Genomic DNA, 230686 nt, shown 5'->3' on the forward strand with positions numbered 1-230686 from the left:
CGAAAATCAAGGCGTACCATTTCTTCCCCATGCCTTTTTCAATGTAATAAGCAGGTCCACCTCGATATTCTCCTTTATCTTTCACTTTATAAATTTGAGCAAGTGTTGATTCAATAAATGCACTAGCTGAACCTATAAAAGCAATAAACCACATCCAAAAAACTGCTCCTGGACCACCAAATGCAATTGCTGTTGCAACTCCCGCAATATTTCCAACTCCTACGCGTCCTGATAAAGCAAGCGTTAACGCTTGAAAAGACGAAACGCCCGAATCTGAACTTTTCCCATTAAACAATAAAATAACCATATCTTTCAAATATCGAACTTGTACAAAGCTAGTGAGAATAGTAAATAAAAGCCCCACTCCTATACATAGATAAAGCATCGGCGTACTCCAAATCATTTCACTTATTGTACTAATCATCTGCTCCAATATACACTCCTCCTTAAAACACTTTACGCATTATGAATAATGAGAACATAGTTTTAATATAGAGTTAAAAAACAAAAATTCACTCTTTTTGTCAGGTTGTTTTACACATTATTTGATAAATAGACAAAATTTGTGGATATAACGTATATTTTAGACAGATTATCTGACGCTTTTTTCAGTGAAGCATAAGTTCTTTACATATCCCCTACTGTTACAGCATAAGGTAATGAGTGAACTAAGGGTCACTTTATGTTCTAGGCGGAGTGTAACCGCAGCACATCTTTCTGTTTTCATTTCATGTTAATAGTTCACTAAGTGAATCATTTTATTTTTAAATATTTCTGATATGTGGTATAATTTAAGCTGATAAAAAGATGCTGCATGTATGCTAAAAGAGCAGGCCGTATGGTTTCGCTCTTTTGTTGTTTTTACGCTATGCGGCACAACGAAAGAAGGAAATAGAATGGAATTATGGAAACGAAACTTGTACATTTGCTGGTTCGGTTCTTTTTGCACCACAGCCGGGATGAGTTTAGTTATTCCGTTTTTACCGCTTTATATTGAAAAGCTGGGGGTTCACGATACAAGCTCCATCAGCAGATGGGCTGGTATTGCATTTGGAGCTACCTTTTTAATGGCCGCTATTGTTTCTCCTTTATGGGGAAGTTTGGCCGACAAATACGGTCGAAAGCTGATGCTCCTTCGCGCAAGCTTGGGTATGGCAATTGTTATGACTTCTATTGGTTTTGTACAAAATGTCTATCAGCTTGTCGGACTGCGCTTTTTAATGGGGGCCGTTTCCGGCTTCATCTCTGCAGCCATTACGTTAGTAGCGACTCAAACACCTAAAGAGCACAGCGGTAAAGCATTAGGGACGTTGTCTACAGGGGCTGTATCAGGATCTTTATTAGGACCGCTAGTAGGCGGCTACTTAGGAGATACAATTGGATTGCGTCACGTCTTTTTCGTGACAGGTGCATTTATGTTTTTGTCTTTTTTAATTGTAAATTTAATTCAAGAAGACAAAAAAGAGACGGCGAAAACGACGAAAGAGTCTAACATTGGGTTACTTTCTCTTAAGAATTCAAAGGCCGTGATTGGTGTATTTGTTACAACTTTTTTACTGCAGCTTGCGGTTATGGCTATTCAGCCAATCGTTACACTGTATGTAAAACAACTGTCTACTCATACCGATCATCTTGCCCTTATTTCAGGCTTTGTCGTAGCGGCAACAGGAATTTCAAATATTTTGGCTGCATCCAGACTTGGCAAAATCAGCGATCGCGTGGGTCCTCAAAATGTGCTTCAAATATGCTTGCTTATCGTAGCGGTTATTTGCGGCTTGCAGGCCTTTGTGCATAGTACTTGGCAGCTATTTTTACTACGTTTCTTACTCGGTTTTGCAATGGGAGGATTGTTACCTTCTATTAATTCTTATTTGAAGAAAATTGTGCCGGACTCGATTACAGGTAAAATGTTTGGCTATAATCAAACAGCACAATACTTCGGGAATTTAGCCGGTCCAGTGATTGGCGGACAAATTGCCGGAGCTAAAGGAATTCCTTACGTATTTTTAACAACGAGTGTTCTTCTACTGTTGAATGCTGGGTGGGTGTATTATCAGCGCCATCACAGACAGCAGCTAGACGGTAAAGCCGCATAAAAAACCTTCCGTGTTAACGGAAGGTTTTTTTATTACCACAAGGGTTCTTCTTCGCTGCTTACTTCATAAGAAAGTGGCATCATAACAACCGCTGCTATGAAGAAAATAAGCTCCGCGACAACAATGGATGGAAAGGAAAAGTCAAATAGTGAGAGAATAAGCCAAATAATAAGGGGTGCAAATGAGTAGATTGATAATCGCTTTTGGGATTTTGCAGAGATATACTGTTGTTTGTCACAGTGTGGGCATTCTAAAACGTTTCTAAATGTTAACAGTTGTTTAAAGGTTGTCCTCCAGTTCCATTTATGATTACAATTTTGACAGGTGGCCATGGGCATCACGCTCCTAAAAAGAATTTATGTACATATAAAGTATACGTACAAGTTGGTAAAGAGTTTCATTTTTATGATTAAAAACGTTTTTACTATTATAACATAAAACAAAATAAAAGGCTTTTTACAGGAAAAAGCCTTTTATTTCAACGTTTATTTAGAAACAGCTTCATTCGTTTGAGAAGTTGTTTTTACTTTTATAACCATAATAACAAAAGCGAGCAATCCAAGAATCGCTGCTACAAGAAAAGGAGCTTGAGGCGCTACGGCATTGCCGATAACTCCTGATAATAAAGGAGCAAACGCTGCGCCTAACCATCTTAAGAAATTATATCCTCCAGATGTAATTCCTCGTTCATAAGGAGATACTTCCATTACATGACTCGTAAATAAGGCATTATTAAGTCCTGATACAAGACCTGCTGCCATAATTAAAACAATGCGCAACCATGTTGCATCAAAGGCAAATAAACAAATTAAAATAAGTGAAAAAACAATTAAGCTAACATGTAACACTTGTTTTGGCTGATATCTTTTTTCTAACTGATGTGCTAAAACCGCTGAGCCATAAGCTAAACATAATCCCCATCCAAAGAAAACAAAGCCAATTTGAAGAGCTCCGATCGATAGAATAAGCGGCGTATAAGCTAACACTGTAAAAAATCCGTAGTAATAAAGCATGCCTGATACAGCGCCTTGAGTAAATGGTTTTAATTTATAAAGTTTAACCATGTCTTTAAAACCTGCTGCTTTACGAGGTTTAGTGCTTGTAGGCTGTTTAACAATCGTTAATACTAAAATAAAGGCGATAAAAATTAAAGCACTTGTACCGAAAAACGGCAATCTCCAAGAAGCATTTCCTAACACGCCTCCTACAAGCGGTCCTCCGGCCATCCCCAAACCAATTGCAGCTTCATATAATCCTACTGCTTTTTTCACTTCACCTGATAATGCAATAAGCAGCGTCATAGCTGTTGCAAAGAAAAACGAATTACCAAGTCCCCAACCTGCTCGGAAAATGGAAAGCTGAGGAATGTTGTTAGAAAACCCGCATAGGGCTGCAAAAATCGTCACAATGATAAGTCCTGTTACCATTAAGCGCTTGTCTCCTACACGTGACGCTAGGATGCCTGCTGGAATCATCATAATAGCCATCATTAACAAATAGGAAGTAAATAACATTTCTACTTGCCAATGAGAAGCTCCAATTTGCTTAGCAATTTCCGGTAAAATCGGATCTACTACTCCAATTCCCATAAATGCTAAAAAAGTAGCTACTACCGTAATAATTTGACCTAATCGGTTATTTGAATGCTGTCCTTCCACTCTTTCATCTCTCCTTTTGTTTTTGTTTTTTCATGTATTGCCATAGCAGATTCTCGCATTTCTTTTAATTCTGTTTTAAATGCCTGCATTTTTACGACTTTAAAATCAATCATCTTGATTTGATTTTCTAGCAAATCTTCTATTTGCGTGATCTCTTTCAATGACAATCCTTGCCGCTCACTTCTTTCTTCAATCATTCTTTTAAGCGACATAAACTGCTGCAGCTCCTGTAGAGAAAAACCGAGAACTTCTTTTGCTTCTGCTACTTTTCTTAGTTCTTTTACCTCTTCTTCGGAATAAATTCGTGCATTTCCTTTTGTGCGCTGCGGGGGTAAAATGAGTCCAATCTCTTCATAATACCGAAGAGCTCGCTTGGTCAAACCGGTCATTTTCGTCACGTCATCGATTAAATACATATGTTTCACCTCACCTCTCATTAACATTAACGTTAACGTTAATCATTCATATACTCATTATAGATTAACGTTAACGTTAATGTCAATAATATTAAGGTATTTTATGTAAATCTTAAAAATATGTGCACAAAAAAACCTATTGAAAAATCAATAGGTTACATCAATATGTCATATAGCTGCTGTGCTGTTTCTCCTGTTACTTTACCGTACACTCCTCTTTTTTTAGAAGTAAGTTCCGCACTATCGGAGGTGAATCGTACATTATATACAGCGCCCTCATAAGTAAGCTGTACATCTGGGTCAAGAGCGACGCTGTAATCAGCTTTTTTCCATTGAATTTGTTTCATAATTGATTCTACAGTTAAAGCATCTTCTGAACTTAACGTTTTATCTCCTGCTTTTATAGGCTTGCCCTCCCTGTTTTTATTAAATTTTAGTTCCGAATGAGAAGATGAAAATTCAAGTTGGTTTTTATCATGCGCTATGAAATCTTGGGGTAGTTCTACATAGCGGACAACCTCTCCTTCGTGTACAAACACAAGCATTTGATCAGCAGCAGATATTTTTTTCATCACTTCTTCACTAACCGGTGCGTTTACAAGTTTTTCTACGTCGGCTTTCTTGCTTTTGTTTGTGAATAAATATCCTTTTTCCCATTTAAAATCACTTAACTTCGATACATCCACTGAGCTTACACCTTTTTTTTCAAATGATTGCTGAATATTCTCTCCCATTTCTTTGTCGTTGGTGACTTGGGCATTAGAACTGCACCCTACTAAACAACAGAAAATAATGCCTATTACTATAAGAACCTTCACTTTTGCCTTCCTCCTCTCTACCATTCTTTTATAAAATTCCAACTTTGTACCATTTTAACATATAATTCCTATTTTTCGTGAAAACAAACAAAGAATGCGCTTACATAATTTCACGCATATAATTTCTGTTTATTTATAAGTTTTTTCTGAATATTTTAAGAAAATTTTAATATTTTATTTAGTTCGTTTTTAAACTTTATCTTTAGACTAAAAAATAAGTTAAAAATAAATAACGCAGGAGGAAAACAATGACTTGTCTATCTGAAGTTTTAAAGTTTAATGAAAAATTTGTAACCAATAATCAATTTGAGGCTTTTCAAACATCCAAATTTCCTAACAAAAAAATAGTCATTTTAACTTGTATGGATACACGTTTGTTAGAATTACTTCCTAAAGCTATGGGGCTAAAAAATGGAGATGCAAAAATAGTGAAAAATGCCGGAGCTGTTATCTCCCATCCCTTTGGTAGCGTCATGAGAAGTATCTTAGTTGCCGTCTACGCTTTGCAAGCTGATGAAGTATGTGTCATCGGTCATCATGAATGTGGAATGACGGGCATGAAAGCTGAAGCTATTTTAGCCTCTGCTGAACAAAGAGGGATTAGCACGGAACAGATTCGTAATCTAAAATATGCTGGTATTGATTTAGAATCATGGCTGACTGGGTTTGAATGTGTAGAGGATAGTGTCGAAAACAGTGTGGATATGATTCGAAATCACCCTTTATTACCAAAAGACGTGCTTGTTTCTGGAATGGTTATTCATCCTTCAACAGGAAAACTTGACGTCGTTGTAAACGGCTATTCCCAAGACCGAGCTGAAACCGTAAGCTCATGAAGGAGGGTTTTATCGAATGCTAAAAGATAACCGATTTCAAGGCTATTCAGCAGGGCATTTACAAAAAGACATTATCGCCGGTTTGGTTGTTGGGGTCGTTGCTATTCCTTTAGCAATGGCCTTTGCCATCGCTTCGCTTCTGGTGTAAGACCTGAATACGGAATTTATACAACCATTATCGCAGGGATTATGGTTTCAATATTAGGCGGATCGAAATTTCAAATTGCAGGCCCAACAGGTGCATTTGTTCCGGTGCTGCTTGGAGTTGTCATGCAATATGGTTATGAGAACCTCATTATTGCCGGCTTTATGGCTGGAATTATGATTACGCTTCTCGGAATATTTAAACTAGGGAAACTTATAAAGTTTATTCCGCGCCCTGTGACGATTGGATTTACAGCAGGAATTGCGATTATTATTTTCTCAGGTCAGATCGCTAACTTTTTAGGCCTAAAGGGAATTGCAAAACATGAGGAATTTCATTTAAATATGATTGAAATCCTACGAAAAATTGCAACGATTAACATTTACAGCGTCATCATAGCCGCTATTTGTTTAGCTATCGTGATTATAACGCCAAAGTTTTTACCTAAAATTCCCGGTGCCCTTCTAGGTCTTCTTGTCTCCACACTTGTAGCCATTACACTGTTCCCAGGAAAAGTTGCAACGATTGGCTCTACTTACGGTGCCATTCCGAGTAAACTACCATCTTTTAGCTTCCCAGATTTAACATGGGATAACATCGTGATGCTATTTCCTGCTGCCTGCGTAATTGCGATGCTTGGAGGTATTGAATCTTTACTATCAGCTGTTGTTGCTGATAATATGGCCAAAACCAAGCATAATAGCAATAAAGAGCTTGTGGGTCAAGGAATTGCTAATATCGCTGCCTCGCTATTTGGCGGAATTCCTGCAACTGGTGCCATTGCCAGAACAGCTACTAATATCAAAAACGGCGCAGCTTCTCCGTTATCAGGAGTTATACACGGCTTAGTTGTTTTATTGGTCCTTGTGATGCTGGCTCCTTATGCATCAAACATTCCGCTGGCAAGTATGGCACCTATTTTAATGTTTGTGGCTTGGAATATGAGTGAACGTAAAGAATTTGCACATATTTTAAAAACCAAGTCAGCTGATTCATTTGTACTTGTAGCTACGTTTTTATTAACAGTTTCAATCGATTTAACAACAGGTGTAGGCGTAGGTCTACTTTTAGCTATTGTTATGTTCGTGAAACGAATGAGCGGATCACTGAAGATTTCAAAGGTTTTAGCGGAAACATCTGAAAACGCTCACAAATCTGAGCTGATGGAATATACCATGCAAGGATCTCTTTTCTTTGGATCAGCTGAAGTATTAGAAGATTCCTTTGATAACATCGCTGAAGCGAAACCGAAAGTTTTATTGCTTCGAATGAGCCAAGTCTCCTTTATTGATACATCTGGAGAAGCTTTACTATCGAAGGTGGTCGAACGTTTGAAAGATTCGCATAGCCAAGTCGTTATTTCTGGCTTACAGCACCAGCCGAAAGAAATGTTAAAGTCAACCGGTCTATATGATAAAATCGGTGAAAAAAATATATTTTCTTCCGAACCTCCCGTGAGTAAGATTAAAGCTCGTCATAGAATCGTTACTACGTAATAAAAAAGAGATCCGAACGATTAATCGTTCGGATCTCTTTTTTTAAATATTAAACCGGTACCCTGCTCCCCAAACCGTTTCTAGGTACTGAGGATCTGCTGGGTTTTCTTCTAGCTTTTCTCTTAGTTTTCGAATGTGAACTGTTACGGTTGAAATGTCTCCTGAAGAATCAAATCCCCAAATTTTTTCAAATAGATGTTCTTTACTTAATACTTGATTTGGATGAGAAACGATAAACTTCAGCAAATCGAATTCCTTCGCTGTAAAAAACACTTCTTTGTCATTCACAAATACTCTTCTAGCGAGCGTGTCAATCGCTAAACCATGAATGCGAATCATACGCTTTTCCTGCTTATCAGAGAGTCTTTCATATCTCGCTAAATGCGCTTTGACTCTTGCGACCAGCTCCCCAGGGCTGAATGGCTTGGTAATATAGTCATCTGCACCTAGCCCGAGCCCTCTAATTTTATCAATTTCTTCTTTTTTAGCTGAAACTAAAATGATTGGAATATCTTTTGCAGCTCGAATTTGCTTGCACACTTCAAATCCGCTCACTTTAGGGAGCATAATATCCAAAATAATCAAATCAAAATGTTCATTTAACGCTTTTTCTAATCCCTTATCCCCGCTATATTGAACGTCTATTTCAAAATCGTTAATTTCTAAATAATCTCTTTGCAATTCAGCAATACTTACTTCATCTTCAATTAACAATATCTTCTTCATGTGTATCACCATTTTCATTCATTTTTTGCAAAGAAAAGAAAATACTTGTTCCTTCGCCAAGCTTACTTAGTGCCCAGATGTCTCCCCCGTGGCGTTCAACAATTTGTTTTGCGATGGCCAGTCCAAGTCCACTTCCTCCAGTATTGCTATTGCGGGACTGTTCTGCTCGATAAAACCGGTCAAAAATATGCGCTAATGCTTCCGGTGAAATCCCAGAGCCGTTGTCTTTTACTTCAATAATGAGTTCGCTTTCGGTAGCAGAAAGAACGATATCGATTCTTCTTTTTTCTTTATCCATAAATTTAATGCTGTTGGTTGTTAAATTTATTAAAACTCTTCGCAGCTGCTCAGCATCTGCCTTTGCATACAGTGTCGTTAGAGAATCATTAGAAAATAAAACATCAATATCATGTTCGCTCATTTCAAACTGAAGCTCTTGCACATAACTTTCCATAAAGGCAGAAATATTAAGTTTTTTAAACACAAATGGAATTTCGTGCAAATCCAATTTAGAAAATAAAAACAGCTCATCGATTAACGCATTCATGTCTTTTGCTTTCGTTGAAATCGTTAACAAATATTTAGAAAGCTTATCTGGCGTATTAGCTACGCCATCTTGAATTCCTTCTACATATCCTACAATGGAAGTAATGGGAGTTCGTAAATCGTGTGAAATACTTGAAAGCAGCTGCTTTCGATTATCTTCATATTGAATTTGCAGTTCAACAGAAGATTTTAGTTTTTGCCTCATTTCTTCAAAAGCTTGCGTTAATTCGCCTATTTCATCCTTTGAATTAGCAGAGATCTCAAAGTGAAGATCACCTTGTTTTATTTTTTCGGCCGCTTCTTTTAATTCACGAATGGGTTTAATAATGCTTCTTGAAACAAGATAGTTTAAAAATCCAATAATCACAATGACTAAAATTAATAGTAGAAAGATTAAAAAAGGGAAAATCCGATTAATAATGCCTACATAAGGGCTGATTTTTCGCAAAACGTAAATGCTTCCTTTTTCTTGATTTGAGAAAGGAAAATCAAGGTTGATATATGTAAAATACTGCTTGCCTATGCGCAGCATGTCCTGCTGATACGAATGATTTCCTTTACTTTTTTGATGCTTTGGCAAGTATTTACGAAGGTTTTCTCCTTTAATGGATTCTGAAGCATATACAACCTCTGTGTTTTTTTGAATCACAATATCAATATTTTCAAATTCATATTTTTTAACTGTCTCCGGCCGCAGCAGCTGTTCTGGTTTTTTTTCACTCAATAACTTTAAATCTAAGAATGCATTTTCTTCTTCTGGCGTTAACAATTTATACTCATAGGAGTGGCTGTACAGTTTTCTTACAAAATCGGCGTCTCCAGTAATGGAGAAAAAAATAAGAAAGCCCGATAAAAAAAGCAAAATAATAAAAACAAACACAATACTGATATACGTTAAAACAAAACGCAGCTGAATTGACATGACTTACCCTATGCCCCTTTGGCTTTAACAAAACTATTTGATAGACTAGTAAAGGTGAATAACAAATAGATCGTTAGACATTATACATATAGTAAAAATTAAAACAACAAAACAAATGTATATTCTCACTTTACCGTGATAGAGTGAGAATGAACACCACCTTTTTTACCATTTTATGAATTACTGGAAAATTATGATCTATTTTTCATAATATTCTTAGGCTGAAAGGTATATTATATGCCTTAATATTTTAAAAAAGGAGACTTTTTAATGAAAATTATTAAAGCTACTTCCTCTCACATCCCTTCTGTTGCCCGTCTGTACGTAGACAGCTGGCGCATTACATACAAAGGGTTAGTACCTAATGCTTATTTAAACAACTTGTCTTATAAACAAAGTGCAGAAAAGTGGTCCCTTTTTCTTACCGAGCCTTCTCATTTTATTTTGCTCGCTATCGATGAACGAGAAGAGATTGTCGGCTTTTCAGCAGGTAAACCTCATTTGTCCGCTGCTGAAATATACGCGCTATACGTTTGCAAGGAAGTGCAAAACCAAGGAGTTGGTCGTCTTCTGTTTTCTCATTCAGTAAAAGAATTTACTGATCAGCACTATACGTCTATGATTATTTGGGCCATGAAGAAAAATAAGAAAGCCGTTCAGTTTTATAAAAAATTAGGCGGCAAAAAAAGCTTGAATCGTACAAGTCAATTTGGAGAAACTAAAGTTGAAGACGAAGCATACGGTTGGGAACGTCTTCCTTCTAATAAATAAACGAGCACACTAGTGTGCTCGTTTATTTATTAGAAGATAATATTATTGAGCCGTTGTCTTTTTATCCGTTGAATGAGCTTTATTACAAAGCCTATTCCAGTGCCAAAAACAATTCCCTTGACTCACTATAAAACAATCCAGCCATTTCTGAAAATTCATATGTAATACATGTGCATCTTGAAACGATGCGTTCCGCTTTTTTACTATTATATATGCAGGATGCGCTGATTTTTTAGAGTCAATGATAATCTCTTCTTCTCCGACAGACCCAATTGTCATATAAAGACTCTGACTTTTATAAGCTGTTTCTCTTACGTCTTCTAAGCTATAAAGATTCCCTGTTATTTTTTTGTCAGCATCAATGAACAAATTACACCCATTTGTTAGCTGCAAAAACTGCTTGTAGTCTTCAGGAAGTGATACATGCATTTCTTCTTCAAAAACTTGCAGTTGGTTCTTGCTTACTCCATCAAAAAAAGTACAAGTGGTTCTGTATACTTCTCCTTCATTGTTACACACTTCTATAACATTATTGTTTTCCCACAGCCGCTTTCGAAGTGAATTTATTATTTTTTCAATCATACTCTTCCTCCAAGCGTTGGATTTAAAACGGTTACATTACATTAATTAAACAATAATGTGCTAATTCCTTCTTTCCTACTCAATTATACGATAAACTTTAGAAATTCATGTTTGCATAACATAGAAAAAAGCAGCGAATGTCGCTGCTTTACAGGTTATACAGGCGCTTTTTCTTCCTGTTCAGGATGGTGATCGTAATCAATAAGCGCTTTTGGAAGGCCCGTATATTTAGCCCAATAATAAATCCCAAGAGATACGACCGCTATGATAATTAAGTCTACAGGCGTATCGATTAAACCTTTCCCTCCGCCGAACGAACCGATATAAGAAATAAAGAGCATGATGATATAATAAGCAACTAGCCACCATGTTGATTTAATCTGCTGACGAAGACTTACTTCATTTTTAGGCACATATTTAGCAAAAATCAAATATATAACAAACATGACCAGTTGAGAAGTTAGCAGCCACGAAATAGTCTTCCATCCTGACCAGTACACAATAAAGGAAGCAAAAATAAAGGATAATGGACCAATTATACTCATTCCTCTTAATTTAAAAGGCTTTTCCAAATCTTTTGCGTTCACCATAAAGGCCGCTGATGAAATTGGTGCAATCGCGTAAGATAGAATAAGCGCAACAGAGCATACGTTTACGAGTGCATTCCACGAAGGAAATGGCAGTGTCCAAAAAATCGAAAGTCCTAATGAAAGCCATAAAGATGATCGTGGAATCCCTGTTTTTTTATCCACATGAGCAAACGTTTTAAATAACGTACCGTTACGAGACCAAGCATAGATAAGTCTAGATGTTGTATTCATAAAAATATTACCGTTACCACCCGGTGATAAAATAGCGTCTAAAATAACAAGTGTTGCTAGCCAGCCAAGGCCAAGAACAACAGCGATATCTTTAAACGGCAGTGAGAATTTATCTTGAATGCCGGACCAACCGCCTTTAATCATGTCAGATGGAATAGCTCCGATAAACAATACTTGTAGAGCAGTATAAATGAGAGCTGCTAGAATGATACAAATCACAAGAGCAATTGGAATATTGCGCTGAGGATTTTTCACCTCTCCAGCTACCGATACAATCGGATGAAGGCCTAAGTAAGCAAACATAACCCCGCCTGTAGCAATGGCGGCCTGGATACCATCAAATCCCCCGGGAGCAAACTCTCCCATCGTAAAGTTTCCTGACTTAAAATAAAATGCCAGCGTTACAATTACCGTAAGCGGTACAAAATATTTGAAAATAGAAATGATAATATTCGATTTCGCAAATGCTTTTACACTCCAGTAATTGAGTAAAAAGAATAAGCAAAGCAACACAAATTGTAGAATCCATCCAGATATCGTTGGTGAGTCAGATCCGGATTTTGTTAAACCTGGAAACCAGTAAGCCACATACTGTCTCACTGCTGTTACTTCGATAGCGATTAAACTAGTGTAAGCTACGATCGTAATAAACGAAATCATATAGCCTACAAGATGACCGTGTGAATAAACAGGATATCGAATAATTCCTCCTGTACGAGGCAAGGCAGCCCCTAGCTCAGCGTATACAAGACCTATTAATAAAATAATAACTCCACCAATAACCCAAGAAAAACTTCCTGCAGGACCTGCTTGCGTAGCGACATTACTAACGGCAAACAGCCAAGCGGAACCAAAAATAGCCCCTAATCCAATCAATGTTAAATCTAATAGGGATATCGTCTTTTTAAACGGACCTTTATTCTCCATAAGCTTCCTCCTTTGGATGAATCATCACTTTTGTTGGTTTTTTTGACAACATTCATATATATTCGATAATATGTGTCAAAATTTTTATTACTATACCCATTCAAAATTACTTTGAATCCCTTTTCTTTATTTCTGAAGGTTAATTAACAGAAAATTTTTAAAAATCATTCTTGCGTTCAAGACACATTAAAACTTTTTCTTCTTTTCTTTAATGAGTAAAATACTCAATAAATGAAAGGAGTTAGATAAATGACTTTACCAGAGAATTTGCCAGTTGATTTTACAGCTTACAACCACTTAACATTCCTTCCGCTCGGACGTAAGAATAAATCGATTCGGTCCGTAGGAAGTAAACATACTAAAGGGTTGCTTGGACGTTTAGACGACTACTTTGAGCGAGCAATGAATGAGTTGCCTCAAGAAGATATTATCCTTTTTCAAACATTCTTATATGGAAATCATAGGGGCGGTTTTCCCGTCGCAATTGATAAAAATGAAGACGTTTATCCTTACTTTTGGAAACCAACTTCATTTCTATGGAAAGAATATAATAAGAATCGCGGCATTCCTATTCATCATGATGAGTTTTATTCTCAAGATTTTACGGTTTTGACTAAAAATGAGTTGGAAAATTATCTCGGAAGCATTATGAAAGATTACATGTTTTGCGCTAGAATACATGATTCTTCAAAAGAAGAATGGATTCAACATATTAATAAGTGTTTTTTCAAACATCCGCTCATTTCTCTTTATCACCGAAATGCAGATGTGATTGAAGCAATTGAACAATCAAAAAAATCACCTTTGCTTTTTATTATGAAAAACCCTGAGCAAATTGCTTTTTGGCGCAATCGAATTGAAATCATTATGAGACCTTTTCGCTCTCTTTCTTCCACCGCCTTTGAGAGAGGATTTGCAGATACGGAAGATACGGTATTAACTGTTCACGGAGAAAACGAGATCATTCGCTTAACTTCAGAAAACAGAGGTCTCGCTGTAACATATGATGTCACAAATGATGCTATTTCACTCGGTGATGAGTATAATGTAGTGCTAGCAGCCAAACGATTAGCTACAACTCAGCGGCAGTTCGAAGAGATTATAGATGAAAATGAAGAAGTGATTCAAAAACTGCTTGTCTTTTTTAAGTGGAAAAGTCTTTTAAAGCATCATGAAGTGCACATCAAAGAAATCCAAGACAAATTGTGCAGCCTAACCACTTATCAACTTAATGAAGAACAAGTTTTACGGGAAAATGATCCTTTTCTTTCCTTCATTCAAAACGTATTACAAGTAAAAACACCGAATGCCAATCTCAAAATTGGTTCCATCCAATGGTTTTCACAGTGGGATTTTTCAGATGTCACCCTGCTGCAGGAAACAAACAAATTTATATGTTATATGGGTCCAAACGAAATAGAAACGAAGCTGACAGAAATAAGCGCTAAGATAGAAAATGAACTTCATAAGCAGCGTCAGAACCTGCTTTTGACTCCGCTAAAAATCGGTCAAATAACTTTCGATTCAAACCAAATGTTACAGTTATTAACGCTTATAGATACCTTAAAAAACACGGAAACTCAGCAGAGTTACGTACAAATTTTAGAAGGCGTTTCTACTAACAGCATTCGTCAAAAAGAGCTCGATAAAATACCCGCATTTGGATTATTAAATTCCGTAAAGCGCAAGCGCATTGTTACGTATTTACAAGAATTACAAAACTATCAGCTGCTTAAAAAAGAGAAAAAAGGATTCAGCCTCACTCCAAAAGGAGAAGCCATCCGAGGTCTATTTGAAGAAGAATCACGGAGAATATGAGATTGTATCTCACGTGATTCTTCTTTTTTGATTTTGAAGACTACTTTCTCTATTAAATGCTTATCATAATTAGAAAATTCCATTCATATAATTATTACTAGATTAGCAAAGTCCTTCATACCTATTAGCCTGACGCTGACATAGAGAGGAGATTTCGCCATTGAAATCTAGTAATCGCGCCAATTTTGTAGTGTTAACATATAAGATGGTTCTTGTTATTTTATCCGTTGTTTTAATGACATCATCTATCATTGTTCTAGTAAGTTACTCAGCATTTAAAGAACAGTTCAATTCTTCTATTGTCTATCAAACGTTATCAAAGCATAAAGCAGAAAGTCTTTATTATTTAATGAGCCAAGAAAACCATCATTTTTCAACGGCTTTTGATAAAAACTACTCGCCTCCCGGTCTTTCTTCTACACTGCTCGAGTTATCAACAAGTATTCGAGCAGAAGACGCGAGAAGCTTGTTTGGTTCCGAACTTCCTGGATTCAGTATTTACGACTCCAATATCATTATCGCCGGTGAAGGCACAAATTTCACAAACTTCCCTAGAGAATCTGCACCGCCGCTAGATGAAACGCTAAAAGAAAGAAATTCTACTACAAAAGTTCAGCAACCTAAAGAAAACAATGGTACGAACGCTCCAAATAATAATACAACTGGCGGAAAAAAGGTATTTTATATTTATCATACGCACAGCTGGGAATCTTACTTGCCTCTGTTAGGACTTGAAGGTGATCCAGATGCTAATAAAGCAGTGGATAGCAAAACAAATATTAATATTGTTGCAAATATGCTAGGAAAAGATTTAGAGGCTCAGGGAATTGGGGCAGAAGTTGATCAAACCAATATTGGACAGAAATTAAAAGAAAAAGGTTGGAACACCAATCAATCGTACGCCATGTCTCGCACAGTCATTGAAACGGCGATGACTGAAAATAGAGATTTAACTTACTTTATCGATTTGCACCGAGATTCGCTTCGAAAAGATAATACAACCATTAAGATTAACAATAAATCGTATGCAAAAGTTGTGTTTGTTTTAGGGAAAGCGAATCAAAACTTTGAACAAAACTTAAAAATGGCAAAAGCGCTTCATGAAGGACTTGAAAAGAAATATCCCGGATTAAGCCGCGGAGTTATTGGCAAAAACAAATCCAGCGGTAACGGTGTATATAATCAAGATGTTTCCAAAAATGCGATTTTAATCGAAGTGGGTGGAGTTGACAATAACTTTGATGAACTAACCAACACAACAAAAGCACTGTCTGATGTCATTAGCCAATTTTACTGGCAAGCTGAAAAAGTAGATGCCCCTGCTCCATAAAAAAAGCCCTCTTCACTGAGGGCTTTTTAAAATTCAATTCCTTTTACAGCCGGAATTCCTTCATCGTAATAATGTTTATGAGGCTTCATTTCCGTCACAAGATCTGCTGCTTCCATCACTTCTTTTTTGGCAGAACGTCCGGTAATGACCAAATGCATATGCTCAGGGCGCTTTTGAATAAGGTCAATTACTTCGTGTAGCGGTAGCACATCATCAATAGGAAATTTCTCGATAGCCAGTGCATTATTTAACTCGTCTAAAATAACCACATCATAGTCGTTCGAGAAGACTTTGTCCTTCGTTAGCGCCCAGGCTTTTTGCAAAGCTTCACGATGTTCAGGCGGTGTTTTTGTCCACGTAAAGCCGACTCCTGTTTGAATCATTTCAATTCCTATTCTGTCAAACATCAGCTTTTCGCCATATGTACGCTGAGGAGATTTAATAAATTGAATCATTAATACTTTTTGTCCGCGTCCCGTAGCGCGCAACGCAAGACCTAAAGCAGCGGTTGTTTTCCCTTTTCCGTCTCCGGTATAAATTAACGTAAGACCCCGTTTGTCTTTCAATCTAAAAACCTCTTTTTCTTCGAATTTCAGTTTACAGCCATGTTGTTTTTTCTGTAAACGATGTTCTAGCAGGCTCTTTCATTTTTGTAAGAGACTCTTCATTTGGATAGCCTAAAAATACGTTTCCTACCACGACTTTACCTGCAGGCATTCCGATAAACTCATACAGTCGCTCGTCTCGAACAAGACCAACTCCTCTTGTTCTCCAAACGAATCCAAGCCCTAATTCTTTAGCTGCTAGCCACATGGAATGAATCGCGCACGAAACCGCATATTTGTTATCTTCCGTGGCTTCTTCGTCTCCTTCAACTGTATCAGCTGTTACAACAATATGTACAGGTGTATTTTTCACTGCTTTTAACGAACTTTCTACTAAATGAGGCTTTGTCGGAAAGCGCTCCTTTAGATACGCTTCAGCCAGTTCTTCATACTTCTTTTTTGCTTCTCCTTGAATCACATAAAAGCTCCAGGGCTCTCTCATTCTGTCATTTGGAGCCCACGTCGCTGCTTCAAGCAGCTGTTCGATTTTCTCTTGTTCGACTTCACGCGGTTCATGATCTCGTACCGCTCTTCGTTCTTTTAGCTGTGAAATAATCGTCATATTGTCTCCTCCTTTTAACGTTAAAGCAGAATATTTTCCGCTCTTTCTTCGAACCATTTTATTTTTTCTCTAATTGTCACTACTTCACCTACAAGCACGATGGCAGGATGAGCAATTTCTGCTTTTGTTGCTATTTCTTCGATTGTGGCAAGCGTTCCCGTTACGGTGCGCTGATACTTCGTCGTTCCCCATTGAACAAGCGCTACTGGCGTATGTTTATCTCGTCCATGGTCCATCAACTGCTTGCATATATGAGGTAAATTTCCAACGCCCATATAAAACGCAATTGTATCTATTCCTTGAGCAAGCGCTGACCAGTTTAAATAATCTTTTCCTTTTTCTTCTCTTCCATGCCCCGTTACAATCGCAAAAGAAGTAGCATGATCTCGGTGGGTAACAGGAATTCCTGCATAAGCTGGAGCTGCAATTCCTGACGTGATACCAGGCACGACTTCGTAAGGAATTCCTTGAGTAGCAAGTACTTCAGCTTCCTCTGCTCCGCGGCCAAACACAAAAGGATCGCCTCCTTTTAAGCGCGTCACTACTTTTCCTTGAAGTGCTTTTTCAACAAGCAGTTCGTGAATACGATCTTGGATGACTCCGTGCTTGCCCGGTAATTTCCCGCAAAAAATAAGCTCCGCGTCTTTTTTAGCATAGTTTAATAACTGTTCATTAGCTAAGCGATCATATAAAATGACATCCGCCTCTTGAATACACTCCATTCCATATACGGTTATTAGCTTCGGATCTCCTGGTCCGGCTCCTACTAAATATACTTTTCCAACTGTCACACGGCATCTCTTCTTTCTTTTTTTACCGCTTTACACTGTTCCACCCAGTTTTCTACCATCTTCGTAGAAGAGCCGAAATGAAAGTGCGTATAGCCGGCAATTAAATTATTGTTCATATAGCCTTCTTCTTTCATTCCTCGCATCCCTTTTGTATCATAGGCAGGCGAAAACTCTTTCTCTGAATGAAAGGTTGAATAATGAAATTCATGGCCTTTAGCTTGTATATCGCCTTTAAATAAAAAATTCCCTGGCTTTCCCGTCACTTCTCGGTATCCTAAAGCAGCTAATTTTGTCTGCATTCTTACTTGTCCGGGAATAAGCCCCACCATTTCATGGCATGTATCATCTGTTGTGACAATAGCATCTGTTAAAAACATAAAGCCTCCGCACTCCGCAAGTGTAGGAATCCCTTTTTGGATGGCTGCTCGAACAGAGTTTTTAACGTCAATTTGCTGAGCTAGCGTTTCAGCAAATTCTTCTGGAAATCCGCCTCCTATGTAAAGGCCATCAGCATCTTGCGGAACCGTCTCTCCTTTTAAAGGCGAAAATTCTACAAGCTCTGCTCCGTAAGCTTTTAACAATTCGAAATTTTCTTCATAATAAAAGTTAAAAGCGGCATCTCTTGCCACAGCAATTTTCACTTGAGGTACGGACGGCTTTGTAAAGATAGGATCATTAATTTCTATTTTAGGAGCTAAAGCCAGTTCATATACTTTTTCAATATCAATTGTATCATGAACAAGCTGCCCTAACTGTTCAAAAAACGGTGTTAATTCTCCTCGTTCAATCGACGGGATCAGCCCGAGGTGACGTTCAGGAATCGTAAGATCATCGTTTCTTTTCAAGTAGCCTACTACAGGGATATGACATTCCTGCTCAATCGCTGCCTTAACAAGTTTATAATGCCCTTCACTTCCAACTCGGTTAGCAATTACACCGACAATGTTCGCTTCCGGTAAAAATTGCTGAAACCCTTTTACAATTGCCGCTGCACTTCTAGCCATACTAGCACAATTGACAACTAAAAGGACAGGACTATTGGTGATTAAGCTGATTTCTGCTGTTGTCCCTTCGTTCGTTAACGGATTTTTCCCATCAAAAAATCCCATAACTCCTTCCATGATGGAAATATCAGCGTCTTCACTAGCTCGAGCTACAATTTCCCTAACCATATCGTGTTCAAGCATCCAGCTGTCTATATTACGAGACGCTCGTTCTGTAACAGCCGTATGATACGTTGGATCAATATAATCGGGTCCGCATTTAAACCCTTGAACTCTATAACCAGCTTGTTTTAATGCCGCCATCAGCCCAATTGTAAGTGTTGTTTTCCCTACGCCACTTCCGGTACCGGCAATGACGAGTCTTCTGTTTGACATGTTGTTCTCTCCTTTAGTCATATGGAATAAGCGCCACTGAAATGGTGACATTCCCTGACTTTTTCTTCACAAGTTCAAGCGTATCAGCACCGCTGTATAACATAGCAGCAGGTTCACTAACGCCATATGCACCTGTATATTTAAAGACAGTATCTGAAGGCTGTTGGATACTTATGCTGTTTAGCTCTTGGGGCGAATAATAGACAAACTCCCAGCCGTACTTAGACGCCACTTCTAGCAGCCCTTCTTCATCTTTCTTTAACTCTATTGTACATAATGCTTTTACACTTTTCATTGAAAACTGAAGTTCAGCAAGCGTTTTTTCAATAACGGTTTCAATTTCCGCTGCGCTTGTTCCTCTGTTGCACCCCATCCCAATCGCCAGTACTTTTGGACGGTAAAGAACACCGTTTTCTAAGATCGCTTCTTCTTCTTTTTTTAAATTGCGATGCGTTACGACCAAGGCTGCATGTGGCGATGCTTCGAGAGCTGTCTGAATCGATGAGTACGTTTTAATGTTAGCTGGAACAGGGTGCTCATAGTGCCACCAGCCCTTTTCACCTGATTCTTGAACCACCGCTATTGCTTCTTCGTTTACTACAGAAGCGCTGACAGGGGTTAGCTTTTCTGCTGATTCCCACACCCATCCAAAGCGCTTACCAAATAAATCAACGGGAATCGTTTTTTGAACATCGGATGCTGTTGTAATAACAGGATGAGCTTCAAGTGCTGCCGCAACTTCACGCGTTAGCTCATTTGCTCCTCCGATATGACCTGAAAGCACGCTGATGACATTTTCGCCTTTATCATCAATGACAACAACCGCAGGGTCCGTTTTCTTATCTTTTAAAATAGGGGCAATCATACGCACAACTGCTCCCAGTGAAATAATAATAATAAGTCCTTTATACGATTCAAAAAGAGAAGGCAAGAGCATCCGCACGCTTCCTGAAAACAGCTGAATGTTCTGTTCTCTTTCGTCTCCTTTTTCAAACTTGCTCATGTAATACACATCGGACTGCTGAAAAGTGCGGCCTAGATTTCTTGCAATTTCTACGCCATGCTTCGTGATGGCCACGACAGCATAATCCCCGCGCTGTGTAATGAGAGCTTTTTTTCCTTCTTGGAGTTGAATCATTCCGACTTCACTCCTCTTCGAAAGCCATGGGTAAATGTTTTATCATAAAGTTTTGATCGATAATCTTTGTCATGAATGTGGGGGTCAAGGGCCCAGCCTGCCAAAATCATCGCCTGCTTACGAATGCCGTTTGTTCGCATAGCATCATCCAGGTCTTTTACCGTCGTGCGAACAATTTTTTCATCTGGCCACGTTGCTTTATAGACTACTACAACCGGCGTGTCCTCACTCCAACCGGCGCTTATAAATTCTTTCATTACTTTTTTTGTGAGCGTCGCACTTAAAAATAAAGCAATGGTACATTTATGTTTTGCTAAATCAGTTAATTTTTCAAACTCAGGTACAGGCGTTCTTCCTTCAGCACGAGTTAAAATAACCGTTTGAGTCAAATCTGGAATGGTTAATTCTGCTTCAGCCGCTGCTGCTGCTGCAAATACGGAGCTGACTCCCGGAACAATTTCAATATCAACGCCTTCTCTTTTTAAAAGCACCATTTGTTCCATAATGGCTCCGTACATAGCCGGATCTCCGGTATGAACTCTTACAACCATTTTTCCTTCACGCATGCGATCAAGCATCGTACTGACCATTTCTTCTAAATGCATACCAGCTGTTTTTAACACTTCAGCTCCTGGTTTAGACTTAGCAACTAGCTCTTCACTTACTAGTGAGTCAGCGTATAAAACAACATCTGCCTGCTGAAGTAATTTTAAGCCTTTTACGGTAATTAAATCTGGATCTCCGGGTCCAGCTCCGATTATGTATAACTTCATTTTCGCACCACCATTAGCGTTAAGTATTGTAAATCGGCTCCTTCTAGTTCTGAAGCTTTCCAAATAATTTCTTCATCTGACGTTACTTTTGTTACCACCGATGCTTTTTCAAGCAGATCAAGCTCTTTTAAAAGGCCGACCATAAAATCGATGACTTTAGCCACTTTAATAAAAATAACGCAGTCGTTTTCCACCAATACTTTTTTCATTGTTTCATAATCTTCACGAGCAGGAACAATGGCCACATGTTCATCACCGTCTGCTAATGGAATGCCTAAGCGAGACGCAGCCCCGTTAATAGATGAAATACCAGGAATTACTTGAATAGGAGCTTGAGGGTGACGTTCTTGCATCAGGCGCATCATGTGAATAAACGTGCTATAAAGCATAGGATCTCCCTCTGTCACAAATGCTACATCTTTTCCCTCCTGGAGCTTTTCCCATACTCGTTCCACTGTTTCGGTCCATTTTTTCTCTAAAATAGCAGGATCTTTTGTCATTGGAAACACAAGGCCTAGCATGTCTTTTTCATTTGCACTGAAATAGACATCAATAATTTTTTGGGCGTAGCTTTTGCTTCCTTTTTGCTTTTTTGGGTACGCAATAACGGGTGATTCTTTTAATTTACGAAATGCTTTTACTGTAATCAATTCTGGATCTCCTGGTCCAACTCCAAGTCCGTACAATGTTCCAATCATGTTCATTCTCCTCTTTTGGCTGTAATAATATAAATGGGGTTTAAAGCGTCAAATCGTGTTAAGTGTAAAATGGGCTTGCTTCTTGAAACTTGTGCAAGGGTAACAGCAGTCTCAAATCCTCGCTCTTTAAAAGCTTTCATCGCTTCTGCCAAATTTTCAATCGTTACGGCATTTAATACGATGCGCCCTCCTGAATTTAATCGGCTGCAGCACACGTCTAAAATGGTTTCCATGCCTCCTGCTGTCCCTCCAATAAACACCGCATCAGGATCAGCAAACTCACCTAACCCTTCCGGTGCTTTTCCGTGCACAGTATGGGCATCTACTCGAAATTTCGCTAGATTTCCCCTGCAGTTTTCCAAGTCTGCTTCGTTTTTTTCCACAGCAAAAATTTGTCCTTCACGCGCAATTTTAGCTGCTTCAATCGCGACTGAACCTGTACATGTTCCGATATCCCATACGACGCTGTCTCTCTTTAGCTGCAGGGCACTAATACTAAGTGTACGAACTTCTTTTTTAGTAATAAGTCCCTTGTCCGGCTTGCGTTGAATAAATTCATCGTCCTCTATTCCGAGAGGCCAGACTGGACTTTTTTCTACCTGTTTTAATATCACGACATTAAGCGGAGAAAAGAGTTGATTCGCCGCTTCTTCCAGCGAAAGCAGCTGACAGCGCTCCGCCTCTCCACCTAGATTCTCTGCCACAAACATCTTGTATTCTGTCATGCCGAATGATAACAAGTAGTTTGCCAGAGCACTAGGAGAATTTTGCTCATCGGTTAAAATCGCCACTTTTTTATAACCGTCAATGCGCTGAGCCAGCCCTTTTATACTTCTGCCGTGCACGCTTGTAAAATAAGCGTCTTGCCATCGCTCTTTTAGACGTGAGAATGCAAGCTGAATAGAACTTAAATAAGGATATATTTCAACGTCTAGCTTCGCAGAAAGATAGCTTCCAATTCCGTAAAATAACGGATCGCCTGAGGCTAACACAACCGCATTTCCTTCTTCGTTTTTTAAACGTTCAACAAGGGAAGAAAGACCTCCTTCAATGGCTACTTTTTCTCCTTCGAAATCTTGAAAAAAGTCAAGGTGACGCTTTCCTCCAATTAGCACATCACTTTCATACACCCACTGTTCATACATAGGAAGTAGACTTAACTTCCCGTCGTCACCAATTCCAATAATTTTAATTGCCATGTTGCACCGCCTGTCCTAAAAAATCTCCTTTTAATGTGTAAAGAGACGTATCGACATCGATTCCGTCCCCTACTTCCTTTAATGCTGATAAGCAGCAGTACTCGCACAGTTTTTCGAAAAACTGATGATGACCGCTTTGCGTCATTAAATCTCCCACTTGAGAAGCTGTGTTTGCGCCTTTTATTTCCTCTACCAGTTCAGCAGAAGCGCCTGACTCAGAAGCTGCTTTTGCTAAAAAATTAAAATCAATAGGTGCACTTTTTGAATGAACCATCATAACGCCTTGCGCGACTTTTGAAAACTTTCCCATCATGCCTACGAGCGACACTTTTTTCATTCCTTGCTTTTTACATTGTTTTAACGTAAATCCAACAAAATCTCCCATTTCGATAAATGCTTCTTCCGGAAGTTCTGGGAACTGTTTCATTCCATATTTTTCGCTTCGTCCCCCTGTCGTAATGACAACGTGCTCACAATTACTCGCTTTAGCAACGCTAATGGCCTGCACGATACTTGCTTTATAAGCAGCTGTTGAGAACGGAACAACAATTCCCCGCGTCCCCAGTATCGAAATGCCTCCTAAAATACCTAGACGCGCATTTAATGTCTTTTTCGCCATTTCTTCTCCTTCAGGAACCGAGATGACAATCTTAACGCCTTTTTGTATGTTGTATTGGGCTAGAAGCTGTTCAGCCGTTTCTTTCAGCATCTTTCTTGGCACAGGGTTAATGGCTGCTTCACCGACAGGAACTGGGAGACCGGGCTTTGTCACACGCCCTACTCCGACTCCTCCATCAATGATAATGTCTGCACCATTACACCACGAAACTTCAGAAATAATCAGCGCTCCGTGCGTGGCATCGGGATCATCTCCAGCATCTTTAATGATGCTGGCTACAGCGCTGCTTGTGCGATACTCGCATTCTTCAAGATGAAACGTAGCAAAGCGACCAACAGGCAAGTAAATCGTTGACTCCTCTTGCACTTCTCCTGAAATTAGCGTAAGCAGAGCTGCTCTCGTAGCTGCCGTTGCACAAGCGCCCGTCGTATAGCCTTCTCTGAGTTTCTTAGGTTCTTTTGGTACTTCCTTCATGCGTTACACCTGATCTGCAAGAATTGAAATTGCATTTAATGCAGCAACCGTTACCGTACTGCCGCCTTTTCGCCCGATGTTTGTAATAAACGGCACGTCAAGTTTGGCAAGTTCTTCTTTCGATTCAGCCGCTGAAACAAACCCTACCGGCAGACCAATAACAAGCCCAGGCTTCGCTTCTCCTTCTTTAATCAAACGAATTAACTCAAGTAACGCTGTCGGTGCGTTCCCAATTGCAAAAATCCCGCCGTCTGCTTCTTTAATTGCTTTTCGCATAGAAATAATTGCACGCGTTGTATTTAAGCGCTTTGCTTCTTCCATTACGTCCGGATCTGAAATATAAACTTTGATTTCACCGCCGTGTTTTTCAATTCGCTGCTTGTTTGTTCCTACTTGCACCATTTGTACATCCGCAACCACTTGCTTGCCGCTGCGAATGGCTTTAATTCCTGCTTGAATCGCATCTGGATGAAACAGCATACTGCGTCCAAGCTCAAAGTCTGCAGACGCGTGAATTACTCGCTGAACAATTGGGTACTGTTCATCTGTAAACGGATGAGGTCCAAGCTCTTCTGTAATCATTTCAAAACTTTTTCCTTCAATTTGCTGAGGCTGAACAGTTAACGGTTTAAATTCTGTACGAAAATCCATCTCAATCAACTCCTAGTTTGGTTTACTAAAGCATGAACCACTTCTTCAAACATGGAATACACGGTCCCATACTCAATTTTCGGTCGCCCAATCATAATGATATCTAAGCCTAACTCTTTAGCTGCTTCCACTTTTTCATCCACAGATCCAACTTTTCCGCTTTCTTTTGTGACCATGACCGTCACTCCGTATTGCTTATAAAGCGCTTGATCAAACTCTTTTGTAAACGGACCTTGAATAGCAATAATATTTTTTTGCGGCAATCCTAACTGCTGACACTTTTCCATATTATCCAGCCTTGGAAGCATACGAGCAACAAGCCGTACATCTGAAAGAGGAAGGAGCTTTTCTGTAAAAACCTGCAGCGTCTTGCTGCCTGTTGTCAGCATAATAACTCCTTTTTTCTCAGCTGCTACTTCAGCTGCTTCTTCATACGTAGAAACCATCGTCATATTGTCGTAGGTAAAAGCCTGCGAAGCCCGCTCATAGCGTATGTAAGGAATCGATGTTTCAGCAGCCGCACCGATGGCGTTTTTAGATGCTTCTTCGGCAAAGGGGTGACTTGCATCCACAATAGCTTTTACACCATGTTCGTTTATAAAAGTCATCATATCTTCTTGTGTGAGACGTCCAATTTTCACTTTCACTTCTGCTCGCTGTAATTCGATTGCTGCATTGTCGGTTACAACCGTCGCCGTAACGTCGTAACCTTCTTTTTTCACTTGAACAGCTAATGCACGTGCATCGCTAGTTCCCGCTAACAATAAAATCATTTTAACTCGCCGACCTTATCTTCATGGTGGTGATGGTCATGATGGTGATCGTGGTGATGGTGCCCGTGATCATGATCATGATCATGATCGTGATGATGATGGTGATCAATATGCTCCATAATGCCGAGGCGATATTGACATGTATCGCAGTTCATTTTCACTTCGCCTTCTAATCCTTCTTCAGCACGTTCTTTTAAAATTGTCTGCAGTTTTGGATGAAAACCGAAATAGCCGGCTAGCTTAAACTCAATGTTTTCATGCTGCATTTTATACTGCTTCACCATTTCTTCCAAACGCTTAATTAGTACTCCTGTAAATAAGAAATACGGAAGAATAACCACTTTTTTAGCGCCCAGTTTTAAACATCGTTCCACTCCTTCATCAATCAATGGAGCGGTCACGCCCATAAAAGAAGTTTCGACGATTTTGTAGTTTGTTTTTTCCCAAAGAAGGCGCGTAATTTTATATAAATCACTGTTTGCATCAGGATCGCTTCCTCCTCGCCCTAAGACAATAACAGCCGTGTCTTCAGCTGGAGTTTCTAAATTTTCTCCTGATTCTTGTAATCTCGTTTTTAAAATTTCAAGGGCTTCTTCATGAACGCCAATGGGACGTCCGTACACGAAGTTTACGTGTGGATATTTTTCCTTAGCTTCATCTATAGCCGCCGGAATATGTATTTTTGAGTGGCCAGCTGGCAAGAGCATAATTGGAACTACAACTACATCTGTCGCTCCTTTTGCCACACATGTATCAATGCCTTGACTTACATTCGGACGTTCAAACTCTAGAAAACACGTTTCTACTAAAATAGATGGGTCCCAATCATGCTTCATAGTCGAGATAAACTCGCGAATTTGATCGTTCCCTTCAGGATCTCTACTTCCATGACCGACAAATAAAACTGATTTCATATAATGCCCTCCCATTTTTAATCTCCACACGGAGCTGGTTCTACTTTTATTTTTGGTGTTATATCTTGATAGTCGAATCCATAAACATTCTTCACACGCTTAAAGAATTTATGAAACCGCTCATTTGGATGACCTTTTTCTTTATATTCATGGACAATGTTCTCCACTATTTCAACAATGTCATCGGGCGCTATGCCTTCCGCCACAATTTGACCTGAATGGGCGTTTCGTCCAACCGTTTTAGCCCCTAAAAATAAGTCAAACGCACCTTTTCTGTAGACAATGCCGATATCTTCTTGAACAGCACCGTAACAGGCCATACCGCATCCATTAATACCAAGCTTCAGCTCTTTTGGCATGTCCATTCCACCGAGACGCTTTTGTAATTGTTCCGTATGCGGGATGGCGTCACTTTTTTCTCCATCACAAAAATCACACGCTTTAATTGTAAACACGTCTCCGACTGGAGATAGTAAAAAGGAAGCTGATTGGAGCTTTTTAATAATCACATCTGGCTGAGCCGTTGGAATTTGCAGTTTGATTTGATGGTCAGGCGTATACTCCATCGTACCTTTTTCACCAACAACTTCTGCTAGTGTTGTCATTTGAACGGGCGTAAACTTCTTATTCGCAAGCCCTGGACTAACTGCCACTTCAAAAATAGACTCAATTGGCTGGTGTACGACCGGTGAAGTAGTTTCACCTAAAATTGCTTGAAGCGCTTCTTCTGCCAGAGCTCGTGAAGCTGCTTTTTCTTCTTTTGTATTCTGAACATCTTCAATAGCTGAAGCCGTTTGCTTTACAGTCTCCTCTTGATCAAGAGCCCATGGTTCTGCTTCTTTTCGAAGTCGCTGATGCGGTCTTAGCGGCTGCTCTGTTTGGTTGAGGGTATATTTCCGCTGATACCCGCGCGGTGTAATCATTAAGTCATCGTAAAAGAACGTAGATGAATTTCCGACAACAACGGTAGTCAGCATGCCTATTTCATGATTTAACATGTCTTTTAAATTGGTCATTACCACTTCTTCACGGTCACGATAAGCGCTTTTCACAAGACCAACAGGCGTATCGGGGGAACGGTATTTTAATAAAATCCTTTGCGCTTCCACAATTTGTCTTGTGCGTCTTCCGCTTTTCGGATTATAAAAAGCTACTACAAAATCTGCTTGTGCAGCTGCTTCGATTCGTTTTTCGATTAACTCCCAAGGCGTAAGGTGGTCACTTAAACTAATCGTACAGGCATCATGCATCACGGGCGCCCCAAGGAGAGATGCGCATGAATTAATAGCCGAAATGCCAGGAATCACTTCCAGCTCTACGCCCGTTTCTTTTTTCCATCCTTTTTCAATCAACACTTCATACACAAGGCCGGCCATTCCGTATACTCCTGCATCTCCGCTTGAAATGACCGCCACGGTTTTTCCCGCTTCAGCTTGCTTTACGGCTTCTTGTGCACGGCTTACTTCTTCGGTCATTCCTGTACTAATAATTTGCTGATTCGTTAATAGTCCTTGAATTAATTCCACATAGGTTTTATAACCAATGATCATATCACTTTCTTGAATGGCTTCTCTTGCTCGCTGTGTAATATGTTCAAAGCTTCCTGGGCCGAATCCAATAACTAACAGTTTACCTTTCATGCTAGCTCCTCCTTTATGCGTTACTTTTTACTTTGTCAATTCCTTCTATGGAGTCACTCTTTTCCGGAGAAACAAAACCGTTTTGATCATATTCATAAATAAGTGATTCCTTTATACTGCAGCCTCCTGCTAAATGTTCTTCAACAATTCGATGAGCTACGTTTTCAGTGACCTGCTTGTACCAATCTCCTGAAGGGTACACGATAGCTACAGGAGCATCTTTGCATCTTCCGTTACAGCGCGTACGGGTTGTGTGAACCGCTTCATCTAGATTCAGTTCAGTCACTTTATTTCGAATAGCTTGCGTGGCTTCTTCTCCACCTTTTCTCATACAGCTGCTTCCATTACAAATCAATACGTGATGTTTTGTTCCATTTAAGTTCCACGTCGTCACACTTATTCGCTCCTTTACTAAAAAAACGCCTCTATCAATGATAGAGGCGCAGAAAAATTCAAACTAAGTTTTTGCACTTCCACCTATATCCCGTAGGGTAAGCTTCGCATTAAAAAAAGGCTGGTTTCCTGACTTCGATTCATCACTTGATTGCGCCTTCCCGAATACAGTGGCATATGCAATCAGCTCCTCTTCACAGTGGCGGGTACCGCGCTGGCTTCACACCAGACTTCCCATTTAACGCAATGTGAGCATTGCGCACCTTTTTTGCACGATATGTAGTTTTGTGCTACGAGAAAAACCCGCTTCGCTAATATGCGAGCAGGTAAAACGTCAGAATAAAAGTGTACACGAATGCCACTTTAAGCCAACGTTTCCCTTCCCGCTCCCCGGAGAAATAGAAACTTCACAATAAAGACAGGTCTCCTGACTTGTGTATCATTCTACTTGAGAACCTTCCCGTGATTTTTCCACAGTGGTTATACTCGTTCGTCCACACTTACAGTTGCGGGGGCAGTACTGGTCTTTCACCAGTTTCCCTATTAAGCCTTCTTGGCATCTTTACTGTTGCTGTTTGATATATATGAACCTTTTAAACTATCAGAATAATAGAAGTAACTACCATATCATAGCGTACATTTTTTTTTATTTCAACTCTATTCTTTTCGTAAGATACAAGAAGCTATAAAAAAAACAAGAGCATAAAGTCAGCTCTTGTTTTTTCATTATATAGCTACTAATGTTAAATGAGGATCATTATAATACACGACTTCTGAAAGAACTTTACAGCCATTTGTTTTTGCAAAAGCTTCTCTCGCCTGCGTTTCAGTTTCAAATTCAAACATTTTCATTTCTTTTCCAGCATATACCGTCAGTACCCACATGAAAAGATTCGCCTCCGATTATTGTAGTGATCGCTATATCCACATTATGACGAAACCATATCCTTTTGAAAACCCATTCTACAAAACTTGTCACAAGAAACTTTTAAAAATTTAAAAACATTTTAACTTCTGTAAATGAACAAAATGTACAAAAGGTTTAAGCCGTATTATACCTCTTTAAAAAAGGTGCTTTTTTTACCAACTGTTGCTTCACCAGTAAAAATATATATAGTATTTATTAAAAAAAGAAGCCGGACAGCCGGCTTCTTTTTTAGGAAAGGAAAGTACAGACATCACAGTCCCGTCCTGCTCTTTGTTTTGCATAAAAATACACTAATTAAATATTCCTTTCTTAAAGCAGAACCATGTTCGATTGCACATAGTGGTAAAGAATCTTGTACGTATGGTTCAATGAATCTTGATGCGTTCTCTCAAACGCATGAGAAGAATCAATTCCTGGACCAATTAAGCCGTGTACGATGTCATGCCCGGCACGAATAGCAGCAGAAGCATCTGATCCGTAAAACGGATAAATATCTAATTTGTACTGAATATCATGCTGCTTAGCTAGCTCCACCAAATGCTTTCTCAAACCGTAATGATATGGGCCGCTTGAATCTTTTACACAAATAGACACGGTGTATTCATCAGTAGATTGTCCATCTCCCATGGCACCCATATCGACCGCTAAGTATTCTACCGTTTGAGGCGTAATATTCGAATTTCCTCCGTATCCAATTTCTTCATTATTTGAAATAAGAAAGTGCGTAGTGTATGGCAGTTCGATCTGCTCTTCTTGAATTGTTTTCATGAGCTGAAGCAATAAAGCTACGCTTGCTTTATCATCGAGATGACGAGATTTAATAAAACCGCTTTTTGTTATTTCTACACGAGGATCAAACGAAACAAAGTCGCCGACTTCAATTCCAAGACTGCGAACATCTTCTGCGCTATGTACTTTTTCATCCAATCGAATTTCTATATTATCTTGATTTCGCTCAGCTTTACCTGCATCTTTATACACATGAACAGATGTTTGATGCATAAGGATGGTCCCTGTAAATACTTCTCCTGCTGACGTTTCGATTTCACAATATTCTCCTTCAATGGAATTGTAGCGGAACCCTCCAATCAAGTCGATTTTCAGACGTCCACTCGGTTTGATTTCTTTTACCATAGCACCTAATGTATCGACATGAGCCGTCAGCATGCGGTGATGATCCGTATCTTTACCGGGAATAGTAGCGACTAAGCCTCCTTTTCGATTGCGATACGTTTGAATATTTAGCTCTTTTACATAGTCTTCGACAAATGAAATCACCTTTTCTGTATTTCCAGAAGGACTGGGAATCGAAACAAGCTTTTTAATTAACTGAACAGTTTCCGTCATTATGACACTTCCTTTGTCTCTCATTTCTTTTATTTTACCATATGTTTCAAAAAAGATAACAGGCAGCTCCAAACAAAAAAGCCAGGCAGCTGCCCGGCTTTTTTGTTTTAAGCTATGTTTGATTTCTTTAATTCATTTGTGTAATTTAATGATTTTTGCTTATCAAACTCGCCTTCAGACTTGGACATTACAATTGCAGCTAAAGCATTTCCTACTACGTTAACTGTGGTACGCATCATATCAAGAATGCGGTCAATTCCTGCAATAAATGCCATGCCTTCAAGAGGGAAGCCCATAGATTCAAGCGTAGCAAGTACAACTACAAACGATGCCCCTGGTACACCAGCCATCCCTTTTGAGGTTAACATTAACACAAGAAGGAGCTGAATTTGATCCATAATGGAAAGGTCAATGCCGTACATTTGAGCAATAAACAGCGATGCCAGCGCCTGATAAATGGTTGAACCATCTAAATTAAACGTGTAGCCTGTTGGAATAACAAACGATGTAACCGATTTAGAACAACCGAAGTCTTCCATCTTTTTGATAAGAGATGGTAAAACGGCTTCTGAACTTGCTGTTGTAAAAGCAAGAAGCAGCTCGTCTTTTAACACTTTTATGAGCGTAAACATGCTTGTTCCAGCCATTTTAGCAATAATTCCAAGAACCACAAGCACAAAGAAAATCATGGTGAAGTAAACGGCGAACACTAATTTCCCTAATGGAATAAGTGATCCGACACCAAACTTTATAATATTAACACCAATAAGTGCAAATACACCTACTGGAGCAAATTTCATCACCAAATTAGTTACCCAAAACATTGCATCCAAGACGCCTTCAAAAAAGGCTAAAACAGGTTTTCCTCTCTGTCCAATCGAAGCTACGCCTACACCAAACAGTACGGAAAATAAAATGATTGGTAAAAGATCGCCTTCTGCTACCGACTGAAAGACGTTTGTCGGAACAATATGAAGAAGCTCCTGAGCAATCCCTGTACTTTCAGACGTTTTTGCCGTTGCCTCATATTGAGAAATATCGCTTTTTTCAATATGTCCCATATCAACCCCTGCACCAGGGTGGAATAAGTTCGCGGCAATAATCCCCACTACAATCGCAATGGTTGTAACAATTTCAAAATAAAGAATTGTTTTTCCGCCAAGCTTACCTAATTTTTTGATATCGCCTACTCCTGCGACCGCTACGATTAATGCTGAAATCACGATCGGTACGACAATCATCTTAATTAAATGAATAAATATGTCTCCAATTGGCTGTAAAATAGAAATGGCCGTATCGCTTCCGTAAAAGATAGCACCTACAGCTACGCCTAAAATCAGTCCAATTAGAATCTGAGTTGCTAGACCTAACCTTTTCACTTTCTTGCTCCTTTCGCACAGTTGACTTTCACCCATCGAGCATATGCGGTTCAACGAACCGTGTATAAATATACATCCTTACAGCACCTTATGTAAACAGTTCTTTACTAAAAAAATGTAAGGCCGCACATGCAAATTTTTAAAACTTACAGTTCTGTTTTATCATATCAAATGATTGTTGTATACCGAGATTTTTTCGCTGCGTATTTTTCTATTTTTGCTATTTTAGCGAATAAATTAAAAAAATAAAATTTTATATTGAAATATACATTTTAGGTTAGTATAATACGATACATGTTTATTTTTATTATTCGAATATAAAATTCTGAAAATTTTAATTATTCAACACGATAATAAAAAGCATTTATAATTTTGGAGGTTTTAATGTGTCAAACAAAGTTCCTTTTTCATTTATAGTGGTTATTGGCTTTATGCTTTTTGCCCTATTCTTCGGCGCAGGTAATTTAATTTTCCCTGCAATGTTAGGTCAGTCTGCTGGAAGCAATATTTGGTCAGCAAATGCTGGATTTTTAGTAACGGGTGTAGGTCTGCCTCTGCTAGGCGTTCTCGCGTTTGGTTTTTCCGGAAAAGAGGATCTGCAGTCTTTAGCTAGTCGTGTACACCCAGCTTTCGGTATTATCTTTACTACGATTTTATACTTGGCAATTGGACCGCTTTTTGCAATGCCAAGAACGGGAAGTGTTTCGTTTGAAATTGGCGTTAAGCCTTTTTTATCAGAAAATTCAGGTCACCTTCCCCTTATCATTTTCACGGTAATTTTCTTTACGATTACGTGCTTTTTTTCGCTAAATCCTGCGAAAATTGTCGATTTAGTAGGAAAAGTTTTAACACCTATTAAATTAACGTTTATTGGAATATTGGTAGTTGTAGCCGTTGTGAACCCAATTGGAAAATTTGAAGCACCAAGCGAAGCTTATACAACGCACGCATTCTTTAAAGGCTTCCAAGAAGGTTATTTAACAATGGATACACTAGCATCATTTGTTTTTGGAATTATTATTATTAATGCAATTAAAGAAAAAGGAGCAAAGACCAACCGACAAATCATCACAATTTGTGCAAAAGCTACGGCTATCGCTGCCGTTATTTTGGCTCTTATTTATAGTGCATTGTCTTATATGGGTGCTTCAAGCGTATCAGAGCTTGGACGTCTTGATAACGGAGGTACGGTTTTGGCTGAAGTATCAAATTACTACTTTGGCTCTTACGGAGGAATTCTTTTAGGTCTGATGATTACCGTTGCTTGTTTAACAACAAGTGTAGGCCTTGTAACATCTTGTTCATCTTTCTTCCATAAGCTGTTTCCAAAGGTTTCTTATAAGTTGATTGCTGTCATTTTATCAGCTTTCAGCGCCGTTGTAGCAAATTTTGGCTTAACGGAATTAATCGCTATTTCGGTTCCAGTCTTAACAGCTATTTATCCGTTAGCTATTGTGTTAATTGCTTTAACATTCTTACATCCTTTATTTAAAGGACGTTCTGAAGTTTACCAAGTAAGCCTTCTGTTCACGTTTATCGTTAGTTTATTTGATGGCTTAAATGCTGCTGGATTCAAAATTGCCGCAGTAAACGATCTGTTTACATCGATTCTACCTATGTATGGAGTGGGTCTCGGCTGGGTAGTTCCTGCTATTGTAGGAGGATTAATCGGTCTTGGCATTACCTTCCTTCGTACAAATGATAATACGAACAGAAACACTTCAAGAAAATTGATTAAATAAAAAGAGGATGCAAATGCATCCTCTTTTTATTGTGGCGTTTTATGAATAAGGAGTTTTTTTCTCCGTTAACTTCACTTCTTCCTTTAACACACGTTTTTCATATAGATATTTATCCGTTCGTTGAAAATGATATTTATCAGCTTTTTCTTTTTCAGATGTGGTCAAAAGCACTCGAACATCAGAAGCAGCTGACACATCAAACGTGTCATTTTGATAAGTAGCATACGGAGCTACAAAAAACACTTCTTCAACAGCATCACGAGGAACTTCTTTTGTAAAAGTCGTGTCATTGTATGGAATGAATCCATTTGCTACATCGCCTTTATCATAGCTAATCAGCTTTACACACCCATTTTCCGTTTCATAACATTCGTAGTCTCGTTCATTATATGCTGCATACAAACCTTTTCGAATCATAAAAAAACATTCCTTTACATTGGTTTAGCAACCGCTGGTACAAATCGTTTTTCTTCTACCACGTAGGTAGCTAAAAGTACTTCTTCCCCATTTACCACTTGATATAGTTCCGCTCCGTTTGCTGGTGGATAATAGTTATCAAATTTGAACTCTGGAACGGTTTCCCCGTTTCGAGATCCTGTAAACCCATTAAGCGTACATGGAGGTCCATAATTATTACTAATTAATCCCTTTTAGTAGGTCTCAAAAATAAAACACACCATCTAAAATAGATGGTGTGTGAAGTATAGTAAGTAATTAAGAAATTTGTTTAAGTTCTGATGAGAGTTTTAGAAACTCTTCTTTATTTTTCATCAATAGCGTGCGGTCGATTTCTTCTTTTAGCTGTGCTTTACGAAATTCTGCAATCGCCTTGTCTAAAATCATCTCAGCGAATAATGCATCAAGCACCTTTCCGTTGGATTTTTGCGGTGAATTAAGTAAATTCTTTTTCATAAGAAATCAACTCCTTGGCTTTTTTATAATATAACACAAATATTCTGACTTTTCAATCATTTAAACCAAGTATTTTACATCTATTTTTTTCCACATAAAAAGGCCGCCCTTTTGTTATAAGGCGCGGCCTTTTATTACGAATCTGCGGCTTTTTCTTTTACTTCCGCATAGTAGTTTTCATATTCAATAAATTCAGGAGCTTGATGAGCTGCCATGATACCGTGGTAACTGATGTCTAAGCCCACTTCTTCTTCTTCTTCCGTAGATCGAAGCGGAACCACCAAGGAAATAACCTTTAACCCTATCCACGTCGTAACAAATCCCCAAGCGCATAGAGCAATTAATCCGAGAAGTTGAACACCTAATAACGTCCAGCTCCCTCCTGTAAACACACCGCCGTCTGTAGAAAATAAACCCACAGCCAACGTGCCCCATATTCCCGAAGCAGCGTGTACAGGAAAAGCTCCTACAGGATCGTCGATTTGACGTGCTTCGAGCCAGTTTGTAGCTGCCATCATTAATAAGCCGGATACAGCTCCAATAAAAATAGCAGATGGTGTATTAACAAAAGCGCACCCGGCCGTGATGCCGACAAGTCCGGCAAGCGATCCATTTATTACAGAAGGTGCATCTGAACGATTGTAGCGAAATAAAGTATAAAATAAAGTAGCTGCTCCCCCTGCTGCTGCTGATAACATTGTGACAATAGCAATGTGACCAATTCTAACGTCAGTGGCACTTAGCGTACTTCCTGCATTAAACCCGAACCATCCAAACCATAATAAAAAAGCACCCACTGATGCAAGCGGCAAATTGCTTGGAAGAGAAACAGAACTAATTCCATTTTTCGTGAACTTCCCTTTTCTCGGTCCAATCATTATTGCAGCTGCTAAAGCTGAAAAACCGCCTAAAGCATGAATAACTGCCGAACCGGCAAAATCAAGCATCCCTAACTTACTAATCCATCCGCCTCCCCAAATCCAGTGGCCGGCTATAGGATAAATAAATGTAGTCATTAAAATCGCATATAAAAGATATGCGCGGAAATTAATTCGTTCTGCCACCGCTCCAGAAACGATAGAAATGACCGCAATAACAAACGCACATTGAAACAGCCAAAATGTTTCAAGCCCAATTGGAATGTCAAGGTGCGATAAATTACCTGAGAGCGCAAAACCGCTTTTACCGACGATTCCGCCTAAATCATCTCCGTACATTAATCCAAACCCAATTAAATAGAAACAAAGCGTTCCTATTGTAATATCAGCGAATACTTTCATAATAATATTGACGCTATTTTTATAGCGGACAAAACCTGCCTCTAGCAAGGCAAAGCCGCCTTCCATTAGCAAAATCATCGCGGCTGTTAATACAACCCACGTTGTATTTATCCCTAAACTTAGTTCATTAACACTCATATCCCAACGCCTCCACTGCTTTTTAATCGTTTTATTTCTTGTACAATAGCAGGCGAAAGCGTAATTTCACTTGTTTCTTCATTTTCCGCTTTTATTAATTCAAGAACTTCATGAAGTTCTCGCATTTGTGCTTTAAGGTGATCAATTTTTTTAAAGCGTTCCTTTACGTATACCATATACTCGACCGCTTGATGCTGACTTAAAGGACGCCCGGTAAAAAATTTGCGAAACGGTGATAGTGATTGATACCAAGCTTCTTCAGCACGTTTCTTTTCTTCGTATTTACTAATTTTCGCTTTTATATCTTCTATTTCTTGTGCTTTAGCTTCTTTTAACTTCATTATAAATTCAATTAATTTTAATTGAGGCAATGTAATGACCACATTATGATAAAGTTCATCCACTATAACCATGTTATATCTCCTTACATAAGATGTTATATTCTGATTATATGTAGAACACTATAGTAAGTCAATGTAATTTTTTGAAAACTCTTTAAATAGTAAATGCGCCCTATCTTTTTAATACTTATAGAATATTAAGTTCGTATGTGTTGAAATATGACGTTATTTGTTTTATCGTAGGAAGAGGAATCATGTTAGTTCCCTATTTTAATTTTATTTACCTAGGCAATTATTCGCTTTATTTTTTATAAACTTTTATTAAACAAAGGGTTACGAGGTTCTTCACTTATTTTTTCAACGAAATGAGTTGATTTTATCTCGTATTAAAATTAAAATAGAATTATGTGCAAGATTTCACAACTTCACAATGTAGTTTGAAAGTCTAGCAGATAACTAGGAACTACATATGCAACAGTATCCAGCAAAGGAGGACTTTTCATGTCTCAATCAACTATTCAAAAATCAGCTGCAGAGGAAAATGCTGCTGTACAAACAGAAGCGGCGGTTAACAAAGGTCAAGCGGATGTGTTAGATCAATTGTTAAAGCCTGAAGTACAAGAAGCTCTTACTGTTCTTGTAGATAATTTACCAAAATTATCTGAAATGGTAACGGTGCTTACAAAAACTTACGACGTTGCGCAATCATTATTAACTGACGACGTATTAAAAGAAGATCTACTTGGTGGAGTAAAAGAATTTATCGAGCCAGTAGAAGGAACAGTAAAAGGTCTTGCAGCTACTGCAATCGAAGCAAACGATCGTGCAGAAGCAAATGCTTCTAATTCAATCGGTTTATTCGGTTTATTACGCATGCTTAAAGATCCACAAGCTCAAAAACTATTCCGCTTTGCACAAGCGTATTTAGACATTACAAACGAAAAACAAAAATAATTTTCATTAAAAAGTGTGGACGGAGGATCGACTATGTCAAAACATATTTTAATTTTAGGCGGCGGTTACGGTGGTTTATTAACTGCAATGACAGCTCGCCAACACCTAAGTGCGGATGAAGCAAAAATTACAGTAGTGAACCGTTTTGCTACTCACCAAATCATTACAGAATTACACCGTCTAGCTGTAGGCGGCGTTTCTGAACAAGCGGTAGCTTTACCACTTGATAAATTACTTAAAAACTACAACGTTGATTTAAAAATTGCAACGGTAAAAGAAATTTCACCAGATCAACGTGAAGTATCTCTTGAAGATGGTACAAAATTAAGCTACGACTACCTTGTTACAGCTTTAGGTAGTGAAACTGCTTACTTCGGTATCCCTGGTTTAGAAGAGCACAGCTTCGTTCTTAAATCAGTAAATGATGCAAACCGTTTACGTGCACACGTAGAAGCTTGTATCGCTGAATACAGCAAAACAAAAAATAAAGCTGACGGTACAATCGTAGTTGGCGGTGGCGGATTAACAGGTATCGAACTTGTTGGTGAATACGCTGACTTAATGCCAAGCCTATGTCTAAAACACGGTGTGGATCCAAAAGAAATTTCTCTATACTGTGTAGAAGCAGCTCCTACAGTTCTTCCAGGCTTCCCTGCTGAATTAGTAGAGCGCGCTCAATCAAGCTTAACAAAACGTGGCGTTACATTCGTTACTGGTACACCTGTAACAAAAATGGATGCTACAACTGTTGAACTTAAAGACGGCAGCAAAATTGAAACAAAAACAATGGTATGGACTGGCGGAGTTCAAGGTAACTCTGTAGTTGCTAACTCAGGTATCGAAGTAAACCGCGGTCGTGCACTTGTAAATGAATTCTTACAATCTACATCTCATAAAGATGTATTCCTTGCTGGTGACTCAGCGGTTGTAATGGGTCCAGAAGGTCGCCCTTACCCACCTACTGCTCAATTAGCTTGGCAAATGGGTGAAGTTGTAGGCGTGAACTTAGCAGTAGCTATTCGCGGCGGAGCAATGGAATCATTCGTTCCTGTCTTCTCTGGTACACTAGGAAGTCTTGGACGCAAAGATGCAATTGGTACAATCGGCGGAAACAAAACGCAATTAAAAGGTTTACCAGCATCACTTATGAAAGAAGCAAGTAACGTTCGTTACTTATCTCATATCAAAGGATTATTCGCATTAGCTTATTAATCCGTCTTAAAACGAAAGAGGAATTTCCCTCTTTCGTTTTTTTATTTACATAAGCCAAGAAATAAGAAGCGGAAGCGTAATCAACGATAAAATAGCACTAATGACAAAAGCAGAGGCCGTTTCGTTTTCCAAGCTTTCAAACCTCAAAGCAATCATCGCAGCTACAGCAGACCCAGGAAAAGCTACCAGTAAAATAGCTTTTGTCACTTCATCTGAAGACAGCCCTATCCATACTGCAATTCCGAGCATAACGATCGGTTGAACCGCTACTTTTAAGACAGCGATCCCAAGCGCGCCTTTACTGAAGTTAATTTTTCCAATTCCAATCGTTACTCCTACCGCAAACAAAGCTGCTCCGGATGTGATACTTCCAATTTGATCAAGCATATCCTGTAACAGTTTAGGTGACTGAAAGCCGCAAAGCGTTAAAATCACTCCAATTAACGGGACACATGCCAAAGGCTCAGATAGACCATGCAAAATAGAATGAACCGTTACTTTGAATAAACTTGTTTTCTCTTCCCCTTCTTTTCGTCCCCTTTGGCCAACGGTTCCCAAAATCGTTGCCAACGGATCTAAAATCGCGTTCACCACGATTCCTGTGATGGCAATTGGAATCGCTACTGCACCTGCACCAAACAAGCCTCCAAGTACCGGAATGCCCATAAAAGCAAACGTTGGCTGAGCTGAGTTTAGAGCAAACATAGAAGAAGAAGTTAGCGTATGCTTCCCTGCATACTTCACGATGAGCAATATAATGAGATAAAACCCGACGATGCCTAAAATCAGCACAACTAAAAACGGCCATTCATCTATGAGTGTTTTTCTTGGCGTTGTCGTCACACCTACAAATAAGTGTGCAGGAAGCGCAAACTTCGTTACTAATGTGTTAAGCCCCTTAGACGTTTGCTTGTCAAATTTTTTAAAATGCCCTGCTAAATAACCAAGCAAAATGACAAAAAAGATAGGCGCGAGAATGAGAAAAATTTGACCTATGCTCATTTATCATTCACCTCATTCATTTCTTGCCTTAACAGGTTTATAAACAGGCTGCCATACCGCTTCTTCTACAAGTTCAGCTACATTTTTTTCGGTAACAGTTGCTACGTTATCTTTTACAGCAGCATCGGCAACTGCCACAGCAACCGCCTTTGATACTTTTTGAAGATCTTTAATATTTGGAAGAAGCGTATCTCCTTTTGTATCTGTTTCTGCTATACGCGCTACTGCATTGGCTGCTTCTGCAAACATAGATTCAGTAAACTTTTGAGCGCGAACCACAATTGCACCTAAACCAAGACCTGGAAACACAAATGCATTATTAGCCTGTCCGATTTCGTAAGTGTGCCCGTTATATTCAACGGGTTCAAATGGACTTCCTGTTGCAATAAGGGCTTTTCCTTCCGTCCATTTTATAATATTTTCCGGAACAGCTTCAGCAAGTTTAGTTGGGTTTGAAAGCGGCATAATCACCGGGCGCTCTACATGCTTTGCCATTTCTTTAATAATTTCTTCGGTAAAAGCATCCGTGACGCCTGATGTTCCAATTAAAATCGTTGGCTTCACTTGCTTGACAAGCTCCAACAGTGAAATTTTATTTTCATCGCCCTTTTCCCATTCTTTAATCTCTTCATTTTGGCGAACATATGGCTGTTGAAAAGGAGCTAAATCTTCCATATCTTCCGTTAACAGACCTCTGTAATCATATGCCCAAAAACGATCATATGCTTCTTCTTCAGATAACCCTTCAAGCATCATCGCACTATGAATACGATCAGCATTCCCAATTCCAGCAGATCCCGGTCCAAATACAACAACCCGCTGATCTTTTAAAGGCGTACCTGTAATACGGACGGCTGTTAAAACGGCTGCAAGAGTAATTACTCCCGTTCCTTGAATATCATCATTAAATGTTAAAATTTTATCGCCGTATTCTTTCATAATGTGTCGCGCGTTAATATTACCAAGATCCTCCCAATGAAGAAGCGCTTTAGGAAACTTGGCCGTTATTTCTTTTACAAATTGAGCGATAAAACGATTATAGTCTTCTCCTTTTACTCGTTCATGACGATTTCCTAAATACAAAGGATCTTCAAGAAGCTTTTTATTATTGGTCCCCATGTCAAGAACAACAGGCAGTACGCGGCTTGGGTCAATTCCTGCTGCAGCTGTGTAGACCGCTAACTTTCCAACTGCGATATTGATCCCTCCTACTCCCCAGTCCCCAATTCCTAAAATACTTTCTGAATCCGTGACTACAAGCAAATCAATATCTTCGCTGTCGAGCCCTAAGTTTTCAATCGCCTCACTTAATCTGTCCGCTTCATTTACGGATAAATATAAGCCGTCAGGACGATGATATTCATGGCTGTATTCTTGAATAGATTGACCTACAGTAGGCGTGTAAATAATGGGAAGCATTTCACTTAAATGATCGGTTAATAAACGATAAAACAACACAACGTTCCGGTTATGCAGATCATTTAACGAATTATTTTTTTGAAGATCATTCGGCGCTTTTTCGAACTGCTCATATGCTCTTTTTGCCTGCTCTTTTAACGTTAAGACCGTTGGAGGAAGAAGTCCCTGCAGATGAAGCTCTTCTCTTTCTTCTTCAGTAAAAGCAGAGCCTTTATTTAAATAAGAAGTGGATAAAACTGATTTTCCTTTTAGTGAAGTTGAAATTGACCCATCTTTTTCTACTTTATATGCTCTCATGTTTTTACCTCTTTTCGTGAACAATTAGATAGGGTTAGGTTCAGCAAAGAGATATATTTTTAACCATTTATTTTTAATGAAAACAAAAAAGAGATTGAGGCATAACTACATCAATACAATCTAAAGACGAAAAAACGGGATAAATGAAACCTGTGTTCAACCTAACAATAAAAAAATCCGAACGATTCATCGTCCGGATCTTCCTTACGCCAAAATACGTTTTTCCCGCTTCGTTTTTTATACCATGCTGTAGTCTTCCTCCTCACTTTCTGAGTAATTAGGTGGCTGTATATGTGAAGGCACAAGACATTCATAGCTTTCCCCTTCTAGTCTATCCTCCAGCTCTTGTTTCGCTTGACTAATCAGCTCTTGATTTTCTATCATTTCAATCGCCGTAGCCGCGATGGATTTTCCAGCCAATAACATCGCATCATGGGCATACTCCGTTTTCCCTTGAGCAACAGCTTGCCATGTATGAAACGGCGTAGCATAAGCCCACGTTGCGGTCACGCACTGTGCAGTGGGAACATTCCAGCTAACGTCTGCAACATCAGTTGATCCTGTCATGAAGGAAACATTTTTAGACATAGGAGCAATTTGATTGAAGACTGGATGATTTGCTAAAGCTCTGTCTAGCAGTGAACCCACTTGTTTTTTTGCTGCTTCTTTGTCTTCAGCGGATGTAGACTCGTAAATAGCTTTGGCAAAGACTATTTCTTCATGTTTCACCTCAGCCAAATTTATCTGCATCATTTGTTTATGCATCAGCTGCTCCATTGTTTGATTTGGAATTAGATTAGCGCAGGCTCCTTGAATTTCCTGTTCCATTTGTGTTTCAGTCATTAAAGCCGCTCCCTTTGCAATTTTCACAACCCGTTCATAAAGTTCTTTTACTTGAGATGGCTTCGGAGCACGAATTAAGTACATGACTTCCGCTTCTGCTTGAACAACATTAGGAGAAATGCCTCCGCTGTTTGTAATGGCATAGTGTACGCGCGCTTCATCTATCATATGTTCACGCAAATAATTCACACCAATATTCATCAACTCTACAGCGTCTAAAGCGCTTCTGCCAAGGTGAGGACTAGCAGCTGCATGACTGCTTCTTCCTTTAAATTTAAAAGTTGCTTGCATAACCGCATTCGATGACGTATGCATGACACCATTAACGGTAGCCGGATGCCACGAAAACGCGATGTCTACATCTTGGAAAAATCCTTCTCGTACCATATACGTCTTTCCGTAGCCACTTTCTTCAGCTGGACATCCATAGTATCGAACGGTTCCCGGAACATTTTTTTCTTTTAAGTATTCTTTGACTGCAAGCGCAGCTGCTAGTGAGCCTACGCCAAGTAGGTTATGTCCACACCCATGGCCATTTCCATTTTTTTTGACTGGATCTGCTACTGCACACTTATCTTTTTGACTCAGCCCGGTAAGCGCATCATATTCACCAAGAATAGCGATAATCGGATAACCGTGCCCGTAACTTCCAATAAAACCTGTTTCAAGGTTAGCAATATGTGTACGAAGCGTAAACTCTTCTTTTTCTAACATGTCGCAAATTAGCTGTGCCGACTTATACTCTTCAAACCTCGTTTCTGCATATTCCCATATTTGATCACTGATTTGAGTTAGCTCGTGTCGCTTTTGTTCAATAAGTTGTTCGACTTTTTTGACAATATCCATGAGACACTCTCCTTTTTCCCTCATTATTTAACAGCATTTTGTGCGTTCACTACCACTTTTGCAGGTCGAATCGAAAACAACGAAATAGCACAGACAAGAGCGCAGATAATTAATAAAGCAAACGCTGCATTATAAGACCCGCCAAACGATTGTACTAAAAAACCAATAAGCATTGGTGTTAATACGCCGGCTGCTTGAGCCCCTGTATTAATAAAACCATTTGCTGAACCGACCACTGATTCAGGCAACATTTTTAAAGGAGCTGAAGCGATTAAAATCACATTAAATGAAAACAGTAAAGTTACTGCGCTTTGAAAAACGATAAACATGCCTACGCTAGGTGAAATAGCCATTAAGCAAAGAAAAACGCCCATCAGTAAACCAAAAACCGCTGCTATCGTCTTGTCTTTTCCTTCTGGAAGCTTGTCTAAAATAAAGCCGCTAACAAACATTCCTATAATGCCTACAAATGCTGGGATAGCGGAAAGAAAACCGATGTCCGTTAAATTCAAATGTCTTACTTCGGCTAAATATGTAGGCATCCACGACATGAGCCCCCAGTTAATAGCGTAAATACTGAAATAGGCAATAAATAAATTCCAAATCATCGGGGTTTTGATAATTTCTTTTAATGTCATCTGCTTAGCAGGAATAGCAGAAGCCTCTCTTTTTTCCCCCTGCTGCTTTTCTTTTAGTAAAAAAACAAACAGAACTGTAATAACAAGCCCGATGGCTCCTATGATATAAAAGATACTTCTCCAGCTTATTGTTTGCATCAGCTGCGTCGCCAGAATCGGTGTCACCACGCCCATAATCGTACCTGACGATAACAAAAAAGACATGGCTCTACTGCGTTCTTGCTGAGGAAACCACCCTGCGATTCCTTTTGACGCAGATGGAAAATAGCTCCCTTCCCCTAATCCAAATAAAAAGCGAATGATAATAATAGAAGCAAAAGACCAGGCCATTCCGGTAAAAACCGTAAACAAAGACCATAAAAGCACGGCGATTGTAATGACTTTTTTAAACCCAAAGCGGTCTGCTAGCCACCCACCAGGTATTTGCATCAGTGCATATCCTGCAAAAAAACTGCTTAAGATGATGCCTGTAGAAGAAGCATTAAGGTGTAGATCTTTCGAGATATCTAAAATAGCGTAATTAATAATAAAACGATCTAAGTTTCCAAGCGACCAGCCTAAAAATAATAAAAATAAAATGATGTATTTCCAGTTCGACCTTGCTAGCATAAACGCACTCATCTCCTTTTTATTCCATTTAATGTAATGTTTTGTAACAAATCGGTTCGTTACATAAATATTAAAAAATTCTGACTATTTTTTCAATGTGCATTTCTATATAATAAGAACTATAACTATGTATTTTTTTACATTAAGTAGTCTATAAGGGGTTGTTAATATGAGTGATTTATTAGCTAATATGAAAGGTTATCTTACATCTATTATTAAAAACAGTTCTTATCAAATTTGGACAAGTATTGATTCTGCAAATTTTAACATGATTTTTTCCAGTTCTTTATGCTCATCCCTGACTTACACTCCTCCCACTAGCCTACATAACGGCAGTGATTCCTTTCAAAAGCATATCGCATATGAAGAGTTCGAAGAAATTTACTTATCCTTTCCAAACCGGTATGCGTTTGTTGTTCGCATATTTGCTAAGCATGACTGGACACCACAACAAATAAAGAAGCTATCCGCTAACTTTTCTCCTTATGTGCTGCAAAAAAAGCTAGAGCGGCATGAGCACATTTTGAACGTACTTATGAAAAGCATTAAGGAAATCTCGCTTTTACAAGACTCTGACTATCTATTAACAAGAATTCTAGAAAATGCTCTTTCAGTTATTTCTGTTGCGGATATGGGCGTGCTGTGGATGTTTGATTCTTCCACTGAATTTCTTTTGCCTCGCGCCTGGTCCGGGGGGCCAAACAATGAAATTCAAAACATGAAAATGAAAGTTGGCGAAGGAATTATCGGAAAGACATTTCAGCATAATAAAAGCTATATGTATACGAACTTAGAGGATATAGTACGCGATTCTTCTACTATGACTGACGATAATATTCACTATCTTAATCAGTCCTATACATTTACACACATTCAATCTATTATTTCTGTCCCAATTTGCATGGAAGAACAAACGGTATGCGTACTCATTATTTATCAAAACGGTACAACTCCTCTTTTAAATGAAGAGGATAAAGAATTGTTAGAAAGCTTTTCCGATCAAGTTTCGATTGCTCTCTTAAACTCAGCGCTTTTTGAAGATGTAAAAAAACAAAATGAACTTTTAATACGTCGCGATCAAATTCATCGCACATTCATGAACGTTTCACTTCAAAGTAAAGGAATTGAACCGATACTTACCGAATTACGCCGAATGGTTACATCTCCCGTCACCATTGTAGATTTTGTTGATAATAAGACCTATGGCTTTTTAAAATTTCTTGATGTAGACACAAAAACAGCTGAATTTCACACGCATTTTGTTTTACATACAAAAGCTTGCTTTTATACTATTGAGTCACACAACCAGAAGCACAGCGTCTACATTCAACCGATACACGGCATTGATACGCTCTTAGGGTTAGTTATTCTGCAGACAAATCAAGAAGATCTTTCCTCTCTAGATCAAGTGGCACTCGAACAAAGCAGCTCTGTTATTGCACTAGAAATGCTGAAAAAACAAACGTTAGTCGATTTATTTTACAAGCGAACGCATGAACTATTTAGTGAATACTTATCATGTTATGACACCACTTTACTGTATCAAAAAGCAAATGAGCTAAACATTGATACAAAAAAGCATATTCTAGTCGCTCTTATTACCATTCGTTCACAGGCGGACCTGCAGCTCTTAAACTTACATCTTCATCGCCTTGTATCTGACATCAAATCGGTTTTCAGCTTAAAAGCGCCGGTCGTATACGGATTCGACACGAAAGTAACCATTGTATTCACGCTTGATTCTTATGAAGACCATCATGCTATTATCAAACAATTAGAAGATTCACTCTCAAAATGGCGTTACTACAATGAATGTCATGTAAAAATAGGGATTGGAAGTCGTTATTCTCACTTTACCCAAATAGAAAAGAGTTATAGTGAAGCTGAAAAAGCTGTCTCTTACCTTCTGTCTCAGCAGCAAGATGGATGCATGTTGTATGAGGAAATAGGAATTAACCGGCTATTTATTAATCAATCGAAAGAAGAAGTCAAAACCTTTATTGATGAAGTATTTGTCCCTCTTAAAAACAATCATTTGAACGATGAACCTTTAGAACAAACGCTAGAAGCGTATTTTGATAACAACCGCTCGGCTTCACTTACAGCTAAGCAGCTTCATATTCACGTTAATACACTCTATCAGCGGTTGAAGAAAATCGAAGATAAGATGAACATATCATTTACAAATAGTGAACATCTATTAAAAGTGCAGCTAGCGTGCTATTTGAAAAAATTTCACTACAGCTGAAAAACCAATTCTTATTTTTAAGAATCGGTTTTTTCAGTAGAAAGAACAGCCTTAATTGATTGCTTCCAGCGGCTCAGTACCTCTTTGAAATCATGAAGCTGAAATTGAATGCCCGATGTTAAAACTGCATATTTTGCGTAATCTTCTTTAACAGCGGCTACTTCTCCCGTAAATAGCTCATAGCCTGATAACACAGGAGCTTCTTTTTTTAGCCGAAATTTAATGTAATAAGCTTTGCCTTCAACAACTAATGTAACGGTTGCCTTATGATTCTGTATCATGTTTTTTGAAGACGTGGTATCTTTCCATACTAACAGCTTGACGCGCGAAGAGCTAATAGCTACCAGCTCTCCTGCGCTAATCATTGCTACATGAGGAAACCCCTCGGATGTCACTGTAGATAGCAGCATCGCATCATGCTGTTTCCTTTCTAGATCTTTCCCATTTAAAAATACGCGCACGGCTTTTGGCAGCTCTGCTTTATTCATTTTACTTACCACCTTTGCTCATTAAGATCGGGGTGGCACAGGAGGTACGTGCGTTGCCAGCGGTACGTCTTTTGGATTGATTTTAAATGGTCGAGGGTATTTTTCAGGATTGGTGATCGTCTCAGGTTCAGAAGAACGCCAAGTAAACAAACACACGTTGCATAAGTAAATCTCCCAGGCTCCTTCAACTGGTGATTTAGATACTAAGTTCGCTTGTTTGGCTTCACATCTTGGACAAGTATGCATGTCGATTCCTCCTTGTTTATTTTTGCATCATATTCGTTAAGATTTTTTCCCATTTTTCAGTTTCAAGTGGTGTATCTAAAGGCTGCGAGTAGTGGCCTCTTGTTTCTGGTGCAACCGGTGTTGTAGCATCCAAAATCATTTTATCTGTAATACCAGCCGGATCAGATCCTGGATCAAGTGGCAGAACTGAGAGATTAGGCACTGTTATAACATCATGTTTTGGGTGCATTTTTGTCGATAGCGCCCACATGACTTGCGGTAAATTAAACGGATCCACATCTTCGTCTACTAAAATAACTAGCTTGCAATATCCTAATCCATGCGGCGTAGTCAATGCCCTCATACCAACCGCCTTAGCAAATCCTCCGTATCGGCTTTTCGTTGAAATGATAGCAACGAGACCATGAGTATACATCGCGTTCACCGCTTCAATCTCTTCAGGATATGATTCTTTTAGCTGCTGATATAAAGGAACGCTTGTATTGATTCCAATTAAATAATCTGTTTCTGTCCAAGGCATACCGATATATAGACTTTCAAAAATAGGATCTTTGCGATGGTATACGCGATTGATTTTGATAACAGGCATGCTTCTGCCACCGGAGTAATGACCTGTAAATTCACCAAAAGGACCCTCATACTCACGTTCACCAGCTAAGATTTCTCCCTCTAAAATCACTTCTGCTCCCCAAGGTACATCTAAATCAGAAAGCTGAGACTTCACAATTCTGTACGGCTCACCTTGAATAGCTCCTGCCATTTCATACTCTGATTGATCGTAATGAAGCGGCGTAGCAGCTGCTGTGACAATCGCGGGTTCACATCCTAAAGCAATTGATACAGGGAGGTTTTCACCTTTTTCTTCGGCTTGTTTCAAGTGAATGGCAATATCATGCTGTGGCACGGGCTGAATGCCTAGACGATCTTTCCCTTTGACCTGCATACGATATATACCTACGTTTTGTTTGCCGAAATGCGCCTTATCATGCTGATCACGAGAAATAACGCACGCTTTATCTAGATAATAGCCTCCGTCTCCTTGATTCAAGCGGAACAATGGCAAAAGGTCGAATAAGTTAATATCATCTTTAATTTCACACTCATGAAATGGCGCTGTTTCTTCTCTTTTCACTTTAACAGGAAATTTTTCATATCTCCGAGCAAACTCAAAGAACTGTTCTTTTACAGGAGTTGATTTAGGCAGTCCCATCATTAACGCGTGATTTGACCAGGAACCCATTACGTTTAGGGCTACCTTTGCGTTGTTATATCCATAAATATTTGTAAATAATAATCCCGGCGTTTGATCTCCTAAATTACTGATGGCTTGACCTGCTGAACCTAAATCCGGATCTGGCTGCACTTCATCTGTAATCGTCAGCAGCTGCCCTTCTTTATGTAGCGTATCAAGGAAATCTCTAAAGTCTTTATAAGCCATGTTTATTTTCCTCCTTGTGATAAATGTTTAATTCCATTCCATCTTTTTGCCTCAGGAAGCTCAATTCCTAATTGATCTAACGTTCGAACAGCAATATGCATGACAATATCATCAATTGTCTCAGGTTTGTTATAAAAAGCTGGCATAGGAGGCACGAGGATAGCTCCCATTTTTGAGAGATCCAGCATGTTTTCTAAATGAATCGTATTCAAAGGCGTTTCTCGAGGAAGTAGCACCAGTGGCTTTCTTTCTTTTAACATCACATCTGCCGTTCTTGCTATTAAGTTATCTGCTAGTCCCATTCGAATAGATGCTAATGTTTTCATGCTGCAAGGACTTACAATCATTCCGTCTATACGAAATGAACCGCTCGAAATTTTTGCTGCTTGGTCTTGATATGAATAACAATAATCTGCTAGCGCTTCTACTTGCCTAACGCTATACGGTGTTTCCAGCTTAATTGTGGCATGAGCCCAAGACGACATGACTAAATGCGTTTCAACAGAAGCCTTCTTCAAAAGCTCTAAAATTCGAATACCTAGAATAGCTCCTGTGGCTCCTGTTATTCCTACAGCTATTTTCATTTCTTTTCCTCCTCTCTGCTTTGGTTACACATTTAACTTTACACTTATTTTCCATACAATTAAAATATTGATAAAGTATATAATAATACCTTTAAAGTATGGAGTTGAATATAGTGGAATTAAGACAGCTGCATTATTTTATTGTCATAGCTGAAGAATTAAATGTAACTAAAGCAGCCAAGCGTCTGCACATGGCTCAGCCTCCTTTAAGCAGACAGCTAAAGCAGCTCGAAAATGAGCTGGGCCTTTTGCTTTTTGAACGAAACAATAACAAGCGCTTATTGTTAACGGCCGAAGGAGAGCTTTTTTTAAAACGAGCGAAAGAAATTGTGCAAAGGATCGAAAAATCAGTATTGGAAGTACAGGAATGTAAAAACGTAACAAATGAAAAGCTTGAAGTCGGATGTACAATCTACTGTGCATCAACGGTTCTAGATAAGCTAGCTCTTATTCAAAAACAGTATCCAAACAGTACTTTTAATATCTATGAAAACGAACCAGCTCATTTAAACGAGTTGTTGACGGATGGAAAGATTGATGTAGCAGTCACCACTACAGACTTACCTTATCAACAGGTAAAAACAAAAACACTTGCACCAGATGTCTTTGTTGTAGCAGTTCCCAAAGAAAGTAGTTATGCAACAGAAAAGATTTCAGTCGCTGAAATCGCTTCTCTCCCTCTTATTCTTCTTCGTTCAAATCGGGAAATAAGCATATACAATCGCATTATAAAGGAATTTAAAAAGATGGATATAACACCTACCATTTTATGCGAATGCCATGACTCAGCGATGCTTCTTAATTTAGTATGTCGTGGCCTTGGTGCTGCTATTGTTCCTTATTCGATGCTATCTTCTTTTTCGCTAGAACATATTAAAATTTTAAGCATAGAAGATAATCCATTTGTAATTGAGCCTTTAGTTACGTGGCGTACCGATAGTTATCTCCCCAAAATCGCTCAAGAATTTTTAAAGCTTTTTTAAGTATAAATGCACAAAAAAGGCTTTGCTAAAATAGCAAAGCCTTTTTTATTTTATATTGATATATGTGACTACATTAACCAAGAAATTAATAGCGGTAATGTAACAAGTGACATAATGGCACTAAGTACGAATGCTGAAGCTGTTTCACCAGCTAGGCTATCAAAGCGCACTGAAATCATCGCTGCTACAGCTGAACCTGGGAACGCTACTAATAACACTAATTTTACGATGTCAGCTGATGATAGACCCATTGCTGTTGCAATTCCTAACATTACAAGCGGCTGAATAGCCACTTTTAAAATCGCAATACCAAATGCCGCTGGGCTAAATTGAATTTTACGGATACCAATTGTTACCCCAACTGCGAATAGTGCCGCACCAGATGTAATTGAACCAATTTGATCTAAACTGCTTGATAGTAAATCTGGAGATTGGAACCCACATAGCACTAATACTACTGCGATTAACGGAACACAAGCTAACGGTTCAGAAAGACCGTGTAAGATTGATTTAATCGTTACTTTAAATAAGCTTTCTTCAGAATCCCCTTCACTTCTTTCGCGCTGTCCAACCGTACCAATAATAGTTGCTAAAGGATCAAGCATCGCATTTACTACGATACCCGTAATAGCGATTGGAATTGCTACTACATCCGCGCCAAACAAGCTACCTAATACGGGAATACCCATAAACGCAAACGTTGGCTGCGTAGAGTTTAAAGAGAACATAGACGCGCCTGTTAGTGAGTATTTGAATACATATTTTGCAACAAGTAAGAAAAGAACATAAAATCCAATAATACCAAGAACTAATGCTAGTAAAAACGGCCATTTTTCAATAAGCGTTTGTTTTGATGTTGTTGTAATACCAACGAATAGATGTGCAGGTAACGCAAATTTTGTTACAAGCGTATTTAACCCTTTAGATGTTGTTGCATCAAACTTTTTAAAATATCCTGCTAAATAACCTAGCAAAATAACAAAAAAGATTGGGGTTAAAATAATAAAGATTTGACTAATTTCCATTTTTGAACACTCCATTGTTTAGATTAGAATCAATCATATAAATTTGCTTTCTTAGAAAGATAATTATCTTCTAAGGCTTGTCTATGGATATTGTTTACGTCAGGCCATTCATCTCCCCTTTTGCTAAACATCTCTACAAATATGAAGTAACGTATAATGGTTCATGAAAACGCATGGACTTTGTTTTTCTGCAATCATTTATTTACTTCGAAACTGTTCATTTAATCAACATCAAATCACATAAAACTTGTCATACAATACAGTAACTCTACAACCTTAGTAAAAACTTGTCATACAATCATGTTGTTGGCTTACTTAGGCTGAAAAAAAACACCTTCAAATGAAAGATGCTTAATCTTGTGACGAAAGAAAGCGACTTCTGATTGATGAGGAAGAATCTCTAAGAGTTTGAAACTCTCAGTTAAAAAGTTCCATAATTTCACAAAGTTTTTACAAACTATCTTACTTATTTGTATATTGCTTTCTGTGACGAATTTATGAACATGTTTTAACTTAACATTTGTAGGGGAATTATTCAATTACATTGCTTAAAATTTTAATGAAAAAAATATTTTAATCCTGTTTTTTTTACATAAAACGGATTAAAATAGTCATAAAGACCTATATATTATCGGTTAAAAAGAAGATGATTCATCTATCACCTTCTTTTGCTCACTTTATTTAATAATGACATTTTGATCATAACGTTACTTTATTTTAGCATCAATAATGGAAAAATTGTGTTCTTCTGAAAACCATGTTTTGATTTTTTCTTTTGCTTTCAGTTTAACATCTTCATCAATGTACATGGCAACTTGAATCAATGCAAGCCCCAGAGCTCCTAAATCATCTGTAAATCCAACTCCTGCTGCAAAGTCCGGAATCAAATCTAAAGGAAGAATAAAATAACCTAACGCTCCTATAATCACTGCTTTTGCTTTTGGAGGAATATCAGGCTTTTGCAGCGTGTAGTATAAAAGCAGTACGGCATAAACAACGTTTGCTCCCGCTTTTTTACCAAACTTTTTAAGCTTGTCCCAAAATTTTTCTTCCGAATAATATTTGGCTGTTTCCTCTGTACGAACGGGTACAATTTCTTGTTTCTCTTCCATATCGATCACCCTTTCATCACCATATGTACTTATTATAAACGATTATCTCTACCGAATTCCATTGAGAGCTTAAACTCCATAAACCTGCACAAAGCAGGCTTATGAATTTTTTAATGAGTAATGCTTCATAACGATAGTAACTAAGTCATTCAGCGCCGTTTCACTTTTAGAATGATTTTCAAACTGCTGAATGAGATCCATATGTTCAAGCAGCACTTCGTAATTACCCGTCATCTTTCTCAGAACTTCATATGCGGAACTATTCAAATCCACTTGTATTTTCAAATCCTCCAGCTGTACTAGATACTCATTCCAGCGCTGATCTTGTTCTAGCAGCAGCAACACAATTTCTTTTATCGCCTTCCGCACATTGGACTCCATCTTTTCATCTCCTTTGATACACAGATATAACAAAGTCTATGAAAAAAACGAGCTTTTTCATTCCCGTATTACACAAAAAGAGTTTCTTTTATTTTATAACAAGCCCGCTTAAGAGCTCTTCCCATACTTTATCATCGCGCAGCACGTCCATTGAAAAAATAGGTGCATGTAAAACACATGTATAAGGCAAGTCCCAGTTAGCTTCGGACAAAAGTTCTTTTTCACTGTTTGTCAGCAGCAGTATATAGAAATCGTTTTTGACCATTCCCTTTAAAACATGCTCTAATTCTTTCGCTTCTTCATACGTTCCACCCATACGAATAAACAATATACAAGAACTGGTCTCCATTGACGTTAAAAATCGCTCCGTTCTCCGTTCATATTTTTCTTTGACTTCATTATATGAAAGCCAGTTAGTCTCCGTATTAATAGACGACGGAAAATCATGAGCAGAATCAATTTGATACACCTTATCACGCAGTCTAAGCGTGGAACCATCTCCGAAAGAACTGATATAGGTTAAGTGTTCATATACAAATAAGTCTTTACAGCGATTTTTCAACAGCTGATTGACATGAGAAAGAGAAATGCTAATACACCAATCAATCACCCCGGCTTGTTTTCGCAAAGAATATTTTTTCATATATATCCCTGGAAAACAGTTATAGCCTAAACTGTATATCATATCGTACTGCTTGCTTTTTAGTTCATTTAAAGTAACCATGTTCATCCTCCCTTCTCCTATAAAATATGACAGCTTTTTATAGAAAGAGGCGGCTTCTGCCTTATACCGTACAAGCTTTTTGCGTTTTAGGAGCTTGTGTAATAAAAGAGTAAGGAATTTTAAAAAACAACCGAAGCAAAATATTTTGGAACTCGAAAGATTATTGTTAAAATACTTGTATTCCATTGAAATAACAAGGCCTATGAAGTCTTTAAAGAAAGAAGATGAAATTGATGAGTAAAGCATTAAAAGATATTCCGATTTCCGTGTTAGATCTTTCTCCTGTAGTTGAAGGAGGAACTGTATCTGACTCACTTAGAAATACATTAGATTTAGCTCAGCACGCTGAAAAATGGGGGTATAACCGCTATTGGCTAGCTGAACATCATAATATGACAGGTATCGCAAGCTCCGCTACATCTGTTGTAATTGGTCATGTCGCTGCTGGCACGTCACGCATTCGCGTAGGCTCTGGAGGCATTATGCTTCCTAACCATTCTCCGCTTGTTATTGCTGAGCATTTTGGTACGCTTGAATCACTATTTCCAGGACGTATTGATTTAGGCTTAGGAAGAGCGCCAGGGACAGATCAGCTGACAGCGCAGGCGCTGCGACGCGACCGCAGAAGCGACGGCAGTGACTTCCCAGAACAGCTGGCCGAACTGCAAGAATACTTTAAACCTGCTTCAGAAAGTCAGATGCGTGTTAAAGCTGTTCCCGGTCAAGGTTTAAATATTCCGATTTGGCTCCTTGGCTCAAGCGGCTTTAGCGCACAGCTTTCTGCACAGCTAGGCTTGCCATTTTCATTTGCAAGTCACTTTTCGCCTAATAATACAATGACAGCTCTTAACATGTACCGTCGTTATTTTAAGCCGTCCGACGTGTTAGAGAAACCATATGCAATGTTAGGTGTAAACGTAATCGCTGCTGATACAGATAGAGAAGCTGAACGCTTGGCTACTTCTATGCAACAGCAGTTTCTAAATTTAATTCGAAACACACCGGGTAAACTAAAAGCTCCTGTGGATAATATGGATGAACTATGGACTGACTTTGAAAAAGCTTCTCTTCAACAGCAGCTGGGCTCTTCTATTGTCGGAAGTCCTGAGACGATTAAAGTCAAGCTTGAACAGTTTATTGAAGAAACAGAAGCAGATGAACTGATGATTAACGCTCAAATTTACGATCACAAAGCTCGCCTTCGTTCGTACGAAATTGTTTCTCAGCTGTTCAAATAATAAAAAGGCCGGACACGTCCGGCCTTTTTATTTGCTTTCTACTGCTTCAAGAAGTAAATCTGCAAGATGAACGGCCCTTACACTTTCTTCTACTCCTTCTCTGACTACGCCTAGCTTCATTTGAATGAGACAGCCCGGGTTTGCTGTTACAATTGTATGGGCATGGGCTTCTTTCACTTTTTCCATTTTATAATCTAAAATTTGCATAGACATCTCTTGTTCCGTTAAGTTATAAATACCAGCTGAGCCGCAGCAATGATCCGCATTTTCCATTTCATTAAACACCGTTCCGTTAATCGCTTGGATCAGTTTTCTCGGTGCGCTGGACGTTTTCATCACGTTTCTTAAATGACACGAATCTTGATACGTAATAATTTGACTTGGAAGCGATAACTTTTGTCTTTCTACAAACTGCTGCTGCAATAAAATCTCTGAGAAATCTTTGACTTTTGCAGAAAAGACCGCTGCTCTTTCTTTCCATTCCGGCTCATCTTTTAATAGATGATCGTATTCCACTAACAGCGCACCGCAGCCGCCTGCATTAAGGACAATATCATCCGCTTGAATGGATTCAAACGCCATAATATTTTGTTTTGCTAACTTTTTTGCCTGATCTTTTTCTCCGCCGTGCGCATGCAGGGCGCCACAGCACGTCTGCACCTCTGGTATAACGACCTTACACCCCGCTTTTTGTAAAAGTGCAATCGTCGCGTTGTTTGTCTCCATAAACATCGTATCCATTAAACACCCTGTAAAAAAAGCAACCGTACGCTCTCTTGTTCCTTCTGCTTCAAATAAAAAAGGACGTTTCTTCATTTCTTTTTTTGTTGGCACAGGCGGAAGCGTTTTTTCCATTTGTGCTAAATTACCGGGCAGGACGTTTAATATATTTGTTTTTTGAACAGCTTTTTGCAAGCCGCTTCTTTGATAGAAAGCAAGCAGAGAATGTACATTTTTTAATCGTTCTTTATGCGGGAAAAGCTGTTCAAACACCATATGCCTGAGCGCTTTTATCGGCCATTTATGTCGTTTTTTCTGCTGAATAATATCACGCGCTTCTTCTAATAAGTGTCCGTACTTCACACCCGAAGGACAAACAGGCTCACACGCTCGGCAGCCAAGGCAAAGGTTCAATTGTTTTTCAACGGATTCATCCGGTTCAATAAGCCCATCTACAACTCCTTTCATCAAAGCAATTCTTCCGCGCGGTGACGCTGCTTCATATTGATTGGTTTGCCCATACGTCGGACAGCTTGGCAAACAAAAACCGCATCTCATACAATTCATTAACTCGTCATAATCTAACCGTTCTTTAAACGCTTGCTGAATGTCTTTTGTTGCCGTCATGAACGAACCACCACTCTTTTTCTCGTGTCTTTAGCAAAAATTTTTCCTGGATTCATAATTCCTTGCGGGTCCAAAGCATACTTAATTGCTTTCATCGCAGCTACTCCTTCTCCGCCCATCTTCAATGCTAAATACGGTGCTTTCATTTCTCCGACTCCATGTTCACCTGTAATCGTTCCTCCAAGCTCAATGGCTTTATGAAAAATTGCTTCAAAAGCTTGTTCGACTCGGTGAAGCTCCTCTTCGTCACGCGCATCTGTTAAGCAAGTCGGATGCAGATTTCCGTCTCCCGCATGACCAAACGTACAGATTTTAACGTTGTATTTTACAGCAATTTCATTAATCGCTTTGACCATTTCACTAATTTTGGACCGCGGAACGGTTGCGTCTTCTAAAATCGTCGTTGGCTTCATTCGTGCTAAAGCAGAAAGAGCTGATCTTCTTGCTGTACTTAACGCTTCTGCTTCTGCTTGCGAAGCCGCTACTTTCACCGATACAGCCTTTCCTTCGCTGCAGATGCGTGAAATCATTTCAATATCGCGCTTCACCACTTCTGGCGGGCCATCTTGTTCAATCAATAAGACAGCGTTTACATCAGTTGGAAGCCCAACTTGGGCAAAATCTTCTACTACTTCACACGTCGGCTGATCTAAAAATTCAAGCGTAGCCGGAATAATCTTATTGGCGATAATTGCTGAAACCGTCTTGGCAGCTGCGTCCATGTCTTCAAACAGCGCAAGCAGAGTTTGTTTTGTTTCAGGTATTGGAATGAGCTTTAAAATCGCTTCTGTCACGACGCCCAGCGTTCCTTCAGAACCAACAAACAAGTTCGTTAAATCGTAGCCAGCTACATCTTTAGCCAGCTTGCCTCCTGTCTTAATACAATCGCCGTTTGCAAGAATTACTTCAAGACCAAGAACGTAATCTTTTGTTACTCCGTATTTTAAGCCTCGTAATCCTCCTGAGCATTCATTGATGTTTCCTCCAATGGTTGATATTTTCATAGAGCTTGGATCAGGAGGATAAAATAAACCTTTTGCCTCTACGGCATTAATTAAGTCTAACGTAATAACACCCGGCTGCACGGTAGCGGTTAAATTTTCTTCATCAATTTCCAAAATTTTATTCATCCGGTTAAAGGTAAGAACAATTCCGCCTTGCGTGGGACACGTTCCTGCGCTTAAATTTGTGCCAGAACCTCTTGGCACAATAGGAACGTGATCTTCATTGCATATCGTTAAAATTCTTTTCACTTGATCTTTGTTTTCAGGCATAATAACTGCATCAGGAAGCGACTGAAAGTTAGGGGTTGCGTCATAAGAATATACGAGTCTTGCTTCACTGCTATCTTGAAAGTTGGCCGATCCTACAACTTCAATGAGCTTTGCTTTTGTTCGTTCATTAAGCATAACGTTCCTCCTTATATATCTCTTAATCTTATTATAGTTGCAGAAGCCACGAGGGACTATGGATAAAAAACTAAAAAAAAGCGCTTTAAAAACTCATTTTTTGTATGTTTATCTAATGAATAGCGCACTTTATTCTAGTAGAGACAGCGCAAGGTAAAAAAGCGTGAGACCCTTTACACTTTTAGGATCAATGTCTGTTAGTTCTTTCATTTGCTTCAAGCGGTAATGAAGCGTATTGATATGAATATGTAAATCAACTGCCGTTTTTTTTAATGATTGATCATTGGATAAATAGCATTTCAACGTTTCGAGAAGCTCTTTTTCTTTTAAAAGAGCGGAAAGCACTCGACTTAAGAATTCCTTTTTTACAGGTTCAGAAACGTCTTCTAAAATCATGTCCATCAGCAGTTCCTCATAAAAAACAACGGTTTGACGTTTTGAAGCTACTTTAAGCGCTTTTTTTGCTTCTTCATATGAAGCATGCAAATCAAATTGCTCCGCTGGCTTTCCTACACCAATAGTGATGATAACTTGGTTGTTTGCTTGAATGTGCTGCTGACATTTTTTTAATTCTTCTTTAAATCCTTGTCTTACCTTTTCACCTACCGCTTCTTTCAGTAAAAGTAAGCGATCGTATCCCCAATTTGCGATATAATCTCCTTCACCTTTATGACTTTCAAACCAGTAGCGAATTGTTTCTTGTACCTGCTGCTGCTTCTTTTTCGAAAGAGATGAGTCAATTTGAAACAGCGTGCAGCAATAAGGACTGTCTACTTGTACTCCTAAAATATGACCTCGTTCAATAAATTCTGCATCTACCTGCTGGCTATAAATCCATTCACGAAAAAAAGCTTCTACTCCTTTATTTTCCCATTCCTTTGTTTCTATGTAGTATGCTTCGCGAATAATTAACTCTGTTAATCTTCGAATAATATCTGCAAAAGGCTCAACAGCTTCTGGAGTACCTGTAATGCCAATAACGCCAATAATGTCTCCTTGATAACTGATAGGCAAATTAATTCCTGGCTTAACTCCTTTTAAATCTGCTGCTTCTTTTTTAGAGATATATAGTTTTTGCTTTTTTTGCATCACGTTCCACGCGCCTTCATGAAAAAAACCAACCCGCTTTTCTTCTGTAGACGCAATAATAATTCCGCGTGGATCCGTTACAATTACATGTTCTTTCATCACCAGCTGTACTTCTTTTATAATTTTCTTCGACAGTTCAGACACTAGCTGCACGTTGTTTACACCTCACCTATCATCAATTAAAAGAGCTGAAAGAATGGTTTTCTCTCAGCCCGCTTTTTTTATTATGCGTTCACTTTTTCAGTTTTTTTTAGCACGTTAAAAAACTCTTTCATAAATTTAGGTAAATCCGGCCAAGCTTGTCCGGTTACTAAGTTTCTGTCTACGTGGAGCGTCTGTTCAACAAATACAGCACCCGCCGCTTCTACTTCCGGACGGCAAGCAGGATACGCTGTCACTTCTCTGTCTTGCAGATACTCTCTAACCGTCGTTAACACGAGCTGACCATGACAAATAACGCCTAAAGGTTTGTTTTCTTTTAAAAAATGAGCGGCAATTTCCTGAACTTTTGTGTTCATTCGAATATATTCAGGCGCTCGTCCTCCAGGGATAATAAGTCCGTCAAAATCAGCGGGATCCATTTCATCTACAGAAGCATGAGAATCAATTTTATATCCCGTTTTTTCTGTGAATGTTTCCATTTCTGGAAGAAAATCATGAACAACCGTTTGGAGTTTCTTTTTCACGGGAGAGGCAATGGTACACTGAATATCTTCTTCTAAACAGCGATAATACGGATAAAAAACTTCTAAAGCCTCCACGGCATCTCCTGTTAAAATCAAGACACGTTTACTCATCTTTTATCACCTTTTCTTTTAATGTCGTCATTTACTTCTTCTCGCAAGCTGCTTTCCATTCCTGCTTTTCCCCTAGGAATAATAAAAAAAGCAGGGCCTTCATTCCTTTACTAGGAATGTCAGCCTTGCTTTTTATCTTGTACTCTTTTTAATTCAGCTGTTAATTCAATAAACCAAGCTTCGTCTTTTGTTAGCAGCGCAAGATCAATCAATGAAAGAATCTGCTCTTCGTGCGCCGTTTTTTGAAGGGGCAGCTTCTCTATTTTTTCATCCATCATGCCAATGGTTGTGCCGACCATTTTTTCATCATCACTTTTCACTACATTGATTAGTGCGGCTTTTTTAGATGGATTAATCGTTTTTATATATCCGTATATAAGTTCACCGTCGCGAGACTTTCCTTTGACCCAGTCGCCTACTTTTAAATTTCCTTCAAATAGCTTCACAGTCATTCTCCTTTCTTCATAAACATGCTAAGAATTAATGTAACGGCATATAGTATTCTAGAAAGTAGTGTAATCATAATACTTACAGTTTAGAAAGTCAAAGAATCTGTTTTAGAGCAAAAGGCTCGATATACAAAATCACTGCAACAATAAAAAAATCCGAACGATTTATCGTTCGGATCTTTCTTCAACTACACTCAGCCTCTTTATTTGTTATACGAGTCCAGTTAAGCTGTAGATTCCAATGATTAAGAAACATGCAAGCGTTTTTATAACAGTGATGGCAAAAATATCTCGGTAAGACTGCTTGTGGGTTAATCCGGTAATAGCAAGCAGGGTAATAACGGCTCCGTTATGAGGAAGCGTATCCATACCGCCTGATGCCATCGCTACAACTCTGTGCATAACTTCAGGAGGAATATTGTATTGATTAATAGCTTCTACATACTTATCTCCCATCGCACTAAGCGCAATTCCCATACCTCCAGAAGCGGATCCTGTAATACCGGCTAAAATGTTTGTCGTAACGGCTCCATTGACAAGCGGATTTGTAAAGGTATGTGAAATACCATCGCGAACGGTTGCAAAGCCAGGAAGAGATGAAATAACGCCTCCAAAGCCATACTCAGCTCCCGTGTTCATCGCAGCGAGAAGCGCTCCGCCAATACTTGCGTTAAGACCCGCTTGGAAACCGGTGGTCACTCTCTTCCAGTCATACGCAATCGTCGTAATAATTCCAATAACAAGTGCTAACTCCACTGACCAAATACCAACAACTGCGGTTAAATCTACTTTTCCGAACGCTTCAAGGCCAATTTTGGCAAAATCAAAACCGTCTGGGTACCACTTTGGAATAGAAACAGTAAAAAATTTGTTTGCAACCCCTACAAGCACGAGCGGAACAAACGCTAAAATCTGTCTTGCTATGCTAGGTTCATATTTAGGTTCTGTAGAAGGTACAGACTCTTTTTCTAGCTCTGCAGCAGCTGCTAGTTCATTATTAAATCCGTAGTAGCCTTCTCCAGCTTTTCTTGCTTTTTTACTTCGACTTTCTAAATACCAAAGACCTAAGCTAAAAACAATAACTGATCCGATAATCCCCAGTGTCGGAGCAGCATAGATGTCTGTTTTAAAAAAAGTCGTTGGAATAACATTTTGAATTTGCGGTGTACCCGGAAGTGCATCCATGGTAAACGAAATAGCTCCTAATGCAATCGTTCCCGGTACTAATCGTTTTGGAATATTCGCTTCGCGGAATAAGTTAGCCGCAAACGGATAAACTGCAAACGCAACAACGAATAAACTTACGCCGCTGTAGGTTAAGATTGCTCCCATTAAAACAATCGCCAAGATCGCACGTTTAGCCCCCACGACTTTAACAATTGTTTTCGCAATCGATTCAGCGACTCCAGACATTTCAACCATCTTCCCGAAGACTGCTCCTAATAGAAAGACAGGGAAGTAGTTTTTAATAAATCCAACCATTTTCTCCATAAAAACGTTTGAGAAAAATGGGAGTGCATAGCTTGGTTCCGTTAAAATAACGGCTAGCAGCGCACAAAGTGGAGCAAACAAAATAACTGAAAATCCGCGGTAAGCAACCAGCATCAAAAGCCCCAGAGACAGCAAAATAATCAGCAAATCCATAACGTTTCCCCTTTCATCCCTCATTCAATTTGTCTTGAATTTATCTTATTTCTTATAAAGTGCAGACTCAAACTCATATTCATAGGACGTGTAATACAGCTGGATAATTTCTTCTGCCGTCGGTACAACCGGATGGTTAGCAGGACTTCCGCTTTGAATCGCATCCGCTGCCATTTTTTCAACCGCCGCATAAAATAGCTGGCGATCAATGCCCCACGATTGAAGATTAGGAATCTCTAAGTCGATACAAAGCTGCTTGATGGCTTCAATTAACACATCTGCTCCTTCTTTTTTTGTATATGATACGTTCGGAAAAAGAGCTTGTCCTATTTCACCTAAACGATCGATTGAAGCCTCTTTTGTATAGTCCAAAACCGCAGGCAGGAGCATCGCGTTAGAAATACCGTGCGGCACATGGAATAACGCGCCAATAGGTCGTGACATACCGTGCACTAGAGCAACGGATGAATTTGAAAACGCCATCCCCGCAAGCATAGAAGCATAGGCCATTTCGTTTCTTGCTTGAACATTTTCTCCATTTCTGTACACAAGACGAATATTTTTCATAATTAACTCAATTGCTTGAAGCGCAAGTGAATCCGTAAAAGGATGTGCTTTTTTAGACAAATACGCTTCGACCGCATGACTGAGTGCATCAATTCCTGTAGCTGCCGTTACGTGTTTTGGACATGATAGAGTTAATAACGGATCAACAATGGCTGTATCAGGCAATAATTGAGGCCTTGCGAGCATCATTTTTACATCGTACGCCGTGTCTGTAATAACCGTCGCTTTCGTCACTTCTGAGCCCGTTCCAGCAGTCGTAGGCACGGCAACCAAAGGAAGAGGACTACCTTGAAAATCTTGTTGATTTTGAAAATACGTTCGTAGATGCCCTTCATTTGTCATCATAATGGCAACCGCTTTTCCAGTATCGATACAGCTGCCTCCCCCTAAGGCAATAACCACATCGCACTGCTCCGCTTTACATATGGCAAGCGCTTCATCTAGATGAATATCTGTCGGCTCTGAATTTACGCCTGTATACACGGCACAGTCCATGCCAGCCTCTGCTAAGTAACGACGACAAGTTTCTACATTGCCTGCTTTCGCCATAACGTCATCACTTATAAGCAATGCCTTTGTCCCAAGCAGTGCAGCTTGTTCTCCAATTTTAGAAAATGATCCTTCTCCATATAAAACCGTGCGTGGTACAAGTAGTTCATAAATTCCCACTGTTTTTCCCCCTTTGTTATCTCGCTGACAATCTCTCCTTCCGTCTTTTCATGCTGACTTATGTAAGCGATTTCATTTATTTGTGCAAAAAACCAACATGGACTTCGTTTTTCTCCCCTATTTATTCTCTTTTTGTATACCCCTTTCCTCTTTCATTCTAAAATTTCATCTTATATTTTTCAATCTTTTTTTGAAACTTTTTAAAAATTACAAAAAAAGCCAGAGGTATTCTCTGACTTTACCATTTAAATAAACTTTTGAACAGTATTATTTCGATTTAATTTATAAATCGATAGCAGAAAAAAAACGAGTGCAAAAGCTAGTAAAATGCTGATATTTAACCATAGGCTGCTTAATGCGGCTCCTTGTTGAACACTTTTCAACGTGCTTAATACCCACGTTTGAGGAAGAAAGTCGGCTATTTTCTGCATCACATCCGGCATAAATTCAGGAGGGAAAAAGCACCCTGACAGTAAACAAGTTGGCGTAATAATAAGCGTTTGAAGGCCGTTTGCCGCTTTTGAGCTTTCTGTAAAAGCAACGATTACAAGCGACAAGCCAATGGCTACTAGCCCAAACAAAACTAAAATAAAAAATAGCTGCCACACAGGAATGTTCATATCTACATGAAAAAGAGTCGTAATACAAACAAGTGTAATCATTACTTGCAAAGTTAATAAAATCATATTTGTCATAACATTAGATATCACGTATTGCCTTGCACTGACTGGCGAAGCTAGCAGTCTAAAATACGTGCGCTGCTCTTTTTCTTTTGTGATAAGAGCCGATAGATTTACGGCAGAAAAAAGCATAAACATAATTAAATACCCAATTGTCTGCTTGACAATGTTTTGATCGGTTCCTTTGTCTTTGAGTGCATGCGTAGAGACGTGGAATGGCGCTTTTTGATAACTCTCATACATTTGTTTAAACGCAGCGTCATTGCCGCCTGCTGCTTGATTAAGCGCAGAAACATTATCAATATATTGATACAAATAAGACTTAATAAAGACCGTTACTTCTGCTCCTTTTATCGAAGTAATCGTAATATGATCTGGTTTGTTCGCTTTGACGCTTTCAGAAAACCCTTTTTCAAAAGTAATAACAGCATCAACTTTCTTTGACGTAATCTCATGATCCACTTCTTTGGCCGTGAGCATTTTAACATTTGTTTTATGCAGTCCTTTTAAAAACTGAACGGTGTCTTTTGAGATATCCGTTGAGTCGTGATTGACAACTCCGATATTCACCGAAGTCCCTGCTGTATTTCCATAAATAAGAACGGACATCAAAATACCTGCAATAGGCAAACCAATAACAAGTACAAGCGTCCTTTTGTTTCTAAGCAGCATATTTCTCAGCATATTTGTGACAAGCCACATGATATTTTTCATGTTATAACCCCTCTCTTTTTCTCAAAAGCACAATGGCTGTGCCCAAGAATAAAATAGAGAAGCCTACATTCAACCCGATAACTGAAAGAGAAGCGCCGATATCATTTGTATAAATCAATTTAATAAGTCCATTATTCATCCAGGTTAAAGGTGATACATTGACGAAGCCTTCTCCAGATCCATTTTGAAAATAGGTTCCTCCCACAATACACGACACTTGAATCACAACCATAATAATTGCTCTTGACGCCGCTTCCGTCTTCGTAAGGTAGCTAACTCCTAGTCCAAAGCTAATGGCAAAAAGAATTTGAGATACTAACATTACGAGTACTAAGAGTAAATGATCTCCCCAATTCGCATCAAAAAAATATTTAGTCGACATAATGACGACTAATACACAAATGGCGTGAACCAAAACAGTGCCTAAAATTTTCCCGACAAAAATTTCAGCGGTTTTAATCGGTGCGGCTACTAATCGAATTGCTGTATTTCGCATACGCTCTCCTCTAATTAAATAACTCGCTGAGATAGATCCGTACAAAACAATCATGGTGGTCATTGAAATAGCGTAGTAGTCTATTGAATTTGGCTGTTTTTGAGAATGAAGGGATGTTTCTTGAATATAGTCATGCTTAGACGCACGCAGCAGGTTCTCGACTTGCTGAGGATTTACTTTGGCCACTTCCATAGCCACGTTATACTTATCAACAAATGTACTTAACATACCTTGCACCACGTTAAATTCAATGCTGTTTTCTTCATTTCCGTAGAGATCAATGCCTCCGTCTTTCACTTCTACATAAGCTGTATACCGCTGCTCTTTTACTTCTTTTTTTCCATCCTGATCTTTTTTCAACGCTTTAAAGTGAATGCCCGATTTTTCTGCATGTGCAGCAAACTGCTTAAAAGCAGCAGATTCTTCATTACTTGTGTCGATTTTATAGAGAACATAGCTATCGTCTATCGTCATGTCGTTATTAAAGGCTTGAGACAAAGCTGTTCCTAAAATAAGGACAAGAGCTAGCGGAAAAAGAATCATAAAGATAAATGCACGCTTATCTCGCAGATCACTTTTCATTTCTTTCAAAGCAATTGCAATAATATTCATTCGTTATTCCTCCTTTCTTTTATAAATCTCTTAGACTGCGTCCTGTGAGCGTCAGAAAGACCGTCTCTAAATTAGGGGCTTGTTCTTTAACTGCTTTAATTTCGATATGATGCGTCATTAAATAATGAATGACCTTGTTTAAGTTATTCACTTCGGCGCTTGAATTAATTTTAATGATTCCATCTTCATAGGTAACGGCTGTTACGCCTGGAATTTCCTTTAGACCGCTGCAATCTATATCGTCTGCTTCTTTTACTTCAATCCAAATATCTTTTGTATCGGTGATAATCGCTTTCAGCTGCTCTTTTGTTCCTTCAGCAATAATTTTGCCGTGATCAATAATTGCAATTTTTGTACATACCTCTTCTACTTCTTCCATATAGTGACTCGTATAAATGATTGTGCTTCCCATTTCATTTAGCTTTTTTACAGATGTTAAAATATAATTTCGCGACTGAGGATCAATGCCAACCGTCGGTTCATCCATAATGATCAGCTTAGGGCGATGAGCAATTGCGCATGCGATATTTAACCTTCTTTTCATTCCTCCTGAAAAGCTTTTCGGATACGCCTTTTGTTTATCTAAAAGCCCTACAAACGCTAAAGCTTCTTCGACTCGTTCGCTAAGAAGTGATCCTCTTAATCCGTAGAGTCCTGCAAAAAACTTCACATTTTCATAGGCTGTCAAATCTTCATAAATCGCTAAGTCCTGCGGAACAATTCCGATGTTCATCTTTGCGAAATTTCGGTGTTTCTTTATATTTTTCCCAAGTACTTCAATATCGCCGCTGTTGCTTTGAAGAAGACTAGCTACCATATGAATCGTTGTGCTTTTTCCTGCTCCGTTTGTTCCTAAAAATCCAAATATATCTCCTTCTTCTACTTGTAAAGATAAATTATCTACCGCAATAAAATCTCCAAATTTCTTTGTTAATTTTTGAATGGATAATACGTTCATCATTTCACCTCTAGTGTGTTGGTATATCCTTATTTTATGAAAAAAAGGCAAACTTACGTCAGTGCATAAGTTCACCTTTTCCCCATGAGAAATCTCATTATTTACGTATGAAGTTTCTCACCTATCGGCAGCAGTGTGGTAACAGAAAATCCGTTTGCTCCGTCAACAATCACCGTTCCGTTAATGGAAGCAGCGCGCTCTTCCATTCCTGCTATGCCAAGTCCTTTTTGAAACAAGTGAGCGCCTTTTCCATTGTCTTTGACTTCTACTTTCACCATTTTATTTAGTACGTGAAGCTCAATGGCAATCATCGTTGCTTCTGCATATTTTAAAGCGTTTGTAATAGCTTCTGTTATATTTTCATGAATAATTTTCCACTGAAGAGGCGTGATAAGATCTAAATTCCCTTTGTATACAAGAGGCATTGCGATACTATGCTTAGCCTCAAATTCACCAATAAATAATTTAAGACGGCTGATTCCTATTTGCTCAGCGGGAGGCTTTATACTTTTTAACGTTAACCTAATTTCTTCAATGCCTTCTTTCGAAATCGTAATCGCATTTTGAAGAAGAGACAGCGCTTTTTCCTCGTCTTGCTTCATTACGTGCTTTGCTGCCTCCATTTGAATAAGTGCTCCTGTCATTGAATGACCAATCTTATCATGAATTTCCTGCGATAGTCGATTTCGCTCTTCTAATTTTGAAGCATATTGAGACTGTCTCACATACTCTTTATTTTCATTCACGTGCTTTTGCAGCTTTTGCATACTTACTCTCATTTCATCAAGCTTTTGTTCATAATTGTTTGTCCGCTTTTGATAGATAGCTGCTCCTGTGTAAATAAAAAAAGTAAACGCAGCGACTAAAACATACAGAGCTCTAATATCAGAGGGAACTAGCAGCACTGGAAGCAATACAAGCAGCACCATCCATTTTTTTACGATTGATTCTCCAATAAGCTCACAAAGGTTTAGCGGCAAAAGAAGAAAAAACAAAGGATGAAGTTGATACGCACAATATAGAATAAGGACAATTGAAAAAGCAATAAGCATGCGCTTGAACGCGCTCTTTTTCACAATAGACGCGGCGATATTAACACAGCTGTAAAGAAGCAGTGCTAACACAATAGCTGAAATCGAGTGTACATAATTAAACTGAATGTACGTAATAGCCAAAAACAGCATGAGGATGAGCTTGGTCATCATTAATCCGACTTCCATAGTTCTACTTCCCTTTACCGGTTAAATAGTAAATAGCAATTTGAGTACGGTGCTCAAGTCCCGTTTTACTTAAAATCGAACTAATATAGTTTGCTACGGTACCTTCTGAAATAAAAAGCGTTTTAGAAATTTCTTTATTTGAAAGCCCCTTGGCAATCAGCGTCATAATGCTCGTTTCACGCTCGGTAAACTGTGTCATATCCGCTTTGGACTCGCGCTCAGTTGCAGCGTTTAAACTCGATTTGATTTTATCAAGCACAACATCTTGCAGCACCGTATGTCCGTTGAACACGCTTTTGATTGCGTCTCGAATGCGCTCTGGCTCTGTATTTTTTAACAAGTAGCCTTTAGCTCCGTTTTTTACAGCATCAATAATATATTCATCGTCATCAAACGTAGTTAAAATAAGCGGCTTTGCTTTCGTTGACTCTGAAATAAGCTTTGTAGCCTCTACACCGTCCATAACAGGCATTCTTACATCTAACAATGCAATATCGACGGAGTGATTCTTGCAATATTGAACGGCTTCTTGACCATCTTTTAAAGTAGCGACAACGTCGAATTCCTCGTATGTATTTAATATAATTTTCATTCCTTCTCGAATAAACGAATTATCATCTGCAATAATAATAGTAATTTTCATTTCTGCAAGTGAGAAGATCTCACTTTTTTTCACATCCTTTTTTCACATCCATCTGGATGCTTCTCATTTATTGTAGCCATAATAAACCAAAAGTTCAATGCGATAGTTTGCAGTCTTTCTAAGCACTAAAAAAGAGCAAACCTCCGCAGGTTTACTCTTTCGTCCTGTTACTTCTGAGCTAACTTAATCACCGTCTCTAAAAGTACGTTTACACCTTTTTCGCATTCTTCCCAAGGAGTGAACTCTTCTTCACAATGACTTTTTCCGTTTACGCTCGGAATAAAAATCATAGCCGTCGGAATATAGCTAGCTAAAAACTGTGCGTCATGTCCAGCTCCGCTGACCATTCGCTTGTAGGAATACCCTAGCGAACGAACCGACTCTTCCACTTCATCACAAACCGTTTTATCAAACCACACGGTATCGCGTCCCCAAAGCTTGGTCACCCGCACTTCGCACCCTTCTAACAGCTCCGCTTGATCAGGCAGTGATTGAATAATTTTTTCCACGGATGCAATGACATCTTCATCCGTATGTCTCGCTTCAAGCGAAAAAATCACTTTATTTGGAATAACGGTATGAATATTAGGCAGTACGTTCATACGCCCCATTGTATAGACTAAATTTGAATCCAATCTGCCGAGCTCATGACGAGCTTCAGCAATCAGGTTATTAGTTGCAAATAGCGCATCTTTCCGCATATCCATCGGCGTCGTACCGGCGTGATCTGACTCCCCCGTAACTTCAATTTCATAGCATACCATTCCGAGCACGCACTCGACTACACCAATTGATTTGGCTTCTCTTTCTAAAATAGGCCCTTGCTCAATATGTAATTCTACAAATGCCGATGCTTCAGTAAGACGGTTACTTCTATCGCCTTCATATCCGCATGATTGAAGGGCTTGCTTAAACGTCACGCCGTCAACATCTGTCTTCTTCATCATAACGTCTTTTTGAAACTTGCCCGATAAAATACCTGAAGCCATCATAGAAGGCTCAAAACGCGCTCCTTCTTCATTCGTAAAGTTAACAATCATAATCGGCACCTTCGGCTTAATATTATGTTCAACCAGCGTCCTTACTAACTCTAACCCTGCAACTACACCGAGGATTCCATCAAACCTTCCGCCTTTTTTTACGGTGTCCATGTGTGAGCCAATCACAATAGGCGGCTTATCTTCTAGCCCTTCAAGCGTGGCGTAAATACATCCAAGGTCATCGATTTTAATATCCATTCCAAGATCCCGGCAGCATGAGCAAAAATAATCTCGTGCTAGGCGATCTTCTTCTGACAGCGCTAGGCGGGTTACACCGTTATTAGGTGTTCGTCCATAATCGGCAAATCGTTCAAGCGTATTTTTTAACCTTTCTCCATTCACTGCTACTTTTTGTCGTTGCAACTCAACCACTCTCCTCATTATTTGGTTATAAAGTGCGTCTAAGATGCTGTGTTAATGAATATCATTCATTATGACATAAAATAGGCGATATCACTTGAAGTCTGTTAGAACCCCTTCCATTGTTTTTGTAATGAAAGTGCGCAGCTTGCCTTATGTATCTATTAGCTTCAAAACGTAAATTTCCTGCTTTTTTCTATGAATAATGCACGCGTTATTTATGCATTTTTATTATAAAAATAGCGATAGGTTTTTTTCAAAAAAAAGAGAATTAGTTATTATACTAACTCTCCTCTACACACTTACTTTTTATTTGCTTTCTTCGCAATCGCAATCATTGTAGCCAAAACACCAACTGTAATAATCACAATAGCAATTACGGCAGTGGTAATAATAATTCCTGATGTCACTTCTGAAACACCCATTAGTTTACGTTCTCCTTTTGTGCCTGACCTATTTATCTAAATCAGCATATTGATCGATTTATTCCTATTATATACGAACTTGTAAAGCGACGAAATATGTGACACATAATTGACATACTGTTTATATGTTTTCTTTTAATTCTACGTTTTATTTAAGAAAATACGGGAATAGTTCAAACATATATAAGAAATACTCTTTATTTCTTTAAAGAAGTATTGTAATATAAATGTAACAATTTTAATATTAACAGCATGAATGTTACATATATTTCAATGAATGAGTAGGAGGGAAATGGAAATGAAAAAATTTGGAATAATCTTAGCATCACTTGCTCTTTTCTTTTCACTAAGCACAGGAGTTACAGCTCAAGCAGCATCACAAAATCTATCAACGACTAATGCGGTAAAAATTGCAGCAAACGCAAGCAACCATTTCTGGAATGCACTTCATGGATCTAAAGGTAATTTATGTACTCAAAAAACATTTAATTATAAAGGCACTCAGTACTCATATCTTTGTCAAGATTTTAATACAAAAAGCAAACTAGTAAGCTACTTATCTGAAACGTTTACAAACAGTGCTATTCAAAAAGGATTAACAAATTATCGCTACATCACATATAATGGAAAGCTTGCTCGTCCTGTCGGTGACGGATTCAGCATGCTAGAGTGGAACAAAGCAAAAGCAAAACTAACTTATCAACGCGCCGATGTTCGCTCTTATCAATTTACGGTTCCAACAGTTGACGGAGGAAGTGTAAAACGCACCGTTACATTTTATAAATCTGGTTCACAGTGGAAAGTAAATAAGTTTGATGCTGTACTATAAGCAATATAAAAAACAAGGTCTTCTAAGGCCTTGTTTTTTTATGCTCTCTCTTCCGCTCTTTATTAAAGAAGTTTCACTTTATTTTCACCAACTCCCCTTATAGTATGGAGACACACTACTACTTATTCGATACATTGTCATCGGAGGATTTTATATGAACATACTACAAAAAAGAACGGCTTTTATCGTAACGGCAGCTTTTCTTTTAGCATTTGTTTTCAGTATCGTTTCACTATCACACTATAAAGGAGAAGAACATTTATTTTCAATTCAAGAAAGTCATCAGTTAAAAAAGATTACGAATGGTATATCTGCTCTTGATAATAACTCAAGAGATCATCGTCTTCCTTCAGGAAACGGTCCTGCTTCACCCAGCAATTCCGGAGAACACGTAACGCCTTTTCATAATCTATCTATGGATAACGGTGCCGGAAGTCAAGGAGCTAATAAAGACTATGAAACGCCGCTAGCTCTTTATACGGTGGGCTTTTTTATAGCAGCAGCTTTCGTTTACGGATTAGTAAAGAAAAAGAAATGGCATCATTCGATAGGGCATTCTCGCGTTATTTTATGGTCATTACTTGGCACTGGTTTATTTATTCGGATTGCACTGATTCCGTGGGTAGGCTCTCATATGGATGCGTCGCTTTTCAAAAACTGGGCATCGGTTGCGGCTAATCATTTTTCAAATTTCTACGCTAAAAGCGGAAGCGATTATCCGCCGTTTTATATTTATATCTTGTTTATCGTTGGGAAAGTTGGCAGTTTACCGGATTTTCAGCAGTATTTTTCGCTGTTGATTAAAATTCCGCCTATTTTAGCAGATGTCGTCACATCTTATTTACTCTATCGTTTAGCTCGTAAATACTTGGCACCTTCTTTTGCCTATCTGTTAGCAATTGGGTATTTATTTAATCCGGCCATTTTAGTTAATTCAACGTTTTGGGGACAAGTGGATTCATTTTTCACTTTACTTATTGTCCTAGCCATTGTAATGATTACGGAAAAACGAATTTACGCGTCGGCCGTTATTTTTACAGCAGCGGTCTTAATGAAGCCGCAGGCGATTATTATCCTGCCTATTTTGTTTTTCGAGCTCATTCGCCTGAAGCAAGTTAAGCATTTCTTCGGCATTGCTTTAACGGCGGCTTTCACTGCTGGGGTGATTTTATTGCCTTTTTCAGTCGGAAAAAGTCCAACGTGGATTATTGATTTATTTTCATCCACCATTGGAGAGTACCCGTATGCTTCTGTTAACGCCTACAACTTTTATAGTTTAATAGGCGCAAACTATAAAGACAGCTCTGCAACGCTGCTGTTTTTCAGCTATCATACGTGGGGACTTATTTTTATCGTCGCGACAACTATTTTTTCTTGGCTTATTTATATAAAAGGACGGAGCTTTAAATACGCCGCTCTTGCAGCGCTTATTCAAATTTCAGGGGTATTTACGTTTTCTTCAAGCATGCATGAACGCTACTTATTTCCAGCAGCAGCGCTTGCTTTAGTGGCTTATATTTATTTAAAAGACAAAAACTTGCTTTACTTATCCCTTGGATTTAGCATCAGTATTTTTATGAACACTTTTTTTGTTTTATACGGCGACAGTAATATGCAAAACAGCACGTCATACCCGTTTTCTATGTTTGCTACGTCGATGCTAAACGTCTTGCTTGTTGTTTATTTAGTAAAAGTTGCTTGGAATTTAGTCCAAAAAAGTACGGTTTTAAAAACGGCATAATACAAAAAGCTCAGTGAGTATGATTGATCACTGAGCTTTTTTACATAACAAGCGACATGCCTGGCGCGTCTTCTTCTCTTTCTTGAAATCCTAATTTTTTATAAAAATGATGCTTTCCTTTTGCTGCAAACAGCTGAATCGATTCAATTCCGCTTTCTTGGCATTTCGTCAACAGCTCTTGAATAATTTGCTTTCCAAGTCCTTTGTTTTGGTACGAGGGATCAACCATCACGTCGCAAATAAGCGCTTGGTAAATTCCGTCTGAAATCATACGACCGAATGCAATCAATTGTTCATTATCATAAATACCGACTCTAAACCAGCTGTTGGCTGCCGCTTCAAACAGCTGTTCTTTTGTATAATTGCCTTTTTTACTTTTATGTAATCCGCTCGCTTCATGCAAAGCAGCAAACTGCTCAAATAACGGAACCTCTTTTTTTATTACGTAAGACACGTTCATTCTCCTCTCAATACCGTTGCTTTCTATATTATATTTATACATCAAAAAGAATAATAATTCAACATTTTTATCTAGTTATCTTGTTACCCTTTCTCCAAATAAAAAAACTGCCAAACGGCAGTTTTTTAGGCTTGTGCTGATTTTTTTCGTTTTTTAAGATCAATTCCTGCAATAATAAGCAAAATGATTCCAAGAGCGATCATGATTTTACTCACTGTTTCTACCCACTCAGGTGCGCTTCCAGCAAGTAAAAGTGAAAATCCAATGATATAAATAGGAAACCCAACGAGAGCCCAAGGGGATTTCACCTTCTTTTTCTTCATATGTACGATCTCCTCTTTCTTTACAGATTCTATGTAGGCTGTATATGATGAGTTTATCAGAAAAATTTGGAAACGACAAAGGAGATAAACGCATGCATACGTTGCCTCAAACATTTTGTGATACAATTACTCACCTTTACCCTCATAAAAGCCAAAAGTGGCTCGCTGACTTCCCTCAGCTGATTCGCTACTGCGAACAGCGCTGGGGTATCACCATTCACAGTCACTTTCCCCTTTCTTACCACTTTGTTGCTCCTGCGCGCAAAGCAGATGAAAGCGAACTAGTTGTCAAATTTTTTGTAGAGCCTTCAGAGCTGCTTCATGAGCAAGAAGCACTGACAGCACTAGCTGGTGAGAACACGGTAAAAATAGTGGACAGTGATGCTAAAAAAGGTATTTTACTGGTTGAAAAGCTATCTCCCGGATGCCCGCTTTCCTCTTTATCAACTAAAGAAGAAGCTGCGTTAATCGCTGCTGGGCTCATGAAATCTCTGTGGCGCATGCCTCAATCAGACTCCACTATCGAAGAAACAGCCGTTAAAAGAGAGAAGCAGCTTCGAGAGTATACACAAATGTATCCAAGCGGCATTGATTTTCTTTCTTCTGAAACGCTTCAACACGCACTTGCCGTTTTCTCTGAATTAAACCGCACTTCTCAGCAGCTTTTTTTGCTTCACGGAGACTTGCATCATGATAACATCTTACAGTCTGGTGAAGCATGGAAAATAATTGACCCAAAAGGGTTAATTGGAGAAAAAGAGTACGAAATCATCCCTTTTCTTTTAAATCATTTACCTAAGACAAACGTGGCAGAGACAATTGACCATCGAATCAATATATTTGTAAAAGAACTGAACGTAAGTAAAAAACGCATTTTACTGTGGGGATATGCTCATTCTGTACTAGCCACGTGCTGGTTAATAGAGGACCGCCAAAACACCGCTTCTTTTTTACGTGCTATAAAAGCATTTCAGCACTTATTTGAGTACTATTACGGGCATAAAAAATAAGAGCCGACATTTGGCTCTTATTTTTTGCATTTCTCTGCGACAAGCTCATATGATTTTAATCGGTCAGCCGGATCATGCGTAATGGTGACAAGCATGAGTTCATCCGCTCCGTAGCGTGCTTGAACTTCTTGAAGACGGACGTGTACTTCTTCCGGGTTTCCGATAATCATAGCTTCTTTCATCTTCTTCATTTTTTTCTCTTCTTCTTCTGTAAGCGGATAGCTGGCCGCTTCTTCAATAGAAGGCACGCCTTTTGCTTCCATTTTATCCTGCTGAATTTTCCATAGAAGTGAGCTCGTTGCGATGCGATGCGCTTGCTCGGTTGTTTCAGCGCAAATGACCGATACAGTGACAATCGCATAGGGCTGATTCCCGCTCCGTCTTGGCTGAAAAGCCTGCTTGTACTGATCAATAATAGCTGAACCGTCTTGTTCACTCATAAACTGTCCAAACGTATAGGCCATTCCGTTTCTAGCAGCGAGCTCGGCACTTTTTTTACTTGTGCCAAGCAGCCACGGTTCTGGAGAGACAGGTGGAAGCGGCGAAGCTGAAAGCTTGGCGTATTCATGTTCAGCCGGAAATTTATCGTCTAAAAACTGCAGAAGCTCTTCAACAAGTTCAGGCATTTTAAATACTTGCTGCAAGAAGTTATCCGACAGCGCATTTGTTGCTTCAGCCGATCCACCCGGCGCGCGCCCAATCCCTAAATCAACGCGCCCTGGAAACAGCGTTGCGAGCATGTTATACGTTTCCGCTACTTTATACGGCTTGTAGTGAGGCAGCAGCACCGCTCCCGATCCAATTCGAATTCTATTAGTTTGTGCGCCGATATAGCCAAGCATCACTTCAGGAGCCGAACAGGCAAGTCCAGACAAATCATGGTGCTCTGCAATCCAGTAGCGCTCATAGCCAAGCTTGTCACCAGCCTTGGCCAGCTGCATCGATGCTTCTAACGCTTCCGCTGGGGTCTGATGGGATGAAACGGGCGATTGGTCAAGTATACTTACTTTCATCACGCATCTGCTCCTTATTCGTTCACTTCAATTAAACTTAATGAAAAATCCCCTACCTGGCCTTTTTCATATAAATTTGTAAAAGACGTAGAGTACTGATGAATCGTTCCTTGGAAATCCAGATCTTCTTCTGGGACATTTACATGAAAAGTACCTTTATATAAAAGTGTAGTAATATCATGATATTCCTCACTTGTTACCTTAAAATCAACTGAAACTTTTGTTTTGCCTTTTACAATTTCTTGTTCATAGCTGTAAATTTGAATAGGCGTATCATTTAATACAATTTCTTGTACCACGTTAAATCGTCTCCTTTTTTAGTGCGTATGAAAAATAATAGCACTTGAAGAAGTCATGAGCAAATAAAAGAGCTTCTGGTTGCGCATGCAAAAAAAGCATGGCTTTTCGCCATGCTTGTAGTCCAAAAACGATCTTATACGCGCTTTGTACGCGTGCGTTTGAATACGAAATAAAGAACAATAATCACAAATGCCGCAACTACAAACGGAAGCGTATATTTGCTTGCTACGTCTTCAATGTTCGCCCAGTTCTCGCCTAGCTTTCCGCCTAAGTAAATAAATAAAATCGACCAAGGAATCATCGCTAACACGGTTAAAGACGTAAACTTCCAAAACGGCATTTTAGCAATACCTGCAGGGATCGAAATCGCGTGTCGAACAACCGGGACAAAACGAGCGGAGAAAACCACGCCCGCGCCGTATTTATTAAACCAGTTTTCCGCAAGGTCGATATGCTTATCATGAATAAATAAGTACTTGCCGTATTTTTGAAGAAACGGACGTCCTCCGTAGGCTCCAATCCAATATAAAAACCACTGTGCAATCGTTCCGCCAATAATTCCGGCAATGACTGCTCCTGGAAAACTAATCATGCCTTGAGAAATCATATACCCCCCGTAGGCTAGTACAATTTCACTTGGAATGATTTCAATCATTAAGCCGAGCGCAATACCTAAATAGCCAAGGCTCGTTAAAAAATCCAAAATACTCGTAATAAATGAACTCACCTTTAATCACCTTACTCATTCTTTAATAATTTTACACTACTACTATATTCCAACCATCAGTATAAAAGGAAACTATGAACTCATTATGAACAGCTTACTTCCCCGTTGACTGCCGGTACCTTTTCCGCAGCTCATGCGTATGCAGATCCGCTAGGCGGACCGGAATCGGAAGCTTACTTTCTTTTGAAATAAAATGCATCATAAGCTGATATGACATGTCCAAATCAATATAGTTTCCGCACGACAGAAAAATAGGCTTTACCCCTTTGGCTGTCCTTACTACTCTACCATAAACTTCGCCATCAATCACAATATCTTCATAAGCGCCCTCTGTATCTTCAGGCATAATGTAATCATGTCCCTTGATCTTTAAATAGCTTTTCCCTATTCCAACGGTAGGTTTATTGAGAAAAAACGAAGCATGTGTGGCTACTCCCATGTGCTCATAGTGCAAATATCCGTTGCCATCAAATAAAAACACGTCGGGCTCTACCTGAAGTTTTTTAACCGCTTCAAGAATTAAAGGAAGCTCTCGAAAAGCTAGAAACCCAGGAAGATAAGGAACCGTTACTTCTCCTACACTGTGCACTTTTTCCACAACGTTTTTCGTCTGATAATCAACCACTACAATGCTGCACGCTCCGTGAGATATGCCGTTTTCTTCCCAGTACGCAACATCAACACCAGCACAGTTATGTATATGCGTCATTTTGACGCGTGATGTTAAATCAATTTGTGCTTTTAGCTTTTGCTGAAGCGTCCGGCACTCCTCTTTCGTTTGCATCGTAAACGCATGTATGTACTGAATATCCATGTTCCATTCCTTTCATTGACTGACTCACCTATTATACAACTATTTTCTAAGAAATTCCTATTCTTTTTTTCACACCTTCTATTATAGCGCTGTTTCCTTAACGTTTGATTAAAATCGCTATTCGTTTACGCATTTTTTGTAAACATCATCATGAAAAAATCCCTATTTTTCTTTACGAAATGTCAACGTTTTCTACACACTTCCTCTATATCAGCATCACATTTTTTCGTTACGCTATTTCTATACCAACGCATAGGAGAGAAATGTGATGAAAAAATATTTAGCTGGTTTAAGCGCCGTCGCCTTGTTATGCTGTTCAATCGCCTCTTCTGCTTTTGCACGCACGGAAGAAAAACTCACAAATATCGCGCACCGAGGAGCCTCTGCCTACGCACCTGAAAATACAATGGCTGCTTTTCACCAAGCGTTAGAAATGAATGCGGATTACATTGAACTTGACGTGCAGCAAAGCAAAGACGGTGTACTCGTTATTATGCATGACCGTACCGTAGACCGAACGACAAACGGAAGCGGACACATTCGAGAGTTAACGTACGCGGAGCTTCAGCGCTTGGACGCAGGAAGCTGGAAAGGGGATTCTTTTACGAATGAAAAAATTCCAACTCTTTCGCAAGTATTAGATGAATTTCAAGGAAAAATCGGTATATTAATAGAGTTAAAAGCGCCGGAACTTTATCCTGGAATTGAAAAAAAAGTAGCTTTTGAAATCAACAAGCGACAGCTCGATCACGTTATCATTCAGTCTTTTAACGTTTCATCCATGAAAAAAATGCATGAGCTTCTCCCAAACGTTCCTATAGGCATACTAACTTCTTCACAGCGAGACGCAAGCCCAAATTCAATCCAGCAATTCGCCGCTTTTGCCACTTACTTTAACCCGTCTTATGACATCCTAACGCCTGCTCTTATCCACCAAGTCCATTCTGCCGGAATGAAAATATCACCGTGGTCTGGAACCAAGCGGCTTCCCGCTTCATTTTTGTGGAAAACAAAAAGTGACGGAGTGATTACAAATTATCCTGATGAAGTGAATTGGGTGCAAACATCAACAAAAATAGGGAAAACCATTCACGCAAGCTCCGCGAGCCACACTGCTCGCTTAGTTGGTCTAGAAAAGTAATAGCAGCTTTCTTTAATAAAGAGCTCTTATAGCCCTTCTCTTCTGTATAAATCTGACTTTCGATTGTCTAAATAGTTCAAAATTTCCTTTGAACTTGCCGAAGACGATAGGTCTATGTCAACAATCGCAAGATCCTCATTATTAAGAGATTTAAACAGACAGCGCCCATTAGGATTAATAACTTCACTTTCACCAAAATAAACATAGTCATCTTCTAATCCAACTTTATTAGCAGCTGCAATAAAAATATGATTTTCTAAAGCTCTTGACCTCAAATAAACGTGCTGATGATGCTCGTAAGGAATCATGTTCGCACAAAGAACAAAGACGACTTCGGCTCCTTTTAATGCTAGAATTCGCGCCACTTCAGGAAATTCCATATCATATGTAATCATTACTCCAAACTTTCCTTGAGGTGTATCAAAGACCGGTATACTATCTCCAGAAGTAAAATATGAATTTTCATGATCAAAAAGGTGAATTTTACGATAAGTTCCTACTATCTCACCTTTCTTATTAATAAATACAGCGGAATTATATATTTTAAAGTGGTGTCTTTCCGGAAAACCAAGAATAACTCCTATTTGTAATTCTTTAGCACATTTTTTAACTTTCGTGATTAATTCTCCTTCTACTGATTCAGCTAATTCCTCCACCTGTTCATTTAACAAAAAACCAGTCAAAAATAATTCAGGAAATAACACAAAATCCGCACCTTGATCTTTAGCCGCTTCCATCGTTCCAAAAACTCTCTTTAAATTTTTATTTTTATCATGCAAATTGCTTCTAAGTTGGGCTAATGCAATTTTTAATTGACGCATCCCTTCACCTCTTTAAAAACCTTCTTTTTTGTATACTTTTAACTTTTTTGAAATAGTAGACTGATCAACCTGCAATACTTCTGCTACTTTGTAAGTACTTTTGTATTCACCGTAAGCTTTTAAAATTAATTCTTTTTCTACTTGTCTTTTAGCTTCTTTCAAAGACATTGGTGCTTTAGGAGAAAATGACCAACCGTTTTCACGTATATTTTTTTCTCCTAGCACTTCTTTTTCAGTCATATTTGTGACGACAATTCTTTCTATCGTGTTTTCCAATTCCCTTATGTTTCCTGGCCATTTATATTGGATAAGCTCTTGTTTTACTTCATCATTAATTTCTTTTCGAAGATGATATTTTGTATTATATTTAAAAAGAAAATGATCAATTAAGATATGTATGTCCTTTTCTCGCTCTCTAAGAGGTGGAATAGTGAGCGGTACGACATTAAGCCTATAGAACAAATCTTCACGAAATAATTTTTTCTCAACAAGCTCCTGTAAATTTTTATTTGTTGCAGCAATTACTCGTACATCTACTTTTTTTTCCTCTGTACTTCCTACTTTTCGCACCGCGTTTTCTTGCAAAACACCTAGCAGTTTTGCTTGTAGGTTTAAAGGAAATTCCGCAATTTCATCTAGAAAAATTGTTCCCTTATGAGCAGCTTCAAATAAGCCGACTTTTCCTCCTTTTTTTCCGCCTGTAAAAGTTCCTTCTTCATACCCAAATAGCTCTGATTCGATTAAACTCTCTGGAATAGCACCACAATTAACAGAAATAAAAGGCTGCGTTAAACGTGTACTAGTACTATGAATAAATTTAGCAATTTGACTTTTGCCTACTCCCGATTCACCTAGTAGAAGAACAGTGGAGCCTACATGAGCAATTGTTTCAATAATTTTACTAATTCGTTTCATAGCAGATGATTCCATAATCAACTCATCGGTTTTATGCTGACCTTCATTTGAATAAGGGATAAACATGCTTTGAGATATATTCGCTAATGTCACGATTTGATTTATGTAAGAGTTCGCTTGGACAAGGTGGAGGGTAAATAGATAGGTTCTTCCCTCATAGGTGCTTAATAACTGAGTAGAACCACTTGGAGCAGCAGTAAAGACCTTTTTCCACTGAACTTCTTCAAATAACATACTTTCTTGAAACAGCGATAAGTGACTGGTTTGTTTATTATTGATAGATACGGTATCAATGCGTCCTTCATGATTTATGATGACTACTATTGATTCGCGGGTACCTATTGAAGAATTCCTCATTATCCATTTCCTCCTTTCGATTGTTTCTAATGAAAAATCGCATCATTGATGATAAAAATCATCATCTTAGCTTTCCAAATAACCGTATAAGCAGAATATGACTTATTTTCTTTTTCTCCCTATTAGTATAATGAAAAAATTCATCTTTTTAAAGATTAAAAATCAGAATTGACTGAAAAAATACGTTGGCACACTTCTTGCTTGTATTTATAGTGAAAACGATTATGAGGAGGTATTTTACAGTGAATATTACCATTGCTCAGTTTTGTCCTATACGAGGCAATAAAAAAGAAAACATTCGAAAAATAAATGACTGTATCAAGCAAGCTGCAAGCGAACAGGCTGACCTTGTTGTCTTTCCGGAACTTTGTTTAACAGGTTATTTTATTTGGGATGATATTAAGGAGCTAGCTGAATCCGTTAGTGGCGAAAGCTTACAGTTTTTACAACAAAGCTGCAGGAATCACAGCATCCACGCCGTTATATCTTTTCCTGAAGTAACAGCTAACGGGCATTATCATATTACATCAGCTCTTATAGATGATACCGGAGCTGTAATTGGTTCGTATCAAAAAACACATCTTTTTGACAGGGAAGCTGAAATCTTCCGCCCAGGCAACACTTTACCTGTTTTCAAAACCAAATTCGGAACCATTGGATTAATGATCTGCTATGACCTTGAATTCCCTGAAGTGGCCCGAACTTTAAAAATAAAAGGAGCGGATTTACTCATCATCCCGCTTGCTAACATGAGCCCTTACGAAGATTATCAAATAACCTATTTAAAAAGCCGTGCTATGGAAAATGAACTTCCAATTGCTCTATGCAATCGAATAGGCTCCGAAGAAGATACATTCTTTTTTGGACATAGCGCAGTCGTCAACAGTAAAGGAAAAGTTCTTCTAAAAATGGGTAGCAAGGAACAAATATCGACAGTAGCTATTTCTTTAGAAGAATCAAAAGATCAGAAGCTTAATTACCTTATGCACAGAAGATCGGATTTGTACAAATAGACATAAGAAGATTAAAAACAATTTTTAAGGGAGGCGCAAAGATGGAAACGAAAAGAAATCAAGCAGTTCCAACTTTGAAGTTGTCACATATTGTTTTGTTTGGACTTGCTTATATGACTCCAATGATTGTATTTGGTATTTATGGCTTGTTGGCTGAAACCACTCATGGACTAGTTTCCACTGCTTATATAGTGGCTTTAGCTGCTATGCTATTTACGGCTTATAGCTACGGTAAAATGACTAAAGCTTTTCCTATTGCAGGGTCTGCTTATACGTATACAAGAAAATCCATAAATCCATATATCGGATTTATGATTGGATGGGCTGTTTTACTAGACTACCTGTTTCTTCCTATGGTTATTTGGCTTATCGGAGCCGTTTATTTACATACAGCTTTTCCCAGCATTCCTCTTTGGGCATTTGTACTAGCCTTTATTTTTATTACAACTGTTATCAATATAATTGGCTTAAAAGCGGCGGCGAGCGTCAATACATTAATGATGATTTTTCAATTGCTCGTAGTCGGTATTTTTATTTCACTAAGCATTATATACCTTATAAAAGGCTCATCACCTTTTGCACTCTTTAGCTTTAACCCATTCTTGAACGAGCATCTTACATTTTCGTTTGTAGCCGCTGGAGCTTCCATTGCTTGTTATTCTTTTTTAGGATTTGATGCTGTTACAACTCTATCTGAAGAAACCATTAATCCTGAAAAAACAATGCCAAAAGCTATCTTTCTTATTACACTAATTGGAGGCATCATTTTTATTGGAGCTTCTTATTTTCTACAGCTTGTTCATCCTGACTATACATCTTTTAAAAATATTGATTCAGCAGCATTTGAAATTGCCGTACAGATCGGCGGCAATTTATTTAGCTCTATTTTTCTAGCTGGATTAATTATTGCTCAATTCGCATCTGGCTTATCTGCTCAAACAAGCGGAGCCCGTTTATTATTTGCAATGGGAAGAGACGACGTGCTTCCCGCTAAGATATTTGGTTATCTTCATCGAAAGTCGAAAACACCCCTATTGAATATTTTATTCATAGGAGGCATTTCATTACTGGCCGTTAAGCTTGATGTAAGTACCTCTACTTCATTTATTAACTTTGGAGCGTTTTTAACATTTATTTTTGTAAATCTATCGGTCATTTTTCACTATTACTTCACGTTAAAAAATGAAAAAAAGAATCGTTTTCTTCTCTACTTTCTTATACCAGCTATCGGAGCAGCCCTTGATTTCTATCTCTTTATTAATCTGGATAAACACGCCTTAGTGCTAGGGAGCATCTGGACTGCCATAGGACTTGTATACTTAACTTTTCTTACAAAAGGATTTAAGCTTTCTCCTCCAGAAATGGATTTCGATGAAGAGGAAATAACGAAACCTTCCTCTCTTGCGCATCAAAAAGCTGCTGAAAAGACATTGTGACTTTTTTAAAAAAAGAGATTGAAACATAACGAAATGAATTCAATTTAAAGACGAACAAATGGGATACATGATCTGAACCGCTTGTGACACGGCAGTTGATTTCCGTGCAAGACTTCACTTTCTGCGGGCGGGCGCTGAGCCTCCTCGTCGCTTGCGCTCCTGCGGGGTCTCATCTATCCCGCTTTTACCGCAGGAGTCTTCGTCTTGTCCTCCAATCAACTGCTAGAAGGAATTAAATAGATAAAACCTAAGTTCACCATCAAAAAAACGAACCACTAATCAAACATGTTGATTAATGGTTCGTTTTTCACTTCGTCTAAAACCAACGCTTCTTTTTACCTTCACAGCTCAAATAAATTTTCTCCGTCCTTATTCACCCAATATTTTTCTGTTTCTGGAATCAAAGCTGTAAAGTTTTCATACGTTCCTTTCCAATCGCTTGGAACATATTCTTCAAATGAAGCCGGCTCAGGAAACAGTGAGTAAAACGTCTTTTGATCAAAATCCACCAAAAACGAAGGGCTAAAATCTAATACGTCTTCTTCATCTACGCTTTCTATTTTATCTTCAAACAGCTTTAAAATAGTAGTTGTATCTGCTTGATACGACTCTATACGTTTTAAAAAAAGCTCAGCATTTTCATTGCTGAGAACTTCGATCCCTTTTCGTTCAGGTTCGATGTATTCATTAACCGCTGAATCACCTTCATTTTCAAAAGCTTGTGCAAACTTTACATAATCCAAATACCATAGCTCTCGATCGGTCACATACCATTGAAACTGCTTTTTATGTACTACTCCGACAATTACGTTTTCAGCATATATGGGTTCTAGCATGAGATGGACCTCCTTGCTTTTATTAGCTTTGTGGCCTGTTATATACGATTTAATCAATCTTTAAGCACTCTCTTTTGTACTTTTTCATTCAGCTTTCGTTTTAAATATTCAGCAATTTCTATTTGTCCAAATTCCTTAGCATATCGGTACGCATCCATCTCTTTAATATTCTCACCGGTATATTGAACGGAAATATCTATACCCTGACCAACTAGATGTTCAACTACCTCTTTATGACCACCGTAAATTGCTGCGAACAATGGATTTCTTTTTGCCGAACTTACATCTAATTTTACTCCAGATTGGATTAAATACTGTACTATTTCTACATACCCCTCACCTGCTGCCACTCGTAAGGGAGAAGCATCAAATATATCACCTTTTATATTTACATCGATTCCTTTATGCACTAGATACTCTACTATTTCCATCTGTCCTTTTTTTGCTGCTATATGCAACCAGCTACCAAATGAAGTCATGGTGTGTAAAATTGTTTTATTACTACCTATTAATTCTTTGACTGAGTTAATGTCACCACGTTTAATTGCATTTCTTATTGCCTTATTGACGCTGTTTTTTTCCAAATCATATCCCCCTTAATTTAGTTGCCCATTATTGCCGTGTTTTAATGTAGACATCTCCCTCAATAATTTAGCTGTTTCTACCGTTTTTACTTTTAAATAGTTGTGGTCAATTAAAATTACTGTCGCATTTGTAGTTCTTTTAATACTTTTGTTCGCAGATCATTCACTGTTTTTCTATTCGTATCATCATTTAATAAAGAAGTTAATCTTTCTATGTAACTATTCGCATTCTCTATACATCTTTCAAAACCATTTACAAAATGCTCTACTAATGTATCATCAACTAAAGCAATGGGTTCGGGATAATATTCGACGCCTTTTCTTTCAAATGCTTTTCTACTAGTATAAGCAACTGCATCAATAATACAGTCCCAGGCTATAACATCTGTTTTATTATCTGACATCTCTTGAATTATTGTGATACCCTTTCCCTCGTCATCTAATAATTCATAAAGAGTATCTCCACTATTTTCTTTGTCTTTTAACCATTCCCAGCATTTACATATAACTTTCCGGGCTGAAATTTGATCTTCCGTACGAGAAAGTACCGGTACTACTTTTTCTGAAAGTGCCAGAAAAAATATCACTTTATCATGTTCTGTTAAACTATTGAAATTAGCATTAGTCATTCTTAAACTCCATTTCCACTTCTCTCACTATGATGAGCTTAACTCCTCCGTCTATATATCTTTTGCTCTTCTATGATTAGGAAAGAAATTTTTTTATGATCTTTTTATCATATTCATCTTCTGAAATAATCCCTAAGTACTTATACTCCCAAATCACCTGTTGTTCATACGGGTCAACAGTAAGAATACCTTCATACCCGTAGTCTATCTCAAATTTCCCATCATGACCTAAATGCAAAGTTACACTTGTCCATATCTCCTGCTTGTTTTCTATAAATACATCTAACAACTCACGAAAGCACTCTAACTGTTTATCTAATAACACTAAGTAGCTCTGTTCTGACACCTCAAATAGTTCAGGTATATCATGACTATATATAGGTTCATCGCTTCCTTTTGGATAATAAAAGAAATACGTTGTTTGAGAACCTTCTCCTACTTCTGCATACAAATAGATTTCTCGCCAGTCTTCTTGTATCATTTCCTTTAAATTATCGGCCACCTTTTGATAAATATTATTAAGCTTTAATTCCATTTGCTGTCCACCTTCTGCTTTAAATATTCAGCAATTTCTATTTGTCCTCGTTCAATCGCAAATGTGTAAGCATACATTTCTTTTATGTTTTCACCAGAGTATGTAATCGATATATTAATATGATTCTCAACTAACAGTTTAACCATCTCAAAATGACCGTTATATATGGCAGCAAACAGCGGATTTCTATCTGGTTCACTGATATCAATTTCAATATTATGGTTAATAAGATACTTAGCAATATCTATATGTCCTTTTGCAGCCGCTCTTTCTAAGGCATTGGTAGAAAAAGTTCCTCCTTGTGCATTAACATCTATTCCAGCACGAATAAGGTATTGTACGATTTCTAAATGACTATGAGCTGTTGCTACATGTAGCCATGTGCCAAAAGGTGTGATCCATGTTAACATTTCTGGATTTTTCTCAAATAAGTCTCTTACCTTATTTAAGTGACCACCTTTTATAGCACCTCTAATAGCTTTTGTCATTTGAGTTATTGCCATTTTTCGTTTTCCCTCTACTTTCTACCTTGTAGAATTCTCTCCAAAATATATCGTCTCTTTGCTTGATGTAATGCGCTGTAGTGTGGAGAGCTTATTGTCTATAGCAAGACTCGATTCGTTGCTTCTTTATATACTCCTACTAGTCTTCATTACTATGATTTTGTTTGATTTTATGTAAAAGAGCCATCACTTTTTCTTTATCATGGGCATGATCTTCCATATATACGTGGCAAATTTTGTGCAAGTAAGTTAAAAACGTTTCATAATCGACAATAACACTTTTGTCAGTGTCACCCGTACCGTCTAGAAATTCAATTCCTTTTTCAACATAACCCTCTTCCCATGGCTCTAAGTCACCTGAAAATGTACAAATGTGGTACTCATTTCCATAACCAGTTCCCTCTGAAAAATAGTGTAAGACTTTTAAGAACTTTTTATCTGATAAAGCGCTATAAAAACTTATCATGGGAGACAACGTACAATCTATATCATGAAATAATTCTACGATTTTCTTCATTTGTATCCCCTTTTTATAATTAATTGAATCAACGTTTACTATTTGACCGTAATCACTACGCAAACGCTAGGGTCATCTCTTGAACCTCTATAATCTAAACACACAAAATCTCCTGCAAATAAAATAAAAATTGGTAATAAATATTTATTTATACACTTATAAAAAGTCCTCTTGATGTAATTTTTCCAGGGTTAATTTAGTACCTTCATGAGGTGGGAATTTAACCACAAATACTGGATTTATGCTAAATTGGATTATTGGGATACTCATTTAAATACTTACCAATTTCCAGTCATCCTTTGCTTTAAATATTCAGCAATCTCAGTCTGCCCAAACTCTCTTGCATATTCATAGGCATTCATATTTTTGATATTTTCTCCCGTGTATCTAATCGACACATCTATTCCTTTTTGCACTAAATATTTAACTACTTCTTGATGCCCCCCATAAATTGCTCCAAACAGTGGATTTCTCTTCGCTAAGCTCACATCTGGTTCTGCTCCAGATTCTATTAAATACTTTACTATCTCTAAATTACCGGACCCAGCTGCTAAATTTAACGCAGAAGCATCAAATGTCCCGCCTTTCGCATTAACGTCAATTCCTTTTTCAACTAAATATCGGACGATTTGAAGGTTCTCTTTTTTAACCGCTACATGTAACCACGTACCAAATACATTCACGGTATTCAAAGTCTCTATATCATCACCTATTAGTTTTTTCACTGCGTTGATATCGCCAGTTTTAATGGCATTTCTTATCAATTTTTTACTATGGTTTCGGTCCACTATGCAAACTCCTTCATTATCATCTACTCAAATAGGATCATTCGGAAATTCACTATCGTACTTTGCAATTAATACTCTATCTTTTTCTTCACTTGCTTCTTCACCTAGATATTTACGTTTTCAAATTATCATTTGGTCACTAAAACTATACTTTGTATCGAACCAATTCGTATAATCATAGTGTATGTTCAACTTCCTGTTACTATCTACAGACATTGTAAATGAATACCAAAGCTCTTGATGATTATTTTCAAAACTGCTTCTTAATTGATTGCTCAATTCAAACAGTTTTCTTTTACATTTTTTAAATTCTTGTTGATCCACATGATACTCGAACGGGATTTTCAAGCTATACGTAAAACTTTGTGTATTCTGAGGTGTATTATAAAAAAATAAGTACCTCCTCCAGTTTCTGATATTTGAGCATAAAAATAAAACTTTCTCCATTCTTCTGGTATCATTTTATTCACTGTTTCAGCTATTTTTTTATGTAATTGCTTCATTTCATTTTCTACTCTTTTCATGACTTCAGTTCGTTCAAATTCTATACCTACCATTCTTCCAGATTTAGCTGCTTGATATTTAGCTTCCTTTATGTATTTTAGACTTAGACCTAACTCTTTTCTCTTTTTATAATGCATCAATTAACCTAAGTTTAGTTACTAATTCATTATATTTTAAAAATATCAACCGCATCTCCTGGAGATTTATTAATAAGGAGTTCAGGAATGTTTGGATTACTCTTCTTTAATTTATATTTTTGAATGTTTGTTAATTCAGGATTGAAAGAAATAGCCTGAGATGTAAACTCTAAGTTTATGAGTTTGTTGTAAACTTCCCCTAAAAATTTTTTCCAATTTTCCAAAGGAGAATTTAAAACCTCACCAGGATCTTCTAACATACGATACCCGTCTGCATAATGAAACATCAGTAAACCTGTTCCAAAATCACAAGCTGCATTTTCTAGAATAACTGTTGGCACTTCAAATCCACTATTCCAGTTATAATTTGCAGCAGAGTAATGAAGCAATAGAGAGTTATTAGTATTCAATAAATAACTTATTATATAATCCTTATCTGTGCTATTAAGTAACTGTTGAAGAAAATGAATATCGTCCTTATCCATAAGTTCTTGCCTCCTTTTTAAAAAACTCAAATGCTATAAATTATTGATTATTGCTGTTAAAATTCTCTTCATATCTTTTCATTTTCATCATTTGTTCTTTATCTTTTTCATCCGCTAATTCTCTACTTAAATATTTGTACTCGAAAATCCCGCATCTTCACTTTGTGCTTACTGCTTCCTTTATTTGTATAGCCTTAATAATTATTTAAATAGGATTATTTGGATATTCTTTTAAATACTGATCTATTAAACTTTTAGTTTTTTCATCCGCCGGTGCTTCATCTAAATATTTATACTTCCAAATCTTTTTCTGTGCTACAAATCCGTAATCTGTATTCAACCAATCTGTATAATCAAATGATACAGAGAACTTCCCTGTTTGCTCTAACATTAGCGTAAAAGAATACCATAGTTCCTGGTTATTTTCTTTAAAGATTTCCCTGAGCTGTTCACTAAGATCAAAAAGCTTATCTTCTTCATTATTAAATTCTAGTTCCGATATGTTAAATTGTTTTGGTATATCTAGACTATACGTGTAGCTATTATCTCTAATTGATTTATAAAAAAAGTAAACTCGCCCCCCCGGATTCATCAATCTGTGCATAAAAATAAAATCTTTCCCATTCTTCTGGAATCATATTATTAACCGTTTCTGCTATTTCTTGATACAATTCCTGTAACTGGCTTTCCATTTGCATAGAATTTATCCTCCTGACTGGTTTTCAACTGTTGCTATCCCTAGTTCTTCATCTTCAATTTGGTATGTTATTCTAACTGTTTATCTTTAACTTTTTTATGTTTCTTCAAATCCATGTCAGACAACTAAAAAAAGACACTTGGTTACTTTTGTACAAAATCAAGTGCTTTAAGTCCACCTATTTTTTAGTAGCATTAATGTTTTAACTTTCATAGTAAAAGTATGATACTTATATATATATCGTAGCAACTATTAAGCTGACGCATCTTATGAACTCTAGCTTCACAAAAGAATTGGCGCTCTTCTTTGCACAAATATAAGTATTGGCCAAACTCAGGAAACACATCCCAGTTTTTTTTAAGGGTATTGTTTGTTTCGCGCTCCTCTACTGAACCATTCTTTAAATCTCGCTTTTCCATTGCTATGTAACCATCTTCTCGGAAATTCAAAATCAAACTACTCACTTCTGTATTAGTTTTATCATCATATTCCCAATACATGGCTGTTCTTAAAAAAAGCTTACCTTCACTCATAACTTCGAAATAATAATTTAAATATTTACGAATTAGTTCATCATAAAACCCTACCGAAACCCATTCATTTGTAATATTTATAATATACTTGTGCTTCTCATCTTCCCTTAGTACGACCGTATAGGGTTTATGTTTTTGGTGGTATGTGTATGCAGTATGCTCATCAAGAATGTTCCAAGGCTTCTTTTTGATATCTGACCATTCGTCACAATAATACATTTCCATAGTCACTTGTACACCTTCCCATAATATTTCTACTAACAGTGCTGTTTTTTTTCACAAATTCTTTATACGTTTCTGGTAAATTCATTCTCCATTTACCTTCCTTTTCAGAAAGCACAGTATCGTCCGGCAAGGGATAAATGATTGACCATCCTTACATTCCATTTGTATACCTCTTTAACATTGTGATGAAGTGTAATATTAAAAGGCGATATATCCATTTGGCTTCTGATCATCGTCCTTCTCATAAAATTCAAATATTAACTTGATATTCCTTGATGATGCTACCTTCATGAACTTTAATAAAGCATCATTCAAGTATACAAAATGTAAATATCTCAAAAAAACAACCAAAAGCAGCTGTCATCTAAAAGTCTCATCTGCTTATCTTTGAAGTTAAAATCTGCTTTTAAAAGTATAGCTAAATAATTACACATTTTTAGAAGTTTCTTAGTAATCTATTTCTCAATAGACTCATCAATAAAAGTCTTTATTGAAATTAAATCTACCCTTTTATCAGCATTCTTTGGATAGTTTTCTTCAAGAAAGTGTAATAGCTTATCTGAGATACTATTATTCTCATATACCTTTTCAAAATTTGTTATGAAGCTTTCAACAGTCTGATAATCAACACTTTCAATAGTCTGGGGAAGATACTTTTCTTTTTCATATTGATACGCCTCCCAGATTGTATATGCCAGAGCATTTCCAATACATATCCATACTTTTTCATTATCTTTATCATCGGCTAGTTGCATATAAGTCATGATATCTGTTTCATCTATGTTTTCTAAATATACATACAGGCTATCTGCGTCAAAATCCTTTAATTTTAGCCATTCCCAAGCTTTTTCTAATGACTCAACCGCTACTTCAAATCCTTTAGATTCAGAAATCTTGTTGATAATTAAATTAGATAGCGACAATAGATATACGACTTTAGCATCCTTGCTCAAATTATTAAATCGATTCATTTGATTTGGTGATCCTCCTTCATACATGGTTACCTTTTGAGTAATTTTATATATTTCGTGTCTTTCCCTTCAAATAACCTTCCTTCTGATTTTCGATTAGCTATATCAAAAAACTCTTTGGCAATTAAAAGGGATCCCACTTCATAATAAATAACGCCTGAAATAAACTCTTTTTCACCATCATCAAATCGTTTAAAGCCTGATGAGTATAGATGAGTTAGCCAATATTGGGCACTTTCATAGTCATTCATTATGATAAAGGTATCAATGATATCTTTTACCACCTCATAAGTATCACTATATAACCCTTTTGGAAGCGGAATCTCTTCCCACCCTTTGATTAATACATCAACAGATTGTTGATAATTTTTCTGTTCAAATAACTGATCACTTTTCACTCTATATTCTCCAACTCTTTGTTGGATATTTAATTCCATTTTCATTTACATTCTCCTTAATAAAATGGGATGACTTGTTAAGACTAAAGATACATTGTTATTTAATAGTTTTGCACTTATAAAATTTGACCAGATCTATTGATCCCTATCCTAAAACGTAAAAAACACCTTTTTCTTTCCTTTAACAATTACGTACTGTTAAAAATAATGCATTTAACTGCTTTTTGAGGTTTGCTGACTGTTAGTTCTCACTATTTGCTGTAGTGGTCTACACTTACTCATTCGTTCTCTTTATTTAATGGGTTCCATACACTGAGTTAAAATAATTTCATAAAATCTTCTCTTTTTATTGAGGTTTCATTGCTTTTACACTCATAATCATAAAAAACTAATTCCATTCTTTCAATTTCCTCTACTGTGATAAAACCGGTTTCAACTGCGCTATTCAAAAAGACAGTGATACTATCTGCACCGATACCTTCCAGTGCTTGCGGTACATATTTTACTTTTTCGTTTTTATAAGCTTCCCAAGATGTATAAGCGACGGCATCCACTAGTAGTGACCATAGCCTAGCCATATTCAAGTCTTCTTCTTCCTCAGCAAATTCTGAGATGCCTGTATAGTCTGCACTATCAATAAGCTCATAGAGTTCATCTCCAGTTACAGTATGAGATTCACCCCATAACCAACATTTGTCTAACGCTTCTCTACCTGCTGGATATCTTTCATCACCTTTACTTATTACAGAAAATACTCTTTCAGCAACAATTAAAACAACCCCAACTTTTCTTTCACTTTGTAAATTAAGAATGGATTTATTTTTCATAAAATCCTCCTTATGTTTATTTAATAATCTTTCCATTTTTTTAAACATACACGTAATTCATTTTTGAACTTTTTTATGATTGTACTGATTGTTACGCTCAAATAAAAGAACGCACCTGCTTCCTTTTATGGACAATCAAGTGCTATATGCTATATAAACTTACTTAGTCTATTTACACATTATTTTTTAATTATCTTGTAACCCTATTAAAATCCATTCATCTACAATATCCCAGAAATCAACACTATATTCAGGCTGGTCATTGGTGAACCACAGTGTTGCTCTATTATCCGTACAATTGTTCAAATCCACCGCAACGTATCCACCCATACCATTCTCAAAAAATCCATAAGTGGTATCAAGATTGATTTCTAATGGATGCTCTAAATCATCAAGAATCCCCCATTCATCTTCTTTAAAATAAATTACTCTCTCTAACGGTACTAGACCCATTGCTCGACTTGGCATATAATAAAAGCCATTATGTAACTTTCCGTAAAATTTAACAATAGATTGCGGAACACTTGACCAAGCTTGTTCAATGTCTAAATCGTAAATTGATTTGTTTGGTATTCCCCCTTCATAATACAGAATTTCGTCATTTTCACTCTTCACGCTATATAGAATGGCGTACTGTCCATTATCTATAATGAGTTCAACATCTACTAAATTCTCTTTTAAATATGAGATCGTATGACTTAATTCTTTTTCACATACCCGATTCCATAAAGCAATTATTTTATCTTTCCTCTCAATCTTGTCAGTTTCTATAAATACTTCCATCCATTCTTTCGGGATGTTCTCTTTCTTAATATTTAGTAAGTCTTCATTAGATACAAACTCAATACTTTTTCTGTATTGTTGCAGAAAAGACAACTTATCCACTTAGAATCACTCCTATTTATCTGCTTAAATTCATTTATTAAACTATCTTTATTTTCTACCATGTTTTCTCTTGTAAATATGGTTATAGATTGTTGTCGGATAAAAAACAGTTTATTTAGATGGTCACATCATGCCACCCTACGTCGTTCACCTGTTCATCTAATAAACGAAGTCCCAATCCATTTTCTATATCCCATGTACAATCAAATGTTAGTCCAATATCACGTTCATCATAAATATCCTTATACGAAACAATAATACCCACTAGGCTAATTATTTCAAGTATTTGGTCAGTGTTTTCAGTTTCTAGGTAATGCCTATTTTAACTAACATCACAACCTAACTCATGCCATGTTTGTTTATATACGTCTTTGTACTTGTCATACATGGAACTTCCCCCCACTTACTCGCTGAGCTAAGCTCGTTCCGCTCCTTCAGGTAGGGGTTTTCTAAACTAAAATGATAAAATGTCATCTCACCTAGACTCGTAATTCTTTTTCTACTCATTTCACTCGTACTTTGTTTTTTTATTTATATATTCGTTATTGTGTTTTCTATACGATCTGCTTGTAAAATATAAAATAAGTAGTAAGTCTACTTCATTAGAACGAACCTTATACCTCTACTGCCCCCATAAAACCAGTAATAATAAGAATATGTTCCTTCAATTTGACCTTTTTTAAGTTCTCTACTTTTTCTGCTCCACCTAACCCTAATAGAGGTGTATAACCAAAACACTCATCATACTCTAACTCATTGTATTGTTTAAGCGCTTCGGGATAAGGCTGCCAAGATAAATCTTCATCCCTGAATTCTAAATCAGCAATATTTTGAAAGAAAAATTCAAATGTAAACATAATAATCTTTACTATGCCATACCTGTAATTAAGTAATCCAACATATCCATCCGCCCAAATAATCAAGTCTCCCATACTCGTAGCAAACAATACGATTGAATCCTTAAATCTTGGACAACTCTCCTCCAAGATTTCTATAAATTCCTCTGGATTTACGCTTTTAAAATACCCTTGCATAAATGTACCAAATCCATAATTACCCCAAAAATTTATCACTTCATTTGGTACTAATTCTTTATACTTTTCAATGATTTCACTCGGAACTTTACTATGCAACTTAAAATCTTTTAAATATTGCTCCATTCAAACTCCTCCCCTAAAGTGTTAACTTTACATTCAAATACGTATTTTTAAATTGTTCTGGTGTCATGTTTTTCGCTACTTCCTCTATTTGTTTATCAATACTCTTGATTCTAGACCTCCATTAACTACCTATAGAGAAATTAATCCTCTTATCTCCTATTATTTCAGCTTTTCCACCTGCTATCTAGTCAGGAGTCAGGGTGCTTGAGTAACTAACCATGCCTGAGCTTTTTTCTTTGCTTGTGATAACGGTAATCCCTCACTTTGAAGTTCATTTACCTTTTGTACATAAGCTTTTTGTCTAGCTATTTTTGAACTGCATTTCCTTCTTTCGCTCTACCTTTATCAATAAATTGCTCTCGATTTTTCTGATATTCATATATGGTTAATTCATTCATCCCTTTTTCTTGATCTTTTAACTGTCTTGTAAATTCTTATGAATCGAATTTAGTTTTGTAGGTAAATTTCACTTTAATTTCTTTTGTTCTAGGTATATCATCTAAATGCTTGGCTTTATCCGTATCCTTATTTAAAACCAAAAGCGATAATTGGGTTACCAATTATCGCTTACTAAGTCAAACCATTTGATGTACTATAAAGTAACAATTATTTTATTATCTATGATAGTTCTAAAATTGGTGTACTTTCTCATCATGTTATTACCATATGCACTAACTGATGCACTAACTGCTTCATTATCACACACCAATACGAAATTAAAGCTTGTTATTTTTTACTTCTTCAAACCACTCATCAGCAATATGACTGGCTGTTTTAATATCGTCATGCGTATAAACTAAGTCATACTTGTATTCAGCTTTAAATTTTCCGTTTCTTACATCATAGATTAATTTCATTTCAGTAGGCATGTCTCTTTGATGCTCTTGACACAATACTTTAATTTTCCCGATATCCTCATTTAAAATATCTAATACCATAAAATTTCGTGCTGCAGATGTATCGTAGTTTTCCTCCCCCTCTTCCAAAGCATCATTCAATTTATGGGGTTCTACGTATTTACCATTAATCAAATAAAAAAAGTCACTTGCAGTAACTCCTTCTTCACGTGAAGCATAAACATATACTTTATCAGCTCTATCTTCAACATACTCCATGCATATAGATATCATATCGGCTTGTAACTCACTAAACTTATCTTCAAATTCTTTCATACTACCTTTACTCCTTCAACCGCTCTAAATTTAAGTTCAACGTCAATGCTTTTTCATTTAGTTGGACACCACTATCTCTGAACATATGTATCAAGTCCGAGTTATTCTCTTTACTTTACAGTATGCTTTACCAGGTAGCCCTCAAAATTATAAAACAATATCTTGAAAACCAACCGCGACTATTTCTTCATCCTCAAATTTTACCGCAAGACCATGCTCAGGTTCCCACGTGCATTCAAGTAACAAACCAACTTGTCTTACATCTTCATCAAAGACCATAGGAAATATCAGTTGCTTAGGTTCAACAATAGTAGCTATCTCGTCCTTTGTGGATATGACAGGAGCCATCTTATCAGCGAATTTCTCACCGAGCCGCCGTCTGTAATCTTCGTAAACTTCTAAATAATAGTTCAATATAGCATCCTCAGCCAAGTTCAAAAGACGTTCTTTGTCATTAAAAAATTTATGATAAGCATTGACCTGTGCATCTTCAAATTCTGCATCATCTTCTGCTTCAATATTTAATATTACAGTCTTTTCCTGTCCAAACAAGGTAATGTTCATAGCCCTCTTCCAACCATGGTAGTAGGCTAATTCTCCAAACATTTTATGTTGAATGGTCTTCATTGCTGCCACCCTCTACTTGTTTTTTTACTTTACCTGCCTTAAAAACTCCACTTAGGGTTTTATTGACCCTCTCATTCTTATAAGCAAATGTGGAGTCACCACGTTCTTCATTCTATTTTCCATTATTCACCGGTATTTGTGCAAGTCTTTCTCCATACGTATTGTTAAAGGTTCTAGCTGGGTTCTTCTGCGCAACTTCAAACGTACCCTTAGGAGCCTCCTCAAAATTTACGCCTTCTCTCAGTAGCGAAACTGCCTTTTATAAAAAGAAACCCTTTAACGAATAACTGACACTCAATCAAGGGTTCTTAATAAGTAAAAAGCTATTTTATTATTAAATATGTTCCCTCTTAACTTGCTCAAACCACCGCCTAGCAACGGAACTTGCAGTTTCGTTAGAATCAATTGTATGCACAAGCTCATACTTATAATCTGCGGTTAATTTATTTGCTTTAACATCGTAAACCATTTTAATCTCTGTTGGCATTTCACGATTGTATTCTTTGCATAATTTAATCATTTCTTTAATGTCTTCATTGATTATTTTAACAACTGCTTTTTGACGGACTACAGAAGTATCATAAGAAAAATCGTCTTTATTCTCTACATTGATCAATGCATCATTAAGTTTATGTCTCTCCACAATTTCACCATTGATATTATAAAAAAAATCATTTGAAATAAGACCTTCTTCATAAGAACAATATATATATATTTTATTTACTCTATCGAAAACATACTCTAAACATATCGAAATCATATCCGCCTGAAATTCACTAAAGTAATCCTCAAATACTTTTCCCAATATGTCCACTCCTAGTTTAGTATATTTATCCCCTCATATCTTCCGTCTATCTCATATTCAACGATAAATTCTGATGGCCTTTTATTGTTTCCTTTTCTTCTTGAAATAACAAAAACAAAAAGCATTTGTTGTCATTCTATAGACAATCAAGTGCTTTAAGTTTATATGTTTTCTAAGTTTCTATGTTCGTTCAAAGTTTGTAAGTTTCATTACACCGCAGTAACAATATTACCTAATGTACTTAATTCTTCGCATCTTCAAGAGTTTTAAGATACTTTTCTAAGTATTTTTTCCCTGAATTACTTTTAGGCATAATATGGAGATGCTCATATTCCCAAATAATCATTCTCTCATGAGAATTTTCATTCGAAAGGTCATCATAATTAAAATCAATTTTAAACTTTCCTGTATTATCAAAAATCATAGTGAAGTTTGTCCAAGCTTCTTGATTGTTATCAATAAACTCTTTCTTCATTGTCTTAATACAATCTAACAAGCCATGCCATTTCTTAAAATATTCTTCTTCTGATACATTAAAAAGTTCAACAATATTATGACTGTAAATAGGCGTAGCATCCTCTTCTGGACAGTAATAAAAATATGACTCTTGCACACCTTCTCCAGCCTCACCATAAAGATATATCTTAAACCACTTGTCCGGAATTGTATCAATCACAATCTCTGCTATTTCACTATATAACTTACTTAACTTTTCATTCTTCATCTAATTCCCCTCTCGGTACGTTATCCAAATTCTTTTCAACAACCATACAACTTTCATAAACTAAGTGTTTATTTTCTCTTACTCCTTAGTCATATAACTTATTGAGAAATTCAGTAAATGTTGATGCAACGTAAAATACATTTTCTCTTGCACGCTCTTCCATTAAACCCTCTTCTTGGATTAACATTTCTTTTTCAAAAGCATTTTCATGTTCTTTATAATCAAAGAGACAGATCGAGGGCAAAAGGGATTAACTTTTTCGGAAGTGTATCCTGGTAATCATTAAAGACTTCTAGAATATGCTCATCATCTTCAACTTCATATGTTAATAATTTTCCAAATACCTTTTCTTTTCCTTCAACTTGACATAATTCAGGACTAACATGGGCACCATTATAATCTATAGCGACCTCTATATAATCTAAGGGAAATTTCACTCCTAATTTTTCTTCAACATTCTCCACTTCTTTCTTAGTCACTTGTTCATCCCATGATCTCCAATTTATATTACTCATCCCTCTATAAATTGTCTCAGTCCATAACTTTGCAACCCATATCATCCCTAGAGATTCTTTCTTTTAGTTTCAAGTTTTATAGTGAGAGTGTGACACCCTTTACATGCTGTGACAAATCATACATTAAAACGTAGGTGCCAATTTTACATACAATTTAAAATCAACTTCTATATCATTTTCAACACTTGTTCTTTCACATTTTCGTCAAACTTAGCTCCTTCTACATTTGCTCCTGTCCAAACTACATTGTCGAGTTTAGCACCGGTAAAATCCGCTTCTGTGAAATCCCCATTTAAAAGGATTGCACCGGTAAAATCCGCTTCTGTGAAATTAGCATTTCTAGCATCTACCGCTGATAAATTTACATTTTCCAAATGCGCTTTTTCAAATTTACTATTTGTCAGGTTGGCACCGCTGAAATCTGTTCCCGTACAGTCGGCCTGTTCCGCATCAATTCCTGACAAATTTGCATGGCGAAATGTAGCATGATTTAAATTTGTTCCAACTAATTCTCCATGTGAAAAATCAGCCTCATTAAAACGAGTTTCAAAGCAACTACTTATATTTATCTTTGCATATTTCATATTTGCTTTAGAAAAATCCGCTTCGCCAAACCTACAATCTGCCATGTTAATTTCCTCTAAATTACAACTTCTGAAATCAGCTAACTCAAAATCGCAGTCATGAAACGCTGCTCTCATTAGTGAAGAGGCTCTCAACACAACACGTTTTGCCATAATACGCCTTGCCATTACTTCTGACAGGTCTGAAAAACTAAGGTCTAAATCACTCATATCTACCTGATCTATAACCTCATCATTATATTGAGATCTATTTACTATTTCCATAACCCTTATTCGCTCATTACTTTTCTCATCCATGATTACAAATTCCTTTCCTTTAATTTTCTAGATACTTCTTCCAAGCAACATTGGGCGAATACGTGACAACCATTCGACTTTCATGAAAACTTGGCACAGCTATTACTTGAGCTGGTTCTAAGTATTTCATTACATGTAACCACCGATCTAGCAATGTATCCCTATCAGCTTCTAATGGATTTTGTAAAAGATCCATACAAACCCCGCCCCATTCTAATTCTGATACGACAGCGGGAGTATTTAGTAGGAATTCCTTATCAAACATTTCTAAAATATGACCACTAAAATATGTTCTAGCTCCTACCCCCAAGGGACCGTTAGGAAGAAACCTGACCGGTATAGGTAGTGAAGACATATTAATCCACATATGTAAGCGTTCATATTCAGTATTCCATGGATAAGATGCTTTCCAAAAAATTTGGGACACTCCATAACGCGGCTTTACAATTTCTGCGATTTGATCAGATAACTCAAAAAAAAACAGACCATAATTTTTTAGGTATTGATTTATGGAACTCAAACTCCAAATATGAACTATGACTCCAGTTAACTTTAAAACTCCCTTTATAGTGCACCGCTTTATCACGATACAGGTGAACTTCAGATACTCTACGCTCTGAAATCACTTTTTCTAGAATTTCCCGACGATTATATTCTACCTTTACTGTTTCAGAGTTACCCCAATGGGTAGGAGCAAATTTTTCATTTGACTCAAACACATCCAAAAGACGACCTAATAGCTCCTCTTCGTTAAAAGCTACTGTGGGGTACATTGAAATTGAAAAATAATTAGGTTTCATTTATATCCTCCTTCCATACTAGATATCATATCAGTCTGCAATTCACTGAATAAATCTTCAAATTCTTTCACACTACTTTTACTTCTTTAACAATAATAAAATGCTGTAAGGCCATGCTTACCATCAATAATGTTTTTAACTATAAATTTTTTTGTTTGCATATTACTCTCAGTATAAATGTTTTTAACATCAACACCTGTTTTTTTGAAATATTTTTTCAAAATTCAACCTCACTTCTCTTTAACTTTCTGATATTTTTTGACATTCACATCAGGTATCTAAGAAATTTAAAAATGGCTCACAAAAAAACACTTGTTGCCTAAAAGGCAGTCAAGTGCTTATAGTTCATTTTGTAATATAGCTTTGAACATTACTGTACTGGTCCCATAAATTCAGTAATAATGAGAATATGTTCCTTCAATTTGACTTTTTTTAGATTCTCTACTTTTTCTGCTCCACCAAGCCCTAATAATGGAGTATAACCAAAACACTCATCATAAGCTGGCAACTCATAGTGGTCTACTGCTTTTATATAAGGTGACCATTCTAATGATCTCTGTCTAAATGGTTCTTCCTCTAAAAATCTAATAAATAAAGAATATTTTGAAGCTAGCACTTTCGTTTTAGCCTTGCGATAGTTAACCATAACTACATAGGACTCATTATTTTCATCCATCTCAAATAGTATAATATCACCCATGGATGTAGCAAAAATTGGAATAGTCCCTTCATTTCTTAAATATGTGTCAGTTATCAACTCCCTAAAATCATCAGGGTTAATTACTTTTAAATAACCATTCAGAAGGGTTCCATATCCATATGTTTTCCACGCTTCAATCAATTCTTTTGGAAGATGCTCTTTATATTTATTGATTGTTTCTTCTTCTACTGTTCCACTTTGCCGAAAATCATTGTATATATTCAATTCCTACTCCTCCCTAGTGTATAAGCTTTACATTTAAATACGTGTTTTTGAGTTGTTCAGGCGTCATATCTTTAGCCATCTCTTCTATCCCTTCAATCTCTAACAATATGTATCAAGTTCAAGCCTTGTTCCTTACAGTATACTTTGATTTCGTCTTTTTGATATTTCAACTTACCTGTCCTTGAGTTGAGAATTCTGTATACTCAACAACGTTTAATTTTTCAGCCTCCCATTACGAAATTAAAATTTATGTAACGCTTTTTTAACGAATAGCGAGTATTATACGGCCGTATCTAGTAAAAATACAATTCATAATTTATTAAGCCAAAGCAGAGTTCGAACACCCTTTTACTTTATCCATTGTTTATCGCCTAATTATTATATTATTTTCACAAACCAAGTATTAAAACAGAATGCCTTGATGGTGAAACCATCATGAGTTATGAATTTCATTAATGCATCTTCTATGTTGACCAAGATCTAAAACTTTAATAAAAGCACCTGTTGCTCAAAAGGCAATCAGGTGCTTTCTTCCATACTATAAAATTTATCCATTATGAATATCAAATTTACCTTCATATATTTTCAACTTGTACTCTCTTTGTTTCTATTCAAGTGTCTTTAAAAATTCAGTAAAGTTATCTGCCACATTATATGTAACAGGCTCAAACTCACCGGATTCTTCATGAGACCATATACAAACAGATGGATTATTTTTATCTGTTCTAAAATCTAAGCATACAAAGTCACCCGCAAATACACTAGCTATTGGCAATACCTCTGCCCCCAATAAGTCTTCGTTATCAGTTAACCTTTCACCTATTTGTGAAAATACAACATCTATGTCATAAATTCCTTTTGGGTGATTCTCAATATCATCTACTATACACAAAAACCTTTCTAAAGCATAACCACGGTTGTTACACTCAAATGTTGCTTCCTCAACCTCTACACCATTATTTTCTTTTATAAATTCTAAGAAAGACTCTGGTAATGAAAGTCTCCAAAATTTTTCGTGATTTTTTATTAATTCCTCTGAAGGCAATGGCCTTACTATAGTGTCCTGTTTTATTTTCATATTTCTTCTCCTTTCTTTAAATCCTATCTCGGAGCATCTGCCCACATTCCAGTAGATCTGCCACCATTATGAATAGTTATATTGTGTATTCCAAAAGGTACTAGTTCCATCTTACCTGGTACTTCAGTATGGTGCCATGTCATACCTTCTGGTCTTCCACCAATTACGTTATCTAGCCATTCAAATTGTGCCTCGTCAGACTTTAACCAGAGACTTTCTGGTAAATCTTTAGCCTCTACCACGAGTCCAGCACCCTTGAAATCTGCAAAACCATATCTCATTCCATCTGCTTTAATAACATTTACATTGGGAATCAGGCCATCTGCAATTGCTTTTTCCTTTATCAATTTTCGTTGGCGGGCAGTTAAATACTCTCCACCATGAAATGACTTATTCCATGACCAAGTTTTGTTTGTTTGAATTTTTTCACTGTATAGTCGAGCAAAATCATTGACAACATCATCAAAAGTTTTAGCACCATCAATAAACTCATCAATGTTTTTTAAGTTTACATTACCCGTACCTTTAGTAACTTCTTGAACCTTCTCAACTTCTTTAACAACCGGTTTCTCCACTCTCTCCACATTCGGGTTAGCCACAAATCGTCCGGTTTCTGAATCTTGGTATCGCTTGGCAGTTGGGTTATAGAGAGCTTGCGCCATCTGCATCGTCTGCTGCTTCACATTCTGCAAGGTCTCTCTCACCGTCTGCTGGGCAAGTGATGGACCAGCCGGCACAAGTTCTGGCATGAGTCGTGGCATACTGCTGTCTAGGATGTTGTTATACGTTTTATGTAGCGACTGTGTCCAAGAGGCCGGTGCGTTTTTGACGCTTTGGTAGGCTTGCTTTGTGACGTTGGCAACGGCGCTTGTGCGAAGCGTGTTGCGCATGTTGTTGAGCTTTTCGGTTCCTTTGGTCGCAAGGCTTTGTCCCATTTTCCCCGCTACCTTCGTAGAAAGCGCCCCAGCTCCAGCAATTCCTAATGCTTGCAGAAGGCTTGCTTTACGCTGCTCTTCACTGATTTTATTCCCGAACATGTCGCGTCCGGTCATGTATTCTCCTAAGCCGTTTGCAGCCACAAGACCGTAGAGGCCTTTTTCGGTTTGCTCCAGGACTTTGAAGGATTTAGCGGATTTGTAGGCGTCTAAGGCGCGATCCGCTGCGCTTAGGCCTTTAGCCGTTTTGTAGATGGCTTTTCCGCCTTTTGCGGCTCTTCCTACCCAGCCGACAACCGGAATGAAGCCGGCTGCTGCCATGGCTCCTGCTGCGACGCGCTGTGAGGTAGAAAGTTTTTCACCCGTAACAGGGTCCACGCCTTCTGCTGCTCGTTTATAATCATAATATCCGCTGACCTCTCCTGTAAAGGTAGAAACCGCGTCCCACGTTTTTTCATACCACGGCTTGTTTGCTTCTTCTTCTTGCTTTTTTTCCAGCTCGTATACTTCTTCTTGCTGCTTGTTGTAATCAACATATGAAGTGGCATAGTCGTTTAGTTTTGTTTGGACTTTATACAGCTCGCTGTCGTGATAGGCTTTTTCGTCAAAGGCAAGCTGATAGACACTTCCTCCTTGACTCGTAGCAAGCTCTAAGCCGCTTACTAGCGTATCCACTACCGCATAGAAGTCGTCCATTTCGCTGTATTCTTTTGACCATTCAGCGTCAAGCTGGTTCACTGCTTCAATTGTATCGGTGCGTTTTTTCTCTGCTTCTTCTATTTTATCGTTAAACTCACTCGTTGAAAACGCTGAAATAGAGACGATATCGTCAATACCGTTTAAAATACTCTGCAGATCGTCGTGCTGCTGCGCAACCATTTCTTTAGCATTGCTATTGGCGTTTTTTAGCTCTGTTTCTAAAAATGATTCAGTTACAATCGTGCTTCCTGATAGCTTTGCTTTTTCAGCTTTAACGTGAAGCGTTGAAAAATAGCTTTGCTGCATTTTAATTAAGTTTTCCCACTGTCCGGCCGTATCGGCGTGCTGCTTATAAAAAGATTTTATATTGTCAGCGCCTTTTCCTTCTAAGCTGCCATCTAAGTCCGCTACGCCCTGCAGCGCTTTTTTCAGTTCACCCAGCTGGCTTAGTAACTCATCGTAGGCTGTTTCCCTGTCTTTTGCTACATCAAACAGCGCTTTTGCATCGTATACCTTTCCCACAGTCATCCCCCTTTGCTGCTACGAATGGATAATAGATTCGTCTTGTTCTTTTAGTAAGTCTACATTAGATTTTGTATCTTTTACGTTTTTGTTTAGTGCTTTTATATAAGTAGAAATAAGCGTTTGAATTTCTTCTTCGCGCGCTTCCCATTTCTCTGTAGTATCAAGGCTGTTTTTTCCAAGGTCAGGCATTTTGCTAATGGATAAATTTCCAATCGCTGTGCTGACTGCTTCAAGCTTTTTGATAACGTCAGCGTGATCAAGCTTAATTGTCATGAAAACAGCCCCCTTCTAATTTCACTAATCTTGTTTTCTACTGCGTCATAGGCTTCTTCACCTTTAGCTAATAAAGAATCCGCTTCTCCAATAACGGCGTTCAAGCCACTCAAAGCTCCTTTTTCAGCTTCTAGCGCCCATATCTTTGTTTCAATTTCACGAATGTATCCATCGTAATCACCGTCTAAAATGCCTTTTATGTTGTCGTAGGCTGCCGTACGTTTTTCGTCAAAATCATCCGATAACGTACCCGTCCATTTGTCTCCCAGCTCAGGCTTTTTGATGTGTTCAATTTCTTTTAATGAAACAGCTTGTTCATGCTCAATTTTACTTTTAGCCGTTCTTAGCTTAGAAATTTTCCCTTCTACATCTGAGACTCTTCCAGATACTTCACCCAGCAGTCCGTCTAATACGCTTCCTAACCCCATATCGTTCCTCCTGTTCCGCACATTTCGAGTTTAATCCAATAATTATAAGTATAAAATTTGTCTCATTATAGCTAAATAGGAAAAAACTCTCTTTTTTATGCTTCTAGTTTCATGAATTGAGATAAAAATGGAAAATCAGAGAAAAAAGACTCATGTCTAAATACGTCATCCAACCATATACCGTTATCTAAAACAAAGAATAAGTAGAATAAAACCATTTCTTTGTACCCATACCCGTTTTTTCCCACAAATTAAAGCTTTTTGCGTAAAAAGACCAGCTTTACTTCGTTTTTTTACACAGCAAAAAACCTCTGCACATCCTGCAGAGGTTTTGTTTTATACTTGAACCGGCGTTGGTTCTTCAGCTGTTTGTTCGTGCTGTATAAGTCCGTAGTTTTCCCATGCTCGGCTTTTCCAGCGAAAAAACATAATAACTGCGCGCGTCCATTCATCGGCTGCGATGGCAAGCCAAATGCCAGCGAGCCCCATGTCTAAATGGAAAACGAAGAAATAACCGAGCGGCAAGCTCATCATGACCATCGACATCGCACCAATTAACACCGGATATTTGGCATCTCCCGCTGCCCGCAGCGAGTTAATCAGCACAATGTTCATCGTTCTTCCCGTTTCAAGCACAATGCTCAGAAGCAGCACCGTCGCCCCAAGCTCAATGATATGCGGATTGTCTGTAAACATGCTGATCAGCTGTGTTCTGAATGTCATCACAAGAACAACCATCATCATCGTTACGGCACTGGCCCATTTGACGCTTTTCCATACGCGATGGTACGCTTCATCTTTTTCGTTTCCGCCTACTAAACGGCCGACAATAATCGCTGTACCCATTCCAATTGCAATGGCAAATAAGTAAATGAACATTGAAATATTCATCGCGTACTGTCTCGCAGCAAGTGATTCTGCTCCTAGGTAGGTTGCATAGTATAAAAAGACAATTTGACAGCCTTGATACATCACTTGTTCAAAAGCCGAGGGAATACCGATTTTTAAAATTTTACCGATATATTCTTTTGAAATCGTAATGTAGTATTGAAATTTCACTCTATATTCCATCACTTGATACAGCAGCCAAAAGAACACAATAAGGGCAACGAATCGGCTGAACGCAGATGAAATCGCTGCTCCTTGCACGCCCATTTCCGGAAAGCCGAACTTCCCGAAAATTAAAGCATAGTTTCCTGCAATATGAAAAATGTTCATTCCAAGTGAAACAAACATCGCCTGCTTCGTAAAGCCATGTACGCGAATAATCGCTGCAAGAGAGTTAATAATCGCTTGAAGAAAAATAGCTCCTCCAACGATGGATAAATAGCTTTGTGCATACATCAGCACATCACCTTGTAAGTTCATCGCTTCCATCATATGTCTTGAAAACAAAAGAAAACCCGCGCTAATGACTAGCCCGACTCCTAAATTTAACGTAACGGCCAAAGCAGAAATCTTTGACGCTTCCATATACCGTTTTGATCCTAAATACTGAGAGACAACAATTGCCGCTCCGTTACCAATGACCTCTAACACCAAAATCGCAATGTGAAGGTATTGATTGGCTGCTCCGACTCCTGATACGGCATCATCCGACAGCGCACTTAGCATAAAGGTATCAGCAATCCCCATTAACATAAAAAGAAACACTTCTAAAAAGATCGGCCACGTTAAGAAAAACAAATTCAGCTTTTCTTTTGGCCCTTTTTTTGTTTCGACCGCGGTCATCCCATCACCTTCTTTACCGATATCCAATTTCAAACAAGAAGTATCTTACCACACATTTCCTTTGTATACATCCCCTTTTTAGCACATTTTTTATTTTATTTGTTTAGGCATAAAAAAAGCCGCTTCCTTAGAGGAAGCAGCTTTTTTTCCGGTATTAAATTGAAATTTTCACTTCTGCGTTCATACCTGGAAGAACTTTATCTGATGCGTCATCAATTGAAATTTTCACCGGTACTTTTTGCGTTACTTTTGTGTAGTTTCCTGTATTTTGAGCAGGAAGCATAGAAGACACTGAGTTTGTTGCGCGACCGATTGCTTCAACATGGCCTTTAAAGACTTTACCTGAATCTCCGTCCACTGTAATGTCGACGCTGTCTCCTTCTTCTAAGTCACCTAGGTCTGTTTCTTTAATGTTTGCATTGATATAGATTTTAGATAAATCAGCTGTTTGTGCTAACACATCGCCAGCTTTTACTAATTGATTTTGAGATGCGTTGTTTTTAATAATTGTTCCGTCAATCATAGACGTTACGTCTGTTGATTTTTCGCCTTCTTTTAAGCTTCCAACAGAATCACCTTGAGAAACGCTATCTCCTTCTTTTACATTCCATTCGCTTAACTGACCGTTAGCTGAAGCGATGACTTGTGAAAGCGGTGCTTCTACCTGCGCTTCATCTGTTTTAACGTAATTTGCTTTTTCGTAGAAATAATATCCACCAAAGCCTACTAGTAATAAAATCACAATGATTCCAACAATGTTAGTAACCAATAAACGACTTTTACTCATCGGAATTCCTTCTTTCTATAGTTAGTATATTATACAGAGGTTTCTTCTGTTTGAGGTGCCGGCAGCATTTTTCTTTCTTCTTGCGGCTCAGCTTCTTCTTGAACCTCTTCTTTTTGAACAAGAATTCTATTTTCACCGCTCCACGCTTTACTTAGTGAAGCAATGAGCATAATTACGCCTAAAATACCAAGCATGAAAAATAAGTTGTGATACGCATGTAAAATCGACGCTTCTTTAGCGCCTGCTACAACAGCCGTCACGGCCGATGTTTTTGCGTCTGCTTGACTCATTCCCATACCCATATAGCGTTTGATCATTTCAGATAGCTGCATCTTCACCTGAGGATCTACTGAGCTAATTTGACCTCGGAAATCTTCATAATAAATCGCGTTTTGTCGAACAACAAACCACCCAATCACAGGTGCTACAATCGCTCCTAATAAATTTCGAATGGAGTGCAGTGAAATGGAACGCATCGAAGCTTGATGTAAATCTCCGGCTAGTGCCGCTCCTAATGCACCGGATACCAGTGCCATACTAACACCCATACCAAAGAGCATAATGTGAACATATAAACTTACTAGTGATGTATCAGCTGATACGTTTACCCAGCTAAATCCTACAATGACAATAAGAAGTGATCCAATTGCTCCAAGATAACCTGGACCAAATTTGTCATATAAGAATGTCGTTGCAAATGCTGAAATCAGTACCCCAACAAAAAAGTATAAATAAAAATAAGAAAGCGTGGTGTACGATGCATTTTGCACATTTTGCATGACGCCATTAATACCTGCAATTGCTAAGATGTATGCCATATGACCGCCAATGGCCATAATTGTACCCGCAACTGGTTTTACGGCTAGCAGCGATTTTAATGGTACTAACGGATTTTCAGCCGCTAAATCAACTAAGACAAAAATGACAACTAACCCTGCTGCAGCTAGTAAGAACGGCCACACTTGGATAGAAGCAAATCCTTCGTATCTTAGTTCATACAGTGGATACACTAATAAAATCATAATAAGACTAAGAATAAAGATACTTTTCTTATCCACTGGACGGTCTTCTTGCTGAGTTGGATCATGAGCAGGTAATACCTTATATCCGATAAACAGAGAGACAAGAGAAGCAAGTATTCCTAAAACAAACACCCAGCGCCAATTATCCATGCTAAGAGATACAGCACCTAAAAAGGCTCCAATCGCCGTTGAACCGAACAGTCCGCCGATCGCTAATACTAAAAAGAAGTTTCGGATTTTATTCGGAAACGAAATCAGCGCAGCTGGAATAATGGTTAAAAACAGCATTCCTGAGCTTAAGCCTTGAATCAGACGACCAAGGGATAAAAACGCCACATTTTCAGAAAAAACGTTGATAATCGAACCTGCTAAAAAGACTAAAACGAACGTTAAGTATGCTTTACGCACGCCATATTTTTTCGCAAGCATCGGACCAATTGGTACCCCAAGTCCAAATGCCAAGTTAGAAATAATAGATGGCAATAGTAAGCTTTGTGTACTCGCATCAAATCGATTTTGAATCAATACTTGATTGACCGTGTAAGATAAATTCAAAAAATACTGAGGGCCAATTGAAAATAGCGTTAAAATCGCCATAATTAAGTATTTAGGTACGCTTAAACCTTGTTTGTCGGAGGCTACTGCTGGATTATTCTGACTCATATTTATTCCTCCTTTTATTAAATTCTTTTCATATGACTAACAATTCCTTACATATTTTATTGTACAAGTTGTATCATGCAAGTTATAGCAGCACTACATATTATACATCTTTTAATGAAGAAATCAACTTCTTTGTTTCAACTTAAAAAGACTATTTTTCAATAGCCTTTTTGTTCATCTATATGTATTCGCTTTAACATCCATTACTGCGCCATCTTTTAAAATCAAGATTCAAGCGTGATAAACTTTTTTCCAGTGCCAAAACCTCTTCTTCCGACCAATTTTCTAACACTTCAGCATAGGCTTGTTTACGCTTGCTTTGTACATGCTGCAAAATATCTTTCCCTGCATCCGTCATTTCAATTAAACTAATCCGCCCATTTTCTGGACTCGGAAAGCGACGAACAAACTGTTTAGTCTCAAGCGCAGATACTTGCCGGCTAGCTGTAGATAAGCTCAGCTTTAAATTTTCAGCTAATGCATTAATCCCGAGCGGACTGCGCTGATCTAGCTCGCTTAACAGTAAATACTCAGAACGGTCCAAGCTTCCAAGCTTAGGACTGTGCGTCGTTGTTAGACGAACAAGCAGCGCAATTTCGTGTTCAATGGTTTGCAGCGAGTCTCGCTTCACCTCTGTCTCCCCCTTTATCTCATGAAACATTCTGTACTTTTTAATATGTTTACTATACCGCAACCGTTCGCGTGAACCAACCTTTTTTCCGTTTTTCTTCTATTATATAGAAAGATATCATAGATGAGGTACATTTAATTCCAACATCACAGGACAGTGGTCGCTTCCCATTACATGCGGATGAATAGTAGCTTCTTGAATAACATCTTTGATTCTCTCCGAGACGATAAAATAATCAATGCGCCATCCGATATTTCGTTCTCTCACTTTGTTCATATACGACCACCACGTGTATGCTCCTTCTTGATTCGGATACAGATAGCGAAATGTATCAAGAAATCCGCTAGCAAGAAGCGTCGTCATTTTTCCTCGCTCTTCTATTGTAAAACCAGAATTCCCTCGGTTTGGCTTCGGATTACGCAAGTCAATTTCTGCGTGTGCTACGTTTAAGTCTCCGCACAAAATCACCGCTTTACGGCTATTCAATTTGTTTAAGTACACGAGCAAATCGTCTTCCCATTGAAGCCTTTCTTCAAGCCTTGCTAAATCTCTTTTAGAATTTGGCGTATACACATTTACTACATAGCATTGTTCAAATTCAAGCGTAATGATACGTCCTTCGTCTTCCGATTCTTTATCCACACCGTATGAAACCGATAAAGGCTTCTGCTTTGTAAAAACAGCCGTTCCAGAATAGCCTTTTTTCACGGCGTAATTCCAATACTGATAATACCCTTCTAGCTGCAAATCAATTTGGCCTTCCTGCAGCTTCGTCTCTTGAATACAAAATACATCTGCATCCACTTCTTGAAAATAATCTAAAAAACCTTTTCGCACACACGCGCGAATGCCATTTACGTTCCAGGAAATCAACTTCATAAACTGTCCACGTTCTCCTCACTTGATTTATGTATCAGTGTTTAGTGTAGACAATTTTTTGCACGAGTTCAAATAATTTAAAGAGTACTCTTCTCTTTAAGGTATTCCTGATATTTCTTCTTATTTTATTTTCTGTACCTCAAACACTAGATACAAGAGGTGAAACATAATGTCAACAAACTACACGTATGAAAATAACGAACAAGTTTCTACTGTTTCTAAATAAAGAAGAGCATCCTACTAAAGAATGCGAAACACAGAATCAAACGGCGCTTACCAAAGAAGATTTTTCTTTAAATGATTCTGCCATTAAGCACTTCAGCAGATAATGGCTCCGCAAAAATAGAGGTTGAGACATAGTTAAGTAGGCGAAACCTTCGTTTACCAAACCAATAAAAAGATCCGAACGATTTATCGTTCGGATCTTCCTTAAACTATTCCTACCCTAAGTTCTTTCTTTACGAAATAAAGCTGCGAATCGTATCTGCCACAAGCGCATGATCTTCTTCTTGCGACATACCTGATACGGTAATGGTTCCAATTACGCCGACGTTTTTAACCGAAATTGGAAATGACCCTCCTACTGCTTCGAATTCCTGAGGATTCGCTGCGTAAAACTGCGCGTAAGAACGATCTTTTAACTCGCAGTACAGCTTCATATAATACGAGCTGTGATGGTGACGAAGAACGGTGTTTGATTTTCGTTTTATCCATTCTTCATGATCGGGAATAGCCCCTTCCATCGCATGTTGAAAGAGAGTTTGACCATTTCGTTTAATACTTACGGTTACTGCCTTACCTTTGCTTTTCGCTTCATTAATAATGGCCGTGCCGATCTGTAACGCCTGGTCATTTGTAAATTGATGAAAGATTAGCTCTTTTTCCTGTTGAACTACTTTTTCAAGCAGCGTCTCTGTCGAATGATTATTCACTGTTTCTCGCTCCTTAGTTAAAATAAACCGCTCGTTTTTCTTTGCTGCTTTCAAATGCCGCTTCGATAACTTTAACCACGTCACGAGCTTCTTCTGCTGAAACCGGAAGCTCTTCTCCTCGAAGTAGGCTGTCGGCGATTTTTTGATAATACATTACGTAAGAACCGTGCAGCGTTTCAATTTCTGTTGTTTCTCCTTCCCCTGTTGTCAGCTTACCGTAGTGTTCAGGACGATCCGCTCCCCACGTATCATCCACAGGCTTCTTGCCAGCTCTTAGCATATCTTCTTGGCCGTCAATTCCGTATTTGATATAGCTTGCTTTTGTTCCGTGAACTTGAAAGCGAGGCCCGTTGCTTGGCACAATGGCGCTTGAATGTAAAATAACACGAAGAGAACCGTATCCAAGCACTAAGTGGAAGTAATCATCCGTGCGTGCATGATCTCGCTGCCCAAACACATCAGCTTGAACAAAGTCAGGCATTCCAAAAAGATGTAAAGCTTGGTCAATTAAATGAGATCCTAAATCGTAAAGCGCTCCTGACCCAGGTCCTTCATTTTCTCTCCAGCGGTCTCGAACAGCTGGACGATAGCGATCAAAATGAGCTTCATACATTTTTACGTCGCCTAATTTCCCTTCTTCAATCAGCTGTTTCACTGTCAAATAATCATTGTCCCATCTACGGTTATGATAGACGGTTAGTTGAACACCTTGTTCTTTTGCTAATTGAATTAATTCATTTGCTTCTTTTTCGGATACCACCATCGGCTTTTCAACAATTACGTGCTTGCCTGCGCGTAGTGCGTCTTTCACCATTTCATAGTGCATGCCGCTAGGCGTTGTAATAATCACTAAATCAATGCTGTCATCTTCTAGAAGTTCAGACAGAGTGCTCACTACTTCAACATCTTCTAAGTCGCTCTTTACTTTTTCAGGATTTGAACTCATTACCTTTGAAATATGAAATTCGTCTAACACGCTTAAAAGCGGCGTGTGAAAGACCGTTGCTGAAAATCCGTATCCTACTAATCCTACTTTTATTTTTTTCATCGTTTTTCCTCTCCTTTATCAAAATCTGTGACGATAAGCCGCACTTGATTTTGTTCTATTTTTTCTTTTACATCCGCTTCTGGGTCTTTATTTGTAATTAAGATATCAATGTCGCTCATATCACATACTCGATGTAAAAATTCACGTTCAAACTTCGTATGATCCGCAAGCATAATCACTTGTCTTGCACATTGAATCATCTGTCTTTTTAAAAACGCTTCTTCTTCACTTGGAGACGTAATAGCATCTGCACCAACGCCGCACGTACCTAAAAACAGCTGATCTACTTTGTATTCCTGCAACGTAGAAATCGTTCTTGGCCCGGTGACGTTACGGTTTTTCCCGTTAAACTTGCCCGGCAGCAAAAACGTATCACACGGGGTATATTCATCGAGCAAATCCACATTATCAATGGAATTTGTAATAACGTTTACATGCTTTACATCCATATACTTTGCCATCAGTGCGATGGTAGAAGACGTATCTAAAAGCACGTCATACCCCTCCGACATTAACGCAGCTGCTTCTTTAGCAATTTGTTCTTTCGCTTTGGTAGGCGTTCGCTCACTGTAATCGATGATATGACTTGACGATAGCGTCGCTCCGCCTTTGACTCTCATAACCTCACCGTGTTCTTCAAGCTTGACTAAATCGCGTCTCGCCGTATCTTTTGAAACGGTGAACATATCGCAAATTTCGTCTAATGTAATCGTGCGGTGTGTGTGAAGGTATTCAATAATCGCACTCATGCGCTGCTCTTGATACACCCGAATACCCTCCTTTTTTACTTTGATATGAGCTAATTGTAGCGCAAAGAAAAGTTAAAAACCAGAAAAAAACTTAAAAAAATTAAGTTTTTTACTTTTTTAACTTAAATTATAAAAGTACACAAACGTCTTCTGGAAATAACTATCTTATTTTGGATAATACTTCTTTTATATCTGATACCCTTTCACGCTTTTGACTAATCGCTTATGATTTAGACTTCTAGCAAACAAACGTATGTGCAAAAAAAAGCGGGAATCTTTACGATTCCCGCTTTTTCGTTACATCTTATGTTCAAGCGCCTTGAAGTTTTTTTGAAATTGCTCCAAGCGAACAAGTCCTTCTTCACGAAGGCGTTTATTTTCTTCTTCAATTGCTTTTGTTTCCTGCATTCCTTTCATAATAATATTCCACGTTTGTTCCATCGTTTCTACTTTTACGCTAGGGGCACCGGACATTTTGGCGATTTTAACACTTTGCTGTGAAATATTTTCTGCATTTCGAATGAGCAGTTCATTTGTGCGTTTGTCTAATTCGTTCATAGACTCCGCTACTAAATTTTGACGCTTTGCTGCGATTGCGTTAATAAGTCCATTTTTAAAAATAGGAATCGTTGTAATAAACGCCGAATTGATTTTTCCGATCAGCTTTGTATTTCCTCGCTGCAGCATACGGATTTGAGGAGCGGATTGATAAGATACTTGTTTTGCCATTTCTAAGTCATATAATCGCTGCTCCATTAGCTCAACTGCGTTTTTTAAAGTTTGAAGCTCCATTGCCGCCAGCTGATTTCCACTCGACGCTCTTTCTTCAAGCACCTTTAGCTCTTGTTTTAACTCTTCTACTTTCACTTCGCCCGCTACAATGTATTTTTCAAGCTCCATATAATACTGATAGTTTTGCTCGTAAAGCTGTTCAAGCGTTGTGGTCGAATGCTTCATTTCCGTTTCATATTTTGTAATCTCTACATATACTTTATCAATTTCAGAGCCCATTGTTTCATATTTTTGAAACAGCTTATCCACTATTTTTTGACCGCGTTTAAAAAGCTTAGAGAAAAACCCTTTATCTTCAACAAAATCCTTTGCATCAAATTTATCCATAATTTTTCCAAGCTGCTTTAATAATTGACTTGACTCTTCCATGCTAGACGATTTAATTGTACTAAGCACTTTTCCGGAAAACGAGGAAATTTCATTAGCTGTTTCTTTCCCGTATTCAAGCAGAGCCAGCTGATTTTTATAATCAATTTGTTCTGCCAAGCGACGTACTTCCGGCTCTTCTCGCAGTTTTGCTTTTACTTCGGTAGGCTTTGTTTCTAAAACTTCTTCGGCTTCGTTTACATCTAAAGGCTGTAATTCATTTGTTGCCATTTAAAACCCTTCTTTCTTTAAAAGATTCGTTTTAACCATTTTTGAATGAGCGACGGCTCTTTGAATTCTTCATTAAAGCTAATATCTTCTAGCCAGTGCATATCGAAATACTTTTCTTCGACGAACGCTTCTATATCCAGTTGACCGGTTGGATTAAAGAGAACAATATCAACGCCGAATTCATTTAATAGAAGCAGTAAAGCTGCATCTTCACGCGTAAACGCTTCTCGTTCATTTCCATGATAAATAATGAGACGGGGTACATGCTGCGTATAATCAAACTTTTGAAGCATGCGAAGCACGTTGTTTGGAAGCTTCAACGACTGATTAAACAAGTACATTTGATGCTGATACGCATCTTCATGATCTAACCGAAGAAGCTTTGAATGTGCACAGTACCTAGAAATAGCTGCAGCGAGCCCTTGCTGAAGCCCGATAGGCAGCTCTTTATAGCGCCACCAGTTGCTTTCAATCATTCTATCAGGACTGAGCGTGCCATCACTTCCGAGAGCTCCTTGATAGTGAAAGTGATTATTTCCTTCTATTTTTTTAGCAAAAGGAACAGAATCAATCGTCAGAGCTAACTCATCTTCCGTTTGCATGAGCTCATGAACTTTACTCCAGTACTCTTTTCGGTTTTTAGAGATACCAAGTACTTTTGAAAACAAGACCGGCACGTGTACATATGGCTTGGACACTTGAAAATTAGGACGAATAAACGCCCGTTCTCTCATTAATAAAAAGATTTCATCATACGTCGTTTTAAGAGTAACTGAAGTTGGAAAATACGAACGAAATTGCCAAGGTTTATACAGCATGGACTCCTCTGAATGAAGCAATTGCTCAATTTCTTGAGAAGCTCGAAATGCTACCGTACCTTTTCGAACCGGTTTATCCGTTGGAAAAGGTACAAGAGAGCTAGTAGAAGGAAACGTATAAACCGTTGTTAAGTGCTGATTCTTATCTACTTCTTTTAAATTATCCTTTCCTTCTGGATGAAAGGTAAGGACGTCAAAACCTAGTAAAATTAAATAATGGAGAAAATACTGCTCGCTTTTATTCGCATCTCCGTACCACATGATGCGAGGCGCGTGCTCAGGAAATGCTTTATCGACCATCCAAGGTTTTACATGATTCCACTGCCACTTTATTAAATCGATTAATACGCGTTGAAAATGCCCGTCCATAAAGCCCTCTGCGTGCTGTTCTTTAAAACACGTTAACGTTTCAATAAATTTTTCACGTACTCTTCTATGTATAGCGGGATTTTCTGACTTCACGATCAGCTTTTTTCCTTCTAAAAAAGCAAATAGCCGATTGACAGAAAGGCCGTGCTCTTCTTGATTAATTTTAAGGATCGTTTGTACTTCTTTTAATCTATCATTAGAAATGGACTTATCAAGCTTATCTTGCAAGACAATAATTGATGGTGATGAATGCGCAAGTTCATAAAGAAAATCTGCGTACTCGTCCGCATCAAGATGAGTGCCTAAATATCTGCCTGCCACTTGTTTATAGGTAGTTTGCTGCTCATTTTGTATAAAGTCACCTCGCAGAGAAACATCTTTAGAAAAAAGAGAAGTTCCATCCTCCTCGTTAAGATTAATCATACGAGGATCAATTAATTTACTCACACCTTACAGCTCCTTTCTTTTCAGACATATACATGCTAAAAAGAAAGGGTACTCGTTAAAGCACCCTTTCTTTTTCATTTATCGCATGCCTTTTTTATACGGATAGTCCGTAGTTGCGGCAAAGATCGGCCAATCCGCCAGAAAAACCGCTGCCAATGGCATTAAATTTCCAGTCGTTTCCGTGCTTGTATAGCTCACACACCACAACAGCTGTTTCGATTGAAAAATCTTCGCCTAAATCATAACGAAGCACTTCTTCATTTGTTTGGGCGTCAATGAGACGAACAAACGCGTTGGATACTTGTCCAAAGTTTTGTCCGCGAGCATCTGCGTCGTGAATCGTGACGCTAATTCCGATTTTTTCAACGTGGTCAGGAAGAAGAGAAAAATCAACGGCGATTTGCTCATCGTCTCCATCTCCTGCACCTGTACGGTTGTCACCGGTATGCTCCACAGCTCCGTTTGGACTTTTTAAATTGTTGTAAAAAACAAATTCTTCGTCATTTACAACTTGGCTTGATTTATTGGCTAAAAATGCACATGCATCTAAATCGAAATCTTGAGATCCAGCATATTTATTTGTATCCCACCCAAGACCTACTATCACTTTTGTTAAGCCTGGGTTCGTTTTGGTTAGGTCAATGCGCTGACCTTTTGATAAAGAAATTGACATAAAAACATCCTCCGTACATTTTCTTACTTTAATGATTAGGCGTTTAAACCAAAGTCGTTTACAAGTGCCGCTAAGCCGCCTTGATAGCCGCTGCCAATAGCATTAAACTTCCATTCTCCACCGTGTCGATACAGCTCGCCTACCACGACCGCTGTTTCGATCGAGAAGTCTTCACCTAAATCATAACGAATTAACTCTTCGTCATTTGTTGCATTTAAAATACGAACGTAGGCGTTGCTTACTTGGCCAAAGTTTTGACCGCGTGCTTCCCCTTCATGGATCGTAATGGTGAACGCAATACGTTCAATAGATTGAGGCACATTTTTCAAATCTACTTGAACCTGCTCATCGTCTCCTTCACCTACGCCTGTACGGTTATCTCCGGTATGTTCAACCGCTCCGTTTGCACCCGTCGTATTGTTGTAAAAAATAAAATCAGATTCTGAAGCGCATTTTCCCGCTCCGTTTAATAAAAAGACAGATGAATCTAAATCAAAATCGTTTCCACCGTCATACTTATTTACATCCCACCCAAGACCTACTACTACGTTTGTTAATCCTGGATTCGTTTTTGTTAAATCTACTTTTTGTCCTTTTGAAAGATTAATAGCCATTTCGTTTCCCTCTTTTCTAGTTGTTTATTTTGTATATTTGTTTGCAATTTCAGCCAATCCAGTATCTCTCGTTGCATCTCCAGTTGCTGAAAACTTCCACTCTTTTCCGTCTCGATAAATTTCACCTGCAAATAAAGCTGTTGCTCCTGAATGATCTTCAGATAGATTAAAGTGTACAAGCTCTTCGTTTTTAGCACTGTCCACAACACGGATAAAAGCATTTTTAATCATACCGAAATCTTGGTTTCGCTCAACACACTGATAGATGTTGACTACAAACACAAGTTTATGTACGTTTCCAGGAACATTTTTTAAATTAACAAAAATTTGTTCATCGTCCCCTTCACCTGCTCCGGTAAGATTATCGCCTGAATGCTTGACGCTTCCACAGTTACTATGACGATTTCCAAAATACACAACGGCTGAGTTACTTACAAGCTTATCATTCGAATTGAGCATAAGAACAGATGCATCGCAGTCAATCTCTGGGCCGCTTCCTCCAAAACCAAAAAAGCTGCGTTTTTTTACAGGGTCCCATCCTAATCCAACCGTAATAGAAGATAACCCTTCTCTTCCCTTTGTTAAATCAATTTTCTGCCCTTTTTGTAGATTAATAGCCACGTTTATTTACTCCTTTACTATAGCGAACACATTCTTTTACAGGTTCTATATAACTTTACATAATAGCGTAGATAAATGAAAAAATAGTGAAATCTTTGATACTATTTTTAACGTTTACGTAAGTCTTCTTATGGAGAGAATACCACAATTTGGTGATTGTTTCAAAAATTAAGCTATGTTTTATAACGTAAATTCATTGACTGAGAGTTTAAAATTCAAGTTAAACTATTAAAAAAAGGCTGTCTCTAAACCGGAAATCCGAGTTATGAGACAGCCTTTTTTAGCTTATTGAGCTATTTTTAAAGTCGGTTCTTGCTGTTCAGCTGTTTTAGCAGCTGCCACGTTTTGAATACGACCTTCAGCTTTGTATTCAAACGGGCTCTGAAGTGTTTTAATATAGTTTACCGTTGCTTGTAAATCTTCTGGTCCCACTTCCATATCTGAAGAAAGTGCGCCAATCCCGTATTTTTCATTTCCGTACATATAGTTATTCACTACTACCGTATATTCTTTTTCTTTGTCGATTTTACTTCCATCTGGTAGCGTAATATCGACTACTTTATTTGTGCTTCCATCCCACGTATAGTTAAAGCCTGCAATATGGAAATCTAGTCCAGATGATGTAATTTGATTATTTAACACCGTTTCTAAATCCGCTCCGCTTAGCTTTACTTTATTTAAGACGTTGCCAAACGGCTGAATCGCAAACAAATCACCGTATGTCACGTCACCTGCATCAAGCTGTGAACGAACGCCTCCGCCATTCATTAACGCAAAGTCAGCGTTCATTTCTGCTTTCATACCGTCAGCAATTAAGTTTCCAAGCGCGATATCACCTGTTGCTCCGCTAGAAGGATAGCCTTTTGCCAAATCTGTAGATGAATTCCCAACCACTTGTGCTTTAATAGGCGCTGCTAAATCTTCGTACTTTTTCATAATGCTTGAAACTTCAGGATCTGGCGTATAGTCTTTTTGGTATACGGTCACAATTTTTGCATCTTTTTTCACGATGTCACCCGTGTTATCAATTTCAACGTCTACGTCAGAAAACGCTGAGCCGTATGAATAAGCTTGAACGATTAGTTTGTTATCTACTACTTTGTTGTTGTATACGTGATTGTGAGCTGAAAAGATCACGTCAACTTCATCGTCAACTTTTTTAGCGATATCTGCTGCATCAAACTCGGTAGACGTTCCATTTTGATTAGATGGATTATGAGCAAGTACCACAATGGCTTTAATACCTTGCTTTTTCAACTCTGCCGTGTATTTATCAATTGCTTCTGCTTCGTCCGTAATTTTTAAGTTTTCATTTCCTTTACGAACAATCATGCTTGGCGTTTCTTGTGTTACAACGCCGATGAAGCCGATTTTCTTGCCGCCTACTTCTTTTATCGCATAAGGTTCTGTAATTAATTTATTAGTTGACGTATCATAAGCATTTGACGCTACTACCGGGAAATTCATGCCGTCGTATCCTTTTGTTCCTTTTGGATGGTCTCCGCCTTCAATCATACGGTGAAGCTCAGCAATACCTTCATCAAACTCATGGTTTCCAAGCGTCCCTACATCAAATCCAAGCGATTCCATCACTTCAACCGTTGGCTCGTCTTGAAACAGTGCTGAAACTAGCGGACTTCCGCCAATCATGTCTCCTGCATGAACTAAAAGCGTATTCGGATTTTCAGCTTCTTGTTTACGAATAGCTGCTGCTGTATATTTCATATTTCCAGCTAACAGCGATTGGCCATTTGAATTGATTTTTGTATCTGTATCGAGCTGACCGTGAAGGTCGTTCATGCCTAACAGCTGAATCTTTGTATTATCTTTTGATTCGCCGTTTAAATTAATTTTGTAAATGCCGAATCCTTTGTCGTCCGTTTTATTTGTATACGTAATGTTACTTCCTTCAGTTAAATAGCTTTCTCCGCGCGGTGAGCTTGTGAACGTCACGTTAGCCGTTCCGTTAATTGGTGCAATGGACCAGTTATCATCAGCTGTCGGCGTAATTTCTTTTTGTTCGGTGATGTAGTCCATTAGAATTTGACGGTTTTCATCCGCTGAATCCACCACAAGCTCGCTTCCTTTTAGACCAGGGAAGTTTCCGCCTCCGCCAGCTCGGTAGTTATTTGTCACAACGATAAACTCTTGATTCGGGTCAACTGGTTTACCGTTATACGTTAAGTTAACAACTCGGCTTGAATCTGCGTGAATCACGTTTCCATTCACATCGTATTTTGCTGGTTTTGTCACGTCGATTTGGTATTGAACGCCATCAATAACGTCAAAATTATAAACAGGGAAGCTTGGGTTTAATAATTCCTGCTCTTCTGTTTTGTTCGGTGTAATTTGATTAAACTTACCGGCAGACATATCAATCCAGTCTTTTACCACAGAACCTTTTACTTTGACCGCTTTTAACGTGTTGTCATATAGATACAGGTCGCCTGCGCTTCGAATCGTTAAGTCACCTTTTTTAATTTCCGTATATTCATCAACGCCGTTTCTTCCTGCTTTAAAAGGGGCTCCCACTGATAAAATCGGAAGGTCTTTATATTCCGGCTTGTTTTGAGAAACGTATTTTTCCACGTAGTCTTTTTGTGCATTTGTTACAACTTGAATAGAGGGATCATCTTTCACAAGAGAAAAATAGCTGTGAATATCATCCGTCGTTTTACCGATGGGTGTGTTCACATATTTAACCGTTGCATCGTGATCTTTTTGAACTGCTTTAACAACACCTTTATCCGGTTCTACCGTACTTTGCGTAACCGTTTTCCCTGACGCGTCTTTTACGTCTTTATACGTTTCACGCGTGGACGATTGAGAGTTTACTACTTTCCATTTTCCTTTTTCTTCTTTTAACGTTAAGTCAATTAAGCCAAGTGACCCTCCGCCGTAACCTGCTTGGACAGCCGGAACGCCGTTGATTGTTCCTTTTGTATTATCAACGCCAGGAAGAGGCTTTTTATCTGCTCCAAGGAACAAACCGTCTAGCGAAGCTTCCGTTTTAGCAGGGAAGACTTTATGCGTATGCGAAAACGTAATAGCATCAATGCCTTTTACTTCACTTAATGAGTAAATGACATCTTCCGTGTTTTGCTTATTGCTGCTAAACCCGGAGTGAGCCATCGCGACAACTACGTCCGCGCCTTTTTTCTTCATTTCTGGAATGTACTTGTTGGCTGTTTCCACAATGCCTTTTGTAATGACTTTTCCATCAAGGTTTGCTTTATCCCAATCGTTAATTTGAGGAGGCACAAAGCCAATGAAACCAACTTTAATCGTTCGTTTCTTTCCATTTTCATCGACGACTTTTTTATTCATAATTTTATACGGCGTAAATTTATTTTTGTCGTTTTTCGGGTTGTTGTCATGATCATCAACGTAAACATTGGCATTTATGTAAGGAAAGTTCGCGTCGTTATACGCTTCTGTTAAGAAGTCTAATCCATAGTTGAACTCATGATTTCCAAGTGTTGCAATATCGTAATCCAGCTGATTCATGGCTTTAAATACAGGATGAACTTCACCTTTTTTCAGCGGGTTAATCTTGGCTTTATACGTGCCTAGAGGCGTTCCTTGAATGAGGTCTCCGTTATCTACTAATAAGCTGTTTTTTACTTCTTTTCGAGCATTTTTGATTAAGGTAGCGGTTTTAGCTAAACCTACTTTTTCATAAGGGGCGTCTTTGAAATAATCATAGTTTAATAGATTCGTATGAACATCAGTTGTTTCCATCAGGCGTATATTCACAAGCGCATCTTTTTTATTGTGGCCTTGATGCTTGCTTTGCTGTGAGCTTTGTCCAGGGTGACGTTCTTCTGCTCCTGCCTGTGTAGTTAGAAGCGGCATTGATAATAAAGAAAGTGCCAGTGATGTAGTTAGTATTTTCTTCGTTTTGCTGCGTTTGTTCTTTTTCATCTACCATTCACCTTTCAAGTAAGTTATCATCGCTATAAATCTAGCAACTGTTCAAAAATAGTATAGCAGAAAAGATTTATAAAGGATGTAAATTTTTTGATTTTTTAGTAAACCATTTGTATGCGTTTTATTAACTTTTTGTAAACCGAAAAATTTTTTTTAGTTTCTCTCTTTAAAACAAAGGACTATAGTTTTTATTAATTGGATGAACCCTCCTTTTTAAATGAGTCTTATTACCTAATACATCAACGTTCCCACGTTCTCTTTTCATTCAAAAAAAATTTATTTCAAGCGGTGTGTATATATGTACTATACATAGGATATGAAAAGCAGACATTAAGTTTGTCACAGCTTCTAACAAAATTTCGTAGATATAAAAAAGAAAGAGAAGGTTTTTCCTTCTAATAAATAGATATATTTATATAATTTTACATTTATAACATGGAAACGAGATTGAATTATAAGGCATACCTACTATATCAATCCAATCTAAAGCATCTATACACATGAAACCTACGTTCATCCTACAAATAAAAAAATCCGAACGAAGTTGATTCTCCATCAAGAATCGTGATTCATCGTTCGGATTTTCTTCAATTAGCACACTTTTGTCCCAGGTTTGTTTTTTTACTGACCTAATTCTTTAATTTGTTTCATAATACTTGATACATCTTGAATTGATTGAAACAATTCACTGTTTTTTAGCGCTTCTGGATTGAAGCTGCCATCCTTTATATTGGCTTCATACGCTTCAATTCCACTAATGATTTTTTCGTTTTGCTGAACAAGCTGATCGTGCACATCAGAAGCGATGTCAGGAGCTTTGGTTTGATTAAATTCTTCGGCTTTCCCTTTCATTTCCTGCAGCTTTTGCTCGAGCTTTTTTATTGCCTCATCGTCATTAACAGCTTTTTCCGCTAGAGGCGGTATTTCTTCAGCAAACTTTTGAGCTTCACTCACGTAATCTTTCGCATCGTTTGCGTAGTTCAACGTACTGCTTGTATCTTCAAGAAAAGAACAGCCGCCGACCATAAAGAGAACAGCAGTTGACATGACTAGCATCCACTTTTTCACTTAGCACTCAACCTTTCTTATTTTCTTTTCTACTATCTTCTTTTCGATTTTCGTTTCTTTAACTCTTTCATAATAATGGGTACAGCTTTTTTTATTCCTTTTTTTACAGCGGGGCTTTTTAACAGTCTCGATAGTTTTGACATTTTTAAGCTCCTCTCTTCTTTTGAAATAACAAAAAACACCTTTACCATATGTGGTAAAGGTGTTTGTATCCAGACCTTTACCAATGGCAACATTGGCAAAGGTCTCGCTAACAATTTGCATTGTCAATAAAGCCGGAGATAATAATCTCGAAATGACGACTTTACTGCAAGAGCTACTCCCCTTTGAGCAAAACAGCATTTTTTGTTAACACAATCATAACGTATGTTCCTGATTATCGTCAACTTATATGGAATTAATACACATCTTTTTTGGTAAATACCAGAAACGACACGAGCAGCCCGGCAAGTCCCCAAATGGTTAAAACACCTAAGGAAAATCCTAGTGTCATTCCTTCAGTCGGAGGAGCTGTGCCTTGCAGGTAAGAAGTTAAATTTAAATTGACCATAAACAAGTACTTAGCTGAATTCCACGAAGAAACCATACTGCTTAAAATCGTACCTGCAATCAAACAAGCAAGCATCACACCCATACCAGCAGCCGTACTTTTAATTAAAACGGACAGCATAAAAGCAAGCGTTCCAACCACCAGGGATACAAACCAAGCAAGGCCAAATTCCATTAAAATATATCTCCACTGCGAAATTAAATGAACGTCCGCTGTATTCAAATCATTGCCCTGCACGCTAAATCCCGTAAGAATAGGCGCTGTCCAGCCTTTAAATCCAAATACAACGCCAGAAATAAGATACGATAAAACGCCAAACATTAAAATTAAAAACGAGACGGACATGACGAGCGTGATGTATTTACTAAGCAGGATTTTCCACCGTTTCACAGGCCTCGTCAACAGTACCTTGATGGATCCCAAGCTGTATTCTGAAGACACTAAATCCGCTGCAATAATCATAATCATCAGGGGCAACAGAAGCTGAATGGCGTTTTCAATGAACCCTCGCACAAACGTTGGCGCTCCTGGTTCTGAAGGATTGATATCGTTATCTAAGTAATACTGCTGCTGCGCCACGCGAATTTCAAGCTGCTTGCGCCAATCATCTGAAATTTGGCTTCCGCTCAGCCGGTTTTGCGTATCGATAATTTCTTGCTGCAGCGTACTGCGCCAATCGGTCGTTCCTAGCTTTTCTTGAAGGCGCTGCGTTTCGCGAAGCTGAGCATAGGTGAACATGGAAATCAAAACGCCCATAATAAGGGTAACGATTAACAGGCGCTTTTTTCGAACGAGCTTGATCATTTCATTTTGAACCAAACTAATCAATCGATTCGCCTCCTGTCATTTCGATAAATAAATCTTCAAGAGTCGGAAGCTTTCGGTTCATTTCTTTTACCGTTACTCCTGCTTGAATGAGCTGTTTGTTCCACTCTCCCACTTCAGCTTCCTCATAAAACGTCGTGACATATTCTCCCTGCACTTGCACAAAGTCCGTCACTTGTTTTAAGACGTCTATTCCCGCTGGCTGCGGATCTAGCTTCCACAGTAAGCGCTCCTGCTGAGTTAACAGGGTCTTCACCGATTCTGTGTGAATAACTTCTCCTTTTGCAATAATCGCTACTCGGTCACACATCAGCTGAATCTCGCTCAGCAAATGACTCGATACTAAGACGCTTAGACCTTCACTTTCAGCTAAAAAGCGAATAAATTTACGCATGTCCCGAATCCCAGATGGGTCGAGTCCGTTCGTTGGCTCATCTAAAATGAGCACTTTTGGTTTTCCGAGAAGCGCTTGCGCAATTCCTAAACGCTGCCTCATGCCTAACGAATACGTGCGAACTAAGTCGTGGATGCGCTCTTGCAAGCCAACTAATGCCACAACTTCATGAATGCGTTCTTCCGTCATAGAAGGAATCATACGTGAAAAATGCTGCAGATTTTCCCAGCCGCTTAAGTATGGATACAGCTCAGGATTTTCAACAATACAGCCGATATGCTCCATCGCTTTTGTAAACTGCTTCGATACGCTGTATCCACAGATAGAAATGGAACCAGCCGTCGGGCGAATCAAGCCGACAAGCATTCGAATCGTTGTCGTTTTACCGGCTCCATTGGGTCCTAAAAAACCGAACACTTCGCCTCTTTTTAATTCAAAATCAATATTTTTGATGATTTCACGTTTTCCTATTACTTTTCTCAGTCCTTTTACGGAAAGTGTTACTTCACTCATATCATTCCCTCCCTTACCACGTAATAAGCGATGCTACACGTTCTGCGATCAGCTTGTAGCCTTTTGCATTCGGATGAAACTTATCAGTATATAAGTAGTCATCTACCTTTAACTGAAACAAATCAAAGGTCGGAACAAAAACAGTTTGCTTATAATTAGCGCTTAATTCGCTGCTTTTATAATTCCATTCTCGTACAATAGCCGTTGTCGTTTTTGCATCTTGCAGGTTACTAAACGGATTATACAAACCAATTAAAAAAATCGTCGCGTCTTTATTTGCCGAACGGATGCTTTTTAAGATGCTGTCTACGTTTTTTAAATAGTCATTTTCTAGCTTTTGAATATTGTTTTTATTTAAGTTTTGCAGCGTTTGTCCACCTTGAAATAAGTCATTTCCGCCAATCGTAATCAGCACGGTGTCTGCAGACTTAATCTGTCGCTGAATTTGCTGCTGCTTTACTTGACTTGCCAGCTGCGAAGACGTTTGACCTTTTATTCCAAAGTTACTTAAGAGGATTTTTTTCTTCGTTTTTTCTTCAAGATTATCTTTTAAATACCCAACGTATCCTTTCCCCGCTGCGTCTCCTGTTCCTCTTGTCAGTGAATCTCCTAAAGCAACAATCGTATAATTTTTGGTACTTTTGTTACTGCTGCTTGTTTCTTGCTTCGGCTTTGGCATTTCTTTTACAGTAGCTTTTGAGGCGCTAACATAATCATAAATAGACATTCCAAGCCCTGCTGCAAACAGCAGACACGAAATAATTGAAATAAAGGATACGATCCATACCCACTTTCCTTTCGCTTTCACTGGCTGCACTCCTTTTCGTCTTTTTAGTTATCTTTTTTTAGAGCTTCAACTGTTTTTAGTAACGCCGACCAGTCTAAATGACCCCAGCCATTTTCAATTCCTTGTTCATAATGACCTTTCACAAGCTCTCCTAACGGAAGCGGCGCGGACACTTTTTTGGCTGCATCAATAGCCAAGTTTACATCTTTTAATCCAAGCTCCAGCTTAAATCCGGCTGGATCAAAGTCTCTTTTAGCAATTAAATTGCCGTAATTTTTATACACAGGAGATGCAAATAAGCTGTTAACCACTTCAAGAAACTGCTCCGCTTGCATCCCGTACTGCTCTACCATGACTACTGCTTCAGAAACAGCTTCTAACATCGATACTAGTAAAAAATTATTGCCAAGCTTAGCTACATTTGATAAGTAAGGCTCGTCTCCTACAGTAAAAATAGTTTGACCAATCGCTTCAAACAGCGGCCAAACGTGCTCTCTTGGTTCTTTATTACCTGCAACTATTACTTTGAGAGCCGCAGCAGCTGCTGCGTCGGGGCGCCCTAAAACGGTCGCTGCAACAAAATGCTGTCCTGATGCAGCATGTGCGCTTGTTAATTTTTCGGACAAATCTACGCTAATAGTACTCACAGAAACGTGAATACCGCCTTCTTGGAGGCCTGCAAGTATACCGTCTTGTGACATCGTTACTTCTTCTAAAGCCTCGTCATTGGAAAGAATCGTAAAGACAAGATTCGCTTCTTGTGCTGCTTGGGCAGGTGTCTCTACAACCTTTGCTCCTTTTTTCACAAGACTTTCCGCCTTTGAAGCAGTTCGGTTATAAATCACAAGTTCATGACCCGCTTTTATCATATTTTCCGCCATCGGTAATCCCATATTTCCTAAACCAATTAAACCCACTTTCATCTTTACCACTCCATTTCAGCGCTCAGTATGTACATTTATACTTGTTTTCTACCTTTAGAAAAACCATATTTTCATTATTATATAACTACAGTAAAAGCGAATACAAAGAATAGCCTTTCTAAAATGTTCAAAATGTGACATTTTTTAGACGTGTCTTATGAAAAACTTGTCAAAAAAATACGGATAGTTTTTAAATAAAGCGCTTGCAAGCATAGGAAATTTCTGCTAAGATATAAGAGAATTATTTTTGTTCGGTGGGGATGTATGAGTATTGTCACTTTTCGTCTTTAGATTTGAGCAAGAATAGTACCACAATGTGCGAGTCCGCACGAGGAGGCAACAATTATGGAACAAGGTAAAGTAAAATGGTTTAACGCAGAAAAAGGTTTTGGATTCATCGAGCGCGAAGGTGGAGACGATGTATTCGTACACTTCTCAGCAATCCAAAGCGAAGGCTTCAAATCTTTAGACGAAGGTCAAGCTGTAACATTTGACGTAGAACAAGGTCAACGCGGACCTCAAGCTGCTAACGTTCAAAAAGCATAAGAAACACAACATATCAGAAACAGATCCTTTAAAGGATCTGTTTTTTTGTGGACAAACATAAAAAAGCCCTGTTTTTCAACAGGGCCAGTCGGTACAAATACAGAAGTAAAGTTAATGGTACTCTTAGTATAGCACAAGATCATAACAATCTATACGAAATAATAAAATAAAACTTTCATCCAGCACGTTTACCTATGTTTATAGCTATTCCAGACTCTCTAGGGCGCTCGCAAATCGTTTAATTCCTTCTCGAATAACCTCTTCTTCCCCTCTGCCAAACGTAAAGCGAATAGCTCCGCTTTGAGAACTCAGCACGCTTCCTGGGACAAAGGCCACTCCTTTTTTAAGCGATTCTTCCAATAGACGATAGTCATCGACCGGCTGATTCACTTTGCACCATAAGTGAATCCCGCCTTGAGGCGAATCGAAAGATACTTTTGATCCAAGCAATTCGTTCAGACTCGACGACAGGGCATACTCTTGCTTTTTGAGCTCTTGTCTAAGCTTTTCAATATGAGAAGAAAACGTAGGAGAATCTAAGAATTGATAAGCAATCCACTGCGGAAAGATGCTGTGACCAAAATCAATTTGCTGCTTAGCGTCTGCCAGGCGCTGAATTACTTGCTCCGGCCCCACTATCCAGCCGATTCGAAGGCCTGATGCAACAATTTTAGAAAGCGAGCTGATATAGAGGACGTTTCCGTTCTCGTCCATCGATTTCAGCGTTTGATGTACATTGCCATCAAATGCCGTGAGTGAATAAGGATCATCTTCAATAAGCGGAATGCCGTATTCTGAAGAAAGCTCTAGAAACCGCTTTCGGCGCGCTTCTGATAACACAATACCGGTCGGATTTTGATAGTACGGATTTAAAAAAACCATTCGAATGCGATGCTTTTTATGTAATTCTACTAAGTCGTCCGGGTTGGCTCCATTTTTATCTACAGGCAGTAAAAACGTTCGTAGACCTGCTGATTGAAAGAGCGGCAGTGAATAGCTATAGGATGGATCTTCAATCGCTACTGCATCCCCTGGTTTTAACAAACACTGCACAATCAAATGAAGTGCTTGCTGTGCACCTGATGTAATTAGAATAGAATTGGAGTCAGTGGAGATTTTCCGGTACTCATAAACATGAGCAGCAATAGCATCACGCAAACGTTCATTGCCGTGGGGATGATCATAGCCTAAATGTTCATTAAAAGGCATGCCCGCTAATATTTGCTGAAAATCTTCGCTTGGAAATAAGCTAGGAGCTAACTCTCCGCTGGCTAAGTTCACAAAATCTGTTCGCAAAGCCTCGCTTCTGATTCGCTGTACGAGCGGTAAATTAGGCAAAAATGAACCGTCTTCTACATATCTCCCCCAGTTTGGAATACGTTTTCGGGAAATTCCCCAGATGCTCGAACTCACTCGCGTGCCGCTTCCTTTTTTACGTTCTACGATTCCAAGTGCCTGCAGCTCTTCATAAGCAGCTACTACCGTGCTTCTGTTCACGTTGAGCTCAGCGGCAAGCGTTCGTTCTGATGGCAGCATAGAATCCGGTGGAAAAGCTCCCGATGAAATACAGCTTTCAATATATTCTGCAATTTGTTTATAAATCGCTTTTTTGCTAGCGCGATCTGGTCTCCAGTTCATGCGGCGTCAGTCCTTACATTTAAACTTTCTTAATTAGTAGTTTATCCTTTATCTCTCTTATCTTAAAGCAGTTTTATAAAAAAAGACCATCCAATTCGGTGTTTTTTTGCTCATCCACTTTATCAAAAATTATAATAGTAGCTATTTTTCATTTTTAGGTATTTTAGTTTACATAATAATTTTATAGTTAATCATATTGAATGAATTTCACCATGAAAAAGAGATTGAGACATAACCACACCAGTCCAATCTGAAGACGAACAAATGGGATACATGAGCTCATATGGGTTGCTTGGTACACCACATTTGATTTCCGTGCAAGACTTCGCTTTCCGCGGGCGGCCGGTGAGCCTCCTCGTCGCATACGCTCCTGCGGGGTCTCACCTATTCCGCTTTTCCCGCAGGAGTCTTCGCCTTGCTCTCCAATCAACTGCTAGAAGCAACGAAATACATGAAAACTACATTCCATGCCAATAAAAAAAACCCAAACGAAGTTGATTCTCCATCAAGAATCTCGATTCATCGTTCGGATCTTTCTTCAACTAAATTACTTTCGTCACAGCCTATTTTTTTATAAAGGCGGTAAATCTAGCTTGCCTTCTTGAAACAATTCTTTCACCATGTGCTTGGCATACCCTGTTGCTTGCCCAAGCGTTATTTTTGCTGGCATAGGCGCTTCGTTTGCATCAACGATTACATCGATAATACACGGTTTATTCTGTCTAACTGCACTTTCAAAAGCAGGCAACAGCTCGTCTTCCTTTTCTACTCGGTAGCCAACACCTCCGCAGATATCTGCATACCTAGCAAAATTCGGGTTTGTTAAATCTGTCCCAAATTCAGCATTTCCCATTACTTCTTGTTCAAATTTAATCATGCCGATTTTATGATTATTAAATAGCACTACGACTAGCGGAAGATTGTATTTAACAGCTGTAATAAAGTCAGCCATTGTCATCGCAAAGCCGCCGTCTCCACACACCGCAAACACCTGCTTCTCGGGATAAGCAATTTTTCCAGCAATTCCGCCCGGCAGCCCGCATCCGAGAGTGGCTAACCAGCTTGAAATCACAAACTGCTGATTTGTCATCCGAAAATGACGCGCCATCCATACTGTGACGTTTCCTACATCTACAGACAAGACCGCGTTATCATCCGCTACGTGCTGAAGCGCTCGAATCACTCGCTGAGGCTTGATAGGTACACTTTCTTTGGCTTCTTGGTTATCAAGCTGATTCCACCACTTTTTCATACGTTCTTGACTTTGCTCTAAAAACTGGCGATGCTCTGAGCGGCCCACATTTTCTAAAAACCACTGAACCGTTGCTTTCGCTTCTCCTGCAAGCCCCGCATCTACAGGATATCTTTTGCCAATTTGTGCAGGATCAATATCAATATGAATCGTTTTCGCATGGTCTGGCAAAAAGCCTGTAAACGGATAGGACGTCCCAATCATGATGAGCGTATCCGCTTCTTGCATCGCTTCATACGCTGGCTTTGTCCCGATTAATCCAAGCCCTCCGAGACAATATGGATGCTCATCCGGTATTGCGCCTTTTCCAGGAAGCGTAAGGACAATAGGTGCTGCGATTTTTTCTGCAAATGCAAGCAGCTCTTCTCTCATTTCATGTGTGCCTCGACCGGCTAGGATAACCGGGCTTTCCGCTTTACCAATCAAATCTTTTGCTTTTTCAAGATCTTCTCTATGGGGAAAAATGTCTTGCTTGACAATGATGCTTGATGTTTCTCGTGCTTCTGATCCAACTTCAAAACGAGGAATATCATCGGGAATGGTTAACACAGCCACACCTTTTTTAGCATACGCTGTTCGAATCGCTTGATTGACAACAGTCGGAAGCTGCTCAGCGGACATGACTCGCTGGTTATATACAGCCACATCATCGAACATTCTCTCTAAATTAATTTCTTGAAACGCATCGCTGCCGATGAGATCTGATTCTACTTGCCCCGTAAGTGCTAAAACGGGCGCTTTGTCTAATTTGGCATCATATAAGCCATTTAGTAAATGAATTGCTCCCGGTCCGGCAATAGCCGTGCATACACCGATTTTACCCGTTAACTTCGCATATGCAGCTGCTGCGAGAGCTCCCGCTTCTTCATGCCTTACTTGAATAAATTTAATTTTATCCTGGGCTTTGCGAAGCGGTTCAATAATTGAATTAATGGAGTCTCCTGGCATGCCGTAAATATGATCAACGCCCCATTCAATTAGCAGTTCAATCAGTTTTTCTCCAGCTTTTTGTTTAAACATATGACTACCCCTTTCTTCTTATATATAGAGATAGTGTGACCTGATACGCTCTTTCTTACTTATTTTCAGCCGTATAATTTTCGTTTTCTTTCGTTAAAAGAAGGCAACATCTTCGTTAAATTTTCTTCATTCCTTGCAATTATCATTATCTTTTGATATTCTATAAGAAGAATTATTTTTGTTCGGCAACAATCGATAGGTGAATACTTTCGTCTTAAAGATTTTGATCATGAGCAAGGATAGTAATACAATGTGTGCATAGCACACGAGGAGGCAACATTCATGGAAAAAGGTACAGTAAAATGGTTTAACGCAGAAAAAGGTTTCGGATTTATCGAGCGCGAAAACGGCGACGATGTATTCGTACATTTCTCAGCAATCCAAAGCGAAGGATTCAAATCTTTAGACGAAGGTCAAGCTGTAACATTCGACGTTGAAGAAGGTCAACGCGGACCTCAAGCTGCTAACGTTCAAAAAGCATAAGTAGTAAAAAGACTCTGATTTCAGTCAGAGTCTTTTTTTATGTAGAGCTACGCATAAATTTTTTTAACATGTAGTTTATACACGTTATTATAAATAGTAAACTAAAAGAGTCTCTTCATTCCGAAGAGACCTTTTGTGGAAGAAATAGTTGAAGAAATAAAGTGTGGATGTTGCATCGTCCTCATTTTTTAATAATTAGCACCAGCCGCCGCCGAAGCAAGAAGCGCCGATGATGATTAATAAGATGAAAAGTACAATGATTAAAGCGAAACCGCCGCCGCAGCCACCGCCGCCATAACCACAACCGTATCCGTAACCTCCGTAGTATCCCATGTGTTTCACCTCCATTTGCTATACTTTAAGATATGTGGATTTAGTTAAATTGCTCCTAATAATTCCATAGAACTTTTGAAAATGTTTGTCATACACTAAAATACTGAGCTTCTCAAACAAGTTCCACAAAGTGATAAAATATCTGATTTTATGGGCATTTACTCCTCTTTTCTTTATCTTTTAAAAATGTAATCGCTCCCTTTTTCATGAATGTACAATGCGCTGAATACCTTTAGTTATGTACACTCACACAGGAGGGATTCAATATGTTAACACTCGAAATTTCAAAGCAAATCGTTAAAAACGTCTACCCTATTGTCTTATCGAACCGCAGTAAAATCTTTCAAGAGGAAGTGAGCGTCGCCGCCTTGCAAGACTACTTTGGTCTTGATCATGCCTTTAGCGTATATGCAGCTGCCACCATTATTTATCAGCTAGAAGCTGACGGATATGTATCCAAACCTCTGAAACGCAGCGAATACAAGCGAATTTTGCTCAAATAAAAACAAGCATCCCCGCAAGGATGCTTGTCTTATTTATAGCTATACCTGTCGAATAATTGCTCGACTCTTTTGTGATAGTCCGCAAGGTAATCAGAGAGCTCCGTTTTGCTCAAATTATTGGCCTGCTCCTCAAATAGTGACAGCAGCGAAATTTTAATCATTTCCATTTCCGTTTCCGAACGATTTTCATTTCGCAAATCTTTTCTTAAATTCCACAGGCTTTGCTCCATTTCATGCTTTAATTGTTCTAGTGAGTGTGGTTCTTCAAATCCGGCACGAATGTCTTTTTTAAATCCACTCATCTTATCACTCCTCGCATTTGCACCTGCTAGATAGTATCTAATGTATACTATACCATAAATAACTATACGAGGCTTAAGCATGCATTTTAAGCAATTGGTCACAAAATAAAAAACATCTCTTTGGATGTCTTTACGTTACTTTTTATCTTACTTCGTCTTCTTCACCTTTTACATATTTAAAAAATGAATCAATCATTTCATTTAAAAAATCATTTCGATCTTCAAAATTCATAATTTCTAAAAACTCCACAATATCCTTATCTAAGCTAATAGCAGCGGGAACATAAGCAGCTGCTTCCCTTCTTTGCGGGAATGGAATTACATTATCTTTCTTCTTCATAAAACACCGTCCTTTTTCTGTGCTTTACTAGTGTAAGCTTTCAAGGAACGATTTGCAAGTCCCTCTGATGTAAAATTTTATATAAACATTCTTCTGAAAAGACAGAGTATATCTTTAGCTACTCAAGTAAGCTCATTTGACCTTAGCCTTTTTCGTGTTCTGGCGTCATATTAATAATTCGCCGCTGTTTTCTCTTTTCCTTTTGGCATCTTTTAGCAAATTTAAACACAAATAGTTTAAAAGAGGTTTTTATTTCCTTCTTATAGGTTAAAGAAAGGAAACAACATTTTTATATGGAGGGGTTACAAATGATTGCATTAACTGGAAAAGTTGCGCTTGTGACGGGAGCGGCATCTGGAATTGGACGGGCTTCAGCCATTACCTTAGCTGAACAAGGAGCGCGCGTTGCTCTTTTAGACTTAGAGGAAGAAAAACTACAAGAAGTAAAAGAGACCATCATGGCGAGCGGCGGAGAGTGTATAGCCATTAAAACAGACGTATCTGACTCTGAAAGTATAAAAGAGAGTATCGAAACGATTAGCAGCTTATGGAGTCAATTACATATTGTTTCTATTAACGCAGGCATCAACGGTACGTTTTCTTCTATTGAAGAACTATCACCAGAAGATTGGACAAAAACAATTGATACAAATTTAACGAGTACTTTTTTAACCGTGAAGCATTCTATTCCTTATTTAAAAGCTCAGGGAGGAAGCGTTATTATTACTAGCTCCATTAATGGCAACCGTACATTTTCAAACATCGGCATGAGCGCATACAGTTCCTCAAAGGCTGGCCAAATGGCCTTCGGCAAAATGGCAGCTCTTGAACTTTCTACATACGGAATACGCGTTAACGTTATTTGTCCAGGAGCAGTTGATACAAATATTGAAAGCAATACATTCCGTCAAGAAGACAAATTAAAAGAAGTCGCGATTCCAATTGAATATCCAAACGGCAATCAGCCGCTTGCTAAACGCTCGGCTAAGCCTGAAGAAGTAGCAGATTTAATTTCCTTTTTAGCTTCTGACGCATCCAAACATATTACCGGAAGTGAAATGTTTATTGACGGCGGAGAATCGCTGCTGTAACGTACAAGCCCCTGCATTATCTGCCAGGGGCTTGTTTTTTGCTTTTATGAACAACGTCTACTCCACCCGAAGCAGATATAATGCTGCCTGTAATCATATCTGAGTTTTCATCACAAAGAAACTCAATAATACGCGCAATGTCTTCTCCCGTACCTGATCGGCCCACAGGCGTTTCCTTGTCTTCTAGTAATCTTGCTTTTATGATATCATTTTCTTTCATGTCTCCTACAATATCTCCGGGACAGACCATATTGGCCGTAATCCCGTATTCGGCTACTTCTAGAGCAAGCGATTTGGTCAGAGAAGCCAGCCCTGACTTAGCGGCACTAAAAGCCGCGCGGTCCATCCATCCAGGGGTATGCTCTACATCTTGAAAACCGTATGTAATAATCCTTCCAAACTGCTGCTTTTTCATAATAGGAACAACAGCTTTAACAAAGTGAAAAACAGAGCTTAAATTCCCTTCCACCATTTCATACCATTCACTGTCTGTGTACTCTATTAATTTCTTTCTTTCAAATACATACGGACCTGCATTATTAATTAAAACATCAATACGTCCAAACCGCTCCATAGCCTGCGCAACGACATATTCAATATCTTCTTTATTTGTTATGTCTCCTTCTACAAACTGTACGTTATCACTATATTGATGCCATTCTTCTTGCAGTTCTCGCACTTTATTTTTATCACTGCGAAAATGGACGGTAACGGAATACTGCTTTTTCAGAAACTGTTCTGTTACTTTTTTGCCAATACCTTTATGACCTGCCGTAATTAATGCATGTTTCATCGACCTTCACCTCTTTTACTCTACTTCTCTACTATATATATTAGACAGCTCCTTGATTTCTCCTTTACTAACGGAAAAAAGCCCTTGACGAAAGGGCTTTTCTTTTACGGTCTTAACAAAATTTTACCTGTACTTTTTCGGCTTTCAAGAAGCTCATGTGCTTTCGCTCCGTCTTTTAAGTCAAATACCACAGGATCGGTTAGCACAAGCTGACCTTTACTGATCCACTCAAACAGCTGCTGTGAGCGTACTTTGCGTTCTTCATAAGATACAAGTACGTTCCACAGATCTCCTCCTGTAAGCGTTTTAGAGGTATCCATCAACATACGCGGATCCACTGGAGCCGGATCGCCTCCTGCCATTCCGTAAAACACTACGGTTCCTCCTGTTTTTACGGCTTCAAAGCTTTTTTCTAGCGTAACCCCTACAGATTCGTAGGCAACATCTGCGCCTCGCTTCGTTACTTCTTTCACTTGTTCCACCCAGTTATCTTCGTATAAAAAGACATAGTCAGCCCCTGCTTGAGCCGCTGCTTTTGCTTTTTCAGAAGATGACGTTAAGCCAATAACCTGTCCGCCTAACAGCTTAGAAATTTGAACTAAAAGCTGCCCTACACCTCCAGCAGCTGCGTGAACAAGTACATAATCACCCGGCTGAATGCTGTAGCTGTCTTGTGTTAAATAGTGAGCCGTTAACCCTTGCAAAAGCACAGAAGCAGCTGCATCAAACGAAATATCGTCAGGTACAGCAATTATTTTATCCTGTGGCACGGCAACAAGCTCTGCATTTGCAAAAGGAACGTCAGCAAACGCAATGCGGTCTCCTACGTTAACGTGACTTACTTCTGCTCCTACTTCTTCTACCACACCTGCTCCTTCATATCCTAAAATATATGGAGGTGTACCCGTTAAGTGATAGTTCCCTTTTCTTCGGTAAACATCCGCAAAATTAAGTCCAATTGCTTTTGTTCTTACTAGTACATCTGTTGGTCCAATAGAGGGATTCGGTATATCTTGATAGTGAAGAACGTCAGGTCCTCCAAATCTTTCAAATACTAATGCTTTCATATATAAGTTACCTCGTTTTCTTTATGTATTCCCTTTCATCGTAATTCAACGAGATAACAAACACAAGTTTCTTACTCAGCAAAAAACGCTTTGTCTCCTCATGAGACAAAGCGTTCATTTACTTTGTTTGCGCTAAAACTTCTCGCATTGTTCCATTTTTTTGATAAGACGTATGAAAAGAAAAGGCTTTTTCAAGAACGTGCGGTGTTTGGCCGCCTCGCGTGAGCGCTTCTTCGTAATACGCCATAAGCTGATCGCGATACATTGGGTGGGCACAATTTTCAATAATGCGTTTTGCTCGTTCTCTTGGAGCGAGTCCGCGTAAGTCTGCGTATCCTTGCTCTGTTACAATGACATCCACATCGTGTTCCGTATGATCAACGTGCGAAACAAACGGCACTATGCTTGAAATATCACTGTTTTTAGCAATGGATTTTGTTACAAAAATACCAAGGCGCGCATTTCGGGCAAAATCTCCTGAGCCTCCGATTCCGTTCATCATTTTTGTTCCCATCACATGTGTGGAATTGACGTTTCCGTAAATATCTAGTTCTAGCGCGGTATTAATTGAAATCAGCCCTAAACGACGAATGATCTCGGGATGGTTGGAAATTTCCTGCGGACGAAGAATGAGCTTATCTCGATAGGCTTCAAAATTAGAGAAAACTTGTTTCATTTTATCTGCTGAAAGCGTAATTGAGCAGCAGGAAGCAAACGTAACTTTTCCTGCGTCAAATAAATCAAACACGGCGTCTTGCAATACTTCTGAATACACTTCTAAATCATGAAACTCCGAATCTAACAAACCGTGGAAAACGGCATTTGCCACGGATCCAATTCCAGATTGTAAAGGAGCAAGCGATTCAGTTAATCGCCCTTCTTTAATTTCTTGGCGTAAAAATGAAATCAAATTTTGAGCCATCACAACCGTTTCTTCGTCAGGTGCTACAATTGTAGACGGTGAATCTAGCTGATTTGTAAACACAATACCCTTTACTTTATCTAAATCAATTGGTATGCCTAACGAACCAATACGATCATCGGATTTTTTCAAAGGAATTGCATCTCGCTTTCCTTGAGCGCCCGGATCATACAGATCGTGAATACCTTCTAACAGCTCTGGCTGCGCTGTGTTTATTTCAATAATAATTGATTTTGCATGCTCGGCAAACACCATTGAATTGCCGATTGACGTTGTTGGAATCATCATTCCGTCATCTGTGATAGAAACCGCTTCCAAAATAGCGAAATCTATTGAATCTAACACGCCTGAACGCACCCATTCAGAAGTATGCGATAAATGCTGGTCAATAAACTGAAATTCACCTTCATTAATTTTTTTACGCATCGTCGGATCCGCTTGAAACGGCAGGCGTTTGTTTAACATGCCTTTTTCTGCAAATAGCTTATCCACATCTGACCCAAGTGAAGCACCGGTATACACGCTGACTTTTATTGCCTCAGTTTCCGCTCGTTTCGCTAGCGCAAACGGCACAGCTTTGACATCGCCCGCGCGTGTAAAACCGCTTAGACCAAGCGTCATTCCATCTTGAATCCAAGACGCTGCTTCTTCAGCAGAGACAACGCGATTCTGTAATGCTTCATGCTTAATTCGATTACGTACGTTTTCCATTCTCTTCACTCCTTGTTTTTGCTCTTTTTACCATTTTACTGTAAAGAAAGCGTCCACAAGAGTTTTTGGAATGAAATGGACAAAAATAGCGACAAAACAGCATATTTGATGATAATGAAGCTAAATGACGGTTAAAACCCAAGCAGCTTTCGAAAATAACTGGCGTACGACTGACTGACCGGAATTTTTTCTCCATTGTTCATCACTAATAAAAAAGTCGAATGTGTATCAGGATAAATTTCTTGAATTTGTGTCACATTGACGATAAAGGAACGATGACAGCGCACAAACTCTTCTTTTGGAAGCACATAATCAAATTCATTTAACGTGTATTTATGCGTACCCGTATACTTCTGTGCGTACACATAGGTTTTTCGGTCACGCGCTTCTACGTAGATGATTTTTGAGAAAGGAACCGGTATCCATCCTTCGTTCACCTTTAACGTCACAACTGACTTTCCGCTCGTTAACGCAGGAAAAATCGCCGTTACGCATCCTTGAACATCTCCTTCATCTAAAAAAGGCACGGCCATGCCGTAGTAAGGTGTGCCGAACACGTCTCGGTGAATAAATTCCGATACTTTTTGCTTTCGTTCTAATGCTTTATATGTAATCGTTCCTTTTTTTATTTGATCTCCAGGGCTGATTTTCAAATTAATTCGTTTGCTTGCTCGGTAATACACGTACGTTTCTAGATCTGAAACGGCAATCGACGCTTCATCGGAGAACAATTCACTGATAACATCTAGTAGGGCTGAGGCTTTAAATGGTTTCATGGTTTCACCTTCTTTTGTCTAGTTAAACACGTTGCTTCTTTATTGTAGCGCAAAAGCAAAAGCGATTGGGAGACAAGCATGGAATTTATCCTTTTAACTGCATAAAATTTCTATTTTTTCACAACATAAAACAATGAAATGAAGGAAGGGTGAAATGTATGGGGTATGCTGAATCGACGTTTCGAATCGCCTGTTCATTTTTTGTGTTGCTTCTTTTAACGCGGCTCATGGGAAAAACAGAAATCAGCCAGTTAAATGTATTTACATTTATTACGGCGATTACGATTGGTAATATTGCTTCTTCCCTTTCCACTGATAAGCGAGTAGAGATTGATAAAGGAGTTTATTCACTGCTAGGATGGACATTTTTAACATTCGCTATGGGCTATATTGGAATGAAATCGAAAAAAGCACGGCATCTTATTACCGGTGAGCCTAAAATTGTGATTAAGCAAGGAAAAGTGATGGAAAAGGCGTTAAAACAAGTGCGGCTAGATATTGAATCTCTTTTAGGCATGCTGAGGCAGCAAAACGTATTTTCCATAAAAGATGTCGAATACGCCATATTAGAAATAAATGGAAATCTTTCCGTTATGCAAAAACAAGATAAAAAGCCAAACGCGTGGTCAAAAACGCTTTTATTTCCCACTTCAACCGGCGTTATTTACGACGGAAAAGCGAATGAAGATGCGTTGAAGGACCTGCACGTAGATCATAACTGGCTGCATAAGCAGCTCGAAAAAGCCGGAGTCAAATCAATTGATGACGTCTTTTATGCTGAGGTTCAGTCGGACGGATCGCTTTATATTGACTATAAAAAAGATAAATTTAACTCATAAAAAAAATCCGTACCATATAAGGCACGGATTTTTTATTAGCTTGCTTTTTTTACACGATTTGTAATGGTATCTTCTTTTGGTGATGTTTTGCGAATAAAGAAGGCTAAAACAAACGCGATCACACTTAAAATCGTTGCGATCATAAACGCATCGTTAATACCCATTGCTGTACCTTGATTCACAGCTTCAGCCATACTGCCTTTATCTGTCGGCAAAATTTGCTGATTCGTTACGATGTTTTTCACGTGTTTTTCACCTTGATTCATCATAATGGATACAAAGAACGCCATTCCTACAGCTCCGGCAACCATTCGAAGCGTATTAACCATCGCGGTACCGTATTTATTTAAGCTAAGCGCAAGCTCATTTAATCCAGCTGTAAAGATCGGCATCATAAGCAGTGACATCCCAAACATACGAACAGTATAGACAATCATGACATACATAAATGTTGTGGTTGTTTCAAGCTTTGTTAATTCATATGTTGTCACAACGGTAATTGCTAAACCAATAACAGCAAGCCATCTTGCGCCGAACTTATCAAACAGCCTTCCTGTAATCGGAGACATAATCCCCATTACAATTCCCCCAGGAAGTAGCAGCAAGCCTGAAAGAAATGGTGAAAAGCCGCGTACATTTTGCATATAAATCGGCATTAAAATCATACCTGAAAACATTGCCATCGTCACAATTACGTTAATAATTGTTGTCAGCGTGAACATACGGTAACGGAAAATACGGAATTCAAGAAGCGGCTGATCGATTTTTAACTGACGGAAAATAAAGAACAGAATTGAAATACCGCCTACAATGAACATGGCTAATACCTCAGTGCTGGTCCAGCCCTTTGTACCGCCCGTAGCGAACGCATACAGTAAGCCGCCAAATCCAATTGTTGATAAAATAACGCCAAGCACGTCTAGCTTAGGTCGGCTTGTTTCCGTTACGTTTTTCACTAAAATAATAGCCGCAATTACGTTGATAAGTGCAATTGGAAACATCATAAAGAATAAAACACGCCATGAGTAGTGCTCAACGATTAAACCAGAAAGTGTCGGCCCTACTGCCGGCGCGAAGTTCATGGCTACTCCAAAAATCCCCATCGCAAAACCGCGTCGGTCAGGCGGGAATAATGTGAAAATAACGTTTGTAATTAACGGAAATAAAATTCCTGCTCCTGCAGCTTGCACGACGCGTCCCACTAAAATAACAGAAAATGTCGGTGCGATACCGCAAAGGAGTGTTCCTACTGTAAACAGACCCATTGCTGTAATATACAGCTGCCTTGTCGTAAATCGATTCATTAAAAATGCTGTAATTGGAATAACAATTCCGTTTACTAACATAAAGATGGTTGTTAACCAGTTCCCCGTAGCCGCCGTTACATGGAAATGATCCATCATTTGCGGAAGCGCAATGTTAATTAGCGTTTGATTTAAAAAAGCGACGAGCGCTCCCATTATCATTACGCCAAAAATAGACCGAGTTCGCGCTTGATCGGACTGTTGTGTTTGTGTATTCATTTTAACAAGACCTTTCCCTTTTAAAATTATCTGTATGTAAATCTTCAGATGACAAACAGGTTAAGAATATAGTTTATGTGTTCATTCTATTAATTTATGTCACGAATATTTAATGAACTTAATTATATACCGGATAAATATATCCGTTTCCGAAATATTTGTCAACAAATATGATCATTTTCGTAAAACTTTTCCATCAGTATATATAAAGTAGGATGTCCTTTAATGAAGAAAAAAATGAGAGCCTTTCAACGAAGGCTCTCATTTCTTTAAGGAATACTTATTTTAAGATTTGAACTTTTACTGTTTTTCTTCCCCATTTTAACGCTTCTTTTTGAGAAGGAAGAAGAACATCAATTTTATTTCCTTTAATCGCACCGCCTGTATCAGCTGCGATTGCCGTGCCATAACCTTCTACGTATACTTTTGAACCAAGCTTAATCACTTTTGGATCGACAGAAATCACTTTTTGATTTGGATTCTTTTTCAAATCGATTCCAATCGCCGTTTTTCCGCTGCAGCCTTTGCAGTTCGCTGTGTACGCTGTTGCTGTTACTTTAAATTCTTTCACAACGTTTGAAGACTTCGCAGGCGCTGCTTTAGCAGGCGTGCTTGATTTTACTTGAGATACTTTTAATACTTGTTTCGGATGAATGCTGTCTGACTTTAAGTTATTCCACTGTTTCAGCTGACTAACCGATACTTTGTATGTCTTTGCAATTTTGTATAGCGAATCTCCGCTTTTTACTGTATATGTATTTGTTGCAGCTGATGCACCACTTGCCACTCCGAACAGTGACATTAGAACTAAACTGAACGTAATCATTGTCTTTTTCATGTAATTGATTTCCCCTTTATCTACCAATACATAAAAAATAACACATGAATATTACAGTTATATTTCAATAACATGTCAATATTTTGATAGTTTAGTTACAGTAAAAATAAAGATTCTTCCTTTTAAACTAGTAAATTAATCACCTTTACTCTTCAAAAACATACATATTTAGGCATATAACGGTGCTTTTACACACATTGATATTAGATTATTTCATTTGTAACATTTAACTGGTTCTAGAGGCTTATACTTTATTTTAAATTGGTTATTTAGAACATAGTTTATTTAAAATCAATAAATGCGTTAAAGGATCTTAATATAAATCACTTTTTACACCGCAGTTGATTTCCGTGCAAGACTTCGCTTTCCGCGGATGGCCGATGAGCCTCCACGTCGCTTGCGCTCCTGCGGGGTCTCATCTATTCCACTATTTCTACAGGAGTCTTCGTCTTGCTCTCCAATCAACTGCTAGAAGCGTATACATATATCAACCGCCATAACAATAAAAAATCCGAACGCGTTGGATTCTCCATCAAGAATCTCGATTCATCGTTCGGATCTTTCTTCAACTAATATAATTTTTTCATATCCTCTTTATTTGAAATTAAGATAACTGCAATACTTGTTAATACGGCTGCCACTGAAGCATTCTAGCTGCCTCAAACCTTTTTTCTACATTCGGCCAGTAAACGATTTTCCACCAATTATCAACGTATGGATCACGTTCATTTTTGTACTGTAAATAATATGCGTGTTCCCATACGTCTAATACGAGCAGCGGAATCGTATCCCACTGCGTGAGAAGCTGATGGCGCTCAGCTTGCAGAACTTCAAGCTTTCGGGAACGCGGCGACCATACTAAGATTGCCCAACCAACACCTTCTACTTTTTTAGCGGCTTGAGAAAAGTGCATCATAAACTTCTCATAGCTGCCAAAGTCTTTTTGAAGCTGCTGCAGCAGCTGTCGTCTCGGTCGTCCTCCTCCTTCTGGACTCATAATCTCCCAAAAGATTGTGTGTAAGTAATGACCGGAGCCATGAAAAGAAGCTTCCCGTTCCCAATGTTTTATGAGGTCAAAATTGTTTGTGTTACGTGCTTGCTGCAGCATGAGCTCTGCTTTATTTAATCCATCGACATAGCTTTGGTGATGCTTGCTGTGATGAAGACGCATAATTTCCCGGTTAATATACGGTTCAAGAGCTGAATAGCTATAGCCAAGCGGCGGCAGCTCGTGCTGTCCTGGCGCTATCGATTCTCGCTCCCTGCCGTCGTCTCCAAGCCGCTCTTTTAAAACTTTATCAATATGCCGCACTGCATTATTGATTTCTTCTAACGTATATTCGTTGACATCTTCTTCGCTTAAATATTCAAGAACGTCTTCTTGCGTGCGCGTTATATATGACGTTATATCTACTTCTGTAATGGCTTCTTCAAATACAGGATCACATACTTGTTCAAGCCAGGTCTGAACTTCCATCAAGTATCTTTTTCTCTCATCTTGATCGGCCATACTTCCCCTCCTTACACCTCATCTTCACTATCATATTCAAAAGAAAAAGCAACATAACTTCCTACTTGTATCTATTGAGGTAGAAAATTCGACATAAAAAAGCAAGAGCTCCTTAAAGGATAAACTCTTGCCTTTTTTCTTATATCTTCTTCGCCATATTCACATAATCAATCGTTTCTTGCTTACTAACAGCTGCGTGCTTCAGCTTCGGGTCATAATAGAGCTCCACTTTTATATTATTAATTTCACAGCCGTCTGGCATATCCTGCAAATCCGTTAGAAACGGCAGCAAGTGATTGTTCATATCGTATTCAAACGCCCCGTTTTGCAAGTAATACACCTTTGGCACATAGTTAATATGGCGAAAAAACTTCACTACGTTAATTCGCTCACCGTATGAGGCGATCACTTCATCTTCTGTCAAGTTCGGATAAGATAAATTAAACACTTGCCGAACCGGCGTTTTCAGCCACTTGGTCAAGCAAGTCTGCGGATTATTGACAAGCGCTTTTGCTCCTTTTACGTACCCCGCTAAAAACATTGACATAAAGCCGCCGCCCGAAGATCCGTAAAATAGCACATTAGACGAACTCACCTGTACTTTTTTCATGAACTTTTCAATTAAAACCGCAATGTCTTTTAAATAAAAACGGTCGCTTGTCCCTTGCCCCCACGCAAGCGACACCTTTCCTAAATAAAGCGTAGGATCGTTATAATAAATAATTGAATCTTGGAATTCATTCATCCACGAATGGCGCTGAAAATATGGAGGACCTGCCGGCATTTCTTGACTTGCTCCTCCTCCTGAACCAAACACAAGCAAATGAGAAGACTCTTTTTTTAATCTCACCAAAAACTCAAACAGCACTCCGTTCCACTCGACTCCTACTAAAATGGGCTTATCAAACGGCAGCTGAAGTTCATCCAGCTTTTCATACGTACTAGTTATCTTTTCATATTGATCAAGCAACAGCTCTGCAACTCACTTTCCTTAAAATGATCCGTCTTATGCGTCTGACATTGATCATGGCTCTGTAAAAAAAGAACCTGTTACAGTGTATGAAAATCAGTGGACAAATGTTTGTACACGTTATCAAAAATAAGGCCTTACCTACATATCCTCCTAGGCTTCTGTCACGAAATAAAACTCTCTACATACGATACAGCATCATAAAAAATTCAAGGATAGGAGCTGGAGACCCTTGTCAACGCCCTATATGGATTACAATAATCCAAACGTACAATACTTTTCTGATGTGAACAAAAACAGACTTAATACGCGAAACGATCAAAATTACATTAACCGATTAGGCCGGGATGTGCTCAACACATTAGGAAATGTATCATTACTTGATATTTACTTAAGCAAAAGCCGCGTAGTCGAACCGCACTATCACCAAAATGCCGCTGAGCTAGTCTACTGCATTTCAGGCTCAGCCGTCGTTTCATTAATCAATCCGTTTAACAATGAAGTCACAAATATTCCGATTACTCCCGGTCAAGTAGCTAATATCCCTCAAGGCTGGTGGCACTGGGAAATTGCGTCTGAAGACAATACGCATTTACTTGCCATTTTTGACGCTCCTTATCCGGAATACATTTTTGGATCTGATATTTTAAATAAAACGCCTATTGAAGTCCTTGCTCACACGTACTGCTTAGATCCGGAGCAGCTAAAGAAAACGCTGGCTCCGCTAAAAAATCAAACCATCGTGATTGGACCAACGGACGAATGCGGAGAAAAAGAACACTATAAAAAGAAAAAACAAGGAGGCCCTGTACACCACCAGCAGCCTACTTATACGTATCCTCCGCCTCAAAATCCTTATTACTCTCCTCAAAATCCCTATCACTATCGATATTGGTAGAGACAAAAAAACCCCGCTGCCAGTGCAACGGGGTTTTTTAACGAATACATAACGTTATTAATCTGTATATGTACTGTGAAAAGCGGCTTCAATATATGCAACTTGGAAATGATAATGTCCAATTAAATATTTCACAATGTCCACTTGATCGATTTTGCCAGGCTTATCGACCATCGCTTCTTTCACCATTTTTTCAAATGTACCTTGATCAAATTGTTCTTCATGAATAACAATTGTTTCAGAGTACGTTTCGCCTTGCCCTTCTGAAATGCGGTAGTAATACAATTTCTTCACCTCAATTTATATTAAATGTATGTATACCCTTAACTACTCATTTTAAAACATTTTTTCAGCGTTCTTTTTCTACTTTACGATAGGCTGCGGCTTTTGCTTTTACGAGCAGCCTTGTAACCCAATACGCTACTAACGTTATTCCTATATCAATCAGAAAAATATAAAACAAGCTCATTCCTTTTCCTGAATCAATAAATTTAAAATGGTGTTCAAGAGGGGCTAGCCCAAATGAAAAAACAGCGCTCAGCAGAATTGTATACAGATAAAAATTCTTTTGGTGATTCGTACAATATTGATAAAGCAGCAGAAAGCCTACCGGCAAAATAGAAGCGGTAATATTCGTTGCGTTCGGAAGCAGCGGCGTTAAAAAAAACGTGTGCGTTAAATGACCGCTTCTCCCAAGTGCAATATCAATATATGCCCAGAGCATGTGCACTGTGTAACCGAAGAAAAACACCTCAAAGATCCTCGTCCGATCTACGGTCAAATACAACAACACAAGAGGAAGAACGAGCGAAGCAAGCACCACCCAAAACTGCCAGTTTCCAAAATCTGAATACTGATGCCAATACGACGATAATAACTCCTGCAGCTTATCGCTTTGTTCATGTATGTGTCCCCAGTATCGTTCATAACTCACTGAAGTAACCTCCTATATAGAGTCTCTGCTTATGTATGTACGAATAAGCTCCATTTTATACAGAGAAACATGGAAAGCGGCCATTTATTGCTTGTGATCACCCAAATAGGTCACCAGGAGTTCACGTTCAATGATTTTGCTCGCTTTTCGATCAACAGCGTACGCTTTTGCTGTAGACCTTGAGCTAACTGACGCGGATAGCTTCTCATCTTTAAAATGCAGCGCGACTCCGTCATCTACAGCGTAGCCTTCTTTCATTTCCCTGCTTGCCATTAACTCATGATACGAAGGTCTTCGATTGCTTTCTCCGTCGTAGTGAGGACAGTTGCTGCCCGTTAAAAATCCTAAACAGTCGATTTTAGACAGTTTATTGTTCATTGAATCGGTGACGCCTTCTTCAAACCAGCAAATCGAACCTGCGCTTATTCCTGCTAAGATTATTCCTTTTTTATAAGCTTCTTTTAGAATTGTATCAAGTCCCCACTCTTTCCATAAAGAAAGCATATTCCTTGTATTACCGCCGCCTACATACAAAATATCGTGCTGCATCACATATGCTTTTAAATTCATAAAGTTTGGTGAAAACAGCGATAAATGAGACGGTTTGCATACCAACTTCTCAAACGCTTCATAAAACCTTTCTATATAATTATCGGCATCTCCGCTGGCTGTAGGGATAAAACAGATTTTCGGCACATCTATATGAGCTTGTGAAAGTATGTATTGATCCAGAAGCAAGTTATCCGGCTCCATCGAAAAACCTCCGCCGCCCATGGCTATAATTTGTCTCATTTCAATCATTCCTTTCAAAAAAGTGATATAGGAAATGTAAATTCATACTATTTCAAACAAGAAATTTTCCGTATAATGGAAGAGTGATAAAAAGGTGGTGCAAAGCTCTTGAAAATAGTACGAACACTTTTACTAATACTAGGCATTTTTATTATCTTGTTTTGTATCTTTGGCTATATCGATTATAACGGTCAAAAAATGGAACTTGGAGCCAAACAAGAAAAAAACATTCCTTCTTCCATTAACACTGACGGGGGAACTATTACGCTATCTGCTGTCAGTAAAAAATACGATAAAACGCAGTTTGGCTTTTTTGTTATTCAAAACAATTCGACGCATACCTTAACGATTCCTTATGAAAATACGGCGGATCACTTAAAAGACGGAAAGTGGTACGAAGTTGTGCTAAACGGATTGGAGTTTCCTGATAAAACTGTCACGCTGAAGCCAGGGAAATCACTCAAATTAGATATCGCAACTCCTAACTACAAAGTAGGAAAATATCGTTTTGTTCAACACTTTAAAGATGAAAACGGAAAAGAGTATGTACTAGCGGCTCCTTTTGAAATCGTTTGGCCGAGTCTTAAAAATGTTCTCGGACAGTTTGATTAAAGGTAAAAAAGCACTTACCTGCTATGAGGTAAGTGCTTTTTATCAGCTCTGATTTAAAACGCGAAGCGTAACTTGCTTTGTTCCGACTTTTACCGTCTCTCCGTTTTTGATGGCTTCTTTCACACTGAGACTGTGCAGCAGAAGATTTTCTTGAAGCAATGTTTCAAACTTCGCGACGGCTTTCCGTACTTCTTCGTCTCCGCTAAGTTCCAAATCAATACGTAAGTTCACGGGTAAATCCAGCTTTTTACGATAGTCTTGAACCGCTCGAATTACTTCACGAGCGACTCCTTCCTGCACGAGTTCTTCGGTTAACGCCGTATCCAACACCGCAGTATACATGCCGTTTGATGCAACCGCAAAACCTTCTTTTGGCACTTTTTCAACGAGTACGTCTGCCGTTTCAAGCGTTAGATTTTCTCCTGAAGCAAGCGTAACACTCAGCTTGCCTTGTTCAACAAACTCTTTCCCTTTCTCTTCTGAAAGGTTTTTCAGCGCTTGGTTGATCTCATTAACTTGTTTCCCGAACTTTGGCCCAGCCTGTTTAAAATCAAGTTTTAATACGTATGAAACAAGTTTGTCGTCGTCTTGCTCCACGTTAAAGTTCTTTACATTAAGCTCATCTTTGATGACATCATGGTATGCTTCCCACTCTACATCTTCTTCCGTTACCACAAGTGAAAGACTTTGCAGAGGCTGCTTTACTTTTAACGAATGCGTATTTCGGATGCTTCGGCCTAGCTCAACTACTTGCAGTACCGCTGCCATTTCTTTTTCCAGCTTTTCATTCACTTTGGTTTGATCATACACAGGATAGTCTGCTAAATGAACGCTTTTCCCTGTCAGATTTTCATGAACATCATCCGCAACAAACGGCGTAAACGGTGCTAACAGCTGACTAAGCGTGACTAACACTTCATGAAGCGTATCGTAAGCCGCTGCTTTTTCTCCGTCCATCCCTTCTGACCAAAAGCGATCGCGAGAACGTCGTACATACCAGTTGCTTAGCTCTTCAATGAATGCTGCGATTTCACGAGCGGCACTTGTAAACCCGTAATCTTCAAGATGTGCTGTTGCTCGCTTAACCGTACTATGCAAACGCGAAAGAATCCACTCATCCAATTTTGTTTTTTTCAATTCGTACGTTTGCTCAGGGTCATAGCCGTCAAGCTTGGCGTACAGAACGTAAAAGCCGTACACGTTCACTAGGGTATCAATCACTTTTGATTTCGCTTCTTGCACGACCCGCTCTGAAAATTTCTTCGGATTCCAAGGTGCACTGTCTGCTAAAAGCGCCCATCTAAGCGCATCCGCACCAAATGTATGAATAAGATCAACAGGGTCTAGCGCATTTCCTTTACTTTTAGACATCTTTTGACCGTTTTCATCTAACACGTGGCCAAGAGACAAAACGCGCTTATAAGGCGCTTTTCCAGTAAACAGCGTTGAAACTGCCATCAAGCTGTAAAACCAGCCGCGCGTTTGATCAATTCCTTCTGCGATAATGTCTGCTGGAAACTGCTTTTGAAACAGTTCGCTGTTTTCAAACGGATAGTGATACTGCGCAAACGGCATCGATCCGCTGTCAAACCAAACGTCAATCACTTCCGGCGTTCGCTTCATTTCTCCGCTGCAGACCGGACACGTCAGCTGCACGTCATCTACATAAGGCTTATGAAGTTCAATGCTGTCATCAACGGAATGAGACGCATGATTTTGAAGCTCTTTGATACTTTTCGGAGCTACTTGATGCGCACATTCCCCGCATTCCCATACGTTCAGCGGCGTTCCCCAGTAGCGCTTTCTGCTGATGTTCCAGTCCACCATATTTTCTAAAAAGTTGCCAAAGCGGCCGTGCTTGATATGATCCGGGTACCACGTCACACTTTCATTGTTTTTCAAAAACTGTTCCTTCAACGCCGTCGTTTGGATAAACCAGCTTTCATTTGCGTAATAAAGAAGCGGCGAGTCGCATCGCCAGCAAAACGGATAGCTGTGCTCATGCTTTTCTTTATGATACAGCACGCCTTCATTTGCTAAATAACGAACGATATCAACGTCGCAGTCTTTCACGAAACGCCCTTGAAAAGGCGGCACTTCAGACGTGTACTGTCCTTTTTCATCCACTACGTTCACAAACGAAAAGCCGTTTTCTTTTACGACTCTGTAATCATCTTCACCATATGCAGGTGCTAAATGAACAACACCCGTTCCGCTTTGGTCCGTTACATAATCAGCCGTTACGACTTCATGACCTTTTTCAACGTTCACAAAATCAAACGGTGGCTCATACGAGATCCCTTTTAACTCATTTCCTTTATGATGAGATAAAACGCTATATTCTCCTTTTAACACTTTGTCTGCGAGCGCTTCTGCCACTATATACACGCTGTCGCCTTGCTGAGCGCGAACGTAGTTCATCTCTTCATGCACCGCAAGCGCCACGTTTGACGGAAGCGTCCATGGCGTTGTCGTCCAGCCTAAAAAATACTCGTTATCGCGATTTTTCACTTTAAATTTCACCGTTACCGTTAAATCTTTTACATCTTTATACCCTTGCGCCACTTCATGTGAACTTAATGATGTTTGACAGCTCGGGCAGTAAGGTGATACGCGGTGTCCTTTATAAAGAAGTCCTTTATCATGAATCGTACCAAGCACGTTCCATACGCTTTCAATGTAGGAATTCTCCAAGGTGATGTAAGGGTCTTCCATATCAACCCAATAGCCGAGCTGCTCCGTGAACGTGCGCCATTGTTTTTCATACACAAACACACTTTCCTTACACTTGTTGATAAAAGCTTCTACGCCGTATTTTTCAATGTCATGCTTCCCCGATATCCCGAGCTGCTTTTCGACACCGAGCTCTACCGGCAGTCCATGCGTATCCCAGCCTGCTTTTCGAATCACTTGATGCCCCGTCATCGTTTTATAACGAGCCACCACGTCTTTAATCGTCCGGCCTAGCGCGTGCCCCACGTGAGGCAAACCGTTGGCTGTTGGAGGCCCTTCATAAAATACAAACGAAGGATACCCTTCTCGATTTTGAACCGACTGCTGAAACACATTTCCTTTTTGCCACTGCTGCTGGATACGCTGTTCGCGCTCTTGCGAAGACTCCCTTACATTCACTTCTTTCATGTGATACCACTCCTTTTAAAGTTAAAAGCACACAAAGAAACCCGTCCCTATGACTAGGGACGGGTTTTAACCGCGGTACCACCCTGGCTTCTATTGATCCGTTCATCAATAGCACTCAGCAACGTACAATCATACGCGTTCTTTTTAACGGTAGACTACCGTTCAAACTTACTTATAGTTCAGTTTGACTTCTCAGAGAGGATATTCCCCTGCGGCTTGAACACCGGCTTTCAGCTATCACCAGCTCTCTGTGGAACAAACTTGCAGCGTACTGATTCTCTTCAACGAATTTGTGTGCTTTTATTAGTAGCTATTGTATGCGGTTTGGAAGGGAATGTCAATGTTTTGAAATCCTTATTGAGATCCAAAGGTTTAGATCTAGGTTATTTTGTTTCTGCACTTAACATTTGTTCGATTTTATTACGCGCTGTTATTCCGTTCTTATCTTTCCATTCAGAAGTTCCGCTGCTTCTTCGCTGTGTAATAAATATGGCTGCGGCTGAGACGGTACAGAAAACATGGTCTTGTACAAGTACATATCACACATCTTTGCTTTCTAATACATTACTTCTATAAACATCGCGACGTTTACAATATAAATTACAAGACATCTTTTATAACTAAAGAAAAGCTAATATAAAAAGTAAAAATTTTTATTTATGAATTATTTTTCTTTTCTTTCCAGCGCAAAAGAATATCCTCATCTGTTTTTTGTCTTGAAGGATCCTCAGAAAAACAAAAACTTATTGTAGTATCATCCTTTAGTTTCTCAAATAATTCTGGTCTGAATATTGCTGCTTTTTGATTATTCTCAGGACTCCGTTGTCCTGATGTACCATCTTTTTTGGTTCCATTTCTCTTTACACCAATACAATAAATGCCCTTAGAAGAATCCGTGTCCGTTTTATTCAAGTACTCTGTTATAGAACTCTTTAAATCTATCTCTTTATCAACTATTAATTGGTTTGGAATAAAAGTGGAGAACTGCTGTGTAAATTGTTGAATAACATCTCCCAAGTTTTCTTTATATTCAATCCCAAAAAATTTTCTAAATGATTTCATATCAGAGATATGTATCTTATACAAATCTGCATAGGTACAAAAATTTTCGTTCCTCCCCCTCTTTTTAATAAACTCAAGCTTTACAATTGCATACTTACTGTCTTTCTTTTCGCGTTCTGAATAAACTTTCACTAGAACAATATATTCTTGCTTTTTGTACTGAAATAGAAAAACGTCTACAGCCCAATTTCGTTTTTTTAATTCATCTCTTATAATTTTCAAATTTTCTAAAGGTGCCTTTTGTTTATTCAAAATATTCCTCCTATCCCTTTTCTTAATTTCCGAAAAATATTTTTTATAATTATAAAAAATATTTTTACAGATTATATCAAAAAAATGGAATTTCATGAAGGCTAAACTTATTTTAAGATAAGTAAAAAGTTAAGACAAAACTAAAAGACATAAGCCTCTCCTAATACTAAACTCGTATCCTATAAGCTTCCTGAAGAACTGATAAAAGCGATTACTCATACTTATCCAACACATCAAATAAACATATACAGAATAATACCTCTCATGAGATTCGAAAGGAGAAATCACCTTTGACAAAATATCGAATTATGACCTTTGATGGAGGGGGCACTTTAGGTGCTTTAAGTTTACAACTTTTGAATAGATTGGCTTATCAAAACCCTAAGTTAATTAGTGAAACCAATGTTTTTTCAGGAAATTCGATTGGTTCATTTACTGCTCTTGCATTAGCAAGCGGAAGATCACCAGAAGAGACGTTTCAGTTTTTCAAAGATCACATCTTACCGGCGTTCAGCGTTTCCCGACCGGGCGGACCTGTCTTTAACCAGCAACTACCCTATTCTGGCTTTATTAAAGCCATACGAACATTTTTCCCCCGGGACCTTCGCCTTAGAGACTTAAAGAAACGAATTGTTGTGCCTGCATTCCACTTATTTTCACCGGAGCTGAATCGTTGGAATCCTGTGTTATTTCATAATTTTCCTGGCTCTCCCTATCTTAATGAAAAAGCAAGTGACGTAATACTTAGGAGCAGCGCTGCCCCCGCAACGCAAAGAGCTTATCAAAACTACGTAGATGGTTATACAGTGGCAACTAACACAAGTACAGCTAGTATCGCGTTTGCAGTAGGGAAAGCAAAACAGCCGTTGGATCAAATTGCCGTATTATCCATCGGAACAGGTGAACAGCCAACTCAATTAAGAAGAGATACAAAGGGATGGGGAATGGTGAGTGCCGATAACATGCGCCCTGAAGATATAGAGGACCTGCCGCCAAATTGGGGAGTCCTTTTAGACCGGTCTCCTAATGAACCGTTGCTGCCGTTTCTTCAGATTATCTCCGGTGGATCAAGCTACTACGAGTCAATGGTCAGCTCTGAGCTTTTAGGCGATCAGTTTTTCCGGTTAAATCCGCGGATTCCTAATTTCTCTAAAACAGATCCTTCTGTAGTGCCCGCTCTCATTTCAATTGCTAATAAAACGAATTTACGACCTGCTTTTCATTTTATCGAGAAAAACTGGTGTTAATATAATTGTCCTATTAATTCCAGTTTTTCGTTTTTATTGCAAGCACTTGGGCTTTTTACTAGCAACTTAGATTTTATAGAGGGCAATCTCACTATGTTTCTATAAACGAAAAAAATAAAATGGATGTTACGAAAGAAAATATCCAGCTAAAAAACCCCAAGATGTAAGAAGATTATTAGCAAGGGTAATAAATGAATTGCTCCAAGAAGAACCTTCTACTGTTGAAAGAGCTAAAGTAATAGCTACTTTGTCAAATATTATTATAAAAGCTATTGAGGCTGGGGAATTAGATGCGCTGATTAAGGTAATGGAAAAGAGGTTTAAGGAGCTGTAAGGATCAGTCTAAAGTCTAGATTAAAAAATTAGAAGACAGAGTTCCAGCTAGAGAGACTACATCTTCTGATCCCATAATAAAGTGGCTAATAGAAAACAAGCATAGTGAATTTATTTATTGGTTTAACAAAGTCTACCACATAAGATTTAAAGGAGATAATATTACTGAAAGGGAAAGAGATGAGTATGAAGGCCTGACGAAAAGATTGTCTGAGATTAGGGAAGCGCATTCTCATAAAAAAGGATGGAATAACTGTTACTTGATTGCTAGAATTATAGAATTACATTTTCAAAAAATCATCATTATAAAAACCACCTTTACGGTGGTTTTATGTTAAATAATAACTTTAATTGATCTTAAGATAAAATTAAACTTTTTATAAAAAATGCATTTTTAATAAGAAATATTTTTAATTAATTCTGTAATTCTTTTTATCCTGGGCATCAAGAATAGTTCAACTGTATATATATTCCCCCTTTTGGTTGTTATATATATCATAATAAAATACAATTAAAACCTTAGGAACTTGATCGTATCATTATCCTACACACTCTTAAAATCTTTTAAATGCTCAAGTAATTAAAAAAGACGACTCAATATCTCTTGAGCCGTCTAAAATTTAAGAAAACGAGCAAACACAAGGAACTGTATCATCCGGTTTCTTTAAAAATTTATCTACCCCTTCAATTTCCAGTAGTTCTCTGTATTGTTTCAATGTATATGGCTTACTATCTTTTTTAAGAATAGATACGTTCTTTTCAAAGTATTTCCGAAAATCTTCTTCCATTTGCTCTTGTTCAGCGTAACGATCTGGCCACACTTTATATAGCTGTGCATAGTGTTGGAAACCACCTCTTACACAACGTCCCCCACAATTTGCATGTGTAAATCCTAGTTCATACATACGAGGCAATTTAATTCCCCATTCACCTTCGATAATTCCTTTAACATCTATATCTTCTCTAAATGTTTCAATCATTGGAAATCTAGTTTCAATTGGCTCAAGAGGACGATGTTTATAAAATTCTCTTAAATTATCTGAACGATGTGTTTCATGAGGACCAATTCCAAAATAAAGTATTGGCTCAAGATTATGTTCATCTCGTAATTCCTCAAGAAAAAGAATAGTTTGATATACTTTCAATTCTTCTGAGCATTTAGCTAACCTAGCATTCCCTAAGAATCGATAATCATAAAACACTTCTTCAGGTGTTCTTCCATCGATACGCTCTGTTATTTCAATTCCTATATAATCTGCTACCTCTTCCATAAATCTATAGTTGTCTTCATCTTCCCATAATGTATTTGTAAAGAATAGAATACAATTATCCTTACCATATGCTTGTACCATGTTATATGCAACATAAGCACTAGCTGCTCCACCACTAAACATTGCAACATGCACCGGTTTTCTTTCCATAACCTTCACCGCCTATTCTACAAACTTATCTACTAGTTTTAATACTAAATACTCTATTTCATCTTTTGTTACATTTCGTCCGGCATTTTTAATCATTCTTTCAACATTTTTATATATAGTCTCTGACTTTGTCGAAAGGATCACTTTACTAATAGTCTTCACTTTCCCATTATAGGAAACTTGTAGATATTCTCCTTGTGATTCTCCCTTTTCGAGAGTTGCCTTATAATCCGCTTTTAATTGGTTCCTTAACAATTCATTTGTTGCATCCGACCAATTCTTAATTTCGATTCCTACAATGTTATAAGAAAGTTGCTCTAGCCACTTACTAGAATCTGAACAACGTAAAATACTTTTAATTAAGTTATTTTGCTTTTGAACCTCTGGCCTTTGTTGCCCTGCCCATGTGTATAACTCTTCGAAGCTTTCAGTATTAGTAGTAGAAAAAATTTCTGCTTCTAGTTCTGATTTATAATAGTCAAAGTAATTCTCCAGCTCTTGTTTCCATTGTACAACTCTTTCTATTTTCTCTCCATATTTTATGAAAAGTTGTGTTAGTGTTTGTTGCGGATTAATTTCACTTCTACGGATTGTATCTTTTAACCAAACTAATTCCTCACTCATATGATTTGTTATTTGCGTAATTCTAGGTAAGCCTCTTAACCAAGTTAACAGTGCATTATTTAACCTAATAACTATTGGTTTATTTCTTACTATTTCATTCTCATAGTAACCAAAGTTTTCTTCTAATACTTCAAAGAACTTTTGGTATTTAACATCAAAATTATAATAAACATAGTTATACTCAGAAGCTTCATCGAATATCTTATATAACTTTTCACCATTAATGCCGGAGACAAATAAATCATTGCGGTAGAATAGTATTTGGTCCCACTTGTCCCTCAGTAAAGCAACAAAATAAAGAGGAATCAATGGTTCCCTAATGCCGAAAGGTGACTCAATCATAATATTAACAAAATCTTCAAGTGTTCCTGTAGTGTTCTGCTTAATATGATTTGTTAATGCGATACGTAGCTTGTTAAATTCATCTTGGCTAATACCATCTAGATTTGTAATATCTAGTTTATTATTCTTGAAAACAGTAGCATAAATAAGATAGTCTGGGCCTTGTCCTTTGATACCTAAGTTTTCTTCCCTGTAATTATTAATAATATGATCTAGAACTGCATGACCTGCTTTACGTTGTACATTGTTTAATTTTCTCCTATTAAAAGAATCATTTCTAACTTCCGGAGTATGAGGAAAGGCATTAAACATAATTGTACTTAATTTATTCTCTAAAATAATCTCACTCTTGACGTCAATTATCTGTCCATTATAGACCCAAAGAGTATCTTTTCCATATGAAACGTATTTAGAAAGAAAATCATCAATAATAAAATTCAAGTCTTCTTTTCTTAATAATAATTCTTGCTTCAAATACTTATCTTCATTTAGCAATTCTACATTTTCAAGAAGCATATCTATAACAGAATACTCTGTTAGCTGTTCCTCAATTGCTGCGAAAGGCAATTGAGATATACAGAATATAGAAAGCTTATCCTCAACATTTTTAAGTTGTTCAGTAACTGAAGCAAGATCATTCGTAGATTCTAATACTACGTAATAAACTATTGCATCTGCCTTTGTTTGCTCTCGAATACTCTTCCAGTTTAGTTCTTCATTAATTATTTCTGAACTAACTAAAAGCTTTACAGTTGCATAACGAGTTATGCTTTTTTGATCATTATACTCGTTTGCAAAGAAAAAGTGCTTCGGTAAACAGTTCTCTAATACTGTCAATCGTTTTCTTTTAGTTAACACTGCATGCTCCGCGTGATCTGTGACCAACTGCTCTAAATGAAAAGAACTACCTTCTAATAACTCCCAGTACCCTAATACCCTGTTATAACGAATTACTTTTAAAAGGGAAAGCTCTTTTAAGATTGTCGTAATTATTTCTAATTCAACATTCAATGCGAAACAAAGAAATTCAGTATCTAATTTGATTCTAGACTGTAGGCCTGCTAACTGCCAAAGTGTAATAAGCTGGATGAGCTTCAACCCTTTAGAATTTTCTACTATTTGAGGTGTCTTTGTAATTAGGGATTTATATATCCTTAGTACATTTAAATCTTCTCTCCCTGTATCTAGATCATATAAATTTGGAAAGAAATAACTAAACAAATCCGAAGCCAAATAGTATTGTTTTGATTTACTAAGATGATTTAACAAACCTCCTGTTTCGTTGCTCTCTAAGAAAGTGAATAAAGTCCTTTCATTCTGCCCGAAGTTATTAGAAAGATAAGGGAGTAGATAGAGTGCAACAGGGTGTACAGGATAGATCCCTTCGACTATAATTTTTTCAATCTCCTGTTGATTTAATTCCGGAAAGAGAGGATACTTTCTCAAGTAACCTTTAAGAGTGGTTAATGTATTATTGTCTAAATCAATTTCTCCCCTAAAATTCTGTATAATATGATCTGCTAACCTTATGAATGTGGACTTATCACTTTCCACATAGTAAACCTTAAATCGTTTCTCTATTCGTTGAAATTCATTTTTAAAGTCTTCACTCAATAAACTAAAATATTGACGCAAGTTACGATGAGTAATTAAAAGCACATGCAAACTGTCACTATAATGATCTGTTAGTTCAGCTAAATCTTGTAAATCCTGCATCGTCTCATGGATATCATGAGACTCTAGTGTTTGAAGTAACCTCCCAAATTCATCGTATGCAACAAATAGACCTATCCCTTGCTTATTAAGTTCATTTAGGACATGACTTATTTGGTCTGTGAAACTCTCGTTGTACTCAATAACAAATTTAGCTCCTGAGGTTAGTAGCGGATAAACAGACAAAAACCAATCAACCTCATGTTTATCCTGATTCATAACGGCGATACGCCAAATATCTAAATCCTTATCATTCTCCTTCAGAAGTTTTTTAAATTCCCTATATGTCTTAGGGAATTCACTCTCCCATAGACTCACAGTTTCAAGGATTTTACCGTATTGCCCTGGCAAAACAATATTGATTTTATTTTCATTTATAGTTCGTATAATAGCATTTAGAAGCGCTTCACGAAAACGGCCCTCATTTCCATTAAGTACAACCGTTAGATATGTTTTATCTAACTCCCTAACTTTTTCCAACTCTCTATATATATCATCGTGAACTTTGTTAAATTTGCCCCTTAAAGCACTTAATGACCGTTCATCTTCTATCCGTTTAGAAGTCAAATTACCTATGATAGTAGCAATTAGGGATTTACCAGTACCATAAGGACCTACAATAATATGAGAACGCTTATTATTCTTTGGATCATTGAATCCTTTTAATAATCCTAAAAGAGACTCAGCATGTGATGGAGTTGGAAGGTAGCGGTCTATAAATTCCCTTTTTCCTAAGTCAAATTTTATATTTACACTTGTTTTAAAAGTAGTGGTTACGGTCGTCATGCTAATATTTCAACCTTTCGACTATATTCTTCTTTGAGAAACTCAAGCGAATCAACATTTGGAATTCTAATTAAATCTAAGTTATTAGTTCGAACAAAATAAATTGGATGTGTATCATGCATTGATAATTCTGTGAGGGCATTTACAATAGTAGTTCTATTCATATTAAATACTTTCCCCCACAAACCAGGCTGAATTACTAGCTCATCTACTGAAACTGTATCAATGTTTTTAACTAATTTATAATCTAAAAGTACGTACATTAAAGCTGTGAGCCCTACCTTAGAAATAGATAAATTACGTTTATAAACAATACCTTTTTTCTCCTCTAAGATAGCTAGCTTACTTAAAGGGCTCTGAATTACTTCTTCAGGATCAATATTGCTTTGTCCAGCTGTGTAAAGCTTGATTAAACAATCAATGTCCTTTTTCAGGGAATTATTAGAAAAAGGTTTCTTCTCATTCTCTTTGACCCAGTTGATGAGTTCCTGAGACAAACTTTCCTTAGTTGTCATTGTTTCTTTCAATTCATTAAAAAACCAATACCATGTTGTACTAGGTTCTTTCTGTTTACACATGTGATAATGTAAGATTGATGCGGTATCTTGAAATTTAATAAATTTATCATATCGATACAATATTTCCCCTAAATTTGTAATTAAATGTATCTTCTTTCTTTTTTCATTATATACTTCCTCTACTACTCCTGTCGCAACAACCCAATATTTTAAGGACTGAACCATATTTTTGCCAAGCCCCATCTTCTCAAATGCTTCCTTATCATAGAGAAATCTGTTATCCTCTCTTAAATGCCGAATTGCTTTATTAAGCCATCTATCTCTCAAATAGAAACTCTGATGTTGACCATAACCCATAAAAAACTTCCCTTTCCCTTCATGTTCCCTTCTGGAGCTTTAGCTCCAGAAGGGAATTTAATACAAAAGAAGGCATCTAGAATCTTCTAGATGTCTAGATGCGCTTTGTTTAAATTACTAATTTAACTGTATATACTCATTACAGATACTATCTTATCATAACATATTTTCTTTTGTTCTTCAGTTAAATTATTGAATAAACTAACAACGCCATCTACCGAAAGTTCATTTAGACGGCTCATAACTCTACCATGCATAATTCTATAATTTTCAATTTGTCCCTGACTTAGATAATGAGGTATAATTTTTGTATCATTAAGCCATGTAGTACACTCTGAAACGCCCCATATCAGCTGTACATTAAGATCTATCATATATTTTTGAATCCATTTGTTTTCCAAACCATTGATGTATTCCACCATTTGATTTTTATAAGAATTGAGCAAATAAACAAAATCAATATCGGATTCTATTTCAAACCATTTACTCTCCAAAGCCTGTAGTTCGGCAGTTAATTCTTCACGGTCTTCCTTTAATTCTTCCACTTTTTCTATATCATTTAAGAAGTTTTGAAGTTCGTTTGCACTTTGTTCAATGCTAATTCTATCTTCGTCTTTGAGCGTTTTTGACAATAATGTTTTTGCTTTCTTTAATACATTTTCACATGTAGTAATATCCTGCAAATCAAAGAAAGCATCGTATACTTGGGTTATTTGTTCAGTTAGTTTCTCGATATACTTTACTATCTGCTTTACTCTAGGTTCCAACTTATCTAAGTAACTATCTAAATAGTTACGATCTACATTATGTCCTAGGATAAAGTCAATAAGATCCTGTCCTTCTTTCTTCAAGTTTTGAAGTTGTTCATATCCCATATTTTCTGTTGGAATACTTTTTCTAATATAATCTTGGACAGTACCGTTAATATTTTGAAGCTTATGGACTATTGTAAGATCATCTAATATCTTTTCTAATTTTGATTGGGTTTTTCTAGCTTCCTCTTTATAAGAATATCTAATTAGATAGTTTATAATGTCTTTTACCCATTTTTCAAATAAGGTCACTTGACCAATATTTTGACACTTGAGTTTAACAAGCCAATCATTAAATTCTTTTGCTATAAATTCATGTGATTTCCTCGTTAAATTCTCAGTAAACTCTATATGTTTCTCGTTATATATATAGCGAGTTGATTCTCCTATGGGTCCACTTATTACTTCACATTTCTCGATCACTTCAAATATTTTTTTAAGATCTTTATCACGAATCGCTTGATCATATTTAGCTCTAATAGTACCGATGGACTTCGTTGTTTTCTCGTAAAGATCTATTCCTAATTCAAGAAGCATTTCCATATGAGCAACTTTATCTTGCAGCTCATCAGGAATATCTTCTTCTCTTTTAAGCTGTTCTAATTCTTTTAATAATATTGGACAAAGGTCTACATCATTATTTCTTTCAACTTTTGCAGAAAGACTTAAGTATCGAGTGGATAGTTCATCTACATTCACTTTAATAATAGTAGTTTTTAGGAGTCTTAATATTGCTACTTCCTTATCTAGATAGATCTCTTTTCCCCACTCTTCTAAACGTAGACGATTACCTTCTATATTTACACGTGTTTCAATCTTTCTTTGTGCCAGATATACTGCTATTAATAATGCTAAAGAATAATCATTTAAACCATAAGGTGGTTTCTGATATTCATCAAATATTTCAGCAATCTTAATAGATCCACTCTCTTCTAACATTTTATCAAAATTATTGAAAATCTTTCTTACTTTAATGTTAGTAGGTGAAATCAATTGGTAACTATTATTTAAAACACCCCAGGTCCCTGCTTTTCCATCAAATAACACTTCTTCAATTCTATTTTTCATATCAGTAGTTTCAGAATGAATGATCTGATAATTCATTCCTGATAATACAAGACGTGCAATCCTTGAAAGACCTTGTTTTGGCTTAGTCAATGATTTTAATGCAAATCCAGTGTATGGAAAGGGTATGAGATCGGGATATAACCTATCAAACTGAGCTTCGGTATACTTATTCAAACGATCGCTTATTTTCTCTATTCCATTGTCAGTAATACTAATTCTCTGACTGGCCAAACTATTAAATTTATCTTTTAAAAGCATTTCACTTTTCGATACGTAATCTGGAATAAACCGAGCATATTTTAATTTTTCTTCTTCACTAAAAAGTTTAGAAATTTGATAGTCTAAAATCGCGTTATAAAAAGCTTCTTCTCTGTCATCTAAAATAAAAAATAATATAGGAATTTTTTCAAAGTTTAATTTGTGTAACAATCTCTGTACTGACTTTAACTTATCTTCATCTACACTTTTTGGTACATAAAGCCATATTACCTTTCCTTTAAGTTGCTCAGGTTTTGTAAATGACTTCCACTCATTTTTTAGCGTCAATAAGAAAGCATTATTAACTTCGTCAAAATGTACTAGATGTTGTGTATATTTCCATTCATTTGAGACAACAAAATTACGTTGAGCAAATGAAGTCTCAATATTCTCTAGCCTAAGTAATTCCTTTACCGTACTCTCAAATACTAACTTTAAATCTAAACCTATTTTGGTCTTCTTTCTCTGAATTAAACGTTTAAAGTCATTTATACCAGTTGCATCCGCTACGAAATCATAGACATTAGCAATATCATCGAAGCTTACTACACCAAATTCATTCTCTAAAGCTAATAAAGCTGTCTCCACTTGTTTCTCTGTTAAACCAGACGCATAAACTAGTGCAAGCCTAACATCTTGTGATGATTTTGTTCTAAAGCGGCCAATTCGTAAAATTAAATTTGCAGCTAAAACAGATTTCTGTCTTTCATCTAATTTGTCACCGTATTTAATAAGAATTTGATTATATAAAATACAGTACTCACTTTGTTTACGTTCATCTTGCTCAGCTGCCAGTAATTCTTGGAAGAAATCTGATTGTATAATAGATGTTGCAGGAATAAATGGCAAGTCACCAAAACTATGCAAATTTACATTTCCAAAATTTTCTATTTGTTTATCTAAAAATGTTAAAGATGAACGTTGTTGAAGCCAGCTAGAAAGATTAGATAACATCCAAGTTGTCATTGGGTGTAGTGGATAAATCCCCTCTAAAACCACTTTCTTAAAATAATTATAATCATTCCAGACGCTGGATTCTTGTGCCGACGGTAACCACGCGAGCAACTTTTCATGGAATTCCTTCCACTTTAGCATCTCATTTTCCCTACTTAACTTATCTTCAATTAACTCTTTAAAAGCTTTTGTATCTGTTCTTTCAATTAAATTCGCGAAAATTGTTTCTAGATTAGACGATAGATGGATCTTCTCGCTTGCTTCGTAACGTCCTACATAACGATTAATATTAGATGAACGGTCTACTCTAGTCAGATAGGACTTTAAATCTGATTGTATAAATCCAACAAATAATATTTTATCATCACTATCTTGTACAGCCTCATATATCTGCTGCAATGCAGAATCACCAGCTCGAGTGGGATAAGAGGAGGCAAATTCAATATAGCGTCCAAACTCATCAAATAGCACTAAAACTTTATTAAATTGATCTCGATCTCCACAGAGTGTTTGCGATATCTTTAACAGAACATCACCAGCTGAGACTCCTTCATCCCAACGTATGTAAGTTCCATTGACATGATAGTATACTTTATTAATTACTTCAAAAACATTTGTATCTTTTAAAATATTTTGCACTAAATAATCTTTTAACTTAGATGAGGATAAATGAGGAAGTAATTCCCTTGAACTTTCTATATATAAATCCTCAAAATTCCCAAAAGTGTTGTTAACAAAGTTTTTAGCAATATCATACGACTTAGTTAATGTTTGAAGAAACGATGCGTCTACATTATGCATATCTAAAACTTTTTGAGTAGCATTTAATATTTCATAGTTTAAGTTAAAATCTTTCATACCATTTAAAACAAGAACTATATTAGGTTTATTGATAAGTTCACTGACTTCACTTCCAATTTTCTTGTCTACACTTTTCAAGTTTGAAAGCACATAATTTGAACTTAGTTCAGGGCTTCCAAGTAAAGATGCTAATGTAACTGCTAAGTGGGACTTTCCTGTACCGTATGGAGCTATTGTCATCGCAAAATTAGAACCGTTTGTCTCACTATAAAGTTTGTTTACAATAATATTAGTAAATGTAGCCGTATCGACTAATTTATGGCTCTTATAGGTAATATCTGCCTCACTTACACCAAAATATTCAGGGCCATGAAATACAAAGCTCTTTGCAACATCTACTTGTTTATCTTTTTGATAATACCAATCAACTTGAACAGCACCGTTAAAGTAAAGCTCTTTCTTAAAGCGAAGTATATTTTTAATTTTTTGTTCATTCATATATTTTTATGCCCCCCATTATATTAACAACGAGTATATTTGAGTCAATAAATTTTGAGAAGACTCCTGTCTTAGAATAGTTAACGGATTCAATTGTCGATTTAATACAATTATTCTTTCATCTTGTAACAATTCAAGTACATTTAAAATGTCTCGGTCTTCCCATAAATAAGGTCTCCCATAATATAATGTGTCCTTTATGTCATCAATCGTAACTTCTGTTCTATCTTCCATGTACTTTTCCCAACTACTAAGTAGCTGATAAGCATATAAATATTTAAAAGAAGGATCAATTTTATGAGGTGTAAATAAGTATTTACCACCTATTTCGCTTAATATCTTTAAGGTTGCAAAACTCCTATCGTTTAAATAACAAGAACGGAAAGGTGTTAGGTTTACTTCTGCTTCAAAATTTTTATTCACTATACTAGGCAGAATTTCTTTTGCAAAAGAAGTTCCAAGTTGTGGTGCTACTTCATTAAATACATAGCTCCATATTAGCCCCTTAGAGTTTTTTTCTACTAAATTATAATGACAAGCCCACATAGTAATGGGCTCAACAAAGTAAGGATCTTCAGCACCTATAACCTCCCCTAGAGGGGTAGGAAAGAGTTTAAAACTCTTTCCTTTATTCTCTACGTTTAGAAGCCCCATAATATCTGCGTAACTAATATGAGGAACCACTTTTCCAGAACTCCCTCCTGTTGGAATCGTAGTTATTTGTGATATTTCTTCTTTAGTGAGAAATCCATTACCCTGTATAGCAAGTCGGACTAATTGTGCAATTGCTTCTCTTTCAGGAGAAAACGATTGATGAAAATTTAAATTATAACCCATTATTTTTTTATCCTTTCAGAGAATGGTATGACATCGACAATTCTAGGTCCCATTTTTTCTAAATTACCATCAGGTTTCAACATTGGCCCCCATACTACACATTGTCCTTTTCTCAAGCTAGAAAGTTTCTTTGCCCACTCCTTTCGTTTATAGGAATCCGTATCTAAATAAGAAGCAATACTTGTAATTTCTTCTTCTGGTGGTGCAAAGTAAATTTTCTGACTAGCATTTTGTAATCGTTGAATTTCATCTTTCCCCAATTGCCCCTGCATAAACTGTGTAGCATACCAGCCGGACCAACCAAACTTTCTCCCTTCAGTCAAAATTTTAGCACTAGGAGAACTTTCACTATGATCTAAGTTCTGGGCTTCATCTATAATAGCAGCAAATGGTTTAGACTTGTCTCCATGAGACAATTTATAATTCCATAGATCCCATAATATGAACTCAGTAATGATTAACTGTACTTCACGAGTGAACCCTAATAATTGAACCACAAACACTTTAGATTCTCTGGAAAAATGTTCATCCCAATTATATTGCCCTTCTATATCAAAGGGACTTCTATCAATAAGAGGTTCTAGCTTAAACAATGCCGTCTGAGCATAATTTGAACCGTCAGCTACAAGTTCACCTCTTAAATATTCTAAATTCATAGCCTGGCCATACTTCTTTAATCCACTCATTGTCGCACGGTAAATCGCACTTGCTTGTTGAGGCCCTAGCTTGTATATTGATTGAAACACACCTTTTAATCTTTCAGCAACATCAGTATCTGTTTCAGGAACGTAAATATCCTCATCTAATTGTTTTTGATTTCTTTTAAATGGATTGATTGGAAAGCTATTTTGGTAAACATAAAATTGCTCTATTTTGCCTTCAAGTCCATTTTTAAACTCAGGCTCTAATTTATTATTTTTAAAACCATCAGTATAATCAAATATGATGTTTGGGATGTTCTGAGTTGTTAACTCGTACAGCATACATTGAATAAAGTAAGTCTTACCAACACCAGATTTACCTGAAATTAAAATGTGTCTATTCTCTAGTTGTGGATGTCCATACTCCCAATAGATATTTTGTTTAGTTCTAGCATCTTTTCCTAATAAGATACGAACTTTTTCTAAAGGTATCAGTTCTTTCTCTACATCCTCTTTTTCTGCTACTATGTCGTCCTGCTTATGATCATTATAAACATAACTTTTCTTAGTTCGATCAACCTCTTCTAAATTATCCTTAGAGAAATCTAATTCTTCGGATGCAATCTCACCTTCATCTATATCCCTATCATTTTTAGTCACGCTATCAAGATTTTGTTCCACATCTTGATTTGTATCATCTAAATACGGAGTAATTATTGTAGGACGCGTTGGCTGTACCCTTTCCTCTGTAGCTTCTGCTTCCATATCATCGGTTAATTCATGTTCATTTTCTTGAACTAGGCTTTCAAAATCAATTCGATTGTTAGCGAAACTAAGTAATTTATTTCCGATATTTTCATACTCTACATCTTCTTCCATTTCTTGTGGGAGAAGAGCTTTTTGTATATAAAGTTGGCCAAAAGCCTCGTGACTACAAATAATATCGGTTCCATCTAAATTTATTGTTTCTTTACTTATTTCTTCTTGGTTATAGTCAAGCCAGTAAGTAAGTAGCTTTGCACGCCAATTTATTTTAAAGTTACCATCTAAAATATTTAACAGGCCTTGGTTGAAATCTGACTGTTCCTTTTCAATGTTAGAAACAAAATTAGGTGCAAATACAAGAGCACGATACAACTGTGCAAACCAATATCTTCTATTATAGGAAGTAGAAGATCCATTAAAAATAACTGACAAATAGTTAATACTATTTGTTAGCTGTGTAAGTCCCTTTTCGATATGAGCATTACTTTCTTTCCCCATTTTACATTCCACCATTGTGGCATCTATCTCAATAAACTCTCGGCTAATATTGTCTCGTCTAATCTCTATTAGTAAATAATCCGGTCTATTTGGTGTATCAATAAACCAATGCATATACGAGTCCATTGGAATATAAGCTTTAAGAAGGACATCTTTGTCATAAGAATTTATTCCAAGACTATTCACTGACAAAATATAAGATAAGAAACTATGCGCTTCGTAATCATAAGGATTCAAGGCCTTTAAGATTTTTATACCATCTAGGTCTTTGGATTCCTCAATACAGTACTGAGCACAGGCATTAAGCTTGTCTTGCCCCCAAGAAGGGAATAAGTCCTTCAATCTCTTAGTAAGTCGGTTTATTACATCTTCTTTAACTCTTCTAGAAGCTGATATGGTCATATTTAGTTCTCCATAAGGTCCCTCACCTGTAGAAAAACTAATAACTTCATCTCTATTAAAGAAGCTTTTATCTAAAGCTGTATCTAAAGCTACTACCCATCTCGCCTTGCAATGCAAAATTTCCAGTACTTTCTTCATTTGTGGGGACATAAAGAGTTCCTTTTCAACCCTGTACACACCATCTTTACTATCTGGATTTTCAATCCAGTGAGTCAATTGTGAGTGTATAAAAGATGCTTTAAATTGTCTTTGACTAATAGAAACTCGCCTAGCAGAATCTGCTTCGTAAACTGGCATTGGATGGAACACCATCGGGAATCTAGTTTCGGAAGGAGCAATATTTGTCTCACCAGTGTGCCGATACACAATCCTTCCAGTCGACATTACATTATTGATAAAAATCATATCATGGTTGAGTAAGACATCCTCTAAGACTGAATAACTGCCATTCTCTAAATTAATGTTTCTATAATACGTCTCTATTTTCACATTATCCTCTTCGCTAAAAAAATTATCTAGCCAGAAGTTAATATAGGTTCTTCCCTCCTGAAGATGACTAGGTGAAATAATCTGTAACTTTATACTGATAGTATGAGTTGTCTCTCTTAATGTCTCTATAAATGCGTGAACTCCTGCTACAACCGGCTGAAGATGTTCAAAATTTATGAAGGCAATTTTAATACTGTCAGATTGTGCCGGGAAAGTTTGAACATATTCTGTTAATTTTCCCTCAATCAGGCGAGACATAAACGAATTTTTCAGCATTTCCTTTGTATTGAAATCTTCATCAAATACTAAATCATTATCTAAAAGGGTCATAGATTCTAAAGAATTCTCTTCCAATATCTCTCCGTATAGCGCATAGTACCCGAATACTTCTTTAGTTAAGCGGTTGCTTGAAACATCAGAAATGATTGTATCTAATCCTGAAATGATAGTAGATTGTCTTACTATATTCTCTATCACCTTTTCATACTTTTTATTATTCTTATCATTTAATGCCTCGTCTAAAAGAGTATGAAATCCCTTTCTGTAAAAGGCTTGTTGTTCGACCATCTTCTCTAACATAGCTGGATGTAGTGGAGGTACGATCGCCCCCTCCAAATACTCATCTCGTGCTTTCTCTTTAGAAGGCACTATTAAGAATAGGTTAGTGACGAGATGAACATACTTTCTCTCTATTGTATTAATAGTAGCACTGTTTTTTATTAAAGAATCAATAATAGCAATATACTTCTCAATGAACTGCGCCCCGCTATTAGACTTTCGAGCACTAATAGTGTTATAAAAACCCTTATTTTTCAAATCATTTAAAAATTCTCGGAAAGGCTTACTCAGTTGGTATAGTCTAGACGCAACATTTCCTTCTTGAAGTTCTCTAGGTAATAGGTCGAAAATATTCACAAATTCCTGATTAGCACCATTTAATTGGTGAAAGAAGATATCCGAATCGATACTATTCAAGAGATTGCCTAAGGAATCGCTATGGAAAATTGGTAAAAACCTTAATGAAGATTGAGACTTTTCAATTAAACTATCTAGAAGGTTAGTGTCAAAGATATTAATCCAGGGATCATTAAAATTGAATATCCATTTATATTCTATAGGTTTCTCTATGCCCTGAACTTCTATAGATAATAAAATGTTTGAAAGAGTTTGAGTACCTTTTGTAGGCTTAATGGATAAGTCATCAGAATTAGAGATCTGAAATGGATCCTTATCGTCTTTAAAAGATATTTCAATATCATCTTCTAATTCCTCTTGTAGATATTCAATAAGTCCACCTGTCGTAAAACAAATCTTTGCCCATGCATTGTAGAGATCATATTCGTTATCTTCTACATAATTAGAAAGCACTGCTTCGTGAACAGTTATTTGCAGTTTTGGCTTATCTTTATCGTCATTCATCTTTCGTAGTGCTGATAAGCTACTGAAGATTATTTTTGCAAAAGCCTCAATAGGTGCTCCATATACCTTAATAACTGTATCTTTTATTACTTTTGGGTCCTCTTTTGTAGTCTTGAAATTGACGATAGCATTTATAAAGTTAAAATCTAATTGAAAGAGCTGAGGCCTTAGGACTTCTAGATTTTTTCCCTTGAAATAGTCAATTAGTGCTTGTTCAAATTTTTCAACTGAACCAAATATTTTTTTTGATTGCTCTATACTTTCATTAAACTCTTCACGCTTTTTACTTGTTTTAAAATCCTCAATTTTTTTAAGCAATTTATTAAATCTGGCTTTTGTTAAGCCATCTTTAAATTCGGCCCTATTTTTAAATTTATTAGCTTTATCGAGCAGATCAAACTTTTTACCTTTTCCCAATTGGCTCATAGTCCTACTATCAAAGCCATGTATGCAAGGTAAACCCCAATCAGTTACTAAGTTCCTACCCATAGATTCTAGAACTTCCTCGACACCAAACAACATCTCTTTTTCTAAACGATCAATAATACAACTTAATTTATATAGATCTTTAGGTACTAATCGGAAGAGATGCTCTAGGAAATGATTAACTGCGGTTCTCTCAAACTGATCTTCAACATCTATTAACTTTACAAACCAGTTAGTATATTTTTTCCCTACTTGTTGATCAATGACTTCAGGAGAGAGTTTATAAAAATCTGCTAATCCTCCTTTGTCTTTAACACTTTCGGTTCCCATTAAAAATAAAATGCCTTTTTGATCAGCCACAGAGTTTCTCCATGTCGTCATCTGCGCCTCTTGTTCAACAAACCCTTCTTGTTCTAATTCCTTAAGTGCTAGCAGCAATTCTTCATGTTTATGAAAGATAGCATACTGTTCTTTAGACAGCTTAGCATGGAAACTAATGCCTTTCTTAGAAGCGGTTTCTCTGAAATTTTTACATACCTCTAGGTAAATGCGAGGATGCACAAAGTTATCTAGACGAAATAGATAAGCTTTACTTTTATCTGTAAAATCGATATTATCATGCACTATACTGACAATCTCACTAATATATTCTTTCAACTTTTTCACTCCTGAAATGGGTTTTCTACAATAGAAGTTGAGTCAGATAAATCCCTTAAGAATCCACAGTCTTTGAGCATGGCCAGAAATTTCTCGGAATTTGCATTAAACATTGTCAAATCGAGACTATTATTTTCTGACCAATGTTTCTGTGCCTCATTTGGGCCAATAATAATTTTAAAGTGCCTATAACATTTCTCTAAGAAGGTAGTGTACAACATTCTCTCTCCAGGTGGAACAAGAGCTAGTACTAATACTTTTATAATATCCTCATTAATACCAAAACGCATATTTCCACCTTTTGGTGGCACAATAAAACCAAGCTGCTTCCCAAGTTTTCTGACTAGTCTGTTAGTGTCTTTAGAAGCATCTTCATAGATGGCTTCCTCTTCTCTTTTAGTTCCACTCTTATCTATGTAATCCTCTATACTTGCTTTATGAACTGCGCGAAATACATTTTCCTCTAATCTTTCATAAGAAGCTATAGCCATCTTCCGGATTGGATTTCCAGGATCATTAACTACATCAATTAGCCATTCACAATTGTCCATTCCTTCTAACTTCATTTGAGCTTGAAGACACATCATTCGTATAACTTGTAATGCTATAAGAGAGGAAAGCATTTCGATTTTCTCTAATGTGTTGACAGAAGATCCAAGCAAGTTTGTTAACTCCTGTACCGTGTTAGCTGCTCTTTTCCTATAAGTATCTGGGATCCATTCCGTACTTTTAGTCACGTAATCAATTTTATCTAAGGGTGTTCCTTCTTCAGTTTCTAGTTCTGTATATTTTTCATTCCGCCAATTATTTTGTATAAATTGAGCGATGCTACTTAACTGTGGAACACTACTAATTAAATATTGTAAACGAGTCTCTAATTCTTCCTTTAAATCTGGGCTTTCCTCAACCCCTTGTAAAACATGTAGGTAGTACACCTCGCCTCCTCTAGCCATAAAAGCTCTGTAGTTAAAATCGAATTTTCCATCTATATCTTTAACCTTTATATCTTTTTTTTCTATTTTCTCCCTTTCTTCCTTTTTACCTATTGCTTCACAAAATATTAGCTCTGGGGCAATAGGAAGAAGAGACTGTGCAAACCAAGAACGTTTACCTGTAATCGCATTGAATCCATATAATAAGTCTTGCAGAATGTTTAACACAAACTCATTCTTTATATTAGAATCTTCAACAGTAATCTTGTTTCTTAATATATCCCTATGTTCTTCTAATGCTTCTATATCAATCGAGAATCGCTTTTCTAATTCACTACGATTTAAGAAAGTGAATCTTTTTAATCCCATTCTCGGGGATGGATAATATACCATATGTTGATTTTTTAGGTCCATTAGAAATTTAAATTCATCGCTTGCTTCAGAGAACTTCTTATCTCTTGTACTTTTTGGTGATGAAAAAATCACAAGAAACTCTAATAAATATTCGTATAGTGTCTGATCCCTAAATAATCTTTGTCCATATGTTTGAATTTGTATATTGTGTTTAGTGATATCCTTATCATCTACTTTTGGAAAGATAGTATAATTGCTTGTTTTTGAAGACATTTACTCATTCTCCTTAATCCACAAATATTTCCGATTCGTCTATTTGCAGTTTAATTAACTTAGGACCTTTTAACGTATGAACTAAGAGCCTAATCATTTCTTCATCATCTCGGTATTTATAATTAGAAAATAAATGAGACCTCATCTTATCAATCCCGTGGCTCAAGGAAGGATTAATCTTTGTAGAGACAGCCCCTTTAGCAATACGATCAAAGTAATCCATTAACATTAAAGGTATTCTGTACTCCTTACGACTTGAGAAACCGATAAAGATTTCATAGTGGTTCTCATCATTATCGAATGCCGACTCTTGATACTTTTGTATAACCGTCATATCGTTATCGTTTAGCTCTCCTAGCAGCAATTGTACATTTTGCATTCCCGTTCCTTGTCGCTGTAAAGTTAAGTAAATCTTGTCCTTTTCCTGCTCTGGATGTGTGCCAACAAGAATATAATGTAATGCTTTATATAGTGTAGACTTTATATTCCTACTCTCTTTTATGGTCCACTTTCTCTCTCGATAAGTAAGGTATTTACTAAAGATAGGAGAAAATAATTCATCAAGTAAATTATTTAGCATGTCTTCATCATATTGACCGAATAAGATATTCATTCTACGAATAGCTTTTCGCAATAGATAAGGTTCCTCCGTCTTCATATAATCGGCAGGTTTAAGTTTATATTTTTGTAATCTGTTAGCCCAAACTTCTGAAGTGATTTTTTGAGTGGCTTTCGTTAAATGAGAGAAATCATTTTTAACAAAATAATCATAATCATAAGTTGTTTCTTTACTGTCTAATTCCAACTCGTAAAGTTCTTTTATTGCGCGAATTTGCCGGGCTTCGTCATATATATGCAATCCCCTGTATCCAAAAAACAAATTACTGAAGTGATACCTAAACTTGAACTCCACTCCAGAATTCCCCATAACCGAATCACATGTCTGATTTCCGGTCATTGAATACGATAATTGTGCAAGAATTTGTCGAATTGTCAATCTTCTATCAGATTCAAACAACCAACGGTAATAACTTGTTATAAATCTACTGATATTATGTTTATTTTCCCTTACTGATATATAGTTAGTGTAAATAGGACAGACATCTGCTTTCGCGCACAATTGACAAGTATCCCAAAGGTCTTCTGAAGTAATTCGATCTAGTAGCTTTGGAACTAACACGACATTATCAATACGAGCCATATTTACTAATAAAATCTCGTAATCTCCTATTCTCACTTCTAAACCTTTATTTTCATCCATTAGCTTTAAAAGTTCCATTTCCACTTGATCTTCTGTAATCTCATCAACAAGATTATTATTTATTAATTGTTTAAATGTAGCAATTAATGGTCCTGTATTTGAAACAACAATTGAAGACATATTTTGTTGTTTACCTAAAAGAGCTTGCTTTAAGAGCTCAATTTGGTCAGCCTCTTTAAGCTCACTCATATCCTTTATATAGAATAGTTCACGACCTAATTCACTCGAATATTTTTGTTCATACTTCTTAAGACCTTCTTGTTCGTTAAAAATATTAAATGTTTTTAAAATTTGGTAAACCAAACTTGTTTTTCCGTCCCCTGCATGCCCTGTAAGAATTACGCAGGTAGGTTTCTTCCGTAACTCCTCAACAAGATAAACGCCCAGATTCCTATCAATATGAACCTTCTTATAAAATTTATTCGTGACCTGAGCCTCAGCCAGAGCATTCTCATTAGAACTATTTGCATTATTTAATGAGTTTAAGTATGTTACAAATTCATTCATTTACGGGTTCCACCTTTATAAAATAACAGTATTTCATATGAAATATTACCTAATTACGCTTTTTAAATTTATTATATTACATTTAGTTACATTTACTTACATTTATTATATAAATATATTAGCATACTGAAGTCTTAAAAAATTATAAAAATATAAAATTCTTTCGTAAAAAAATCTTTTTAAAGTTTCGCACATAACTTTTAATAGGATTTTTTACGTGTCGCTTATGTTAATAGCATTGTAAAATCTAAAGGTAATAAAAGTAGTTAACAAATTAAAGGTGTTTTAAAATAGTTATTTACTTAAATAACAGAAGTAAAAAATATATGCAAACTTGTTGCTTTTACTTAAATAAATGTTTAATACTAAAGGAATTCACCAAAACACCAATCTAGTTAATTAGACCTGTTTATAAAACAAATATTGCATGTTAATTATCTATATATGCTTATTCTAGAAAAAAATTTCCCGACAATATATTAAGCAAAAAAAACTCTTAACTATAAAATATCTTCTTGCCTGCTCCGTCAAGAGGATCAAGACAGCTCTTCTATTTGAAAAAATTGTTCTATTTTTATTACTATGTTTAATCGGCTCCAGGTTGTGTAATATACTCTCCTATTGAATCATGATCTTCATAATCTTTTGCTTCTAATGCTTGTTTACAGTAGTACCACAGAATTTTTTCTTCAATAACGTCTTTTTCTAAGTTATCTGTTTTCAATTCTAATGGCGCTCCACATTTCTCACAGGTATCACCGAAAGAATTAAATTTTGTTGTAATTATTACTTTAAAGCAATCGTAACAATAAGGGACCGCTTCTTCTAATTTACCAAACTCATCAAATTCCACTATGTCTTCTTTACTTAAATGTTTCTTGCACTTTTCACAAGCCACTTTTTATTCCCCCATTTCTTATGTTCCCTTTTATAAATTATAGAATACCATCCAATGCTTGTTAAATAACTTATAATTCACTCAATTTATAAAGGGAGCTAACCTGATTTGTTCATACAAAATGTCTTTTTCATAAGGTGAAGCCACTTGATTAATTGATATATCTGAGTATAGATTCTTCACAATAAGTTTAGGATGATGAAATTCACCTACAGAGTCGTTGAAGACTTTAAAAGTTTCAATATATATCTTTGTTCTTTCCTTTGCATATCGTTCCTTCATAGTTATTTTCCATCATTGTATTTTTAATAGTAAGAACCTTATATGTTTTTGAATTCCACTAGTTTAAATAATGAAAATATTCTCACTTTACTTAAAATCCCTTTTCCGATTATACGATTCTTTCTTGAACCCTCTTTTACTTTCTAATCAATTTTTGCAATTCACTCTTTGAGAGCCATGGTCTTCTCCTATGAAGCATTTTGTGACAATTGGAACAAACCAAAGCAATGTCATTAATTTTTACCTTTTGATCCTCCTCAAGCTCTGAGATAGGAATTGTGTGGTGACCTTCAATACCCCCCTCTCCGACTTCCCCATAAAACTCAAAAAAATCAAAACCACAAATCTCACAAAATATTTTTCCGTATTTCTGTTTAAAACGTTCTTTTGCAAGCTTAATAATCTGAGGATTTCGCTCTCGAACAATGTGCTGTCTCAATTTCTTTTTTCCTTCCTCAAACCCCATGTCATCTTCTGTAAGATCCACGTTCTTCTCAGTAGGCTCAAAACTTCTTAACCCCCATCGTCCTTTACCTTTTCCCTCAATAGAATAAAAAAGGTCAGTCTCCCCTCCCTTAATACCTCTAAAAATATCACAGTCGCTAGAATGCAGATAAAGGTTTTTTCGTACCTGTGCTTTCCAATCAGTATAAGAGTAAAGATTAATAGTTTTTTCAAATTCCACCTCATCGTATATCTCTTCCAAAGTGCCCTCCCCCCCTAGTTTTTGAACAGCTTTCACAATTTCATCTATCCAAGGTACTTTTGGCTTCAGTACTCATCTCCCCTTCCAAAACGATTCTGCTGCAAATATAATGTAAATTTCTTAAAATTAAGGGGCGTACAAATGTTTTTTACAGCTCTTTTATCTCTGATTTAACTTAAATAAAAATCAACCGCCTTTTCTTCCAAATCCATAGTATGATACAAATATGTCCATTCATTATTAAAGATATTTGTTCCACCGACTCGTTGAGAATCACTCACTGGTTTACGACGATGTATAAGTTATTCCAATTCAGCAATGGAGTGATGGAGTCCATATATAGTTGTCTTCTGAGTGATCTATACTCGTTTCTCCCTACCCTTTCACCACACCATAAAAACATAGGTTATGGTATAAATATCATCTTACCATTTGTGGAATTACATCATAATTATAGTATTCTCACTTGAACAAGTTTTTTGTTTTATATAAATCACTCACCTTTTTTAAAATAATAGTATCAGTATGTTTATGTTTCAAAAGTTTTTTACATAAGAACCGAATTTAACTCTTCTTTTTTTAGGTTTAAATCATTCTTGTAAAAACTCGAACGTTTGTCATCATCTACCAATATGATATAATATTTTAAACTTGATTTCTCATATAAATACATATAAGGAAAAGGGGCTACAAATGAATGAAGTTAATTTATTATACCTATTCGTGATACTTTTATTTGTCGGTTTTGCTTTTTATGTGATTAAGCATAAGAATAAAAATAAAAACGTAGAATCCAAAGTAGAGAAAAATTTATACAATAAAAATGAAGATCAAATTCTTAAATCTACTGACTTACCTTTTATAATTCAAAAAAGTGATGAATCAATTCTAAAGACAGGACAGTTAATAGCACCCAATCATTATCTTAAAGAATATTCAAACAATATCCTTCGTTTGGCCAAATCAAATGCAATCCATTTATCTAAAGATAAAGAAGTCTTTGAAGTTATTTTCTCAGAGACCGTTCAAGAGGAAATAAAAAAAGGCACTGTAAAACTTATGGACTCTTTACAAAAGGAAGGATACCAACGCGCGTTAGCAGTAAATAGTAAAGGTACAATAATAGAGCATGCTAATGTAAAAAGTTTAAATTATAATCCCGCCCAATTAAAGGCTCTTGCAATAAATACTTTAACAATTGTAGTCTCACAGGAACATTTACAAGAAATAAGAAAAGAATTGGATAAAATTCAACATTCTTTAAATCGTGTAATATTGATGAGAAAGAATGAGTATTACGGAAATGCAAAGGGTTCATATGACTATTTAAAGAGAGCATATTCGTTGTATTTAAACGGCGAGATTAATGACAGAGTATTCAATCAATTAGAAACTATTTATCGTGAAAATATATCATCTATTTACTCATTAATTAAAGATTTAGATGATGTTACTACTCAAGTTTATAAACTAAAGAAAAAAGTTTGGATTTGGAAGACTGATACCGAAGTTAATAACTTAAGGAATATCATTAAAGAATATGACGATTATAAGAAGTTAATAAATTTATGTTTTATGAATGTAAATAGTTGTTTAAAATTAATGGAGTTGTATGGTGATTCCGAAAGTGTAATTGAGCATTCGATTACAGATGCGAATCACCTGCTTGAAACCATTAAAGAGAACAAACAACATTTCTTGAAGGAATTAAATTCTTATTCTAAAGAATTTAGAACAAGATTAAGTACTAGCAATTACTTAATTGAAAAGCAGAAAAACATAAAAATGGAAATAGAAAAAGTTAAAAAAGAGGAAGGTTTATATATAAAAAGAACTTTATCCCTTCCCCCTGATAAAATCTATTTAGCTGTTGAAAATGGGGAAGTAGTTTCTATTCTTAAAGAAAATGTATGAAAAGCGTTTAATAGGCTATCGAACGATGGGCTATATAACAGACGAAAAGTCACCTTCTAAAGCTGAACAGATGAGACTATTTAAAATTTATTTATTCCCCTCCTGCCTCGTTTGAGTAATAGGGATTATAGATCGAACATCGATTTTAATATAGGGGACACAAATGAACAAACTGTCCCCAATCACTTCCTACTAAATCCGACACACAAAAAAATCGATCCTGTTATATCAACACGTTTAAACTAAATCTGTTACAATCCAAAACTATGTTTATCTCCGGCAGCGTAGAGCTCACCCTAACCACTTTCAACTTCTCCAACCAAAACAACCGCTAGCCCCCAAAAGGAACTAGCGGTTATTCATAATCTCTCAGAAACCGTTCACTCTTCCACCGACTTCTGCTCATCTGTTAGTGTATCAATTTTAGTAATTTGAAGTTTGTCTTTGCCAGCAGTTTTCACATGGTAAATTCGTTCTTTTTTAAACTGCGTGCTCGCGTCATATGAATCAGTGAACGTATATACTTCGTTTGTATAAATGTCGTAGGTTCCGTTGTCATGTGATTCTGTCTTTTTCACGAGAAACTGATCGTTAGCAAACGATACGTTTTTGCCGGCAAGTGATGTGATATAGCTCTTCAGCTGCTTATACACTGGCTGATTCGAGTCTATATAGGGCGCCATCCCACTAAAGTCGCCGCTGTTTAAGCTTGAAAAATACGCGGCTTTATAGGAAATAAAAAAGTTTTCAAGATCCGTTTTGCTTACAACATCTGGCTTAGGCTGTTCATTTTTTAACGACTTCGTGCTGGCCGTAGTTTTTATGTCTGAGCTTGTTTCTACCGTTTGATTATCACGATTCATATATACAATCGTCAGCAATAAGACCATAACAATAGCGCCTCCTATTAAAATAGGAAAAGTGCGTCTTGATGATTGCTGCTTTTTGAGCACAGGAAAGTCTGCGTAGGCTGGCAGTGTAACAGGTTCTATATCTACCTTTAACCGAGCTAACGGCTTTGGCATCTCCGTGCTTTTTATACTATTAAGCGGCTGAAGTGCTAATAATTCTTCGTAGGTAACAATAAACTCGTTTACTGCTATTCCTTTATACATGCCGTAAATTCGGTTCCATAGCTCTTGACACCGAGTATCCTTTATATCTTCACTCAGTTCGTTAAAAAATGGTCGTGATTTTTTAATAAAAGCCGCTAACCACGTTTGATGAACGTCAACTTTGTGGACTGCATGTAGGTCGTTAAGTGATTGCTTTAACTTGGCGTGTTCATTTGCATCGTTTTGGCTAATGACTTCCATACTGCGTTCCGTTTCTTTCAGCACGGTAAAAAGACTCTTACTCATTTTTTCTTGTAGCGCATCAAACTGGCTGCAAACATCAGGCCAGTGCAGTTCGAGTAACTGTTTTTGTGCAGTTGTGGCTTTTCGAATGTTTTCATTTAGCTCATGCTGCTTTGTGCGAAAGGCGGTCGCTTTTTGTTTGGTCACTACTTTATTTTTGCTTAGCTGATGCCACTCTTGCTTTAAGCTCTTGTCTTCTTCGAGTACTGTGGCTATCGCTTGTTTTACATGTTCATGCTTTTTTTGAAAGTCAACGAACGCGGGCAAATAAGCATTCCAGCTTTCCTTGATTTCTTTTAGCAATGACGTGTTAGCATGTCTTTCTGTTAGTTGAAAAAAGTCGTTTCTAAACGCTACCATATCCGCTTCAGAAAAAAGTTCTTTTCCGAAAAACTCTGTCACATTCCTATGTATGTTTGTTAACTGTTCAAACTGTCTCATATTGCTTTGACGCTTTTTTATGTACTCTCGATAACCGCTCGAAAGAAACGTCAACATCGTATATTCAATGTGACTTATGTTAGACTCTGTACGTTCTTTTTCCAGTTCGTCATACACTTTCTGCAGCTGACGTTCTACTATGGAGAGGAATTTTTCTTTATCCATCCCGTCTACTTCTTCTTTTAGTATGTTTAAAGATTCCGTTTCTTCAATAAGAAATGTTTTTTCTTTATATAGCTTTATCCACCTTTCTAGTAAATGTGCTGCTGATTCATTCCAGTGGCTTGTATTCATCGTTTGCTTCACCTGTTGTTTTTATTTTTATCCTTTCTTAACTATACAGGAATTGAACAGAAATTCTATTACAGTTTTATTACTCTTGAAAAATCAGGTTCAAGCTTTCTAGAGCCGCTTCTAACGTTTGTTTATCTCCTTGATCGTAGCTATGTGCCACAAGCACTACGGTTGTAAATACGGCTTTCCATTTTGCAAGCCTGTGCGTTTCTTCATCTACTTCTCCGTATTCTTTGAAAAAACGAGCTCTTCCTTTAGATGGTAGGAAGCTATAGGCAATCGCTAGGTCAACTGCCGGATGACCAATATGAACGTCTCCCCAGTCAATAATGCCTGAAACCATATTGGTTTGATCAACAATCATGTTTTTAATATGAAGATCTCCGTGAACTAGTACATGTTTTTCTTGATACTTAATTTCTTGTATGTCATTTACATAGTCTTCAAGAATCTCTTGTTTTGAATAAAGACTACGCTCTTTCATTTGCTTGACATACTTCTCTAGCCCAGACTTTCGCTTCATCATATCAAGCCGATTTAACTCATCAAACGGAACACTGAGCTCTTGCGCTTTTGAGTAAGGATAGTGATGTAACGTGCGAAGAAACCTCGCTAGTACAGAAGCGGATTGTATGCGCTCTTCTTCTGTTAACCTTCCAGGTGGAGTTCCTTGAACGTAGTGATAGCCCGTAAAAGGCCAAGGATAGCCTGCATTCGGCTTACCGAAAAAAATGGGCTCTGCAATCGATAGAGGCAATTGAGAAGCAAGACTTGGTAAAAGCCGATTTTCCGTTTTTAGTAGCCTCACTGCTAGTTCTCGTCTAGGAAACCGGAAAACAAACCGGTCGTTTACTTGATAAACCGTATTGTCAAAGCCGTAGCCAAGCAGCGAAATTACAGCGGGCGCAAGTTCTGGAAACTGCGTCTCGATTAACGTTTTGGCAAGCGGTGCTGATACGATTTGTTCTGCATCCCATGCATTTGGCACTGTGATCACCTTTCTTTAACGTGAAGTTTGTATGTAAAGTATACTATAAATAATTTTGACCATAAAAACCCTCTGACGCAAAGCCAGAGGGTTTCAGTGAGTATATAAATAAGATAGAATGCCTTAGAACGGCACACTACGCCTCTAAGTTAGTAGCCTACGGTACGTTTACTACTTAATACGTACACCAAAATACCTCATTGGCTGTTTCTTCAACATGCTCCATCTTAATAAAGTTCAATAAAAGATCCGTTTGGTCATTTCCTGTATACTCATCTTGGTCAACATTATAAAATTGAATAAGCTCGACCTTGTACATACCGTTTTTAATATCAATTCTATACTTAGAACAGTTTTGATCAGGCACAGACTGATCTTCAAACTGGGCGGCCATCGTAAGGCAGTCATAATCTACGAGATAAAGCTGATGATTGGTTACATTTATATAACCTGTTGCTTTTCTAAAGTATGTACCTATATCCGACTCTGTTCCAATCTTCACTTCTACGTTCCAGGAGTGTTCAATTCCTTCTTCTGTCATTTGACATACTAGGATATTTCTCTTTTTCATTTCACTGCCAAAATGGTTCAAAAGCTGATCTAGCTCCCAATCCTCATCGACAAATGATTGATATTCTTTTGCATTGGCCACTCCGATAAAATTGGTATCGCCAAAATCCATAGAAAATTTCATTTTATCTCCTCTGCTCTTTAAAGTAATTTTTATTATCCATTAACATATATCCGCAAACTTCTTACACGCTTTCTCTAACTCTTCTTTTTTAGCAAGCTGACAAACCCACTCTTCAGGAATGCCCTCCAGCTCATAATATACTCCTGCCATAGTACCCGTAATAAAGCCTATTGTGTCCGTGTCTTCTCCTAAATTCACAGCAGTGAGTACAGCTTCTTTGTAGTCATCACTTTGCAGAAAAGACCAAAGAGATGCTTCTAGCGAGCTGACGACGTATCCGGTTGACCCGATTTCCTTTCTCGCTGCGTGCGGCAAGCTTAGGTTTAACACTCGTTCATACGCAGTGAACTCTGCTTCATACTCCGTACCTGTTAGCTGCTTTTGACAGAGATTTACCGCTTTTTCATATGCTTTAAAAGGCTCGTCGCCGTCAAGAAGGCGAATAAGCAGCTCCACGTATATAATGCAGCCAAGAGTAGAGCGCATATGGCGGTGCGTGACGTGCGCAATTCTTTCTATTGCTTCTTTTCTTTTTGTAAAGCTAGGTTCATCACATAGTGTAAACGCAAGCGGTGCGATACGCATAAGCGCTCCGTTTCCGTTGTCGTATTCAGCGCTTCCTCCCCACTCTTCTTTAGGAAGCCCGCTTTTATAGCGGCGAATCGCTTCGCTTGTTGCGATGCCAATATCAAACATTTCTCCGTACGGCGTCCAGTAGCCATCCGACCAATAGTTCGCAAACTTTTGCATCAAATCATATTCATCTTGTTTTTCTAGTAGATTATCAATCAAGCACATCGTCAGAGATGTATCATCTGACCACGTTCCTTCAGGCTGGTTATACGTACCGTAGCCGGTCATAGTTGTGATCCGAAATGAATCGCGTTTTTTAAACTCAACTGGAACGCCTAAAGCGTCTCCGACAGCTCCTCCTAGAATTGTAGAAAGGACTTTTTTATGTAGCGTCATATGATCAACTCCTTTCTATCATTGTAATTGTTTGATTTTGGAATTTGCAAGAGATCTCTTGCCTAGATGCTTTTTCTTCTTTATAAAATAGGAAGAAATATAAAGACATTCCTTCATAATTCTCTAAAACAATTGACCAACAAGAACAAACGTTCTATAATTACTTTGTAAATATATGGAGGTGAAAACAATGAGACCCGAACTTAAAAGAGACTTACCTATCAACGAATTTACGGACTTTTACTGGCTCAAAACCGAACTGCAGCAATTTTGCCGAGAAAACAACATGAGCCCGTCTGGATCTAAAATGGAACTTTCAAAAAGAATTGAAGTGTCTTTAACAACCGGTGACACTCAACAATCAAAATCACCTTCTAAAAGACGCTCGTCCTCTAAAACACAAGCGCCGCTAACATTAGATACCGTCATTGGAGAAAATCATCGCTGCAGTCAAGAAGTACGGGCTTTTTTTAAGAAAGCCATTCATCCTACGTTTCATTTTTCCACGTATATTCAAAACTACTTTAAAGAAAATGTAGGGAAAGCCTATCTAGATGTGGTAAAAGCGTGGCATGAAGAAGAAAAACGAAAAAAGCAGCCTTCTTATCAAAAAGAAATTGCGCCTCAGTTTGAGTACAACCGCTTTATTCGCGATTTTTTTAACGATTCGAAAAACAAAGGAAAAAGCCGCGATGATGCAATTGCGGCGTGGAAGCATTTAAAAGTTCAGCCTGGAAGCAATCAATACCGCTCTTAAATCAAACTCTACATATAAAGACCATTAAAACACCACCTCAAGAAAAGGTGGTGTTTGTGCACGCCTGTAGATTTCTTCACATACGCATGTGCTGTTTGTTGTGGCGTAAAATCTTCAGCTATAAACAGACTCTTTTTTTATTAAACCAAGCGTCTGTGAAGTAGACGCATGAATTTCGTTAAAAAAGTCTGGATGATCAACTAACGACATGCCATAGGAAGGAATCATTTCTTTTATTTTTGGCTCCCACTTGTTCATGTTTTCTGGGAAGCATTTTTCCAATACTTCAAGCATAACGTGAACCGCCGTTGACGCACCAGGAGAAGCGCCAAGAAGTGCAGCAACAGAACCGTCAGCGGCACTTACAACTTCTGTACCAAACTGAAGCGTTCCTTTTCCTCCGGCTTCCGTGTCTTTGATTACCTGAACACGCTGGCCTGCTACGACGATATCCCAGTCTTCGCTTTTTGCGTTCGGGATAAACTCACGCAGTTCTTCCACACGTTTTTCATTTGATAACAGCACTTGCTGAATCAGGTATTTCGTTAACGCCATTTCTTTGACACCTGCTGCTAGCATGGTTAAAATATTATTCGGTTTTACAGAACTGATTAAATCCAGGTTTGAACCTGTTTTTAAGAACTTTGGTGAAAAGCCGGCAAATGGACCAAACAACAGCGTCTTTTTGTTATCAATATAGCGTGTATCAAGGTGCGGAACCGACATTGGCGGAGCTCCGACTTTGGCTTTTCCATATACTTTCCCGTGATGCTGCGCAATGACTTCAGGGTTATTGCATACCATAAATAATCCGCTTACCGGGAATCCTCCAATATGCTTGGATTCAGGAATACCTGTTTTTTGAAGTAAAGGCAAGCTTCCGCCTCCACCTCCGATAAAGATGAACTTTGCCGTGTGGTACTCAACTTTGCCGCTGTCTACATCTGCGACTTTTACTTCCCACATACCGTCACTTTTACGTTTAATATCTTTTACACTTCGTTTGTAATGAACGTGAACCCCTTTATTCTTCAGATGATCAAACAACATGCGTGTTAAAGCACCGAAGTTTACGTCTGTTCCCGAATCAATTTTAGTTGCGGCAATCGGTTCATTTGACGTGCGCCCCTTCATGATTAGCGGAATCCATTCTTTTAGTTTGTCAGGGCTGTCGGAATACTCCATTCCTTGAAACAACGGATTGTTTGACAGCGCTTCAAAACGCTTTTTCAGAAACGATACATTTTTTTCCCCTTGTACCAAACTCATATGCGGAATTGGCATGATAAAATCTTGCGGATTGCGAATCAACTTGCTGCTTACAAGATAAGACCAAAACTGTCTTGACAGCTGAAACTGCTCGTTAATTCGGATCGCTTTCGTTATATCTATAGATCCATCAGCTTTTTCTGATGTATAGTTTAGTTCGCACAGCGCAGAATGGCCCGTCCCTGCATTATTCCATTCGTTCGAGCTTTCTTCCCCTGCGTCTGCGAGTTTTTCAAATACTTTAATGTCCCATTCAGGTGCTAACTCTTTGAGTAATGATCCCAAAGTTGCGCTCATGACTCCGGCACCAATTAAGATAACGTCTGTTTTTTTCTGTACGTTGCTCATTATAACCTTCCTCATCCCCTATATTTGTAAAAAGATGTAGGCGCTCCTGCTTACGTAGTAAAAAAATTCAGGTGCGACCTAAGAACACACCTTTTTCTGTCTCACTTATAACTATATCACAGTATAATTGTCTGATGATTATAAACTATTCAAAAATGATAAAAAAGTGAGAAAATCGCCCACAAATTCCAAAAAACTTATTAAATTCCGTCTGCATTTTCTTTTATTAGTAAACTTTTATACCTACTTCTAAGTGGTAAAGCATTGATTAATAAAATAACAAACTATTCCAAAAATTCAGCTTAAAAACCAAAATAACTGCCTTGAAAATTTCACCTACTATAACTATACTCAGCCCAAAGAACAATCAGCACTATAAATAGAAAAGCCTTCATTCTTTTTGACTAGTTATACGTAGATGTATTCATATATGTATAGAGCACCGGCTCGTTCAGGTTCATTTTTAGAAAAATAAGTATATATTGCAATGGCTAATTTTCAGCCCATATTGCAAGTTACAATATCTATGTCATATAACATACCATGAAATAAGTGAATAAGTAAATGATTATTCAGAAATTTATGTTATAAAACCTAACATGTATGTTGACTTTTACATAAACTATATTTAAATATTTAAAAGAAAACCCTCCAAATTTTGACGAGTGACATATTGTTATACGCTTGAGCATTTTTTTGATGAAGCATTTCCACAAAAATACCCCTTAGAGACTTTAGCAAATCAACGTGCACTTACAAAAAGCTTTTCAATCATGTAATTTACTTAAAAAATCCGTAAACGTATCTGCGATGTAAAATACATTGCTCCTTGCACGTTCTTCCACTTGTTCTTCAGTTAAACCTTTCTCTTGCATTAACACTTCTTTTTCAGCAGCATTTTCATGTTCCCAAAATACCACAATCGGATTGTCTATATTATTTTTACAATCTAAACAAAATAAATTTCCAGCGGGATCATTCGCAATAGAAAAAACCTTTTTCGAAAGCATAGGTTTATATAGTTCATATTTTTGAACAATGTACTTACTGCTTTTCTTATCAAAGCTAAATAAACTACCAAAACAACGCTCTACGTTGCCTACATTAAATTCTTCTGGTAATACGCTAGCACCTCCATTTATTTTTACACAATCAATATAATCTTTAGGTAAGTGGAATCCTAATTGCCTTCCACTTTCTTCAACCTCATTTTCTGATACTTCTCAATCAGCATATTCCCACTCTAAATCTTTTCTCATCTAATTCCTCCTTATAAATACGGATTATTCCATAACTCCAATCAGAAATGGATATTTAATTCTTCACGAATCGATTTTTCTAGATAGTCTTCAAAGCTTCCGGCTAGAACTTTTTTTCCGCCAAAGTCAAAATCAACTATGATGATTTCTTTATTAGGATATTGAAAGCCTACTGGATTTCCCGCACTGTCTACTCCAATCACAACAAAATGCTCGTATCCTTGACAAAGAATATTTCTGAACTGTATAGATTTATCTACAAATGACGGTGTAGACACAAACTCTGCCTCTCTTAACCCTAAAACAACCGCTTCACCAATTGCCCCCGAACCATACCTCAAAAGAAATTTTTTAAAGTCCTCTGGAAGTTTCACTTTTAGCTTAGCTTCAGCTTGTGTCACTTCCTCACTAGTAACAGCACCGCCAAAAGCTTCAGGGTACATTTCCAACTCTTGGTCCACTGCTTTTAATAATTCGATCTTCATGCCATTCCTCCCCTTTCTGTAGATGATGATTTAATTCTTTTTTGTACATACTCTTGTTATCTTTGTAAGCGCAGGCTAGAAATTAAATCTTCTAAGGAGTTTGCAATTTCTTTAAAACAACCTCGTTCAAAATCTTCTAATTCTACTCTGCCGCTGAGGTTATCAATCACAACTACCAAACCATTGCCTTCTATACCTATAGGAACCTTATCAAGCTTATCGCGATTTCTTTTATATCCCTTTAAGTTCCTTTCAAACGTATCCAATTCAATATTTGGTAATACAGCTTCTAACGTGATGTAATGGCTATCCAGAAAACCATCTAACTCCGCAAACCAGTAGGAATTAAAATAGCAGTCAATTGAAGAATGAAATTTAATATTACTTCTCCTTTCGTGTCACCTGTTACAACCGTTCTTTTTTTATATGTAAAGTGATCAGTCCTCATATAAACAATTAAGAAAATCGTTGAAGCTATTTGACAAAAAATATATATTTTCCATTTCTTCAGTTTCCTCACAATGAGCCCAATGATAGACTTGTCCGAAATACTGGTTGCTGATCCCAATACATATTTGATTCCCGCTTGGGTCATCTGCTATTGGCATAAACCCTGCTTCTACAATTTCTTCGAAAAGATCAAACTTTTTCTCTAAATTGTCATACATGGTTCCAATTCCATAAAAAATGTTTACTATACTTGCACCCAGCTTTTCAGATATCTTATAAACACTTGGATTTGGATAACCACCGTTATATTCCAGTAAAAAATCTCTATACTCTCTTGGAATTGTAATAGAATGACTATGCTCAAATCGTTCTAAATCTTCAATGGATAAACTTTCATGCATTCTTTCCATTTTCACTAAAACTCACTCCTTATTGATTAGCTTCTTCACCATTTCATTGCTATTTCTACTATATAGATAGTTTAAAATAACATTTACTAATAGGTGACTGAACGTTTAAAGGACACCGTTTTTAACCTTGTCCTTTGTATACAATTTCTACGTTACAAAACTTGAAAAGCATTTAGCCAATTATAGCAAGCAATTAATCTTTTATATCATATTGATCTTTTATCTTTGAAAGGAGTTCTTCCACGTTCTCAGTATGCTCAGGGTATCTTTTTATGTAAAATTCGCACGCCGTTTGAAGATATTTGTATAACTCTTCGTGCGTTACAGTATCCTCTCCCTCTGCATCTACACCATAGTAAAATAAAACATGGTTTTCTCCAAAAAACTCTTCATCCTCTTTATCAAATGCATCTGAATATACTACCCCCATATAATCCCGTCTTTCGACATATTCCTTTAGGAAACCTTCTAGTATCCTAACAAAGTCATACTCCATCACAAAATCACACAGCACATCCATAACTGAGCCCTTGTTGAGCCCTTTTTGTTCGTACATTTGAATCAACTTGTTTTTATCATCAAAACTAGTACTCATTATGTGATTTCCTCCTTCCGTTTTGCAGATAATTACTTTGAATAAGGATTATAATCTACCTTCACTTCACTGAGACCATCCAATACGTTTTCTATCCTATTAGCTAAGTCTTCTCTTTCTTCTTGCGTCAATTCATTTGTACCCTCTATATCTTTAAACATGCTTAGCCTTCGGGTGATACCTTCCACATATCCATTAAAGATTTTATCTTTGAATAACAATATTTCACCTACAGCAGTATCCACAATGAAGTCTTCTACTTTTCCAAGGTTTATATAATCATTAATTGTTCTTGCTATTGCATACTCATGTCCTTTATTTAATTTTAAATAATCGCTATAATCTTCTCTAATCGCCTCAAATATTTCGTTATATTCCCAATCTTCCATAGTATCACTCCTCCTTTGTCTAGCATTAATACCTAAAGGGCAACGTTTTTCAACCTTGCCCTTGACATTACTGACTTAATTTATTTAAACACAAAGCTCTCTTGTAACTATTCATTAAAAGTTTTTATTATATTTATCATGACTCAAAAGCTGCTTTTTCTGGAAATAAGCCACCTTCTCTTATAAGACAAACTGCCAACCTTTGAGCGGCTCGATCAAAATAAAATGTAGAAGCAATGTTTTGCTCTGGCAAGCTTTCCAACTCTAGAACCTTCTTGGTTACTTTATTTAACTCAATTTTACCCATCATTTCTTCATTAGGTCCAAATTTATAAACGACATTTTCATCATCTTCATATTCCTTTAGTAATAAAACATACGAAGCCAATTTTTCTCCTCCTCTGGCGGATACAAGAAACACGGATGTTTAATGGTTTTATCATATAAGCTCTGCAACTCATTTTTTCTATCGTTAGCATAATTTATTACGGAACAACTATTTATTACTTTAAAGTTGCAAAGCAAGAATAAAAATTCCTCCTTCTGCTTATAATGGCCCGTAAAAAAGCCTTTTAGATTTATTCTGAAAGGCTTTGACTATGACTATATGTTTCTTTTATTTTCAATAATAATTCTTTAATGATCTTTTCCTTCTCAGCGTGTTTCCTTATGTAAAATTCACATGCAGCACTGATATAGAGATACAACTCCTCATCATTCACAATATCATAGTCTTCGTCACCATTCCCTGAATAAAATAAAACGTGATGTTGTCCAAAATACCCATCATCATCTTGTTCATATTCATCCAAATAAATTACTCCACTATACTCCCGACGCTCTCTTCTTTATTTTTAAAATCTTCTAAGCGTTGTAAAAAATTATGTCCATTTACATATCTATTCAAAACATCAATAACTGCTTCTTTATTCAAGTTATTCTGTTTCATACCCTCAATAAATTCTTCATATACGTTCATACAAATCCACCCGCTCTACCATCGTTCTTATAGTGTACCTATTAAACCAGGCTTTATTTGCTCAATCCTTGCCCAGTCAAATAAACACGTAATAGACATTTTATTACTACACTGAATTTTTATAGATCCCTCTTCCCCTATGTCTTCCATTTCGAACTGTTTAATTTCATTCATAGTTCCAAATGAATTGATTTCTAATTCTCTTACACCAAAAAACGACATCTCAACATATACTATGTCCCATACATTCCAGCGTTTAGGCTTATTTTTGACCATCTCTTTAGTAGATAATTCAATGAATAGTGTTGGACCATCTCTTTTTATTTGGACATTCAATAAATCAGAACCATTAAACGTTAGCATCCTTCCAAAAATGCCAGTAATGGCTTGAGCATTCATTATCCTACTTGAATTAATCATGCATACACTCCTTTAAGTCACAAAAGGATACTATTGTGTTGTTTTTGTTTTGGATGTATCAAATTTTTCATGTTGCACCAAAGCTTGATTCAGTAACCTTATCATCTATACTTTCAAGAGCCTACTTTAGATGGCAACATCTTGATAACCTACTTCCTCTACTTTTTCATCTATAAGACGAATTCCTAAACCATTTTCCTGATCCCATGAACAATCAAATGAGATTCCTATATCACGTCCATCGCGAAGGAATTCATAGGGAACCGAAATGCCTACTAGTGTTATATGTTCTATTAATTGATCAACGGTTTCAATTAATAGATAGTCTTGGCTAAATGAAACATCATAACCGAGCTCATGCCTTTTTTGCTTATAGTACTTTATCGCTGCAATATATTATGTTGGACATTGTTCCAATTATCCATTGACGAGCTGTATGCCACGTATTGACCTTCATCGAAGCTTCCATCATCTTCTCCACCTATTAATAATGCTACCTTCGTATCCTTTCCTAAAAATTTTATAGTTCCATACCCTACCCATGTATAACGTTGATTCTTGTATACAACTTAGGGAAGCCTCACTCTTAAGAGGCCCCCTAAAAAGCACTACCATTTGTTAATATGACAGAGCGTAAATTCTATCGGTATCAGTATCTAACACGAAGTCAACCTTAATATCCTTTGAATAGGGGATTTGCTCAAAGTTGTGGAGCCTGCAAAATACGTTAGAAAAGTCTTTTGACTCAATGGTTATCTCTTTGGCTCGAAGATACATTTGCTTCAATTGTTGTTTTGAACACTTTTTACCCGTAAGTAGAACTTGATGAAAGAAACCGTCAATTTCAATAATCATAATCATCACCACTGTTTGCTCATTAGTCTAAGCTCGGCACCTAGCCTCAGCATATAATAGCCATCTTCACTAAATTTAAAAGTATATCCCGTTTTCATTTCCACCTCATATTTTTATTTTTGATAAAGCGAAAAAAAGTTTCACAAGTCCACTACCGAACAGCAAGATTGTACGCCCTTCTCTTTTAATAATGCAGCCTGAAATTTAACTTCAACAAAGCGTACGAACAGCTTTTTACGTTGACTATTATTTCTTGTAACAAAGTTTAGCATTATCAGACTCTAAAGAACACTTTAGTTTTTCATTTGCAACCTGAATCATAGCACCCTGTATCTCAACAGGTGTACTATTTTTTTCATGCCCCAACCCATTAAACATTCCAAAAAGGTACGCACCCAAGATTTGCTTTTCTTGTTCATCATTGCTGTCTATTTTAAAAACCTTACCTATAATAGTGTTTGTAATACTTATACATTCATTGAGGAAATCTTTATTTTCTTCCAAAAACTTTACTCCTTATCATATAATTTTTATATCTCTTTTAGGATATTCTCCAGTTCATCCACATGGAATATAATCATCTATTAATTATACTTTCTGTAAACATTTCTTCCGTAAACACCGATCGTAAAATAATGAGGTTTCATTTAAATCCCCCTTAGTATCAAAAAGAATGCAGATGATTTATTCTCAAATTGTATTTCTCCTAGTTTCTCTTAACACCAATTAATTATAACAGCCGTATGATGCTCCTTATGTAAATCCACTCCTACATATAACCCCGCTACCTTGACACCTTCAAGATCTTGCTGCTTTTGTGCTGATGACAGGTCGGATATCAAGTAATATTTTAGTCGCTTTATGTACAGATTCTGTTTTATTGATTTTCATTTAATTTCTCTAAGATTGAATTAACTTTTTCTGAATATACATCTGGATTGTCCTCTCTTATCTCAAGAAGAATTCCTTTAATTATTTGTTTTGTTGAGCTATCTACATCTTCTAACGCGTTAATATAAGATGCTACTAAACCTTCCGAATTTAAAAGTGTCCGATGAATTCTTTCCGCCCAGAATTCTGCATGAGGTAACATTTTAGGAATACCGATAGCCAAGTTGTATAGTCCTTCCTTCGTCCCAGAACGGTCAGCAATATAAAATATCGTTTCAATAAGGTAATCGCCAGCTGATGGCTCAGCAATATCTTCCTCAAAAATTGTACAAAGGTCAGGGATTATATCATTTATTCCTCTGTGCGATAATTCATTAAGAATATTTTCAAACTCTTCAATGTTGTCTCCTTCATTATCTAGAAAAAGCATTTTGTATAAAATAGAAATATCCTCTTGAAATTTCATGGTGCTTTTCTCGCTTTCTATCCACTGGTAATTTAACTTGCCAAATATCTTCAAACCATTATGCCATACTATTTATAGGAATAAATATATTCTTTATCTCTTATATAAGGTGATGTTTGTTCAAGCTTGTGAATGGCTTGTAACTGTTCAACAGGCGTCATTATCTGAAGTCGCATTAGTTTTTCAAGACCTGTTTCCTTTAACAGACACTACTACGATTTATGTTTTCAAAATATGGTGCTTGATCGCTGTGCTTCAATTGCTTTACTATATATTCGGGGGATCGTTACCCGTTTATAAAAGCTAGATTTTTATCATATATCCAAAACTCCGTAGTGAGTTTACAACGCTTTGTCACTTAATTCCCCATCCAGGTGATAGAGTGCCTTTTTAGGTAATGATAAAAAAATTATATACATAAACTACGTTTCACTTCTGCCAATAAATCTATCAGCTCAGTTTTCTCTGGTTTTTTCTCCATTTCCTTATGTACATTTATATTTAAATAATCATAAAATGTTTTAAAATCTAAAAAAGCTATTTGTTCAATTTTAACAGCTGGATACCCCAACTCTATCAAAACATGTTTTTCATCTAGTAGTCTAGGCAGTTGCGCCATATCATATTCATCTAAATCAGACTGAAAAAGAGCAAAGACAATCTCTTGTCCATAACCCTTTCTTTCAGCAAAGCTTTTTAATGCTTTTTCTAGATATTTTCCATTTATGAAATTAAAATAGATTACCATCAATTTATCAATGTCTTCTTTACTTTCACTTACTTGATATTCTCTACTCATTTTCGCCCTCCCGTAACATTATATCTTTAGTTAATTAATAATAGGGAATTCTTCTTCATAGGATGAGACAATCTCCACTATGTCTTCTGGTCATAAATCTTCTTCATTAACAAAAATTGAGTCAATAAGGTCTGGACAGGGAACATTCCATTCTAGAATTTCTATATATTCACTTTTCAAAAAAACTTTGAAAAGAGTATATCAAGTTTTTTGTAATCGTTCGTCTTCTTTCTTTACAAATTATCACCATCTTCATTGTGTCTATTCATCACCCAGTAAAATGTCATCTCACCTAAGCTCGTACTCCGTTTTTCTATTTTATCATTACACACAGTACTCCCTGACGGTACAACCATCATGAGTTTTTACTTTTTAACAGCCTATTTCAAATTGCAACATCCTGGTAACCTACTTCAGCTACTTTTTCATTTAATAAACGAATCCCTAGCCCATTTTCTATATCCCATGTACAATTAAATGTAAGTCCAATATCCCGACCGTCAAAAGAACCTACATAGGGAACAACTATTCCATCTAAACGTATCATCTCTGCTATTTCATTAGTTGTTTCAACGAATGGATAGTGTTCATTTACTTCAATATCATAACCTAGATCCTGACGCTCTTGTTTGTAGTAGTCTAATATTGATTGCAAAAGGCTTTGTTGTAACTGCTCCCAATTTTGCATAAGTGAAGTATATGCTGCATATTGTCCCTTATCAAACTTGCTATCCTCAGCATCTTTTACCATTAAAGCTATCTCAACTTCATGGCCTAAAAAGACAATGCTAGTATCCTTAGACCACACCAAATCATATTCAAGCTCACCAAAAACCGCATCATTTATTTTCATCTTATTTCTCCTTTTTATTTATTAGCAAATCCTCCCGGCTTAAACGCTGCCACATTTATCTCTCCTACTCCACCACTAATTGTGATTTCCACAACGTACTTTAAACGAATAGCAAGTATTAAATTAAAAATCCTTGGTGGTATTACTCATGAGCTCTCGCTTCTCAAACTAACCATTTTCTTATTGTCTCACCACATTATAAACGAATACCTTCTCATCACATCCAACTTTATAAAAAACCTTGAAAGGCATTTAGCCAATCAAGGTTTAAGAATGAATGGTATTAAGATTTATTGACTCATATACTAGTCACCTAAGTCTATTTTTTCATAATGCTTATCAATTAATTTCACTAAATAATCATCTAATTTTTCAATACTATACTTTGACTTTTTAGCTTTCACAAGATTTGTCAACAACGTTTTAAATTTACCCAATATCAGCGAAAACAAATTCCCCGTTATAAACGGTTAAGTAGTCAACTTGGCAGGATAAATTCCTGCCTTTTTCTTTTCGCGTAGACGATATGAATCTCCCTTTATATTAAATGTAATCGCATGATGAAGAAGCCGATCTAATACAGCTGTTGCCAACACTTCATCTCCAAAGACGTTTCCCCAATCAAGATAGGATTTATTTGATGTTAAAACCATTGCTCCTTTCTCATACCGTTTAGATACAACTTGAAAGAAAACATTTGCTGTGAGTTCGTCAAATGGAAAATATCCTACTTCATCTATAATTAAAATATCTGGCCGGCTCCATCGATTGACAAGCCGATGGAGGGTACCTTTCTCATTTGCCTTTCGGCATTGTTCTACTAAGTCATCTGAGGTTAAGAAGAGAGCTGTATATCCTTTGGTAATGGCCTCTACCGCGAAAGAAATAGCTAAATGCGTTTTCCCTACACCAGGTGGACCAAGTAAAATTCGATTTTCTCCATTCGAGATAAATCGGCACGTAAGTGTCTCTTTTACTTGTTTCTCACTAAGACTTGGTTGAAATGTAAAATCAAAGTCGTGAATCGTTTTGTTATAAGGGAGTTTTGCCTGTTTCATTCGTTTTTCCAATTGTCCCGACTCTTGCTTCTCTATTTCCTGTAAAACGATGGTGTGAAGAAATTCAGAATATGATACATTATCTTTAGATACGTCTTCTAATACACTATCTAGTTGGTTAGCTGTATGGTGCCAACCAAGCTTCCTTAGCCGGTCAATTAAGAGCTCGTTCATCATACATGTTCACCTTCTTCTAATGCTGCGTAAGCAGCGAGAGGACGTTTCTCTACTTTAGGGGATGGGTCTTGTGATTGAGAAACATCGGTCGCCAAACCTTCAATGTGTTTCTCTTTCTGACCCATCTCTGTCTTCTGTAAACCTTGATAATGTTCCATCCGGATATGTGTCGTTGCGTTTCCAGTAAGAATAGGATGTTTTGCTATACATTCATGTTCATCGTATATTTCTATATGATGATTTAATGTTTCCTTTACTTTAACGGTCTGTCCAACATAACGATAAGGAACGGAGTATTGTTTTCCCCCGTATGATATAAAACAATCTCGACTAACCTCTCTATGCTCCCAATGGGAAGTAGGAAATAAAGGTTTTTCCCCCCAGGCCTTCAGGAACTTCTGTTCCTGCTCAAACCTCTTAAAGGGTGCTTCATTTGTTGTCTGATTTTCCTTTTTATTAGCCACCTGATTTAACCATTCTTTTATATCCTCGTTTAACGCATTCAGTGTTGGTTCATGTTTTCTTTGAAAAAAGTTATCTTTTAAATACTTTACCGTTCTTTCTACTTTCCCTTTTGTTTGAGGCCTCCTTGGACGGCAGGCCTTTGGCACAATTCCATAGTAAGCCAAGAAATCTTCGAATTTCCGATTAAAACGAACTTCCACTGGGCTGTGCTTGATCACCACTGTTTTCATGTTATCGTAAAGGATTTGGTCTGGTATCCCATTAAAATAAGAGAAAGCATTCATATGGCATTTCATTAAAGTTTCTAGGTTCATATTCGTTGTGAATTCTACATATTTCATCCGGGAATAACCCAAAATCATGATAAATCCATATACATCTTGCAGCACATCATTTACTAAGTACTTCCCGACATACGCCCAGTCCATTTGAGCTTGCTTTCCAGGTGGCGTTTCAAACCGTAAGGTTGCCTGTTTCTTTGGTTGTTGGCGAAGAGGACGAACAAAATCTCTTAAGATTGTGAGCTGACCTTCATAACCCATTGCTTGTATTTCTTCTAATAAGACTACGCAATTAGTGGTACCCTCTTTAAGCCGTCCAAGTATGTACGGTTTGTAAGGGGTTAATTTGCTTTCTTTTTTCTGTTTACTTCCTTTACGCTTAGGTAACTGGTTATCTTTTAGGTATTTACTGACTGTTTTGCGATCGAAACCCGTTGCTTCTGCAATAGCTGTTTTCGTCCAACCTTTTTGAAACAATTCTCTAATCATAAAAAACTCCCCAATCTTCAGCACCGTTTCTCCACTCCATCCATGATGTTGTCTTGAAACGATTATCTGTTATTATTGGGGAATTTGGAATCGCTGTTATTGAGTATTTTACAGTCGCTGATTACAGATTTAAGACATTTCACCATAAATTTACTCTATCAATCCAAATTTCAGGAAATCAAGTGATTTTATACATTTTTTAAGTTTAATAATATTTGCGAATTTTTATAATTTGTTTTGTTGTAAAAATGCTTCTAAAATCCTTTCAATAGGTAAACTAGCATTTTTTAATAATTTCTCTACTTTGTCCTTTATTTGCTTATTAGAAGTAATTATTTTTTTATACTCTTCTCCATCAAAAGAACGTAAAGAATCTATTGCATATTCAGCCACTTCATCACTCTCATTAAGTAAATCTAATAATAAATTAAATCCATATACTCCGTTATCTTCATCTATACAGTAGGCCAATCTAATTTTATATTTATCATCTTTATCTTTTAATCCTCGAATTAAATTCTCCCAATCAATATTAGTAAACTCACTCATCAATTCTTGCACATACATAAATTCATCGTCATAAAAATAATTATCTGCGCTATTTTCAGATAATACTGCATCTACTTTTTCGCACATTCACTTTCCTCCTCTATTTACTAAAACCACCTGGTAATGGAGCATTAATTTGTCCTGTTGGGTAGCCGCTAACTACCGTATCATCTATTTGAATGCCTTTCTCCATTGCTTCACTGCCCAACTTTAATATCTTTTAACCAGAAAAAACTTTTGGGTCATATACTGTCTTAGGATTCTTATACTCTTTCCACTGTCCAGTAAAATTACCTTTTCCACTTGTAAGTCTATTAATCATAATGTTTATTACAATCTAATTAGAGGTGACGTTTGAAGCATAAAAATCTAAATACATCCAATCAATTATCCAATCAATTAATGTTGAACATTGACTAGTATTCCTTATAAAACTCTTCTACCGAAATTACCTCAATCGAAGTACAGTAAAATTCAATAAATTCAAATCCCTCATTTTCGCCATAACCACTATCATCATGTACGTGATAAAGGTGACTACTTGCCAAACCTTGTTCTTTCAAATTATGAATTATTAAACCTCCTGACAAGGGAAAAGTTTTTGCTTCTCTTATTGTCAAATTATCAATATTATAATATCTAACTCTTATTTTATATGCTTCCTTTGTTTTCAAAAGAGTAACGTGAAAAGTAAGATCCAAAGTTCCAGCATAATTATCTTCAAAACTATCTTCAACATTATATTCAATCTTCACTATTCTTTCGTAAACAAACGTACCGCTAAGTGTTTTTTTATAAGTTCTTTATTCTTTATTCTTTATATTCATTGATTTATCGCTCCTTATATTCCATATTTAACCATTTTACCCAACACTGTCGAAAAGCCATTAAAGACACTTCCTGCTTCAGAGACAGAACGGTCAAAACGAGATAGTTCAATCCCCAGTAACAGAGTAGTATTCTACACTTGCTTCCCATCCATCTTTTAAATTAGAAACTACAGGCACTATGTCCAATGTAAAAGAAACGGCAGCTAGATCAGCTTTGTTGCTTTTAAGCTTCTGCTTCATATACACTTCTTGCGATTTTAGGAATTTCATCATTCCCATATAGATACCGATACTGTTTCAATTTTAATTTTGCTATACATAGGATTTAAGTAATACAGTTAATCTCTATGACGAAGAAATTAAAAAATTTAAAAAACAGAATAAAACTTAAAAGGCCCTATGCCACTCAAAGTTTTCTAAAAAGATATTTTTACTTTGTTTTTATTGCTTCTTGCATTTGTTCTACTAATTTCCATAGCCACTGTAGAGGAGTTAATTCAAGAGCTGGAAAATATATTTCTATATTATTTTGAATAAGGTCTTCTTTCTCTTGTTTTGTTAAATTACTATTCAAAAGCTTCTCACAATCCTTTATTGTAGACAACAGACATTCTTTGCTAACTTCGTTTATAAACTCATCTAATGCTTGTCCAGGAGAACTAATGTCTTGATGAAATGTTCCTTCTAAAAAATCTTTCAATTCCTCTAAATAATCATAACTTTCATCCATATATATTCTCCTTCTTTTTAACAGGATATCCTGTTAATATAAAACTACCATTCACTCCTAATAGAAATAGTGGTAACTGATGATACTGTGGTTATTGGCTTAACAAAATAAAGAATAAATAGGGCATACGTTTAAAAGGTGTTGTACGTCCTATATAATTCGTAAAAACATAATATGGGGATTTAAGGAGTTACTTATATTCTCTGAATAAAAAATGAACTATGAGTCACTAGGTGGCCCTACCACAAAAAAGAAACCTTGAAAGGCACTTTGCCATCAAGGTTTGAAATTCATTTAATTTAAGGCACATACACAATAATTTTACCAATAGGGCATGTCCCCTTCCACCCACAAGGCCAACTCCCTTGCTTATAAACTTCAAAGATTTTTTCATAAAAATTATCTGTTTTCCCATTAACTAATCGATTTAATGCACACATCGTGAGGTCTCCCTCAACTTCCTCCTTAATATCAATATAATCAAAAGGAAGAAAGTCATTCGAGTAATTGTCATGGTCACTAAAAAAATCATATAAATCATCTTGCTGAGTTACTAAACCCAAATCATATACCTTTTCAACAATACTTTCTGCTTCCTGTGATTTAACATATTCCCATACAGTATCAACTTCACTTGAGTCCTGAGACCAGGCAAGGTTTTGGGCTTCATTGAAATCATTTATTACATCTAAGTTATTTACATGAAAGTTATTCTTATTAAACATCTTATCATTACGAATAAAATCCATTACTTCTTCTACTAATTGAGTGTTTTCACCAAATTTCATTTAGATAACTACCTTTCCCATAACTCTTCGGTTGCTCCACCGCCTCTGTTCCAAACAGGCAGTTTTTTATTTTTACCACTTTTGTAAAATTCCTCGATATTATTTATTTTAGTCTTATATAACGGTAATCCATTTCCCACTCCCTTTTTTAGCTTTTGTTGTAGTTCATATACTTGTTTTTCTAACACTGCTATATCTTGATTAACATCCATTTTATCAAACTGTTTTCTTACAACATTGTTATAAACGCTATGAAAGCCTCTATGTCTAGATAGACTACTAATATCGTCAGAAGGTATAGGTGAAAATATACCGTTTGTAGAGTTATTCATTCCCATTCCGATTTTTCCAATAAATGGATGTTTATTTAATTGAGAAGGAATTATATGTTGTGCTTGATAACCTTTCCAACTTTTAGAGCGAGGTAACCCCATTGACTCTAGTAAGTTTTTACCTGATTTGGTTGGGTCTCCTGAGGTAGGGTTTCCAGGGATACCTGGAATAAGTCTATTAGCATTATCTATACCCTTAGCAACAGCTTCCTGATCATAAACCCCTTCAACATTCGCTTTACTATTAGGCTTTTCCACTTTCACCAACGCTTTGGACTGACCTTTCGAAACATTCCCCATCTTATACGTCGGTAACCCATGTAACGCTTCACCAAAGGTCTGTCCAGGTGACTCATCTCCTATCCCTGACAGTAGTTGAGGTTGAGGACGTAAAGTCAGTATCTCAGCATCTAGTAAAGGTTGAAGCTGCTTCTGAAAAAATTTATACACCTTTTTTTGACCATTGCTTGCTGCTTGTGCGCTAAATCATTTGTTCAAGACCTACTTCCTTTATGACGTTCTCTTGTTTTTCTTTTCTTGTCAAGATCTTTCAAATATAGGCTTACCCCTCATTAGCTACTGTCATTAATTCTTGATTACTATCTCTACTCTTCTTTGAATACCTTCTCTTCACATTCGACTTTATCAAAAAAACTTGAAAGGCATTTAGCCAATCAAGGTTATAAAATTCGTTAGAACTATATAATCATCTTTTGTGATATTGATGGAAACCTTTGTAATTTTAATTAATCTAAAATCTGGTAAATATGTCTTGAAATATCTATTTCTTCTCCATCTTAAATTATGATAAATTTAAAATTTCTTTTAGTTCTTTTAAGGAAACTTCAACTCTTGTTCGATCTTGAGGTCGTCTTGTTAAGTAGTCTTCCCCAACCTCTGTTAAATATTGAAAAAATACATTTTCATCTACAATAGCATTTTCCTCAACTTCAGACATAGGAGGTTGTATACTGAAGCTAACACCAGTTTCACCAAAATATCCCTCTTCTCCTGGCTGATATTCATTTGCAAAAATACAACATACTGGATCAATCCCAAAACCTTGTTTGTTTTTGAAATTTTCAATCACTTCCATAAACTTCCCATCACCTATTATTTTGTAATATAGACGCATCAACTCAACTTTTTCTGAAAATTCTTCAATAATAAAAACTTCCTCACTCATAACAAACACTCCTTTAACATTTAATCTAGAACTGGGAAGAAATTCGAAATCTCACCTGTATTTTTGTCTTTAAAGCCCATAAATTTCAATTGTTTCCCATTTACATTGACATACCCTTCTACCATATCACTTGGTGACCTATCTCTACCTTGAATTATCCTATTATTACTAATACCTTCTTCCGTTGCTTCCCTACCCAACTTTAATATCTGTTCATCAGAAAAAACCTTTGGGTCATATATTGTCTTAGGGTTCTTATACTCTTTCCACTGTCCAGTAAAGTTACCTTTCCATCCATTTGCTGTACTCAATCCATCATAAACAGGAAGCTTATATTTCACCTCATAAATTCCTGAAATATCAGGATGAGGCGTTTTAGTAACAGCTTGATTAATATCCTTAACTTGATTACCAAAGTTATCTAAAATAAATTGTTCAGAGTTCTCAAGATTGTGACCACCCTTTATTCCAATATTCGGTTTTGCTTTAAAACCTCCCACTTCGGTTAAATGTGTATCATAACCCTTTTTAAAAGTAACATCTTTTACCGTACCCTTAGAAACAGCCGCCTTACCACCAGGATTTTCCACTTTTTTCACAGCTTTTGACTCGCCCTTGGAAACATCTTTAACCTTATGCTTGGTTACGGTCTTTTCTGCTTTGTTTACGCGAAGTACGTATTCTGCTCCTTCGCTTCCGTATTTCACCACTTTCCCTGGCACTCTGGCAAAGCCGCCAAAGACCATTCCTCCTCCAGAAATGGAACGGTCAAAATGAGATAGTTCATTCCCCGTAATAGGATCGTATCCTACACTTGCTTCCCATCCACCTTTTACATTGGAAACCACAGGCACCATATCCGCTACAAAAGAAACAGCTGCTAGACCATCCTGTTGTTGCTTTTTGGCTTCCTCCTCATATACACTTCTTGCGATTTCAGGCTTTTTGTAATTCTCATATAGATACGGATATTTCTTCAACTCTTTTTCTAATTTTGCTTTAGAATGAGCAAGCGCCGCAAGAGTTTGCTGAATCTTTGGGCTGTTTTCTAGTTCAACTGCTTACTTTGCAGGTGACAGTGCACCTAATACTATTTAATGGTATAGCATCCATAAGCTATGAACTTCATACAGTCATTTTTTATATTTTCCAAAGGGTTAATTCCTCACAAAAAAGCACTTATTGCCTTTCATAGACAATCAAGTGCTTTTTATGTAACTGTAGTTTTTTCGCTAAAACTTTAATATTATCTTAAAAATATAAGGTTTTATATATTTGTCCCACTATAAGGAATATAGATTTTCTTCCTGATTTTAGTTTGAAGCTCTTTTTCCTTTAACAGACACTACTACGATTTATGTTTTCAAAATATGGTGCTTGATCGCTGCGCTTCAATTGCTTTACTATATAATCAGAACCTTTTTCTACCGCCTTATTTTCAACATAATTAAAAATTGAGTTATTATTTTCCGATTCTAATGTATTCATTTCATTTTCACTTTTACTATACAAATAGGCTAAGATTTCATTATGACCTTTCATTTGAGCCATTTTCACAGCATTAATTATTGTAGTTTCTTGACCTTCACCTAACGTGTACCAAGCATCAATATTGGCTCCGCTTTCTGCAAGCAGCTTGACCATTTCAAAATGGCCCTGCTGAAAAGCTTTTACGAGAGCTGTAGCATGTATATACAAATCTTCGCCAGCATTCACATTCGCACCTTGATTAATTAACCATTGAGCTGCCTGTATCGAATTATGGCTTGCTGCATGTTAAAGCGGGGTAACAAACCTTTTACACTATAGTATAATATTTATCGCCTTTATATTGTTTTTAAATATTCTATTTCTTTACCAATCCATTTTTTATTAATCAACTCACAGATTTGATCGGAAAGAGAAAAAATTTCTTTCCACTCTGAGCTTTTTTTTATAGAGGAACTATCCCATACTTTCATTTGATTCATTGAAAAATACACATCTTTTAATTTTTTACTTTTTTCAAAAATTTCTTCATCTATAATTCCTTCACTAGCTAATCTATCAAGGGTAAATTCACTTAAATAGGCGGGTGCTTCTATTGCAAACTCTTCAAGAAGATAATACTCCATTAAATCATCTGACAATGTTAAAACATTAGAATTAGAATGCTTTAATGTCTCTAAAAATAGTTTAAATGATTCTCCAATTGATATCACAATTTACTCCCCTTCTTTAATCAATTTGTATTGTAGTACCTTTATCATCAATAGTAGGAACGTAACCATCCTCTTTTTTATATACCTTCACTTTTTTTGTTTTTCCATTTGAAAATCCATAGTATGAACCCTTATGCACTCCTCCATCGCCATGATAGAACACACTTCCATCCGGATTAGTGAATTTCCAACCGTATCCACCCCTTCCGTACATACCTCATTCCAATAGAGTTTCCATACAATCTTTCAGGATTCGCAATGATGTCATCAAATGATGCAGGTTTCCATTGAACATTTTCATTCCCATATTTATTTTTGAAATAATTATTCCAATCTTGTCCAGATACTGGATTCTCTGCTCCAAAATCTGTTTTAGTTCCGCTGACCGGCTGACTATTATTACCCGTACCCTATGTTGATGTTGTAATCTTAAAATCTACAAATAAAAAAATTAGCCTTACCCTTACCAAACTACTTCTTTCTCCTGTACTACGGGTAATAAGCTGTTTTTTGCTTCATCATGCCATATATAATAAAAAGAAACCTTGAAAGGCATTTAGCCAATCAAGGTTTTGCTTGAAAACCAAAATTAATCTCTCTTGATACAAAATATCATTATTTGTACCTCAAATTTAATCCATGTACTCCTCAGCGATTTGTATACTTCTCTTTAAGTTTAAGTCTTGATATCTTCGATCTAGAGAAGGTAGTAATTAAAGATCCATTTTAACCATTGTAAGTTTAATTTACGGTATTTCACACTAGTGGCAGACTATTTAAATTCTTCCAAACTATAATACGGATTAGAGATATTCTCGCCTACTTCATCTATTGTTTCCTGTATTTCATTTAGGATCGATTTATCTATATCCTTACACTGTTCCAGTGATTCTTTTATTTTATTAAAGCAAATTTCTAGACCGAGATTTACTACAATAGAAAGAATAATATCTACTTCATCATAGGAATCTGTATTCCATAATCTAGAGAGAGTTCTATCAATATCATTTCGTATATCACTTCTTAATAACTCATATGTCATAACTTGCCTGTCTGTTAGTTGACTAAGGATTAATAAAAAATCATCTTTTTCAATTTTATTATTTCTAAATTGATCTAATGCATTTTGAAACATTGATATTAGTGTTCCAGCTGGTATTCTATCAGGTAGATTCTCAATTTCATTTATATCCATATTTTATTTCCCTTCTATTGGAATATGAACCTCATTTAAAGATTGATTTTTTGTCCATGTTCCGTCCGATTTTTATCTGTGCAGTCCATCTTGAACCTGATGCTGATCCTGGATATTTGCTTGCCGCTATAGGGTCTGGAGAATGCCATCGAATAATAGCCTTTTGTCCATCGGCAAGAGTAAATTCATATTTTGCTCCATCAGTAATAGTATCGGTTGGTTTAAATGAATTTGGAATATTCGAAGGAATCATTGATTCCAAATTAGACATACTAACTTCTCCATTTTTTAGCTGATTTTGAGCAATATGTCTGGCCTGATCTCTTGTCTGATTCCCGATATTACCTGTACTCTTAGGAATATCTAAATAAGTACTTAATAAAAGGATGACAGTTTTTTCAACCACCACCCAAATTGATTAACTTGCCTTCGTTTCAGGCATTCTTGGCAGAATATAAGCCGTTTTATTTTTCATCATACCATAGATTATTCTGACTAATCTTCTCATAATGCAAAGAAGGGCTTGTGACTTGGACTTCCCTTCACTTTGCTTTTGATTATAGTAAGCATAAAACACAGGATTACGATGAATTTTACTATCCTTACTTGGACTTATTGAACAGGTATGTTGTAAAAAACATCATATAGAGGATACAAGGGGTAACCTTTTTCTCAGCATAAAAAATGAACTATTCGTCACTAGGTAGCCCCATCAACATAAAGAAACCTTGAAAGGCATTTAGCCAATCAAGGTTATAATCACTTATATCCCAAAAGTTATTTTGCTCTTACTTTAATTGCTCATCACTTCTAACCACTTTCTAGCCTCTCCACCTATTAGAATATTTGGTTGTTCTGGCGTCCCAATATTAATACTTTTAATAAAAGCCTCTTCTAACCCTCGAACCCCTGTTAGTTTAGCTCCTTTTAGCAATACATTTTCAAACGTCGATTCGCTTACGTCTGCATGTTGAAGGTTTGCATTACGAAAATCTGCATTATCAAAAAGGGCTGCTACTAGTTTTGCATCACTTAAGTTTGCACTATTAAATATAGTTTTAATACAATCACTCTTAGCAAATCTTGTATTTTGAAGGTTTGCGTTTGTAAAGTTTGCATAAGAAACATCTGCTTTATAGAAATCAGCATTTTCTAGATTAGCAAACACAAAGCTTGAAGAACAAATAGTTGAAGAATACATTTCTATATTAAGCAAGTGCATATTATTAAAGATACAATCTGTAATATAAGCTTGATTTAATGGATATTTTATTAAATCTACTTCGGTCAACTTTACTTCATCAAGAACTAACTTCTTGCCTTCTAACCCTAGAGAATCAAGCCAAATTTTATGTGATTCTAAAAGTTGAATTAATTCTTCTTTTTTGCGATTATTAATTACAATTCCCCCCTCTAAGGATACCAAATAATCTTGTCTGATATCCCCTCTTTTTGTATTGCCTCTTTCAATTGCTTGGTATGTTCCGGGGTCAAATTCCTATCATCAAGCATAACATTGTGACCACGTTCAAACTCTTTCTTTATTTTTTTCATAGCGTTATCAACTGTAAAAGCACCTTTTTTGGGTAAAGTATGACCATTAGGATAAGCTCCAAAGCTCTTTACATCCCATTTTTTCTCTGTAACAGTATCAATAAACTCTGCACCTTTATCAGCTTTTTGATCTCTAATAATTCTTCCTAAATCACCGCGACTTTCTAATTCTAATCCAATCTCTCTTTCTTTTATTCCTTGACCTTCAATTCTTCCTCCATTTAATGGATCTCCTGCTAAATCATCCAATTCTTTCTGTGTTCTTCCTCCAGTATATTTTACCGTACCCTTAGAAACAGCCTTCTGACCATGAACCCCTTCAACATTCGCTTTACCACCAGGCTTTTCCACTTTCTCCAACGCTTTGGACTGACCTTTCGAAACATTCCCTATCTTATACGTCATTAACCCATTTAACGCTTTACCAAAGGTCTGTCGAGGTAACGCCTCTCCTATCCCTACCAGTCCAGTTGAGGTTGAGGACGTAAAGTCGGTATCTCCGCATCTAGTAAAGGTTGAAGCTTCTTCTGAACAGGTTCATACACCTTCTTCGACCAATTGCTTGCTGCTTTTGGGCTGACGACATTTCGCATATCGCTTAATGTTTTGGTTGCTTTATGGGCAGGTACACGCGGAACGTTTGTTACTTTTGGAACGGATTTTACGGCTCCTGCGGGTTTCGCTTTTAAAACCAGCAAACAAAGTATAATTCTCTAATAAAAAACACTTGTTGCCTTTAATGGCCAATCAAGTGTTTTAAGTTTATCTGTTTTAAAATAACATTAATTTTGCAAGCTTTCTACTAAGCATTCCTATGCTTTTTGTATGTTCTATCAGATACTACGTGAAAACTTACGCGTTTGTTGATTTAATACACATTCTATACATTCGAGATTTATATTTCTCGTCCCGCAAAATATCATCTCATTTAAGCTAGCACCTTATTTTTTATTCTATTATAAGATGTTTCAAATTAATTACAATTAAACTTTGTGATTAAATGCTATTCTACAAATTGAGGTTACAATATTCGAATTTACATATTTTCAATCATATCATTCAACTTTATATAAAAACCTTGAAAGGCGTATAGTCAATCAAGGTTCAGATTAATTTAATTCTATTTTAAATATGTTAATTCTCACTTATTAATTTACGAAAGTTGAATAATTTACCTCTTGATCCATTTTATCTCTCAAAGAGTACCACTTTAGAAAGAATTCATCCATTTAATCCGTATGAAGCATATATTTTATAGTAATGATAACTATTCTCCTTGATATAATTAATCAAATCCTCTACATACTCATAATCCATGGGCCAAAGATAATCCTTTTCCTTATCTAACAACTCTTTGTTTTCTAATGCAAACGAATCGACATCTCCTTCAACTATATCAAAAATTATGCTGCCAGATAGCTGGTTTTCAAAATGAAAAGCAAAAAAATCTTCAAATAAAATTTTCACTTGTTTTTCTTGCTCGTTCTCCACTTTTATGTGAATTTTTGAATACTCAAAATCTATTTGATAATTTAAAATTTTACTATCATGAATTTTACTCATAAGTAATCCTCCTCTTATTCTGGTTTTTGTCTAGGAGGTTTTTTAGACCAATCCCACTTGTGTCTATGAGGAAATGTGTGGGTTCCATCATCAGAATAATTGAAATCGATATCTTCCTTCTCGTTAGTTTTTTACTTACGATACCCATGACGATCCTGTCTAATAAAATGTCATCTCCCAATATTCTCGTTCTTATTGCCTTAGTATTAAAACAATGCTAATACTCCTTGAAGGTATAACCTTCATGAGTTATTAATGTGAATTCGAGCATATTTTCAACTGTAAACAAGTTAAAAATGAGCATCTCACATTGCATCCTTGTTTATCACCACGAGCTTTGTCATTCTCGTTTGCTTGTTAACTATACGATGTCGTAACTACCCCTAGCATATAAAATGTCATCTCGCTAAATTCTCGTTCTTTTCTCGTTATTCCAGTATTAAAATAACATAATAGTACAGCCTTAATAAGCTCTCGATTCAAAACATATAATTGATACTCTTCAATTACCTAAGCATCCGTCCTTCATCAAGTTTAGTATTTTTTATAAAGGCAAAGCCTTGAAAGGCATAAAATCCTTCAAAATAAATACAGTTTTCTTTTATTTCTTTATCTGATATCTCTCTTTAATTTTATTCATATATTTTTCTATCTCTGACTCATTTTCTGGATGTCTCGCTATATAATCACCAGTTATTTCTTTTAAATATATAAATAAAGTTTCATAGTCTATTATTACTTCTTCATCCTCTTCTACTGCAGGATAATCGAAATAAAAGGCTATCCCTTCATCTCCAAAGTAATCCTCTTCCCATTCTTCATAGTCTTCAGCAAATACATACCAAACATGCTCTATTCCATACCCTTCTCCACCAGCTAGTTTTTCCAATACTTTTAAAAATCTGTCATCTCCTAGAACTTGAAAATAGTAATTAACTAGTTTCTTATTTTTATCTTCCATTTTATCACCCCATATTATCTAATCATTTAAAGTTGGGAAGAAATTTGTTATTTTCCCTGTTGTTTCATCAATATAACCTTCAAATTTAACACCATTTTTAGAGATTCCCGTAATTTTCCTTCCAACTATTTAACCATTTTTTATCGCTTCTTCACCCCACTTTAAAATTTGTTCATCTGAAATTATCTTCGGATCATAAACCGTTTTCGGTGTTCGAACTTTTTTAAGTTCTCCAGGTATAATATTCCCCTCTCTATTTAACGCAGGTAATCCATATTCAATTTCGTAAATACCTTCGATTGTAGAGTGTTGTCTCTTGGATATAATACAACTTTGTAAATCCCATCCATTTTCAATAAATGCATTCTCAAAATTCTCCATATTATGCCTACCGACAATTCCTTTATTTTTCTTTCTAACTATATCTTCTACTTCTATGAAAGGTAATGTAGCCCATCAAGGTATATGTTTAAAGTAACGTTTTTATTTTTTAATATCCCTTTTCCATACACTTTCTCCGTCAGTTAAAAAAACTGCACTTGGCGGATCATCATAAAGTGAAATTTCAACTAATGAACCTTTCTTTTGTATTAGCCAATTATATAAACGACTTTCCTCACTAGTAGGATGCGCTAAAATATCATTTACTTGAAATGTAACTGCATAATATTCGGTATAATTTGCGTCATCGTCATCCAATCCATTGTCTGTTTCAAAGAGTGTGTCTGGTTCACCAATAATCTTTAATCCACTATCCCACTCTATTATCAAGTCACTATCTTTATAATTTTTTAACGCTTTTATTAAAGGATCATATTCCATGTATATCCCTCTCTTTTTACTTTTTTAATGGTTCTGAAGGCACTATATGCGCTCTGTCCTTTCCGTAATGAATCATCACTCTAGTAGTTTCAAGATATTCACCAGTATCACGATCGTAGTATTTTCCAATTGGTTTACCAAAGTCTACTCTTTCTTTTTTACCGTTTGGCAGTAGTTGACCTTTCCCTGCAAACGTATCAAGCAATTCATAAGCTGTTTTATATTTCATCATACCATATACAATGTTTACAAAACTTCTCATAATACATACCAATGCTTGTCCTTTTGTTTTTCCCTCTTTAGTTTCTTTTGATAATATACATGAAACACTGGGTTTCTAGGTAACTTTCGCTACTTGCACTTGCTGTACGGCTAAATTATAAAATAAAGCGTGTAGCGCCCTGTTTCCTTGTTTACTTTTATGTGTCTTACCTTTCCCACCAGAACCAAAGTAAACAGGTGCAATCCCCGCAAATCGTGCTAATTTATTGGCATTTGTAAATAACTTTACATCCCCAATTTCTGCAATTAATGCCGATGCCGTCACAAGTTCTATTCCCGGCATCGTCTCTAATTGATAATCTAGTAGATTTACTAGCTGTTTTAATTCCCTTTCGAAGTATTTAATTTCCTTCTTTAAAAATTTAATACTTCGTGCACTTAAAATTATAATATGTCTACCTACTTCTATCCTAAAATGCAAAAAAGCACTCGTTGCCTTTAGTTGACAATCAAGTGCTTTAAGTTCATATGTTTTTAAGTAGCATACATTTGTAAGTTTTGTAGTAACAGTATGACACCTTTTATACGTCATAATAACTACTTCGTTAAAACTTACGAGTTTGTACGAGTTCGTTAATTTAATATACAATCCATGTATTTATATTCGTCACCCCGTAAAATGTCATCTCGCCTAAGCTCGTACTTCTTTTTCTATTTTATCATTGTATAAAGCACTCCATGAGGGTACACTCATCATGAGTTTGCTATTTCACACAACCATGTTTACTTCGTCAAACAAATTATAATACATGCAAAAAAGCACCTTTTGTCATTAGACAAGAAGTGCTTTTTTCTTCAGATAATATATTAATAAATATACTTAGGTTCTTTAATTCAAACTCTAATCTTCATAAATAACAGAACCCATATATTTAAGCTTCCTACCATCAAGTTTTGCTTCCTCAACAAGTTCTTCATATTCAAAATCATACAACCGAATAACAATATTGTACGGTTCTTCTAAGCTTTCACCGTAAAAGTCTTCAAGTTCACTTATAAGTGAATCAGAATACGAAGCATTCTTTAGTAATTCGGACAAAGAAGATGTAGGATATTCATTGTAGGTACATTCTAATAAGTCTTGATTGTACTCAAGGAAATTTATTTGAAAATCATTCATGAAGCTCGAAGGGATTCTATCTCCCTCATCATCATATTTTATTTCTACATACTTGCTTAACAAATCCTCATCACTACAATTTCCAAACCAAAGAGAAACAGCTCCTGGGTTTTCCATCATAATACCCCTTTTCTATTTACCTAAGTCCTTCTGGCAAAGCTCTCTATGAGCTTTGCCAGAACCATCAAACCTATGTCTTCCTACCGGATTAACAAATTCAACATCTTTCGTTAACGTTCTCATTTCTGCTATATCTTCAGCCGTTACACCCCACCGCTTAAAAATTGGCGCTCGTGATACTAAGTGCCATTCATGGTACCCACCAGGATAACGAATTCTACTCTCAATAATAGTCCTTAATTTTGGAGTAGACCAAGCTAATTCAAATTCATCTACGCTCAATTCATTAAACCATTTTGCAAAGGCTTTACTTCCGGGCATAGTCTCTGATGTAAAGGTTCTAGTCCTCGCGGTTTCTTTTAAAAAGTGGTCTTTTACCAGTTTATTCAATTGCGCATTTGATAATTTTTTTCCTTCTGTTTTTTATTAGCAGAAGGTTTTTTTCGAGTGTCAGGTTTCACTCTACTTGCTTTAGGTCTTACCGGCTTCGGTATACTAGTATTACCCTTAGCAACAGCTTCCTGATCATAAACCCCTTCAACATTCGCTTTACTATCAGGCTTTTCGACTTTCTCCACCGCTTTCGACTGACCTTTCGATACATTCCCTATATTATACGTCGTTAACCCATGTAACGCTTTACCAAAGGTCTGTCGAGGTAACGCCTTTCCTATCCCTACCAGTTGAGGTTGAGGACGTAAAGTCGGTATCTCCCCATCTAGTAAAGGTTTGATCTGCTTTTGAAACGGTTCATACACCTTTTCCGACCAATTGCTTGCTGCTTTTGGGCTAAATCTTTTGTTCAAGACCTACTTCCTTTATCACGTTCCCTTGTTTTTCTTTTCTTGTCAAGGTTAGTTAAATCCAGACTTACCCCTAGTTAGCTACTCTCATTACTTCTTGATCACTATATCTATTCTTCTTCGGATACCTTTTTACCAAATCCAACTTTATAAAAAAAACCTTGAAAGGCGTTTAGCCAATCAAGGTAGTAATAAAAAATGTTAACATAAATATTTTTCTTGTCTATGTTCGTAAAATCTCATTTCCCAGCATGAATTTCATAATTTTTTCTTTTATAAAAATTTTAGCAAATCATTCATCCATCCTAAAGTGGAAGAACCGTCTCTTCCTAATTAACACTATTCAAACATTACACCAAAACTAACATTTTCAAAATTCAAATATGCGTTGCAAATATCAGAAGTATAATAGGGTTCAAGTTCTAGAATTTTTCTTGAAGTAATAAACAGTCCAAATCCTGATATATCGTTACAATTTTTTTCAAATATTTGGATTTCCGTATCTGTATCATCATTAGCTACAATTATTTCTACATTTTGATTAACTAATTGAATAATCTTTTCATGAATCTTAATCAACTTATCAATTTCTATATATATATTTTCCTTTAGAAATTCTACGTCAATTATATCAAAATCAGTTTCATAATATTTACGATCATCATATTTATAGCTATTTACTTCTATATTTTCATCATATTGTTTCTTAAATATATTGCAAATCACTTCAATATCTTCTTTCTTTAATTCATGTTCTGAGAGAAGGGTATTAACTAATCTCACTATTTTACAACTCCTTTTTCAATTAAATATTTGTATTGTGAATCACTTAATTTGAAAGCTGTATTCATAGTTCCATCTGAGTTAATAAAAGTCCATTGTTTAGTAGTTTCGTTGTAAATATGCGTTCCTTCAACGTTTCTATATTTACCTTGTTTTTGAACTCCAGTATTAATCAGCTCTGAAACATCGTTTTTGAATAATTCCACACTAGATTTGCTACCATCAGGATAACTTCCAAAATCATTTCTGTGTTTACTGAAAGCTTTATCTATTGAACTTTGTTTGAATACAACATCATCAGCATTGTTGACAAATTTACCCGTACCCTTAGCAACACCCGCCTGATCATGAACTCCTTCAGCATTCGCCTTACCACCAGGCTTTTCCACTTTCTCCACAGCTTTCGACTCGCCCTTGGAAACATCTTTAACCTTATGCTTGGTTACGGTCTTTTCTGCTTTGTTTACACGAAGTACGTATTCTGCTCCTTCGCTTCCGTATTTCACCACTTTCCCTGGCACTCTCGCAAAGCCGCCAAAGACAATTCCTGCTCCAGAAACAGAACGGTCAAAACGAGATAGTTCATTCCCCGTAATAGGATCGTATCCTACACTTGCTTCCCATCCACCTTTTACATTGGAAACCACAGGCACCATATCCGCTACAAAAGAAACAGCTGCTAGACCATCCTGTTGTTGCTTTTTGGCTTCCTCCTCATATACACTTCTTGCGATTTCAGGCTTTTTGTAATTCTCATATAGATACGGATATTTCTTCAACTCTTTTTCTAATTTTGCTTTAGAATGAGCAAGCCCCGCAAGATCCCGCTGAACCTTTGGACTGTTTTCCTTTTGAATATGTTTAAAAACTTCTTTAACATGGGGAGCTTTTTTTTCAAGCTGTTCGAGCTTCTTTTTTTGATCCAGTGGATGCATCATTTCCAGCTCTTTTAGCTGTTTTAGTCCAACTGTTTTAATAACTTGCTTCTCTTTTTGTTGAATAGTCACCTTTTTAGGACTTGTAGCTTCTTTTTTGGCCCCAACACTCCTAATCTGTCCCTGACTCATCACCGACTGCATAAGCATTCCCTCAACGCCCGTAGCGTTTTGAAGAACCTGTTGAGACGTTAGCATGCCTACAGTTGAAGAATCGTTGAGTGCCTGCAGGTATGGGCTTTTTTCAAGTTCCACTGCTTGCTCTGCAGGTGACAGTTCCGCTAGTTTTTTCATGTTGGCAGGTGCTGTATCCTGCTGAATTTGCGTTAGCACTTCTCTTATGTAAGGCGAGGTTTTTTCAAGCTTGTGAATTTCTTTTAACTGTTCAGCAGGCGTCATTGCTTGAAGCTGAATCAGTTTTTCAAGGCCTACTTCCTTTATCACTTTCTCTTGTTTTTCTTTTCTTGTCAAGGTTGTTGGAATGCCTTTTTCAAAAACCGAGACGCCTCCTGAATCGTTCATCGCTTTTTTCGCCAACGCGCTCAGCTCACTTACATTGCCCGGCTGAATGGAACCATTTTGAAACCCAGCTTTCACTTTAGAAAGCAGCGAGTTTAAAGACGTCAGCTGATCTTGAATGGCTGAAAGGCTTTGCGTTTGCTGTTCGTCAAAACGGACTAAATCGTTCATCGTTTTGTCCGCTTTGTTTTTTGCTTGTTCTACTTCTGTTAGAAAACCTTGGTCGTTAAGCGCTGAAACAGAAGCAAGGTGACTGACTTTTTGAATCGCTGCATTCGCTTGATCGACAAGCGAGACGGTTGTATTTCTTGTTTGATTTAAATGCGCGGGAATAGTGTCTTGCAGAAAGGGCTGCGTGATGTAGCCGTCTTCGCTCGGTTCGAATGAGCGCAGCGCATGTGTGATTTGAGTTAGTCGAGCTTCATAGGAAGTGAGTAATGAATGATACAGCGTTAAAAAAGAAGCATGTCCCGTTTCGTAAAAAGACCGAATCGCCTCTCCTCCTTTTCCTTTAAACGCATCATCTAAGCTTGAAAATGCCTGAACCTGTGAAATCAGGCCCTGAGTTTGTTCTTTTTGACTTTTAATAGAGTCTAAGATAGCTTGAATATTTTCGTGAAAAGCATCGACATCAAGTATTTTCAATAATCTGTAACCTCCTAGCTGTATCGATGTAGAAGAACAACAAACGGTTAACGAACAACCGCCCGTCATTTTTCTAAACCTAAGCGGACGCTCCTCTTTACAAGGCTTGCATCATCCGCTAGATAAAACCTTTTTATTTGAATGCCACATCTATGCTGGTTGAAAGGTTGTTTTTGATAGCTTTATATAAAATATGAACATTATTTAACGGCGTTTGCAGCTTTTTCATCTGCTTCTTTTATGGACTGCACGGATTTTTTGGTGGCGTTTAAATCATCGAGGAGCGTTTGCTTGTAGTCCACAATTAACGTTTGCAGCTGCTGGTTCAGCTGGTTTAATTCATCGAGCACCTCTAGTTCTTGTCCGCTTCCTACGTGAAACGGAAAAAGCGGCTGAAACTGCTGCGCAGCAGCGCTTAGGTCACTAAGCGTTCTATTAATTTCACCATCTATTACTTTAATTTCGTCTGCCATATTGCATCACACCTTATCTTTTGCTTCGTCTTCTTGCATTTTAATGGCGCGTTCCATCCCTTGTATATCTGATTGAAGCGCCGTAATTTTTGCATCAATTGTCGTGATGGCATCCGTCAGCTGACGGGTCAGCAAATCATCGTATTCGTCTAACATAGCGGTGCGGATGTCTTCAAACCCAACAGCAAGGCTGCCTGACCAAGTGGCGGAAGTGAGCTCTGGTTCTTTTACCTTTTCCTTTGCACGTTCAAGCTGGCCTTTGACTTCCGTTAACGTGTTTTTACTAGCCGTAAGCTGCTGGATATCTTCATGTGCCTGCTTCACTTGGGTATACAGATGAGCAACAAACATCTCATTCATATGATGACACTTCCTTTATATCTATCTTTTGGTTTCTCTAACAGTAATTCCCTTTTATAGCTTATCAAATAAAGAAAGAGAGCACATCGGCATGTTTTCTTATATTTTTTGGGAATAATGTAGGTTTTTAGTTCAATACCCACTCTTCAGGATAAAATAACCAAAACTATCTTACTATTGACAATTTATCAAGATTTTCGGACTACTTTGCTTGTTATTTCCACGCCACTAAAAGGCCTTTTTACACAATTTTTTTGTTAAAACGCATTCATTCTTTCTATTTCCAAATATTTAAACATGCGCTAGTATATACATAATATAAAGAGGAGGTTGAGTATGAGAGAAAAGCTCGTAAGACTCGGTTATTTACTGGGATTGGCTCTTGTTTTGTCCGGCATTTTATATTTTTTCGCATCGAACTGGCAAGGCTTTGACCGCTACATTAAAATTGCGCTGAGCGTGGGGCTGATGCTGCTGTTTTACGGAAGTGCGTTTGCGGTGCGAAAGCTGCTTCCTCAGCAGGCGTTTTTAAGTCACTGGACGCTTTTGGCCGGCGCTCTTTCATTTGGATTAAGCATCGCGCTTCTTTCTCAAATTTACAACACGCACGCTGAATCGTACTGGCTGTTTTTAATTTGGCTTGTGCCGGTTATTTTGTTTAGCTTTTTTACAAAGTATCAGCCGTTTTACGTGTTATCGTTTGTTTTATTTCAATTCACCATGGCTTTTTTCATTTCACCAACTGGCGCAGTTTCACAGCGAGGCGAACAGGAGACGCTTTTACTTTACGCAGGAATGGCGTTTGTGAACTTACTCATCTTTTGGATCATAAAAAATAAACAGAGTTCGTCTCCTGTGATCATGTATGCCGCGTTTTGTTTGTTTCACTACATTTTTTTAACTGTTTCCCTGCCGGATTTTACAGGGAGCTCTAGCTTACGGATTGGTCTTATTATTTTTTATTTGCTGTTTTTACTAAGCTCCTTTTTTTATTTTTCAAAAGTGGAGCCGCAAAGGTCGTTTTTAGGGATTTCCATTGTGGCATTTGCTTTATTTGTTATTGAACAGTTTTTCTCTTTTATTTTTAAACACTACGCTGAATGGTCACTGTTCTTAGCTTTAGGATTCGTGATTTTATTTATTGGTGCAAGCGTATGGTTTGTCAAATGGCTCACTGCCAACACGTCAGCACAAAAAACCTCGCTCCGCGTCATCAAACGAATAGCGGTGATTGGGATTACGGCCATTGCATCGGTCATCGGCAGCAGCTCTTTAGGAGGACTTGTCACACTTATTACAGGAACGTACCCAACAAATGGAATGCTTGTGATTGGCGTTTTGCTGATTGTGGCATGTTATTTGATTAAAGCAGATATTCCAACGGTAAAATATACGCTTTTAATGATGGGCGTATTAATTAGCGGCGGCGCTTCTTTTTTTGTGAACGACATTCTGTTTTTTATCTACGTCATCGCACTTGTAGCGCTTTTAGTATTCACAAAGCATACGCCCGTTCGCCTGCTGCTTTTTGTGCTAGTGCAAGGGCTTCTGTTAATAAAGGTTCCGACTGCTTACTATGACACTATCAAAATAGATTATGTGCTGCTCGCTTTGTTTCTATTAAATGCCGCTGTGTACGCGATAAACGTACACCACGCGTTTAAAAAAGCGGCGCTGCTTCTTGCTTTTATCTTTTTACTGTCGCTGACTGAATTAAGCGAACCGTCTTTTTTAAATATTATTTACTGTACGATGTTTTTTGTAATTTCGACCGTCTTTTTATTTGTGACGGTACGAAAAGAGCCAAAATACGATTTTATGGTCGGCATGATTTTCTGGTTTGTTTTTTTAGCGATGAAATATTACGACTTTGTGTGGGATTTATTTAATAAATCACTTGTGCTCGTTATTTTAGGTCTTATCTTTCTTTTCCTAAGCAGGAAATGGGACCTGTCAACGCCTGATCAGCCGCAGCCGTCGTTTCTTGACCGCAGACGAACCGCTGTATGGATCATCATTCTTGTTCAGCTCATTATGCTGGGCGGCATTTTCACTAAAAACGAAGTGCTTCTTCAAAACGGAAAAGAAATTAAGCTCGCTTTACAGCCGATCGATCCGCGCTCGCTGCTGCAAGGCGATTACGTTGAGCTGAATTACGACATTGCGCACGTTACCTTACCTCATGTGAAAGACGGAGAAAAAGTGAAGCTCGTTCTTCGTCCTGACAAACAAGGCGTATATAAATACGCAAAAATCTACCAAGCGGATGATGACTGGAATAAGCCGTATACTTCTAAAGAAAAAGACGTTGTCATTACGGGCAGCTATCACGACTGGGGAATTCAGTACGGAATTGAGCATTACTTTATTCCAGAAGGAACCGGCAGCAAAGTGGAAAGCGAAGCTCGTTTTGCTACTGTACGCGTTGGAAAAAATGGAGATGCGATCGTTACAAAAGTAGGCAAATAAAAAAGCAGCCGCTTCAACATTGAAGCGGCTGCTTTTTGTTTTAATTGATAAATACGCTGATGATCATCGTTAGAATAAGAATCACAAAGAAAATAATGATTCCATAGCCAATCCATTTTATTCTTTTGGGCGTTCCTTTTACATTCATATCCGTTATTTTTCCTTCAATACGCTTTTGATGTTCAGTAACATCATTGTATTCATTGTTAGGTGAAGTGATATTACCCTTCCTTTCTATTTAATCGTTTTCTTTCTTCTAAAAGCTCTTCATATCTTTTTTCAAGACGCTGCTTGTCTTTTCCTTCTGGCGTGATAGAAAGCTCGCTAATCACTTTTGTTAATTCTAGTTGAAGCGCAAGTTTCTCGGCTTCATTTTGCTGCTGTGACGCTTTTTTGCTTTTACCCGTGTCTTCAATCGCCGCGAGCTCCGCTTTGGACTGTTTTAACGTCAAAACATGCGTCGCAAGCTTTTTAACAAAATAGCGGTCGTGCGTCACAAATAAAATCGTCCCTGGATAAGCTTTTAACACTTCTTGAAGCGCTTCTTTTGTATGAAGATCAAGATAGTTGGTCGGTTCATCTAAAAGAAGAACGTTATAGTTTCCTAAAAAGACTTTTGCTAATGCCGTTTTGACTCGTTCTCCTCCGCTTAGCATCTCTACTTTTTTATACACGTCTTCACGTTTAAAAAGTAAGCGCGATAGCACCGTACGAATAAACTGCTCGGTGTACGGACTGTCTTCTTTAATGTTTTCTAAAATGCTTTTAGCGGGATCTAGATTTTCAAGGCGCTGATGGAAAAAGCCGAGTTTTACAGGCTTCGCAACCGTAATTCCTTCTGTTCGCTGCTCAATCATATTCAGCAGCGTAGATTTTCCGGCGCCGTTTTTGCCGACAATCGCTACTTTCGCTCCTGGCTTCACACCGCCTTTTAGGTTTTGAAACAAGATATGATTACCAGCTGATGCTGAGACTTTGTCAAAGCTTAGTACCTGCTTGCTGTGCACTTGGTGAAACTGCGATAGGTCAAAATGAATTTCTTCCATTTCTTTTGGCTTTTCTTTTTTCTCCAGCTTTTCAATTCTTGTTTCAATCGCTTTTGCGCTTCTATCTAGCTTGGCTTTTTGTTTTCCGACCGCTCGTTTATGAAGTCTCGCTTCAGAGTTCCCCATACGGCTCGGCGCTTTTTTAAGCGACTTTGATTTTTGGCTTTTTTCTTCAGAGGCCAGTTCAAGACGCTGCTTTTCTTTTACATACTGTTCATATTCAAACTGCTGTCTTTCAACCGCGTGTTTTTTTTGCGTCACATATTCTTGATAATTGCCTTCATAACAGTGAATTTTGCCGCCTTCTACTTCCCAAATAGACGTACAAAGGCGGTTTAATAATTCTCGGTCATGTGAAATCAGCAGCAGACTGCCTGTAAAAGACTTCATTTCTTCTTCAAATTTCTCTACGCCTTTTACATCTAAGTGGCTCGTTGGCTCGTCGGCTGCAAGCAGTTCTGCGCCGGATGAAAGAGCAGCTGCAATTTTCTTTCTTGTTTCTTCTCCTCCGCTAAGAAAGTCCGCTTCAGCTGGCACACTCCACTGACTTTTCATCTCAGGAGAAACGGCAGATGTAGGTTGAACATCAAGCTGCGGAATCAGTGCGGCACGGCCATATGTTTGTACAATCCCTTGATCTGGACTCATTTTTTTCATTAAAATATGAAGCAACGTCGATTTTCCTTCTCCGTTTTTCCCCACAATTCCAATTCGCTCTCCGCGATGTACTTGAAGCTTCTCTGCTTGAAACAGCAGGCGATCTCCATAGCTTTTTTCAATATTTATAGCTTCTAACAATAACATAAAAAAACCTCCCTAGGATTTCTAGAGAGGATTAGAGGTCATAATTAGGCATACGCAAATATGCACCCTTTTTATAGAGTAAAAAAAGGGAGAAATCACTTCATATAAGACATATAGAAATGGCACCTAAAAATGTACAGACTAATCCTATCTAGACAAATGTTCATTTAAAATAAAGTTTTAAAAGAATGTCTAAAAAAATAGGATTACTTATCCATTGTCTACGGTACCTTTCCTTTCTTAGTATAAAACGACTTGCTTCTTACAGTGTATGACGAACATTTTTAAATGTCAATATCGATTTGGATGATATTCCCTTCTTTTCCTAAGTACAAAAAAATCCTCAGCTGATCTCAGCCGAGGATTCTTTTATTACACGTATTGATTCACTTTCCCTGTAAAATCAGGCAGCCACTCGCCGTGTGCTTCAATTAAATCATCGCACATACGAATGATGTCATCCATGGATAATTCCGCATTTGTATGAGGATCTAGCATCGCTGCTTGATAGATGTGCTCTCTTTTTCTAGTGACAGCTGCTTCAATAGTTAATAATTGCGTATTAATATTCGTGCGATTTAACGCCGCAAGCTGCTCTGGTAAATCTCCTACATAAGTCGGCATAATACCGCTTCGGTCTACAACACATGGCACTTCTACACACGCTTTTGTCGGCAGGTTACTAATTAAGCCTCCGGTATTTAATACGTTACCGGCAAATTTAAACGGCACGTTTGTCTCCATTGCTTCAATGATTCTAGAGCCGTACTCATGTGAACGTGTATGAGTTAACTGACTGTTGTTAACCATTTCTTCTCTCATGGATTCCCAATTGTTGATTTGCTCTTCGCATCGGCGCGGATATTCATCAAGAGGGATGTTAAACTGATCAACAAGATTTGGATATTTATGTTTAATAAAGTATGGATGATATTCTGCGTTATGCTCAGACGATTCGGTAATATAATAACCGAACTTATCCATTAGCTCAAAACGCACCATATCATGATGCTTTGTTCTTTGTTTTTCTTTTGCCAGACGCTTGATTTCTGGGTATAAGTCTTGTCCATCTCTTTTTACTTCTAGCAGCCATGCCATATGGTTAATGCCTGCGATTTTCTCTTGTATTCCTTCATGATCCATTCCGAGAGAATCAAATAAATCTTTTGTACATACTTGAACACTGTGACAAAGGCCTACCGTCTTTACATTTGTATAGCGCAGCATTGCACCCGTTAGTGTTGCCATTGGATTGGTGTAATTTAAAAACAGCGCATCCGGACATACTTCTTCAATATCTTTTGCAAAATCAAACAGCACTGGAATCGTGCGCAGTGATCTGAAGATTCCTCCAATTCCTACTGTATCTCCAATCGTCTGACGCAAGCCGTATTTTTTAGGAATTTCAAAATCAATGACGGTGCTTGGTTTGTAACCGCCTACTTGAATGGCGTTAATCACATACTTCGCTCCTGTTAAAGCTTCTCTGCGGTTCAAATAGGCTTTAACCGTAATATTCACTTTATAGTTTTCTTTTAGATTGTTTAGCATATTTTCCGAATCTCTTAAACGCTCAGCATCTATATCGTATAGCGCAAATTCAAAGCCAGCTAAAGCAGGCACAAACATGCAGTCTCCTAAAATATTTTTTGCAAAAACTGTACTTCCCGCTCCGATAAATGTGATTTTAGACATTGTCATCTTCCTTCCTCGTATTGGTTTTATCCTTTTACAGATCCTGATGAAAGCCCTGCAATAAAGTATTTTTGTAGCACTAAAAATAAAATGGTCATTGGAAGCATCGCAATAATCGCAGCGGCTCCTACTAAGCTAAGATTATTTTGATTTTCGGCAAAAAAGCTTGCTAACGTAACGGTTAATGTATGCATTTCCTTATCTTGAAGGAAGAAAATTGCAAACTGATAGTCGTTCCAAATATAGACGCTTGCAATAATTAAAATAGACGCAGTGACAGGCTTTAGCAGCGGAAATACGATTTTAAAGAAAATCGTTAACGTGCCGGCCCCGTCGATTCTTGCTGCTTCCTCGAGCTCTTTAGAAATAGTGGAGCGAATGAAGCTCGCATATAAAAAGATCGTTAGCGGCAAAAATGCTGCGACATTATTTAAAATAGCAATTTGATACGTGTTCATCATCCCCATATTCACAACCATTTTGTACAGCGGAACTAGTGCTGTTAAAGGCGGTATTACCATCACGGCGATAAAGATAAAATAGACGTACTTATTTAGTTTCGTTTGGCGTCGCGCTAAAGGATACGCAGCCATTGATCCTAAAAAAATAAGCAGAATCGCCGAAACGAACGTAATGATAAATGTATTAACAAAAGAATTTCCTAAGTTCGCTTGCTCCCAAGCCGCTGTGAAATTTTCAAGGTGTATACTTTTTGGAAATACCCATTTTGAACTAAAATCCCCGGTTGCCTTTAAAGAAGTCGTAACTAGAATATAAAAAGGGACAATATGAACGAGCGTTATACAAAGCGCTAGAAAGGTAAAAAACCGTTTTTTCCGTTTATTTGTATAGTCCATCACGCTTCTGTCTCCTTTCGCTTAAAGTACACAAGTGCTGATAAGCTAATGACTAAGATAATGAGCGCCATGCACACACCTTGAGTTGCAGCATAGCCGGCGTCCTGTCTTCTAAAATATAAATCATACATAAAAGTAGACATTGACTGCGATGCATCTCCAGGTCCTCCTCCTGTCAGCGCAACAATGACGTCAAACAGTTTTAAACCTCCGATAATATTTAAAACGACGTTAATTGTAATCGAAGGCATAAGCAGTGGAAGCGTGATGTTTTTAAACTGCTGAAGAGCCGATGCTCCGTCAAGCTGCGCCGCCTCGTAATAATCTTTTGAAATACTTTGCAGCCCCGCTAAATAAATAATCATCGCAATTCCAACGAATTGATACGTATTGACGAACACAATAATCCAAGAGTTAAGCTCCGGGGTCCCCAAAGCATTAATCTTCTCAAAGCCTAAAAATACAAGAAGGTCATTTAAAGCGCCTCCTTGGTAGGCAAAAAAGAAGTACCAGATATACCCCATAATAATTGGGCTGATAATAACTGGAAGGTAGACAATTGTTCTTGTTACAGCTTTCATTTTAATGCTTTGATTGAGAAGCAAAGCATACAACAAGCCAATAATGTTTTGGAAAATTGTACTGCCTATTCCGTAGAGCAGCGTATTTTTTATCACAAGCCAAGTCGTTGGGTCTGCAAGCAAACGTTTATACTGCTGGAGCCCAATCCAATCGTATGTTTGTGAAAATCCATTCCAATTAGTAAAGGAAAGTCTAATTCCGTTAATAAAAGGATAGATAATAAAAACGGTGATAATTACTAAGCCGGGAAGGTACATCCACCATAAAGAAGACTCTGTTTTTAATTTTTTCTTTCGTTTTTCCGTATCTCTTACTACGGAAACCGACTCTTTCCTGACTATTTCATTCATCGTGTTCACTCCTATTTCAGCTTGTGTTGAAAAGAAGCAGAAGCCTATCTCCCTGCTTCTTAGCGAACAAGGAACTTTTGCACACTATTTTATTGTTTACTGAGACGCTTGTACTCTTTTTCCATCTCTTTTGATAATTGCTTTGGCGTTAAACTTCCCGCTAACAATTCTTGACCTGTAGAAGACATCACTGCCCACATACCGCTCGGTAAATACTTTCGGTCGAAGTATGGCTCAACTTTAATATCGCTATACTTATCGTAGTATTCAGAGTAGTAGTTTTGGGTTTTATTGTTTGTCAGAGCCGATGCTGAAGACGTTCCTTCGGCAATCTTTTTGGCAACTTCCGGCTGTGACACAAATTCAATAAATTTCTTAGCTTCTTTAAGGTGCTTAGAATCCTTCCACGCAGCAAGGGTAAAGCGCTCTCCGCCAATCCAGCTTTGCGTGCCTCCTTTATGAATAGCAGGCACCGGTACCGTTCCTACTTTTACTTCAGGATTTAATTCAGTTGCATCCGGTCCAAGAGATCCGCCTACAAATGTAAAAGCAATTTTATTTTGAGCCATTAATTCCGTTGCTTGAGATACTTTTGCGGTTAATACATCTTCATTCAGCAGCCCTTTTTTCTTCATTTTTGCCATTGTTTCCGCTAGAGGCGTATAGTTTGACCAATTGAATGTCCCTTTTTCCAACTGCTTAGCATAGTTCTTATTTTTTGCTGTAATAAGCTGAGGTGTAGCCAGCTGATCAAACACTTGAGCAATATTGCCATTTTCCCCTCCTGGGATCCATAGAGGCGCTACTTCTCCTTTGCTTTTCTTTTTTACTGTTTCTAACGCTGTTATAAATTCATCCATTGTGTTAGGAGGCTTTATTCCGTATTTTTCTAACAGCGTCGCATTATAGCTAATTCCGTCTTTTGCTTGATTTAAAGGATACGCATACACTTTGCCGCTTTTATCTTTTAAAATTTGATTTAGCGCCGGATCCAAATGCTGAACCCAATCCATATCTTTTAAATCTGCTACATACTCCCCGTAGCGAAGCTGAGACCAGCCGTGCGTATCAAATAAATCAGGCATATCATTTGCACCCATTTTCACACGAAGCATATCTTCATAGCCGTTACCCGGAAAATTCGCATCAATTTTAATATCTGGATTTTGTTTTTCAAATTCTGTAATCGCGTTTTGAAGCGCTTTTCTCTCGCCTTTATTACTCATCGTAGAAAAAAGCGTTAGCGTTGTTTTCCCATTTCCGCCTGTTGCCGCTTCTTTATTTCCGCAGCCCGCTGCCACAACAGAAAAGACTAGTAATAGAACAAAAAGATACGTAAGCTTTTTCATTTATCTTTTTTCCTCCTTATACTCTATCAAGACACAAATAACTGAATATTCAGTTATTTGTACATAGACAAATTCATTGCACAACGAAATAAAGTCACTTATAATTTAATCCTATACTTTTACAAAGGTTCAAAGAGTCCTAGAAATGAAAAAGCTTTTTCATCTACATATTTATCTGCCAATAAGTATGTAGTTTCTAGGGCTTTTTAACCTGCCTTTTTTATGATTTTTTCTATTTTTCTTCCCCCTTATCACTCTTTATGTATGAATTCTGCTTTTCTATCACCCCCTTTCAAGTTATAACTTTTAGGTTACTGCTTCTTGAGCAAAGCTCCGCAGCTTTCACGGTAAATTAGTTTGGTCGGCACCATGACTTTTAAAGGAATGGACCTGCCGCTTAACCGATCTACTAGCATTTTAACAGCCTGCCTTCCCATTTCTTCGGTATATACTTTAACTGTGGTGAGCGGCGTGCTCGCAAATGCTGCGACATCCACATCATCAAAGCTTACAATCGCTACGTCTTCAGGAACCTTTATATTTGATTGCTGCAGGGCACGCATCGCTCCTATCGCCATTGCATCACTTGCGATAAAAAATGCCTCAGGAAGATTTCCTTGCTTAATCGCTTGTCCCATCAGCTCATATCCTTCATTCATTGAATATTCGCCGACATAAACTTTCTCAGAATCGAACAGGCCTTTTTCATGCATAACGCGTTCAAAAACCGTTTGACGCTGATCTTCAATAATAGAACTTCCATTGATATAATGTTCTCTTTCTGTCCCTCCGATATAGCCAATTCTTTTATAACCGAGGTCAAATAAATGATTTAATGCATGTTTAGTAGCTTTCTCAAAATCAATCATGACCGAATCGTACAAATCCTCATCCGCTTTGTGATTGATAAAAACAATAGTATCTAAATGATTGCTCACTTCTTGAACCGTTTCTGGACTAACTCTTCCCACTACAATTACTCCATCAAGATCCTGCAGCAGCTCTTCTTGCTTCATGCCTTTTAGTCTAAATGACTTTACTGTAAAAATTTCTTTTTCTGCGCATTCACTCTCTATTCCATGGCGAATAGAAGAGAAAAAAGGGTCTACTAACTCTTCTTCAAGGGATTGAGCAAAAATGATACCTATCCTTGGAGCTTCTATGTCTTTTCCGTTTGCCGTTCCTTTTCGTATCTTCACGGGCGTATATTGCAGCTCCTTGGCTGCATGAAGAATGCGCTCACGAGTAAGCTCAGATACAGAAAGCGTATGATCATTATTTAGTACTCTGGATACGGTTGAACTGGAAACATTAGCGTACGCCGCTATATCTTTTAAAGTTGCCATCTTTTTACCTCTCTATTGTAATCTTCTATTTTTACTAAATATTTATCTCTTATATTGGAAGAATAGCACATTAATAAAACGCTTTCAATAAATAATTTTAAAATTTCAGTAAATTTATTAAAATATTCTCCAAAATTCTTCATTTCTTTTGCTAGTTCCGCCGTTAAAATGACAAAACCACTGCTATTACTACTTTATTTTTATCACACTGCACTAAAACTTAAGTAAACTTTTAGTAAATATTAATTTTCGTAAGAATTTGTTCATATTTGATATAAAACGGTTTGTTGGGGAAAATAAAAGGAGAAATACTGATAAGGAAAGAGAGAGCATATGATTAGCCAATATTCTTATTTTCAACAATGTCTGCCCGTCCTTCAACAATTACATAATATGAATTTCACGAAAGAACAGCTGTTGCAAAAAGACGTTTTAATCGGTCAAGAAAAGGAACTAAGCATGTACTACTCACCCCATAACGATTACATAAATCCAGAAGCTCATATTATTATTGCCGGCATCACACCGGGCTGGTTTCAAATGAAAACCGCTTTTAAACAATGCGTTTCCAGCCTGTCCCATCATCATCCGCTTGAACAAGTACTGTACGAAACAAAAAAAGCCGCTAGCTTTAGCGGAACGATGAGAGTAAATTTAATAGACATGTTAGACAGGTGCGGCGTTCAAAAAGCGATCGGTATGGACAGTGCCGCTGAGTTATTTGTTTCACAGCGTGATATGCTGCATACAACTTCTGTACTGAAATATCCCGTGTTTTATAAAGGAAAAAACTATACGGGCCATCAGCCGCCAATTGAACGATCAGCGCTTCTTTCACACTATGCTTTTGAAGTGTTTCCACAGGAATTGAACGAAATAAAGAATCCATGCTTAATCATTCCGCTAGGAAAAGCAGTTGAAAATGTTTTAAGAAAACTTTCGCGTGAACCTTCGTTTTCTCGGCATACGTATTTATTTGGCTTTCCTCATCCATCCGGAGCAAACGGACATCGAAAACGGATATTTGAAGAACACCTAGGTGGATTTACAGAAATTGTGGAGGGGTGGGCTGTAAAAAGAAAGAGCTGAAACTAGTTTCAGCTCTTTTTTTGCTATAATTATGTAAAAATACACCTACACGGAGGTCCGCTTTTATGTTAACAAATTTAGAAGAATATAATAACCCTCTTTTATACGACGATGAAAATGAGCAGTATACAGAAGACGTTGCTTTTTTACTAACAGAAGCAGCTAAGGAAAGCGGAATAATCCTTGACTTAGCTTGTGGTACAGGACGTGCGACTATTCCATTAGCAAAAGCGGGACATTCATTGATTGGAGTAGATATTCACCCATCCATGCTGCAAGAAGCACAAAAGAAAGCAGAGGCTTTAAAGCTATCTGTTAATTGGGTAGAACAAGACTGTACCAAACTCGACTTAAAAATAAAAAGCAACTTTATTTATATCGTAGGAAATTCATTTCAGCATTTTCTAACAAATGAGGAGCAGCATGTTTTTTTAAGCGGCGTTCATACGCATTTGAACGAAGGTGGAACCTTTATTGTTGGAATACGTTTTCCTTCTATAGAAGAGCTAACATCAACAGAAGCAGAAGAATATTGGAAAAGCTACCAAGATCCTGACACTCGATATACAACAGACGTCTACATAAGCAGCCACTATGATGCCATCAAACAAATTCAGCATAACCTCACAACTAGAAAGATAAGAGATCACGAAACAATCATAAAAGAAATAACATCGAAAATAGATTTACGCTACACGTTCCCGAAAGAAATGGAACATCTTTTAACACGTAGCGGATTTATGATTACGCACGTCTACGGAGATTGGAAAAAGAGCGCTTTGACCAACCAAAGCACTCAAATGATTTACGTTTGTAAAAAACAAAGAGTCAATTCCACTCCTTAACACGGTTTATAGCCTGTTTATTTCTAGTATTACAAAGAAGGATGCACATATCACCTTAGCTTTTTCTTCTTTTGGCATCTCCTTCTTTTTCTTCTATTTCTCGTTCATTTTGTTCTTCGTGAAACTCTTCTTCTGTTTGTGCAGCAAGATAATCAAACGGCGTATAGTAATTACGGGGAAGCTTTCGATGCCACACCGTTTTAATCATAATAATCATCAACGGAATACTCACCGTTAAAATAGCGACTAAAACTAGTAGCGAAAAAATCATAAATTATTTCCTCCTGCTTTATGAAGCCTGCCTCTTAAAATAACAAAGCGGATATCCTACACCCATTCACTTATATTCAATCTACATTTACTGTCATCAGTATACGAGATTCATGAGTAACAAAACCGTTCTTTTCAAAAAAACGTTCTGGTTTGCCTTGGCCTCTTTCAGTAGACACATAGACTTCTTTCACTTCTTTTTGTATAAGTAACTCGTTAAGGAAAGATAAAAGACTCGTTCCTATGCCAGTTTGCTGAGTGCTGCTTAACACACAAATTTCATTTATATAAAACGTCTTATAGTTCGCCCACTGTTCTTCATTTCCTACTATAAATCCTATGAGTTTATTATTTTCACTATGAAAGAAACCTATCCCTATGTAACCTGGAGTTTTACTGATATCGTATAAACGAGCATAAGCAGTGTTTATACTCCAAGGCTCATTCCACGGTGACCCACTAAAAACATTTGTATAGATGATTGCTGCTTCTTTAAGATCTTCATCAGTCAATAGACGAACTTCGGTTTTCATCGTGTTTCTCCTTTTCACATCAGCATTCTTGAAACTCATTAATAACGTTTAATACCTCTTTTAAATTCTCTATTACATACGAATCTTTGAAACTTCCGTCAAAGAAAGCGTCTTTTTTCCATACAGCATGCATGCCCGCGCCTCTTGCGCCAAGCACATCATTTTCTGGATGATCCCCGATATATACACTTTCTTCAGCCGACACATCAAGCGCTTTTAACGCTCGCAAAAAGATATCTTTATGCGGTTTTTTAATGCCTTCTTGCTCGGAAACGAGTATAGTATCAAAATAGTGATCAATTCTAAGCGCCTTAATATTCATCCACTGAAAGTCCGTAAAACCATTTGTGATCATGCCTAGCAACAACCCTTTTTTCTTTAGCTCTTTTAGTACATGCTCCATATGTAAAAACGGAACGCAGTGAGCTGGAAAATAGTGAAGGTAATCATCTAGCATCTCTTCCCACGTCAGATTCGAAAGATCATATTCGTTCAAAAGCTGCTGATATACTTTGTCTTTCCATACGTAGCCTTTTTGATCCAGCTCGATAAATCTAGATATGTATTTCTGCTTCGGTATGTGTGCTAGCTCTTTACTATAACGCTCATACTGATCTTGAATAAAATGTTTTAACGAACTGTCTCGGTCTAATAGTGTCCCATCTAAATCAAAAATAACGGCTTTAATCATAATTTGCCTCCTCTATATATAAATCATTCCATCGATTGGTTAATTATAACATTTATATCTAGACAGCTAACTGGATTTGATTCTTTCCTATAAAAAAGGAGACCCCTGGTTCGGACTCCTTTTTCTTAAAACCTTTATTTCTTTGTACTTGAATTAATAGATGTATCTATAAAATCATTCACATATTTGCTCATTTCTCTGTACTTCGTCCAGTGTAAATAGTGATGACCTTGTAAAACAACTAGTTTTTGCGACGATACGTGACTTAATTGATCTTGATAAAACGTGATATTCGATTTTCCTTCTTTTGCTTCTTTATCTATTTTTCTAGTAAAAATCATTACAGGAATCTTTGAAGGAAACGACATATCGAGAGTTTTATTTATATTGTTGTTCAGCTCTTTTGCTTCATCAATGACGTTTTTGTTGTAGCCTTTCCAGCTGGAGATTGCTTTTGTCATTTTTAAATTTTTTGCTGTATACGTTCCTTCTTCGGCTAGCGGTAGATACTGATTAGGACTAGTAAGCAGGGCTAATCGCGCAAGTCCACTTGGCGCTAAAACACTCATTAAACTTGGTATATTCGGCGTTTCTTCTTTAAAATAATCCAGCGCTTTTGGCAACGTAGGGTCTATTCCAATAATTGCTTTTACTTCATCTGGATATTTATTAGCGTAATACATGCTGTACACGCCAGAAACTGAATGCGGCATTAATATATACGGACCCTTTATATTCGATTTTTGCAAAGCTTCTCTCATTTCGCTTACACTATTTTCTACCGTACGTTTTTTATTCGTAGTGTCACTCCATCCGTATCCAAATGGTTCTACTACCACAACTTTATTATCCTTCGACAGTTCATTTACTAACGGTTCAAAATCCAGTGCAGGCGCAGTCGTTCCTAGGCCGGTTAGTAGTACAATCGTATTTTCCCCTTTACCTTTTGTATATACATGAATATCTCTGCCATCAACCTCTACTAATTGACCAATAGGCGGGTACTTTTTCTTTTCTACTGCCGTCATTACTTGATTCGTTACACTCCATATGATGCATACCCCCAATATAGCTACTATCACGTTTCGTAGAATCCTCAAGAACCTAAACTTTTTTTGCACGTTTACTTCTCCTTTCCGTAAGTAGCAATTAACAAGCAGATGCCAACCCTAGTGACTCTTTGTGACTGCTTACTTACTAAGACGCTTCAGAAAACATTTAGTTCTATTTCCTATATAAAATTTAAAAGAATGATAGCAGCTTACTTCAGCACTAAACGAAAAAAAGGCCTCTTCTTATGGAAGAGACCTTTTACTATTTATTAAAAAGAGAACAATAAAAACTGTATCTCCTTCACTTGATGCCTAAGCGTATAACTGACGCTACGTTTTTAGCCGTTCTTTCAATATTTTCATCAGCTTTTTCTAGCGCTTCCTGAAGAGACACTGCCCCGGGCACGACGCTGAATAAAGCAGAAATACCATGTTCATACACAGCTTCACTTCCCGCTCCAATGCTCCCTGCTATCGCTATCACCGGAACGCTATGCTTTTTTGCTGTTTTGGCTACGCCAATGGGTGTTTTTCCGTAAATGGTTTGTCCATCTATTTTTCCTTCACCGGTAATGACAAGATCGGCATTTTTAATATAGCTTTCTAGCTGAGTTGCTTTAATGACGATGTCTACACCTGGCTTTAACTCCGCAGATAAAAATGCCAGCAGGCCGCCTCCTAGTCCTCCTGCCGCTCCGGCACCAGGAATACTTTGAATATGAATACCCATTTCTTTTCCAACAATCGCTGCGTAATGAGCTAAATTACGGTCAAGCTGTTTAACCATATCAGGAGTCGCACCTTTTTGAGGACCAAACACAGCGGATGCTCCGGTGTCACCCGTTAACGGATTGTCTACGTCGCACGCCACTTCTACTTTGACTTCAGCAAGCCGAGAATCCAAGTTTGTCAGATCGATAGAGGCTAACTGAGCTAAACTGCCTCCTCCTTCTTTTATTTCTGCTCCGTTAGCATCAAGAAGCTTTGCCCCTAAAGCTTTTGCCATACCGGTTCCTCCATCATTTGTAGCACTTCCTCCAATGCCAATGATGATATGCTTTACTTTGTGATCTAACGCTTTAAGAATGAGCTCGCCGGTTCCTCGCGTTGTTGTGATAAGCGGGTTTCGTTTATCGACAGGGACATGATGAAGACCTGAAGCGGCTGCCATTTCAATAACAGCCGTGTTGCCGTCTCCAAGAATTCCGTAAAAAGCTTCAACCTCTTTACCTAAAGGTCCTGTTACTCGCACTTGTATAATATCTCCACCCGTTGCGTCTACAAGCGACTGAACAGTTCCTTCTCCTCCATCTGCCATAGGTACTTTACTAATCTCCGCGTCTGGAAAATGAGCTTTTATTCCTTTTTCAACCGCTTCACAAACATGCAGAGCCGTTAAGCTTTCTTTAAATGAATCCGGTGCAATCACAATTTTCATAGAAACACTCCTTTTTGTTTTTACCCGTATAGCTTTAATACACCAAATATAAGCGTGGATACAATTGCCATAATGAGTCCAATCA

Annotated in this window: 224 protein-coding genes, 14 pseudogenes, 2 riboswitches and 1 other annotated feature (2 of these 241 only partly in view); of the genes and pseudogenes, 32 read left to right on the forward strand and 206 right to left on the reverse strand. The window is 37.3% G+C overall.

From position 1 onward, the window contains the following. Positions 1–424, reverse strand: the 5' end (the start) of a protein-coding gene (locus NST66_RS12005) for an alanine/glycine:cation symporter family protein (protein ID WP_373921267.1). It extends 1028 nt beyond the left edge of the window; 424 of the gene's 1452 nt are visible here — the first part of the coding sequence; the start codon lies at positions 422–424; the stop codon falls past the left edge of the window. 472 nt (positions 425–896) lie between these two features. Here NST66_RS12005 and NST66_RS12010 point away from each other — a divergent pair, with 472 nt between their 5' ends. Next, positions 897–2096 (forward strand): multidrug efflux MFS transporter, encoded by a 1200-nt coding sequence (locus tag NST66_RS12010; protein WP_033579550.1) that lies wholly within the window; start codon positions 897–899, stop codon positions 2094–2096. Between the two features lie 32 nt (positions 2097–2128). Here NST66_RS12010 and NST66_RS12015 read toward each other — a convergent pair whose 3' ends face one another. The 4 genes from NST66_RS12015 to NST66_RS12030 all read right to left on the reverse strand — a co-directional run bounded on the left by NST66_RS12015 (position 2129) and on the right by NST66_RS12030 (position 4988). Then, a complete protein-coding gene (locus NST66_RS12015; RefSeq protein ID WP_016764349.1) occupies positions 2129–2428 on the reverse strand; it encodes a TIGR04104 family putative zinc finger protein in 300 nt (99 codons plus the stop codon). 153 nt (positions 2429–2581) lie between these two features. Beyond that, positions 2582–3754, reverse strand: a complete 1173-nt coding sequence (locus tag NST66_RS12020) for an MFS transporter (RefSeq protein WP_014459848.1) — start codon at positions 3752–3754, stop codon at positions 2582–2584. Then, positions 3724–4170, reverse strand: coding sequence for a MerR family transcriptional regulator (locus tag NST66_RS12025; RefSeq protein WP_033579154.1), 447 nt, complete (start codon positions 4168–4170; stop codon positions 3724–3726). Before NST66_RS12025 ends, NST66_RS12020 begins: the two co-directional genes overlap by 31 nt. Before the next feature lie 155 nt (positions 4171–4325). After that, complete coding sequence (locus NST66_RS12030) at positions 4326–4988, reverse strand: hypothetical protein (protein WP_034269212.1); 663 nt, start codon at positions 4986–4988, stop codon at positions 4326–4328. A gap of 248 nt (positions 4989–5236) precedes the next feature. Here NST66_RS12030 and NST66_RS12035 point away from each other — a divergent pair, with 248 nt between their 5' ends. Then, entirely contained in the window at positions 5237–5824 is a 588-nt protein-coding gene (locus NST66_RS12035) for a beta-class carbonic anhydrase (RefSeq protein ID WP_013057294.1), read from the forward strand. Between the two features lie 16 nt (positions 5825–5840). Further along, positions 5841–7465, forward strand: a pseudogene (locus NST66_RS12040) (SulP family inorganic anion transporter). Between the two features lie 42 nt (positions 7466–7507). On the opposite strand, the gene NST66_RS12045 reads toward NST66_RS12040, so the two are convergent. Both NST66_RS12045 and NST66_RS12050 read right to left on the reverse strand, forming a co-directional pair. Continuing rightward, positions 7508–8191 carry a response regulator transcription factor gene (locus NST66_RS12045; RefSeq protein ID WP_033579157.1) on the reverse strand — a complete coding sequence of 228 codons (684 nt, stop codon included), beginning with the start codon at positions 8189–8191 and terminating at the stop codon, positions 7508–7510. Further along, a complete protein-coding gene (locus tag NST66_RS12050; protein ID WP_033579158.1) occupies positions 8169–9659 on the reverse strand; it encodes a sensor histidine kinase in 1491 nt (496 codons plus the stop codon). Before NST66_RS12050 ends, NST66_RS12045 begins: the two co-directional genes overlap by 23 nt. Before the next feature lie 270 nt (positions 9660–9929). Between NST66_RS12050 and NST66_RS12055 the strand changes: the two genes are divergently transcribed. Then, entirely contained in the window at positions 9930–10430 is a 501-nt protein-coding gene (locus NST66_RS12055; protein ID WP_340843390.1) for a GNAT family N-acetyltransferase, read from the forward strand. Between the two features lie 42 nt (positions 10431–10472). On the opposite strand, the gene NST66_RS12060 is transcribed toward NST66_RS12055, so the two are convergent. Next, positions 10473–11012 (reverse strand): SMI1/KNR4 family protein, encoded by a 540-nt coding sequence (locus tag NST66_RS12060; protein WP_340843391.1) that lies wholly within the window; start codon positions 11010–11012, stop codon positions 10473–10475. Positions 11013–11167: 155 nt separating this feature from the next. After that, positions 11168–12760, reverse strand: a complete 1593-nt coding sequence (locus NST66_RS12065) for an APC family permease (RefSeq protein ID WP_013057301.1) — start codon at positions 12758–12760, stop codon at positions 11168–11170. 249 nt (positions 12761–13009) lie between these two features. Between NST66_RS12065 and NST66_RS12070 the strand changes: the two genes are divergently transcribed. Both NST66_RS12070 and spoIIP read left to right on the forward strand, forming a co-directional pair. Next, a complete protein-coding gene (locus NST66_RS12070) occupies positions 13010–14578 on the forward strand; it encodes an RQC-minor-2 family DNA-binding protein (protein ID WP_176343968.1) in 1569 nt (522 codons plus the stop codon). A 160-nt stretch (positions 14579–14738) separates the two neighbouring features. Continuing rightward, a complete protein-coding gene (gene spoIIP, locus NST66_RS12075) occupies positions 14739–15908 on the forward strand; it encodes a stage II sporulation protein P (protein WP_033579162.1) in 1170 nt (389 codons plus the stop codon). A 26-nt stretch (positions 15909–15934) separates the two neighbouring features. Here spoIIP and cobO read toward each other — a convergent pair whose 3' ends face one another. The 17 genes from cobO to NST66_RS12160 all read right to left on the reverse strand — a co-directional run bounded on the left by cobO (position 15935) and on the right by NST66_RS12160 (position 32171). Then, the gene (gene cobO, locus NST66_RS12080) at positions 15935–16474 is read right to left on the reverse strand and encodes a cob(I)yrinic acid a,c-diamide adenosyltransferase (protein WP_340843392.1); all 540 of its coding nucleotides are present in this window, start codon (positions 16472–16474) and stop codon (positions 15935–15937) included. A 31-nt stretch (positions 16475–16505) separates the two neighbouring features. Next, positions 16506–17075 carry a nitroreductase family protein gene (locus NST66_RS12085; RefSeq protein WP_340843393.1) on the reverse strand — a complete coding sequence of 190 codons (570 nt, stop codon included), beginning with the start codon at positions 17073–17075 and terminating at the stop codon, positions 16506–16508. A gap of 20 nt (positions 17076–17095) precedes the next feature. Further along, positions 17096–17866: a uroporphyrinogen-III C-methyltransferase gene (gene cobA, locus NST66_RS12090; protein WP_340843394.1), complete on the reverse strand. Its 771-nt coding sequence runs from the start codon at positions 17864–17866 to the stop codon at positions 17096–17098. Continuing rightward, positions 17863–19245 (reverse strand): cobyrinate a,c-diamide synthase, encoded by a 1383-nt coding sequence (locus NST66_RS12095; RefSeq protein WP_340843395.1) that lies wholly within the window; start codon positions 19243–19245, stop codon positions 17863–17865. The genes cobA and NST66_RS12095 overlap by 4 nt, the downstream gene beginning before the upstream one ends. Positions 19246–19258: 13 nt before the next feature. Continuing rightward, positions 19259–20383, reverse strand: coding sequence for a cobalt-precorrin 5A hydrolase (locus NST66_RS12100; protein WP_034269184.1), 1125 nt, complete (start codon positions 20381–20383; stop codon positions 19259–19261). Next, complete coding sequence (gene cobM / locus NST66_RS12105; RefSeq protein WP_033579167.1) at positions 20380–21156, reverse strand: precorrin-4 C(11)-methyltransferase; 777 nt, start codon at positions 21154–21156, stop codon at positions 20380–20382. The genes NST66_RS12100 and cobM overlap by 4 nt, the downstream gene beginning before the upstream one ends. Then, positions 21153–21854, reverse strand: a complete 702-nt coding sequence (cobI, locus tag NST66_RS12110; RefSeq protein ID WP_033579168.1) for a precorrin-2 C(20)-methyltransferase — start codon at positions 21852–21854, stop codon at positions 21153–21155. The genes cobM and cobI overlap by 4 nt, the downstream gene beginning before the upstream one ends. 2 nt (positions 21855–21856) lie before the next feature. After that, positions 21857–23053 (reverse strand): bifunctional cobalt-precorrin-7 (C(5))-methyltransferase/cobalt-precorrin-6B (C(15))-methyltransferase, encoded by a 1197-nt coding sequence (locus NST66_RS12115; RefSeq protein WP_033579169.1) that lies wholly within the window; start codon positions 23051–23053, stop codon positions 21857–21859. Then, on the reverse strand, positions 23043–24146 hold the full coding sequence (locus NST66_RS12120) for a cobalt-precorrin-5B (C(1))-methyltransferase (protein ID WP_033579170.1): 1104 nt from the start codon (positions 24144–24146) through the stop codon (positions 23043–23045). Before NST66_RS12120 ends, NST66_RS12115 begins: the two co-directional genes overlap by 11 nt. A gap of 3 nt (positions 24147–24149) precedes the next feature. Further along, on the reverse strand, positions 24150–24797 hold the full coding sequence (locus tag NST66_RS12125; protein ID WP_013083415.1) for a precorrin-8X methylmutase: 648 nt from the start codon (positions 24795–24797) through the stop codon (positions 24150–24152). A 5-nt stretch (positions 24798–24802) separates the two neighbouring features. After that, positions 24803–25570, reverse strand: coding sequence for a precorrin-6A reductase (gene cobK, locus NST66_RS12130; protein WP_155008067.1), 768 nt, complete (start codon positions 25568–25570; stop codon positions 24803–24805). Then, positions 25567–26484 (reverse strand): sirohydrochlorin chelatase, encoded by a 918-nt coding sequence (locus NST66_RS12135; protein WP_155008066.1) that lies wholly within the window; start codon positions 26482–26484, stop codon positions 25567–25569. Before NST66_RS12135 ends, cobK begins: the two co-directional genes overlap by 4 nt. A 17-nt stretch (positions 26485–26501) precedes the next feature. After that, positions 26502–28124 (reverse strand): precorrin-3B C(17)-methyltransferase, encoded by a 1623-nt coding sequence (gene cobJ / locus NST66_RS12140; protein ID WP_034269175.1) that lies wholly within the window; start codon positions 28122–28124, stop codon positions 26502–26504. Between the two features lie 13 nt (positions 28125–28137). Continuing rightward, positions 28138–28518, reverse strand: coding sequence for a (2Fe-2S) ferredoxin domain-containing protein (locus NST66_RS12145; protein ID WP_033579174.1), 381 nt, complete (start codon positions 28516–28518; stop codon positions 28138–28140). Positions 28519–28619: 101 nt separating this feature from the next. Next, positions 28620–28799, reverse strand: a riboswitch (cobalamin riboswitch). Between the two features lie 118 nt (positions 28800–28917). After that, positions 28918–29096, reverse strand: a riboswitch (cobalamin riboswitch). Positions 29097–29243: 147 nt separating this feature from the next. After that, the gene (locus NST66_RS12150) at positions 29244–29402 is read right to left on the reverse strand and encodes a hypothetical protein (protein ID WP_014459832.1); all 159 of its coding nucleotides are present in this window, start codon (positions 29400–29402) and stop codon (positions 29244–29246) included. 352 nt (positions 29403–29754) lie between these two features. Further along, positions 29755–30792 carry a M42 family metallopeptidase gene (locus NST66_RS12155; RefSeq protein ID WP_155008065.1) on the reverse strand — a complete coding sequence of 346 codons (1038 nt, stop codon included), beginning with the start codon at positions 30790–30792 and terminating at the stop codon, positions 29755–29757. Positions 30793–30899: 107 nt separating this feature from the next. Further along, positions 30900–32171 carry a cation:dicarboxylate symporter family transporter gene (locus tag NST66_RS12160; RefSeq protein ID WP_033579176.1) on the reverse strand — a complete coding sequence of 424 codons (1272 nt, stop codon included), beginning with the start codon at positions 32169–32171 and terminating at the stop codon, positions 30900–30902. Between the two features lie 386 nt (positions 32172–32557). Here NST66_RS12160 and brnQ point away from each other — a divergent pair, with 386 nt between their 5' ends. Beyond that, a complete protein-coding gene (gene brnQ, locus NST66_RS12165; protein WP_155008064.1) occupies positions 32558–33913 on the forward strand; it encodes a branched-chain amino acid transport system II carrier protein in 1356 nt (451 codons plus the stop codon). A 39-nt stretch (positions 33914–33952) separates the two neighbouring features. Here the strand turns inward: brnQ and NST66_RS12170 are convergent, their stop codons facing one another. The 4 genes from NST66_RS12170 to NST66_RS12185 all read right to left on the reverse strand — a co-directional run bounded on the left by NST66_RS12170 (position 33953) and on the right by NST66_RS12185 (position 36656). Next, entirely contained in the window at positions 33953–34330 is a 378-nt protein-coding gene (locus tag NST66_RS12170) for a hypothetical protein (protein WP_155008063.1), read from the reverse strand. Between the two features lie 297 nt (positions 34331–34627). Then, positions 34628–34825, reverse strand: a complete 198-nt coding sequence (locus NST66_RS12175; protein WP_013057324.1) for an IDEAL domain-containing protein — start codon at positions 34823–34825, stop codon at positions 34628–34630. A 134-nt stretch (positions 34826–34959) separates the two neighbouring features. Beyond that, entirely contained in the window at positions 34960–36243 is a 1284-nt protein-coding gene (locus NST66_RS12180) for an ammonium transporter (RefSeq protein WP_033579177.1), read from the reverse strand. After that, positions 36240–36656, reverse strand: coding sequence for a hypothetical protein (locus NST66_RS12185; RefSeq protein ID WP_028413111.1), 417 nt, complete (start codon positions 36654–36656; stop codon positions 36240–36242). The genes NST66_RS12180 and NST66_RS12185 overlap by 4 nt, the downstream gene beginning before the upstream one ends. 429 nt (positions 36657–37085) lie before the next feature. Here NST66_RS12185 and NST66_RS12190 point away from each other — a divergent pair, with 429 nt between their 5' ends. Continuing rightward, positions 37086–37538 carry a DUF1641 domain-containing protein gene (locus NST66_RS12190; RefSeq protein WP_013057327.1) on the forward strand — a complete coding sequence of 151 codons (453 nt, stop codon included), beginning with the start codon at positions 37086–37088 and terminating at the stop codon, positions 37536–37538. Positions 37539–37571: 33 nt separating this feature from the next. Then, positions 37572–38750 carry an NAD(P)/FAD-dependent oxidoreductase gene (locus tag NST66_RS12195; protein WP_013057328.1) on the forward strand — a complete coding sequence of 393 codons (1179 nt, stop codon included), beginning with the start codon at positions 37572–37574 and terminating at the stop codon, positions 38748–38750. 45 nt (positions 38751–38795) lie between these two features. On the opposite strand, the gene NST66_RS12200 is transcribed toward NST66_RS12195, so the two are convergent. From NST66_RS12200 to NST66_RS12215, 4 genes are all read right to left on the reverse strand, one after another. Continuing rightward, a complete protein-coding gene (locus tag NST66_RS12200; protein WP_034269159.1) occupies positions 38796–39752 on the reverse strand; it encodes an AEC family transporter in 957 nt (318 codons plus the stop codon). 12 nt (positions 39753–39764) lie between these two features. Continuing rightward, a complete protein-coding gene (locus NST66_RS12205; protein WP_033579179.1) occupies positions 39765–41468 on the reverse strand; it encodes an NAD-dependent malic enzyme in 1704 nt (567 codons plus the stop codon). 237 nt (positions 41469–41705) lie between these two features. Next, positions 41706–43157: a M20 family metallopeptidase gene (locus NST66_RS12210; protein WP_155008062.1), complete on the reverse strand. Its 1452-nt coding sequence runs from the start codon at positions 43155–43157 to the stop codon at positions 41706–41708. A 23-nt stretch (positions 43158–43180) separates the two neighbouring features. After that, the gene (locus tag NST66_RS12215; RefSeq protein WP_033579181.1) at positions 43181–44404 is read right to left on the reverse strand and encodes an MFS transporter; all 1224 of its coding nucleotides are present in this window, start codon (positions 44402–44404) and stop codon (positions 43181–43183) included. 169 nt (positions 44405–44573) lie between these two features. Between NST66_RS12215 and NST66_RS12220 the strand changes: the two genes are divergently transcribed. Continuing rightward, on the forward strand, positions 44574–46652 hold the full coding sequence (locus tag NST66_RS12220) for a helix-turn-helix domain-containing protein (protein ID WP_047750835.1): 2079 nt from the start codon (positions 44574–44576) through the stop codon (positions 46650–46652). A 17-nt stretch (positions 46653–46669) separates the two neighbouring features. On the opposite strand, the gene NST66_RS12225 is transcribed toward NST66_RS12220, so the two are convergent. Genes NST66_RS12225 through NST66_RS12240 form a run of 4 tightly spaced genes read right to left on the reverse strand, consistent with a single transcriptional unit; the run spans position 46670 to position 49408 of the window. After that, positions 46670–47140, reverse strand: coding sequence for a pyridoxamine 5'-phosphate oxidase family protein (locus tag NST66_RS12225; RefSeq protein ID WP_049164914.1), 471 nt, complete (start codon positions 47138–47140; stop codon positions 46670–46672). A 21-nt stretch (positions 47141–47161) separates the two neighbouring features. After that, positions 47162–47386 (reverse strand): non-oxidative hydroxyarylic acid decarboxylases subunit D, encoded by a 225-nt coding sequence (locus tag NST66_RS12230; RefSeq protein WP_028413104.1) that lies wholly within the window; start codon positions 47384–47386, stop codon positions 47162–47164. A gap of 16 nt (positions 47387–47402) precedes the next feature. Then, the gene (locus tag NST66_RS12235) at positions 47403–48824 is read right to left on the reverse strand and encodes a non-oxidative hydroxyarylic acid decarboxylases subunit C (protein WP_182029344.1); all 1422 of its coding nucleotides are present in this window, start codon (positions 48822–48824) and stop codon (positions 47403–47405) included. A gap of 2 nt (positions 48825–48826) precedes the next feature. Beyond that, entirely contained in the window at positions 48827–49408 is a 582-nt protein-coding gene (locus tag NST66_RS12240; protein ID WP_049164919.1) for a non-oxidative hydroxyarylic acid decarboxylases subunit B, read from the reverse strand. Between the two features lie 113 nt (positions 49409–49521). Between NST66_RS12240 and NST66_RS12245 the strand changes: the two genes are divergently transcribed. Next, positions 49522–50391, forward strand: a complete 870-nt coding sequence (locus NST66_RS12245) for a LysR family transcriptional regulator (protein WP_154991251.1) — start codon at positions 49522–49524, stop codon at positions 50389–50391. A 68-nt stretch (positions 50392–50459) separates the two neighbouring features. Here NST66_RS12245 and NST66_RS12250 read toward each other — a convergent pair whose 3' ends face one another. The 4 genes from NST66_RS12250 to NST66_RS12265 all read right to left on the reverse strand — a co-directional run bounded on the left by NST66_RS12250 (position 50460) and on the right by NST66_RS12265 (position 53639). Continuing rightward, on the reverse strand, positions 50460–51416 hold the full coding sequence (locus NST66_RS12250) for an AEC family transporter (protein WP_028408284.1): 957 nt from the start codon (positions 51414–51416) through the stop codon (positions 50460–50462). A 707-nt stretch (positions 51417–52123) separates the two neighbouring features. Beyond that, entirely contained in the window at positions 52124–52528 is a 405-nt protein-coding gene (locus tag NST66_RS12255) for a YkvA family protein (RefSeq protein WP_028413100.1), read from the reverse strand. A 99-nt stretch (positions 52529–52627) separates the two neighbouring features. Continuing rightward, complete coding sequence (locus NST66_RS12260; RefSeq protein ID WP_033579186.1) at positions 52628–52909, reverse strand: hypothetical protein; 282 nt, start codon at positions 52907–52909, stop codon at positions 52628–52630. Positions 52910–52997: 88 nt separating this feature from the next. After that, a complete protein-coding gene (locus NST66_RS12265; RefSeq protein WP_028408283.1) occupies positions 52998–53639 on the reverse strand; it encodes a DUF1796 family putative cysteine peptidase in 642 nt (213 codons plus the stop codon). 227 nt (positions 53640–53866) lie between these two features. On the opposite strand from NST66_RS12265, the gene NST66_RS12270 reads away from it, so the two are divergent. Next, positions 53867–54871 (forward strand): LLM class flavin-dependent oxidoreductase, encoded by a 1005-nt coding sequence (locus tag NST66_RS12270; protein WP_074680799.1) that lies wholly within the window; start codon positions 53867–53869, stop codon positions 54869–54871. A gap of 27 nt (positions 54872–54898) precedes the next feature. On the opposite strand, the gene NST66_RS12275 is transcribed toward NST66_RS12270, so the two are convergent. The 14 genes from NST66_RS12275 to NST66_RS12340 all read right to left on the reverse strand — a co-directional run bounded on the left by NST66_RS12275 (position 54899) and on the right by NST66_RS12340 (position 69990). Continuing rightward, positions 54899–56218: a (Fe-S)-binding protein gene (locus NST66_RS12275; RefSeq protein ID WP_340843396.1), complete on the reverse strand. Its 1320-nt coding sequence runs from the start codon at positions 56216–56218 to the stop codon at positions 54899–54901. Beyond that, positions 56215–57627, reverse strand: coding sequence for a glycolate oxidase subunit GlcD (gene glcD / locus NST66_RS12280; protein WP_028413097.1), 1413 nt, complete (start codon positions 57625–57627; stop codon positions 56215–56217). Before glcD ends, NST66_RS12275 begins: the two co-directional genes overlap by 4 nt. Before the next feature lie 129 nt (positions 57628–57756). Further along, positions 57757–58869 (reverse strand): CdaR family transcriptional regulator, encoded by a 1113-nt coding sequence (locus tag NST66_RS12285; protein WP_155008056.1) that lies wholly within the window; start codon positions 58867–58869, stop codon positions 57757–57759. A 71-nt stretch (positions 58870–58940) separates the two neighbouring features. After that, positions 58941–59513, reverse strand: coding sequence for a DJ-1/PfpI family protein (locus tag NST66_RS12290; protein WP_155008055.1), 573 nt, complete (start codon positions 59511–59513; stop codon positions 58941–58943). 119 nt (positions 59514–59632) lie between these two features. Beyond that, complete coding sequence (locus NST66_RS12295) at positions 59633–59959, reverse strand: IDEAL domain-containing protein (RefSeq protein ID WP_028413094.1); 327 nt, start codon at positions 59957–59959, stop codon at positions 59633–59635. A gap of 213 nt (positions 59960–60172) precedes the next feature. Beyond that, complete coding sequence (locus NST66_RS12300) at positions 60173–61606, reverse strand: GntP family permease (protein WP_155008054.1); 1434 nt, start codon at positions 61604–61606, stop codon at positions 60173–60175. A 45-nt stretch (positions 61607–61651) separates the two neighbouring features. Continuing rightward, on the reverse strand, positions 61652–62842 hold the full coding sequence (locus NST66_RS12305) for an iron-containing alcohol dehydrogenase (RefSeq protein WP_155008053.1): 1191 nt from the start codon (positions 62840–62842) through the stop codon (positions 61652–61654). Positions 62843–63087: 245 nt separating this feature from the next. Further along, positions 63088–64236, reverse strand: a complete 1149-nt coding sequence (locus NST66_RS12310; protein ID WP_155008052.1) for an ABC transporter permease — start codon at positions 64234–64236, stop codon at positions 63088–63090. Position 64237: 1 nt separating this feature from the next. Continuing rightward, positions 64238–65344 carry an ABC transporter permease gene (locus NST66_RS12315; protein WP_155008051.1) on the reverse strand — a complete coding sequence of 369 codons (1107 nt, stop codon included), beginning with the start codon at positions 65342–65344 and terminating at the stop codon, positions 64238–64240. 19 nt (positions 65345–65363) lie between these two features. Further along, positions 65364–66302, reverse strand: coding sequence for an ABC transporter ATP-binding protein (locus NST66_RS12320; protein ID WP_028413090.1), 939 nt, complete (start codon positions 66300–66302; stop codon positions 65364–65366). Between the two features lie 101 nt (positions 66303–66403). Further along, positions 66404–67522, reverse strand: a complete 1119-nt coding sequence (locus NST66_RS12325; RefSeq protein ID WP_048019178.1) for a sensor histidine kinase — start codon at positions 67520–67522, stop codon at positions 66404–66406. A 4-nt stretch (positions 67523–67526) separates the two neighbouring features. Further along, the gene (locus tag NST66_RS12330) at positions 67527–68165 is read right to left on the reverse strand and encodes a response regulator (RefSeq protein WP_028408271.1); all 639 of its coding nucleotides are present in this window, start codon (positions 68163–68165) and stop codon (positions 67527–67529) included. Between the two features lie 167 nt (positions 68166–68332). Then, a complete protein-coding gene (locus NST66_RS12335; RefSeq protein ID WP_340843397.1) occupies positions 68333–69568 on the reverse strand; it encodes a Zn-dependent hydrolase in 1236 nt (411 codons plus the stop codon). Positions 69569–69867: 299 nt separating this feature from the next. Further along, a complete protein-coding gene (locus NST66_RS12340; RefSeq protein ID WP_013057357.1) occupies positions 69868–69990 on the reverse strand; it encodes a hypothetical protein in 123 nt (40 codons plus the stop codon). A gap of 292 nt (positions 69991–70282) precedes the next feature. Here NST66_RS12340 and NST66_RS12345 point away from each other — a divergent pair, with 292 nt between their 5' ends. Next, a complete protein-coding gene (locus NST66_RS12345) occupies positions 70283–70819 on the forward strand; it encodes an IseA DL-endopeptidase inhibitor family protein (protein WP_014459798.1) in 537 nt (178 codons plus the stop codon). A 154-nt stretch (positions 70820–70973) separates the two neighbouring features. Then, the gene (locus NST66_RS12350) at positions 70974–72560 is read left to right on the forward strand and encodes a glycosyltransferase family 39 protein (protein ID WP_028413088.1); all 1587 of its coding nucleotides are present in this window, start codon (positions 70974–70976) and stop codon (positions 72558–72560) included. A 40-nt stretch (positions 72561–72600) separates the two neighbouring features. On the opposite strand, the gene NST66_RS12355 is transcribed toward NST66_RS12350, so the two are convergent. Then, positions 72601–73014, reverse strand: coding sequence for a GNAT family N-acetyltransferase (locus NST66_RS12355; RefSeq protein ID WP_033579196.1), 414 nt, complete (start codon positions 73012–73014; stop codon positions 72601–72603). A gap of 131 nt (positions 73015–73145) precedes the next feature. Then, complete coding sequence (locus tag NST66_RS12360) at positions 73146–73343, reverse strand: hypothetical protein (protein WP_014459795.1); 198 nt, start codon at positions 73341–73343, stop codon at positions 73146–73148. Positions 73344–73435: 92 nt separating this feature from the next. On the opposite strand from NST66_RS12360, the gene NST66_RS12365 reads away from it, so the two are divergent. Beyond that, a complete protein-coding gene (locus NST66_RS12365) occupies positions 73436–74353 on the forward strand; it encodes an aminoglycoside phosphotransferase family protein (RefSeq protein ID WP_251440244.1) in 918 nt (305 codons plus the stop codon). A gap of 17 nt (positions 74354–74370) precedes the next feature. Here NST66_RS12365 and NST66_RS12370 read toward each other — a convergent pair whose 3' ends face one another. From NST66_RS12370 to NST66_RS12385, 4 genes are all read right to left on the reverse strand, one after another. Continuing rightward, positions 74371–75366: an LLM class flavin-dependent oxidoreductase gene (locus tag NST66_RS12370; protein WP_098113062.1), complete on the reverse strand. Its 996-nt coding sequence runs from the start codon at positions 75364–75366 to the stop codon at positions 74371–74373. 14 nt (positions 75367–75380) lie between these two features. Beyond that, complete coding sequence (locus NST66_RS12375; protein ID WP_014459792.1) at positions 75381–75665, reverse strand: DUF3219 family protein; 285 nt, start codon at positions 75663–75665, stop codon at positions 75381–75383. A gap of 134 nt (positions 75666–75799) precedes the next feature. Beyond that, the gene (locus NST66_RS12380) at positions 75800–76393 is read right to left on the reverse strand and encodes a DedA family protein (protein ID WP_014459791.1); all 594 of its coding nucleotides are present in this window, start codon (positions 76391–76393) and stop codon (positions 75800–75802) included. Between the two features lie 94 nt (positions 76394–76487). Continuing rightward, positions 76488–77207 carry an endonuclease V gene (locus tag NST66_RS12385; protein WP_155008048.1) on the reverse strand — a complete coding sequence of 240 codons (720 nt, stop codon included), beginning with the start codon at positions 77205–77207 and terminating at the stop codon, positions 76488–76490. Between the two features lie 268 nt (positions 77208–77475). Between NST66_RS12385 and NST66_RS12390 the strand changes: the two genes are divergently transcribed. Beyond that, positions 77476–78348: a glycerophosphodiester phosphodiesterase gene (locus NST66_RS12390; RefSeq protein WP_098626650.1), complete on the forward strand. Its 873-nt coding sequence runs from the start codon at positions 77476–77478 to the stop codon at positions 78346–78348. A gap of 26 nt (positions 78349–78374) precedes the next feature. On the opposite strand, the gene NST66_RS12395 is transcribed toward NST66_RS12390, so the two are convergent. Both NST66_RS12395 and NST66_RS12400 read right to left on the reverse strand, forming a co-directional pair. Then, positions 78375–79169, reverse strand: a complete 795-nt coding sequence (locus NST66_RS12395; protein ID WP_028413082.1) for a carbon-nitrogen hydrolase family protein — start codon at positions 79167–79169, stop codon at positions 78375–78377. Between the two features lie 12 nt (positions 79170–79181). Further along, on the reverse strand, positions 79182–80441 hold the full coding sequence (locus NST66_RS12400; protein WP_340843398.1) for a sigma-54 interaction domain-containing protein: 1260 nt from the start codon (positions 80439–80441) through the stop codon (positions 79182–79184). 242 nt (positions 80442–80683) lie between these two features. Here NST66_RS12400 and NST66_RS12405 point away from each other — a divergent pair, with 242 nt between their 5' ends. Together NST66_RS12405 and NST66_RS12410 are read left to right on the forward strand one after the other, a co-directional pair. Further along, positions 80684–81454: a carbon-nitrogen hydrolase family protein gene (locus tag NST66_RS12405; protein WP_098626652.1), complete on the forward strand. Its 771-nt coding sequence runs from the start codon at positions 80684–80686 to the stop codon at positions 81452–81454. Between the two features lie 41 nt (positions 81455–81495). Then, positions 81496–82890, forward strand: coding sequence for an APC family permease (locus tag NST66_RS12410; protein ID WP_098626653.1), 1395 nt, complete (start codon positions 81496–81498; stop codon positions 82888–82890). 341 nt (positions 82891–83231) lie between these two features. On the opposite strand, the gene NST66_RS12415 is transcribed toward NST66_RS12410, so the two are convergent. The 50 genes and pseudogenes from NST66_RS12415 to NST66_RS12650 form a co-directional block, all read right to left on the reverse strand. Next, positions 83232–83726 (reverse strand): hypothetical protein, encoded by a 495-nt coding sequence (locus NST66_RS12415; protein ID WP_155008046.1) that lies wholly within the window; start codon positions 83724–83726, stop codon positions 83232–83234. Positions 83727–83779: 53 nt separating this feature from the next. After that, positions 83780–84310 (reverse strand): ankyrin repeat domain-containing protein, encoded by a 531-nt coding sequence (locus tag NST66_RS12420; RefSeq protein ID WP_033579202.1) that lies wholly within the window; start codon positions 84308–84310, stop codon positions 83780–83782. A 116-nt stretch (positions 84311–84426) separates the two neighbouring features. Beyond that, on the reverse strand, positions 84427–84939 hold the full coding sequence (locus NST66_RS12425) for an Imm6 family immunity protein (protein WP_155008045.1): 513 nt from the start codon (positions 84937–84939) through the stop codon (positions 84427–84429). Between the two features lie 76 nt (positions 84940–85015). Further along, entirely contained in the window at positions 85016–85474 is a 459-nt protein-coding gene (locus NST66_RS12430) for an immunity protein YezG family protein (RefSeq protein ID WP_251440236.1), read from the reverse strand. Then, the gene (locus NST66_RS12435; RefSeq protein ID WP_155008044.1) at positions 85465–85977 is read right to left on the reverse strand and encodes an ankyrin repeat domain-containing protein; all 513 of its coding nucleotides are present in this window, start codon (positions 85975–85977) and stop codon (positions 85465–85467) included. Before NST66_RS12435 ends, NST66_RS12430 begins: the two co-directional genes overlap by 10 nt. Before the next feature lie 139 nt (positions 85978–86116). Continuing rightward, positions 86117–86494: a ribonuclease toxin immunity protein CdiI gene (gene cdiI / locus NST66_RS12440; RefSeq protein ID WP_028413073.1), complete on the reverse strand. Its 378-nt coding sequence runs from the start codon at positions 86492–86494 to the stop codon at positions 86117–86119. Between the two features lie 278 nt (positions 86495–86772). Beyond that, on the reverse strand, positions 86773–87282 hold the full coding sequence (locus NST66_RS12445) for an ankyrin repeat domain-containing protein (RefSeq protein WP_028413072.1): 510 nt from the start codon (positions 87280–87282) through the stop codon (positions 86773–86775). 27 nt (positions 87283–87309) lie between these two features. Continuing rightward, positions 87310–87743, reverse strand: a pseudogene (locus NST66_RS12450) (immunity protein YezG family protein). A gap of 209 nt (positions 87744–87952) precedes the next feature. Then, positions 87953–88408, reverse strand: a complete 456-nt coding sequence (locus NST66_RS12455) for a DUF4274 domain-containing protein (RefSeq protein WP_025751642.1) — start codon at positions 88406–88408, stop codon at positions 87953–87955. A 205-nt stretch (positions 88409–88613) separates the two neighbouring features. Next, positions 88614–89100: pseudogene (locus tag NST66_RS12460) on the reverse strand (antitoxin YezG family protein). Between the two features lie 301 nt (positions 89101–89401). Next, positions 89402–89863 (reverse strand): annotated as a pseudogene (locus tag NST66_RS12465) (hypothetical protein); the annotation flags it as partial. Positions 89864–90318: 455 nt separating this feature from the next. Next, positions 90319–90834 (reverse strand): Imm6 family immunity protein, encoded by a 516-nt coding sequence (locus tag NST66_RS12470; protein ID WP_025751639.1) that lies wholly within the window; start codon positions 90832–90834, stop codon positions 90319–90321. 29 nt (positions 90835–90863) lie between these two features. Then, entirely contained in the window at positions 90864–91277 is a 414-nt protein-coding gene (locus NST66_RS12475; RefSeq protein WP_098626658.1) for a hypothetical protein, read from the reverse strand. A gap of 272 nt (positions 91278–91549) precedes the next feature. Next, positions 91550–92059: an Imm6 family immunity protein gene (locus NST66_RS12480; protein WP_176343942.1), complete on the reverse strand. Its 510-nt coding sequence runs from the start codon at positions 92057–92059 to the stop codon at positions 91550–91552. 186 nt (positions 92060–92245) lie between these two features. Beyond that, positions 92246–92944, reverse strand: a complete 699-nt coding sequence (locus tag NST66_RS12485) for an SMI1/KNR4 family protein (RefSeq protein WP_155008042.1) — start codon at positions 92942–92944, stop codon at positions 92246–92248. Positions 92945–93059: 115 nt separating this feature from the next. After that, positions 93060–93242 (reverse strand): annotated as a pseudogene (locus NST66_RS12490) (DUF6985 domain-containing protein); the annotation flags it as partial. 316 nt (positions 93243–93558) lie between these two features. Continuing rightward, on the reverse strand, positions 93559–94104 hold the full coding sequence (locus tag NST66_RS12495) for a T6SS immunity protein Tdi1 domain-containing protein (protein ID WP_155008041.1): 546 nt from the start codon (positions 94102–94104) through the stop codon (positions 93559–93561). Between the two features lie 305 nt (positions 94105–94409). Then, positions 94410–94502, reverse strand: coding sequence for a hypothetical protein (locus NST66_RS29285; protein WP_226555440.1), 93 nt, complete (start codon positions 94500–94502; stop codon positions 94410–94412). A 318-nt stretch (positions 94503–94820) separates the two neighbouring features. Further along, entirely contained in the window at positions 94821–95276 is a 456-nt protein-coding gene (locus tag NST66_RS12500; RefSeq protein WP_033579216.1) for an immunity protein YezG family protein, read from the reverse strand. 147 nt (positions 95277–95423) lie between these two features. After that, on the reverse strand, positions 95424–95903 hold the full coding sequence (locus NST66_RS12505) for a DUF6985 domain-containing protein (RefSeq protein ID WP_033579217.1): 480 nt from the start codon (positions 95901–95903) through the stop codon (positions 95424–95426). Positions 95904–96237: 334 nt separating this feature from the next. Then, positions 96238–96663 (reverse strand): hypothetical protein, encoded by a 426-nt coding sequence (locus NST66_RS12510; protein WP_049166367.1) that lies wholly within the window; start codon positions 96661–96663, stop codon positions 96238–96240. Positions 96664–96949: 286 nt separating this feature from the next. Further along, a complete protein-coding gene (locus tag NST66_RS12515; RefSeq protein WP_033579219.1) occupies positions 96950–97432 on the reverse strand; it encodes an antitoxin YezG family protein in 483 nt (160 codons plus the stop codon). A gap of 85 nt (positions 97433–97517) precedes the next feature. Beyond that, positions 97518–97947: pseudogene (locus tag NST66_RS12520) on the reverse strand (SMI1/KNR4 family protein). Between the two features lie 167 nt (positions 97948–98114). Then, the gene (locus tag NST66_RS12525) at positions 98115–98828 is read right to left on the reverse strand and encodes a pentapeptide repeat-containing protein (RefSeq protein WP_034269060.1); all 714 of its coding nucleotides are present in this window, start codon (positions 98826–98828) and stop codon (positions 98115–98117) included. Between the two features lie 19 nt (positions 98829–98847). Then, positions 98848–99628, reverse strand: a pseudogene (locus NST66_RS12530) (hypothetical protein). A 370-nt stretch (positions 99629–99998) separates the two neighbouring features. Continuing rightward, the gene (locus NST66_RS12535; protein ID WP_034269054.1) at positions 99999–100553 is read right to left on the reverse strand and encodes a T6SS immunity protein Tdi1 domain-containing protein; all 555 of its coding nucleotides are present in this window, start codon (positions 100551–100553) and stop codon (positions 99999–100001) included. Between the two features lie 13 nt (positions 100554–100566). Next, positions 100567–100641: pseudogene (locus NST66_RS29290) on the reverse strand (polymorphic toxin type 15 domain-containing protein); the annotation flags it as partial. A gap of 519 nt (positions 100642–101160) precedes the next feature. Continuing rightward, on the reverse strand, positions 101161–101631 hold the full coding sequence (locus NST66_RS12540) for an SMI1/KNR4 family protein (protein ID WP_033579222.1): 471 nt from the start codon (positions 101629–101631) through the stop codon (positions 101161–101163). A gap of 23 nt (positions 101632–101654) precedes the next feature. Then, on the reverse strand, positions 101655–103787 hold the full coding sequence (locus tag NST66_RS12545; protein WP_340843399.1) for a T7SS effector LXG polymorphic toxin: 2133 nt from the start codon (positions 103785–103787) through the stop codon (positions 101655–101657). An 18-nt stretch (positions 103788–103805) separates the two neighbouring features. Beyond that, positions 103806–104063, reverse strand: coding sequence for a YwqI/YxiC family protein (locus NST66_RS12550; protein WP_013083474.1), 258 nt, complete (start codon positions 104061–104063; stop codon positions 103806–103808). Continuing rightward, positions 104060–104491 carry a YwqH-like family protein gene (locus NST66_RS12555; RefSeq protein WP_013057382.1) on the reverse strand — a complete coding sequence of 144 codons (432 nt, stop codon included), beginning with the start codon at positions 104489–104491 and terminating at the stop codon, positions 104060–104062. The genes NST66_RS12550 and NST66_RS12555 overlap by 4 nt, the downstream gene beginning before the upstream one ends. A gap of 336 nt (positions 104492–104827) precedes the next feature. Then, positions 104828–106222, reverse strand: coding sequence for an MATE family efflux transporter (locus NST66_RS12560; protein ID WP_340843400.1), 1395 nt, complete (start codon positions 106220–106222; stop codon positions 104828–104830). Positions 106223–106376: 154 nt separating this feature from the next. After that, entirely contained in the window at positions 106377–107009 is a 633-nt protein-coding gene (locus NST66_RS12565) for an HlyD family secretion protein (protein ID WP_025751627.1), read from the reverse strand. Positions 107010–107038: 29 nt separating this feature from the next. Further along, the gene (locus NST66_RS12570; RefSeq protein ID WP_340843401.1) at positions 107039–108694 is read right to left on the reverse strand and encodes an MFS transporter; all 1656 of its coding nucleotides are present in this window, start codon (positions 108692–108694) and stop codon (positions 107039–107041) included. A 193-nt stretch (positions 108695–108887) separates the two neighbouring features. Then, the gene (locus NST66_RS12575; protein ID WP_014459764.1) at positions 108888–109325 is read right to left on the reverse strand and encodes a MarR family winged helix-turn-helix transcriptional regulator; all 438 of its coding nucleotides are present in this window, start codon (positions 109323–109325) and stop codon (positions 108888–108890) included. Positions 109326–109442: 117 nt separating this feature from the next. Further along, positions 109443–110204 carry an exodeoxyribonuclease III gene (locus NST66_RS12580; RefSeq protein WP_028413056.1) on the reverse strand — a complete coding sequence of 254 codons (762 nt, stop codon included), beginning with the start codon at positions 110202–110204 and terminating at the stop codon, positions 109443–109445. A 458-nt stretch (positions 110205–110662) separates the two neighbouring features. Further along, positions 110663–111136 (reverse strand): heme-degrading domain-containing protein, encoded by a 474-nt coding sequence (locus NST66_RS12585; RefSeq protein WP_033579224.1) that lies wholly within the window; start codon positions 111134–111136, stop codon positions 110663–110665. Positions 111137–111149: 13 nt separating this feature from the next. After that, the gene (locus tag NST66_RS12590) at positions 111150–112184 is read right to left on the reverse strand and encodes an oxidoreductase (RefSeq protein ID WP_155008039.1); all 1035 of its coding nucleotides are present in this window, start codon (positions 112182–112184) and stop codon (positions 111150–111152) included. Then, positions 112181–112951, reverse strand: a complete 771-nt coding sequence (locus NST66_RS12595) for a DeoR/GlpR family DNA-binding transcription regulator (protein ID WP_340843402.1) — start codon at positions 112949–112951, stop codon at positions 112181–112183. Before NST66_RS12595 ends, NST66_RS12590 begins: the two co-directional genes overlap by 4 nt. A gap of 279 nt (positions 112952–113230) precedes the next feature. Further along, positions 113231–114322, reverse strand: coding sequence for a toxic anion resistance protein (locus tag NST66_RS12600; RefSeq protein ID WP_033579227.1), 1092 nt, complete (start codon positions 114320–114322; stop codon positions 113231–113233). 17 nt (positions 114323–114339) lie between these two features. Continuing rightward, complete coding sequence (locus tag NST66_RS12605) at positions 114340–115956, reverse strand: YceG family protein (protein WP_033579228.1); 1617 nt, start codon at positions 115954–115956, stop codon at positions 114340–114342. A gap of 94 nt (positions 115957–116050) precedes the next feature. Next, positions 116051–116629 carry a TerD family protein gene (locus tag NST66_RS12610; RefSeq protein WP_028408240.1) on the reverse strand — a complete coding sequence of 193 codons (579 nt, stop codon included), beginning with the start codon at positions 116627–116629 and terminating at the stop codon, positions 116051–116053. A gap of 35 nt (positions 116630–116664) precedes the next feature. Next, positions 116665–117243 (reverse strand): TerD family protein, encoded by a 579-nt coding sequence (locus NST66_RS12615; protein WP_025751616.1) that lies wholly within the window; start codon positions 117241–117243, stop codon positions 116665–116667. Between the two features lie 24 nt (positions 117244–117267). Beyond that, positions 117268–117864 (reverse strand): TerD family protein, encoded by a 597-nt coding sequence (locus NST66_RS12620; RefSeq protein WP_028408239.1) that lies wholly within the window; start codon positions 117862–117864, stop codon positions 117268–117270. A gap of 285 nt (positions 117865–118149) precedes the next feature. After that, a complete protein-coding gene (locus NST66_RS12625; protein WP_098627199.1) occupies positions 118150–121788 on the reverse strand; it encodes a multifunctional 2',3'-cyclic-nucleotide 2'-phosphodiesterase/3'-nucleotidase/5'-nucleotidase in 3639 nt (1212 codons plus the stop codon). Positions 121789–122415: 627 nt separating this feature from the next. Then, entirely contained in the window at positions 122416–122862 is a 447-nt protein-coding gene (locus NST66_RS12630) for a DUF6376 family protein (RefSeq protein ID WP_049164979.1), read from the reverse strand. A 397-nt stretch (positions 122863–123259) separates the two neighbouring features. Next, a complete protein-coding gene (locus NST66_RS12635) occupies positions 123260–124240 on the reverse strand; it encodes an ABC transporter permease (RefSeq protein ID WP_014459751.1) in 981 nt (326 codons plus the stop codon). Beyond that, the gene (locus NST66_RS12640; protein WP_014459750.1) at positions 124233–125144 is read right to left on the reverse strand and encodes an ABC transporter ATP-binding protein; all 912 of its coding nucleotides are present in this window, start codon (positions 125142–125144) and stop codon (positions 124233–124235) included. Before NST66_RS12640 ends, NST66_RS12635 begins: the two co-directional genes overlap by 8 nt. A gap of 13 nt (positions 125145–125157) precedes the next feature. Further along, the gene (locus tag NST66_RS12645; RefSeq protein ID WP_033579231.1) at positions 125158–125952 is read right to left on the reverse strand and encodes a GDSL-type esterase/lipase family protein; all 795 of its coding nucleotides are present in this window, start codon (positions 125950–125952) and stop codon (positions 125158–125160) included. A gap of 23 nt (positions 125953–125975) precedes the next feature. After that, positions 125976–126854: an NAD(P)-dependent oxidoreductase gene (locus NST66_RS12650; protein WP_098627197.1), complete on the reverse strand. Its 879-nt coding sequence runs from the start codon at positions 126852–126854 to the stop codon at positions 125976–125978. 345 nt (positions 126855–127199) lie between these two features. On the opposite strand from NST66_RS12650, the gene NST66_RS12655 reads away from it, so the two are divergent. Continuing rightward, positions 127200–127400 carry a cold-shock protein gene (locus tag NST66_RS12655; protein WP_013057405.1) on the forward strand — a complete coding sequence of 67 codons (201 nt, stop codon included), beginning with the start codon at positions 127200–127202 and terminating at the stop codon, positions 127398–127400. Between the two features lie 204 nt (positions 127401–127604). Here NST66_RS12655 and pdxR read toward each other — a convergent pair whose 3' ends face one another. The 3 genes from pdxR to NST66_RS12670 form a co-directional block, all read right to left on the reverse strand. Next, positions 127605–129038, reverse strand: coding sequence for a MocR-like pyridoxine biosynthesis transcription factor PdxR (pdxR, locus tag NST66_RS12660; RefSeq protein WP_033579233.1), 1434 nt, complete (start codon positions 129036–129038; stop codon positions 127605–127607). A gap of 187 nt (positions 129039–129225) precedes the next feature. Next, positions 129226–129468 carry a hypothetical protein gene (locus NST66_RS12665; protein WP_080754433.1) on the reverse strand — a complete coding sequence of 81 codons (243 nt, stop codon included), beginning with the start codon at positions 129466–129468 and terminating at the stop codon, positions 129226–129228. Between the two features lie 141 nt (positions 129469–129609). Next, entirely contained in the window at positions 129610–131310 is a 1701-nt protein-coding gene (locus tag NST66_RS12670) for a pyruvate oxidase (protein ID WP_034268570.1), read from the reverse strand. Between the two features lie 282 nt (positions 131311–131592). Between NST66_RS12670 and NST66_RS12675 the strand changes: the two genes are divergently transcribed. Next, complete coding sequence (locus NST66_RS12675; protein ID WP_013057408.1) at positions 131593–131793, forward strand: cold-shock protein; 201 nt, start codon at positions 131593–131595, stop codon at positions 131791–131793. Between the two features lie 195 nt (positions 131794–131988). Here NST66_RS12675 and yjcZ read toward each other — a convergent pair whose 3' ends face one another. Beyond that, a complete protein-coding gene (yjcZ, locus tag NST66_RS12680) occupies positions 131989–132126 on the reverse strand; it encodes a sporulation protein YjcZ (RefSeq protein ID WP_013057409.1) in 138 nt (45 codons plus the stop codon). Positions 132127–132392: 266 nt separating this feature from the next. Between yjcZ and NST66_RS12685 the strand changes: the two genes are divergently transcribed. Continuing rightward, positions 132393–132629, forward strand: a complete 237-nt coding sequence (locus NST66_RS12685; RefSeq protein ID WP_014459745.1) for a hypothetical protein — start codon at positions 132393–132395, stop codon at positions 132627–132629. A 29-nt stretch (positions 132630–132658) separates the two neighbouring features. On the opposite strand, the gene NST66_RS12690 is transcribed toward NST66_RS12685, so the two are convergent. Together NST66_RS12690 and NST66_RS12695 are read right to left on the reverse strand one after the other, a co-directional pair. Next, positions 132659–132931: a hypothetical protein gene (locus NST66_RS12690; protein ID WP_045292176.1), complete on the reverse strand. Its 273-nt coding sequence runs from the start codon at positions 132929–132931 to the stop codon at positions 132659–132661. Positions 132932–133073: 142 nt separating this feature from the next. Then, a complete protein-coding gene (locus NST66_RS12695) occupies positions 133074–133271 on the reverse strand; it encodes a hypothetical protein (protein WP_048019147.1) in 198 nt (65 codons plus the stop codon). 308 nt (positions 133272–133579) lie between these two features. Here NST66_RS12695 and NST66_RS12700 point away from each other — a divergent pair, with 308 nt between their 5' ends. Beyond that, complete coding sequence (locus NST66_RS12700) at positions 133580–134362, forward strand: SDR family oxidoreductase (RefSeq protein ID WP_048019146.1); 783 nt, start codon at positions 133580–133582, stop codon at positions 134360–134362. A gap of 16 nt (positions 134363–134378) precedes the next feature. Here NST66_RS12700 and NST66_RS12705 read toward each other — a convergent pair whose 3' ends face one another. The 4 genes from NST66_RS12705 to NST66_RS12720 all read right to left on the reverse strand — a co-directional run bounded on the left by NST66_RS12705 (position 134379) and on the right by NST66_RS12720 (position 138631). Further along, on the reverse strand, positions 134379–135155 hold the full coding sequence (locus NST66_RS12705) for an SDR family oxidoreductase (RefSeq protein ID WP_034268574.1): 777 nt from the start codon (positions 135153–135155) through the stop codon (positions 134379–134381). Between the two features lie 104 nt (positions 135156–135259). Beyond that, a complete protein-coding gene (locus NST66_RS12710) occupies positions 135260–136222 on the reverse strand; it encodes a quinone oxidoreductase family protein (protein WP_028413040.1) in 963 nt (320 codons plus the stop codon). 118 nt (positions 136223–136340) lie between these two features. Then, positions 136341–137855, reverse strand: coding sequence for an acetyl-CoA hydrolase/transferase family protein (locus NST66_RS12715; protein ID WP_340843403.1), 1515 nt, complete (start codon positions 137853–137855; stop codon positions 136341–136343). Between the two features lie 131 nt (positions 137856–137986). Continuing rightward, positions 137987–138631 carry a LytTR family DNA-binding domain-containing protein gene (locus tag NST66_RS12720; protein WP_014459738.1) on the reverse strand — a complete coding sequence of 215 codons (645 nt, stop codon included), beginning with the start codon at positions 138629–138631 and terminating at the stop codon, positions 137987–137989. 158 nt (positions 138632–138789) lie between these two features. Between NST66_RS12720 and NST66_RS12725 the strand changes: the two genes are divergently transcribed. Next, a complete protein-coding gene (locus NST66_RS12725; RefSeq protein WP_340843404.1) occupies positions 138790–139470 on the forward strand; it encodes a DUF421 domain-containing protein in 681 nt (226 codons plus the stop codon). A 35-nt stretch (positions 139471–139505) separates the two neighbouring features. On the opposite strand, the gene NST66_RS12730 is transcribed toward NST66_RS12725, so the two are convergent. The 5 genes from NST66_RS12730 to NST66_RS12750 form a co-directional block, all read right to left on the reverse strand. Continuing rightward, positions 139506–140993, reverse strand: coding sequence for a DHA2 family efflux MFS transporter permease subunit (locus NST66_RS12730; protein WP_028413037.1), 1488 nt, complete (start codon positions 140991–140993; stop codon positions 139506–139508). Positions 140994–141273: 280 nt separating this feature from the next. Next, on the reverse strand, positions 141274–141831 hold the full coding sequence (locus NST66_RS12735) for a 3D domain-containing protein (RefSeq protein ID WP_014459735.1): 558 nt from the start codon (positions 141829–141831) through the stop codon (positions 141274–141276). Between the two features lie 330 nt (positions 141832–142161). Next, positions 142162–142296, reverse strand: coding sequence for a hypothetical protein (locus tag NST66_RS12740; RefSeq protein WP_255287274.1), 135 nt, complete (start codon positions 142294–142296; stop codon positions 142162–142164). 160 nt (positions 142297–142456) lie between these two features. After that, positions 142457–143341, reverse strand: coding sequence for a superoxide dismutase (locus NST66_RS12745; RefSeq protein ID WP_016764472.1), 885 nt, complete (start codon positions 143339–143341; stop codon positions 142457–142459). 139 nt (positions 143342–143480) lie between these two features. Further along, a complete protein-coding gene (locus NST66_RS12750) occupies positions 143481–144311 on the reverse strand; it encodes a glycosyl transferase family 2 (RefSeq protein ID WP_099331088.1) in 831 nt (276 codons plus the stop codon). A gap of 232 nt (positions 144312–144543) precedes the next feature. Here NST66_RS12750 and NST66_RS12755 point away from each other — a divergent pair, with 232 nt between their 5' ends. Then, the gene (locus NST66_RS12755) at positions 144544–145209 is read left to right on the forward strand and encodes a cupin domain-containing protein (protein ID WP_098113092.1); all 666 of its coding nucleotides are present in this window, start codon (positions 144544–144546) and stop codon (positions 145207–145209) included. Positions 145210–145266: 57 nt separating this feature from the next. Here the strand turns inward: NST66_RS12755 and NST66_RS12760 are convergent, their stop codons facing one another. The 3 genes from NST66_RS12760 to NST66_RS12770 form a co-directional block, all read right to left on the reverse strand. Further along, positions 145267–145503: a hypothetical protein gene (locus tag NST66_RS12760; RefSeq protein ID WP_226313298.1), complete on the reverse strand. Its 237-nt coding sequence runs from the start codon at positions 145501–145503 to the stop codon at positions 145267–145269. 55 nt (positions 145504–145558) lie between these two features. After that, the gene (locus NST66_RS12765; RefSeq protein WP_033579247.1) at positions 145559–146143 is read right to left on the reverse strand and encodes a hypothetical protein; all 585 of its coding nucleotides are present in this window, start codon (positions 146141–146143) and stop codon (positions 145559–145561) included. Between the two features lie 84 nt (positions 146144–146227). Continuing rightward, positions 146228–146935: a Type 1 glutamine amidotransferase-like domain-containing protein gene (locus NST66_RS12770; RefSeq protein ID WP_033579248.1), complete on the reverse strand. Its 708-nt coding sequence runs from the start codon at positions 146933–146935 to the stop codon at positions 146228–146230. Between the two features lie 108 nt (positions 146936–147043). On the opposite strand from NST66_RS12770, the gene NST66_RS12775 reads away from it, so the two are divergent. Continuing rightward, the gene (locus tag NST66_RS12775; protein WP_033579249.1) at positions 147044–147547 is read left to right on the forward strand and encodes an immunoglobulin-like domain-containing protein; all 504 of its coding nucleotides are present in this window, start codon (positions 147044–147046) and stop codon (positions 147545–147547) included. 42 nt (positions 147548–147589) lie between these two features. Here the strand turns inward: NST66_RS12775 and ileS are convergent, their stop codons facing one another. Continuing rightward, positions 147590–150688 (reverse strand): isoleucine--tRNA ligase, encoded by a 3099-nt coding sequence (ileS, locus tag NST66_RS12780; protein WP_340843405.1) that lies wholly within the window; start codon positions 150686–150688, stop codon positions 147590–147592. Between the two features lie 52 nt (positions 150689–150740). After that, positions 150741–150982: a binding site (T-box leader), on the reverse strand. Here ileS and NST66_RS12785 point away from each other — a divergent pair. Beyond that, the gene (locus NST66_RS12785) at positions 150950–151264 is read left to right on the forward strand and encodes a hypothetical protein (RefSeq protein ID WP_340843406.1); all 315 of its coding nucleotides are present in this window, start codon (positions 150950–150952) and stop codon (positions 151262–151264) included. It overlaps the preceding feature by 33 nt. Before the next feature lie 81 nt (positions 151265–151345). Here the strand turns inward: NST66_RS12785 and NST66_RS12790 are convergent, their stop codons facing one another. Then, positions 151346–152002 (reverse strand): DUF6037 family protein, encoded by a 657-nt coding sequence (locus NST66_RS12790; protein WP_098113097.1) that lies wholly within the window; start codon positions 152000–152002, stop codon positions 151346–151348. A gap of 290 nt (positions 152003–152292) precedes the next feature. On the opposite strand from NST66_RS12790, the gene NST66_RS12795 reads away from it, so the two are divergent. Continuing rightward, positions 152293–153249: a patatin-like phospholipase family protein gene (locus NST66_RS12795; RefSeq protein ID WP_154973021.1), complete on the forward strand. Its 957-nt coding sequence runs from the start codon at positions 152293–152295 to the stop codon at positions 153247–153249. Between the two features lie 953 nt (positions 153250–154202). Here NST66_RS12795 and NST66_RS12800 read toward each other — a convergent pair. The 10 genes from NST66_RS12800 to NST66_RS12845 form a co-directional block, all read right to left on the reverse strand. After that, the gene (locus NST66_RS12800; protein ID WP_154973022.1) at positions 154203–155003 is read right to left on the reverse strand and encodes a hypothetical protein; all 801 of its coding nucleotides are present in this window, start codon (positions 155001–155003) and stop codon (positions 154203–154205) included. A gap of 12 nt (positions 155004–155015) precedes the next feature. Beyond that, positions 155016–158468, reverse strand: coding sequence for a hypothetical protein (locus NST66_RS12805; RefSeq protein ID WP_154973023.1), 3453 nt, complete (start codon positions 158466–158468; stop codon positions 155016–155018). Further along, a complete protein-coding gene (locus tag NST66_RS12810; RefSeq protein ID WP_154973024.1) occupies positions 158465–159343 on the reverse strand; it encodes a DUF4007 family protein in 879 nt (292 codons plus the stop codon). The genes NST66_RS12805 and NST66_RS12810 overlap by 4 nt, the downstream gene beginning before the upstream one ends. Before the next feature lie 122 nt (positions 159344–159465). Then, positions 159466–163734: a hypothetical protein gene (locus tag NST66_RS12815; protein WP_340843407.1), complete on the reverse strand. Its 4269-nt coding sequence runs from the start codon at positions 163732–163734 to the stop codon at positions 159466–159468. A gap of 18 nt (positions 163735–163752) precedes the next feature. Then, a complete protein-coding gene (locus NST66_RS12820) occupies positions 163753–164571 on the reverse strand; it encodes a DUF4007 family protein (RefSeq protein ID WP_340843408.1) in 819 nt (272 codons plus the stop codon). After that, positions 164571–169868, reverse strand: coding sequence for an ATP-binding protein (locus NST66_RS12825; protein ID WP_340843409.1), 5298 nt, complete (start codon positions 169866–169868; stop codon positions 164571–164573). Before NST66_RS12825 ends, NST66_RS12820 begins: the two co-directional genes overlap by 1 nt. A 5-nt stretch (positions 169869–169873) precedes the next feature. After that, positions 169874–171427, reverse strand: coding sequence for a hypothetical protein (locus NST66_RS12830; protein ID WP_154973027.1), 1554 nt, complete (start codon positions 171425–171427; stop codon positions 169874–169876). A 13-nt stretch (positions 171428–171440) separates the two neighbouring features. Continuing rightward, positions 171441–173195, reverse strand: coding sequence for a hypothetical protein (locus NST66_RS12835; protein WP_154973028.1), 1755 nt, complete (start codon positions 173193–173195; stop codon positions 171441–171443). Positions 173196–173781: 586 nt separating this feature from the next. Beyond that, positions 173782–174093: a hypothetical protein gene (locus tag NST66_RS12840; protein ID WP_154973029.1), complete on the reverse strand. Its 312-nt coding sequence runs from the start codon at positions 174091–174093 to the stop codon at positions 173782–173784. Positions 174094–174511: 418 nt separating this feature from the next. Beyond that, the gene (locus NST66_RS12845; RefSeq protein ID WP_261763657.1) at positions 174512–175081 is read right to left on the reverse strand and encodes an HNH endonuclease; all 570 of its coding nucleotides are present in this window, start codon (positions 175079–175081) and stop codon (positions 174512–174514) included. Between the two features lie 693 nt (positions 175082–175774). Here NST66_RS12845 and NST66_RS12850 point away from each other — a divergent pair. Beyond that, on the forward strand, positions 175775–176995 hold the full coding sequence (locus NST66_RS12850) for a hypothetical protein (RefSeq protein WP_154973031.1): 1221 nt from the start codon (positions 175775–175777) through the stop codon (positions 176993–176995). A gap of 380 nt (positions 176996–177375) precedes the next feature. On the opposite strand, the gene NST66_RS12855 is transcribed toward NST66_RS12850, so the two are convergent. From NST66_RS12855 to NST66_RS12870, 4 genes are all read right to left on the reverse strand, one after another. Then, complete coding sequence (locus tag NST66_RS12855) at positions 177376–179088, reverse strand: TcaA NTF2-like domain-containing protein (protein ID WP_340843410.1); 1713 nt, start codon at positions 179086–179088, stop codon at positions 177376–177378. A 79-nt stretch (positions 179089–179167) separates the two neighbouring features. Further along, complete coding sequence (locus NST66_RS12860; protein WP_033579273.1) at positions 179168–180076, reverse strand: phosphotransferase; 909 nt, start codon at positions 180074–180076, stop codon at positions 179168–179170. A 175-nt stretch (positions 180077–180251) separates the two neighbouring features. Continuing rightward, entirely contained in the window at positions 180252–180758 is a 507-nt protein-coding gene (locus NST66_RS12865) for a hypothetical protein (protein ID WP_170836809.1), read from the reverse strand. A gap of 51 nt (positions 180759–180809) precedes the next feature. Continuing rightward, positions 180810–181739, reverse strand: coding sequence for an ADP-ribosylglycohydrolase family protein (locus NST66_RS12870; RefSeq protein ID WP_033579275.1), 930 nt, complete (start codon positions 181737–181739; stop codon positions 180810–180812). A 190-nt stretch (positions 181740–181929) separates the two neighbouring features. Here NST66_RS12870 and NST66_RS12875 point away from each other — a divergent pair, with 190 nt between their 5' ends. Beyond that, positions 181930–182496, forward strand: a complete 567-nt coding sequence (locus NST66_RS12875; RefSeq protein WP_033579276.1) for a DUF6434 domain-containing protein — start codon at positions 181930–181932, stop codon at positions 182494–182496. 114 nt (positions 182497–182610) lie between these two features. Here the strand turns inward: NST66_RS12875 and NST66_RS12880 are convergent, their stop codons facing one another. The 46 genes and pseudogenes from NST66_RS12880 to NST66_RS13110 all read right to left on the reverse strand — a co-directional run bounded on the left by NST66_RS12880 (position 182611) and on the right by NST66_RS13110 (position 214185). After that, positions 182611–184113 carry a malate:quinone oxidoreductase gene (locus NST66_RS12880; protein WP_013083523.1) on the reverse strand — a complete coding sequence of 501 codons (1503 nt, stop codon included), beginning with the start codon at positions 184111–184113 and terminating at the stop codon, positions 182611–182613. Positions 184114–184880: 767 nt separating this feature from the next. After that, positions 184881–185372, reverse strand: a pseudogene (locus NST66_RS12885) (SMI1/KNR4 family protein). Between the two features lie 41 nt (positions 185373–185413). Further along, positions 185414–185857 carry an SMI1/KNR4 family protein gene (locus NST66_RS12890; protein ID WP_033579277.1) on the reverse strand — a complete coding sequence of 148 codons (444 nt, stop codon included), beginning with the start codon at positions 185855–185857 and terminating at the stop codon, positions 185414–185416. Positions 185858–185913: 56 nt separating this feature from the next. Continuing rightward, positions 185914–186252, reverse strand: a pseudogene (locus NST66_RS12895) (SecY-interacting protein Syd); the annotation flags it as partial. A gap of 42 nt (positions 186253–186294) precedes the next feature. Next, positions 186295–186717 carry an SMI1/KNR4 family protein gene (locus NST66_RS12900; RefSeq protein WP_033579561.1) on the reverse strand — a complete coding sequence of 141 codons (423 nt, stop codon included), beginning with the start codon at positions 186715–186717 and terminating at the stop codon, positions 186295–186297. Between the two features lie 193 nt (positions 186718–186910). Continuing rightward, complete coding sequence (gene cdiI, locus NST66_RS12905) at positions 186911–187312, reverse strand: ribonuclease toxin immunity protein CdiI (protein WP_033579278.1); 402 nt, start codon at positions 187310–187312, stop codon at positions 186911–186913. 32 nt (positions 187313–187344) lie between these two features. Then, entirely contained in the window at positions 187345–187701 is a 357-nt protein-coding gene (locus NST66_RS12910) for an Imm3 family immunity protein (protein ID WP_033579279.1), read from the reverse strand. Between the two features lie 136 nt (positions 187702–187837). Further along, positions 187838–188089: a hypothetical protein gene (locus NST66_RS12915; RefSeq protein WP_033579280.1), complete on the reverse strand. Its 252-nt coding sequence runs from the start codon at positions 188087–188089 to the stop codon at positions 187838–187840. A 190-nt stretch (positions 188090–188279) separates the two neighbouring features. Further along, positions 188280–188513: a ribonuclease toxin immunity protein CdiI gene (gene cdiI, locus NST66_RS12920; RefSeq protein ID WP_340843411.1), complete on the reverse strand. Its 234-nt coding sequence runs from the start codon at positions 188511–188513 to the stop codon at positions 188280–188282. A gap of 5 nt (positions 188514–188518) precedes the next feature. Next, positions 188519–188680, reverse strand: a complete 162-nt coding sequence (locus tag NST66_RS12925; RefSeq protein ID WP_340843412.1) for a hypothetical protein — start codon at positions 188678–188680, stop codon at positions 188519–188521. Between the two features lie 27 nt (positions 188681–188707). Beyond that, positions 188708–189100, reverse strand: coding sequence for an immunity 50 family protein (locus NST66_RS12930; protein ID WP_033579282.1), 393 nt, complete (start codon positions 189098–189100; stop codon positions 188708–188710). Between the two features lie 126 nt (positions 189101–189226). Further along, positions 189227–189624 (reverse strand): annotated as a pseudogene (locus tag NST66_RS12935) (DUF6985 domain-containing protein). A 577-nt stretch (positions 189625–190201) separates the two neighbouring features. Beyond that, positions 190202–190459, reverse strand: a complete 258-nt coding sequence (gene imm48 / locus NST66_RS12940; RefSeq protein ID WP_116740686.1) for an Imm48 family immunity protein — start codon at positions 190457–190459, stop codon at positions 190202–190204. A 373-nt stretch (positions 190460–190832) separates the two neighbouring features. Continuing rightward, entirely contained in the window at positions 190833–191312 is a 480-nt protein-coding gene (locus tag NST66_RS12945; protein WP_033579284.1) for an Imm30 family immunity protein, read from the reverse strand. A gap of 409 nt (positions 191313–191721) precedes the next feature. After that, a complete protein-coding gene (locus tag NST66_RS12950) occupies positions 191722–192111 on the reverse strand; it encodes a hypothetical protein (protein ID WP_033579285.1) in 390 nt (129 codons plus the stop codon). 385 nt (positions 192112–192496) lie between these two features. Then, entirely contained in the window at positions 192497–192964 is a 468-nt protein-coding gene (locus NST66_RS12955) for a DUF6985 domain-containing protein (protein WP_033579286.1), read from the reverse strand. A gap of 470 nt (positions 192965–193434) precedes the next feature. After that, positions 193435–194199: an IS21-like element helper ATPase IstB gene (gene istB / locus NST66_RS12960; protein ID WP_047932902.1), complete on the reverse strand. Its 765-nt coding sequence runs from the start codon at positions 194197–194199 to the stop codon at positions 193435–193437. Next, entirely contained in the window at positions 194196–195458 is a 1263-nt protein-coding gene (gene istA, locus NST66_RS12965) for an IS21 family transposase (protein WP_080967575.1), read from the reverse strand. The genes istB and istA overlap by 4 nt, the downstream gene beginning before the upstream one ends. 201 nt (positions 195459–195659) lie before the next feature. After that, positions 195660–196070 carry a hypothetical protein gene (locus NST66_RS12970; protein WP_033579287.1) on the reverse strand — a complete coding sequence of 137 codons (411 nt, stop codon included), beginning with the start codon at positions 196068–196070 and terminating at the stop codon, positions 195660–195662. A gap of 329 nt (positions 196071–196399) precedes the next feature. Next, positions 196400–196738 (reverse strand): hypothetical protein, encoded by a 339-nt coding sequence (locus tag NST66_RS12975; RefSeq protein ID WP_196246097.1) that lies wholly within the window; start codon positions 196736–196738, stop codon positions 196400–196402. Positions 196739–196918: 180 nt separating this feature from the next. Continuing rightward, complete coding sequence (locus NST66_RS12980; RefSeq protein WP_255257890.1) at positions 196919–197053, reverse strand: hypothetical protein; 135 nt, start codon at positions 197051–197053, stop codon at positions 196919–196921. 190 nt (positions 197054–197243) lie between these two features. Beyond that, complete coding sequence (locus NST66_RS12985; protein WP_028412991.1) at positions 197244–197543, reverse strand: contact-dependent growth inhibition system immunity protein; 300 nt, start codon at positions 197541–197543, stop codon at positions 197244–197246. A gap of 299 nt (positions 197544–197842) precedes the next feature. Further along, on the reverse strand, positions 197843–198331 hold the full coding sequence (locus tag NST66_RS12990; RefSeq protein WP_033579288.1) for a hypothetical protein: 489 nt from the start codon (positions 198329–198331) through the stop codon (positions 197843–197845). An 8-nt stretch (positions 198332–198339) separates the two neighbouring features. Next, positions 198340–199113, reverse strand: a complete 774-nt coding sequence (locus NST66_RS12995; RefSeq protein ID WP_329955525.1) for an AHH domain-containing protein — start codon at positions 199111–199113, stop codon at positions 198340–198342. 352 nt (positions 199114–199465) lie between these two features. After that, on the reverse strand, positions 199466–199849 hold the full coding sequence (cdiI, locus tag NST66_RS13000; RefSeq protein WP_340843413.1) for a ribonuclease toxin immunity protein CdiI: 384 nt from the start codon (positions 199847–199849) through the stop codon (positions 199466–199468). A 20-nt stretch (positions 199850–199869) separates the two neighbouring features. Beyond that, a complete protein-coding gene (locus tag NST66_RS13005; protein ID WP_034268680.1) occupies positions 199870–200829 on the reverse strand; it encodes a pre-toxin TG domain-containing protein in 960 nt (319 codons plus the stop codon). A 355-nt stretch (positions 200830–201184) separates the two neighbouring features. Continuing rightward, positions 201185–201619: pseudogene (locus NST66_RS13010) on the reverse strand (ankyrin repeat domain-containing protein); the annotation flags it as partial. Positions 201620–201675: 56 nt separating this feature from the next. Next, complete coding sequence (locus NST66_RS13015) at positions 201676–202050, reverse strand: hypothetical protein (protein ID WP_033579293.1); 375 nt, start codon at positions 202048–202050, stop codon at positions 201676–201678. A gap of 772 nt (positions 202051–202822) precedes the next feature. Further along, complete coding sequence (locus NST66_RS13020) at positions 202823–203245, reverse strand: hypothetical protein (RefSeq protein WP_033579294.1); 423 nt, start codon at positions 203243–203245, stop codon at positions 202823–202825. A 31-nt stretch (positions 203246–203276) separates the two neighbouring features. Then, a complete protein-coding gene (locus NST66_RS13025; protein WP_033579295.1) occupies positions 203277–203654 on the reverse strand; it encodes a hypothetical protein in 378 nt (125 codons plus the stop codon). A 9-nt stretch (positions 203655–203663) separates the two neighbouring features. Continuing rightward, positions 203664–203831 (reverse strand): annotated as a pseudogene (locus tag NST66_RS13030) (IS110 family transposase); the annotation flags it as partial. A gap of 207 nt (positions 203832–204038) precedes the next feature. After that, positions 204039–204671 carry a pentapeptide repeat-containing protein gene (locus tag NST66_RS13035; RefSeq protein WP_051137144.1) on the reverse strand — a complete coding sequence of 211 codons (633 nt, stop codon included), beginning with the start codon at positions 204669–204671 and terminating at the stop codon, positions 204039–204041. Further along, the gene (locus NST66_RS13040) at positions 204659–205150 is read right to left on the reverse strand and encodes a hypothetical protein (RefSeq protein ID WP_230624651.1); all 492 of its coding nucleotides are present in this window, start codon (positions 205148–205150) and stop codon (positions 204659–204661) included. Before NST66_RS13040 ends, NST66_RS13035 begins: the two co-directional genes overlap by 13 nt. 107 nt (positions 205151–205257) lie before the next feature. Beyond that, a complete protein-coding gene (locus NST66_RS13045) occupies positions 205258–205497 on the reverse strand; it encodes a hypothetical protein (RefSeq protein ID WP_033579297.1) in 240 nt (79 codons plus the stop codon). A 523-nt stretch (positions 205498–206020) separates the two neighbouring features. Then, entirely contained in the window at positions 206021–206362 is a 342-nt protein-coding gene (locus NST66_RS13050; protein WP_033579298.1) for a hypothetical protein, read from the reverse strand. Positions 206363–206963: 601 nt separating this feature from the next. After that, positions 206964–207323 (reverse strand): ribonuclease toxin immunity protein CdiI, encoded by a 360-nt coding sequence (cdiI, locus tag NST66_RS13055; protein WP_033579299.1) that lies wholly within the window; start codon positions 207321–207323, stop codon positions 206964–206966. A gap of 129 nt (positions 207324–207452) precedes the next feature. Further along, the gene (locus NST66_RS13060; RefSeq protein ID WP_309301332.1) at positions 207453–207761 is read right to left on the reverse strand and encodes a CdiA family toxin C-terminal domain-containing protein; all 309 of its coding nucleotides are present in this window, start codon (positions 207759–207761) and stop codon (positions 207453–207455) included. Positions 207762–207806: 45 nt separating this feature from the next. Beyond that, on the reverse strand, positions 207807–208145 hold the full coding sequence (locus NST66_RS13065; protein WP_033579300.1) for a hypothetical protein: 339 nt from the start codon (positions 208143–208145) through the stop codon (positions 207807–207809). Between the two features lie 16 nt (positions 208146–208161). Continuing rightward, positions 208162–208800 (reverse strand): annotated as a pseudogene (locus NST66_RS13070) (transposase); the annotation flags it as partial. 468 nt (positions 208801–209268) lie between these two features. Then, entirely contained in the window at positions 209269–209664 is a 396-nt protein-coding gene (locus NST66_RS13080) for an immunity 22 family protein (protein WP_033579301.1), read from the reverse strand. A 15-nt stretch (positions 209665–209679) separates the two neighbouring features. Then, positions 209680–209988 carry a hypothetical protein gene (locus NST66_RS13085; protein WP_155278270.1) on the reverse strand — a complete coding sequence of 103 codons (309 nt, stop codon included), beginning with the start codon at positions 209986–209988 and terminating at the stop codon, positions 209680–209682. A 65-nt stretch (positions 209989–210053) separates the two neighbouring features. Then, positions 210054–210473: a hypothetical protein gene (locus tag NST66_RS13090; protein ID WP_033579302.1), complete on the reverse strand. Its 420-nt coding sequence runs from the start codon at positions 210471–210473 to the stop codon at positions 210054–210056. A 336-nt stretch (positions 210474–210809) separates the two neighbouring features. Then, complete coding sequence (locus NST66_RS13095) at positions 210810–211253, reverse strand: hypothetical protein (protein WP_033579303.1); 444 nt, start codon at positions 211251–211253, stop codon at positions 210810–210812. Then, positions 211253–213352, reverse strand: coding sequence for a T7SS effector LXG polymorphic toxin (locus NST66_RS13100; protein ID WP_340843414.1), 2100 nt, complete (start codon positions 213350–213352; stop codon positions 211253–211255). Before NST66_RS13100 ends, NST66_RS13095 begins: the two co-directional genes overlap by 1 nt. 200 nt (positions 213353–213552) lie before the next feature. Next, a complete protein-coding gene (locus tag NST66_RS13105) occupies positions 213553–213825 on the reverse strand; it encodes a DUF5344 family protein (protein WP_033579305.1) in 273 nt (90 codons plus the stop codon). A gap of 6 nt (positions 213826–213831) precedes the next feature. Continuing rightward, entirely contained in the window at positions 213832–214185 is a 354-nt protein-coding gene (locus NST66_RS13110; protein WP_033579306.1) for a YwqH-like family protein, read from the reverse strand. Positions 214186–214521: 336 nt separating this feature from the next. Between NST66_RS13110 and NST66_RS13115 the strand changes: the two genes are divergently transcribed. Further along, positions 214522–216654: a GDYXXLXY domain-containing protein gene (locus tag NST66_RS13115; protein ID WP_033579307.1), complete on the forward strand. Its 2133-nt coding sequence runs from the start codon at positions 214522–214524 to the stop codon at positions 216652–216654. Positions 216655–216875: 221 nt separating this feature from the next. On the opposite strand, the gene abc-f is transcribed toward NST66_RS13115, so the two are convergent. From abc-f to NST66_RS13145, 6 genes are all read right to left on the reverse strand, one after another. Then, positions 216876–218504 carry a ribosomal protection-like ABC-F family protein gene (gene abc-f, locus NST66_RS13120; RefSeq protein WP_033579308.1) on the reverse strand — a complete coding sequence of 543 codons (1629 nt, stop codon included), beginning with the start codon at positions 218502–218504 and terminating at the stop codon, positions 216876–216878. A 372-nt stretch (positions 218505–218876) separates the two neighbouring features. Beyond that, positions 218877–220199, reverse strand: a complete 1323-nt coding sequence (locus tag NST66_RS13125; protein WP_033579309.1) for an alpha-glucosidase/alpha-galactosidase — start codon at positions 220197–220199, stop codon at positions 218877–218879. A 26-nt stretch (positions 220200–220225) separates the two neighbouring features. Next, entirely contained in the window at positions 220226–221056 is an 831-nt protein-coding gene (locus NST66_RS13130; RefSeq protein ID WP_028412981.1) for a carbohydrate ABC transporter permease, read from the reverse strand. Beyond that, positions 221056–221988: a carbohydrate ABC transporter permease gene (locus tag NST66_RS13135; protein ID WP_033579310.1), complete on the reverse strand. Its 933-nt coding sequence runs from the start codon at positions 221986–221988 to the stop codon at positions 221056–221058. Before NST66_RS13135 ends, NST66_RS13130 begins: the two co-directional genes overlap by 1 nt. 89 nt (positions 221989–222077) lie before the next feature. Beyond that, positions 222078–223337: an ABC transporter substrate-binding protein gene (locus tag NST66_RS13140; RefSeq protein ID WP_033579311.1), complete on the reverse strand. Its 1260-nt coding sequence runs from the start codon at positions 223335–223337 to the stop codon at positions 222078–222080. Between the two features lie 311 nt (positions 223338–223648). After that, positions 223649–224683: a LacI family DNA-binding transcriptional regulator gene (locus tag NST66_RS13145; RefSeq protein ID WP_033579312.1), complete on the reverse strand. Its 1035-nt coding sequence runs from the start codon at positions 224681–224683 to the stop codon at positions 223649–223651. Positions 224684–225016: 333 nt separating this feature from the next. Here NST66_RS13145 and NST66_RS13150 point away from each other — a divergent pair, with 333 nt between their 5' ends. Both NST66_RS13150 and NST66_RS13155 read left to right on the forward strand, forming a co-directional pair. After that, on the forward strand, positions 225017–225772 hold the full coding sequence (locus NST66_RS13150; protein ID WP_033579313.1) for a hypothetical protein: 756 nt from the start codon (positions 225017–225019) through the stop codon (positions 225770–225772). Between the two features lie 65 nt (positions 225773–225837). After that, positions 225838–226617 (forward strand): class I SAM-dependent methyltransferase, encoded by a 780-nt coding sequence (locus NST66_RS13155; RefSeq protein WP_033579314.1) that lies wholly within the window; start codon positions 225838–225840, stop codon positions 226615–226617. A 55-nt stretch (positions 226618–226672) separates the two neighbouring features. Here NST66_RS13155 and NST66_RS13160 read toward each other — a convergent pair whose 3' ends face one another. The 6 genes from NST66_RS13160 to NST66_RS13185 all read right to left on the reverse strand — a co-directional run. After that, positions 226673–226888 carry a DUF3951 domain-containing protein gene (locus tag NST66_RS13160; RefSeq protein ID WP_033579315.1) on the reverse strand — a complete coding sequence of 72 codons (216 nt, stop codon included), beginning with the start codon at positions 226886–226888 and terminating at the stop codon, positions 226673–226675. Positions 226889–226964: 76 nt separating this feature from the next. Beyond that, complete coding sequence (locus tag NST66_RS13165) at positions 226965–227420, reverse strand: GNAT family N-acetyltransferase (RefSeq protein ID WP_033579316.1); 456 nt, start codon at positions 227418–227420, stop codon at positions 226965–226967. A gap of 19 nt (positions 227421–227439) precedes the next feature. Then, positions 227440–228111 carry an HAD family hydrolase gene (locus tag NST66_RS13170; protein ID WP_033579317.1) on the reverse strand — a complete coding sequence of 224 codons (672 nt, stop codon included), beginning with the start codon at positions 228109–228111 and terminating at the stop codon, positions 227440–227442. A 134-nt stretch (positions 228112–228245) separates the two neighbouring features. Next, positions 228246–229139 (reverse strand): alpha/beta fold hydrolase, encoded by an 894-nt coding sequence (locus NST66_RS13175; protein WP_052191894.1) that lies wholly within the window; start codon positions 229137–229139, stop codon positions 228246–228248. A 325-nt stretch (positions 229140–229464) separates the two neighbouring features. After that, positions 229465–230601, reverse strand: a complete 1137-nt coding sequence (locus NST66_RS13180) for a glycerate kinase (protein WP_033579319.1) — start codon at positions 230599–230601, stop codon at positions 229465–229467. A gap of 20 nt (positions 230602–230621) precedes the next feature. After that, on the reverse strand, positions 230622–230686 hold the 3' end of the coding sequence (locus NST66_RS13185; protein WP_033579320.1) for a GntP family permease. Its footprint extends 1204 nt past the window's final position; the window shows 65 of its 1269 coding nt (coding positions 1205–1269); its start codon lies off the right edge, out of view — the gene reads right to left on this strand; the stop codon is at positions 230622–230624.

The organism is Priestia sp. FSL W8-0524 (assembly GCF_038005965.1).
Lineage (GTDB): Bacteria > Bacillota > Bacilli > Bacillales > Bacillaceae_H > Priestia > Priestia zanthoxyli.

Coding starts and splice junctions, on each gene's coding strand:
- NST66_RS12010 (WP_033579550.1), top strand. CDS start 897: ATGGAATTATGGAAACGAAACTTGTACATTTGCTGGTTCGGTTCTTTT.
- NST66_RS12015 (WP_016764349.1), bottom strand. CDS start 2,428: ATGGCCACCTGTCAAAATTGTAATCATAAATGGAACTGGAGGACAACC.
- NST66_RS12025 (WP_033579154.1), bottom strand. CDS start 4,170: ATGTATTTAATCGATGACGTGACGAAAATGACCGGTTTGACCAAGCGA.
- NST66_RS12035 (WP_013057294.1), top strand. CDS start 5,237: ATGACTTGTCTATCTGAAGTTTTAAAGTTTAATGAAAAATTTGTAACC.
- NST66_RS12045 (WP_033579157.1), bottom strand. CDS start 8,191: ATGAAGAAGATATTGTTAATTGAAGATGAAGTAAGTATTGCTGAATTG.
- NST66_RS12050 (WP_033579158.1), bottom strand. CDS start 9,659: ATGTCAATTCAGCTGCGTTTTGTTTTAACGTATATCAGTATTGTGTTT.
- NST66_RS12055 (WP_340843390.1), top strand. CDS start 9,930: ATGAAAATTATTAAAGCTACTTCCTCTCACATCCCTTCTGTTGCCCGT.
- NST66_RS12060 (WP_340843391.1), bottom strand. CDS start 11,012: ATGATTGAAAAAATAATAAATTCACTTCGAAAGCGGCTGTGGGAAAAC.
- NST66_RS12065 (WP_013057301.1), bottom strand. CDS start 12,760: ATGGAGAATAAAGGTCCGTTTAAAAAGACGATATCCCTATTAGATTTA.
- NST66_RS12070 (WP_176343968.1), top strand. CDS start 13,010: ATGACTTTACCAGAGAATTTGCCAGTTGATTTTACAGCTTACAACCAC.
- NST66_RS12085 (WP_340843393.1), bottom strand. CDS start 17,075: ATGACGATTATTTCACAGCTAAAAGAACGAAGAGCGGTACGAGATCAT.
- NST66_RS12095 (WP_340843395.1), bottom strand. CDS start 19,245: ATGTCAAACAGAAGACTCGTCATTGCCGGTACCGGAAGTGGCGTAGGG.
- NST66_RS12100 (WP_034269184.1), bottom strand. CDS start 20,383: ATGATTCAACTCCAAGAAGGAAAAAAAGCTCTCATTACACAGCGCGGG.
- cobM (WP_033579167.1), bottom strand. CDS start 21,156: ATGAAGTTATACATAATCGGAGCTGGACCCGGAGATCCAGATTTAATT.
- cobI (WP_033579168.1), bottom strand. CDS start 21,854: ATGATTGGAACATTGTACGGACTTGGAGTTGGACCAGGAGATCCAGAA.
- NST66_RS12115 (WP_033579169.1), bottom strand. CDS start 23,053: ATGGCAATTAAAATTATTGGAATTGGTGACGACGGGAAGTTAAGTCTA.
- NST66_RS12120 (WP_033579170.1), bottom strand. CDS start 24,146: ATGAAGGAAGTACCAAAAGAACCTAAGAAACTCAGAGAAGGCTATACG.
- NST66_RS12125 (WP_013083415.1), bottom strand. CDS start 24,797: ATGGATTTTCGTACAGAATTTAAACCGTTAACTGTTCAGCCTCAGCAA.
- cobK (WP_155008067.1), bottom strand. CDS start 25,570: ATGATTTTATTGTTAGCGGGAACTAGCGATGCACGTGCATTAGCTGTT.
- NST66_RS12135 (WP_155008066.1), bottom strand. CDS start 26,484: ATGAAATCAGTTTTATTTGTCGGTCATGGAAGTAGAGATCCTGAAGGG.
- cobJ (WP_034269175.1), bottom strand. CDS start 28,124: ATGAAAGGTAAACTGTTAGTTATTGGATTCGGCCCAGGAAGCTTTGAA.
- NST66_RS12150 (WP_014459832.1), bottom strand. CDS start 29,402: ATGTGGGTACTGACGGTATATGCTGGAAAAGAAATGAAAATGTTTGAA.
- NST66_RS12155 (WP_155008065.1), bottom strand. CDS start 30,792: ATGACGGAAACTGTTCAGTTAATTAAAAAGCTTGTTTCGATTCCCAGT.
- NST66_RS12170 (WP_155008063.1), bottom strand. CDS start 34,330: ATGATTCGAAAAGGTTTGTATGCAGCATATAATGAACGAGACTACGAA.
- NST66_RS12175 (WP_013057324.1), bottom strand. CDS start 34,825: ATGAAAAAGAATTTACTTAATTCACCGCAAAAATCCAACGGAAAGGTG.
- NST66_RS12180 (WP_033579177.1), bottom strand. CDS start 36,243: ATGAGTGTTAATGAACTAAGTTTAGGGATAAATACAACGTGGGTTGTA.
- NST66_RS12185 (WP_028413111.1), bottom strand. CDS start 36,656: ATGGTTATAGTGGATGAACTTTATCATAATGTGGTCATTACATTGCCT.
- NST66_RS12190 (WP_013057327.1), top strand. CDS start 37,086: ATGTCTCAATCAACTATTCAAAAATCAGCTGCAGAGGAAAATGCTGCT.
- NST66_RS12195 (WP_013057328.1), top strand. CDS start 37,572: ATGTCAAAACATATTTTAATTTTAGGCGGCGGTTACGGTGGTTTATTA.
- NST66_RS12200 (WP_034269159.1), bottom strand. CDS start 39,752: ATGAGCATAGGTCAAATTTTTCTCATTCTCGCGCCTATCTTTTTTGTC.
- NST66_RS12205 (WP_033579179.1), bottom strand. CDS start 41,468: ATGAGAGCATATAAAGTAGAAAAAGATGGGTCAATTTCAACTTCACTA.
- NST66_RS12210 (WP_155008062.1), bottom strand. CDS start 43,157: ATGGATATTGTCAAAAAAGTCGAACAACTTATTGAACAAAAGCGACAC.
- NST66_RS12215 (WP_033579181.1), bottom strand. CDS start 44,404: ATGCTAGCAAGGTCGAACTGGAAATACATCATTTTATTTTTATTATTT.
- NST66_RS12220 (WP_047750835.1), top strand. CDS start 44,574: ATGAGTGATTTATTAGCTAATATGAAAGGTTATCTTACATCTATTATT.
- NST66_RS12225 (WP_049164914.1), bottom strand. CDS start 47,140: ATGAATAAAGCAGAGCTGCCAAAAGCCGTGCGCGTATTTTTAAATGGG.
- NST66_RS12230 (WP_028413104.1), bottom strand. CDS start 47,386: ATGCATACTTGTCCAAGATGTGAAGCCAAACAAGCGAACTTAGTATCT.
- NST66_RS12235 (WP_182029344.1), bottom strand. CDS start 48,824: ATGGCTTATAAAGACTTTAGAGATTTCCTTGATACGCTACATAAAGAA.
- NST66_RS12240 (WP_049164919.1), bottom strand. CDS start 49,408: ATGAAAATAGCTGTAGGAATAACAGGAGCCACAGGAGCTATTCTAGGT.
- NST66_RS12250 (WP_028408284.1), bottom strand. CDS start 51,416: ATGGAAATTAGTCAAATCTTTATTATTTTAACCCCAATCTTTTTTGTT.
- NST66_RS12255 (WP_028413100.1), bottom strand. CDS start 52,528: ATGGAAGAGAAACAAGAAATTGTACCCGTTCGTACAGAGGAAACAGCC.
- NST66_RS12260 (WP_033579186.1), bottom strand. CDS start 52,909: ATGGAGTCCAATGTGCGGAAGGCGATAAAAGAAATTGTGTTGCTGCTG.
- NST66_RS12265 (WP_028408283.1), bottom strand. CDS start 53,639: ATGAACATGGTTACTTTAAATGAACTAAAAAGCAAGCAGTACGATATG.
- NST66_RS12270 (WP_074680799.1), top strand. CDS start 53,867: ATGAGTAAAGCATTAAAAGATATTCCGATTTCCGTGTTAGATCTTTCT.
- NST66_RS12275 (WP_340843396.1), bottom strand. CDS start 56,218: ATGACGGCAACAAAAGACATTCAGCAAGCGTTTAAAGAACGGTTAGAT.
- glcD (WP_028413097.1), bottom strand. CDS start 57,627: ATGCTTAATGAACGAACAAAAGCAAAGCTCATTGAAGTTGTAGGATCG.
- NST66_RS12290 (WP_155008055.1), bottom strand. CDS start 59,513: ATGAGTAAACGTGTCTTGATTTTAACAGGAGATGCCGTGGAGGCTTTA.
- NST66_RS12300 (WP_155008054.1), bottom strand. CDS start 61,606: ATGGATTTGCTGATTATTTTGCTGTCTCTGGGGCTTTTGATGCTGGTT.
- NST66_RS12310 (WP_155008052.1), bottom strand. CDS start 64,236: ATGAAAAATATCATGTGGCTTGTCACAAATATGCTGAGAAATATGCTG.
- NST66_RS12315 (WP_155008051.1), bottom strand. CDS start 65,344: ATGAATATTATTGCAATTGCTTTGAAAGAAATGAAAAGTGATCTGCGA.
- NST66_RS12320 (WP_028413090.1), bottom strand. CDS start 66,302: ATGAACGTATTATCCATTCAAAAATTAACAAAGAAATTTGGAGATTTT.
- NST66_RS12325 (WP_048019178.1), bottom strand. CDS start 67,522: ATGGAAGTCGGATTAATGATGACCAAGCTCATCCTCATGCTGTTTTTG.
- NST66_RS12330 (WP_028408271.1), bottom strand. CDS start 68,165: ATGAAAATTACTATTATTATTGCAGATGATAATTCGTTTATTCGAGAA.
- NST66_RS12340 (WP_013057357.1), bottom strand. CDS start 69,990: ATGGGTGTTTCAGAAGTGACATCAGGAATTATTATTACCACTGCCGTA.
- NST66_RS12345 (WP_014459798.1), top strand. CDS start 70,283: ATGGAAATGAAAAAATTTGGAATAATCTTAGCATCACTTGCTCTTTTC.
- NST66_RS12350 (WP_028413088.1), top strand. CDS start 70,974: ATGAACATACTACAAAAAAGAACGGCTTTTATCGTAACGGCAGCTTTT.
- NST66_RS12360 (WP_014459795.1), bottom strand. CDS start 73,343: ATGAAGAAAAAGAAGGTGAAATCCCCTTGGGCTCTCGTTGGGTTTCCT.
- NST66_RS12365 (WP_251440244.1), top strand. CDS start 73,436: ATGCATACGTTGCCTCAAACATTTTGTGATACAATTACTCACCTTTAC.
- NST66_RS12370 (WP_098113062.1), bottom strand. CDS start 75,366: ATGAAAGTAAGTATACTTGACCAATCGCCCGTTTCATCCCATCAGACC.
- NST66_RS12385 (WP_155008048.1), bottom strand. CDS start 77,207: ATGGATATTCAGTACATACATGCGTTTACGATGCAAACGAAAGAGGAG.
- NST66_RS12390 (WP_098626650.1), top strand. CDS start 77,476: ATGAAAAAATATTTAGCTGGTTTAAGCGCCGTCGCCTTGTTATGCTGT.
- NST66_RS12395 (WP_028413082.1), bottom strand. CDS start 79,169: ATGCGTCAATTAAAAATTGCATTAGCCCAACTTAGAAGCAATTTGCAT.
- NST66_RS12400 (WP_340843398.1), bottom strand. CDS start 80,441: ATGAGGAATTCTTCAATAGGTACCCGCGAATCAATAGTAGTCATCATA.
- NST66_RS12410 (WP_098626653.1), top strand. CDS start 81,496: ATGGAAACGAAAAGAAATCAAGCAGTTCCAACTTTGAAGTTGTCACAT.
- NST66_RS12415 (WP_155008046.1), bottom strand. CDS start 83,726: ATGCTAGAACCCATATATGCTGAAAACGTAATTGTCGGAGTAGTACAT.
- NST66_RS12425 (WP_155008045.1), bottom strand. CDS start 84,939: ATGACTAATGCTAATTTCAATAGTTTAACAGAACATGATAAAGTGATA.
- NST66_RS12430 (WP_251440236.1), bottom strand. CDS start 85,474: ATGGAATTAAAGCTTAATAATATTTATCAAAAGGTGGCCGATAATTTA.
- NST66_RS12435 (WP_155008044.1), bottom strand. CDS start 85,977: ATGGCAATAACTCAAATGACAAAAGCTATTAGAGGTGCTATAAAAGGT.
- cdiI (WP_028413073.1), bottom strand. CDS start 86,494: ATGAAGAAAATCGTAGAATTATTTCATGATATAGATTGTACGTTGTCT.
- NST66_RS12455 (WP_025751642.1), bottom strand. CDS start 88,408: ATGGATAAGGACGATATTCATTTTCTTCAACAGTTACTTAATAGCACA.
- NST66_RS12470 (WP_025751639.1), bottom strand. CDS start 90,834: ATGAATCGATTTAATAATTTGAGCAAGGATGCTAAAGTCGTATATCTA.
- NST66_RS12475 (WP_098626658.1), bottom strand. CDS start 91,277: ATGAAAATGGAATTAAATATCCAACAAAGAGTTGGAGAATATAGAGTG.
- NST66_RS12480 (WP_176343942.1), bottom strand. CDS start 92,059: ATGAAAAATAAATCCATTCTTAATTTACAAAGTGAAAGAAAAGTTGGG.
- NST66_RS12495 (WP_155008041.1), bottom strand. CDS start 94,104: ATGGAGCAATATTTAAAAGATTTTAAGTTGCATAGTAAAGTTCCGAGT.
- NST66_RS29285 (WP_226555440.1), bottom strand. CDS start 94,502: ATGAATGAATTAACCATATATGAATATCAGAAAAATCGAGAGCAATTT.
- NST66_RS12500 (WP_033579216.1), bottom strand. CDS start 95,276: ATGAAAGAATTTGAAGATAAGTTTAGTGAGTTACAAGCCGATATGATA.
- NST66_RS12505 (WP_033579217.1), bottom strand. CDS start 95,903: ATGAAGACCATTCAACATAAAATGTTTGGAGAATTAGCCTACTACCAT.
- NST66_RS12510 (WP_049166367.1), bottom strand. CDS start 96,663: ATGATTTCGATATGTTTAGAGTATGTTTTCGATAGAGTAAATAAAATA.
- NST66_RS12515 (WP_033579219.1), bottom strand. CDS start 97,432: ATGAAGAATGAAAAGTTAAGTAAGTTATATAGTGAAATAGCAGAGATT.
- NST66_RS12525 (WP_034269060.1), bottom strand. CDS start 98,828: ATGGATGAGAAAAGTAATGAGCGAATAAGGGTTATGGAAATAGTAAAT.
- NST66_RS12540 (WP_033579222.1), bottom strand. CDS start 101,631: ATGAAAATAAAACAGGACACTATAGTAAGGCCATTGCCTTCAGAGGAA.
- NST66_RS12550 (WP_013083474.1), bottom strand. CDS start 104,063: ATGACAATTAAGCTTGATCACGCTGACGTTATCAAAAAGCTTGAAGCA.
- NST66_RS12555 (WP_013057382.1), bottom strand. CDS start 104,491: ATGGGGTTAGGAAGCGTATTAGACGGACTGCTGGGTGAAGTATCTGGA.
- NST66_RS12560 (WP_340843400.1), bottom strand. CDS start 106,222: ATGACCGCGGTCGAAACAAAAAAAGGGCCAAAAGAAAAGCTGAATTTG.
- NST66_RS12565 (WP_025751627.1), bottom strand. CDS start 107,009: ATGAGTAAAAGTCGTTTATTGGTTACTAACATTGTTGGAATCATTGTG.
- NST66_RS12570 (WP_340843401.1), bottom strand. CDS start 108,694: ATGAGTCAGAATAATCCAGCAGTAGCCTCCGACAAACAAGGTTTAAGC.
- NST66_RS12580 (WP_028413056.1), bottom strand. CDS start 110,204: ATGAAGTTGATTTCCTGGAACGTAAATGGCATTCGCGCGTGTGTGCGA.
- NST66_RS12590 (WP_155008039.1), bottom strand. CDS start 112,184: ATGAAAAAAATAAAAGTAGGATTAGTAGGATACGGATTTTCAGCAACG.
- NST66_RS12600 (WP_033579227.1), bottom strand. CDS start 114,322: ATGGCAACAAATGAATTACAGCCTTTAGATGTAAACGAAGCCGAAGAA.
- NST66_RS12610 (WP_028408240.1), bottom strand. CDS start 116,629: ATGTCAATTTCTTTATCAAAAGGTCAGCGCATTGACCTAACCAAAACG.
- NST66_RS12615 (WP_025751616.1), bottom strand. CDS start 117,243: ATGGCTATTAATCTTTCAAAAGGACAAAAAGTAGATTTAACAAAAACG.
- NST66_RS12625 (WP_098627199.1), bottom strand. CDS start 121,788: ATGAAAAAGAACAAACGCAGCAAAACGAAGAAAATACTAACTACATCA.
- NST66_RS12640 (WP_014459750.1), bottom strand. CDS start 125,144: ATGAGTGAAGTAACACTTTCCGTAAAAGGACTGAGAAAAGTAATAGGA.
- NST66_RS12650 (WP_098627197.1), bottom strand. CDS start 126,854: ATGAAAGTGGGTTTAATTGGTTTAGGAAATATGGGATTACCGATGGCG.
- NST66_RS12655 (WP_013057405.1), top strand. CDS start 127,200: ATGGAACAAGGTAAAGTAAAATGGTTTAACGCAGAAAAAGGTTTTGGA.
- pdxR (WP_033579233.1), bottom strand. CDS start 129,038: ATGAACTGGAGACCAGATCGCGCTAGCAAAAAAGCGATTTATAAACAA.
- NST66_RS12670 (WP_034268570.1), bottom strand. CDS start 131,310: ATGTTTAAACAAAAAGCTGGAGAAAAACTGATTGAACTGCTAATTGAA.
- NST66_RS12675 (WP_013057408.1), top strand. CDS start 131,593: ATGGAAAAAGGTACAGTAAAATGGTTTAACGCAGAAAAAGGTTTCGGA.
- yjcZ (WP_013057409.1), bottom strand. CDS start 132,126: ATGGGATACTACGGAGGTTACGGATACGGTTGTGGTTATGGCGGCGGT.
- NST66_RS12685 (WP_014459745.1), top strand. CDS start 132,393: ATGTTAACACTCGAAATTTCAAAGCAAATCGTTAAAAACGTCTACCCT.
- NST66_RS12690 (WP_045292176.1), bottom strand. CDS start 132,931: ATGAGTGGATTTAAAAAAGACATTCGTGCCGGATTTGAAGAACCACAC.
- NST66_RS12695 (WP_048019147.1), bottom strand. CDS start 133,271: ATGAAGAAGAAAGATAATGTAATTCCATTCCCGCAAAGAAGGGAAGCA.
- NST66_RS12700 (WP_048019146.1), top strand. CDS start 133,580: ATGATTGCATTAACTGGAAAAGTTGCGCTTGTGACGGGAGCGGCATCT.
- NST66_RS12705 (WP_034268574.1), bottom strand. CDS start 135,155: ATGAAACATGCATTAATTACGGCAGGTCATAAAGGTATTGGCAAAAAA.
- NST66_RS12710 (WP_028413040.1), bottom strand. CDS start 136,222: ATGAAAGCATTAGTATTTGAAAGATTTGGAGGACCTGACGTTCTTCAC.
- NST66_RS12715 (WP_340843403.1), bottom strand. CDS start 137,855: ATGGAAAACGTACGTAATCGAATTAAGCATGAAGCATTACAGAATCGC.
- NST66_RS12720 (WP_014459738.1), bottom strand. CDS start 138,631: ATGAAACCATTTAAAGCCTCAGCCCTACTAGATGTTATCAGTGAATTG.
- NST66_RS12725 (WP_340843404.1), top strand. CDS start 138,790: ATGGGGTATGCTGAATCGACGTTTCGAATCGCCTGTTCATTTTTTGTG.
- NST66_RS12730 (WP_028413037.1), bottom strand. CDS start 140,993: ATGAATACACAAACACAACAGTCCGATCAAGCGCGAACTCGGTCTATT.
- NST66_RS12735 (WP_014459735.1), bottom strand. CDS start 141,831: ATGAAAAAGACAATGATTACGTTCAGTTTAGTTCTAATGTCACTGTTC.
- NST66_RS12745 (WP_016764472.1), bottom strand. CDS start 143,341: ATGGCCGATCAAGATGAGAGAAAAAGATACTTGATGGAAGTTCAGACC.
- NST66_RS12770 (WP_033579248.1), bottom strand. CDS start 146,935: ATGAGACAAATTATAGCCATGGGCGGCGGAGGTTTTTCGATGGAGCCG.
- ileS (WP_340843405.1), bottom strand. CDS start 150,688: ATGAAAGAAGTGAATGTAAGGGAGTCTTCGCAAGAGCGCGAACAGCGT.
- NST66_RS12800 (WP_154973022.1), bottom strand. CDS start 155,003: ATGGAAAGAAAACCGGTGCATGTTGCAATGTTTAGTGGTGGAGCAGCT.
- NST66_RS12805 (WP_154973023.1), bottom strand. CDS start 158,468: ATGACGACCGTAACCACTACTTTTAAAACAAGTGTAAATATAAAATTT.
- NST66_RS12810 (WP_154973024.1), bottom strand. CDS start 159,343: ATGGGTTATGGTCAACATCAGAGTTTCTATTTGAGAGATAGATGGCTT.
- NST66_RS12815 (WP_340843407.1), bottom strand. CDS start 163,734: ATGAATGAACAAAAAATTAAAAATATACTTCGCTTTAAGAAAGAGCTT.
- NST66_RS12820 (WP_340843408.1), bottom strand. CDS start 164,571: ATGGGTTATAATTTAAATTTTCATCAATCGTTTTCTCCTGAAAGAGAA.
- NST66_RS12830 (WP_154973027.1), bottom strand. CDS start 171,427: ATGTCTTCAAAAACAAGCAATTATACTATCTTTCCAAAAGTAGATGAT.
- NST66_RS12835 (WP_154973028.1), bottom strand. CDS start 173,195: ATGAATGAATTTGTAACATACTTAAACTCATTAAATAATGCAAATAGT.
- NST66_RS12850 (WP_154973031.1), top strand. CDS start 175,775: ATGAATGAAGTTAATTTATTATACCTATTCGTGATACTTTTATTTGTC.
- NST66_RS12855 (WP_340843410.1), bottom strand. CDS start 179,088: ATGAATACAAGCCACTGGAATGAATCAGCAGCACATTTACTAGAAAGG.
- NST66_RS12865 (WP_170836809.1), bottom strand. CDS start 180,758: ATGGATTTTGGCGATACCAATTTTATCGGAGTGGCCAATGCAAAAGAA.
- NST66_RS12870 (WP_033579275.1), bottom strand. CDS start 181,739: ATGACGCTACATAAAAAAGTCCTTTCTACAATTCTAGGAGGAGCTGTC.
- NST66_RS12875 (WP_033579276.1), top strand. CDS start 181,930: ATGAGACCCGAACTTAAAAGAGACTTACCTATCAACGAATTTACGGAC.
- NST66_RS12880 (WP_013083523.1), bottom strand. CDS start 184,113: ATGAGCAACGTACAGAAAAAAACAGACGTTATCTTAATTGGTGCCGGA.
- NST66_RS12890 (WP_033579277.1), bottom strand. CDS start 185,857: ATGAAGATCGAATTATTAAAAGCAGTGGACCAAGAGTTGGAAATGTAC.
- NST66_RS12900 (WP_033579561.1), bottom strand. CDS start 186,717: ATGGAAAGAATGCATGAAAGTTTATCCATTGAAGATTTAGAACGATTT.
- cdiI (WP_033579278.1), bottom strand. CDS start 187,312: ATGAGTACTAGTTTTGATGATAAAAACAAGTTGATTCAAATGTACGAA.
- NST66_RS12910 (WP_033579279.1), bottom strand. CDS start 187,701: ATGGAAGATTGGGAATATAACGAAATATTTGAGGCGATTAGAGAAGAT.
- NST66_RS12925 (WP_340843412.1), bottom strand. CDS start 188,680: ATGAACGTATATGAAGAATTTATTGAGGGTATGAAACAGAATAACTTG.
- NST66_RS12930 (WP_033579282.1), bottom strand. CDS start 189,100: ATGATTAATTCAAGTAGGATAATGAATGCTCAAGCCATTACTGGCATT.
- NST66_RS12945 (WP_033579284.1), bottom strand. CDS start 191,312: ATGAAATTTCAAGAGGATATTTCTATTTTATACAAAATGCTTTTTCTA.
- NST66_RS12950 (WP_033579285.1), bottom strand. CDS start 192,111: ATGAGTAGAGAATATCAAGTAAGTGAAAGTAAAGAAGACATTGATAAA.
- NST66_RS12955 (WP_033579286.1), bottom strand. CDS start 192,964: ATGAAAATAAATGATGCGGTTTTTGGTGAGCTTGAATATGATTTGGTG.
- istB (WP_047932902.1), bottom strand. CDS start 194,199: ATGATGAACGAGCTCTTAATTGACCGGCTAAGGAAGCTTGGTTGGCAC.
- NST66_RS12970 (WP_033579287.1), bottom strand. CDS start 196,070: ATGTGCGAAAAAGTAGATGCAGTATTATCTGAAAATAGCGCAGATAAT.
- NST66_RS12980 (WP_255257890.1), bottom strand. CDS start 197,053: ATGAAGCAGAAGCTTAAAAGCAACAAAGCTGATCTAGCTGCCGTTTCT.
- NST66_RS12985 (WP_028412991.1), bottom strand. CDS start 197,543: ATGGATGAAAGTTATGATTATTTAGAGGAATTGAAAGATTTTTTAGAA.
- NST66_RS12990 (WP_033579288.1), bottom strand. CDS start 198,331: ATGAAATTTGGTGAAAACACTCAATTAGTAGAAGAAGTAATGGATTTT.
- cdiI (WP_340843413.1), bottom strand. CDS start 199,849: ATGAGTGAGGAAGTTTTTATTATTGAAGAATTTTCAGAAAAAGTTGAG.
- NST66_RS13020 (WP_033579294.1), bottom strand. CDS start 203,245: ATGGATATAAATGAAATTGAGAATCTACCTGATAGAATACCAGCTGGA.
- NST66_RS13050 (WP_033579298.1), bottom strand. CDS start 206,362: ATGAGTAAAATTCATGATAGTAAAATTTTAAATTATCAAATAGATTTT.
- cdiI (WP_033579299.1), bottom strand. CDS start 207,323: ATGGAAGATAAAAATAAGAAACTAGTTAATTACTATTTTCAAGTTCTA.
- NST66_RS13065 (WP_033579300.1), bottom strand. CDS start 208,145: ATGGAATATGATCCTTTAATAAAAGCGTTAAAAAATTATAAAGATAGT.
- NST66_RS13080 (WP_033579301.1), bottom strand. CDS start 209,664: ATGGAAAACCCAGGAGCTGTTTCTCTTTGGTTTGGAAATTGTAGTGAT.
- NST66_RS13085 (WP_155278270.1), bottom strand. CDS start 209,988: ATGCCCGGAAGTAAAGCCTTTGCAAAATGGTTTAATGAATTGAGCGTA.
- NST66_RS13105 (WP_033579305.1), bottom strand. CDS start 213,825: ATGGCAGACGAAATTAAAGTAATAGATGGTGAAATTAATAGAACGCTT.
- NST66_RS13110 (WP_033579306.1), bottom strand. CDS start 214,185: ATGAATGAGATGTTTGTTGCTCATCTGTATACCCAAGTGAAGCAGGCA.
- NST66_RS13115 (WP_033579307.1), top strand. CDS start 214,522: ATGAGAGAAAAGCTCGTAAGACTCGGTTATTTACTGGGATTGGCTCTT.
- abc-f (WP_033579308.1), bottom strand. CDS start 218,504: ATGTTATTGTTAGAAGCTATAAATATTGAAAAAAGCTATGGAGATCGC.
- NST66_RS13125 (WP_033579309.1), bottom strand. CDS start 220,199: ATGTCTAAAATCACATTTATCGGAGCGGGAAGTACAGTTTTTGCAAAA.
- NST66_RS13130 (WP_028412981.1), bottom strand. CDS start 221,056: ATGGACTATACAAATAAACGGAAAAAACGGTTTTTTACCTTTCTAGCG.
- NST66_RS13135 (WP_033579310.1), bottom strand. CDS start 221,988: ATGAATGAAATAGTCAGGAAAGAGTCGGTTTCCGTAGTAAGAGATACG.
- NST66_RS13140 (WP_033579311.1), bottom strand. CDS start 223,337: ATGAAAAAGCTTACGTATCTTTTTGTTCTATTACTAGTCTTTTCTGTT.
- NST66_RS13145 (WP_033579312.1), bottom strand. CDS start 224,683: ATGGCAACTTTAAAAGATATAGCGGCGTACGCTAATGTTTCCAGTTCA.
- NST66_RS13150 (WP_033579313.1), top strand. CDS start 225,017: ATGATTAGCCAATATTCTTATTTTCAACAATGTCTGCCCGTCCTTCAA.
- NST66_RS13155 (WP_033579314.1), top strand. CDS start 225,838: ATGTTAACAAATTTAGAAGAATATAATAACCCTCTTTTATACGACGAT.
- NST66_RS13160 (WP_033579315.1), bottom strand. CDS start 226,888: ATGATTTTTTCGCTACTAGTTTTAGTCGCTATTTTAACGGTGAGTATT.
- NST66_RS13165 (WP_033579316.1), bottom strand. CDS start 227,420: ATGAAAACCGAAGTTCGTCTATTGACTGATGAAGATCTTAAAGAAGCA.
- NST66_RS13170 (WP_033579317.1), bottom strand. CDS start 228,111: ATGATTAAAGCCGTTATTTTTGATTTAGATGGGACACTATTAGACCGA.
- NST66_RS13175 (WP_052191894.1), bottom strand. CDS start 229,139: ATGACGGCAGTAGAAAAGAAAAAGTACCCGCCTATTGGTCAATTAGTA.
- NST66_RS13180 (WP_033579319.1), bottom strand. CDS start 230,601: ATGAAAATTGTGATTGCACCGGATTCATTTAAAGAAAGCTTAACGGCT.